The organism is Pseudomonas sp. QE6 (assembly GCF_041379005.1).
Classification (GTDB): domain Bacteria; phylum Pseudomonadota; class Gammaproteobacteria; order Pseudomonadales; family Pseudomonadaceae; genus Pseudomonas.
The window spans coordinates 2605331-2826911 of the sequence record NZ_CP166873.1 but is presented as its reverse complement, the minus strand read 5'-3'; the positions used below and the strand labels follow the sequence as shown (position 1 = coordinate 2826911).

224 protein-coding genes, 4 tRNA genes, 2 pseudogenes and 1 riboswitch (2 of these 231 cut by a window edge) are annotated in these 221581 nt (G+C 65.6%); of the genes and pseudogenes, 102 read left to right on the top strand and 128 right to left on the bottom strand.

Going from position 1 to position 221581, the window contains the following annotated elements; translation table 11 throughout:
* The 5 genes from ACAW63_RS13165 to ACAW63_RS13145 all read left to right on the top strand — a co-directional run.
* Nucleotides 1-1061, top strand: partial view of a TRZ/ATZ family hydrolase gene (locus ACAW63_RS13165; protein ID WP_371234195.1) — the 3' portion only. It extends 265 nt beyond the left edge of the window; 1061 of the gene's 1326 nt are visible here — the last part of the coding sequence; the start codon falls outside the window, past its left edge; the stop codon is at nt 1059-1061.
* Nucleotides 1062-1208: 147 nt separating this feature from the next.
* Nucleotides 1209-1907 (top strand): bifunctional 2-polyprenyl-6-hydroxyphenol methylase/3-demethylubiquinol 3-O-methyltransferase UbiG, encoded by a 699-nt coding sequence (ubiG, locus tag ACAW63_RS13160; RefSeq protein WP_275608045.1) that lies wholly within the window; start codon nt 1209-1211, stop codon nt 1905-1907.
* Nucleotides 1904-2581, top strand: coding sequence for an N-acetylmuramic acid 6-phosphate phosphatase MupP (gene mupP, locus ACAW63_RS13155; RefSeq protein WP_371234193.1), 678 nt, complete (start codon nt 1904-1906; stop codon nt 2579-2581). Before ubiG ends, mupP begins: the two co-directional genes overlap by 4 nt.
* Nucleotides 2582-2672: 91 nt before the next feature.
* Nucleotides 2673-3416, top strand: a complete 744-nt coding sequence (locus tag ACAW63_RS13150) for a YciK family oxidoreductase (protein ID WP_371234191.1) — start codon at nt 2673-2675, stop codon at nt 3414-3416.
* A 253-nt stretch (nt 3417-3669) separates the two neighbouring features.
* A complete protein-coding gene (locus ACAW63_RS13145) occupies nt 3670-4596 on the top strand; it encodes a GGDEF domain-containing protein (protein WP_371234189.1) in 927 nt (308 codons plus the stop codon).
* A 191-nt stretch (nt 4597-4787) separates the two neighbouring features.
* Here ACAW63_RS13145 and rluB read toward each other — a convergent pair whose 3' ends face one another.
* Nucleotides 4788-6179, bottom strand: a complete 1392-nt coding sequence (gene rluB, locus ACAW63_RS13140) for a 23S rRNA pseudouridine(2605) synthase RluB (RefSeq protein ID WP_371234187.1) — start codon at nt 6177-6179, stop codon at nt 4788-4790.
* A 120-nt stretch (nt 6180-6299) separates the two neighbouring features.
* Here rluB and ACAW63_RS13135 point away from each other — a divergent pair, with 120 nt between their 5' ends.
* From ACAW63_RS13135 to ACAW63_RS13120, 4 genes are all read left to right on the top strand, one after another.
* Nucleotides 6300-6734 (top strand): NUDIX hydrolase, encoded by a 435-nt coding sequence (locus ACAW63_RS13135; RefSeq protein ID WP_371234185.1) that lies wholly within the window; start codon nt 6300-6302, stop codon nt 6732-6734.
* 149 nt (nt 6735-6883) lie between these two features.
* Entirely contained in the window at nt 6884-8311 is a 1428-nt protein-coding gene (gene ccoN / locus ACAW63_RS13130) for a cytochrome-c oxidase, cbb3-type subunit I (RefSeq protein WP_371234184.1), read from the top strand.
* A 1-nt stretch (nt 8312) separates the two neighbouring features.
* Complete coding sequence (locus ACAW63_RS13125; protein ID WP_371234181.1) at nt 8313-8543, top strand: cbb3-type cytochrome c oxidase subunit 3; 231 nt, start codon at nt 8313-8315, stop codon at nt 8541-8543.
* 261 nt (nt 8544-8804) lie between these two features.
* Complete coding sequence (locus ACAW63_RS13120) at nt 8805-9071, top strand: DUF2790 domain-containing protein (RefSeq protein WP_371234179.1); 267 nt, start codon at nt 8805-8807, stop codon at nt 9069-9071.
* A 334-nt stretch (nt 9072-9405) separates the two neighbouring features.
* On the opposite strand, the gene ACAW63_RS13115 is transcribed toward ACAW63_RS13120, so the two are convergent.
* A complete protein-coding gene (locus ACAW63_RS13115) occupies nt 9406-10536 on the bottom strand; it encodes a GNAT family N-acetyltransferase (RefSeq protein WP_371234178.1) in 1131 nt (376 codons plus the stop codon).
* Between the two features lie 212 nt (nt 10537-10748).
* Here ACAW63_RS13115 and ACAW63_RS13110 point away from each other — a divergent pair, with 212 nt between their 5' ends.
* Complete coding sequence (locus tag ACAW63_RS13110; RefSeq protein ID WP_275608054.1) at nt 10749-10997, top strand: hypothetical protein; 249 nt, start codon at nt 10749-10751, stop codon at nt 10995-10997.
* Here the strand turns inward: ACAW63_RS13110 and ACAW63_RS13105 are convergent, their stop codons facing one another.
* Together ACAW63_RS13105 and ACAW63_RS13100 are read right to left on the bottom strand one after the other, a co-directional pair.
* Complete coding sequence (locus ACAW63_RS13105) at nt 10998-12020, bottom strand: glycosyltransferase family 4 protein (protein WP_371234176.1); 1023 nt, start codon at nt 12018-12020, stop codon at nt 10998-11000.
* The gene (locus ACAW63_RS13100; protein ID WP_371234174.1) at nt 12017-12826 is read right to left on the bottom strand and encodes a UDP-2,3-diacylglucosamine diphosphatase; all 810 of its coding nucleotides are present in this window, start codon (nt 12824-12826) and stop codon (nt 12017-12019) included. The genes ACAW63_RS13105 and ACAW63_RS13100 overlap by 4 nt, the downstream gene beginning before the upstream one ends.
* A gap of 141 nt (nt 12827-12967) precedes the next feature.
* On the opposite strand from ACAW63_RS13100, the gene ACAW63_RS13095 reads away from it, so the two are divergent.
* The 3 genes from ACAW63_RS13095 (at nt 12968) to ACAW63_RS13085 (ending at nt 15103) form a co-directional block, all read left to right on the top strand.
* Entirely contained in the window at nt 12968-13732 is a 765-nt protein-coding gene (locus ACAW63_RS13095; protein WP_371234173.1) for an AraC family transcriptional regulator, read from the top strand.
* A gap of 75 nt (nt 13733-13807) precedes the next feature.
* Complete coding sequence (locus ACAW63_RS13090; RefSeq protein WP_371234172.1) at nt 13808-14149, top strand: tRNA-binding protein; 342 nt, start codon at nt 13808-13810, stop codon at nt 14147-14149.
* Nucleotides 14150-14236: 87 nt separating this feature from the next.
* Nucleotides 14237-15103 (top strand): DMT family transporter, encoded by an 867-nt coding sequence (locus ACAW63_RS13085; RefSeq protein WP_371234169.1) that lies wholly within the window; start codon nt 14237-14239, stop codon nt 15101-15103.
* A gap of 280 nt (nt 15104-15383) precedes the next feature.
* Here the strand turns inward: ACAW63_RS13085 and rfaD are convergent, their stop codons facing one another.
* Both rfaD and ACAW63_RS13075 read right to left on the bottom strand, forming a co-directional pair.
* Entirely contained in the window at nt 15384-16376 is a 993-nt protein-coding gene (rfaD, locus tag ACAW63_RS13080) for an ADP-glyceromanno-heptose 6-epimerase (protein ID WP_371234168.1), read from the bottom strand.
* Between the two features lie 110 nt (nt 16377-16486).
* Nucleotides 16487-16771: a SelT/SelW/SelH family protein gene (locus ACAW63_RS13075; protein ID WP_371234167.1), complete on the bottom strand. Its 285-nt coding sequence runs from the start codon at nt 16769-16771 to the stop codon at nt 16487-16489.
* Between the two features lie 68 nt (nt 16772-16839).
* Here ACAW63_RS13075 and ACAW63_RS13070 point away from each other — a divergent pair, with 68 nt between their 5' ends.
* Nucleotides 16840-19044: a patatin-like phospholipase family protein gene (locus ACAW63_RS13070; protein WP_371234166.1), complete on the top strand. Its 2205-nt coding sequence runs from the start codon at nt 16840-16842 to the stop codon at nt 19042-19044.
* A 424-nt stretch (nt 19045-19468) separates the two neighbouring features.
* On the opposite strand, the gene ACAW63_RS13065 is transcribed toward ACAW63_RS13070, so the two are convergent.
* The 5 genes from ACAW63_RS13065 to recQ all read right to left on the bottom strand — a co-directional run bounded on the left by ACAW63_RS13065 (nt 19469) and on the right by recQ (nt 27063).
* Nucleotides 19469-21613 carry a FimV/HubP family polar landmark protein gene (locus ACAW63_RS13065; RefSeq protein ID WP_371234165.1) on the bottom strand — a complete coding sequence of 715 codons (2145 nt, stop codon included), beginning with the start codon at nt 21611-21613 and terminating at the stop codon, nt 19469-19471.
* A gap of 294 nt (nt 21614-21907) precedes the next feature.
* The gene (gene slyA, locus ACAW63_RS13060; protein ID WP_275608063.1) at nt 21908-22342 is read right to left on the bottom strand and encodes a transcriptional regulator SlyA; all 435 of its coding nucleotides are present in this window, start codon (nt 22340-22342) and stop codon (nt 21908-21910) included.
* Between the two features lie 96 nt (nt 22343-22438).
* Nucleotides 22439-23455: a DUF2804 domain-containing protein gene (locus ACAW63_RS13055; protein ID WP_371234164.1), complete on the bottom strand. Its 1017-nt coding sequence runs from the start codon at nt 23453-23455 to the stop codon at nt 22439-22441.
* Between the two features lie 97 nt (nt 23456-23552).
* Complete coding sequence (locus ACAW63_RS13050) at nt 23553-24716, bottom strand: diguanylate cyclase domain-containing protein (RefSeq protein WP_371234163.1); 1164 nt, start codon at nt 24714-24716, stop codon at nt 23553-23555.
* 202 nt (nt 24717-24918) lie between these two features.
* On the bottom strand, nt 24919-27063 hold the full coding sequence (gene recQ, locus ACAW63_RS13045; protein ID WP_371234161.1) for a DNA helicase RecQ: 2145 nt from the start codon (nt 27061-27063) through the stop codon (nt 24919-24921).
* A gap of 196 nt (nt 27064-27259) precedes the next feature.
* On the opposite strand from recQ, the gene ACAW63_RS13040 reads away from it, so the two are divergent.
* The 4 genes from ACAW63_RS13040 (at nt 27260) to lapD (ending at nt 31054) form a co-directional block, all read left to right on the top strand.
* The gene (locus ACAW63_RS13040; RefSeq protein WP_275608067.1) at nt 27260-27847 is read left to right on the top strand and encodes a YecA family protein; all 588 of its coding nucleotides are present in this window, start codon (nt 27260-27262) and stop codon (nt 27845-27847) included.
* Between the two features lie 50 nt (nt 27848-27897).
* Nucleotides 27898-28296 (top strand): YbaN family protein, encoded by a 399-nt coding sequence (locus ACAW63_RS13035; RefSeq protein ID WP_371234159.1) that lies wholly within the window; start codon nt 27898-27900, stop codon nt 28294-28296.
* An 89-nt stretch (nt 28297-28385) separates the two neighbouring features.
* Nucleotides 28386-29087 carry a cysteine protease LapG gene (gene lapG, locus ACAW63_RS13030; protein WP_275608069.1) on the top strand — a complete coding sequence of 234 codons (702 nt, stop codon included), beginning with the start codon at nt 28386-28388 and terminating at the stop codon, nt 29085-29087.
* Nucleotides 29088-29098: 11 nt separating this feature from the next.
* Entirely contained in the window at nt 29099-31054 is a 1956-nt protein-coding gene (gene lapD / locus ACAW63_RS13025; protein ID WP_371234156.1) for a cyclic di-GMP receptor LapD, read from the top strand.
* A 587-nt stretch (nt 31055-31641) separates the two neighbouring features.
* Here the strand turns inward: lapD and pap are convergent.
* Nucleotides 31642-33135, bottom strand: a complete 1494-nt coding sequence (pap, locus tag ACAW63_RS13020) for a polyphosphate:AMP phosphotransferase (protein ID WP_371234154.1) — start codon at nt 33133-33135, stop codon at nt 31642-31644.
* Nucleotides 33136-33314: 179 nt separating this feature from the next.
* On the opposite strand from pap, the gene mnmC reads away from it, so the two are divergent.
* Nucleotides 33315-35309 carry a bifunctional tRNA (5-methylaminomethyl-2-thiouridine)(34)-methyltransferase MnmD/FAD-dependent 5-carboxymethylaminomethyl-2-thiouridine(34) oxidoreductase MnmC gene (gene mnmC, locus ACAW63_RS13015; protein ID WP_371234152.1) on the top strand — a complete coding sequence of 665 codons (1995 nt, stop codon included), beginning with the start codon at nt 33315-33317 and terminating at the stop codon, nt 35307-35309.
* 48 nt (nt 35310-35357) lie between these two features.
* Entirely contained in the window at nt 35358-36110 is a 753-nt protein-coding gene (locus ACAW63_RS13010) for a sulfite exporter TauE/SafE family protein (RefSeq protein WP_371234150.1), read from the top strand.
* On the opposite strand, the gene ACAW63_RS13005 is transcribed toward ACAW63_RS13010, so the two are convergent.
* Nucleotides 36107-36589, bottom strand: coding sequence for a MarR family winged helix-turn-helix transcriptional regulator (locus ACAW63_RS13005; RefSeq protein ID WP_371234148.1), 483 nt, complete (start codon nt 36587-36589; stop codon nt 36107-36109). The two genes, ACAW63_RS13010 and ACAW63_RS13005, sit on opposite strands and share 4 nt — an antisense overlap.
* 129 nt (nt 36590-36718) lie before the next feature.
* Between ACAW63_RS13005 and ACAW63_RS13000 the strand changes: the two genes are divergently transcribed.
* Genes ACAW63_RS13000 through ACAW63_RS12985 form a run of 4 tightly spaced genes read left to right on the top strand, consistent with a single transcriptional unit; the run spans nt 36719 to nt 41801 of the window.
* Nucleotides 36719-38488: an N-acetylglutaminylglutamine amidotransferase gene (locus tag ACAW63_RS13000; RefSeq protein ID WP_371234146.1), complete on the top strand. Its 1770-nt coding sequence runs from the start codon at nt 36719-36721 to the stop codon at nt 38486-38488.
* Nucleotides 38489-38521: 33 nt separating this feature from the next.
* Entirely contained in the window at nt 38522-40312 is a 1791-nt protein-coding gene (ngg, locus tag ACAW63_RS12995; protein WP_371234144.1) for an N-acetylglutaminylglutamine synthetase, read from the top strand.
* Nucleotides 40309-41511 carry an osmoprotectant NAGGN system M42 family peptidase gene (locus tag ACAW63_RS12990; protein WP_371234142.1) on the top strand — a complete coding sequence of 401 codons (1203 nt, stop codon included), beginning with the start codon at nt 40309-40311 and terminating at the stop codon, nt 41509-41511. The genes ngg and ACAW63_RS12990 overlap by 4 nt, the downstream gene beginning before the upstream one ends.
* A gap of 59 nt (nt 41512-41570) precedes the next feature.
* The gene (locus tag ACAW63_RS12985; protein WP_205336877.1) at nt 41571-41801 is read left to right on the top strand and encodes a YheU family protein; all 231 of its coding nucleotides are present in this window, start codon (nt 41571-41573) and stop codon (nt 41799-41801) included.
* Nucleotides 41802-42299: 498 nt separating this feature from the next.
* On the opposite strand, the gene ACAW63_RS12980 is transcribed toward ACAW63_RS12985, so the two are convergent.
* The 10 genes from ACAW63_RS12980 to ACAW63_RS12935 all read right to left on the bottom strand — a co-directional run bounded on the left by ACAW63_RS12980 (nt 42300) and on the right by ACAW63_RS12935 (nt 50630).
* Nucleotides 42300-42629, bottom strand: coding sequence for a YnfA family protein (locus tag ACAW63_RS12980; protein ID WP_371234140.1), 330 nt, complete (start codon nt 42627-42629; stop codon nt 42300-42302).
* A gap of 33 nt (nt 42630-42662) precedes the next feature.
* The gene (locus ACAW63_RS12975; protein ID WP_015478190.1) at nt 42663-43088 is read right to left on the bottom strand and encodes a hypothetical protein; all 426 of its coding nucleotides are present in this window, start codon (nt 43086-43088) and stop codon (nt 42663-42665) included.
* 354 nt (nt 43089-43442) lie between these two features.
* Nucleotides 43443-44255, bottom strand: a complete 813-nt coding sequence (locus tag ACAW63_RS12970; protein WP_371234138.1) for an SDR family oxidoreductase — start codon at nt 44253-44255, stop codon at nt 43443-43445.
* Nucleotides 44256-44395: 140 nt separating this feature from the next.
* The gene (locus ACAW63_RS12965; RefSeq protein ID WP_371234137.1) at nt 44396-44695 is read right to left on the bottom strand and encodes a hypothetical protein; all 300 of its coding nucleotides are present in this window, start codon (nt 44693-44695) and stop codon (nt 44396-44398) included.
* Between the two features lie 129 nt (nt 44696-44824).
* The gene (locus ACAW63_RS12960) at nt 44825-44983 is read right to left on the bottom strand and encodes a DUF3309 family protein (RefSeq protein WP_275608082.1); all 159 of its coding nucleotides are present in this window, start codon (nt 44981-44983) and stop codon (nt 44825-44827) included.
* Nucleotides 44984-45100: 117 nt separating this feature from the next.
* Nucleotides 45101-45727, bottom strand: a complete 627-nt coding sequence (locus tag ACAW63_RS12955) for a 3'-5' exonuclease (protein WP_371234136.1) — start codon at nt 45725-45727, stop codon at nt 45101-45103.
* Nucleotides 45724-47514 (bottom strand): DUF294 nucleotidyltransferase-like domain-containing protein, encoded by a 1791-nt coding sequence (locus ACAW63_RS12950; RefSeq protein WP_371234134.1) that lies wholly within the window; start codon nt 47512-47514, stop codon nt 45724-45726. Before ACAW63_RS12950 ends, ACAW63_RS12955 begins: the two co-directional genes overlap by 4 nt.
* A gap of 74 nt (nt 47515-47588) precedes the next feature.
* The gene (locus ACAW63_RS12945; protein ID WP_371234133.1) at nt 47589-49244 is read right to left on the bottom strand and encodes a cation acetate symporter; all 1656 of its coding nucleotides are present in this window, start codon (nt 49242-49244) and stop codon (nt 47589-47591) included.
* A complete protein-coding gene (locus tag ACAW63_RS12940; RefSeq protein WP_371234131.1) occupies nt 49241-49552 on the bottom strand; it encodes a DUF485 domain-containing protein in 312 nt (103 codons plus the stop codon). Before ACAW63_RS12940 ends, ACAW63_RS12945 begins: the two co-directional genes overlap by 4 nt.
* Before the next feature lie 223 nt (nt 49553-49775).
* The gene (locus ACAW63_RS12935) at nt 49776-50630 is read right to left on the bottom strand and encodes a glycine betaine ABC transporter substrate-binding protein (protein WP_275608087.1); all 855 of its coding nucleotides are present in this window, start codon (nt 50628-50630) and stop codon (nt 49776-49778) included.
* A 283-nt stretch (nt 50631-50913) separates the two neighbouring features.
* Here ACAW63_RS12935 and ACAW63_RS12930 point away from each other — a divergent pair, with 283 nt between their 5' ends.
* Together ACAW63_RS12930 and ACAW63_RS12925 are read left to right on the top strand one after the other, a co-directional pair.
* Nucleotides 50914-51135, top strand: a complete 222-nt coding sequence (locus tag ACAW63_RS12930) for a DUF2061 domain-containing protein (protein ID WP_371234129.1) — start codon at nt 50914-50916, stop codon at nt 51133-51135.
* A gap of 80 nt (nt 51136-51215) precedes the next feature.
* Nucleotides 51216-52799, top strand: a complete 1584-nt coding sequence (locus tag ACAW63_RS12925; RefSeq protein ID WP_371234128.1) for a glycosyl hydrolase family 17 protein — start codon at nt 51216-51218, stop codon at nt 52797-52799.
* A 1-nt stretch (nt 52800) separates the two neighbouring features.
* Here ACAW63_RS12925 and ACAW63_RS12920 read toward each other — a convergent pair whose 3' ends face one another.
* Nucleotides 52801-53166, bottom strand: a complete 366-nt coding sequence (locus ACAW63_RS12920) for a hypothetical protein (protein ID WP_371234127.1) — start codon at nt 53164-53166, stop codon at nt 52801-52803.
* 102 nt (nt 53167-53268) lie between these two features.
* Here ACAW63_RS12920 and ACAW63_RS12915 point away from each other — a divergent pair, with 102 nt between their 5' ends.
* The 5 genes from ACAW63_RS12915 to ACAW63_RS12895 all read left to right on the top strand — a co-directional run bounded on the left by ACAW63_RS12915 (nt 53269) and on the right by ACAW63_RS12895 (nt 57650).
* Complete coding sequence (locus tag ACAW63_RS12915; RefSeq protein ID WP_371234126.1) at nt 53269-53835, top strand: hypothetical protein; 567 nt, start codon at nt 53269-53271, stop codon at nt 53833-53835.
* 76 nt (nt 53836-53911) lie between these two features.
* Complete coding sequence (locus ACAW63_RS12910) at nt 53912-54397, top strand: N-acetyltransferase family protein (RefSeq protein WP_371234124.1); 486 nt, start codon at nt 53912-53914, stop codon at nt 54395-54397.
* Nucleotides 54398-54483: 86 nt separating this feature from the next.
* A complete protein-coding gene (locus ACAW63_RS12905) occupies nt 54484-55833 on the top strand; it encodes a serine/threonine protein kinase (protein ID WP_371234123.1) in 1350 nt (449 codons plus the stop codon).
* Nucleotides 55834-55836: 3 nt separating this feature from the next.
* On the top strand, nt 55837-56649 hold the full coding sequence (locus ACAW63_RS12900; protein WP_371234121.1) for a VacJ family lipoprotein: 813 nt from the start codon (nt 55837-55839) through the stop codon (nt 56647-56649).
* Between the two features lie 140 nt (nt 56650-56789).
* Nucleotides 56790-57650, top strand: a complete 861-nt coding sequence (locus tag ACAW63_RS12895) for a pirin family protein (protein ID WP_371234120.1) — start codon at nt 56790-56792, stop codon at nt 57648-57650.
* 125 nt (nt 57651-57775) lie between these two features.
* Here ACAW63_RS12895 and ACAW63_RS12890 read toward each other — a convergent pair whose 3' ends face one another.
* Both ACAW63_RS12890 and ACAW63_RS12885 read right to left on the bottom strand, forming a co-directional pair.
* Nucleotides 57776-58960 (bottom strand): patatin-like phospholipase family protein, encoded by a 1185-nt coding sequence (locus ACAW63_RS12890; RefSeq protein ID WP_371234117.1) that lies wholly within the window; start codon nt 58958-58960, stop codon nt 57776-57778.
* A 46-nt stretch (nt 58961-59006) separates the two neighbouring features.
* The gene (locus tag ACAW63_RS12885; protein ID WP_371234115.1) at nt 59007-59939 is read right to left on the bottom strand and encodes a lipid A biosynthesis lauroyl acyltransferase; all 933 of its coding nucleotides are present in this window, start codon (nt 59937-59939) and stop codon (nt 59007-59009) included.
* Between the two features lie 144 nt (nt 59940-60083).
* On the opposite strand from ACAW63_RS12885, the gene minC reads away from it, so the two are divergent.
* The 6 genes from minC (at nt 60084) to ACAW63_RS12855 (ending at nt 64742) form a co-directional block, all read left to right on the top strand.
* The gene (gene minC / locus ACAW63_RS12880; RefSeq protein WP_371234113.1) at nt 60084-61001 is read left to right on the top strand and encodes a septum site-determining protein MinC; all 918 of its coding nucleotides are present in this window, start codon (nt 60084-60086) and stop codon (nt 60999-61001) included.
* 61 nt (nt 61002-61062) lie between these two features.
* On the top strand, nt 61063-61878 hold the full coding sequence (minD, locus tag ACAW63_RS12875) for a septum site-determining protein MinD (RefSeq protein WP_275608099.1): 816 nt from the start codon (nt 61063-61065) through the stop codon (nt 61876-61878).
* On the top strand, nt 61875-62129 hold the full coding sequence (gene minE / locus ACAW63_RS12870) for a cell division topological specificity factor MinE (RefSeq protein ID WP_207887941.1): 255 nt from the start codon (nt 61875-61877) through the stop codon (nt 62127-62129). The genes minD and minE overlap by 4 nt, the downstream gene beginning before the upstream one ends.
* Nucleotides 62130-62205: 76 nt before the next feature.
* Nucleotides 62206-62841 carry an RluA family pseudouridine synthase gene (locus ACAW63_RS12865; RefSeq protein ID WP_371234111.1) on the top strand — a complete coding sequence of 212 codons (636 nt, stop codon included), beginning with the start codon at nt 62206-62208 and terminating at the stop codon, nt 62839-62841.
* A 161-nt stretch (nt 62842-63002) separates the two neighbouring features.
* Nucleotides 63003-64292 (top strand): M18 family aminopeptidase, encoded by a 1290-nt coding sequence (locus ACAW63_RS12860; RefSeq protein WP_371234109.1) that lies wholly within the window; start codon nt 63003-63005, stop codon nt 64290-64292.
* 48 nt (nt 64293-64340) lie between these two features.
* Nucleotides 64341-64742, top strand: a complete 402-nt coding sequence (locus tag ACAW63_RS12855) for a GFA family protein (RefSeq protein ID WP_371234107.1) — start codon at nt 64341-64343, stop codon at nt 64740-64742.
* A 97-nt stretch (nt 64743-64839) separates the two neighbouring features.
* Here ACAW63_RS12855 and ACAW63_RS12850 read toward each other — a convergent pair whose 3' ends face one another.
* Complete coding sequence (locus ACAW63_RS12850) at nt 64840-65568, bottom strand: UTRA domain-containing protein (RefSeq protein ID WP_371234105.1); 729 nt, start codon at nt 65566-65568, stop codon at nt 64840-64842.
* A gap of 356 nt (nt 65569-65924) precedes the next feature.
* On the opposite strand from ACAW63_RS12850, the gene ACAW63_RS12845 reads away from it, so the two are divergent.
* From ACAW63_RS12845 to ACAW63_RS12820, 6 genes are read left to right on the top strand one after another with little or no spacing between them, the layout of a single operon-like run.
* On the top strand, nt 65925-66983 hold the full coding sequence (locus ACAW63_RS12845; protein WP_275610824.1) for an ABC transporter substrate-binding protein: 1059 nt from the start codon (nt 65925-65927) through the stop codon (nt 66981-66983).
* Between the two features lie 57 nt (nt 66984-67040).
* Nucleotides 67041-67850 carry an alkaline phosphatase family protein gene (locus ACAW63_RS12840; protein ID WP_371234102.1) on the top strand — a complete coding sequence of 270 codons (810 nt, stop codon included), beginning with the start codon at nt 67041-67043 and terminating at the stop codon, nt 67848-67850.
* A complete protein-coding gene (locus ACAW63_RS12835; RefSeq protein ID WP_371234101.1) occupies nt 67847-68689 on the top strand; it encodes an ABC transporter permease in 843 nt (280 codons plus the stop codon). The genes ACAW63_RS12840 and ACAW63_RS12835 overlap by 4 nt, the downstream gene beginning before the upstream one ends.
* The gene (locus tag ACAW63_RS12830; protein ID WP_371234099.1) at nt 68673-69461 is read left to right on the top strand and encodes an ABC transporter permease; all 789 of its coding nucleotides are present in this window, start codon (nt 68673-68675) and stop codon (nt 69459-69461) included. Before ACAW63_RS12835 ends, ACAW63_RS12830 begins: the two co-directional genes overlap by 17 nt.
* A complete protein-coding gene (locus tag ACAW63_RS12825; RefSeq protein ID WP_371234097.1) occupies nt 69458-70453 on the top strand; it encodes an ABC transporter ATP-binding protein in 996 nt (331 codons plus the stop codon). The genes ACAW63_RS12830 and ACAW63_RS12825 overlap by 4 nt, the downstream gene beginning before the upstream one ends.
* On the top strand, nt 70453-71106 hold the full coding sequence (locus ACAW63_RS12820; protein WP_371234096.1) for an HAD family hydrolase: 654 nt from the start codon (nt 70453-70455) through the stop codon (nt 71104-71106). Before ACAW63_RS12825 ends, ACAW63_RS12820 begins: the two co-directional genes overlap by 1 nt.
* A 6-nt stretch (nt 71107-71112) precedes the next feature.
* Here ACAW63_RS12820 and ACAW63_RS12815 read toward each other — a convergent pair whose 3' ends face one another.
* A complete protein-coding gene (locus ACAW63_RS12815; RefSeq protein WP_371234095.1) occupies nt 71113-72276 on the bottom strand; it encodes a site-2 protease family protein in 1164 nt (387 codons plus the stop codon).
* 28 nt (nt 72277-72304) lie between these two features.
* Nucleotides 72305-73267, bottom strand: a complete 963-nt coding sequence (locus ACAW63_RS12810) for an NAD(P)H-quinone oxidoreductase (RefSeq protein ID WP_371234093.1) — start codon at nt 73265-73267, stop codon at nt 72305-72307.
* 138 nt (nt 73268-73405) lie between these two features.
* Between ACAW63_RS12810 and ACAW63_RS12805 the strand changes: the two genes are divergently transcribed.
* Entirely contained in the window at nt 73406-75484 is a 2079-nt protein-coding gene (locus tag ACAW63_RS12805) for a carboxy terminal-processing peptidase (protein ID WP_371234091.1), read from the top strand.
* A gap of 89 nt (nt 75485-75573) precedes the next feature.
* Nucleotides 75574-77322, top strand: a complete 1749-nt coding sequence (locus ACAW63_RS12800; protein ID WP_371234089.1) for a GGDEF domain-containing protein — start codon at nt 75574-75576, stop codon at nt 77320-77322.
* A 2-nt stretch (nt 77323-77324) separates the two neighbouring features.
* On the opposite strand, the gene ACAW63_RS12795 is transcribed toward ACAW63_RS12800, so the two are convergent.
* The 3 genes from ACAW63_RS12795 to ACAW63_RS12785 all read right to left on the bottom strand — a co-directional run bounded on the left by ACAW63_RS12795 (nt 77325) and on the right by ACAW63_RS12785 (nt 78491).
* Complete coding sequence (locus ACAW63_RS12795) at nt 77325-77741, bottom strand: sel1 repeat family protein (protein ID WP_371234664.1); 417 nt, start codon at nt 77739-77741, stop codon at nt 77325-77327.
* A gap of 70 nt (nt 77742-77811) precedes the next feature.
* The gene (locus tag ACAW63_RS12790; RefSeq protein WP_371234087.1) at nt 77812-78177 is read right to left on the bottom strand and encodes a hypothetical protein; all 366 of its coding nucleotides are present in this window, start codon (nt 78175-78177) and stop codon (nt 77812-77814) included.
* A complete protein-coding gene (locus ACAW63_RS12785; RefSeq protein ID WP_275610813.1) occupies nt 78174-78491 on the bottom strand; it encodes a helix-turn-helix domain-containing protein in 318 nt (105 codons plus the stop codon). The genes ACAW63_RS12790 and ACAW63_RS12785 overlap by 4 nt, the downstream gene beginning before the upstream one ends.
* Nucleotides 78492-78578: 87 nt before the next feature.
* On the opposite strand from ACAW63_RS12785, the gene ACAW63_RS12780 reads away from it, so the two are divergent.
* On the top strand, nt 78579-79337 hold the full coding sequence (locus ACAW63_RS12780) for a substrate-binding periplasmic protein (protein WP_371234085.1): 759 nt from the start codon (nt 78579-78581) through the stop codon (nt 79335-79337).
* On the opposite strand, the gene ACAW63_RS12775 is transcribed toward ACAW63_RS12780, so the two are convergent.
* The 4 genes from ACAW63_RS12775 to ACAW63_RS12760 all read right to left on the bottom strand — a co-directional run bounded on the left by ACAW63_RS12775 (nt 79325) and on the right by ACAW63_RS12760 (nt 81272).
* Nucleotides 79325-79744, bottom strand: coding sequence for a YkvA family protein (locus ACAW63_RS12775; protein ID WP_371234084.1), 420 nt, complete (start codon nt 79742-79744; stop codon nt 79325-79327). The genes ACAW63_RS12780 and ACAW63_RS12775 overlap by 13 nt on opposite strands.
* A gap of 370 nt (nt 79745-80114) precedes the next feature.
* Nucleotides 80115-80861, bottom strand: a complete 747-nt coding sequence (locus tag ACAW63_RS12770; protein WP_343573940.1) for an FKBP-type peptidyl-prolyl cis-trans isomerase — start codon at nt 80859-80861, stop codon at nt 80115-80117.
* Between the two features lie 243 nt (nt 80862-81104).
* Nucleotides 81105-81181: transfer RNA gene (locus ACAW63_RS12765), tRNA-Asp, on the bottom strand.
* 15 nt (nt 81182-81196) lie between these two features.
* Nucleotides 81197-81272 (bottom strand) — tRNA-Val (locus tag ACAW63_RS12760).
* A 178-nt stretch (nt 81273-81450) separates the two neighbouring features.
* Between ACAW63_RS12760 and rdgC the strand changes: the two genes are divergently transcribed.
* The 4 genes from rdgC (at nt 81451) to ACAW63_RS12740 (ending at nt 84243) form a co-directional block, all read left to right on the top strand.
* On the top strand, nt 81451-82371 hold the full coding sequence (rdgC, locus tag ACAW63_RS12755; protein ID WP_275610809.1) for a recombination-associated protein RdgC: 921 nt from the start codon (nt 81451-81453) through the stop codon (nt 82369-82371).
* A 52-nt stretch (nt 82372-82423) separates the two neighbouring features.
* Nucleotides 82424-83377, top strand: a complete 954-nt coding sequence (locus tag ACAW63_RS12750; RefSeq protein ID WP_371234082.1) for a bile acid:sodium symporter family protein — start codon at nt 82424-82426, stop codon at nt 83375-83377.
* Nucleotides 83378-83514: 137 nt separating this feature from the next.
* On the top strand, nt 83515-83829 hold the full coding sequence (gene sugE, locus ACAW63_RS12745) for a quaternary ammonium compound efflux SMR transporter SugE (RefSeq protein ID WP_275610807.1): 315 nt from the start codon (nt 83515-83517) through the stop codon (nt 83827-83829).
* Nucleotides 83830-84033: 204 nt separating this feature from the next.
* Nucleotides 84034-84243: a cold-shock protein gene (locus tag ACAW63_RS12740; protein WP_024763416.1), complete on the top strand. Its 210-nt coding sequence runs from the start codon at nt 84034-84036 to the stop codon at nt 84241-84243.
* A 63-nt stretch (nt 84244-84306) separates the two neighbouring features.
* Here ACAW63_RS12740 and ACAW63_RS12735 read toward each other — a convergent pair whose 3' ends face one another.
* The 4 genes from ACAW63_RS12735 to ACAW63_RS12720 all read right to left on the bottom strand — a co-directional run bounded on the left by ACAW63_RS12735 (nt 84307) and on the right by ACAW63_RS12720 (nt 90158).
* Nucleotides 84307-86181 carry an MFS transporter gene (locus ACAW63_RS12735; RefSeq protein WP_371234079.1) on the bottom strand — a complete coding sequence of 625 codons (1875 nt, stop codon included), beginning with the start codon at nt 86179-86181 and terminating at the stop codon, nt 84307-84309.
* A 181-nt stretch (nt 86182-86362) separates the two neighbouring features.
* Entirely contained in the window at nt 86363-88528 is a 2166-nt protein-coding gene (locus ACAW63_RS12730; RefSeq protein ID WP_371234077.1) for a TonB-dependent receptor family protein, read from the bottom strand.
* A 141-nt stretch (nt 88529-88669) separates the two neighbouring features.
* A complete protein-coding gene (locus ACAW63_RS12725) occupies nt 88670-89521 on the bottom strand; it encodes an AraC family ligand binding domain-containing protein (RefSeq protein ID WP_371234075.1) in 852 nt (283 codons plus the stop codon).
* A gap of 67 nt (nt 89522-89588) precedes the next feature.
* Entirely contained in the window at nt 89589-90158 is a 570-nt protein-coding gene (locus tag ACAW63_RS12720; protein ID WP_371234073.1) for a GNAT family N-acetyltransferase, read from the bottom strand.
* 269 nt (nt 90159-90427) lie between these two features.
* Here ACAW63_RS12720 and ACAW63_RS12715 point away from each other — a divergent pair, with 269 nt between their 5' ends.
* Complete coding sequence (locus tag ACAW63_RS12715; protein ID WP_371234071.1) at nt 90428-93904, top strand: NahK/ErcS family hybrid sensor histidine kinase/response regulator; 3477 nt, start codon at nt 90428-90430, stop codon at nt 93902-93904.
* A gap of 120 nt (nt 93905-94024) precedes the next feature.
* Here the strand turns inward: ACAW63_RS12715 and ACAW63_RS12710 are convergent, their stop codons facing one another.
* Nucleotides 94025-94483 (bottom strand): DMT family transporter, encoded by a 459-nt coding sequence (locus tag ACAW63_RS12710; RefSeq protein WP_371234069.1) that lies wholly within the window; start codon nt 94481-94483, stop codon nt 94025-94027.
* 83 nt (nt 94484-94566) lie between these two features.
* Here ACAW63_RS12710 and ACAW63_RS12705 point away from each other — a divergent pair, with 83 nt between their 5' ends.
* Nucleotides 94567-95481: a LysR family transcriptional regulator gene (locus tag ACAW63_RS12705; RefSeq protein ID WP_371234067.1), complete on the top strand. Its 915-nt coding sequence runs from the start codon at nt 94567-94569 to the stop codon at nt 95479-95481.
* Between the two features lie 7 nt (nt 95482-95488).
* Here the strand turns inward: ACAW63_RS12705 and ACAW63_RS12700 are convergent, their stop codons facing one another.
* Entirely contained in the window at nt 95489-96187 is a 699-nt protein-coding gene (locus tag ACAW63_RS12700) for a MerR family transcriptional regulator (RefSeq protein ID WP_275611910.1), read from the bottom strand.
* Between the two features lie 392 nt (nt 96188-96579).
* Here ACAW63_RS12700 and ACAW63_RS12695 point away from each other — a divergent pair, with 392 nt between their 5' ends.
* The 4 genes and pseudogenes from ACAW63_RS12695 to ACAW63_RS12680 all read left to right on the top strand — a co-directional run bounded on the left by ACAW63_RS12695 (nt 96580) and on the right by ACAW63_RS12680 (nt 101708).
* Nucleotides 96580-97464 carry a M24 family metallopeptidase gene (locus ACAW63_RS12695; RefSeq protein ID WP_371234065.1) on the top strand — a complete coding sequence of 295 codons (885 nt, stop codon included), beginning with the start codon at nt 96580-96582 and terminating at the stop codon, nt 97462-97464.
* A pseudogene (locus ACAW63_RS12690) lies at nt 97461-99230 on the top strand (SDR family oxidoreductase); the annotation flags it as partial. The gene ACAW63_RS12695 and the pseudogene ACAW63_RS12690, both read left to right, overlap by 4 nt.
* Nucleotides 99231-99385: 155 nt before the next feature.
* Nucleotides 99386-100276: a metal-dependent hydrolase gene (locus ACAW63_RS12685; protein ID WP_371234064.1), complete on the top strand. Its 891-nt coding sequence runs from the start codon at nt 99386-99388 to the stop codon at nt 100274-100276.
* 85 nt (nt 100277-100361) lie between these two features.
* Nucleotides 100362-101708, top strand: a complete 1347-nt coding sequence (locus tag ACAW63_RS12680; RefSeq protein WP_371234063.1) for an NAD(P)/FAD-dependent oxidoreductase — start codon at nt 100362-100364, stop codon at nt 101706-101708.
* A gap of 127 nt (nt 101709-101835) precedes the next feature.
* On the opposite strand, the gene rmuC is transcribed toward ACAW63_RS12680, so the two are convergent.
* The 3 genes from rmuC to ACAW63_RS12665 form a co-directional block, all read right to left on the bottom strand.
* On the bottom strand, nt 101836-103200 hold the full coding sequence (rmuC, locus tag ACAW63_RS12675; protein WP_371234663.1) for a DNA recombination protein RmuC: 1365 nt from the start codon (nt 103198-103200) through the stop codon (nt 101836-101838).
* 875 nt (nt 103201-104075) lie between these two features.
* Entirely contained in the window at nt 104076-104846 is a 771-nt protein-coding gene (locus ACAW63_RS12670; RefSeq protein ID WP_371234062.1) for an RES family NAD+ phosphorylase, read from the bottom strand.
* A complete protein-coding gene (locus tag ACAW63_RS12665) occupies nt 104847-105215 on the bottom strand; it encodes an antitoxin Xre/MbcA/ParS toxin-binding domain-containing protein (RefSeq protein WP_371234060.1) in 369 nt (122 codons plus the stop codon). It lies immediately after the preceding gene.
* A 141-nt stretch (nt 105216-105356) separates the two neighbouring features.
* Here ACAW63_RS12665 and ACAW63_RS12660 point away from each other — a divergent pair, with 141 nt between their 5' ends.
* The 3 genes from ACAW63_RS12660 to ACAW63_RS12650 all read left to right on the top strand — a co-directional run bounded on the left by ACAW63_RS12660 (nt 105357) and on the right by ACAW63_RS12650 (nt 106776).
* Complete coding sequence (locus tag ACAW63_RS12660) at nt 105357-105839, top strand: transcription elongation factor GreAB (protein WP_331316147.1); 483 nt, start codon at nt 105357-105359, stop codon at nt 105837-105839.
* A 117-nt stretch (nt 105840-105956) separates the two neighbouring features.
* Nucleotides 105957-106301: a carboxymuconolactone decarboxylase family protein gene (locus ACAW63_RS12655; protein WP_207885013.1), complete on the top strand. Its 345-nt coding sequence runs from the start codon at nt 105957-105959 to the stop codon at nt 106299-106301.
* 100 nt (nt 106302-106401) lie between these two features.
* Nucleotides 106402-106776, top strand: coding sequence for a hypothetical protein (locus ACAW63_RS12650; protein ID WP_371234058.1), 375 nt, complete (start codon nt 106402-106404; stop codon nt 106774-106776).
* 86 nt (nt 106777-106862) lie between these two features.
* On the opposite strand, the gene ACAW63_RS12645 is transcribed toward ACAW63_RS12650, so the two are convergent.
* From ACAW63_RS12645 to dapA, 5 genes are all read right to left on the bottom strand, one after another.
* A tRNA-Ser gene (locus ACAW63_RS12645) sits at nt 106863-106952 on the bottom strand.
* A 94-nt stretch (nt 106953-107046) separates the two neighbouring features.
* Nucleotides 107047-107757 (bottom strand): phosphoribosylaminoimidazolesuccinocarboxamide synthase, encoded by a 711-nt coding sequence (gene purC / locus ACAW63_RS12640; protein WP_038803299.1) that lies wholly within the window; start codon nt 107755-107757, stop codon nt 107047-107049.
* Nucleotides 107758-107787: 30 nt separating this feature from the next.
* Complete coding sequence (locus tag ACAW63_RS12635; protein WP_275610791.1) at nt 107788-108546, bottom strand: MBL fold metallo-hydrolase; 759 nt, start codon at nt 108544-108546, stop codon at nt 107788-107790.
* Nucleotides 108485-109678, bottom strand: a complete 1194-nt coding sequence (gene bamC / locus ACAW63_RS12630) for an outer membrane protein assembly factor BamC (protein WP_371234055.1) — start codon at nt 109676-109678, stop codon at nt 108485-108487. Before bamC ends, ACAW63_RS12635 begins: the two co-directional genes overlap by 62 nt.
* 13 nt (nt 109679-109691) lie before the next feature.
* Nucleotides 109692-110570: a 4-hydroxy-tetrahydrodipicolinate synthase gene (gene dapA, locus ACAW63_RS12625; protein WP_371234053.1), complete on the bottom strand. Its 879-nt coding sequence runs from the start codon at nt 110568-110570 to the stop codon at nt 109692-109694.
* A gap of 171 nt (nt 110571-110741) precedes the next feature.
* Between dapA and ACAW63_RS12620 the strand changes: the two genes are divergently transcribed.
* Both ACAW63_RS12620 and ACAW63_RS12615 read left to right on the top strand, forming a co-directional pair.
* Nucleotides 110742-111299 carry a glycine cleavage system protein R gene (locus ACAW63_RS12620; RefSeq protein WP_275610789.1) on the top strand — a complete coding sequence of 186 codons (558 nt, stop codon included), beginning with the start codon at nt 110742-110744 and terminating at the stop codon, nt 111297-111299.
* 12 nt (nt 111300-111311) lie between these two features.
* Nucleotides 111312-111785 (top strand): peroxiredoxin, encoded by a 474-nt coding sequence (locus ACAW63_RS12615; protein ID WP_371234052.1) that lies wholly within the window; start codon nt 111312-111314, stop codon nt 111783-111785.
* 50 nt (nt 111786-111835) lie between these two features.
* Here ACAW63_RS12615 and ACAW63_RS12610 read toward each other — a convergent pair whose 3' ends face one another.
* A complete protein-coding gene (locus ACAW63_RS12610; protein WP_371234050.1) occupies nt 111836-112915 on the bottom strand; it encodes an AI-2E family transporter in 1080 nt (359 codons plus the stop codon).
* A 55-nt stretch (nt 112916-112970) separates the two neighbouring features.
* Nucleotides 112971-113222 (bottom strand): sulfurtransferase TusA family protein, encoded by a 252-nt coding sequence (locus ACAW63_RS12605; protein WP_152221589.1) that lies wholly within the window; start codon nt 113220-113222, stop codon nt 112971-112973.
* A gap of 227 nt (nt 113223-113449) precedes the next feature.
* Between ACAW63_RS12605 and ACAW63_RS12600 the strand changes: the two genes are divergently transcribed.
* Nucleotides 113450-114886 carry a M48 family metalloprotease gene (locus tag ACAW63_RS12600; protein WP_371234048.1) on the top strand — a complete coding sequence of 479 codons (1437 nt, stop codon included), beginning with the start codon at nt 113450-113452 and terminating at the stop codon, nt 114884-114886.
* 60 nt (nt 114887-114946) lie between these two features.
* Here ACAW63_RS12600 and nadA read toward each other — a convergent pair whose 3' ends face one another.
* From nadA to ACAW63_RS12515, 17 genes are all read right to left on the bottom strand, one after another.
* A complete protein-coding gene (nadA, locus tag ACAW63_RS12595) occupies nt 114947-116005 on the bottom strand; it encodes a quinolinate synthase NadA (RefSeq protein ID WP_152221584.1) in 1059 nt (352 codons plus the stop codon).
* Nucleotides 116006-116163: 158 nt separating this feature from the next.
* A tRNA-Lys gene (locus tag ACAW63_RS12590) sits at nt 116164-116239 on the bottom strand.
* A gap of 59 nt (nt 116240-116298) precedes the next feature.
* Complete coding sequence (gene queC, locus ACAW63_RS12585) at nt 116299-116973, bottom strand: 7-cyano-7-deazaguanine synthase QueC (RefSeq protein WP_371234661.1); 675 nt, start codon at nt 116971-116973, stop codon at nt 116299-116301.
* Nucleotides 116974-117010: 37 nt separating this feature from the next.
* Entirely contained in the window at nt 117011-117658 is a 648-nt protein-coding gene (queE, locus tag ACAW63_RS12580) for a 7-carboxy-7-deazaguanine synthase QueE (RefSeq protein ID WP_371234046.1), read from the bottom strand.
* 199 nt (nt 117659-117857) lie between these two features.
* Entirely contained in the window at nt 117858-118706 is an 849-nt protein-coding gene (gene ybgF / locus ACAW63_RS12575; RefSeq protein ID WP_371234044.1) for a tol-pal system protein YbgF, read from the bottom strand.
* Nucleotides 118707-118712: 6 nt separating this feature from the next.
* On the bottom strand, nt 118713-119219 hold the full coding sequence (pal, locus tag ACAW63_RS12570) for a peptidoglycan-associated lipoprotein Pal (RefSeq protein ID WP_017522099.1): 507 nt from the start codon (nt 119217-119219) through the stop codon (nt 118713-118715).
* Nucleotides 119220-119271: 52 nt separating this feature from the next.
* Nucleotides 119272-120570: a Tol-Pal system beta propeller repeat protein TolB gene (gene tolB / locus ACAW63_RS12565; RefSeq protein WP_275610780.1), complete on the bottom strand. Its 1299-nt coding sequence runs from the start codon at nt 120568-120570 to the stop codon at nt 119272-119274.
* Nucleotides 120567-121607: a cell envelope integrity protein TolA gene (tolA, locus tag ACAW63_RS12560; protein WP_371234042.1), complete on the bottom strand. Its 1041-nt coding sequence runs from the start codon at nt 121605-121607 to the stop codon at nt 120567-120569. The genes tolB and tolA overlap by 4 nt, the downstream gene beginning before the upstream one ends.
* On the bottom strand, nt 121604-122068 hold the full coding sequence (gene tolR / locus ACAW63_RS12555) for a protein TolR (RefSeq protein ID WP_275610778.1): 465 nt from the start codon (nt 122066-122068) through the stop codon (nt 121604-121606). Before tolR ends, tolA begins: the two co-directional genes overlap by 4 nt.
* Before the next feature lie 23 nt (nt 122069-122091).
* Nucleotides 122092-122787: a protein TolQ gene (tolQ, locus tag ACAW63_RS12550; protein WP_275610777.1), complete on the bottom strand. Its 696-nt coding sequence runs from the start codon at nt 122785-122787 to the stop codon at nt 122092-122094.
* A gap of 1 nt (nt 122788) precedes the next feature.
* Entirely contained in the window at nt 122789-123235 is a 447-nt protein-coding gene (ybgC, locus tag ACAW63_RS12545; protein WP_275610776.1) for a tol-pal system-associated acyl-CoA thioesterase, read from the bottom strand.
* 52 nt (nt 123236-123287) lie between these two features.
* Complete coding sequence (gene ruvB, locus ACAW63_RS12540) at nt 123288-124346, bottom strand: Holliday junction branch migration DNA helicase RuvB (RefSeq protein ID WP_371234040.1); 1059 nt, start codon at nt 124344-124346, stop codon at nt 123288-123290.
* Between the two features lie 10 nt (nt 124347-124356).
* Nucleotides 124357-124962, bottom strand: a complete 606-nt coding sequence (gene ruvA / locus ACAW63_RS12535) for a Holliday junction branch migration protein RuvA (RefSeq protein WP_371234038.1) — start codon at nt 124960-124962, stop codon at nt 124357-124359.
* Nucleotides 124963-124993: 31 nt separating this feature from the next.
* Nucleotides 124994-125518 carry a crossover junction endodeoxyribonuclease RuvC gene (ruvC, locus tag ACAW63_RS12530; protein WP_371234036.1) on the bottom strand — a complete coding sequence of 175 codons (525 nt, stop codon included), beginning with the start codon at nt 125516-125518 and terminating at the stop codon, nt 124994-124996.
* Between the two features lie 116 nt (nt 125519-125634).
* Nucleotides 125635-126381 (bottom strand): YebC/PmpR family DNA-binding transcriptional regulator, encoded by a 747-nt coding sequence (locus ACAW63_RS12525; RefSeq protein WP_275610772.1) that lies wholly within the window; start codon nt 126379-126381, stop codon nt 125635-125637.
* A 70-nt stretch (nt 126382-126451) separates the two neighbouring features.
* Nucleotides 126452-128230, bottom strand: coding sequence for an aspartate--tRNA ligase (gene aspS, locus ACAW63_RS12520; RefSeq protein WP_371234034.1), 1779 nt, complete (start codon nt 128228-128230; stop codon nt 126452-126454).
* A 43-nt stretch (nt 128231-128273) separates the two neighbouring features.
* Nucleotides 128274-128543 (bottom strand): FmdB family zinc ribbon protein, encoded by a 270-nt coding sequence (locus ACAW63_RS12515; protein WP_371234032.1) that lies wholly within the window; start codon nt 128541-128543, stop codon nt 128274-128276.
* Nucleotides 128544-128786: 243 nt separating this feature from the next.
* Between ACAW63_RS12515 and ACAW63_RS12510 the strand changes: the two genes are divergently transcribed.
* The 3 genes and pseudogenes from ACAW63_RS12510 (at nt 128787) to ACAW63_RS12500 (ending at nt 130068) form a co-directional block, all read left to right on the top strand.
* Nucleotides 128787-129257, top strand: a complete 471-nt coding sequence (locus ACAW63_RS12510; protein WP_371234031.1) for a Dps family protein — start codon at nt 128787-128789, stop codon at nt 129255-129257.
* Between the two features lie 217 nt (nt 129258-129474).
* Nucleotides 129475-129738, top strand: a pseudogene (locus ACAW63_RS12505) (cold shock domain-containing protein membrane protein); the annotation flags it as partial.
* A 99-nt stretch (nt 129739-129837) separates the two neighbouring features.
* Nucleotides 129838-130068, top strand: a complete 231-nt coding sequence (locus ACAW63_RS12500; RefSeq protein ID WP_243806129.1) for a cold-shock protein — start codon at nt 129838-129840, stop codon at nt 130066-130068.
* A 59-nt stretch (nt 130069-130127) separates the two neighbouring features.
* Here ACAW63_RS12500 and ACAW63_RS12495 read toward each other — a convergent pair whose 3' ends face one another.
* On the bottom strand, nt 130128-130334 hold the full coding sequence (locus ACAW63_RS12495) for a SlyX family protein (protein ID WP_275610768.1): 207 nt from the start codon (nt 130332-130334) through the stop codon (nt 130128-130130).
* Nucleotides 130335-130337: 3 nt separating this feature from the next.
* Nucleotides 130338-130763, bottom strand: a complete 426-nt coding sequence (locus ACAW63_RS12490) for an HIT family protein (RefSeq protein ID WP_371234029.1) — start codon at nt 130761-130763, stop codon at nt 130338-130340.
* 724 nt (nt 130764-131487) lie between these two features.
* On the opposite strand from ACAW63_RS12490, the gene ACAW63_RS12485 reads away from it, so the two are divergent.
* A complete protein-coding gene (locus ACAW63_RS12485) occupies nt 131488-132813 on the top strand; it encodes an OprD family porin (RefSeq protein ID WP_371234028.1) in 1326 nt (441 codons plus the stop codon).
* 83 nt (nt 132814-132896) lie between these two features.
* Here the strand turns inward: ACAW63_RS12485 and ACAW63_RS12480 are convergent, their stop codons facing one another.
* A complete protein-coding gene (locus ACAW63_RS12480; RefSeq protein WP_371234659.1) occupies nt 132897-133304 on the bottom strand; it encodes a PaaI family thioesterase in 408 nt (135 codons plus the stop codon).
* 111 nt (nt 133305-133415) lie between these two features.
* Between ACAW63_RS12480 and ACAW63_RS12475 the strand changes: the two genes are divergently transcribed.
* The gene (locus ACAW63_RS12475) at nt 133416-135131 is read left to right on the top strand and encodes a proline--tRNA ligase (protein ID WP_371234026.1); all 1716 of its coding nucleotides are present in this window, start codon (nt 133416-133418) and stop codon (nt 135129-135131) included.
* Nucleotides 135132-135139: 8 nt separating this feature from the next.
* A complete protein-coding gene (locus ACAW63_RS12470; protein WP_275610764.1) occupies nt 135140-136102 on the top strand; it encodes a hypothetical protein in 963 nt (320 codons plus the stop codon).
* Between the two features lie 145 nt (nt 136103-136247).
* Here ACAW63_RS12470 and ACAW63_RS12465 read toward each other — a convergent pair whose 3' ends face one another.
* Complete coding sequence (locus tag ACAW63_RS12465) at nt 136248-136523, bottom strand: acylphosphatase (RefSeq protein WP_371234024.1); 276 nt, start codon at nt 136521-136523, stop codon at nt 136248-136250.
* Complete coding sequence (locus ACAW63_RS12460) at nt 136523-136993, bottom strand: TlpA disulfide reductase family protein (protein ID WP_371234022.1); 471 nt, start codon at nt 136991-136993, stop codon at nt 136523-136525. The genes ACAW63_RS12465 and ACAW63_RS12460 overlap by 1 nt, the downstream gene beginning before the upstream one ends.
* A 30-nt stretch (nt 136994-137023) precedes the next feature.
* On the opposite strand from ACAW63_RS12460, the gene ACAW63_RS12455 reads away from it, so the two are divergent.
* Together ACAW63_RS12455 and ACAW63_RS12450 are read left to right on the top strand one after the other, a co-directional pair.
* Nucleotides 137024-138433 (top strand): PilZ domain-containing protein, encoded by a 1410-nt coding sequence (locus ACAW63_RS12455; protein ID WP_371234020.1) that lies wholly within the window; start codon nt 137024-137026, stop codon nt 138431-138433.
* Nucleotides 138434-138616: 183 nt separating this feature from the next.
* Nucleotides 138617-139012 carry a hypothetical protein gene (locus ACAW63_RS12450; RefSeq protein WP_371234019.1) on the top strand — a complete coding sequence of 132 codons (396 nt, stop codon included), beginning with the start codon at nt 138617-138619 and terminating at the stop codon, nt 139010-139012.
* Here ACAW63_RS12450 and ACAW63_RS12445 read toward each other — a convergent pair whose 3' ends face one another.
* Together ACAW63_RS12445 and ACAW63_RS12440 are read right to left on the bottom strand one after the other, a co-directional pair.
* Entirely contained in the window at nt 139013-139210 is a 198-nt protein-coding gene (locus ACAW63_RS12445; protein ID WP_371234017.1) for a hypothetical protein, read from the bottom strand. It abuts the gene before it with no gap.
* A 157-nt stretch (nt 139211-139367) separates the two neighbouring features.
* On the bottom strand, nt 139368-140597 hold the full coding sequence (locus ACAW63_RS12440) for a YihY family inner membrane protein (protein WP_371234014.1): 1230 nt from the start codon (nt 140595-140597) through the stop codon (nt 139368-139370).
* Nucleotides 140598-140722: 125 nt separating this feature from the next.
* Between ACAW63_RS12440 and arsC the strand changes: the two genes are divergently transcribed.
* From arsC to ACAW63_RS12425, 3 genes are read left to right on the top strand one after another with little or no spacing between them, the layout of a single operon-like run.
* Nucleotides 140723-141076: an arsenate reductase (glutaredoxin) gene (arsC, locus tag ACAW63_RS12435; RefSeq protein WP_371234013.1), complete on the top strand. Its 354-nt coding sequence runs from the start codon at nt 140723-140725 to the stop codon at nt 141074-141076.
* Complete coding sequence (wrbA, locus tag ACAW63_RS12430) at nt 141073-141669, top strand: NAD(P)H:quinone oxidoreductase (RefSeq protein ID WP_275610757.1); 597 nt, start codon at nt 141073-141075, stop codon at nt 141667-141669. The genes arsC and wrbA overlap by 4 nt, the downstream gene beginning before the upstream one ends.
* The gene (locus ACAW63_RS12425) at nt 141670-142119 is read left to right on the top strand and encodes a DUF2069 domain-containing protein (RefSeq protein WP_371234011.1); all 450 of its coding nucleotides are present in this window, start codon (nt 141670-141672) and stop codon (nt 142117-142119) included.
* Between the two features lie 24 nt (nt 142120-142143).
* Here ACAW63_RS12425 and hda read toward each other — a convergent pair whose 3' ends face one another.
* Both hda and ACAW63_RS12415 read right to left on the bottom strand, forming a co-directional pair.
* Nucleotides 142144-142848: a DnaA regulatory inactivator Hda gene (gene hda, locus ACAW63_RS12420; RefSeq protein ID WP_152221526.1), complete on the bottom strand. Its 705-nt coding sequence runs from the start codon at nt 142846-142848 to the stop codon at nt 142144-142146.
* 157 nt (nt 142849-143005) lie between these two features.
* A complete protein-coding gene (locus tag ACAW63_RS12415) occupies nt 143006-144046 on the bottom strand; it encodes a DUF2066 domain-containing protein (protein ID WP_371234009.1) in 1041 nt (346 codons plus the stop codon).
* Between the two features lie 209 nt (nt 144047-144255).
* On the opposite strand from ACAW63_RS12415, the gene purM reads away from it, so the two are divergent.
* The 3 genes from purM to ACAW63_RS12400 are packed head-to-tail and all read left to right on the top strand — an operon-like array spanning nt 144256 to nt 146694.
* A complete protein-coding gene (gene purM / locus ACAW63_RS12410; RefSeq protein WP_371234007.1) occupies nt 144256-145317 on the top strand; it encodes a phosphoribosylformylglycinamidine cyclo-ligase in 1062 nt (353 codons plus the stop codon).
* On the top strand, nt 145317-145967 hold the full coding sequence (purN, locus tag ACAW63_RS12405) for a phosphoribosylglycinamide formyltransferase (protein ID WP_275610753.1): 651 nt from the start codon (nt 145317-145319) through the stop codon (nt 145965-145967). Before purM ends, purN begins: the two co-directional genes overlap by 1 nt.
* Nucleotides 145968-145977: 10 nt before the next feature.
* Complete coding sequence (locus tag ACAW63_RS12400) at nt 145978-146694, top strand: DUF3108 domain-containing protein (protein WP_371234005.1); 717 nt, start codon at nt 145978-145980, stop codon at nt 146692-146694.
* A 249-nt stretch (nt 146695-146943) separates the two neighbouring features.
* On the opposite strand, the gene ACAW63_RS12395 is transcribed toward ACAW63_RS12400, so the two are convergent.
* The 5 genes from ACAW63_RS12395 to ACAW63_RS12375 form a co-directional block, all read right to left on the bottom strand.
* A complete protein-coding gene (locus ACAW63_RS12395) occupies nt 146944-147876 on the bottom strand; it encodes a DUF2167 domain-containing protein (protein WP_371234004.1) in 933 nt (310 codons plus the stop codon).
* 258 nt (nt 147877-148134) lie between these two features.
* The gene (locus ACAW63_RS12390) at nt 148135-148686 is read right to left on the bottom strand and encodes a glutathione peroxidase (protein ID WP_371234002.1); all 552 of its coding nucleotides are present in this window, start codon (nt 148684-148686) and stop codon (nt 148135-148137) included.
* A 48-nt stretch (nt 148687-148734) separates the two neighbouring features.
* On the bottom strand, nt 148735-148857 hold the full coding sequence (locus ACAW63_RS12385) for a hypothetical protein (protein ID WP_371234835.1): 123 nt from the start codon (nt 148855-148857) through the stop codon (nt 148735-148737).
* Complete coding sequence (locus ACAW63_RS12380; protein WP_371234657.1) at nt 148854-150047, bottom strand: MFS transporter; 1194 nt, start codon at nt 150045-150047, stop codon at nt 148854-148856. Before ACAW63_RS12380 ends, ACAW63_RS12385 begins: the two co-directional genes overlap by 4 nt.
* Nucleotides 150048-150122: 75 nt before the next feature.
* Nucleotides 150123-150539, bottom strand: a complete 417-nt coding sequence (locus ACAW63_RS12375) for a MarR family winged helix-turn-helix transcriptional regulator (RefSeq protein ID WP_275610749.1) — start codon at nt 150537-150539, stop codon at nt 150123-150125.
* Nucleotides 150540-150713: 174 nt separating this feature from the next.
* Between ACAW63_RS12375 and ACAW63_RS12370 the strand changes: the two genes are divergently transcribed.
* Entirely contained in the window at nt 150714-152534 is a 1821-nt protein-coding gene (locus ACAW63_RS12370) for an acyl-CoA dehydrogenase C-terminal domain-containing protein (RefSeq protein WP_371234000.1), read from the top strand.
* Between the two features lie 55 nt (nt 152535-152589).
* On the opposite strand, the gene ACAW63_RS12365 is transcribed toward ACAW63_RS12370, so the two are convergent.
* The 11 genes from ACAW63_RS12365 to btuB form a co-directional block, all read right to left on the bottom strand.
* On the bottom strand, nt 152590-153255 hold the full coding sequence (locus tag ACAW63_RS12365; RefSeq protein ID WP_371234656.1) for an adenosylcobinamide-GDP ribazoletransferase: 666 nt from the start codon (nt 153253-153255) through the stop codon (nt 152590-152592).
* A gap of 143 nt (nt 153256-153398) precedes the next feature.
* Entirely contained in the window at nt 153399-153986 is a 588-nt protein-coding gene (gene cobC / locus ACAW63_RS12360) for an alpha-ribazole phosphatase family protein (protein WP_371233999.1), read from the bottom strand.
* On the bottom strand, nt 153983-155038 hold the full coding sequence (cobT, locus tag ACAW63_RS12355) for a nicotinate-nucleotide--dimethylbenzimidazole phosphoribosyltransferase (RefSeq protein WP_371233997.1): 1056 nt from the start codon (nt 155036-155038) through the stop codon (nt 153983-153985). The genes cobC and cobT overlap by 4 nt, the downstream gene beginning before the upstream one ends.
* Complete coding sequence (gene cobU, locus ACAW63_RS12350) at nt 155035-155556, bottom strand: bifunctional adenosylcobinamide kinase/adenosylcobinamide-phosphate guanylyltransferase (RefSeq protein WP_371233995.1); 522 nt, start codon at nt 155554-155556, stop codon at nt 155035-155037. The genes cobT and cobU overlap by 4 nt, the downstream gene beginning before the upstream one ends.
* A 192-nt stretch (nt 155557-155748) precedes the next feature.
* Nucleotides 155749-157215 (bottom strand): cobyric acid synthase, encoded by a 1467-nt coding sequence (locus ACAW63_RS12345; RefSeq protein WP_371234655.1) that lies wholly within the window; start codon nt 157213-157215, stop codon nt 155749-155751.
* 2 nt (nt 157216-157217) lie between these two features.
* Nucleotides 157218-158219 (bottom strand): threonine-phosphate decarboxylase CobD, encoded by a 1002-nt coding sequence (gene cobD, locus ACAW63_RS12340; protein WP_371233993.1) that lies wholly within the window; start codon nt 158217-158219, stop codon nt 157218-157220.
* Nucleotides 158220-159149, bottom strand: a complete 930-nt coding sequence (gene cbiB / locus ACAW63_RS12335) for an adenosylcobinamide-phosphate synthase CbiB (RefSeq protein ID WP_371233991.1) — start codon at nt 159147-159149, stop codon at nt 158220-158222.
* The gene (bluB, locus tag ACAW63_RS12330; protein WP_371233989.1) at nt 159146-159796 is read right to left on the bottom strand and encodes a 5,6-dimethylbenzimidazole synthase; all 651 of its coding nucleotides are present in this window, start codon (nt 159794-159796) and stop codon (nt 159146-159148) included. Before bluB ends, cbiB begins: the two co-directional genes overlap by 4 nt.
* 2 nt (nt 159797-159798) lie before the next feature.
* Nucleotides 159799-161094, bottom strand: coding sequence for a cobyrinate a,c-diamide synthase (locus tag ACAW63_RS12325; protein WP_371233987.1), 1296 nt, complete (start codon nt 161092-161094; stop codon nt 159799-159801).
* A gap of 28 nt (nt 161095-161122) precedes the next feature.
* Nucleotides 161123-161734: a cob(I)yrinic acid a,c-diamide adenosyltransferase gene (gene cobO, locus ACAW63_RS12320; protein WP_371233985.1), complete on the bottom strand. Its 612-nt coding sequence runs from the start codon at nt 161732-161734 to the stop codon at nt 161123-161125.
* Between the two features lie 14 nt (nt 161735-161748).
* A complete protein-coding gene (gene btuB / locus ACAW63_RS12315) occupies nt 161749-163593 on the bottom strand; it encodes a TonB-dependent vitamin B12 receptor (RefSeq protein WP_371233983.1) in 1845 nt (614 codons plus the stop codon).
* Nucleotides 163594-163700: 107 nt separating this feature from the next.
* A riboswitch (cobalamin riboswitch) is annotated at nt 163701-163927 on the bottom strand.
* 130 nt (nt 163928-164057) lie between these two features.
* Between btuB and ACAW63_RS12310 the strand changes: the two genes are divergently transcribed.
* From ACAW63_RS12310 to ACAW63_RS12295, 4 genes are read left to right on the top strand one after another with little or no spacing between them, the layout of a single operon-like run.
* Nucleotides 164058-165203 carry an ABC transporter permease gene (locus ACAW63_RS12310; protein WP_371233981.1) on the top strand — a complete coding sequence of 382 codons (1146 nt, stop codon included), beginning with the start codon at nt 164058-164060 and terminating at the stop codon, nt 165201-165203.
* A 14-nt stretch (nt 165204-165217) separates the two neighbouring features.
* Complete coding sequence (locus ACAW63_RS12305) at nt 165218-165985, top strand: ABC transporter ATP-binding protein (RefSeq protein WP_371234652.1); 768 nt, start codon at nt 165218-165220, stop codon at nt 165983-165985.
* Nucleotides 165986-166924, top strand: coding sequence for an MlaD family protein (locus ACAW63_RS12300; RefSeq protein WP_371233979.1), 939 nt, complete (start codon nt 165986-165988; stop codon nt 166922-166924).
* Nucleotides 166921-167559 (top strand): ABC-type transport auxiliary lipoprotein family protein, encoded by a 639-nt coding sequence (locus ACAW63_RS12295; RefSeq protein ID WP_371233977.1) that lies wholly within the window; start codon nt 166921-166923, stop codon nt 167557-167559. The genes ACAW63_RS12300 and ACAW63_RS12295 overlap by 4 nt, the downstream gene beginning before the upstream one ends.
* A 143-nt stretch (nt 167560-167702) precedes the next feature.
* On the opposite strand, the gene ACAW63_RS12290 is transcribed toward ACAW63_RS12295, so the two are convergent.
* The 7 genes from ACAW63_RS12290 to hflK (ACAW63_RS12260) form a co-directional block, all read right to left on the bottom strand.
* Nucleotides 167703-167957 carry a hypothetical protein gene (locus ACAW63_RS12290; RefSeq protein WP_371233975.1) on the bottom strand — a complete coding sequence of 85 codons (255 nt, stop codon included), beginning with the start codon at nt 167955-167957 and terminating at the stop codon, nt 167703-167705.
* Nucleotides 167958-168154: 197 nt separating this feature from the next.
* A complete protein-coding gene (locus tag ACAW63_RS12285) occupies nt 168155-168361 on the bottom strand; it encodes a hypothetical protein (RefSeq protein ID WP_275610733.1) in 207 nt (68 codons plus the stop codon).
* A gap of 64 nt (nt 168362-168425) precedes the next feature.
* Nucleotides 168426-170390, bottom strand: a complete 1965-nt coding sequence (locus ACAW63_RS12280) for a cation-translocating P-type ATPase (RefSeq protein WP_371233973.1) — start codon at nt 170388-170390, stop codon at nt 168426-168428.
* Between the two features lie 18 nt (nt 170391-170408).
* Nucleotides 170409-170861 carry a hypothetical protein gene (locus ACAW63_RS12275; RefSeq protein ID WP_371233971.1) on the bottom strand — a complete coding sequence of 151 codons (453 nt, stop codon included), beginning with the start codon at nt 170859-170861 and terminating at the stop codon, nt 170409-170411.
* A gap of 133 nt (nt 170862-170994) precedes the next feature.
* Nucleotides 170995-172035 (bottom strand): protease modulator HflK, encoded by a 1041-nt coding sequence (gene hflK / locus ACAW63_RS12270; RefSeq protein WP_371233969.1) that lies wholly within the window; start codon nt 172033-172035, stop codon nt 170995-170997.
* Nucleotides 172028-173056: a protease modulator HflC gene (hflC, locus tag ACAW63_RS12265; protein WP_371233968.1), complete on the bottom strand. Its 1029-nt coding sequence runs from the start codon at nt 173054-173056 to the stop codon at nt 172028-172030. Before hflC ends, hflK (ACAW63_RS12270) begins: the two co-directional genes overlap by 8 nt.
* A complete protein-coding gene (gene hflK, locus ACAW63_RS12260) occupies nt 173053-175014 on the bottom strand; it encodes a protease modulator HflK (protein WP_371233966.1) in 1962 nt (653 codons plus the stop codon). The genes hflC and hflK (ACAW63_RS12260) overlap by 4 nt, the downstream gene beginning before the upstream one ends.
* Nucleotides 175015-175255: 241 nt before the next feature.
* Between hflK (ACAW63_RS12260) and ACAW63_RS12255 the strand changes: the two genes are divergently transcribed.
* The 5 genes from ACAW63_RS12255 (at nt 175256) to ACAW63_RS12235 (ending at nt 179434) form a co-directional block, all read left to right on the top strand.
* Nucleotides 175256-176257, top strand: a complete 1002-nt coding sequence (locus ACAW63_RS12255; RefSeq protein WP_371233965.1) for a D-cysteine desulfhydrase — start codon at nt 175256-175258, stop codon at nt 176255-176257.
* A gap of 116 nt (nt 176258-176373) precedes the next feature.
* Nucleotides 176374-177174: a cystine ABC transporter substrate-binding protein gene (tcyJ, locus tag ACAW63_RS12250; protein ID WP_371233964.1), complete on the top strand. Its 801-nt coding sequence runs from the start codon at nt 176374-176376 to the stop codon at nt 177172-177174.
* Complete coding sequence (tcyL, locus tag ACAW63_RS12245) at nt 177171-177845, top strand: cystine ABC transporter permease (RefSeq protein WP_370600969.1); 675 nt, start codon at nt 177171-177173, stop codon at nt 177843-177845. Before tcyJ ends, tcyL begins: the two co-directional genes overlap by 4 nt.
* The gene (tcyN, locus tag ACAW63_RS12240) at nt 177842-178597 is read left to right on the top strand and encodes an L-cystine ABC transporter ATP-binding protein TcyN (protein WP_371233962.1); all 756 of its coding nucleotides are present in this window, start codon (nt 177842-177844) and stop codon (nt 178595-178597) included. The genes tcyL and tcyN overlap by 4 nt, the downstream gene beginning before the upstream one ends.
* A 138-nt stretch (nt 178598-178735) precedes the next feature.
* Nucleotides 178736-179434 carry a pirin family protein gene (locus ACAW63_RS12235; RefSeq protein WP_371233961.1) on the top strand — a complete coding sequence of 233 codons (699 nt, stop codon included), beginning with the start codon at nt 178736-178738 and terminating at the stop codon, nt 179432-179434.
* Nucleotides 179435-179497: 63 nt separating this feature from the next.
* Here ACAW63_RS12235 and ACAW63_RS12230 read toward each other — a convergent pair whose 3' ends face one another.
* Both ACAW63_RS12230 and ACAW63_RS12225 read right to left on the bottom strand, forming a co-directional pair.
* Nucleotides 179498-179917, bottom strand: coding sequence for a divergent PAP2 family protein (locus tag ACAW63_RS12230; protein ID WP_371233959.1), 420 nt, complete (start codon nt 179915-179917; stop codon nt 179498-179500).
* Nucleotides 179914-180801, bottom strand: a complete 888-nt coding sequence (locus ACAW63_RS12225; RefSeq protein WP_371233958.1) for a decaprenyl-phosphate phosphoribosyltransferase — start codon at nt 180799-180801, stop codon at nt 179914-179916. Before ACAW63_RS12225 ends, ACAW63_RS12230 begins: the two co-directional genes overlap by 4 nt.
* 36 nt (nt 180802-180837) lie before the next feature.
* Between ACAW63_RS12225 and ACAW63_RS12220 the strand changes: the two genes are divergently transcribed.
* From ACAW63_RS12220 to ACAW63_RS12210, 3 genes are read left to right on the top strand one after another with little or no spacing between them, the layout of a single operon-like run.
* Nucleotides 180838-181239, top strand: coding sequence for a GtrA family protein (locus tag ACAW63_RS12220; protein ID WP_371233957.1), 402 nt, complete (start codon nt 180838-180840; stop codon nt 181237-181239).
* Nucleotides 181236-182537 (top strand): FAD-dependent oxidoreductase, encoded by a 1302-nt coding sequence (locus tag ACAW63_RS12215; RefSeq protein WP_371233955.1) that lies wholly within the window; start codon nt 181236-181238, stop codon nt 182535-182537. The genes ACAW63_RS12220 and ACAW63_RS12215 overlap by 4 nt, the downstream gene beginning before the upstream one ends.
* A 1-nt stretch (nt 182538) precedes the next feature.
* A complete protein-coding gene (locus tag ACAW63_RS12210) occupies nt 182539-183288 on the top strand; it encodes an SDR family NAD(P)-dependent oxidoreductase (RefSeq protein WP_371233953.1) in 750 nt (249 codons plus the stop codon).
* Between the two features lie 45 nt (nt 183289-183333).
* Here ACAW63_RS12210 and ACAW63_RS12205 read toward each other — a convergent pair whose 3' ends face one another.
* The 6 genes from ACAW63_RS12205 to ttcA form a co-directional block, all read right to left on the bottom strand.
* Nucleotides 183334-183996 (bottom strand): O-methyltransferase, encoded by a 663-nt coding sequence (locus ACAW63_RS12205; RefSeq protein WP_371233951.1) that lies wholly within the window; start codon nt 183994-183996, stop codon nt 183334-183336.
* 17 nt (nt 183997-184013) lie between these two features.
* The gene (locus tag ACAW63_RS12200; protein WP_371233949.1) at nt 184014-184544 is read right to left on the bottom strand and encodes a C40 family peptidase; all 531 of its coding nucleotides are present in this window, start codon (nt 184542-184544) and stop codon (nt 184014-184016) included.
* An 81-nt stretch (nt 184545-184625) separates the two neighbouring features.
* Nucleotides 184626-185255, bottom strand: coding sequence for a C40 family peptidase (locus tag ACAW63_RS12195; protein WP_275610717.1), 630 nt, complete (start codon nt 185253-185255; stop codon nt 184626-184628).
* 69 nt (nt 185256-185324) lie between these two features.
* Nucleotides 185325-186089 carry an NAD-dependent deacylase gene (locus ACAW63_RS12190; RefSeq protein ID WP_371233947.1) on the bottom strand — a complete coding sequence of 255 codons (765 nt, stop codon included), beginning with the start codon at nt 186087-186089 and terminating at the stop codon, nt 185325-185327.
* 28 nt (nt 186090-186117) lie between these two features.
* Nucleotides 186118-186789: a DNA-3-methyladenine glycosylase I gene (locus tag ACAW63_RS12185; protein WP_371233946.1), complete on the bottom strand. Its 672-nt coding sequence runs from the start codon at nt 186787-186789 to the stop codon at nt 186118-186120.
* A gap of 20 nt (nt 186790-186809) precedes the next feature.
* Nucleotides 186810-187637, bottom strand: a complete 828-nt coding sequence (gene ttcA / locus ACAW63_RS12180) for a tRNA 2-thiocytidine(32) synthetase TtcA (protein ID WP_371233944.1) — start codon at nt 187635-187637, stop codon at nt 186810-186812.
* 101 nt (nt 187638-187738) lie between these two features.
* On the opposite strand from ttcA, the gene ACAW63_RS12175 reads away from it, so the two are divergent.
* From ACAW63_RS12175 to ACAW63_RS12165, 3 genes are all read left to right on the top strand, one after another.
* Entirely contained in the window at nt 187739-188335 is a 597-nt protein-coding gene (locus tag ACAW63_RS12175) for a DNA-J related domain-containing protein (protein WP_371233943.1), read from the top strand.
* A 160-nt stretch (nt 188336-188495) separates the two neighbouring features.
* Nucleotides 188496-189092 carry a Yip1 family protein gene (locus ACAW63_RS12170; protein ID WP_207885098.1) on the top strand — a complete coding sequence of 199 codons (597 nt, stop codon included), beginning with the start codon at nt 188496-188498 and terminating at the stop codon, nt 189090-189092.
* Between the two features lie 170 nt (nt 189093-189262).
* The gene (locus ACAW63_RS12165) at nt 189263-189760 is read left to right on the top strand and encodes a SprT family zinc-dependent metalloprotease (RefSeq protein WP_275610713.1); all 498 of its coding nucleotides are present in this window, start codon (nt 189263-189265) and stop codon (nt 189758-189760) included.
* A 6-nt stretch (nt 189761-189766) separates the two neighbouring features.
* Here ACAW63_RS12165 and ACAW63_RS12160 read toward each other — a convergent pair whose 3' ends face one another.
* A complete protein-coding gene (locus tag ACAW63_RS12160) occupies nt 189767-190948 on the bottom strand; it encodes a CaiB/BaiF CoA transferase family protein (protein WP_371233941.1) in 1182 nt (393 codons plus the stop codon).
* A gap of 42 nt (nt 190949-190990) precedes the next feature.
* Nucleotides 190991-192130, bottom strand: a complete 1140-nt coding sequence (locus ACAW63_RS12155; RefSeq protein ID WP_371233939.1) for an acyl-CoA dehydrogenase family protein — start codon at nt 192128-192130, stop codon at nt 190991-190993.
* Between the two features lie 145 nt (nt 192131-192275).
* Between ACAW63_RS12155 and ACAW63_RS12150 the strand changes: the two genes are divergently transcribed.
* A complete protein-coding gene (locus ACAW63_RS12150) occupies nt 192276-192740 on the top strand; it encodes an N-acetyltransferase family protein (RefSeq protein ID WP_371233936.1) in 465 nt (154 codons plus the stop codon).
* 184 nt (nt 192741-192924) lie between these two features.
* Here ACAW63_RS12150 and ACAW63_RS12145 read toward each other — a convergent pair whose 3' ends face one another.
* A complete protein-coding gene (locus tag ACAW63_RS12145) occupies nt 192925-194241 on the bottom strand; it encodes an OprO/OprP family phosphate-selective porin (RefSeq protein WP_371233934.1) in 1317 nt (438 codons plus the stop codon).
* Between the two features lie 298 nt (nt 194242-194539).
* On the opposite strand from ACAW63_RS12145, the gene ACAW63_RS12140 reads away from it, so the two are divergent.
* A complete protein-coding gene (locus ACAW63_RS12140; RefSeq protein ID WP_371233933.1) occupies nt 194540-195454 on the top strand; it encodes a DedA family protein/thiosulfate sulfurtransferase GlpE in 915 nt (304 codons plus the stop codon).
* Nucleotides 195455-195644: 190 nt separating this feature from the next.
* Here ACAW63_RS12140 and ACAW63_RS12135 read toward each other — a convergent pair whose 3' ends face one another.
* From ACAW63_RS12135 to ACAW63_RS12125, 3 genes are read right to left on the bottom strand one after another with little or no spacing between them, the layout of a single operon-like run.
* Complete coding sequence (locus ACAW63_RS12135; protein WP_371233932.1) at nt 195645-195884, bottom strand: zf-HC2 domain-containing protein; 240 nt, start codon at nt 195882-195884, stop codon at nt 195645-195647.
* Nucleotides 195878-196486 (bottom strand): RNA polymerase sigma factor, encoded by a 609-nt coding sequence (locus ACAW63_RS12130; protein WP_371233931.1) that lies wholly within the window; start codon nt 196484-196486, stop codon nt 195878-195880. Before ACAW63_RS12130 ends, ACAW63_RS12135 begins: the two co-directional genes overlap by 7 nt.
* Before the next feature lie 2 nt (nt 196487-196488).
* A complete protein-coding gene (locus ACAW63_RS12125) occupies nt 196489-197610 on the bottom strand; it encodes a beta-ketoacyl-ACP synthase III (RefSeq protein WP_371233929.1) in 1122 nt (373 codons plus the stop codon).
* Between the two features lie 407 nt (nt 197611-198017).
* Between ACAW63_RS12125 and ACAW63_RS12120 the strand changes: the two genes are divergently transcribed.
* Nucleotides 198018-198530: an ankyrin repeat domain-containing protein gene (locus ACAW63_RS12120; RefSeq protein WP_371233927.1), complete on the top strand. Its 513-nt coding sequence runs from the start codon at nt 198018-198020 to the stop codon at nt 198528-198530.
* 5 nt (nt 198531-198535) lie between these two features.
* On the opposite strand, the gene ACAW63_RS12115 is transcribed toward ACAW63_RS12120, so the two are convergent.
* Nucleotides 198536-199600, bottom strand: coding sequence for a GGDEF domain-containing protein (locus ACAW63_RS12115; protein WP_371233925.1), 1065 nt, complete (start codon nt 199598-199600; stop codon nt 198536-198538).
* A gap of 195 nt (nt 199601-199795) precedes the next feature.
* Here ACAW63_RS12115 and ACAW63_RS12110 point away from each other — a divergent pair, with 195 nt between their 5' ends.
* Nucleotides 199796-200215 (top strand): 3-isopropylmalate dehydratase, encoded by a 420-nt coding sequence (locus ACAW63_RS12110; RefSeq protein WP_371233923.1) that lies wholly within the window; start codon nt 199796-199798, stop codon nt 200213-200215.
* Between the two features lie 19 nt (nt 200216-200234).
* Here ACAW63_RS12110 and ACAW63_RS12105 read toward each other — a convergent pair whose 3' ends face one another.
* Nucleotides 200235-200672 carry an HIT family protein gene (locus ACAW63_RS12105; protein ID WP_371233922.1) on the bottom strand — a complete coding sequence of 146 codons (438 nt, stop codon included), beginning with the start codon at nt 200670-200672 and terminating at the stop codon, nt 200235-200237.
* A gap of 139 nt (nt 200673-200811) precedes the next feature.
* Between ACAW63_RS12105 and ACAW63_RS12100 the strand changes: the two genes are divergently transcribed.
* Nucleotides 200812-201516: a glutathione binding-like protein gene (locus ACAW63_RS12100; protein ID WP_371233921.1), complete on the top strand. Its 705-nt coding sequence runs from the start codon at nt 200812-200814 to the stop codon at nt 201514-201516.
* 105 nt (nt 201517-201621) lie between these two features.
* Here the strand turns inward: ACAW63_RS12100 and hrpA are convergent, their stop codons facing one another.
* The 3 genes from hrpA to fadD1 all read right to left on the bottom strand — a co-directional run bounded on the left by hrpA (nt 201622) and on the right by fadD1 (nt 209262).
* Nucleotides 201622-205641, bottom strand: coding sequence for an ATP-dependent RNA helicase HrpA (gene hrpA, locus ACAW63_RS12095; RefSeq protein ID WP_371233920.1), 4020 nt, complete (start codon nt 205639-205641; stop codon nt 201622-201624).
* Between the two features lie 164 nt (nt 205642-205805).
* The gene (locus tag ACAW63_RS12090; RefSeq protein WP_371233919.1) at nt 205806-207491 is read right to left on the bottom strand and encodes a methyl-accepting chemotaxis protein; all 1686 of its coding nucleotides are present in this window, start codon (nt 207489-207491) and stop codon (nt 205806-205808) included.
* An 85-nt stretch (nt 207492-207576) separates the two neighbouring features.
* Entirely contained in the window at nt 207577-209262 is a 1686-nt protein-coding gene (gene fadD1 / locus ACAW63_RS12085; RefSeq protein ID WP_371233917.1) for a long-chain-fatty-acid--CoA ligase FadD1, read from the bottom strand.
* A 522-nt stretch (nt 209263-209784) separates the two neighbouring features.
* Between fadD1 and ACAW63_RS12080 the strand changes: the two genes are divergently transcribed.
* Nucleotides 209785-210033 (top strand): YdcH family protein, encoded by a 249-nt coding sequence (locus tag ACAW63_RS12080; protein ID WP_275610697.1) that lies wholly within the window; start codon nt 209785-209787, stop codon nt 210031-210033.
* Nucleotides 210034-210107: 74 nt separating this feature from the next.
* On the opposite strand, the gene fadD2 is transcribed toward ACAW63_RS12080, so the two are convergent.
* Complete coding sequence (gene fadD2 / locus ACAW63_RS12075) at nt 210108-211796, bottom strand: long-chain-fatty-acid--CoA ligase FadD2 (RefSeq protein ID WP_371233915.1); 1689 nt, start codon at nt 211794-211796, stop codon at nt 210108-210110.
* A gap of 336 nt (nt 211797-212132) precedes the next feature.
* Between fadD2 and ACAW63_RS12070 the strand changes: the two genes are divergently transcribed.
* The 3 genes from ACAW63_RS12070 (at nt 212133) to ACAW63_RS12060 (ending at nt 214873) form a co-directional block, all read left to right on the top strand.
* On the top strand, nt 212133-213086 hold the full coding sequence (locus ACAW63_RS12070) for a lysophospholipase (protein WP_371233914.1): 954 nt from the start codon (nt 212133-212135) through the stop codon (nt 213084-213086).
* The gene (locus ACAW63_RS12065; protein ID WP_371233913.1) at nt 213083-213553 is read left to right on the top strand and encodes a MaoC family dehydratase; all 471 of its coding nucleotides are present in this window, start codon (nt 213083-213085) and stop codon (nt 213551-213553) included. Before ACAW63_RS12070 ends, ACAW63_RS12065 begins: the two co-directional genes overlap by 4 nt.
* 141 nt (nt 213554-213694) lie before the next feature.
* Nucleotides 213695-214873, top strand: coding sequence for an MFS transporter (locus ACAW63_RS12060; RefSeq protein ID WP_371233911.1), 1179 nt, complete (start codon nt 213695-213697; stop codon nt 214871-214873).
* On the opposite strand, the gene ACAW63_RS12055 is transcribed toward ACAW63_RS12060, so the two are convergent.
* The 7 genes from ACAW63_RS12055 to ACAW63_RS12025 form a co-directional block, all read right to left on the bottom strand.
* Complete coding sequence (locus ACAW63_RS12055; protein ID WP_371233909.1) at nt 214854-215711, bottom strand: efflux RND transporter periplasmic adaptor subunit; 858 nt, start codon at nt 215709-215711, stop codon at nt 214854-214856. The two genes, ACAW63_RS12060 and ACAW63_RS12055, sit on opposite strands and share 20 nt — an antisense overlap.
* Nucleotides 215712-215724: 13 nt before the next feature.
* Nucleotides 215725-215934 (bottom strand): DUF1656 domain-containing protein, encoded by a 210-nt coding sequence (locus ACAW63_RS12050; protein ID WP_371233907.1) that lies wholly within the window; start codon nt 215932-215934, stop codon nt 215725-215727.
* On the bottom strand, nt 215921-217909 hold the full coding sequence (locus tag ACAW63_RS12045) for an FUSC family protein (protein WP_371233905.1): 1989 nt from the start codon (nt 217907-217909) through the stop codon (nt 215921-215923). Before ACAW63_RS12045 ends, ACAW63_RS12050 begins: the two co-directional genes overlap by 14 nt.
* 181 nt (nt 217910-218090) lie before the next feature.
* Entirely contained in the window at nt 218091-218201 is a 111-nt protein-coding gene (ccoM, locus tag ACAW63_RS12040) for a cytochrome c oxidase subunit CcoM (protein WP_279381559.1), read from the bottom strand.
* Between the two features lie 216 nt (nt 218202-218417).
* Nucleotides 218418-218579 carry a hypothetical protein gene (locus tag ACAW63_RS12035; RefSeq protein WP_371233903.1) on the bottom strand — a complete coding sequence of 54 codons (162 nt, stop codon included), beginning with the start codon at nt 218577-218579 and terminating at the stop codon, nt 218418-218420.
* Complete coding sequence (locus ACAW63_RS12030) at nt 218576-219175, bottom strand: alpha-ketoglutarate-dependent dioxygenase AlkB (RefSeq protein WP_371233901.1); 600 nt, start codon at nt 219173-219175, stop codon at nt 218576-218578. The genes ACAW63_RS12035 and ACAW63_RS12030 overlap by 4 nt, the downstream gene beginning before the upstream one ends.
* A gap of 50 nt (nt 219176-219225) precedes the next feature.
* Nucleotides 219226-219528, bottom strand: coding sequence for an aspartate-semialdehyde dehydrogenase (locus ACAW63_RS12025; RefSeq protein WP_371233899.1), 303 nt, complete (start codon nt 219526-219528; stop codon nt 219226-219228).
* A 223-nt stretch (nt 219529-219751) separates the two neighbouring features.
* On the opposite strand from ACAW63_RS12025, the gene rapA reads away from it, so the two are divergent.
* Nucleotides 219752-221581: the 5' portion of an RNA polymerase-associated protein RapA gene (gene rapA, locus ACAW63_RS12020; RefSeq protein WP_371233898.1), read on the top strand. It continues 1023 nt past the right edge of the window; only the first 1830 of its 2853 coding nucleotides appear in the window; its start codon is at nt 219752-219754; the stop codon falls past the right edge of the window.

Genomic DNA, 221581 nt, shown 5'->3' with positions numbered 1-221581 from the left:
TGATGACCTGGCTGCAGGAGCATATCTGGCCGGCCGAGGCCAAATGGGTGAATGAGGCGTTCGTCCGCGACGGCAGCGAACTGGCGATTGCCGAGCAGATCAAGGGTGGCATCACCTGCTTCGCCGACAAGTATTTTTATCCGCAGATCACTTGCGAAGCCGTGCACAAGGCCGGGGTACGCGCACAGATCGCCGTGCCGGTGCTGGACTTCCCGGTGCCCGGAGCCCGCGATGCCGACGACGCGATCCGCCAGGGTCTGGCGCTGCGCGACGACCTCAAGCACCACCCGCGCATCAAAGTGGCCTTCGGCCCGCACGCGCCCTACACGGTCAGCGACGACAAGCTGGAAAAAATCCTGATGCTCGCCGAGGAACTGGATGCAGGCATCCACATGCACGTCCACGAGACCGCCTTCGAAGTGCAGCAGGCTCTGGAAAAGGATGGCGAGCGGCCACTGGCCCGCCTGCATCGTCTCGGCCTGCTCGGCCCGCGCTTCCAGGCCGTGCACATGACCCAGGTGAATGAAGAGGACCTGGCCATGCTGGTGGAAACCAACAGCTCGGTGGTGCACTGCCCCGAGTCCAACCTCAAGCTGGCCAGCGGTTTCTGTCCGGTGGAACGGCTGTGGCAGGCTGGCGTCAACGTCGCCATCGGCACCGACGGCGCGGCCAGCAACAACGACCTGGACCTGCTCGGCGAAACCCGCACTGCCGCCCTGCTGGCCAAGGCGGTGGCCGGCCAGGCCACCGCGCTGGACGCCCACCGCGCCCTGCGCATGGCCACCCTGAACGGCGCCCGCGCCCTGGGCATGGAGCAGGAAACCGGCAGCCTGGAGCTGGGCAAATCCGCCGACCTGGCCGCCTTCGACCTCTCCGGCCTGGCCCAGCAGCCGGTCTACGAGCCGGTTTCCCAGCTGATCTATGCCAGCGGCCGCGACTGCGTGCGGCATGTCTGGGTCGGCGGCAAGCAGCTGCTGGAAGACGGCAAGCTCACCCGCCTGGACGAAGAACGCCTGATCGCCGTCGCCGGCGAATGGGGTCGCAAGATCGCCGGCGCCTGAGCCCCCTCAAGCCCGGACATCCTCGCGCAGCGCGGCCAGCCATGCGGGCCGCCGCTGCGACAATCTGTCATGCCGCGCCCCATCTGCCGCACGAAGCTGGCATCATAGGCGCCATTCGTTTTTCAGCTTTATGAGCATAGGGACACCATGAGCAACGTCGACCACGCCGAGATCGCCAAATTCGAGGCCCTCGCCCACCGCTGGTGGGACCGCGAAAGCGAGTTCAAGCCCCTGCACGACATCAACCCACTGCGGGTCAACTGGATCGACGAGCGCGTCAGCCTCGCCGGCAAGAAGGTGCTCGACGTCGGCTGCGGCGGCGGCATTCTCAGCGAAGCCATGGCGCAGCGTGGCGCCACCGTCACCGGCATCGACATGGGCGAAGCCCCCCTGGCCGTCGCCCAACTGCATCAGCTGGAATCCGGCGTACCGGTGGAATACCGCCGCATCACCGCCGAAGAGCTGGCCGAGGAAATGCCAGAGCAGTTCGACGTGGTGACCTGCCTGGAGATGCTCGAACACGTGCCGGACCCGGCCTCGGTCATCCGCGCCTGCTACAAGATGGTCAAGCCCGGCGGCCAGGTGTTCTTCTCCACCATCAACCGCAACCCGAAGGCCTATCTGTTCGCCATCGTCGGCGCGGAATACGTGATGCGCCTGCTGCCGCGCGGCACCCACGACTTCAAGAAGTTCATCCGCCCCTCCGAGCTGGGTGCCTGGTCGCGCGACGCGGGCCTTGCGGTCAAGGACATCATCGGCCTGACCTACAACCCGCTGACCAAGCACTACAAGCTGGCGGACGACGTCGACGTCAACTACATGATCCAGACCCTGCGCGAGGAGTGAATCGCATGCTCAAGGCGGTTCTCTTCGATATGGACGGCACGCTGCTGGACACCGCGCCGGACTTCATCGCCGTCTGCCAGGCGATGCTCAAGGCCCATGGCCGTGCGCCGATCGACGACAAGCGCATCCAGGACGTGGTCTCCGGTGGCGCCCGCGCCATGGTCGCCGCGACCTTCGACATGGACCCGGAAGCGCCTGGCTTCGAGACCCTGCGCCAGGAGTTCCTCGACCGCTACCAGGAGCATTGCGCCGTATTCACCCGCCCGTACGACGGCATGCCCGAGCTGCTGGCAAGCATCGAGCAGTCGCGGCTGATCTGGGGCGTAGTGACCAACAAGCCGGTACGCTTCGCCGCGCCGATCATGCAGCAGCTGGGGCTGGCCGAGCGCTCGGCCGTGCTGGTCTGCCCGGACCACGTGAAGCACAGCAAACCGGACCCGGAAATGCTCCTGCTGGCCTGCAGCCAGCTGAAGGTCGATCCGTCGGAAGTGCTGTTCATCGGTGACGACCTGCGCGACATCGAGTCGGGCCGCGCCGCCGGGACCAAGACTGCAGCCGTGCGCTATGGCTACATCCACCCGGACGACAACCCCGCGCACTGGGGCGCCGACGTCATCGTCAACCACCCGAGCGAGCTGCTGGCCGTCCTCGACCGTGCCCTCTGCAGCTGCTGAAGCAGCCTCAAGCAACACGCCGCAAGCTTCGCGTTCACGCCGCTCTTTGCCGCTGACCGCCTGAAGCTTGCCGCTCTCCGAAGGAGCCCCCATGTTCGACTATTCCGCCCGTCCCGACCTCCTCAAGGGCCGCGTGATCCTGGTGACCGGCGCCGGCCGCGGCATTGGCCGGGCCGCATCGCTCACCTTCGCCGCCCATGGCGCCACCGTGCTGCTGCTGGGCAAGACCGAGGAATACCTCAACGAGGTGTATGACGAGATCGTCGCCGCCGGCCATCCGGAACCGGTGGTGATCCCGCTGAACCTGGAAACCACCCTGCCGCACCAGTACGACGAGTTGGCGGCCACCATCGAGAAGGAGTTCGGCAAGCTCGACGGCCTGTTGCACAACGCCTCGATCCTCGGCCTGCGTTCGCCCATCGAGCAGATTTCCACCGACAACTTCACCCGCGTCATGCAGGTGAACGTCAACGCCATGTTCAGCCTGACCCACACCCTGCTGCCGCTGCTCAAGCTCTCCGAGGATGCCTCGGTGATCTTCACCTCCAGCAGCGTCGGTCGTAAGGGGCGCGCCTACTGGGGTGCCTACGCGGTGTCGAAGTTCGCCACCGAAGGCCTGATGCAGGTGCTGGCGGACGAATGCGAGGACATCACCCGCGTCCGCGCCAACAGCGTCAACCCCGGTGCCACCCGCACCGCCATGCGCGCCCACGCCTATCCGGGCGAAAATGCCTTCAACAACCCGCTGCCCGAAGAGATCATGCCGGTCTACCTGTACCTGATGGGCCCGGACAGCAAGGGCGTCAACGGCCAGGCCTTCAACGCTCAGGACTGACACCCGATACACGGCGCCCTCGCCCCGCATCGAGGGCGCCGCTTTCCGCCGGTTTTCTGGCAACTGCGCTTTTCCCCCTGGCGCAAAGTGCCATCATTTCGCCATTCTTCTGACAAATCCGCCCTCCTTTCGGAACCCAAGCCCCCTCCTGTCGGTCCATAAGCCCTCTTTTGCAGACTTTTCGAGGGCTGGCACGGAAATCGCTCTGTCCCTCCTGTCGCCGTATGAAACGCGCCAGAGGTTGCCTCGCGCCATGGTTCCCCCCAACAAGTCCAACACCATCGATTTCGATGCCGCCAAGCTCCAGCGCCTGGCCGCCCAGGAGCCGCGCCAGCGCTCCGGGCGCCCGCTCGACCTGCTGGAGCTGCGCCAGCATCTGAACCTGCAATTGCAGGCGAGCCTGGAAGCCGACCGCATCCTGGCGGTGTTCTTCAGCGAGATTCAGCGCCTGCTGCCAGTGGACTACCTGGCTTATCAGCACAGCGGGGCGGACCTGCGCCTGGAGTTCGGCGAGGCGGCACAGCACAGCGCCGACTACCGCCTCATTCACGACGGCGAGTACCTGGGCGAGCTCTGCTTCCGCCGCCGCCTGCGCTTCTCCGAGGCCGAGCTGGGCCAACTGGAATCGCTGATGGCCTGCCTGCTCTACCCCCTGCGCAACGCTCTGCTCTACCGCGCCGCGGTACAGTCGGCCCTGCGCGACGCGCTCACCGGCACCGGCAACCGCATCGCCATGGACCAGGCCCTGACCCGCGAGGTCGAGGTCGCCCGGCGTCACCTGCAGCCACTGTCGGTGCTGATGCTCGACCTGGACCACTTCAAGCAGATCAACGACGTGCACGGCCACAGTATCGGCGACGACGCCCTGCGTGCGGTGGCAGAGGCCATCAAGGCCAGCCTGCGCAACGTCGACATGGTGTTCCGTTTTGGCGGCGAGGAATTCCTCGTGCTGCTCTCCAACACCTCCGGCAGCAGCGCCGCCCAGGTAGGCGAGCGGCTGCGGCGCGCCGTGGAGGAGCTGGACCTGGCCATCGACGGCAAACGTTTGCCGCTGTCGATCAGCCTGGGCTGTGCCTCGCTCAATGCCGGCGAGTCGGTGGACGATCTGTTGCGCCGTGCCGACAACGCCTTGTACGAAGCCAAGCGCGATGGGCGTAATCGACTGGCCTGCGCCAGCTGAGGTCTCCGGGAGACCCTCGTAGGATGGGTGGAGCCTGGGCGATATCCATGCTGTCGGTGCCTGGATTGATGGGTATCGCTTCGCTCCACACCATCCTACCGACTCGACAAAGGCGATCCCGCAAGCACCCATCGAATCCCAGGCAAGAAAAAAGGACTCCGAGGAGTCCTTTTTTTCATTTCAGCTGACGCTTAGCGCTTGAAGCCCGGACGCATGCCATCACCGGCGGCTTGCGGACGACGCTTGGCGATCGGCTTGCGCGCCGGTTTGCCCGGACGCTCGGCCAGCGGGGCACCCTTGTCGCGCTCGGGCGCGCGCGCCGGACGATCACTCGGTGCCTTGCGCGGAGCACGGCCTTCGCCGGCATCGCTACGCGGCCCACGGGCCGGACGCTCCGCACCATCGCGCGGAGCGCGAGCAGGACGGTCGGCATCACGCGGCTTGCGCGGAGCGCGGCCTTCGCCGGCATCGCTGCGCGGACCACGGGCCGGACGATCACCGGCATCGCGCGGAGCGCGTGCAGGACGATCGCTGCCGGCGTCACGCGGTTTGCGCGGGGCACGGCTGTCTTCACCGCGCGGGGCGCGGGCCGGACGCTCATCGCCGTCACGCGAACCACGGGCTGGGCGCTCACCGGCAGCCGGACGCGGCGCACGGTGCGAGCGCTCCTCGTCATGCTCCTTGCGCGAACGCGAGCCACGGCCCGGACGCTCGCTGGGCGCCAGCTTCTTGCCGAGCTTGCGCGACTGACGCTCGATCTTCTCCATGGCCTTGCCGGACAGGTTCGGCAGGGCGACGGGCTTGAGGCCGACTTCCTCGCTGAGGATGTCGACTTCGCGCTGATCCATTTCGCGGTAGCGGCCCATGGTCAGCTCGGAGGTCAGGAAGACCGGTCCGAAGCGCACGCGTTTCAGGCGGCTGACGATCACGCCCTGGGATTCCCACAGGCGGCGGACCTCGCGGTTACGGCCTTCCATCACCACCACGTGGTACCAGTGGTTGAAACCTTCGCCACCAGGCGCTTCCTGGATGTCGCTGAACTTGGCCGGGCCGTCTTCGAGCATCACGCCGGCTTTCAGGCGCTCGATCATCTCTTCGTCGACTTCGCCACGCACGCGTACGGCGTACTCGCGATCCATCTCGTAAGACGGGTGCATCAGGCGGTTGGCCAGCTCACCGTCGGTGGTGAACATCAGCAGGCCGGTGGTGTTGATGTCCAGGCGGCCGATGTTGATCCAGCGGCCGCTGCGCAGGCGCGGCAGGCGGTCGAATACGGTCGGACGACCTTCCGGATCGTCGCGGGTGCAGACTTCGCCTTCGGGCTTGTTGTAGATCAGCACGCGGCGGACGTGCTCTTCGATCTTCTCACGCTTGAGCAGGCGGTCATCGACGGCGATGGCGTCATGGTCGCCCACGCGCTGGCCGAGGGTGGCCACGGCGCCGTTGACCTTGACTCGACCGTCTTCGATCCAGGCCTCGACGTCACGGCGCGAGCCGACGCCCATGCGCGCGAGGACTTTCTGCAGTTTCTCGCCGGCCGGGGCTGGGGTAAGTTCTTCAAGGTTTTCGTGCGTGTCGGTCATCTGGGCACCTCCCGGTGTGGCATGCAACGAATAAAAAGGTCGCGCATCATACGCGCTTGCGGGCGGCAAAGCACCGCCCGCGATCGGGAAAGACTAGTCGAGTTACGGGGGAACGCGCCCATGCGGCACGAAGATGACTTCACCGGCGCCAAGCTTGCGCTGTTCCATGCCGGCCAACTGGTGGTCTACAAGCGCGACGAAAAACCCGGCATCCCCTACCCCGGCTGCTGGGACTTTCCCGGCGGCGGCCGCGAGGGCAACGAAACACCGGCGCAATGCGCCCTGCGCGAGCTGGAGGAAGAATTCGCCCTGCGCCTGGACGAACGGCGCATCGAATGGCAGCGCCGCTACCGCGCCACCCACGGCCCAGCGCCCTGGGCCTGGTTCCTGGTGGCGCGCCTGGAGCAGGCCGAATTCGATGCCATCCGTTTCGGCGATGAAGGCCAGTACTGGCGCCTGATGCGCGTCAGCGAATACCTCGCCCACGAGCAGGCGGTGGATTACCTGCAGGAACGCCTGCGGCATTTCCTCGCAGGGTGCGCCCGGACCGACTGAATCCGTGCGGCGGACTGCTGATATGCATTTGCACGGCCCATCTGAATCTGTTTCCCACTGACGCATCTCCTTAGATTGCCCGCACACCGGAGCTCGCCGCCGATCCACCTGCGCGCGCCCGGACGTTCTGACACAAGCGGGAATCCAGCATGAACACGATAAGCACGGAGCAGGCGTACAACTACAAGGTGGTCCGCCAGTTCGCCATCATGACGGTGGTCTGGGGCGTGGTCGGCATGGCCATGGGGGTACTGATCGCCTCCCAACTGGTCTGGCCGCAACTGAACCTTGACCTGCCATGGACCAGTTTCGGGCGCCTGCGCCCGCTGCACACCAGCCTGGTGATCTTTGCCTTCGGCGGCTGCGCGTTGTTCGCCACCAGCTACTACACGGTACAGCGCACCTGCCAGGCGCGGCTGTTCTCGGACAGCCTGGCAGCCTTCACCTTCTGGGGCTGGCAGGCGCTGATCGTGGTGATGCTGATCACCCTGCCGCTGGGCTACACCACCACCAAGGAATACGCCGAGATCGAATTCACCGGCGCGGTGTGGATGGCCATCGTCTGGGTCGCCTACGCGGTGGTGTTCTTCGGCACCCTGATGAAGCGCAAGACCCCGCACATCTATGTGGGCAACTGGTTCTTCGCCGCCTTCATCGTGGTCACCGCGATGCTGCACATCGTCAATCACCTGTCGATTCCGGTGAGCTGGTTCAAGTCCTACCCGGTGTACTCCGGCGCCACCGACGCCATGGTGCAGTGGTGGTACGGCCACAACGCGGTGGGCTTCTTCCTCACCACCGGCTTCCTCGGGATGATGTATTACTTCGTGCCCAAGCAGGCCGGGCGCCCGGTGTATTCGTACCGGCTGTCCATCGTGCACTTCTGGGCACTGATCACCCTGTACATCTGGGCCGGCCCGCACCACCTGCACTACACCGCCCTGCCCGACTGGGCGCAGTCGCTGGGCATGGTGATGTCGCTGATCCTCCTGGCGCCGAGCTGGGGCGGGATGATCAACGGCATGATGACGCTCTCGGGCGCCTGGCATAAGTTGCGCACCGACCCGATCCTGCGCTTCCTCGTCGTGTCCCTGGCCTTCTACGGCATGTCGACTTTCGAAGGCCCGATGATGGCCATCAAGACCGTCAACGCCCTGTCGCACTACACCGACTGGACCATCGGCCACGTCCATGCCGGCGCCCTGGGCTGGGTGGCGATGATCTCCATCGGCTCGCTCTACCATCTGATTCCCAAGGTCTTCGGCCGCGAGCAGATGCACAGCATCGGCCTGATCAACGCGCACTTCTGGCTGGCCACCATCGGCACGGTCCTCTACATCGCCTCGATGTGGGTCAACGGCATCACCCAGGGGCTGATGTGGCGCGCGGTCAATGCCGACGGCACCCTCACCTACTCCTTCGTGGAAGCCCTGCAGGCCAGCCATCCGGGCTTCGTGGTGCGCATGACCGGTGGCCTGATGTTCCTCAGCGGCATGCTGCTGATGGCCTGGAACACCTGGATGACCGTGCGCCGCGCGCAACCGCAGGCCATGCTGGCCGCCCAACGGATGGCCTGAGATGACGCTGTGGCTGGGGCTGGCCGGCCTGCTGGCGCTGTACTTCGGTGTCGGCTGGACCCTAGGGGCGCACCGCGAACGTGGCATCGAGGAGGCCAGCATGCTGCCCTTCGCCGATGACGACGAAGTGGCCCGACGCATGGAAAAAGCCACCGGGCGCAGCCGTACCGGCTGCGCCTGCCCTGGCCAATGCCGGGGCGACTGCGAACACTGGCGCGACTGGGCGCCCTAGCTCTACAGCTGAAAAGCGCAGCTGCGACAGAGCGCCGCATCACCTGCATCAATCTTCATTAGCAAGCACATCAATTTCTCGGCGGGCGACCGGGATGGAAATATCTGTCCCGTGCCCCGCCACCTGATGGACGCCTGCAGCATCGTCCCCTGTCCTGTCTGGCCCCCAGGACAGACATCATCGATGCCAGCGCTCCCCGGTGGGGCTTTCAAACCCATTGATCGAGCTCGCACACCGAGTTCGCCACCGAGGAATATCAGAATGAAGCTTGCCTCTGTCGTGTCGGCTGTCATCTCCAGCCTCGCCCCCCTGGCTTTTGCCCAGGACGCAATCAAGACCCCCGGCGCCGATCTGCCGGCCACCGAATACCACTACGGCATGGCCCTGGACGTGGACAAGGTGCTGCACCGCACCGACAACTCCGGCAAGGTCGGCATCGTTCCGGCATACATGGTCTACCAGGATCACCAGGGCGAAACCCACAAGGTTCGCTTCCTCGAATGGGGCGGCAGCACCAGCCAGGGCTGAGCCTTACCGAACATCGCCCTCCGGCCGTCTTGGCCAAACCCCGCGAGCCTGTGGTGGCGGTCGGGGGGCGATCCTGATGACAGTGGCGCCGTCAGCCCCTGGGAGCGGACCTTGTCCGCGAAATCCAGAGCGGAGAAATCCGCCCCTACAGGAAAACCTCCGAGCACGGCGCCGCCTGTAGGAGCGAGCTTGCTCGCGAAGCGCCTGGCACCGGCATATCAGGAACGTAGGGCGGATCGCCGTTTGACCTTGATCTCAGGGCACTCCGAACTCAGCCCCGGAGCCGATGGCAAACAATGGTGTAACCGCGCACAACCGCGAACGGTTGTATGCCCTACGGGCCATCCTGCCGATACGGCAACGCCGCCCGCGCTTCTTCCGCGTACGCCAGGATCCCCACCCGCTCCTGCTCCAGGAACTCCGCCACCGCCTCCCGCAACCCCGGATGACCAAGGCGATGCCAGGAGCGTGTGATCACCGGCTCGAAGCCGCGAATCAACTTGTGCTCGCCCTGCGCCCCGGCATCGAAGCGTTGCAGGCCGTGGCCGATGGCGTAGTCGAGGCCCTGGTAGAAGCAGGTCTCGAAATGCAGCCGGTCGAACTCCGCCAGGCAGCCCCAATAACGGCCGTACAGGGTATCGCCACCGACCAGGCTGAAGGCCATGGCTACCGGGCGGCCACCACGATGGGCGAACACCACGCGAATGGCCTCCGGCATGCGCTCGCCAAGCAGGCTGAAGAAGGCCCGCGTCAGGTAGGGCGCCTGCCCGCGCACCTCGTAGGTGCTGCTGTAGCAGGCATAGACGAAGTCCCAGTGCGCCTCGGACAGCTCATGGCCGGCCATCCACACGAAATCGATGCCCAGCCCCGCGACCTGCTCGCGCTCCTTGCGCACCTGCTTGCGCTTGCGCGAACTCAAGGCGTCGAGGAAGTCCTGGAAGTCGCGGTAGCCCCGGTTGCGCCAGTGGTACTGGCAACCCAGGCGCTCCAGCCAGCCATCGGCGCCAGCGAGCAGCGCATCGGCGGCGCCATCGGTGAAGTTCACGTGCACGCCGGAACAGTGCGCCTCATCCACCTCCCCCGCCAGTACGCCAACCAGGCTCAGGGCCGCCTCGGGCGCGCCCAGCAGACGTGCGCCTCCCACCGGCGTAAAGGGAATGCCCACCAGCAGCTTGGGGTAATAGCGAATGCCCGCACGCTGGCAGGCATCGGCCCAGCTCCAGTCGAATACGTATTCGCCGTAGGAATGGCTCTTCAGGTAGGCCGGTGCGGCAGCGAGCAGGCGGTCATCGTCGCCGAACAGGACGCGATGCGCGGGCGTCCAGCCGGTACGACCGCCGACGCTGCCGCTTTCCTCCAGGGCGCTGAGAAAGGCGTGACGCAGGAACGGCTGGTCGTCCGGCAGCAGGGCATCCCACTGACGGGCATCCACATCGGCGAGGCGGGCAAGGGTCTGGATTGGCATGCCCGACAGTCTGGCGCGCGGCGCCCGGGAAGGGAAGATTCGCGCAGGAAAAGCCAGCGGCGATGACATTCACGTTCGTCGGTATCCGGCAAACGGGCTTTACGGCTGGTCTATGGTGGGGATTGACAAGGTTTGCCGGCAACCCTGTCGGCTCGTTCCGCCCCGCCAGGTGCCCGGCCCGGGCCACTGGCGACTCGACCGGAGGACGTCCCATGAGCCTGATGCAGTGCGAATACCGCAAGTACACCATCACCGCCGATGTCGTCGAACATCCCGGCATGCCCACGCCCTGGGCCGGCGGTTGCCACATCACCAGCCCCGACGGCAAGACCACCAAGCGCAAGACCCTGCCGCTGGAGTTCGCCTACATGGCGGACCTGGAGAAAGCCCAGCACGCGTCCATCGCCCACGGTAAATGGCTGGTGGACCAGAGCCTGGACCACGACCGTCCGCTGTTCTGATCAGCAGGCCGGCGCTTCGCTGACCGGCAACTCCGTCAGACGTACCTGCAGGGAAAGGAATTCCTGCGCCGACGACCGCCAGGATTGACCACGCGCCCACTGCGCACAGACCTGGCGGTCCAGTTCCAGCGCCCGCAGACAGGCGCTGCGCAGGTCGTCGTCCAGCGCACCGGTCACGCCCTCCTCCAGCACATCCAGCGGTCCCGCCACCGGGAAGGCCGCTACCGGCGTGCCGCAGGCCAGCGCCTCGTACATCACCAGCCCCAGGGTGTCGGTCCGCGAGGGGAAGACCAGCACACTGGCGCCGCGATAGGCCGCTGCCAGCTCCTCGCCGTGGCGATAGCCGAGGAATTCGGCCTGTGGATAACGCGCCTGCAGCTCCGCCCGCTGCGGGCCGTCCCCCACGACGCGCTTGCGGCCGGGCAGGTCGAGCTCCAGGAAGGCTTCGAGATTCTTCTCCCGTGCCAGGCGCCCCACAGACAGGAACACCGGCTCCGCCGCCGGCGCTCCTTCGCCCGGCTGGAAACGCCGCAGGTCGACCCCCTTGCGCCACAACGCCAGGCGCTCCAGGCCCCGCTCGGCAAAGGCCTCGCGCATCCGCCCGCTGCTCACCAGCACGGCCTGGCTCGGCGCATGGAAGCGGCGCAGGAAGGCATAGCCCCAGGAAAGCGGCAACCAGGGCCAGCGAGTGTTCACGTATTCGGGAAAGCGCGTATGGATGGCGCTGCTGAACCTCAGGCCCCGGCGCATCAGCCAGCGCCGGGCGGCCCAGCCCAGCGGCCCTTCCGTGGCGAGATGGACGCAGTCGGGGGCGAATTCGGCGATCTTCTCGCCGACCTTCCACAGGTCCCAGGCCAGCGGAATCTCCGGATAGCTCGGGCAGGGTCGGTGCCGGAAATCCAGCGGGGTGATCAGCCCGACAGCGTGACCGGCCCCTTCCAGCTCCGCCACCAGCGCCTTGAGGCTGGTGACCACGCCGTTGACCTGCGGTAGCCAGGCATCGGTGACGATCAGCAGCCTCATGCCGCCGTCTCGACCGCCGCCAGCTCAGTGACCTGCGCCTGTTCCTCGGCCAGCCGGTAGAGCTGGATGCTGCCGTCCCAGTGTTCGATCAGCGCGCTACAGGATTCCACCCAATCGCCGCAGTTGAGGTATTCCACCTCACCGATCTGGCGGATCTCCGCGTGGTGGATGTGCCCGCAGACCACGCCATTGAGGCCGCGCTTGTGTACCTCGTGGGCGATGGCTTCCTCGAAGTCGCTGATGAAGTTCACCGCCGTCTTCACCTTGTGCTTGAGGTACGCCGACAGCGACCAGTAGCCATAGCCGTAGCGGCTGCGCCAATGGTTCAGCCAGCGGTTCAGCGTCAGGGTGAACTCGTAGGCCCAGTCGCCGAGGAACGCCAGCCACCTGTGGTAGCGTGTGATCACGTCGAACTGGTCGCCGTGGATCACCAACAGCTGGCGGCCGTCGGCGGTGGTGTGGACTATCTCGTCCACCAGGCGGATGTTGCCCAGCAGCAGCGAGGAATAGCGCCGCAGGAATTCGTCGTGGTTGCCGGTGACGTAGATCACCTCGGTGCCACGCTTGCTCATGGTCAGCAGGCGACGGATCACGTTGGTGTGCGCCTGCGGCCAGTACATGCCGCCGCGCAGTTTCCAGCCATCGATGATGTCGCCGACCAGGTAGATGCGGTCGGCGTGGTAGCGCTTGAGGAAGGCGGCCAGATGCTCGGCCTGGCAATCGCGGGTGCCGAGGTGGACATCGGATATCCACAGGGTCCGTACCCGTTGTTTCTTCGTCGGCGTCATGCGTTGCGCGCTGCTCATCGTCGGCAACCTCCAGTGGGGTTTGTCCAATTTTCGGCGCGGGCGGTGAAGTGCACATGACCGACTGGCGACAGTCCCGTTACAGCCCGCGCCGCGCTAGACTGACGGCCTGCCCGACAGCGTCCCGGATGAGCAGCCCCGATGAGCCAGATCCTCTCCCTGCGCCACTACAGCCACGACCACCTCGCCCACAGCCACAGCCATGCGCAGCTGGTGCTGGGACTGTCCGGCAGCCTGGACTTCGAGGTGGGCGGGCGCGGCAGCCTGGTGACCCGGCAGTGCTTCGCGGTGGTCCCGCGCGAAACCCACCACGCCTGCGCCAGCCCCGACGGCAGCCGCTGCCTGGTGGTCGACCTGGACGACGAAGACGACCTGCTCGCGGGCCTCGGCCAGCACGCCGACGCCGGCCGCCGCCTGCTGGAAACCCCCGGCCAGCGGCTGCTCAACAACGACCAGGCGCAACTGGTGCACTGGCTGGCCAGCAGCTCGCTGCACGACCCGGTTCTGGCGCGTCAGGGCGCGATCCTGCTGCTGGCCAGCCTCGCCGCCGGCCAGCAGCGCATCGAGGAACCGGCGCAACTGCCGCTGGCGAGCCTCGACAGTTACATCGACCGCCACGCCGCGCACCCGCTGCAGGTCGCCGACCTGGCGCGCCTCGCCGGCCTTTCCGCCGCGCGCTTCCACGCCCGCTTCCTCACCGAGACCGGGCTGACGCCCATGGACTACGTGCGCCAGCGCCGCCTGCAACAGGCCCGCGACCTGCTGCGCAGCACGCACCTGCCGGTAGGCGAGATTGCCGCGCAGGTCGGCTACGCCTCGCAGAGCGCCTTTACCGCCGCACTGGTGCGCCAGTTCGGCACCACAGCGCGCCAGCTGCGTCAGGAGGCGCGCGACAATTCCCGCTAGCCGTGCGACAGACAGCCGCGCGCCCACAGCCTAGACTGCCGGCCATTGAACAGGCGACTACACAAGGAAACAGCGATGTCGGCAGACACCATCGAGTGGCAGGACTTCGAACGCGTCGAACTGCGCGTGGGCACCATCGTCCAGGCCGAACCCAACGCGAAGGCGCGCAAGCCCGCCTACATCCTCCAGGTGGACCTCGGCCCGCTGGGGCTAAAGACCTCCAGCGCGCAGATCACCGCGCACTACGCCAGCGAAGACCTTATCGGCCGCCAGGTGCTCTGCGTCTGCAACTTCGCGCCCAAGTCCATCGCCGGGGTGCGCTCGGAAGTGCTGGTCACCGGCGTCTACGACAGCGACGACAGGGTGGTGCTGGCCGGTTTCGACAAGCCGCTGCCCAATGGCGCACGGCTGGCCTGACTTGAGTTTCACCGCAAGCCGGCTGCGCCGGCGCGCATTCTTCCTTTCCATCAAGGTCCCGCCACGGCAGTCGGCGGGTTCGCAGGCATGATTTCCGTTTCCCGACTCACTCCCCGCGGCGCCCTGCTCGGCCTGCATATCGGCGCCCTGATGTTCGGCCTGTCCGGCATCTTCGGCAAACTCATCCTCGCCGGTCCCCTGGTCATCGTCTTCGGTCGCGCGCTGTTCGGCTCGCTGTCGCTGGCGGCGGTGTTCGCCCGGCACCTGCGCGAGCAGAAGAGACCCACGCTGAAACAGGTGGCCATGCTGGTGGGCGGTGGCGTGCTGCTGTGCACCCACTGGCTGACCTTCTTCCTCGCGGTGAAGGTCGGCAACGTCGCCGTCGCCACCCTCGGCTTCGCCAGTTTCCCCGCCTTCACCGTGCTGCTGGAAGGACTGCTGTTCCGCGAGCGCATCCGCAAGGGTGAATACGGGGTCGTGGCGCTGGTGTGCATCGGCCTGGTGATGGTCACCCCGACCCTGGACCTGCGTGACGGCGCCACCGCCGGCCTGCTCTGGGGCACCCTCTCCGGCCTGCTGTTCGCGTTGCTGTCACTGGCCAACCGGGTGAGCGTGCGCGGCATCGACCCGATCCAGGCGGCGCTGTGCCAGAACCTGACCATCATCGCCTGCCTGCTGCCGCTGGTGTTCGTCGAACTGCCGTCGGTGCGTGGCATGGACTGGTTGTGGCTGGTTGCGCTGGGTGTGCTCTGCACCGGCGTGGCCCACAGCCTGTTCGTCGCCAGCCTGCGACTGATCAAGGCGCGCACTGCGGCGGTGATCTTCGCCCTGGAGCCGGTCTACGGTATCGCCTTCGCCACCGTGCTGTTCGGCGAAGCGCCGAGCCTGCGCATGCTGGTCGGCGGCGCGTTGATCATCTTCGCCACCTTCCTGAGCGCCCGAGGGTCGCACTAGCCGCCACCTGCTCCCCGCGTTCGCGGGAACCCGATAAAAAAGGCCGCTTCGCAGCATGCGGATTGCGAACCCTTGCCCCGGGGAGGGATTGCCAAGGAATCCTCGCATGACAGCCTGCGAAGCGGCCTGTCCGGTGACGGCTCTCATGTTCCAGAGCCTCGCTTGACGCGGTATCGGGCGGACCGATGTCCGCCGCACTGAGTGCAATGATCGCGTGTTCCCCCGTCCTTGAGTGTCAGCACTGGGTAAAGACTGGGTAAAACCGGCAATACCTGCCGTCTCAGGCTTGCTCCAGCAGCCAGCGGCAATACCGCTCCACGCCCTCCTCCACGCCCAGCATCGGCTCGCGATAACCCGCCTCGCGAAGGAAATCGATATCGGCGCAGGTGTAGCACTGGTACTTGCCACGCAGCTCATCCGGAAACGCGATGTATTCCAGCAGCCCGGCGCGAATCGCCGCATCCAGGGTCAGCGGCTGCAGGTCCTCTTGTGCGCGCAGGGTGTTGATCACCGCCAGCGCCACGTCGTTGAACGGCTGCGCACGGCCACTGCCCAGGTTGAAAATGCCGCTGCGCTCGGGGTGTTCGAGGAAGAACAGGTTGACCCTGGCCACGTCCTCCACCGAGACGAAGTCGCGCAGGTGACCGCCCGCCGGATAGTCGCCGTATTCGCCGAACAGCTTCACCTTGCCGGTCTCGCGGAACTGGTTGAAGCAGTGGAAGGCCACCGAGGCCATGCGTCCCTTGTGCTGCTCGCGCGGGCCGTAGACGTTGAAATAGCGGAAGCCCGCCACCTGGCTGCGCGCGGCGGGCAACGCCTTGCGCACGCGCTGGTCGAAGAGGAACTTCGAATAGCCGTAGACGTTCAACGGGCGCTCGCACGAGCGCATCTCGCGGAATTCATGCCCGCCGCCGTACACCGCCGCCGACGAGGCGTAGAGGAACGGCACGCCCAGCGACAGGCTGGCGTCCAGCAGATCGCAACTGTAGCGGTAGTTGTTGTCCATCATGTAGCGCCCGTCGCGCTCCATGGTGCTGGAGCAGGCGCCCTGGTGCAGCAGCGCACGCACCACGCCGAAGTCGCCCCGGGCATAGCGCTCGATGAAGTCGCGCTTGTCCAGGTAATCGCTGATGTCACAGTCGGCGAGGTTGGCGAACTTGTCGCCATCGGTCAGATCGTCGACCGCGATGATGTCGGCCTCGCCGCGCGCGTTCAGCGCCTTGACGAGGTTGCTGCCAATGAAACCGGCGGCACCCGTGACGATGATGCTCATGTCAGGCATCCCCTGCGGAGAATGGATGCCCTCAGACTACGAGTGGTACGAGCGTACCCCGTTGACATGCAGCAAGGAAGTTAGCCTGCTATCGAAATGATCTTCTCGATTCAAGGCCGGTCGTTGTGCCCCAGGTCGCGTTGCGGATCGACGCGGTCACGCACGCGCTGCTTGAGCACCTTGGCCTCGGGGAAACCGCCGTCGGCCTTGCGCTCCCAGATCTGCTCGCCATCGCAACTGATATGGAATACACCGCCGGTGCCGGGCACCAGGCTGACCTTGCCCAGGTCGTCGCCGAAGGTGCTCAGCAGTTCCTGCGCGAGCCACGCGGCGCGCAGCAGCCACTGGCACTGGGTGCAATAGGTGATGACGATTTCGGCTTTGGCTTCGGACATGAATCAGACCCTGCTGTAGGACGCGCACCTATAATACCGGCCCATACGCCTATCCGGATGTTTCTGTCATGCGCCGCCTGCTGTTCGCCCTGCTCCTGCTCCTGCCCCTCGGCGCCCTGGCAGCCAACCCGCCGCCGAAGATCGGGCTGGTGCTCTCCGGCGGCGCGGCCCGGGGCCTGGCGCACATCGGTGTGCTCAAGGCGCTGGACGAACAGGGCATCCACGTCGACGCCATCGCCGGCACCAGCATGGGCGCGGTGATCGGTGGGCTCTATGCGGCGGGCTACACGCCCAAGGAACTGGAGACGCTGGCCCTGGGCCTGGACTGGCAACAGGCCCTGTCCGACTCCCCGCCACGGGTCGACATGCCCTTCCGGCGCAAGCAGGACGACCGCGACTTCCTGGTGAAGCAGAAACTCAGCTTCCGCGACGACGGCACCCTCGGCCTGCCGCTGGGTGCGATCCAGGGCCAGAACCTGTCGATGCTGCTGGAAAGCCTGCTGGTGCACACCAGCGACACCCGCGACTTCGACAAGCTGGCCATCCCCTTCCGCGCGGTGGCCACCGACATCGCCACCGGCGAGAAGGTCGTGTTCGACAAGGGCCACCTGCCCCAGGCAATCCGCGCCAGCATGTCGATTCCGGCGGTGTTCGCGCCGGTGGACGTCAACGGCAGGCTGCTGGTGGATGGCGGCATGGTCGACAACATCCCGGTGGACGTGGCGCGGAAGATGGGCGTCGACGTGGTCATCGTGGTCGATATCGGCAATCCGCTGCTGGACCGCAAGCAACTGACCACGGTGGTGGACATGCTCAACCAGTCCGTCACCCTGATGACCCGCAAGAACTCCGAGGCGCAGCTGGCCACCCTGACCGCCAGCGACGTGCTGATCCAGCCGCCGCTCAGCGGCTACAGCTCCGCCGATTTCGGCAAGGTGCCGCAACTGATCGACGCCGGCTACCGCGCCACCACCATCCTCGCGCCGCGCCTGGCCAGCCTGCGCCAGAACGAGGACGAACACGCCCTGGCGCTGAACCAGGCACGCACGCCGGGCGAGCGCCAGCCGGTGATCAACCGCATCGAGGTGGAGAACAACTCCAAGGTGAGCGACGACGTCATCCGCCACTACATCCGCCAGCCGCTGGGCGAACGCCTGGACCTCGAACGCCTGCAGCGCGACATGAGCACCCTCTACGGCCTGGACTACTTCGACCAGGTGCAATACCGCGTGGTGCACCACAAGGCGGGCAAAGATGGCAAGGACGGCAACGCCCTGGTGATCCACGCCTACGGCAAGCGCGGCGGCACCGACTACCTGCGCCTGGGACTGAACCTCTCCGACGACCTGCGCGGCGACAGCACCTTCAACGTTGGCGCCAGCTATCGCATGAATGGCATCAACCGCCTCGGCGCGGAATGGCTGACCCGCCTGCAGATCGGCGACCACCAGGAACTCTACAGCGAGTTCTACCAGCCGCTGGACGTCGGCTCGCGCTACTTCGTCGCGCCATTCCTGTTCAACGAGGCGCAGAACGTCGAGGCGACCGACGACAACGACCCCATCGCCGAGTACCGGCTGGAGCGCTACGGCTACGGCCTCAACCTCGGCCGGCAGATCGCCAACAATGGCGAGATCCGTTTCGGCGTGGCCCAGGCCTATGGCAAGGCCGACGTGCGCGTGGGCGAGCAGGACCTGCCCAACTACCACTTCAACGAAGGCTACGCCGAACTCAAGTACTCCTTCGACACCATGGACAACGTCGACTTTCCCCGCGAGGGCGAAAACATCCAGACCGCCTTCCGCGAGCACACCCCCTCGCTGGGCGACGACGACCGCTACCGGCAGTGGGATATCCGCCTGGACAAGGCCCTGAGCAGCGGTCCGGACACCTTCGTGCTGGGCGGCGGCTATGGTCGCACCATCGATGACGCCAACGTGGTGGTGTCGAGCTTCCTGCTCGGCGGCGCTCGCCAGCTCTCCGGCTACCGCCAGGATGCCCTGGCCGGGCAGAACTACAGCCTGGGCCGGGTCATCTACTACCGGCGCATGACCGAGCGCTCCTTCCTGCCGCTGGACTTCCCCTTCTACCTCGGCGGCAGCCTGGAACGTGGCCGGGTGTGGAACAACGACAACAGCTACGACACCGGCTACATCAACGCCGGCAGCATCCTGATGGGCTTCGAAACGCCGCTGGGGCCGCTGTCCTTCAGCTACGGCCTGAACAACGCCAGCGAGCACGCGGTGTACGTCAACCTGGGGCGGAATTTCTAAGGTCACGCCCCTGGGTCGCCCGCCCCGACAAGGACGGGCCCACTGCGCGGCACGCCGGCAACTCCCATCAGGGACAGGCGGCGGGCGACATCGCATACGTCAACACTGCTCTCGTAGGAGCGGACCTTGTCCGCGAATGGTTAGCCTCGCAGAAGAGCATCGCGGAGAAGCTCCGCTCCTACGAGATCAAGAGCCCCTCACCCTAACCCTCTCCCGCCAGCGGGAGAGGGGACCGTTCGGTGCAGGATGAAACGTTAGCGTCAGCCGGCACGATCTGCCCCCCTATCCCTGAGGGAGAGGGCTGGGGTGAGGGGAAGTACCGGCACCGATTGTCCAGCAGAAAACAGTTGCTCCTACGAAAAAACAAATCAACGCCCATGAAAAAGCCCGGCACCAGGCCGGGCTTTTTCATTCACCGTGCGAATCAGGCGATCAGCGCCAGCAGTTCGCGAGCCTCGGCCTTGGCCTTGGAGTCGCCGTTCTCGATCACCTGCTTGAGGATGCGATAGGCCTCTTCCAGGTTGCCCCGGTCGATGCAGGCACGGGCTTCGTCGAGGCTGGCCAGCAGTTCGTCATGCTCGTGCACCTCGGTCTCCGGCAACTCGAACACCAGGTCGGTCTCCGTGACCTGGCCGAACATGCTGGCGTGCTCACCATCCAGGTCCAGCTCGGTGATCTCCGGCAACTCGCGAAGATTGCTGCGGAAATCGGCGGGAACGGGCTGCTCGGCGGTCGGCGCATTCTTGCTGCGCTGCGGCGCCTCGAAGGGATCGAGGGAGTCCCAGTCCAGATCCAGCGACATGTCGCTCAGATTCAGTGCGAAGTCCGGGTCCGCCTCGCCAGCGCTGGCATGTGCGGTGGGTGCGGGCGTCTCGTCCAGCGACAGGTCATCCCAGTCGGTCAGGGTTTCGCCAGACGGAACGACAGGCACCTCCTCCGCACGCTCAAGCATCGCGGGGTAGCGCGACTTGATCTGGTCGATCTGCTTCTGGTCCCCGCCGCGTGCCAACAACTCGCGCTCCTGCTCGTGGAAGCCGGCCACATCGCCCAGTTCGGCGAGCACCAGCAGCAGCTTCATGCGCAGTTCGCGGCGTTCGGGCTCCTGGGTCACAGCCTTGCGCAGCATGTCACGCGCCTGGTTGAAACGGCCGTAGGCGATGTAAATGTCCGCCCCTTCCAGGCTATCCGCACTGGCCGCCGGCAGGCGTGCCACACCGGCATCGGGAGCGACAACCGGCTGCGGGCGCTGGGCCGGAGCGGGCGCAGCCGGCACGACCGCGGCAGCCAGGGGCTTGGCCGGCGGGATAGGTTTGGGTTGCACCGATTGGACACGGGCGTCCTTGACCGGCTGCTCCTCGCGCTTGCGGCGCATCAGCAGCAGCCCCGCCAGCAACGCACCAAGCGCACCCACGCCCAGCCACGGCCAGAGGTTGAACGAGGTACCCAAGGCATCGCTTGCGGGCGTCGCCGGAGCTGCAACGACCGGTGCCGACTGCTCGGCCTTGGGTGCTGCCGGAGTCGCCTGCATGGCGGGTCCATCGCGGCGGGCCAGCTCGGCCTGCAGGTTCTGTACCTGCTGGTCGCGGCTTTCCAGGGCCTTCTGCAGCGCTTCGAGCTGCTTCTGCATGGCATCCATGCGCTGGTTCAACTGGTCGCGCTGGGCATTGCTCAGGGCGAGATCGGCTTCCACCTTGGCCAGGTTGCCTTCTACCGCCGGTGCGGCGGGCGCAACGGCGGCGGGCGCGTCAGCGGCCGGCGTGGCTTCCGGCTCGACCTGTACGGGCTGCACGGTGGCATTGGCCGCGGGCGCCGCGGCAGCGGGCTGCGACGCGGGAGCGTTGGTGTGCCCGGCGTACTGCTGACCCTGCGGCAGGATCAGCGTCTGTCCGACCTTCAGGCGATGCGGGTCGCCATTGACGAAGGCCTGGGGATTGAGCGCCAGCAGGCTGTCCATCAGTTGACTGTGCGAGGCGCCGGTGCCGCTCAGGCGCGAGGCGATCCGCCACAGCGTGTCGTTGCGCACTGTGGTGTAGCGCCCTTCACCCGCGGGGATGGGGGGTGCCGCAGGGGCACTGCGAACCGGTGCGGCGCGCTGGCTATAGGGTTCAGGGGCCGTGCGTTCGGGCCGGGGAATACTGGCGGCGACGGAGGTCCGCGCGCTGCTGTTGTAGCTCGGCGGGTCGAGCAGCACGGTGTACTCGCGCAGCATGCGCCCGTTGGGCCGCTCCACTTCCACCAGGAAATTGAGGTACGGCTCGTGCACCGGCTGGGTGGACACCACCTTGATGTAACTGCGCCCGCCACGGATCACCGGCGTGAAGCGCAGGTTCTGCAGGAACATGAAGCGATCGACGCCAGCCTGCTCGAAAGCGGCCGGGCTCGCCAGGCGAGCGATCAGTTCATCGGAGGTCATGTCGCCCGTCTGCAGCAGGGCGATCTCGGCATCCAGAGGCTGGTTCAGCGACGAGTGCAGGGTGATCTCACCCAGGCCAAGGGCATTGGCATGAGCGGAAACAAACACCGAAAGCGCAGCGAGCGTCAGCGGAATTCTATTTGTTATACGAGCCATAACCCCATCCCATTGTTCGGGTCTGCTAGCCGTTCCCTGACCACCCGAAAGCGGCAGGCTTTACCTGTCCACACACTCGAACCACCTGGCCGGACAACAGACCCACGCGCCCTACCACTGCACCTGAAAGGTACAGGCCGATTGATATCAGGGATTAGGTGCTGCAACGGGTTTGGTCAAGACAAATCGTCGAAAAACCGGCGAATGGTCTAGGCAAACGAGTGATGGACTGGCGGCCTCGCGAAAAACCGCCAGAAAAATGGCTATCTTACCGAATTTACCGTGATGAGTTGCTCAGTTTTTCTCCAGATTGCCAAGAATCCGGCTGAGGACTCGTTGGCAGAGGGCGATCTCGTCCTCGGTGATGCCGTTGAGCACCTCATTGCGCACTGCAGCGGCAATGCTCTCAATATCGGCGATCAGGACGTCAGCCTTGGGGGTCAGGGCAATGCGCTTGGCGCGGCGGTCCTCGGCCACGGCCTGGCGACGAACCAATCCCTGGGCTTCGAGGCCGTCGAGCAGACGGGCCAGGGTTGGGCCTTCGACGCCGACCGATTGCGCGAGCTCGCGCTGGGTGGGTGCGGCGGAGTGGCGTGCCAGGTGCAGCAGCACCAGCCAGCGTGCCTGGGACAGCCCCAGGTGGCTGAGGCGGCGATCGAGTTCAGCCCGCCATGCACGCGAGGCCTGGGCCAGTTGGGTACCGAAGTAGTGCTTATCGTTGTCTGCCATTGTGTCGCAAAGTTCGCGCTAATTGATTTGACTAATTATTAGCCAGCTAATCAAGCCCGTACAATGACAGATTGTCGCAGGGCGTGACGAAACGCCTCACCACTTGGCGTACTGGTCCTCGACGAAACCCCACAGGTTGTCGATGCGCACCTCGGCCTGCCCCGCCGGTCGCAGCACGCCACTGAAGCGGCCGAAGATCTGCTTGAAGTTGCTGGCCAGCACGCCGAGGTTGAGTCGCTCCTGGTGCAGCCCATGGGCTTCGAAGCGCAGCTCGACCTGGCCGTCGTAGGAACGAATGGCCCAGGGTTGCAGCGGATGGTCGCGGTCGAACTCGAAGCGGACGCTGTCCACCTTCACCAGCTTGCCGTCCAGCCAGTAGCAGTTCTCGGTGAAGCTGGTTTCGTTGACCCCGCACGACAGGTTGAGCCCGACCCGCCGGCCCTGTGCCTCGCCGGACAGGCAGGCCCAGTTCCAGAAGGTCTCGCGGCGCATGTAGCCGGCGGACCAGTCGTGATGCGCGTAGGCGTCCAGCGCGCGCAGGTCGTAGTTGCCCAGGGCGCTGCGCACCTCGCCGTGGCAGTGCACGCCGGCCACCTTGCGCGTGTAGACCCAGCCGTTCACCGCCGTCGGGGTGCAGATGCTCATGGGCTCGAAAGCGGGCTGCTCCTCGCTGAAGCGCGCGTCGATGCGGGTGCCGTCGTCCAGCTCGACCAGCAGGCGCTTCTCGAAGGGCGCGGAGCTGTTCTCCAGACGCAACAGGTTGCGCCCCTGGCGCAGTTCGCAGACGCCGTCGTTGGGGTTCTGCGTGAAGTTCGAGCCCATGCCCAGCGGGCACTTGAACTGGCGCTCGATCATCCGCCCGCTTTCCGGATGGAAGAGGTAGACGAAGCCGACAGTGAGCAGGCTGACGTCGGCCAGCGCGCAGCCGCCGATCAGGGTCGGGCTGATCAGGCCGAAATACTGGAACTGGTGGAAGCTGCGCCACTTGCTGAGCGCGCCGAGCCGGCGGCCCATGGGTGAGCGGAAGTCGAAGTCGCGGTAGTTGATCGTCGCCGGGGTGGTGGGAAAGATGCCGTAGTGCGGTTGGCCGTTGGACTGGATCAGCTGCTGCATGGGCGCGGGCTCGGTGGCGGGGTCCGGCGAATGCTAGCACCGGGCCTGCGAGCGCCGCAGTCACGCACGGCGCCAGTGCGGGGGACGGAATAGGCCATTACGCCACGACCTGGTTACGCCCGAACGCCTTCGCCTCGTACAGCGCCCGATCGGCATGCTCATAGATGCTGCGCAGCGGATGCCCGGTCTCCGGCCACAGGCAGGATACGCCAATGGACAACGTCACCTCGTCCGCCGTCAGCGAGCCTTCGTGGGCGATGCCCAGCCCCTGCACTGATTCGCGCAACACCTCGGCGCGCTCCCTGGCCTCGCGCTCGCTGGCGCCGTAGAGCAGCACGGCGAACTCCTCGCCGCCCAGGCGCACCGCCATGTCCAGCGGGCGCCGGGCGCAGGCCGCAAGCACCTCGCCGATGCGCTGTAGCACGGTATCGCCGGCCTGGTGGCCATAGCGGTCGTTGTAGGCCTTGAAATGGTCGACGTCGCAGAGCAGCAGCGCCAGCCCCACGCTCTCGCGCTGCGCCTGCCGCCACAGGCGTTCCAGCTGGCGATTGAAGCTGCGCCGGTTGTGCAGCCCGGTGAGACTGTCGTGCTCGGCCATCACCCGCAGCAGGCGGCTGATCAGGAAGTGCTGGCGGGACTTGTATTCAAGGAGGTAGCAACCCACGGCACCGACCAGGTTGCCGAACAGCAGGAACACCACGTTGCTGACCAGCTTGGGCAACGGGAGCCCGACATACAGCTCGCCCCCCACGTACGCCAGCAGGATGACGAAGGCGCAGGCCACCGCCTCGGCAAAGCGCAGGCCGATCAGGAAATAGGCGGCCATGCTGACCAGCAACAGCCCCTCGTAGGGATAGGTCGGGTCGACCGAGTGGGCGATGGCGACCACCGCGGCGGCACCGACGCCGATGCTGAGGATGCAGGCCAGGCTCAGCGGCACCAGCAATTGCCTATGGCGACGCTGCAGGATCAGTGCGCCACAGACCACCAGCAGGATCAGCACGCCGACACGCACGGCGAGCATCTGCCAGTGCACTGGATCGCTGATGAGCAGAAAGTCGATGACCGCCAGCGCCAGCCAGATCAGCAGACCGATGGTCAGTGCGGTGCGTTTGAGATCGAAGCTGTCTTCCCGCAGATAGTGGCGGTATTGGGCTTCGAGGTCGGGCTCGAAGCGCAAGCGGCGAAAACCCTGGGAGAGCTGCTCGGCGTAGGCATTGGAATGGACGTCGTCCAGCCAGCTTTGTTGTGGCACGTTCACCTCTTCTCGTGGAGGTCTAAGTGCCACCATAGCCGTTCGAGATGAGCGTCACAAGTTTGTCGTTTCAACCCGCCATGAAACTGGCGGAGCAGCTACGCACCGGCCTGGCGCCAGGCCAAGGCTTTTACCTGAAGGAGCGCTTTCCGTCGCGACGGATTTCGCGGAGAAGCTCCGCTCCCAAGAGATGAAGTGCCTCTCGCCGTCAGACCTCCAGTTCGGCCTGCAGGGCGGCGCGCACGCAGTGCAGCACGCCCAGCGGCACGCGGCCTTCGAACAGCTCGACGATGGCGCTCACCGGCGGCAGTTCGCCGTCTTCGTCGAGGAAGGCATCCTGCACTTCACCGAGCAATTCTTCGGGCAGGTCCAGCGCCTGCTCCAGGGTCAGCTGCTGGCGGCCGATGGCTTCGGCCAGCAGGCTGTAGACGTTCTTCTCGCTGCAATCGAGCTGGCGGGCGATCTGCGCGGGGGTCATGCCGGCGCGCGCCAGGGTCACCAGTTCGTGGCGCAGGTCGGTGACCGGCGCCGGCGTGTCCGGTGCCTTGTCGGACTCGGTGAGCACATCGAGGAAGGCCTGGCCGTAGCGCTCCAGCTTGCGCGCGCCGACGCCGCTGACCTGGGCCATCGCGGTGAGCGTGGTGGGCTGGCTGCGCAGCATTTCCAGCAGGGTGGCGTCGGGGAAGATGACGTAGGGCGGCACCGAGTGTTCTTCGGCCAGCTTGCGCCGCAGGGTGCGCAGGGCTTCCCACATCTCGCGTTCTTCCTGGCGCACCAGTTGGCTGGCCGGGCTGGCGCCGCCGGAGGACGACGACTTGCTGCGCTGCGGCTTGGGATCGCGGCGCAGCGCCAGCGTCTCTTCGCCGCGCAGCAGCGGACGGCAGGCTTCGGTCAGGCGCAGGCCGTTGAAGCCGTCGACATCCACGTCGGCAAAACCACGGGCGACCAGCTGGCGGAACAGCGTGCGCCACTCCTCCTCGCCACGGGACTTGCCGATACCGAACACCGCCAGGTGCTGATGACCGACGCTGCGCACCTTCTCGGTGTCCTTGCCCAGCAGCACGTCCACCAGGTGGCCGACGCCGTAGCGCTGGCCGCTGCGGTAGATGGCCGACAGCGCCTGGCGCGCGGGCTCGGTGGCGTCCCAGGTTTCCACGCCGTCGACGCAGATGTCGCAGTGACCGCAGGGGTTGGGCATCACTTCGTCGAAGTAGGCCAGCAGCGCCTGGCGGCGGCAGCGGGTTTCCTCGCACAGCGCCAGCATCGCTTCGAGCTTGTGCCGCTCGACGCGCTTGTGGCGCTCGTCGCCCTCGGAGTTCTGCATCATCTGCCGCAGCAGCAACACATCCTGCAGGCCGTAGGCCATCCAGGCGTCGGCGGGCAGGCCGTCACGGCCGGCGCGGCCGGTTTCCTGATAGTACGCCTCCAGGCTCTTGGGCAGGTCCAGGTGCGCGACGAAGCGCACGTTGGGCTTGTCGATGCCCATGCCGAAGGCGATGGTAGCGACCATGATCAGCCCTTCCTCGTTGAGGAAGCGCTTCTGGTGATACGCCCGCAGGTCGTTGGACAGGCCGGCGTGGTACGGCAGCGCCGGGAAGCCCTGGTTGGAGAGAAACTCGGCGACCTCCTCGACCTTCTTGCGCGACATGCAGTAGACGATACCGGCATCGCCCCGCCGCTCGGCGAGGAAGCCCAGGAGCTGCTTGCGCGGCTGCTCCTTGGGCACGATGCGGTAGAAGATGTTCGGCCGGTCGAAGCTGGAGAGGAACTGCTCGGCGTTCTGCAGGTGCAGGCGCTGGATCATCTCCTCGCGGGTGCGCATGTCCGCCGTGGCGGTCAGGGCGATGCGCGGCACGTCCGGGAACAGCTCGGCGAGCTGGCCCAGCTGCAGGTATTCGGGACGGAAGTCGTGGCCCCACTGCGACACGCAGTGCGCCTCGTCGATGGCGAACAGGCCGATCTGCAGGCGCTGCAGGAACGCCAGCATGCGCGGCTGCACCAGGCGCTCCGGCGCCAGGTAGAGCAGCTTGATCTCGCCGCGCAGCAGGCGGTCGGCGATCTCGCGCTGGGCGTCGGGGCTGAGCGAGGAGTTCAGCGCCGCCACCGGCACGCCGAGTTCGTCCAGCGTGGCGACCTGGTCTTCCATCAGCGCGATCAGCGGCGAGACCACCACCGTCAGGCCGTCGCGCAGCAGCGCCGGAACCTGGAAGCACAGCGATTTGCCGCCGCCGGTGGGCATCAGCACCAGGGCATCGCCGCCGCTGGCCACGCGCTCGATGATCCGCGCCTGATTGCCACGGAAGGCGTCGTAACCGAAAACGTCTTTGAGGATGCGCTGGGCCTGGTCGAGCATGGGGGACTCCGAATGAAGCCGGGCATTATACGCAAGCCATCCGTCCACGACCGGCACCTTGTCCGGGAAACTGCGGAAAAATCCGTCACATGCGTCCGAAGCCCGCGTCAGTGCGGGCCGCGCGGGCATTTCGCTTTTGCCGCGAGGCCCCGGAACGACTACAATCTGGGGCCGATCACCTCCGAGGTAGTACCCGATGTCCTTCGCCGACCAATTGTCCCGCCTGCAAGCCTTTCTCGATGCCGATGACCTGCACGAGGAAGCCTTGGACTACGTGGCGGCACACGGCTACCTGACCGCCCTGGCGATCTGCCCGGAGGAAGTGCCGGACCGCGAGTGGATCGACGCCCTGTTCGCCGAGCCGCCGCACTACCGCAGCGACGAGGAGCGCGCCGAGATCGAGGGCACCCTGGTCCAGCTCAAGGCGCACATCACCCGCCTGCTCGCCAGCGACGAGGAACTGGAACTGCCGTGCGAGCCCTACCTGGGCGACGAGCCGGACGATTCTGACATCCGCGGCTGGTGCATCGGCTTCATGGAAGGCGTATTCCTGCGTGAAGCGGTGTGGTTCGAGCAGGCCGAGGAAGAGGTCAGCGAGCTGCTGCTGCCGATCATGGTCGGTTCCGGCCTGTTCGACGAACAACCCGAGTTCGACGAAATCGCCCGCGACCGCCAACTGGTCGACGACATGGTCGCGCAGATCCCGGAACTTCTGACCAACCTGTTCCTGCTGTGCCAGGCCCCGGAAGAGAAGCCGGCCCTGCTGAAACCCCGCACCCATTGACCCGACGCCGGAGCCGCGCCCTGCGGCTCCGGATGCGATCGCGCACACCGATGTCACGGCAAATCCGCCAGAGCCGCCACGCCTGGGTTCGCTACTGCCTGCTGGGCGTGGGCTGGCTCAGCGTGGCGCTGGGCGTGATCGGCATCTTCCTGCCGGTGCTGCCCACCACGCCCTTCCTCCTGCTCGCCGCCGCCTGCTTCATGCGCAGCTCCCAGCGCTTCTACGACTGGCTGGTGAACCACCCGAAGCTCGGCCCCTGGATCCGCGACTACCTCGATGGAGAAGGCATCCCGCTCAAGGGCAAGGTCTACGCCATCGGCCTGATGTGGAGCAGCATCGCCCTCTCCTGCTATCTGGTACAGCGCCCCTGGGCCTGGGGCTTCATGCTGACCAGCGCAACGCTGGTGACGATCTATCTGCTCCGGGTCAAGACGCGGCGGCTGGACTAGGCCGCCGCAGCCCACGCTCACTGGCAATGCGCCAGCGCAACTTTCCACGGACCGCCTAGACTCCATTCATCCCACATGGAGCGCTGGCGATGCAGCCAACCGGAGGAGCCCTTAGGCTGTTCGCCAGCCCGTTGCGTCTGCGGGCTGGCGGGCTGCTGTTCGCCCTCCTCGCGCTCACCGCCGGCGCAGCCTGGAATTTCGACACCATCCTGCAGAACGCCCAGCAGCGCTACGGCGACCTGGGCACCGCCAAGACACGCCTGCAGTCCTGGGGCCGGCTGATCGATGACAGCCAGAACCTCGACGAAGCCGCCAAGCTCAAGGCGGTGAATGCCTTCTTCAACGGCGCCCTGGTGTTCACCGACGACCGTACCGTCTGGCACCAGGAGGACTACTGGGCCACGCCCGTGGAATCCCTCTACAAGGGTGCCGGCGACTGCGAGGACTACTCCATCGCCAAGTACGTCACCCTGCGCCGCCTCGGGGTCGACAGCGACAAGCTGCGCATCACCTACGTCAAGGCACTGGTGCAGAACCAGGCGCACATGGTGCTCACCTATTACCCCACCCCCACTGCCGACCCGCTGGTGCTGGACAACCTGATCCCGCAGATCAGGCCCGCCTCCCAGCGCAAGGACCTCCTGCCCGTCTACGCCTTCAACGCCGAGGGGCTGTGGTTGCCCGGCCCCGGCGGCGGCAAGCGCACCGGCGACAGCAAGAAGCTGTCGCGCTGGCAGGACCTGTTGACCAAGATGCGCGCCGAGGGCCTGGACCTCGACGAGACGCGATAGGAGAACCCGGCATGTCATTGCTCAAGCAACTGTTCCTGGCGATCTGCCTGTTCCTGGTGGTGGCCTTCGCCGGCAGCTTCGTCACCAGCCTGGAGAGCTCCCGCGAGCAATTGATCAGCCAGTTGCGCTCCCATGCCCAGGATGCCGCCACCGCGCTGGGCCTGTCGCTGACACCGCACGTGGACGACCCGGCGATGATCGAGCTGATGGTCAGTTCGATCTTCGACTCCGGTTACTTCGCCACCATCCGCGTGGTCAGCATTCCCGACGGCAAGGTCATCGTCGAACGGGACGCCGACACCCAGTCCGAACAGGTACCGCACTGGTTCGCCAGCCTGGTGAATCTCAAGGCACAAGGGGGCGATGCGCTGATCATGCGCGGCTGGGAACAAGCCGCGCGGGTCGAAGTGGTCAGCCATCCACAGTTCGCCCTGGCCAAGCTGTGGGACAGCGCGCTGGGCAGCCTGGCCTGGCTGCTGCTGTGCGGATTGATCAGCGCCATCCTCGGCGGCTGGCTGCTGCGCACCCAGTTGAAGCCGCTGGACCAGATGGTGCAGCAGGCCCAGGCCATCACCCGCCGCGAATTCCTCACCCTGCCCAAGGAGCCGCGCACCCCGGAACTCAAGCGCGTGGTGCAGGCGATGAACCAGATGGTCGACAAGCTCAAGGCGCTGTTCGCCGAGGAAGCCTCGCGCAGCGAGAAGCTGCGCGAAGAGGCCTACCAGGACAGTCTCTCGGGCCTGGCCAACCGCCGCCTGTTCGATGCGCGCCTGGATGCGCAGCTCTCGCCCAGCGAGCAGAACACCGCCGGCTACCTGCTGCTGCTGCGCCTGAACGACCTGGCCGGGCTCAACCAGCGCCTGGGCGGACAGCGCACCGACGCGCTGATCCGCGACGTCGCCGAATTGCTGGAACGCACCCGCCAGCACCACGGCACCCCGGACTGGCTGGCCGCGCGCAGCCGCGGTGGCGAATTCACCCTGCTCGCCCCAGGCCTGGACAGCGCCAGCGCCGAGCAACTGGCGGACGAGCTAAGCGCCGCCCTGGAAAACCTGCGCGGTACCGGCGCCAGCGACTGTATGCCGGTGGCGCACCTGGGCCTGTCGGCCTTCCGCCCCGGCGAATCCTCGGCCAGCGTCCTGTCCCGCGCCGACCAGGCACTGGCCCAGTCGCAGTCCTCGCCGGACCGTCCCTGGCAGCGCCTGGACAGCTCCGGCAGCCAGCCGGCGCAGGACTCCCACGCCTGGCGCGACTGGCTCGACGACGCCCTGCAGAAAGGCAAGCTGCAACTCTGGTTCCAGCCCGTGCGCGCCTGCGCCGAAAGCGGCGATCTGTTGCACCAGAAGGTCCTTGCGCGCCTGCTCGATCCGCAGGGCGAGGCCGTGGCCGCTGGCCAGTTCCTGCCCTGGATCGAACGCTTCGGCTGGTCCGCGCGCTTCGACCTGGCGATGCTCGAACACGCCCTCGCCCACCTCGCCCAGCAGCCGGCGCCGCTGGCGCTGTCGCTCTCGGCGGAAACCGTGCGCGGCGCCGCGCCGTTGCGCCAGCTGTTCGACGTCCTTCGCGCCCATCCGGAGGAAGCCCGGCTGATGACCCTGGAAGTGGACGAACGCTACCTGCCGCCGCCGGCGGAGCTGGAGAAGCTCAGCCAGTCCGTGCAGGAAGTCGGCTGCAAGCTCGGCCTGCAACACTTCGGCGGTCGTTTCAGCCTGATCGGCAACCTCACCCGCCTGGGCCTGGCCTACCTGAAGATCGACGGCAGCTACATCCGCGCCATCGACCAGGACAACGACAAGCGCCTGTTCATCGAGGCGGTGTTCCGCGCGGCCAACAGCATCGACCTGCCGCTGATCGCGGAGATGGTGGAGAGCGACGGGGAATTGAAGGTGTTGCGGGAGATGGGGATTGCCGGGGCCATGGGCCGGCTCATCGGGGCGCCGCGGCCGTCGCAGAAGAATGGGGCGTAAGAGCGGACTTTGTCCGCGATGCTTGGGGTTGGACATTTCTGCGCCGCTTCGGCGTGTGCTGAGAGATTTTGTTTCGCCCCCTCGGGCGACCTACTTTGCCAAACGACGGATGGCCGCCCCACGCAAAGTAGGCAAAAGTCTCTGCGCCATCATCCGGGTCCCGCTTCGCGGGACTGATTCGCTACGCTCACCCTTCGGGCCAGCCTTCGGCTGTTACTTCGCTGCGCTTCGTTTCCCTCGCTCCATCGAAGTGTCAGGGGCACGCGTCGACGGGCCATCCATGGCCCAACGACGCTCTCGCGGCATCCATGCCGCTCAACCCCTGAAACTCCGATTCCACTCGGCCTCCTGAAGGGGCGCTTGGAGTGCGTGGGTGTTTCTCTGGAAACCCTCAAAGCGCAAGCCAGAGCAATGAGTAAAACTCCCGTAGGAGCGGACCTTGTCCACAAAATCCATCGCGACGAAATCCGCTCTAACAGGGATACGCCTGGGTATGTCGCCGACCTGTAGGAGCGAGCTTGCTCGCGAACCGCCCAACACCGATGCGGCCGGGAAATCTGTTTGCGAGCAAGAACCAGGCGTCCCCCTCACCCCTTCTTCTTCGCGTACGCCGCCTCCAGCGCATCGTTGATGGTCTTGAGTACCTTCACCCGGGCGAAGCGCTTGTCGTTGGCCTCCACCAGCGTCCAGGGCGCGATTTCGGTGCTGGTGCGATCGACCATGTCGCCCACCGCGTCCACGTAGAGATCCCACTTGTCGCGGTTGCGCCAGTCTTCCTCGGTGATCTTGAAGCGCTTGAACGGAATCGACTCGCGCTCCTTGAAGCGCTCCAGCTGGGTCTCCTGGTCGATGGACAGCCAGAACTTCACCAGCACGATGCCGTAGTTGGCCAACTGCTCCTCGAAGTCGTTGATCTCCGCGTAGGCGCGCAACCAGTCGGCATCCGAGGCGAAGCCCTCGACCCGCTCCACCAGTACGCGGCCATACCAGGAGCGGTCGAAGATGGTGAACTGCCGGCGCGCCGGCATGTGCCGCCAGAAGCGCCACAGGTACGGCTGCGCGCGTTCCTCCTCGGTGGGCGCGGCGATCGGCACGATGTGATACTGCCGCGGGTCCAGCGCATCGGTCACGCGACGGATGGCACCGCCCTTGCCGGCGGCGTCGTTGCCTTCGAACACGGCGATCAGCGAATGGCTGCGGAAACGCTTGTCGCGCATCAGCGTGGCCAGTCGTGCCTGTTCCTTCGCCATCTGCTCCTTGTACTGGTCCTTGTCCAGCGCCAGGGTCAGGTCGAGCGCGCCGAGCAGCCCCTTGTTGTCCAGGCTGGAAACCAGAGGGGCGGCATGGGGGTGCGGCGTCGGGCGGCCCTCGCGCTTGAGCGCGGCCTGCAGGCCCTCGAGCAGAGTGCGGCCAACCGTCAGGCTGCGGTAACGCTCATCGGCGCCCTCGACCACATACCAGGGCGCGTAGTCACGGCTGGTGCGGCGCAGCACGCGCTCGCCATAACGCACGAACTTGTCGTAGACCTCGCTCTGCTTCCAGTCCAGGTCGCTGAGCTGCCAGCTGCGCTGCGGATCGTTCTCCAGCGTCTTGAGGCGCTCCTTGAGCTGCTTCTTGGACAGGTGGAACCAGAACTTGAAGATCAGCGCGCCTTCGTCGGAGTACATGCGCTCGAAGCGTTCGGCATCGCCGATCAGGCCATCGAGCTGGCTGTCCTTGATTTCCCCGGTCACCCGTGCATAGAGCATCTGGCTGTACCAGTTGCCGAAGAAGATGCCGATGCGCCCCTTGGGCGGCAGCTTGCGCCAGAAGCGCCACTGCGGCGGACGGGAGAGTTCCTCGTCGGTGGGCAGGACGAAACTCTCGACCTGGATCAGGCGCGGGTCCATCCACTCGTTGAGCAGCTTCACCGTCTCGCCCTTGCCGGCCCCCTCGATGCCATTGATCAGGATGAGCACCGGGAAGCGCGCCTGCTGCTTGAGCTCATACTGTGCCTCGAGCAGAGCCTCGCGCAGGACGGCGACTTCCTTCTCGTAGGTTTCCTTGTCGATGGAATGGCCGATCTCGGCGGATTCGAACATGCACCTCTCCTTGTTTCCGAATGCCGTAAAAGGTAGCGGATGTGGCGGCAGCACTGCTGAGATTTTGTCGTGACGGTGATCTCCCGCGGCAACTCGGCGCACATCGAAAGATCGCCAATCCCTGAGGTCCGCGCGACGGATCGGCTAAACTGCGCCTTTGCTTTCACCACGACCGACGCATGCTCCCTCCTCTCCCCAATGCCCACAACGCCCAGATCGACTGGGACGAGAATGGCCAGCCCACCTCTCGTGTCTATGGCGACGTGTACTTCTCCCGCGCCTCCGGTATCGAGGAGACACACCACGTGTTCATCGCCGGCAACCGCCTGCCCGAGCGCTTCGCCGCGCTGCCTGCCGGCGGGCGGCTGTGCATCGGCGAGACGGGCTTCGGCACCGGACTGAACTTCCTCTGCGCCTGGCAGCAGTTCGAAGCGCTGGCCCCGGCAGATGCGCGACTGCACTTCGTCAGCGTAGAGAAGTTCCCGGTGGCGCTGGACGACCTGCGCCGCGCCTTCGCCCTCTGGCCGCAGCTGGAACATCTGTCGGCGCAACTGCTGGCGCAGTATGTCGCGATCAACCCTGGCTTCCAGCGCTTCGTCTTCGCCGGTGGCCGCGTGGTGCTGACCCTGCTGGTGGGCGACGTGCTGGACATGCTGCCGGAGCTGGATGCGCGGATCGACGCCTGGTTCCTCGACGGCTTCTCGCCGTCGAAGAACCCGGAGATGTGGAACGACGCACTGTACGCCCAGCTCGCCAGACTCTCGGCGCCGGGCGCGACCCTGGCCACCTTCACCAGCGCCGGGTTCGTCCGCCGTGGGCTGGGCGCCGCCGGCTTCAAGATCCGCCGCACCCTGGGCTTCGGCAAGAAATGGGAGATGTCCCAGGGCGAATACATCGGCGAGGAACCACCGGCCGCCAAGCCCTGGTACGCCCGCCCCGCGCGCCGCTCCCCCCGGGGCGGCGTGGGCCCGCGCGAGGCGCTGGTGATCGGCGGTGGCATGGCCGGTTGCGCCAGCGCCGCGAGCCTGGCAGCGCGCGGCTGGCAGGTGACGCTGATCGAACGCCACGGCGCCCTGGCCGAAGAGGCCTCGGGCAACCCGCAGGGCGTGCTCTACCTCAAGCTGTCGGCCCACGGCACCGCGCTGTCGCGCCTGATCGTCAGTGGTTTCGGCCACACCCGGCGGCTGATCGAAGGCTTGCAGAACGGCGAGGACTGGTCGGACTGCGGCGTGCTGCAGCTCGGCTTCGACGACGCCGAGGCACAGCGCCAGGCGCAGTTGGCCGGGGCCTTCCCGGACTCGCTGCTGCGCCTGCTGGACAAGGCCGAAGCCGAGAGCCTGGCCGGCATCGAGCTGCCCGCCGGCGGCCTGTTCTTCCCCGAGGGCGGCTGGGTGCACCCGCCGGCGCTGTGCCGGCATCTGGCGCAGCATCCGAATATCCGCGTCGTGACCGGCGAGGAGGTCCGCCTGCAGCGCGATGCCGACGGCTGGAGCGCCTGGAGCGATGACGACAAGCTCGCCAGCGCGCCGGTCGCCATCCTGGCCACCGCCGCTGAAGTGCGCCGTTTCGAGGGCGCGCAGGGCCTGCCGATGAAGCGCATCCGCGGGCAGATCACCCGCCTGCCGGTCACCACCGACAGCGCGGCGCTGAGCACCGTGGTCTGCGCCGAAGGCTACGTCGCGCCACCACGCCGTGGCGAACACACCCTCGGCGCCAGTTTCGAATTCAAGCGTGACGATACCGAGCCTTCGCTGGAAGAACACCTGAGCAACCTCGACCTGCTGGCGGAGATATCCACAGACCTGAGCGAACGCATGCGCGTAGCCCAGCTCGACCCGGCGACCCTGCAGGGCCGCGCGGCCTTCCGTTGCACCACTCCGGACTACCTGCCGCTGGTGGGCCCGCTGGCCGACCGCGACGCCTTCGCGGCGGCCTATGCGGTGCTCGGCAAGGACGCACGCCAGGTGCCGGAAACGCCCTGTCCCTGGCTCGACGGCCTGTACCTGAACAGCGCCCACGGCTCGCGCGGGCTGGTCACCGCGCCGCTGTCCGGCGAACTGCTGGCAGCCTGGCTGGAGGACGAACCGCTGCCGCTGCCCCGCGCCGTGGCCGAGGCCTGCCACCCCAATCGTTTCTTCCTGCGCGAAGTCGTGCGCGGGCAGAAGACTTCCTGATCGCCGGCGCGGACGGATCGCGCCCCACTTCCAGAGCGGACCACCGACATGGATGCATTACTGCTGGAATCCTCGGCCATCGGCCTGATCCTCGGCCTGCTGCTCGGCCTGACCGGCGCCGGCGGCTCACTGGTGGCGCTGCCGCTGCTGCTCAGCCTGCACCTGCCGCTGCACGACGCCATCGGCGTCAGCCTCGGCGCGGTGGCGCTGTCGGCGGCAATCGGCGCGGTGCCCCGGGCGCACCAGGGCCAGGTGGCCTGGCGGCCGCTGTTCTGGTTGGTGATCACCGGCTGGCCGGGCAACGCCATCGGCCAGTGGCTGGGAAAGTTCGTGCCGGACGCCTGGCTGATCGTCGGCTTCTGCCTGCTGGTGCTGTGGTCCGCCTGGCGCATGTGGCAAGGCTCGCGCCAGGAAAGGGTGTGCAGCCAGGCAACCCGCAACGGGCCGCTGCTCGGCGTGGGGCTGGCGGTGGGTTTGCTCTCGGGCCTGATGGGTGTGGGCGGCGGCTTCCTGATCGTACCGGGACTGCTGTGGTTCACCCCGCTGTCGATGCTGGCGGCAACTGCGACGTCGATGGCGGTGATCGCGCTGGTCTCCGGCGGCGGCTTCCTGCTCTACCTGAGCCATGCCCAGCCGCCCCTGCCGCTGCTGGCCTGCCTCGCGGCGGGCGGTGCGCTCGGCGTGCTGGCCGGCAATCGCCTGGCAGCGCGCCTGGGCGGCGCGACCCTGCAGCGCCTGTTCGCCCTGATGCTGGTGGCGGTCAGCCTGTCGCTGGCCGCGCAGAAACTGCTGGGGTCCTAGCTCTCTTCCTCTTCCACGCCCGCCGCTGCGGGCGTCTCGAACAGCTCGGCGGCCCGCAGCAGCCCGGCGAGAATGGTGTGCTGCTCCCACTCCGGCAGCCCGGCGAAACGCTCCAGGGCGTGCTCGGGCAGCAGTTCCGGCCCGTCGCGCAGCGCCTCATGCCCGGCGTCGTTGAGGCTCAGCCATTGCTTGCGGCGGTCGTCGGGATCGCGCCGGCGCGTCAGCAGCCGCTGGCTTTCCAGGCGCGCCAGGGCGCCCGACAGCGATGACTGGGACAGCGCGACCTGCCCGGCCAACTGACCAGCGGTAATTTCCCCCTCCAGCGCCACCACCTGCAGGATCAGCAGTTGCAGCGGCGTCAACTCGCCTTCACGCCCCAGGCTCTTGGAGTGCACGTCAGCCGCCTGCTGGAGGCGACGCAGCGCCTGCAGCATCGACAGGGCGTGGGCGTTGCGCGTCGAAGATTTGCCATCAGCCATCATCGTTCACCTGCGCCTTCGAACTTTCCTCAATGAAATCAAATAGAACTCTCATCCAATCGGACGGTCCTCCCCTATGGCCCCCTTGAGGGGCCACCCACTCATCCCCAACGGAGAACCGGTAAGGACATGTGCGGAATAGCAGGAGAACTTCGCTTCGATAAACAGGCCGCCGATCTCGCCGCGGTCGAACGCATCACCCACCACCTCGCCCCGCGGGGCCCCGATGCCTGGGGCTTCCACAGCGAAGGGCCACTGGCCCTGGGGCACCGGCGCCTGAAAATCATGGACCTGGCCGAAGCTTCCGGCCAACCGATGATCGACCCGACGCTGGGCCTGTCGCTGGTGTTCAACGGCGCAATCTACAACTACCCCGAGTTACGCGGGGAGCTGGAAGCCCTCGGCTACCACTTTTTTTCCGGTGGCGACACCGAAGTACTTCTAAAGGGATACCACGCCTGGGGTGAGGAACTATTGCCACGCCTCAATGGCATGTTTGCCTTTGCCATCTGGGAACGCGACAAACGGCGCCTGTTCATCGCCCGCGACCGCCTCGGCATCAAGCCGCTGTACCTGTCGCGAACCGGCAAGCGCCTGCGTTTCGCCTCCAGCCTGCCAGCGCTGCTCAAGGGTGGCGACATCGATCCGGCACTGGACCCGGTGGCGCTCAACCACTACCTGAACTTCCACGCCGTGGTGCCCGCACCGCGCACCCTGCTGGCCGAGGTGAGCAAGTTGCCGCCGGCCACCTGGATGAGCATCGATGCCGAAGGCCACGCCGAGCGCCAGCGCTGGTGGAACCTGGACTACGGCCCCCTGCCCGATGAGCGGGAACTGACCCTGGAGGACTGGGAAGACCGCCTGCTGAACAGCCTGCGCGACGCGGTCAGCGTGCGCCAGCGCGCCGCCCGCGAAGTGGGCGTGCTGCTCTCCGGCGGGGTCGATTCGAGCCTGCTGGTCGGGCTGCTGCATGAAGCCGGGGTGGACGACCTGCTGACCTTCTCCATCGGCTTCGAGGATGCCGGCGGCGAGCGCGGCGACGAGTTCCAGTACTCGGACCTGATCGCCAGGCACTACGGCACCCGCCATCACCAGTTGCGCATCGCCGAGCAGGAGGTGATCGAGCAACTGCCGGCGGCCTTCCAGGCCATGAGCGAGCCGATGGTCAGCCACGACTGCATCGCCTTCTACCTGCTCTCCCGCGAGGTATCCAGGCACTGCAAGGTGGTGCAGAGCGGCCAGGGCGCCGACGAGCTGTTCGCCGGCTACCACTGGTACCCGAAGGTGGCCGGCGCTGCCGACCCGCTGCAGGCCTACCGCACCGCGTTCTTCGACCGCAGCCACGGCGAGTACCTGGAGACCGTGCGCGAAGCCTTGCGGGTGGAGGACGTGGCCGGCGAGTTCGTCCGCGAACACTTCGCCCGGGCCGGCGCCGACGACCCGGTGGACAAGGCCCTGCGCCTGGACAGCACCATCATGCTGGTCGACGACCCGGTCAAGCGGGTCGACAACATGACCATGGCCTGGGGCCTGGAAGCCCGCGTGCCGTTCCTCGACTACCGGGTGGCGGAGCTGTCGGCGCGCATCCCGTCGCGCTTCAAGCTCGGCGATGGCGGCAAGCAGGTGCTCAAGGCCGCTGCGCGCCGTGTCATCCCCGGCGAAGTCATCGATCGCCCCAAAGGGTACTTCCCGGTGCCCGGCCTCAAGCACCTGCAAGGCAACACCCGCGCCTGGGTCAGCGAACTGCTGCTGGACCCGAGCCAGGATCGCGGCCTGTTCGAGACGGCGATGTTCGACCGCCTGCTCAGCAATCCGTCGACCGACCTCACGCCGCTGCGGGGCTCCAAGCTCTGGCAACTGGCCGCGCTCAATCTCTGGCTGACCGAACAAGGTTTGTGAAGCCCAGGACGAATGCTTTTCACGGAGTTGACCATGAAGACCCATTTGAACCTGCCCCATCCGCACAACCAGCGCCTGCTGAGAGGCCAGACGCCCACCTACGAACGCCTCCAGGCACGCTTCGCCGGTGATCACGCGCAGCGCCACGAAGGCCCGCTGATCCTGCAATGCGGCTGGGGTCGCCTGCTGATCGGTCACACCTTCGCCACCACCGAACAACTGGCCACCGAGCTGCTCAACGAACGGCCCGGCGAGCGCGATATCGCCCTCTACGTCGCCGCCCCCCAGCAAGTGCTGGCGCAGGCGCCGCAGCAACTGTTCCTCGACCCCTCCGACGCCCTGCGCCTGTGGTTCACCGACTACCGGCCGGCGCGCCGGCCGTTCCGCGGCTTCCGTATCCGCCGCGTGCACAGCGACGACGACTGGACGGCGATCAACCGCCTGTACCTGGCGCGCGGCATGCTCCCGGTGGACCCTGCCCAGGTCACCCCGCGCCATCAGGGCGGGCCGGCCTACTGGCTGGCCGAGGACGACGAAACCGGCACGGTGATCGGCACCGTCATGGGCATCAACCACACCAAGGCCTTCCGCGACCCCGAAGGCGGCTCCAGCCTCTGGTGCCTGGCGGTGGACCCGCAGTCCAGCCGTCCGGGCGTGGGCGAAGCCCTGGTCCGCCACCTGATCGAGCATTTCATGAGCCGGGGCCTGGCCTATCTGGACCTGTCGGTGCTGCACAGCAACCAGCAGGCCAAATCGCTCTACCGCAAGCTGCGCTTCCGTGAGCTGCCGACCTTCGCCATCAAGTGCAAGAACGGCATCAACCAGTCGCTGTTCCTCGGCCCCGGCCCGGAAGAGGGCCTGAACCCCTACGCCCGGATCATCGTCGACGAGGCCCATCGGCGCGGCATCGACGTACAGGTACAGGATGCCGAGGCCGGGCTGTTCATCCTCACCCAGGGAGGCCGGCGCATTCGCTGCCGCGAGTCGCTGTGCGACCTGACCAGCGCGGTGAGCATGAGCCTGTGCCAGGACAAGACCCTCACCCACCGCGCCCTCGACCGCGTCGGCCTGCGTCAGCCGCAGCAGCGCCTGGCGGGCAGCGCGAAGGACAACGCCCGCTTCCTCGCCGAGCACGGCTCGCTGGTGGTCAAGCCGGTGGACGGCGAACAGGGCCAGGGCGTCGCCGTGGACCTGCGCAGCACCGGCGAGGTGGAGAGTGCCATCGCCCAGGCCAGGCAGTTCGACACCCGCGTGATCCTGGAGAGCTACCACGCCGGCCAGGACCTGCGCATCGTGGTGATCGGCTATGAAGTGGTGGCCGCCGCGATCCGCCGCCCCGCCGAAATCATCGGCGATGGTCGGCACAGCATCCGCCGCCTGATCGAAGCCCAGAGCCGGCGCCGGCAGGCCGCTACCGGCGGCGAAAGCCGCATCCCGCTGGACAGCGAGACCGAGCGCACCCTGGCCGCCGCCGGCTTCGGCTATGACGACGTGCTACCCAGCGGCCAGCGCCTGGCCGTGCGCCGCACCGCCAACCTGCATACCGGCGGCACCCTGGAGGACGTCACCGAGCGCCTGCATCCGAAACTGGCAGAGGCCGCGATCCGCGCCGCGCGCGCGCTGGAAATCCCGGTCACCGGCCTCGACCTGCTGGTGCGCGACGCCGACCAGCCGGACTACGTGATCATCGAAGCCAACGAACGGCCCGGGCTGGCCAACCATGAACCGCAACCCACCGCCGAGCGCTTCGTCGACCTGCTGTTCCCGCTGAGTCGCGAGCTGCTCAACCGCGAATCCCCCCCTGGCATGGAGGCTTCCGCATGACGTCACTGCCACAACCCGACCTGAACTACCTGCAGCGCGTGCTGCTGGAAATGCTCGCCATCCCCAGCCCTACCGGCTTCACCGACACCATAGTGCGCTATGTCGCCGAACGGCTGGAGGAGATCGGGGTGCCCTTCGAGATGACCCGCCGAGGGACCATTCGCGCCACCCTCTCCGGGCGGCGCAACAGCCCGGACCGCGCGGTTTCGGCGCACCTGGACACCATCGGCGCCATCGTCCGCGAGATCAAGCCCAACGGCCGCCTGGCGCTGGCGCCGGTGGGCTGCTGGTCGAGCCGCTTCGCCGAGGGCAGCCGGGTCACGGTGTTCTGCGAAAACGGCGTGCTGCGCGGCAGCGTGCTGCCGCTGCTGGCTTCCGGCCATGCCTTCAACACGGCGGTGGACAGCCTGCCGATCAGTTGGGATCACGTCGAACTGCGGCTGGACACCTACACGGTCAGCCGCGCCGACAGCGAGACCCTGGGCGTGGCCATCGGCGATTTCGTCGCCTTCGATCCCTTGCCGGAGTTCACCGAGAGCGGCCACATCAGCGCCCGCCACCTCGACGACAAGGCCGGGGTCGCCGCGCTCCTGGCGGCCCTGAAGGCCATCCGCGAAAGCGGTCAGCAACCGCCGATCGACTGCCACCCGCTGTTCACCATCACCGAGGAGATCGGCTCCGGCGCGGCAGGTGCATTGCCGTGGGACGTCAGCGAGTTCGTCGGCATCGACATCGCCCCGGTGGCCGAGGGGCAGAACTCCAGCGAACACGCGGTGAGCGTGGCCCTGCAGGACTCCGGCGGGCCTTACGACTACCACCTGTCACGGCACCTGTTGCGGCTGAGCGAGCGCCACGAGATCGCCGTGCGCCGCGACCTGTTCCGCTACTACCACAGCGATGCGCAGTCGGCGATCACCGCCGGCCACGATATCCGCACCGCGCTGCTGGCCTTCGGCTGCGACGCCACCCACGGCTACGAGCGCACCCATATCGACAGCCTCGCCGCGCTATCGCGCCTGCTCACCGCCTACCTGCTCAGCCCGCCGGTGTTCGACAGCGACGCCGAGCCGAGCGAAGGCGCCCTGGAGCGCTTCAGCAAGCAACTGGAGCATCCGGTACACATGGAAAGCACCACCCATGTGCAGCCGGTGGATGAGCTCATCGACAGCGGCGACAACGCCGATAAAGACAAGAACTGAAGCTGCACTCGCCGCAGCGCGGGACTACAATCCCGCGCTGCGATTGCGAGTGCCCTGCCATGCTGATTCCCTTTGACCTGATCGAAGCCGACACCCTGAACAACCTGCTGGAAGACTTCGTCACCCGCGAAGGCACCGACAATGGCGACGACACGCCGCTGGACGTACGCGTGGAGCGCGCGCGGCATGCCCTCAAGCGCGGCGAGGCGGTGATCGTCTTCGATCCGGAAAGCCAGCAGTGCCAGCTGATGCTGAAAAGCGAAGTGCCGAGGGAGTGGCTGGAGGACTGAGACAGGTGGTGAACCTGTAGGGCGAATAACGCGAAGCGTTATCCGCCGTCTGGTTCGGAGCTTCTGCGCCGCTTCGGCGTGTGCTGGAGCATTTGGTTTCGCCCCCTCGGGCGAGTTACTTTCTCAAACTACGGATGGCCGCCCCACAGAAAGTAACCAAAGGTCTTGCCCCATCATCCGGGTCCCGCTTCGCGGGACTCCCCTCGCTCCATCGGAGTTTCAGGGGCACGAACTAGGCGTCCCCCTTGACGGGCCATCCCTGGCCCAACGACGCTCTCGCGGCATCCATGCCGCTCAACCCCTGAAACTCCGCTTCCGCTCGGCCTCCTGAAGGGGCGCTCCGGTGCGTGCGGATGCTTCTCTGGAAACCCTCAAGAGCTAAAGCCAGAGCGAAGGGGCTTTCGTAGGAGCGGACCTTGTCCGCGAAATCCTTCGCGGCGGAACTTACGTGGACAGGAAAACACAGGCATTTGTCGCCAACCTGCAGGAGCACGGAACTCAGGGCGCGAATCTAGGCCCGAACAGCACCACGCTGGCACCAATCACGCAGAGCGCCACGCCCACCCAGTCGCTCCACAGCGGGCGGCTCTTCTCCACGAAAGCCAGCCAGAACAGCGACGCGGCAACGTAGATGCCGCCGTACGCGGCATAAGCGCGCCCGGCGTAGCTGGCCTCGACGCGGGTGAGCAGCAGGGCGAACACCGTCAGGCTGAGCAGACCGGGAATTATCCACAGGGCGCTCTTGTCCAGGCGCAGCCAGAGGTAGAAGGCATAGCAGCCGCCAATCTCGCAGAAGGCCGCGAGGACGAACCAGAGGTGATTGATCATGGGAGGCTCTTCTTGTGACGGGAAACCTGCCGCTCAGCCGCGCAGGCCGCCCTCGCGTTCCCAGGCGCAGCGCACTTTCAGTTCGCCTTCGCGCGGGCTGTGGAAGCCGTTCTCGGACTCCCAGCGGAAGGTGTGGCTGCCATTGACTTCGGTTTCCAGGTGAACCACCGCGCTGGCCCAGTAGAGACGGCGCAACAGGGCCTCGAACTGCTCGACCCAGAGCTTCCACTCGTACTCGATGGTCTGGTAGCTGGCGCCGAAATGGATCACCTGGGACTGGTAGAGACCGGCGCCCTCGGTTTCGCAGCGGCTGAACATCTCGCGGCCAAGGAAGGGCCAGGCCTCCCCCATCGGCAGGCTGTCGAGCACCTTGCGGTTGGCGGCACGGCGCAGGCGGCGCTCCATCGAGTCGCCGGGCCAGTCGCGGATGCAACCATAGACGATGGATTCGGACTGCAAGCGGGTTCTTCCTTCAATGACACCGGTGCCTTCTAACACAGGCCCGCCGACACGCAAAGCGCGAATCCGCGTCGATGCGCAGTGGCCCGGAAAAGCAAAAGCCCCGCGAAATGTGCGGGGCTTTCACCGGGGTCCAACGTTCTTCAGCCAGGCAGGCCGGTGACTAAAGCTAACCCTTTGCACCGGCCTGGGCAAGCCCTGTCTTTCACTGCACCGAAAGAGGGCAAATGACTGGCTCGGAACCTGCTTTACGAGAACAAGGCGAGGACAACTGAGAAAGCGGAGGGTCAATAAGCATTTCTCTCCGCTTATCTATGCAGTCATACCGACGCGCAGCAGATCGTAATCAGGTTCTCAAGCGGGCGTACGGCGCTTGGCCTGCATCTTCTCCGCCATCTTCGCCATCTCGTCGTAGATCACCTGCGGGTTCTGCTGCTTGATCTGCCAGGCCATGCGGCCCTGTTCGTGGGGCAGGATCATGAAGACATCGCGGGCCACTTCCTGGTGGATGTAGTCGGCGATGTCGGTGGCGCTGATCGGCGAGCTTTCCAGCAGCTTGCCGACCTGGTTCTTCATGTCCGGGCTGGGGCCACGGAAGGAATCCAGCAGGTTGGTCTGGAAGAACGACGGACAGACCACGTGGACCTTCACGTCCACCAGGCTCAGTTCGGCCAGCAGGCTTTCCGAGAGCGCCACCACGCCGGCTTTCGCCACGTTGTAGTTGCTCATCGCCGGGCCCTGCATCAGCGCGGCCATGGAGGCGATGTTGATGATCCGCCCCTTGCTCTGCTCCAGCAGCGGCAGGAAGGCCTTGCAGCCCTTGACCACGCCCATCAGGTTGATCGAGATCTGCCAGTCCCAGTCCTCCAGCGACAGCTCGCTGAAGAAGCCGCCCGAGGCGACGCCGGCGTTATTGACGATGATGTCGATGCCGCCGAGCTTTTCTTCGCACGCCTGCGCCAATTGGGTCAGTTGGCTGTAGTCGCGTACGTCGCAGCGTTGGGTGAAGCCGTCGCCGCCGACCGCGCGCACCCGCTTGAGGGTTTCCGCCAGGCCCGCTTCGTTGACGTCGGCCAGGGCCAGTTTCCAGCCCTCGCGGGCCCAGCGCAGGGCGATTTCGCGACCGAGGCCGGAACCGGCGCCGGTGATCATGATGCGGTTTTGCATAGGGAGGTTTGCCTGCTCTTGTTCGGGGAGTTGTTCGGGACAGTGAGCCAAAGTGTAACCAAGGCCCGCCGGCCCGGCGGCGACATCAGGGCGCTGAATGCCCCCGGCAAACCGCCGCCACAGGCCCCCGGATCAAGCGCTCAACCGATCAGCAAGGCGCAGAGTTTGCCCAGCACCAGGGCAACCCCGGCGCAAATCAGCAGGTAGGCGGCGCAGTTGACGCTCTCGTGCTTGAGCTGCGCGAAACGCTGCACGCGATAGCGCAGCAGGAACACACCGAGGGCAAGGGGAATGGAGGGTCCGAGAAAGGCGAACTGCCAGAAACGCTCGGGTTCACTGACCGGGTCCAGCACAACGGCATCCGCCAGCGGCAGCAGCCCCACGCCACACTGGACGACCAACCAGAGCGCTCCCAGTGCGATCAGCACAATACCCGGCATCCTTTCGACTCCACGACGGCAAAGGACCGGTATGTTAGTACGCCATCATTGTCAGGGCTGTGCGATGAATCACCCTGCTACATCATGGACACGGCGGACCGCCTGGAACACCGGGCGATCCGACGCAACTCATATATGTCCGAGCAGAACAAGCACCAGCAGGACGACGAGCACCACGCCAATGGCGCCCGAGGGGCCGTAGCCCCAGCTACGTGAGTGGGGGAAGACCGGCAGGCCACCGATCAGCAGCAGTATCAGAATGATCAACAGAATGGTCCCGAGTCCCATATCGTCTCTCCTCTTGGCTTGACGAGGGGCGATGGCTCGCAGTGAGGCATTCGGCCAGCGCTTGTAATCTGGGACTTGGGCGTCCGCCGGAAAATTCAAAGATTCGGTGCAGCCGGCTCAACCGAGGCTGCGCGGCAACGAGCCCTTGCGCAGGCGCAGGAACATCAGCGCGGCGGTACGCGCATCGCCGATGGCAGTGTGGCGGCCCTCCACCGGGATATCCAGGGTGCGCGCAAGGGTGTCGAAGCGCAGGTCCAGGTGCAGGTCGTGGAAGCGCCGGCTCATCTTGCGGTGGTACAGCTCGGAAACCTCCACCCGCGGATTGTCCAGGCGCGCGCCCAGTTGCTCGCGCAGGTGCCGGCGCAGCACGGCGACATCGAAGGACAGGTAATAGCCGAGCAACGGACGATCACCGACGAACGCCTGCACCCGGCGCAGCGCCTCGGCCAACGGCAGTTGCCCTTCGAGGTCGGTACGGCGCAGCTTGTGGATGCGAATGGATTCGCCGGTCAGGCTCGGCGGCGGCTCCACCAGCAGCTCCAGGCGTTCGCCGAGGATCAGCTTGCCGCGGCGGATCCGCACCGCACCGATGCTGAGGATATCCGCCTTGCGCGGATCTAGGCTGGTGGTCTCCAGGTCCAGCGACACCAGCTCCTCGGCATCCGCCGGATCGTGGCGCCACCAGTACAGGCGCCGGCGCCAGGTGGACCAGCGCCGATCGGGAAGGCTTACGCAGGCGTTCATCGGGTCTCCAGGTGGAACTGCCGGATCAGGCTCTGCTTGAATTTCTTCACCACATGCAAACCGTAGCGCAGCAGGTCGCGCTCGTGGCGGCTCAAGCGCGAAACGTCGAGTCCCTGCACCCGGCCGTCACGCTCGCCATCCAGTTGCTGGCGCAGACGAAGTTGCAGGAACAGTTCGAAGGACTCCACGAGGTTGTCCGCCAGGGACTCGTCCAGCACGCCGAGCGCCTTGAGCGCGGCGAGCCGGCCCAGGGTTCCGCGCTCCTCCAGCCCTTCGCGCAGGGCCAGTGCGCGGATGCCATGGACGATGGGGAAGATGCCGCCGCGCTTGATATCCAGGTGCGCGTCATGGGTCTTGAGCTGACCGAGGAAGGTCAGCGGCGTGTCGAACTGCAGGGCCGGCAGCGCCAGGTCGCTGAGCCAGCGGCTGTCGTCGCCGGCCAGGGCGTTGAGGCTTTCGCGCAGGCTTTCGAACAGTTGCCGGTTGCCGGCCACCGGCCAGGCATCGGCAAGAATCGACAGGCGCATCAGCTGCTCCGGACGCCCCTGCAGCGGCAGCTCGCGCAATTCCCGCTGCCAGGCGGCGAGCGGCTTGCACCACTCCGGCCGGCAGGCCATCACGCCACCGGGGCACGGCGGATAACCGAAGTCCAGCAAGGCTGCGGAGAAGCGCTGCATCAGCAACAGGCCCTGTTCCAGCGGCAGGTCGTCGGCGAGGATCAGGGCGTTGTCCTGGTCGGTCTTGAGCAACTGTTCGGCACGGCCCTCGCTGCCCATCACCATCAGGCAGCACTTTCCCCGCAGCGCCGGAGGGATCTGCAGTTCGAACAGGCGCTCCAACAGCTGCTCGTTGAGCGCGCTGACCAGCTGCATGATGAAGCGCAGGCGGATGCCATTGCCGGCCAGGGTGGCGATCAGGGTGTGCAGGGTTTCCGCCGCCGCTTGCAGTTCCGCCTCGCTTTCGGCGCGGGCGATACGCAGCGCCAGCACATGGGAGTGGGTGGAGAACAGGCTGAGCACCTGGGTCAGGTGCAGCAATCCGACCACCCTGCCCTCCTCGCACACTGCCACCCGCTCGATGCGCTGGCGGGTCATCAGTATCATCGCGTCGAACAGGAAGTCGCCAAGCTCGACACTGGCCAGCGGCCGGTGCGCCAGTGGGCCGATGGGCTCTGCTTCGCTGCGGCCATCACGGAAGTGCGCGACCATCAGGTCGGTGCGGGTAACGATGCCCAGCGCGCCGTTCTCGCGCACCAGCAGCGCGTCGGCGCCGCGACTGAGCTGCAGGCGCGCGGCGTCGCCCAGGGGCAGCGCCGGCTCCACCTCGATGGCCGGCAGCAAGTGCTCGCGGGCGATGCGGGTGAGGATGAATTCGGCGAGGTTCTGTCCGTCGCGACGCTCCAGCTGGCGCTTGCTCGCGAGGTCGGCGCGGAAGAAGCGGGCGAACTCGGGATTGCCGGCACACAGCTGATGGAACACCTCCGCCGGCAGCTCATAGACGATGCTCTCCTCCACCGCCTGGTAGCGGTGCTTGCTGCTGCCGGAGAGCAGCCCGCGCACGTCGAACAGGTCCTCGGCGGCGTACTGGGCGAACAGCTTGCCGTCCTCGCCGCGCTCCTCGATCACCCCCTTGAGCAGGATGAACAGGCAGGGCACCGGCGCCCCCGCTTCCAGCAGCACTTCGTCAATCGTGTAGTACCCCACGCTCAGCGCATCGAGCAGTTGCTCGCGCTCCTGCGGGCGCAACTGGTCGAAGGGCGGCGAGGCGAAATTGAAATCGTCGGACATCCGTAATCCATCCCTTTCAAAAAGCAGGGCCGGAGGTGTTTCCACCCCCGGCCCCGGCAGGTCAGCTCAGGCGATCAGTGGGCGACTGCGCCACTGGCACCCAGGCCGGTCTGGGAGCGGATGAACTGCGGGAAGAAGCGCGCGCGCTCTTCGTCGGCCGCAGTGGACTTGTCGGTGATGGAGAAGAACCAGATACCGACGAACGCCACGGCCATGGAGAACAGCGCCGGGTATTCGAACGGATAGATGGGCTTCTCGTGGCCGAGGATCTGCACCCAGATGGTCGGGCCGAGGATCATCAGCACCACCGCGGTAATCAAGCCCATCCAGCCGCCGATCTTGGCGCCGCGGGTGGTCAGCTTCTTCCAGTACATGGAGAGCAGCAGCACCGGGAAGTTGCAGCTGGCGGCGATGGAGAAGGCCAGGCCGACCATGAAGGCGATGTTCTGCTTCTCGAACAGGATGCCGAGGATGATCGCGACCACGCCGAGGCAGACGGTGGTGATCTTCGATACGCGCAGTTCATCCTTCTCGTTGGCCTTGCCGCCCTTGAGCACGCTGGCGTACAGGTCGTGGGACACGGCCGAGGCACCGGCCAGGGTCAGGCCGGCTACCACCGCGAGGATGGTGGCGAAGGCCACGGCGGAGATGAAGCCCAGGAACAGGCTGCCGCCCACGGCGTTGGCCAGGTGCACGGCGGCCATGTTGTTACCGCCCAGCAGGGCACCGGTGGCGTCCTTGAAGTCCGGGTTGGTGCTGACCAGCAGGATCGCGCCGAAGCCGATGATGAAGGTCAGGATATAGAAGTAGCCGATGAAGCCGGTGGCGAAGAACACGCTCTTGCGGGCTTCCTTGGCGTCACTGACGGTGAAGAAGCGCATCAGGATGTGCGGCAGGCCGGCGGTGCCGAACATCAGCGCGAAGCCCAGGGAGAACGCCGAGATCGGGTCCTTCACCAGGCCGCCCGGGCTCATGATGGACTCGCCCTTCGGATGGACCTTGATGGCTTCGGAGAACAGGGTGCTGATGTCGAAGTTGACGTGCTTGAGCACCATGATCGCCATGAAGGAGGCGCCCGAGAGCAGCAGCACGGCCTTGATGATCTGCACCCAGGTGGTGGCGAGCATGCCGCCGAACAGCACGTACATGACCATCAGGATGCCGACCAGGACCACCGCGACGTGGTAGTTCAGGCCGAACAGCAGCTCGATCAGCTTGCCGGCGCCGACCATCTGCGCGATCAGGTAGAAGGCCACGACCACCAGCGAACCGCAGGCGGACAGGGTGCGGATGTCCTTCTGCTTGAGGCGGTAGGACGCCACGTCGGCGAAGGTGTACTTGCCCAGGTTGCGCAGGCGCTCGGCGATCAGGAAGAGGATGATCGGCCAGCCGACCAGGAAGCCGATGGAGTAGATCAGGCCGTCATAGCCCGAGGTGAACACCAGCGCGGAAATGCCGAGGAAGGACGCGGCGGACATGTAGTCGCCGGCGATGGCCAGACCGTTCTGCAGACCGGTGATGCTGCCGCCGGCGGTATAGAAGTCGGCGGCGGACTTGCTGCGCTTGGAGGCCCAGTAGGTGATGCACAGGGTCAGGCCTACGAAGGCGACGAACATGACGATGGCGGAGACGTTCAGCGGCTGGCGCTGCACCTCGCCGGTGAGGGCGTCAGCCCAGAGTGCGGGAGCGAAGGCGGCCAGAGCGAGGGCCGCGGCGATTCGGCCTTTCATTGCTGGGCCTCCTTGAGGATTTCCTGGTTCAAACGGTCGAATTCACCGTTGGCGCGGCGCACATAGATGCCGGTGAGCACGAAGGCCGAGAGGATCAGCCCGACGCCCATGGGGATGCCCCAGGTGACGGACGAATCGGCGCTGATCTTCGTGCCGAGCAGCTGCGGCTGGAAGGCGATCAGCAGGATGAAGACCACGTACAGGCCCAACATGACCAGGGAGAGCAGCCAGGCGAATCGCTCGCGCTTGGCCACCAATTCTTTGAAGCGCGGATTGGTATCAATCCGCTGGTAGATGCTGTCGTTCATTTTGTTCTTGTCCTCACAGCGGGGATGACGCGGATGTCGTCGATCTCCACTTTAGGACTCCGGTGCAAGCGCTCCAGACGACTTTAGTCGTAGCGGGGGTCGCAGCCTTCCCGAGATTTTTGCGAACAAGCCCGGAATAGACGCGGCGCAATGAAAAAATCCCCCGCGAAGACTTGGCTTCGCGAGGGATTTCCCTGTATCCGGCGGGTCGCGATCTAAGCGCTTACAGCCACTCTTTCACGCGGTCCGGATGCGCTTCCACCCACTTCTTGGCGGCCACGTCCGGCTTCTCGCCGTTCTGCACGGCGAGCATGACTTCGCCGATTTCCTGGCCGTCCTTCCACTGGAATTTCTTCAGGAAGGCCCAGACTTCCGGCGCCTTCTTCTCCAGCGCCGGGTTGGCGACGCTGTCGACGTGCTCTTCTTCGCCATAGACCTTCTTCGGGTCTTCGAGGAACTTCAGCTTCCACTTGGCGAACATCCAGTGCGGAATCCAGCCGGTCACCGCCACGGCCTTCTTGTCGTTCTCCGCGCGGGTCAGCTCGGCGATCATGCCGCTGCCGGAGCTGGCCACCAGTTTGTAGTCCAGGCCGTAGTCCTTGATCGCCTGGTCGGTCTTGAGCATGACCCCGGCGCCGGCGTCGATGCCGACGATACGGCCGTCGAAATCGGCCTTCTGCGCCTTGAGGTCCTCGATGCTGTTGGCTTTCACGTACTCGGGCACGATCAGGCCGATCTTCGCTCCCGGGTAGTTCACACCCAGGTTGACCACCTTGTCCTTCATCTTGTCGTAGTAGGCGCCGTGGGTGACCGGCAGCCAGGCCGAGAGCATGGCATCGAGCTTGCCGCGCGCCACACCCTGCCACATGATCCCGGCCGCGACCGGCATCAGCTTGACCTGGTAGCCGAGCTTCTCGCGCATGATCTCGGCGGCCACGTGCGTGGTGGCCACGCTGTCCGACCAGCCATCCACGTAACCCAGAGTGACTTCCGGCTTGGCCGCCGCGCCGGCCAGGCCCGCAGCCGCCGACAGCACCAGCCCTGCGCCCAGGCCCATCAGGCGTCGCATCATTCGCATGGTTTTCTCCCCGTAATTTTTTTCCGAGCGTCCGGGCGAACCCGGCGCAATTCGCGGTCTTGGCCGCCCCTACATCATCTGCCGGGCCGCCGCGGGGGCTGCTCTGAGAACGACACGCAACGATCCGATCCACGACAGAAACCGTCCGTCCACGACCCGGCCATTCCATCCGCGACGAAGGTGGCGGCCTATCGCCTCCATACAGAGGCTCGATTACCCGCCGAGGTTCCTCCGGGATAGTCTTTTCTCAACGGAGAATAATTCTCAACTTTGAGAAGCCGCCATGCTCAAGACCGTCACCTTCACCCTGATGCACTTCACCATCGCCTTCAGCGTGGCCTATGCCTTGACCGGCAGTCTCACGGTAGGCGGCCTGCTGGCGATCATCGAGCCGCTGTGCAATGCCGTGGGCTTCCACTTCCATGAGAAGCTCTGGAAGCGCCTGGAGCACGGCCAGCCGGGCGATGCCGTGCCGGCGCACAATGGGTTGCACCGCCACGCCTGAGTGCTCGCCGGGGACGCTGACGCCAGTCGGCGGCGTTGCTAAGATGCGCGCCTCGCCACGGCTTGCGTGCCTCCGCCTCCATGCCCCAGTCTCCGCGCTTCCCGCTCCTGACCTATTGCCTCGCCCTGCTGATCGCCGTCGTCGCCCTGTGCGGGCTCTGGTACGGCCTGGGCAAACCGGTGAACCTGCCCGACGCGGCGACGCCTACGCACAAGCTGCAGTGCGCGTCCTACAGCCCGTTCGCCAAGGACCAGTCGCCCTTCGACCAGCCCTTCGTCCTCCGCCCGGAGCAGATGGACACCGACCTGGCGCTGCTGGCGACACGCTTCCAGTGCGTGCGCACCTACTCGATGACCGGCCTGGAAGGCATTCCGGCGCTGGCGCGCCAGCACGGCCTGAAGCTGATGCTCGGCGCCTGGGTGAATGCCAACCCGGTGGACACCGAGCGTGAAGTCGAGGCGCTGATCAAGGCCGCCAACGAGTACCCGGACGTGGTCCAGGCGGTGATCGTCGGCAACGAGACCCTGCTGCGCAAGGAAGTCACCGCCACCTACCTCGCCGGACTGATCCGCCAAGTGAAGTCACAGGTGCGCCAGCCGGTGACCTACGCCGATGTCTGGGAGTTCTGGCACCGCCACCCGGAAATCGCCCCGGCGGTGGACTTCGTCACCATCCACCTGCTGCCCTACTGGGAAGACAATCCCAGCGGCATCGACGACGCCCTCGCCCATGTGGCGAAGATCCGCGAAGACTTCGGCCGCGAGTTCGCGCCCAAGGACATCCTGATCGGCGAGACCGGCTGGCCCAGCGAAGGCCGCCAGCGCGAAACCGCCCTGCCCAGCCGGGTCAATGAGGCGCGCTTCATCCGCGGCTTCGTGCACATGGCCGAGGAGCGCGGCTGGCACTACAACCTGATCGAGGCATTCGACCAACCCTGGAAGCGCCAGAGCGAAGGCGCGGTGGGCGGCTACTGGGGCCTGTTCAGCGCCGACCGCGAGGAGAAAGGCGTGCTCGCCGGGCCCGTCAGCAATCTGCCGGGCTGGTCGGCGTGGCTGGGCCTGTCCGGCTTGATCCTCGCCGGCGGCCTGCTGCTGGGTGGGCGTCCGGCCTCGTCCCGCGCGGCGCTGCTCCTGCCTCTGGGCGCCGCACTGGGTGGCGCCTGCGTCGGGTTGTGGACGGAGCTGGCGGTGGTGACCAGCCGCTCCTGGGACGAATGGCTGTGGGCGGCATTCCTGATCGGGCTGAACCTGCTGGTGCTGGCGCACCTCAGCCTGACCCTGTCAGCACGCCAGGGCTGGCGCGCTAGGGCCTTCGACTGGCTGGAGAAACGCGCAGGACTCTGGCTGGCGGCGGCCGGCTTCGCCGGTGCGGTGCTGATGCTGGGCCTGGTGTTCGACGCCCGCTATCGCAGCTTCCCCAGCGTCGCCTTGCTGTTCCCGGCGCTGGTCTACCTGTGCCGGCCGGTAAATGCACCGCGCCGCGAAAGCCTGCTGCTGATCCTGTTCATCGCCTTCGGCCTGCCGGCGCAACTGCTGCTGGAAGGCCTGAGCAACCAGCAGGCGCTGGGTTGGGCGGCGGTCAGCCTGGTGCTGCTCGGAGCGCTCTGGCGCGGTCTGCAGCAGCCCCTGCCGCTGGCGAGCGGCGTGCCGGCAAGCGCCAGTTGAATCAGGACCGCCGCGCGCGCACCAGGCGCAGCCCGGCGAGCACCACGGCGAACACCGCCAGGCCGGCGTTGTACAGCACCAGCGCCGGCAGCGCGGCGAACAGCCCCAGCGCCGCCAGCCACCATCCGCTACGGCCGGGGACCAGGAAAGCCAGCGCCGACAGGCCCAGCGCCAATGTGCCGAATACGCCGAAATGAATCAGCAGGCCCAGCTGTGAGCGCGCAACGCACTCCCAGCGGCCGGCCGACTCGGCACACAGCCCGACCCAGCGGCTATCCTCCATCAGCCCGAAACGCACGCCATAGCTGGCGGCCAGCCACAGCGACAGGACAAGCAACAGCAGGATGACGGGCAATCGACGGGGCATGGCGCCTCTCCGGGGTGAAAACGGCGCCCAGCATAACCAGCACAATGGCCGATGCAAGAGGCGCTGCGTCTACTCACATTGCCTGCGGCAGCGGAGCCTGCGATGAAGCGATCGAACCTGTTCCTGCTGGCCTGCGTCATCATCAGCTTCTGGTGGCTGTGGCCCGGCGAGCGGCCCCACGCACCGCCACAGCAGGGCAACATCCTGGCCGACGGCGGATTCCGGGTGGAGCGCTATTCGATCTATCCGCTGCAGGACTTCAATCTCGAAGCCGTGGTGCTGGGCCGCGAGGACTACCGCCTGGGCCGCGAGGCCGAGCTTTCCCCCACCGACCTAGCCCTGGGCTGGGGGCCGATGGCCGATCCGAACGTCCTCGCCGGCATCCGCATCACCCAGGGCAACCGCTGGTACCACTGGCACGCCGACAGCATGCCGATCCCGCGCCGGGACATCGAGACCCACAGCGCCAACATGCACATGATCCCCGCCAACGACAGCGTGGCCCGCGCCCTGGCGCAGGTCGACAAGGGCGAGCGCATCCGCCTCTCCGGCAAATTGGTGCGCGTGGAAGGCGACGACGGCTGGCGCTGGGTCAGTTCCCTGACGCGCGAAGACACTGGCGCCGGGGCCTGCGAGCTGATCTGGGTGGAGAGCCTGGAGCGCCTGTAGCGCCGTCGCACCGGGCAGTTGCCAGGGACGCCGGCCACGGGGCATTCTCGGGCGTCCCCTCATCAAGGTAGCTCCCATGCCGCGCGTCACGCTCCGCCCTGCCGTCCCCGCCGATATCCCGCTGATCATCGAGCTGATCACCGAACTCGCCGACTACGAACGCCTGGTCCATGAGGTCAAGGCCGACGCCCAGCGCATGCACGACCACCTGTTCGGCCCACGCCCCTACGCCGAAGTGCTGATCGGCGAGGTGGATGGCCTGCCGCAGGGCTTCGCGCTGTTCTTCCACAACTATTCCACCTGGCTCAGCCAGCCGGGCATCTACCTGGAAGACCTGTTCGTACGCCCCGCCGCGCGCGGTGCCGGATTGGGCAAGGCGCTGCTCACGGAACTGGCACGACTGGCCGTGGAGCGTGGCTGCGGACGCCTGGAATGGTCCGTGCTGGACTGGAACGAACCCGCCATAGGCTTCTACCGTAGCCTGGGCGCCCGTCCGCAGGATGAATGGACGGTCTACCGCCTGACCGGCGACGCCCTGCGCGAGCTGGCCCACAAGGCGTGAGGCCGCGGTAGCACTTGTAGGCAATCCGCTGGTCTTACTTGCCGGTCTCCCTAGAGTTGGCTTCTTTCCGAAAGGACTCCCTCACCATGAACTGTCTTTCACGCGCGGCCGTCCTGCTCGGCTGCCTCGCCCTGGGGCTCGCCGGGCCGGCGTTCAGCCGCGATGTCGATGAGGCCGGCTACGGCTATCCGCTGACCAACCCGTTCGAGGCCACCATCGCCACGACACCACCGGACCTTCGTCCGCAGCTGCCCGATATCGAAGACATCAGCCAGTCCGACTACGCCCTGAAGCTGCGGCCGGAGCGCGAGCACCAGTTGCCGGAAAACTTCTGGCCGGTGAAGAAGCTGCACTACCGCCTGGCCCGGCAGGACCATGAGGCGCCGCTGGTGTTCATCATCGCCGGCACCGGCGCGCCCTACTTCAGCAGCACCCCGGAATACCTCAAGCGCCTGTTCTACAGTGCCGGCTACCACGTGGTGCAGATTTCCTCGCCGACCAGCTGGGACTTCATGGCCGGGGCCTCGCAGTCCGCCACGCCCGGCTACACCCCCACCGATGCCGACGACCTCTACCGGGTGATGCAGGCGGTGCGCGCCCAGCATCCGGAGCTACCGATCAGCGAGTACTACCTCACCGGCTACAGCCTCGGCGCCCTGCACGCCGCCTTCGTCAGCCAGCTCGACGAAACCCGCCGCAGCTTCAACTTCAAGCGCGTACTGCTGCTCAACCCGCCGGTGAACCTCTACACCTCGGTAAGCAACCTGGACAAGATGGTGCAGACCCGGGTCAAGGGCATCAACGACTCCAAGACCTTCTACCAGGTGGTGCTGAGCAAGCTGTCGCGCTACTTCAAGCAGAAGGGCTACATCGACCTCAACGATGCCTTCGTCTACGAACTGCAGCAGTCCAGGCAGCACCTCTCCAACGAGGAAATGGCCATGCTGATCGGGACGGTGTTCCGCTTCTCGGCCGCCGACATGGCTTTTACCTCCGACCTGATCAACCGCCGTGGCCTGATCACCCCGCCGAACTACCCGATCAAGGAAGGCACAAGCCTCGAGCCCTTCTTCAAGCGCGCCATGCAATGTGACTTCGAATGCTACCTGACCGACCAGCTGATCCCGGTCTGGCGCGCCCACGGCAAGGGCAACAGCCTGCCGCAGATGATCCAGCAGGTGAGCCTCTACGCCTTGCAGGACTACCTGCACGACAGCCCGAAGGTCGCCGTGATGCACAACGCCGACGACGTCATCCTTGGCCCGGGCGATATCGGCTTCCTGCGCCGCACCTTTGGCGACCGCCTGACGCTCTACCCGCTCGGCGGCCACTGCGGCAACCTCAATTACCGCGTGAACGCGCAGGACATGCTGGCGTTCTTCAAAGGACAGGATGCGCAGGCCCCCGGCCTGGCAACCGCACAGACAGGGAACTGATCCATGCGACTCCGCTCTTCCTGGATTTTCGGCCTGGCGCTGTGCTGCGGCCTGGCACAGGCCGACACCACTTCGACATCCAATCCCAGCAGCAACGACAGCTTCTCCGAGCAGCCCGAGGCCGACGGCTTCAAGCACCCGATGGACGCGCTGAAGTTCAACCCCGGCCTGGACCAGCGCGAATTCGAACGCGCCACCCTGGACGCCCTCAACGTCTATGACCCGTGGGAGTCGTGGAACCGCCGTGTGTACCACTTCAACTACCGCTTCGACCAATGGGTGTTCCTGCCCGTCGTCCACGGCTACGAATACGTCACCCCGCGCTTCGTCCGCACCGGGGTGAGCAACTTCTTCAGCAACCTGGGCGAAGTGACGACGCTGCTCAACAACATCGGCCAACTCAGACCCGAACGGGCGGCGAACAGCACCGCGCGGCTGCTGTTCAACACCATCTTCGGCGTCGCCGGCCTGTGGGACCCGGCCACCGCCATGGGCCTGCCGAAGGTCAGCGAGGACTTCGGCCAGACCCTGGGCTACTGGGGCGTGCCAGCGGGCCCTTACCTGGTACTGCCGATACTCGGCCCCTCCAATGTCCGCGACACCGGCGGCCTGGTGACCGACTTCGTGGCGGCCCGCGAGGTGAACTACCTCAATGTCTCCAGCCTCGGCCGCGAGTACTGGGAACTGCCGGTGCTGGAAGTCATCGACAAGCGCTACAGCAACAGCTTCCGCTACGGCCAGACCAACTCCCCGTTCGAGTACGAAAAGCTGCGCTACGTCTACAGCGAAGCGCGCAAGCTGCAGATCCAGGAGTGACCCGAAGCCGCCGCCCTTTCGCGGCGGCTTCTTTTTCGACCAATGAATCTATTTATTCGATTGTTTTGGCGAAAAACTCGCAACCATTGATTCATCGTTTGGGTCTAGGATGACCCCATTCACTGATCAAGGAGGTTCCCATGACCCGCTTGCGTACCCTGATCGACCAACACATCGGCCACCCCGCCTCCGACGGCGCCGGCGTGCGCCTGACCCGCGTGATCGGCGGCCCCGGCATCGAGCGCTTCGACCCGTTCCTGATGCTCGACCAGTTCGACACGCAGAATCCCGACGACTACATCGCCGGCTTCCCGGCCCACCCGCACCGTGGCTTCGAGACCGTCACCTACATGCTCGAAGGGCGCATGCGCCATGAAGACCACCTGGGCAACCGCGGCCTGCTCAAGCCCGGCGGCGTACAGTGGATGACCGCCGCCCACGGCATCATCCACAGCGAGATGCCTGAACAGGAAGAAGGCGCCATGCGCGGCTTCCAGCTGTGGCTGAACCTGCCGGCCAAGGACAAGCTGTCCCCGGCCGGCTACCGCGACATCGAGCCGGAAGACGTGCCGCGCACCACCACCGCGCAAGGCGTCGGCGTCACCGTGATCGCCGGCCGCTTCGACGATGGCGAGACCGCGCTGGATGGCGCCGTGCAGCGCCCCGGCACCGAGCCGCACTACTACGACCTGCGGCTGCCGGCGGGTGCCTCGGTCAGCCCGCGCATTCCGGCGGGACACCGGGTGATGCTGTACGTCTACGAAGGTTCACTGACGGTACCGGGCGAACGCGGCGACGAAACCGTGGCCACCAACCGCCTGGTGCGGCTCGGCCAGGGCGATGAGATCCAGCTCTCCAGCGACGACGGCGCACGCGTCCTGCTGCTGGCCGGCAAGCCGCTCAACGAGCCGATCGTGCAGTACGGTCCCTTCGTGATGAACAGCCGCGAAGAGATCGAGCAGGCCCTGCGCGATTACCGCGACGGCGTGCTGGCGGTCTGATGTTTCCCCTGTGGGACCAGAGCAAGGGCGTACAACCCTTCGCGGTTGTACGCCGATAAGCCAGGATCGCCAGTTCAAACGACGTATAACGTCGAACGTTATACGCCCTACCCACTGTCTTGCCCCTACAGCGACCACTCCTCCATCCCCAGGAAGCGCGCGATCTCCGCGCGCTTTTCCATGGCATCGCGGTACCCCAGTTCGATCAGCGCATTGCAGTAACCCGGCTCGAACAGCAGGTAGCTCAACACCCCCGCCCCGCTCGCTTTCGTCGCCCCCGGCCCGCGCAGGAACAGGCGCAGCGCACGCGGCAACTCGTGGCGGTACTCGGCGGCGATTTCATCCAGCGGCCGGCTCGGCGAGATCAGCAGCACGTCGACCGGTTGCAGCCCCAATGCCGCTCGGCGCTTGCCCTCCGGCACCATCGAGCTGAGGAAATTGATCCGGTTCAGCAGCTCGATATCGCCTTCCAGGCTGTCGATGAAGGTGCTGTTGAGCAGATGGATGCCGACCTGCGCCAGGCTCGGCGGCTGACCGGTACGATAATTGGCCACCGTCTCGTTGGCGCTGCCCATGGTCGGGTTGCCGCTCACCCCGATCACCAGCACGCGATTGGCCCCCAGGTGCAGTGCCGGACTGATCGGCGCCTGCTGGCGCACCGCCCCATCGCCGAAATACTCGCGGTGGACTTTCACCGGCGCGAACAGCAGCGGAATCGCCGAGCTGGCCAGCAGGTGTTCCAGGCAAAGGCGCGTCGGCACCCCCACGCGTCGATGGCGCAGCCAGGGATCGATGGTGGCGCGCCCCTGGTAGAAGGTCACCGCCTGGCCGGATTCGTAGCCGAACGCGGTGACCGCCACCGCGCGCAGGTTGCGCCGACGCACCGCGGCAGCGATGCCGGAGAAGTCCAGCTCGCGCTCCAGCAGGTAGCGCAACGGCGTGCTGTCGAGCAGCGCCACCGGCTGGCGCTTGCCCAGCCCGAGCAGGCTGTGGCCGAGGAACCTGAAGGCCTGGCCGATCACGCCAGACCAGTCGGCGCGGTACACCTGGCCGGTGCGAAAGCCCCTCCAGACCTGGGTGAGCCGCTGCACCGCGGTCGGGAAGGACAGCGCCCCGCAGGCCAGCCCAACGGCATTGATCGCCCCCGCCGAGGTACCGACGATCACGGGAAAGGGATTCTCCGCGCCCTCGGGCAGCAACTCGGCGATCGCCGCCAGCACGCCAACCTGATACGCCGCCCGCGCCCCGCCCCCGGAGAGGATCAGGCCGGTCACGGCAGGGGGAGTCGATGGGCTGGCGGCGTCAGTCACGGCTGAAATCCTTGTCGCGTCGTATCCAGATTAGCCGGGGCGGGATTTACTTCTTCCTGGCGTAAAGCTTGGGCTCGCCTTCGGGGCGGCTCTTGAAGCGGCGATGCGCCCAGAGGTACTGCTCGGGCTGGCGGCGGATCTCCTGCTCGACCCACTGGTTGACGCGCAGGCAATCGGCCTCCTCGGTCTCGCCGGGGAAATCCTCCAGCGGCGGATGGATGGTCAGGCGATAGCCGGAACCGTCGGCCAGACGCGACTGGGTGAAGGGACACACCTGCGCGCGGCCCAGGCGGGCGAACTTGGTGGTGGCGGTGACGGTGGCGGCCTGGATGCCGAACAGCGGCACGAAGATGCTCTGCTTGATGCCGTAGTCCTGGTCCGGCGCGTACCAGATGGCGCGGCCGGCGCGCAGCACCTTGAGCATGGCGCGCACGTCCTCGCGCTCGATGGCGGTGGCGTCGGCATTGTGCCGCTCGCGACCGGCGCGCTGGACGAAGTCGAATACCGGGTTGTCGTGCTCGCGGTACATGCCGTCGATGGTCTGTACCTGGCCGAGCAGCGCCGCGCCGATCTCCAGGGTGGTGAAGTGCATGGCCATGAGGATCACGCCCTTGCCTTCGGCCTCGGCCTTGCGCAAGTGTTCCAGCCCCTCGATGTGCGCCAGCTTCGCCAGGCGCGCCCTGGGCCACCACCAGCTCATGGCCATCTCGAAGAAGGCGATGCCGGTGGAGGCGAAGTTTTCCTTCAGGAGGCGCTTGCGCTCGGCGGCGGAGAGCTCCGGGAAGCACAGCTCCAGGTTGCGCGCGGCAATCGCCCGGCGGCTGCCGACCACGCGGTACATCACCGCGCCGAGTGCGCGCCCCAGCCAGAGCAACACCGGATACGGCAGCTGCACCACCAGCCAGAGCACGCCGAGGCCGAGCCAGAGCGGCCAGTGGCTGGGATGGAGGAACTCACGGCGAAAGGTGGGGCGGTCCATGGAACTTTCCGGTCACGATCAAAGCCGGACATTCTACCTTGCCGAGGCGCGCCGTGCCTGCCTCGCGCCCTGGCTATGCGCCACGCTTGCGGCTGCCGGGGCGGTCCGCTATAAGTCCAACCCATTTAATGATGCAGTCCGACCATGAGCCAAGCTGACCTTCTCGACCACGATCCCGTATTCCAGCTCAAGGGCAGCATGCTGGCCGTCACCGTCCTGGAACTGGCCCACAATGACCTGCCGCGGCTGGATCGCCAGCTTGCCGACAAGGTCGCCCAGGCGCCCAACTTCTTCCGTGACACCCCGCTGGTGCTGGCGCTGGACAAGCTGCCCGACGGCGAAGGCCAGCTCGACCTGCAGGGCGTGCTGGACATCTGCCGCCGCCATGGCCTGCGCACCCTGGCCATCCGCGCCAGCCGCGAGGAAGACATCCGCCTGGCGACCATGTTCGACATCCCCGTGCTGCCGCCATCCGGCTCGTCCCGCGAGCGCATCGTCGAGCCGAAGGACTCGGTCACCCCGCTGACCGGCGCCACCCCGGTGCGCCGCCCGCGCGGCGAGCGCCTGTCCGAGAAGGTCGTGGAACAGGCCGCCGGCAGCGCCACTGCCCAGACGGAAAAGCCTGCCGAGGCCGTCCCGGCCGAAACCCAGGCGGAAAAACCGACCGCGGCCCAGGAACCGGAAAAGGACGCCGCGACGGAAAAACCGGCCGAACCGCCGGCACCGGTCGTCAGGCCGACCAAGCTGGTCACCACTCCGGTGCGTGGCGGCGTACAGATCTATGCCGCCGGCGGCGACCTGATCGTGCTGGCCCCCGTCAGCCCCGGCGCGGAACTTCTCGCCGACGGCAATATCCATGTTTACGGTCCGATGCGCGGTCGTGCCCTGGCCGGTGTCAAGGGCGACACCAGCGCACGGATCTTCTGCCAGCAACTGGCCGCGGAACTCGTGTCCATCGCTGGTAATTACAAGGTCGCCGAAGACCTTCGACGCAGTCCGCAATGGGGGCAGGCGGTGCACGTCAGCCTGTCGGGTGACGTGTTGAACATCACCCGCCTTTAACGGATACTGCCGCGACTTTCAGGGACCAGAATTCTTCGTTTTTTCTTTGGGGTGAATCACCTTGGCCAAGATCCTCGTAGTCACTTCCGGTAAGGGTGGCGTCGGTAAAACCACTTCCAGCGCAGCCATCGGCACCGGCCTGGCCCTGCGCGGCCACAAGACCGTCATCGTCGACTTCGACGTGGGCCTGCGTAACCTCGACCTGATCATGGGCTGCGAACGCCGCGTGGTGTACGACTTCGTCAACGTCATCAACGGCGAAGCCACCCTCACCCAGGCCCTGATCAAGGACAAGCGCCTCGAGAACCTGTACGTGCTGGCCGCCAGCCAGACCCGCGACAAGGACGCCCTCACCCAGGAAGGCGTCGGCAAGGTGATGGAAGAACTCAAGCAGTCCTTCGACTACATCATCTGCGACTCCCCGGCGGGCATCGAGAAAGGCGCCCACCTGGCCATGTACTACGCCGACGAGGCGATCGTCGTGACCAACCCGGAAGTCTCCTCGGTCCGCGACTCCGACCGCATGCTGGGCCTCTTGGCCAGCAAGTCCGCCCGCGCCGAGAAGGGCGAGGAGCCGATCAAGGAACACCTGCTGCTGACCCGCTACAACCCCGAGCGCGTCACCAAGGGTGAAATGCTCGGCGTCGAGGACGTCGAGGAAATCCTGGCCATCCGTCTGCTCGGCGTGATCCCGGAATCCCAGGCGGTGCTCAAGGCATCCAACCAGGGCGTACCGGTCATCCTCGACGAAGAAAGCGATGCCGGCCAGGCGTACAGCGACGCCGTCGAGCGACTGCTGGGCAAAGAAATGCCCCATCGGTTCCTCGACGTGCAGAAGAAAGGATTCCTGCAACGACTGTTCGGAGGACGTGAATGAGCCTTTTAGATTTCTTCCGCAGCCGGAAGCAGCCCTCCAGCGCTTCCATCGCGAAAGAAAGACTCCAGATCATCGTCGCCCATGAGCGCGGCAACCGTTCGCAACCGGACTACCTCCCGCAGCTGCAGAAAGACCTGCTGGAAGTGATCCGCAAATACGTGCCCATCGACCAGGAACAAGTCCAGGTCGAGCTGGCCAACCAGGGCAGCTGTTCGATCCTGGAACTCAACATCACCCTGCCGGAGCGTTGATCCGGCAATGGTGAACCTGCGGCGGCTTCGGCCGCCGCAGTCGTTTCTATTCCCCTTAATTCACGCAAGAGCTTCCATGCCGCTGTCCCAGATCGAATTCGTCCATGAGGACGCCGCCCTGCTGGTGGTGAACAAGCCCACCCTGCTGCTCTCCGTGCCCGGCCGCGCGGACGACAACAAGGACTGCCTGATCACCCGCCTGCAGGAGAACGGCTACCCGGAAGCGCGCATCGTCCATCGCCTGGACTGGGAAACCTCCGGCCTGATCGTCCTGGCCCGCGACGCCGACAGCCACCGCGAGCTGTCCCGGCAGTTCCACGACCGCGAGACCGAGAAGGCCTACACCGCGCTGTGCTGGGGCGAGCCGGAACTGGACAGCGGCCGCATCGAGGCACCGCTGCGCTACGACCCTCCTACCAAGCCGCGCCACGTGGTGGACTTCGAGCAGGGCCGCCACGCGCTGACCTTCTGGCGCGTCATGCAGCGCCACGGCAACTGGAGTCGCGTCGAGCTGACGCCGATCACCGGCCGTTCGCACCAGTTGCGCGTGCACATGCTCAGCATCGGCCACCCGCTGCTGGGCGACCGCCTGTATGCCGAGGGTGAAGCCCTGACCCTGCGCGACCGCCTGTGCCTGCACGCGAGCATGCTCTGCCTGACCCATCCGCAGACCGGCGAGCGCCTGCGCTTCGAGTCGCCTGCGCCGTTCTGACGCCCCACGCGACCACTCCTACCTCCCTTGATACACCGGTGAACCGGCGTACAACCGCGAACGGTTGTACGCCCTACGGCATTACGAAGAGCCCTCTCATCCAGGCCGCAGACTCCCGCATTTGCGATAAACTTCCGGCCATTCGCTGTTCGGAGTTACCCATGCGCGCAGAACTCAACCAGGGCCTGATCGACTTCCTCGCGGCCTCCCCCACACCTTTCCACGCCACCCAGACCCTCGCCCGTCGCCTCGACGAAGCCGGCTACCAGCGTCTGGACGAGCGCGATGCCTGGCGCACCGAGGCCGGTGGCCGCTATTACGTCACCCGCAACGACTCCTCGCTGATCGCCTTCAAGCTCGGCACCGCGCCGCTGCTGGAGCACGGCCTGCGCCTGGTCGGCGCGCATACCGACAGCCCCTGCCTGCGGGTCAAGCCGAACCCCGAGCTGGTGCGCCAGGGCTACTGGCAACTGGGCGTCGAGGTCTACGGCGGCGCGCTGTTCGCCCCCTGGTTCGACCGCGACCTGTCGCTGGCCGGCCGTGTCACCTTCCGCCTGGCCGGCAAGGTGGAAAGCAAGCTGATCGACTTCAAGGCACCGATCGCCGTGATCCCCAACCTGGCCATCCACCTCAACCGCGAGGCCAACATGGGCTGGGCGATCAACGCGCAGACCGAACTGCCGCCGATCCTCGCCCAGGTTTCCGCCGGCGAAGGCCGCGACTTCCGCGACCTGCTCGGCGAGCAGCTGCAACTGGAGCACGGCATCACCGCCGACGCCATCCTCGACTACGAGCTGAGCTTCTACGACACCCAGCGCGCCGCCGTGATCGGTCTCGACCAGGCCTTCATCGCCGGCGCCCGCCTGGACAACCTGCTGTCCTGCTATGCCGGCCTGCAGGCCTTGCTGACCAGCAGCGACGAGCAGAGCGGCGTGCTGGTCTGCACCGACCACGAAGAAGTCGGCTCCTGCTCCGCCTGCGGCGCCGACGGCCCGTTCCTCGAGCAGGTGCTGCGCCGCGTTCTGCCCGAGAGCGACGTCTTCACCCGCACCGTGCAACGCTCCCTGCTGGTTTCCGCCGACAACGCCCACGGCGTGCATCCCAACTATGCCGACAAGCACGACGCCAACCACGGCCCGAAGCTCAACGGCGGCCCGGTGATCAAGATCAACAGCAACCAGCGCTACGCCACCAACAGCGAGACCGCCGGTTTCTTCCGCCACCTGTGCCTGGAAAACGAAGTGCCGGTGCAGAGCTTCGTGACCCGCAGCGACATGGGCTGCGGCTCCACCATCGGCCCGATCACCGCCAGCCAGATTGGCGTGCGCACCGTGGACATCGGCCTGCCGACCTTCGCCATGCACTCCATCCGCGAGCTGGCCGGCAGCCAGGACCTGCACTACCTGACCAAGGTACTCAGCGCCTTCTACGACAGCGCCGACCTGCCATGACCCCAACGCCCGGCATCCGCCGGGCGTTTTTCTTTCAGGAGTTCGAACATGCCCCTCAATGGAAGCTGCCTGTGCGGCGACATCGCCTATGAGGTCGACGGCCTGGACATGCCGATCGGCCATTGCCATTGCCAGACCTGCCAGAAAGCACATTCGGCGGCCTTCGCCACCACCGCCGGAGTGATGCGCGAGCACTTCCGCTGGACCCGTGGCGCGGACAAGGTCGCCGCCTACGAGTCGTCGCCCGGCAAGCTGCGCAAATTCTGTCCGCGCTGCGGGACGCAACTGATTGCCGAGCGCGACGGACAACCCCACGTCATCGTCCGCGTGGCGAGCCTGGACGACGATCCGGGCGCGCGGCCGGCGCGGCATATCTGGGTGTCCCATGACCGGCCATGGCTGGCGCAGGACGGGATCCCGGCCTATCCGGAGTGGAATCCGGATCGCTGAACCTCTTTTGCAGCGGCGAGCTTGCCCGCGAACAGATTCAGCTGGCGACTCCGGTGTTGGATGGTTCGCGAGCAAGCTCGCTCCTACAGGTTCCACCTCATGCCGGCGGTCGGTCCGGCACTTCCACGCTTACATGAATGGCATCGTGCCGCCAGAACTCCAGGTCGCAATCGATGATCCGCCCGTGCTGGTCGCGGTTGATGCGGTTGATGCGCAGCGCCGGGCTGCCTTCGGCAACGCGTAGCACGCTGGCCGCCTCGCCGTGCAGGGCGGTGGGCACCATGTCGAAGCGTACGCGGCCGTAACGGATGTCATAGCGGCTGCCATACAGCTCGGTCAGCGAGCAGGTGAGATCGCTGTCGAGAATGCCCGGGAAGTATGCGGGGTTGAGGTAATGCTCGACGTAGAGCACCAGCCGGCCGTCCACCCGGCGCAGGCGACGGATCTGGAACACGCTGGACAACGCCGGCAGCTCCAGCAGTTCGCAGATCGCCGCGCTGGCGGGAATCTGCCGGGCCGACAGGACTTCGGTGGCCGGCACCCGCCCCTGCCCTTCCACCATGGCGTGGTAGTGGCTGCGCACCAACGGGTTGTAGAGCAGGCGCGGCGGCGAGACGAACCAGCCGCGGCGTTCCTCGCGGTAGATCAGCCCCTGTGCCTCCAACTGCCCCAGGGCCTCGCGCAAGGTGATCCGCGTGGTATCGAACAGCTCACTCAACTTGCGCTCGGCCGGCAGCTTGCCGCCGGCGCTGAGCAGCCCGCTGTCGATCTGTTCGATCAGTGCCCGGCAGATCGCCGTCACCGTGGGTAGCGCCGTGTCGCGCATGCCAACTCCTCTTTTGGCCTAGTCCAGCCCCAAAACGGGGCATTTCGCCGTCCGCCAGGGGTGCCTTCATCCTAGGAAAATCCCGTGACGGTCCCGTGACAGACAGCTTTCAAGCAGCGCCCGTGCCAGCATCACAAAGCAGCGTAGCCCAATGAAACCGGGGCGTTGGCGATGGTCTACGCTTTCCCCGGATGCCCCGCCGGATTGCCTCGCCGCCCGAACCCGCACCAGGCCGGACATCAAACTGTCATCCGGGCCGCATAGATTGGCCTGGGTCTTGCTGATCTAGACCACTCGTTTCCCCGCGTCGGCGGATGCCGGACACGGACCTACCCTCACGATCGAAGGAGCACCGAATGAAACGCTTGCTTGCTTCACTGCTGGGATCGGCCATTGCCATCGGCAGTGGCCTCGCCATGGCGGCCGACGCCAACCTGCAATCGCTGGAAGCCGCCGCCCGCAAGGAAGGCCAGGTCAACAGCGTGGGCATGCCCGACAGCTGGGCGAACTGGAAAGACACCTGGAAGGACCTGGAAAGCAAGTACGGCTTGAAGCACATGGACACCGACATGAGCTCGGCCCAGGAGCTGGCCAAGTTCAAGGCCGAGAAGGAGAACGCCAGCGCCGACATCGGCGACGTCGGCGCCGCCTTCGGCCCCATCGCCATGCAGATGGACGTCAGCCAGCCCTACAAGCCGAGCACCTGGGACCAGGTGCCGGACTGGGCCAAGGACAAGGACGGCCACTGGGCGCTGGCCTACACCGGCACCATCGCCTTCATCGTCAACAAGCAACTGGTCAAGGACGTGCCGCACAGCTGGGCCGACCTGCTCAAGGGCAAGTACAAGGTCACCATCGGTGACGTCAGCGCCGCGGCCCAGGCGGTCAACGGCGTGCTGGCGGCGAGCATCGCCAACGGCGGCGACGAGAAGAACATCAAGCCGGGCCTGGAATTCTTCGCCCAGATCGCCAAGCAGGGCCGCCTGTCGCTGACCAACCCGGTGATCAACACCCTGGAGAAGGGTGAAGTGGAAGTCGGCATCGTCTGGGACTTCAACGGCCTGAGCTACCGCGACCAGATCGACCCGTCGCGCTTCGAAGTGCTGATCCCTTCCGACGGCTCGGTGATCTCCGGCTACACCACCATCATCAACAAGTACGCGAAGAACCCGAACGCCGCCAAGCTGGCCCGCGAGTACATCTTCAGCGATGCCGGGCAGATCAACCTGGCCAAGGGCAACGCACGGCCCATCCGCGCCGAGCACCTGACCCTGCCGGCCGAGGTGAAGGCCAAGCTGCTGCCCAACGAGCAGTACGCCAAGGCCCAGCCGATCAAGGACGCCAAGGCCTGGGAAGAGACCTCCAAGCGTCTGCCGCGCATGTGGCAGGAAAACGTCATCATCAACATGCAGTGACGCCCGGCCGCCCCGGCTCGCCGGGGCGGTTTCGCGTTCCGACAAAGGCCCCGCCCCATGCGCCACGACGTCATCCTGGTCGTTCTCGACGGCCTCAACTACAGCGTCGCCCACGACTGCATGGGCCACCTGCAGGCCCTATGCAACGCCGGCCGCGGCCAGCTCTACCGGCTGGAATGCGAGCTGCCCTCGCTGTCCCGACCGCTCTACGAATGCATCCTCACCGGAGTGCCGCCCATCGACAGCGGCATCCTGCACAACGACGTATCGCGCCTGTCGAACCAGCGCAGCCTGTTCCACTATGCCCGCGCCGCCGGCCTGTCCACTGCCGCAGCGGCTTACCACTGGGTGAGCGAGCTGTACAACCGCACCCCCTTCGACCCGGCCCGCGACCGCCACACCGACGACGAATCCCTGCCGATCCAGTACGGCCACTTCTACTGGACCGACCACTACCCCGACTCGCACCTGTTCACCGACGCCGAGTCGCTGCGCCGCCGCCACACGCCGAACTGCCTGCTGGTGCACCCGATGAACATCGACGACACCGGGCACAAGCACGGCCTGGGCACCCCGCAGTACCGCAACAGCGCGCGGCACGTCGACATCATTCTTTCCGAGTACCTGCACCAGTGGCTGGCCGCCGGCTACCAGGTGATGGTCACCGCCGACCACGGCATGAACGACGACCGCAGCCACGGCGGCATCCTGCCGGAGGAGCGCGAAGTGCCGCTGTTCGTCTTCGGCGAAGCCTTCAGCCTCGATGACCAGGCGCGCCCACGCCAGGTCGAGCTGTGCGGCACACTGTGCGAAATCCTGGGTGCAGCCCACGACAAACCCGTCTGCCGGGAGCTGCTCAAGGCATGAGATCGAATCGCGGAAAACTCATCGCCCTGCTCTGCCTGCTGCCCTTTGCGGTGTTCTTCATCGCCTTCCAGGTAGCCCCGCTGCTCTGGGTTGCGCTGAACAGCCTGCGCACCAGCGATGCCTGGGGCCTGGGCAACTTCACCGAAATCCTCGGCTCGCCCTTCTACCGCCAGGCAATCCGCTACAGCCTGGAAATATCGATCTGGTCGAGCCTGATCGGCCTGCTCATCGCCGTGCTCGGCAGCTATTCGCTGCGCCAGGTGGACAACAGGCTGCGCGACTTCGTGATGGCCTTCGCCAACATGACCAGCAACTTCGCCGGGGTGCCCCTGGCCTTCGCCTTCATCATCATCCTCGGCTTCAACGGCGCCATCACCCTGCTGCTCAAGCAGTCGGGGATCATCGAGGACTTCAACCTCTACTCGAAGACCGGCCTGATCATCCTCTACACCTACTTCCAGATTCCCCTGGGGGTGATGCTGCTCTACCCGGCCTTCGACGCCCTGCGCGAGGACTGGCGCGAATCCGCCGCACTGCTGGGCGCCAGCCACTGGGCGTTCTGGCGGCACATCGGCATACCGGTGCTAACCCCGGCGCTGCTGGGCACCTTCGTCATCCTCCTGGCCAACGCCCTGGGCGCCTACGCCACGGTGTATTCGCTGACCACCGGCAACTTCAACGTGGTGCCGATCCGCATCGCCGGCCTGGTCTCGGGCGACGTGTTCCTCGATCCGAACATGGCCAGCGCACTGGCGATGTTCCTGGTCGGCCTGATGACCCTGATCACCCTCGCCCACCAGTGGCTGCTGCGCCGGAGCTACCATGTCCAGAAACGCTAACCGCATTTACCACCGCGTGGTGGTGTATGCGCTGTTCCTGATCCTGCTGCTGCCGCTGGCCGCCACCCTGCTCTACTCGCTGGCCACCTCCTGGAGCGCCAGCGTGCTGCCCGACGGCCTGACCCTGAAGTGGTACTTCACGCTGTGGAGCGACCCGCGCTTCCTCACCGCCTTCGGCCAGTCGCTGCTGGTGTGCTTCGGCTCGCTGGTGCTCAGCGTGGTGCTGGTGCTGCCGCTGATGTTCGTCGTGCACTACTACTTCCCGCGCCTGGACGCACTGATGAACGTGCTGATCCTGCTGCCCTTCGCGGTGCCGCCGGTGGTCTCCTCGGTCGGCCTGCTGCAACTCTATGCCGCCGGCCCTCTGCCGCTGATCGGCACGCCCTGGGTGCTGATCGGCTGCTACTTCACCATCGCCCTGCCCTTCATGTACCGGGCGATCAGCAACAACCTGCAGGCGATCAACCTGCACGACCTGATGGACGCCGCCCACCTGCTCGGCGCCAGCACCTGGCAGGCCGCCCTGCTGGTGGTGGTGCCGAACCTGCGCAAGGGCCTGATGGTGGCGCTGTTCCTGTCCTTCAGCTTCCTCATCGGCGAGTTCGTCTTCGCCAACCTGCTGGTGGGCACCCGCTACGAAACGCTGCAGGTGTTCCTCAACAACATGCGCAACAGCAGCGGCCACTACACCAGCGCGGTGGTGGTCTCGTATTTCCTCTTCGTCCTGCTGCTCACCTGGGCGGCGAACCGTCTTAACAAGGACAAGGCATGAGCTTCCTCAGCGTCGAGACACTGAACAAGAGCTACAGCAGCACCACGGTGTTCCAGGACATCGACTTCGCCGCCGAGCGCGGCGAGTTCGTCACCCTGCTCGGCCCCAGCGGCTGCGGCAAATCCACCCTGCTGCGCTGCATCGCCGGTCTCACCCCGGTGGACAGCGGGCGCATCCTGCTGGACGGCGAGGACATCGTGCCCAAGAGCCCGCAGAAGCGCGGTATCGCCATGGTGTTCCAGAGCTACGCGCTGTTCCCCAACATGACCGTGGAACAGAACGTCGCCTTCGGCCTGCGCATGCAGAAAGTGCCGGCGGCGGAATCCGCCCAGCGGGTGCGCGAGGTACTGGAGATGGTCGAACTCGGCCCGCTGGCCGCGCGCTACCCGCATCAGCTCTCCGGCGGCCAGTGCCAGCGCGTCGCCCTGGCCCGCTCGCTGGTCACCCGCCCGCGCCTGCTGCTGCTCGACGAGCCGCTGTCGGCACTGGACGCCCGTATCCGCAAGCACCTGCGCGAGCAGATCCGACGCATCCAGCAGGAGCTGAAACTGACCACGGTGTTCGTCACCCACGACCAGGAAGAAGCGCTGACGCTGTCCGACCGCATCGTGCTGATGAATGCCGGACGCATCGTCCAGAGCGGTGACGCCGAGACCCTCTACACCGCGCCGGAAAACGCCTTCGCCGCTGGCTTCATCGGCAACTACAACCTGCTCGACGCCGCCCAGGCGACGAAGCTGCTGGACCGGCCCTTCCGCCAGCAGGTGGCGATCCGCCCCGAGTCCCTGCGCCTGAGCCCCGACGCGGGCGACGGCATCCCGGTTCGGGTACTCTCCCACAGCCTGCTGGGCAACGTGATCCGTTACCGGGTGGACGCCGCCGGCGTCGAACTGACCGTGGACGTCCTCAACCGCAGCGCCGAGCGCCTGTACCCGGCCGGCACCCCGCTCGGCCTGCAAATAGACCTTGAAAGCATTCGGGAGGTGGCCTGATGGCCCTGGTGATTTTCGACCTCGACGACACCCTGATCGACGGCGACTGCGCGAGCCTGTGGAGCCAGCGCATGGCCGATCTCGGCTGGGTCGACGCGGAGTCGTTCCTCAAGCGCGACGCCGAACTCATGGCGCTGTACGCGCAGGGCAAGCTGCCCATGGAGGACTACATGGCCTTCGCCCTGGAGCCGATGGCCGGGCGCAGCGTCGAGGAAATCGAGCGTGAAGTGGAAACCTTCGTCGAGGACGTGATCGAGCCGCTGATCCACAGCGACGCCTGCGCCACCCTCGCCCGCCACCGCGAGGCCGGCGACCGCCCGCTGGTGATCTCGGCCTCCGGCATGCACCTGGTGCAGCCGATCGCCGAGCGCATCGGCATCGACGAGGTGCTGGCGATCGATCTGGAAGTGCTGAACGGCCACTACACCGGCCGCACCGTCGGCGTGCTCACCTACCGCGAGGGCAAGGTCCTGCGCCTGCTCGACCTGCTGGAGGGTGACGACAGCCAGTTGGCCGACGCGCACTTCTACTCCGACTCGCGCAACGACCTGCCGCTGCTCAAGCTGGTCGGCCACCCGCATGTGGTGAACGCCGATCCGGTGCTGCTGGAGCATGCGCAGAAGATGGGCTGGGACAGTCTCGCCTGGAGCTGAGCCGGCTCAGCCGCCCAGGAACCGGAGCATGCCCTGCTGAATGCGCGCCTCTTCCTTCTCCATGGAAAGATCGGGTGACCGCGCGGCATGCTCGAGCCCCCGCGCCAGCTGACGGCGAAGCTCCCCGTCGTCACCGGCCAGCACCGCACGCAGAGCCAGGCAGCGCGCCCAGGTGCTGGTGTATTCCCGTTGCAGCCGGCTCGGCAGCAGTTCGTCGAACAGGCCAATGGCACTCCTGCTGGTCATCGCCCGGGCGAAGGCCAGTTCGGTTTCCATCAACCGCAAGAGATCGTACAACGGACGCAGCATCGCCTCCGGCAGCGCCGAACGCTGCGCCTGGAACATCGCGTCCAGCGCGGCCGCTTCCTCCCAGCGCCCCTGCACCAGCAAGCCCCTGAGACGGATGTACAGGGCCAGCAGCGACATGGGTTGCCCCTGAGCCTCCAGCAATTGCAGATCCGCCGGGTCCGCCTGATCGGCGCACAGCCCCGCACAGGCGGCCCCCATCAGCCGGGCGAAGGCCAGCTTGGGATGAGCGACATCCAGACCACGCCACCAGCGCAACAACCAGAGCCCATCACTGACCTGCGGCTTGCGCTCCACCGGCAGCAGATTGGCGACGCCGATGCAGGCGTTGCAAGCGGCGAATGCCAGCAGCACTCCGTGGGCGGCACCGGGAGCCAGCCACGCGCCAAGGGCGCCAGCCAGCGCGGCAAGAATCAGATTCGCCAGCGGCCCGCCGGCAACGAAGCCCATATGTGGCCGTCGCCAGGGAGTGTGTGGGTCGGCGAAAGCCATGACGAAGCCCTGCAGGCGCTTTTGCGTGCGCGGCGCAAGGCCCAGTTTCCAGCCTTTGCGCAACAGCCGGACATCCAGGCGTCCGACCCGCATGCGCAGGACCGTCATGCCAGCCCAGCGTGCCGCCAGCAAATGGCCCAGTTCATGAACGACGACGGACAGATAAACGATGCAGAGGCCGGCGACTATGCCCGACAGACTCCAGATCGCCCCCCCGGGCAGCCACAGCATGGACAGCAGCACCGCCAACGCGCCCGCTGCGGCGCTCAGGCTGAACTGGAGCAGCCAGAGCAGCCCATTGAGCCAGCCCGGCAAGCTCCAGAAGTCACCCGCCGCTTCGCCGTGACCGGCGACCTCCCTGGTCTCCGCCATGTTCGCACTCCCTGCGTCCGGCGCCTGATTACTTCAGGCTCTCGTCGATCAACACCACCACCTTGCCCTGCACCTGGTTGCTGGCCAGCGCATCGAACGCCTTCTGTGCCTGGCCGACCGGGTAGGTTCGCTCCAGTTGCGGGCTCAGCTCGGCGGTTTCGAACAATGGCCAGACCTTCTGCCCCAGCTCCGCCATCAGATGCGCCTTGAAGTCCGCATCGCGCGAACGCAGGGTCGAGCCGATCAACTGGATACGCTTGCCCAGCAGCAGGGCCAGATCCAACTCGGCCTTGCGACCACCCATCAGGCCAATGACCACCCATCGGCCATCGCGACCGAGGATTTCCAGGTCCAGGGCGGCGTAGTTGGCGCCCACCGGATCGAGGATCACGTCGAACGGCGCGAAATCCCGAAGCGTTTCGAGACTCTCGCCGCGCAGCACGCCGCCCTCGGCGCCCAGGCCCTCGCAGTAGGCCAGGCGCTCGGCGCTGCCGACGCTGACCCAGCACGGGTTGCCAAAGGCCTTGCACAGCTGGATACCGGCCGAGCCGACGCCGCTGGCGCCGGCATGCAGCAGGACCTTCTCGCCGGGCTGCAGCGCACCGAGCATGAACAGGTTCAGCCAGGCGGTGGCGTACACCTCGGGCAGGGCTGCGGCCTCGGCCAGGGAAAGGCCTGCCGGCACCGGCAGGGCGTGGCGCTCGTCCACCACCACTTCCTCGGCCATGCCGCCGCCAGCCAGCAGCGCGCAGACCCGGTCGCCCACCTGCCAGGTACTGCCGGCGCCCACCTCGGTGACCACCCCGGAACACTCCAGGCCAATGATATCGCTGGCCCCCGGCGGCGGCGGGTAGAGCCCGGCCACCTGCAGCAGGTCGGCACGGTTGAGACCGGCGGCAGCGACCTGGATGCGGATCTGCCCCTGTGTGCAGGTCGGAGAGGGACGCTCCCCCCACGCCACCCGCCCTTCGATACCTTGCAATGCGTTCACGCTGCCTCCATAGTGACCTTGCAGGGCCCGATCCGTAAGGTCGGGCCCTTTCTTCGCGCCGAATTCACCAACGATTGAACCCGGCGCCGCCAATTACGGCCTAATATGCGTCATAACTCCGCGATCAGTCGAATCAGCATGAAGCGATTTTTGCCCCGTACCGCCCTGTTGTTCATCCTCGGCGCGACCGCCCTGTCCTCGTTCGCCGCCACCAGCAGTCCGAACGTCTGGGATGGCCTGCAGCCGGACCGGGACCAGGTGATCGCCAGCCTCAACATCGTTGAGCTGCTCAAGCGCCACCACTACAACAAGCCGCCGCTGAACGACGATCGCTCGGCGAAGATCTACGACAGCTACCTGAAGATCCTCGACCCGGCGCGCATGTACTTCACCGCCGCCGACATCGACCAGTTCGCCCCCTGGCGCACCCAGTTCGACGACTTCCTGAAAAGCGGCGAGCTGGAGCCCGGCTTCACCATCTACAAGCGTCATCTCGACCGCCTGAAGGAGCGCCTGGACTTCGCCCTGGCGATGCTCGGCAAGGGCGTCGACAAGATCGACTTCACCACCAACGAATCCCTCGAGATCGACCGCGAGAAGTCTCCCTGGGCGAAGAATAGCGCCGAGCTGGACGACCTGTGGCGCAAGAAGGTGAAGGATGAAGTCCTGCGCCTGAAGATCGCCGGCAAGGACAACAAGGCCATCCAGGAACAGCTCACCAAGCGCTACAAGAACCAGCTGATGCGCCTGGAGCAGACCCGCAGCGAGGACATCTTCCAGGCTTATATCAACGCCTTCGCCCAGACCTACGATCCGCACACCCAGTACCTGTCGCCGGACAGCGCGGAAAACTTCGACATCAACATGAGCCTGTCGCTGGAAGGCATCGGCGCCGTGCTGCAGAGCGACAACGACTACGTGAAGGTCGTGCGCCTGGTGCCGGCTGGCCCGGCGGAGAAGAGCAAGCAGATCGCCACCTCCGACAAGATCGTCGGCGTCGCCCAGGGCAAGGGTGAAATGGTCGACGTGGTCGGCTGGCGCCTGGACGAAGTGGTCAAGCTGATCCGCGGCCCGAAAGGCTCGCAGGTACGCCTGGAGGTGATTCCGGCGAGCAACGCGCCGAACGACCAGACCAGCAAGATCGTCACCATCACCCGCGAAGCGGTGAAACTGGAAGACCAGGCGGCGAAGAAGTCGGAAATCACCCTCGACCACGAAGGCAAGGCCTACAAGCTGGGCATCATCGACGTGCCGGCCTTCTACCTCGACTTCAAGGCCTACCGTGCGGGCGATCCGGACTACAAGTCCACCACCCGCGACGTGAAGAAGCTGATCGGCGAGCTGCAGAAGGACAACGTCGACGGCATCGTCATCGACCTGCGCAACAACGGCGGCGGCTCCCTGCAGGAAGCCACCGAGCTGACCGGCCTGTTCATCGACCAAGGCCCGACCGTGCTGGTGCGCAACAGCGATGGCCGCGTCGACGTGCTCAACGATGACGAAGGCAAGGCCTTCTACACCGGCCCGATGACCGTGCTGGTCAACCGCCTGTCCGCCTCGGCTTCGGAGATCTTCGCCGGCGCCATGCAGGACTACCACCGCGCGCTGATCGTTGGCGGCCAGACCTTTGGCAAGGGCACCGTGCAGACCATCCAGCCGCTGAACCACGGCGAACTGAAGCTGACCCTGGCCAAGTTCTACCGCGTCTCCGGCCAGAGCACCCAGCACCAGGGCGTGATCCCGGACATCAGCTACCCCTCCATCGTCGACGACAAGGAAATCGGCGAGAGCGCCCTGCCCGACTCCATGCCCTGGGACACCATCAAGCCGGTGCTCAAGGCCCAGGCCGACCCGTTCAAGCCGTTCCTCGACCAGCTGCGCAGCCGGCATGACGCGCGCACTGCGAACAACGCCGACTTCGTCTATGCCCGCGAGCGTCTGGCGCTGGCCCAGGAACTGATGAAGGAGAAGACCGTCAGCCTCAATGAAGCCAAGCGTCGGGCCCAGCAGACCAGCATCGAGAACCGTCAGCTGGCCATGGAGAACACCCTGCGCAAATCCAAGGGCCAGGAACCGCTCAAGGAACTGAAGAAGGAAGACGAGAACGCCCTGCCGGAGGAAGACAAGACCAAACCGCAGGACGACGCCTACCTGACCGAGTCCGGGCACATCCTGATCGACTACCTGAATCTGGATTCTCAGGTCGCCAAGCACTGATCGGATGTAATCAAACAGTCATGACGCTGTCGTGAAATGCACAGGGCCGGGAAACCGGCCCTTTGCATTTTCATCCACCGAGAACCGTCATGACCGTCACCGAGCAGTTGAGCGCGCTGGACCAGATCCTCGCTCACGGCGACCTGCACTGCCTGTTCCAGCCCATCCTGTCGCTCTCCGAACGACGCCTGGTGGGCTACGAAGCCCTCACCCGCGGGCCCTCCAACGGCCCCCTGCACTCGCCCCTGCCCCTGTTCAGCATCGCCCGCAGCAGCGGCCGCCTGAGCCAGCTCGAACTGCTCTGTCGGCGCCAGGCCTGCGCCCGCTTCCGTGAGCTGAACCTGGACGGCAAGCTGTTTCTCAACGTTTCCCCCGAATCGCTGCTGGAACCCACCCACCAGCCCGGCCGCACCCTGCAGTTGCTGCAGACCTTCGGCATCTCGCCCAACGACGTGGTGATCGAGCTTACCGAGCAGACTCCCATCGAGGACTTCAGCCTGCTCGACACCGCGCTGCACCACTACCGGGCGATGGGCTTCTCCATCGCCCTGGACGATCTCGGCGCGGGGTATTCCAGCCTGCGCCTGTGGTCGGAGCTGCGCCCCGACTACGTGAAGATCGACCGCCACTTCATCGAAGGCATCCACCTGGACGCGGTGAAGCGCGAATTCGTCGGCTCCATCCTGAAGATGGCCCACGCCTCGCGCGCCCAGGTCATCGCCGAAGGCATCGAGCAGGCGGAAGAGCTCGCGGTGCTATCGGAAATGGGGGTCGACCTGGTGCAGGGTTACCTGTTCGGCCGCCCCAGCGAACAGCCGCCGCGCGATGCACGCAACCTGCTGCCGGAGGTGGATTCCAGCGGCAGCCTGCTCGCCGACGAACCCGCCGACCTGCAGCCGCTGCTGCTGGAACAACCGGCGGTACGCGACGACACCCCGACCCATGACGTGCTGGAGGCCTTCCGCGCCCAGGCCAACCTCAACTCTCTGGCGGTACTCGACCCGCACGGCCGGCCGGTGGGCATCGTGCACCGTCACGCACTGTCCGACGCGCTGCTCAAGCCCTTCGCTCCGGAGCTTTACGCGCGCAAGCCGATCAGCCGGCTGATGAGCAGCGACTTCCTCGCCGTCGAGCGCAGCCAATCGTTGCAACAGGTCAGCCGCCTGCTGACCAGCCGTGCCCGGCAGCGTATCGAGGAAGACTTCATCATTACCCTGAACGGCCGCTACCTGGGGCTGGGCCGGGTGATCGACCTGCTCAAGCTGATCACCGAACAGAAGATCCGCCAGGCGCGCCATGCCAACCCGCTGACCCTGCTGCCCGGCAACGTGCCGATCCAGCAGTGCCTGGGCCGGCTGCTGCAGCAGGGCCGCGAAGCGGTGGTGTGCTACGTGGACATCGACAGCTTCAAGCCCTTCAACGACCTCTACGGCTACGCGCGCGGCGACGAAGTGCTACTGTGCCTGGCGCAATGCCTGGGCGAACGGGTGGACCCGGCGCAGGACTTCGTCGGCCACATCGGTGGCGATGACTTCATGCTGGTGCTGGGCACCCGGGACTGGCGCGAACGCCTCAATCACCTACTGGAAGATTTCCAGGGACAATGCCGGCGCTTCTATAGCCGCGAGCACCTCGAAGCGGGCTGCTTCGTCTCGCACAACCGCCAGGGACAGCGCGAGGAGTTTCCGCTGCTGTCACTGTCGATCGGCGTCGTGCATCTGACGCCCGGCGCCTGTACGCGCCTGGATGCTGACCAACTGGCGGGACTGGCCTCGGAGGCCAAGCGGCATGCCAAGGCGGTGCCCGGCTACAGCCTGCACATCCTCAACACCGACTGAATTCAGAGCCCCAACTGATGGGCGCGCGCCTCGAAGCGCGCGGCCTGCGCCTCATCGGGCGGCAGACCCGGACCGCCACTGCGGTACAGCTCCATCAGCTGGCGCGCCGCCAGTGGATGGCCAGCTTCAGCCGCCTGCGCCCAGTAGCGAGCGGCTTCCTGCGCATCGGCGGCGTGTCGCGTATCGCCCCTGAGCGACTGCACGCCGACCTGGTACGCAGCCTTGGCATCGCCTCCGCTGGCGGCCAGGCGCAGCAAGCGCAGCCCTTCCTCGCGAGCGCCCAGCCCCTGCCCGCGGAACAGCAGCAGGTGGCCATAGAAACTCTGCGCGGCGGTATCGCCCAGGCTGGCCATGCGCGAGAACTGCCCCTGCATCCACTGCCACGCGCGCGGCTGGCGCACCAGCCAGGGCCAGCCCATCAGGCGCCGCGCCACGGCGTAGGTCAGCCGCGCGCGCGAGCGCCAGTACAGCTCACGGGGCGTCGCCACCTCAGGGCTCCTCGGGGTACTCGAACTCGAACACCCGCGCCACTTCCGCCGCATGCCAACCCGCCGCGGCCGGACCATCCGGCGCGCCGGAGAAGCGCCCCAGGCGCTCCACGCACTCGAAGAAGCCGGTACGCGGCAGGCGGCTCGCCCCCTGGCTGATCACCAGAGAACTGCGCAGCGGACGCCCGGCGCGGGCATCCAGGGCGGCGAGATGTTCGAGGGCAGCGGTCAGGGTGGTCATTGCCGGCGTCGGCAATTGCAGGCGCTCGATCAGCGCCCGGTAGGTCAACAGATGGCGCTGGCGGCGCGCGTCTTCCAGCTCGCCGAGCAGGCCATCCCAGTGTTTGCGACTGATCTGTACGCTCAAGACCCGGACTCCCCACTGCCCAGGGCACGGCGCAGGCCGTGCTGGATGGCGTCGCTTGCCTCGCGCTCGCCGTTCTCGATTAGAGCGAGGTAGGACGGACTGATGCCCACCGCACGCGCCAGCGTCTCGATGGAAAGCCCGCGCGCCTCGCGCAGGGACTTCCAGTTCGGCGCCTCATCGGATACGGGTGCTGTGGCAGGCTGAACCACCTGAGCGGCGCCGCGGCCGGCGGCGGCCAACAGTGCCTGGTACTCGGCCCAGGGAACAACGGCGTATTCCGCCTCGCCGTCACGCATGATGACTTGCACGTTCATGACAACACTCCTTGCAGGCCGCCATCTTAACAGCCTGACCGGCACCTGTGCCGGCTATACTGCTGCTGCCGTCACCTCCCGCCGAACATGGGGACCGACTTGCAGCGTCTTCTCCTGATCTGCCTCTGCCTGACGAGCGCCCTCTGCGGCGCCGAAGAACTGCGCTGGGGCTATTCGCCAAGCAACGGGATGCCCTACGTGGAAAGTATTGACCACGAATTGGCGCATGGTTTCGTCCGCGACCTGGGCGAAAGAGTCGGACAGCTGCTGAACCTCGAGGTTCGCTTCATCGAAACGCCCGACAAGCGCGTAGAAAGCTCCCTGCAACAGGGCAGCATCCAGCTGGTGTGCATCAACAACCCGCAGTGGATGAGCGCGCCGGAGAAACTGCACTGGTCGCCCAGCCTGTTCGAGGAAGAAGACGTTCTGGCGCAACGCAGCGATGCGCCGCCCCTGAACGACCTCGACGCCCTTCGCGGCCGCACGGTCGGCACCAGCCTCGGTTACGTCTACCTGCCGGCCCTGATGAAGGCCTTCGCCAGCAACACCGTCCGCCGCAGCGACGTGCGCGACCTCGAAACCCGCCTGCACATGCTCGAACACAAGCGCCTGGACGCCATCGTCGACATGCGCCGGCCGCTGGAATTCCTGTTGCAGGAACATCCCAACCTGAGCATCCAGGTCAATCCCGGCGTCCTGCAGCGCTATTCGATCCGCTGCTCGTACGGCCCGACGCTCCCCATCCCCGCCGAGCGTCTCGACGCGGCCTTGCAGACGCTGGTGGACGACGGCTCCATCCAGCGCATGCTCACCCAGCAGAACCAGCTGTTGCGTCAGCGGCGCTGAACCGGTGCCGGCAGCTGCTTGAGCGCCTCGCGGTTTTCCATACCCTGACCGTCCCGCCACACCTTGAAGGCATCCAGCTCGGACTGCCAACGGCGCACGACCCAGGCCAGCACGGCCAGGTCATCGAGGAACCCCACACCCAGCAGCCAGTCGGGCACCAGATCCACCGGCGCGAGGAAATACAGCAGCGCCGCCACGACGGACACCAGCGCCTGGGAACTGACACCGCGATAGTCACCGCGCACCCAGGCCACCAGCAGCTCCTGCAGCAGCTTCAGGTCATTGCGGACCAGCTTCAGCCGGCCGCTCTTGCGTGCCACCGCGAACAGCAACGCCGGCACCCGGCCACGGGCCAGGAAGCGTCCGGCGAGGTCCAGGTAGCGATCGAATCCCGGAGGTTTTCTCATCACTTCACCTCGATAGGAATACTCAGACGGGAATGCTTCAGGTTATCCACCTTTACTGTGGATAACTCTGTTGAAAGAAAGCTTCAACATCGCCCAAAGGCCCGAACCATGAGGCTTCCAGACAGATAGGCGATTTTTTATCCAGCCTGACAAATGCGTTAAAAATCATGCAGTTGCGGCTATTCGATGGCCATCTGGATGTCAAGCCCCTGACATCAGGGCAACTGCGGCAAATATGTGCATAAGCGTAACAACAGGAGGCAGCCTACTCCCAAACAGACCTTCGGGTCAGCCTCCCGTTCCAGAGCCGGTCCCGCGAAAACGAAAACGCCCCGTGGGTAACGGGGCGCCTTCATTGGTACGAAGGTACTCAGTTTTTCTTCGGAGCTTCCTGGGTCGCTTCCGGAGCCCCTTCAGGCTGATTCTGGTCCTTGATCGCCAGCAGTTCCAGGTCGAAAACCAGCACGGAGTTCGCCGGGATGGTCGGGCTCGGGCTCTGTGCGCCGTAGGCCAGTTCGCTCGGGATGTAGAGCTTGATCTTCTCGCCGACGTGCATCAGTTGCAGGGCTTCGACCCAACCCGGAATCACGCCGCCAACCGGCAGGTCGATCGGGCTGCCACGCTGGATGGAGCTGTCGAATACGGTGCCATCGACCAGCTTGCCTTCGTAGTGGACGGTGACCACGTCGGTAGCCTTGGGCTGCGGGCCGTCGGCCTTCTTCACGACTTCGTACTGCAGGCCGGACTTGGTGGTGACCACGCCTTCGCGCTTGCCGTTGGTCTCGAGGAACTTCTTGCCGGCTTCCAGGGCTTCGGAGTTCTTCTTGGCCAGCTGCTCTTCAGCGCGCTTCTGCAGGAAGGAGAAGGCCTCGGTCAGCTCTTCGTCGGTCAGCTTCTGCTTCTGCTTGCCAACAGCGTCCTCGATGCCCAGGGCCACGGCCTTGGAGTCGAGATCGTTCATGCCTTCCTGGGCCAGGCTCTTGCCCATGTTCAGGCCGATGCCGTAGGAGGCTTTCTGCGCGGGGGTCTTCAGTTCCACTTCAGCGGCTTGCTTGTCGCAGCCCGCGAGAACCAGGCCGACCAGCGCGATCGCTGCCGCCAACCGATGTTGTTTCATGCTGAATCCTTGTCTTTGCGCCGTCATGGCAGGGTCTTTGAAGCCGCGAGCTTATCAGGCGCTCGTGGCCAGTGGCTATGGGCAATAGGAACCCCTGCCACGGGAGAAGTTCCCACGGCAAACTTATAGGAAAATTAACAGGATATGTTCGGAAGAAAGGTCGAAGGAATGCGAAGCAGCGCGGCTTTTTCGAGCGCAAAGAAAAAGCCCCCAGGCATCGCTACCTGAGGGCTTTTCGAAATATGGCGCAGCGGACGGGACTCGAACCCGCGACCCCCGGCGTGACAGGCCGGTATTCTAACCGACTGAACTACCGCTGCGTCGGACCTCGAGTTTGGTGGGTGATGACGGGATCGAACCGCCGACCCTCTGCTTGTAAGGCAGATGCTCTCCCAGCTGAGCTAATCACCCTTCACTCTCGAAGTGGGGCGCATTCTACGGAGGAGATTTGCACCTGGCAAGCCCTCCGATGAAAAAAAATTTCAGATGTTCCAAAGGCTTAGATGAAGTGCGTGAAAGACAAAACGGGGTTGGCCTGGAAAGCGCCTGACGGAATAATGGGTCCTTTGTGTCCAGGAGTTCGCCCCTCATGTGGTTCCGCAACCTGCTCGTATACCGCCTCACCCAGGATCTGCAGATCGACGCCGATGCCCTGGAGAAGGCTCTGGCCAGCAAACCGGCACGCCCCTGCGCCAGCCAGGAGCTCACCACCTACGGATTCTCCGCGCCCTTCGGCAAGGGTCCGGACGCGCCGCTGGTCCACGCCAGCGAGGGCTTCTTCCTGATCAGCGCGCGCAAGGAAGAGCGCATCCTGCCCGGCAGCGTCGTGCGTGACGCCCTGAAGGACAAGGTCGACGAAATCGAGACCGCGCAGATGCGCAAGGTCTACAAGAAGGAACGCGACCAGCTCAAGGACGAGATCGTCCAGACCCTGCTGCCGCGTGCCTTCATCCGTCGCTCGGCGACCTTCGCCGCCATCGCCCCGAGCCTCGGCCTGATCCTGGTCGACTCCTCCAGCGCGAAGAAGGCCGAAGACCTGCTCTCCACCCTGCGCGAAGCCCTGGGTTCGCTGCCGGTACGCCCGCTGACCGTGAAGGTCGCGCCGACCGCCACCCTCACCGAGTGGGTCAAGACCCAGGAAGCCGCCGGCGACTTCTTCGTCCTCGACGAGTGCGAGCTGCGCGACACCCACGAAGACGGCGGCGTGGTGCGCTGCAAGCGCCAGGACCTGACCAGCGAGGAAATCCAGCTGCACCTGACCTCCGGCAAGCTGGTCACCCAGCTGTCCCTGGCCTGGTCGGACAAGCTGTCCTTCGTTCTCGACGACAAGGTGGTGATCAAGCGCCTGCGCTTCGAAGACCTGCTGCAGGAGAAGGCGGAACAGGACGGCGGCGAAGACGCCCTCGGCCAGCTCGATGCCAGCTTCACCCTGATGATGCTGACCTTTGCCGAATTCCTCCCGGCGCTGATCGAAGCTCTGGGCGGCGAGGCGATTCCGGAAGGCATCTGACCCCGGCGGGCGCCGCGCTTGCGGCGCCTGACACAATAAGAAGGAAGCTCCCATGCGTGCCCTCGCCTCCCTCAGCCGCTTCTGCGGCAACACCTTTCCTCTCTGGGTTCTGCTGTTCGCCGTTCTGGCCTTTTTCCAGCCCGCCTGGTTCAAGGGGCTGACGGTGGCCATCGTGCCCCTGCTGGGGCTGGTGATGTTCGGCATGGGACTGACGCTCAAGGCGGAGGACTTCCGCGAAGTCGGACGCCATCCCGGGCGAGTGATCATCGGTGTGCTGGCGCAGTTCATCATCATGCCGGGTACGGCCTGGCTGCTCTGCAAGCTGCTGGCGCTGCCCGACGAAATCGCGGTGGGCGTCATTCTGGTTGGCTGCTGTCCCGGCGGTACCGCCTCCAACGTCATGACCTGGCTGTCCCGCGGCGACGTCGCGCTGTCGGTCGCGATCACCTCTGTCACCACGCTGCTTGCGCCACTGGTCACTCCCGCGCTGGTTTGGCTGCTCGCCTCCGCCTGGCTGCCGGTCTCGTTCAGCGCCATGTTCCTGTCGATCGTGCAGGTCGTCCTGTTGCCCATCGCACTGGGCTTCGTCGCCCAGCACATGCTCGGAGAGCGCACCCGTGTGGCGGTGGATGTGCTGCCACTGGTTTCAGTGATCAGCATCGTGGTGATCATTGCCGCCGTGGTGGCTGCCAGCCAGGCGAAGATCGCCGAGTCCGGACTGCTGATACTCGCAGTGGTGATGCTGCATAACGCGCTCGGACTGATGTTGGGCTACCTGACCGGGCGCCTGACCGGCATGCCGCTGGCCCAGCGCAAGGCGCTGGCCATCGAAGTCGGCATGCAGAACTCGGGCCTGGGAGCGGCGCTGGCCAACGCTCACTTCTCCCCTCTGGCCGCTGTGCCCAGCGCGCTGTTCAGCGTCTGGCACAACCTCTCCGGTTCCATCCTGGCGGCGTTGTTCCGCCGCATGGCCGACGAGCCATCCGTCCAGGAACAAGCCTCGTAACAGGGCCATGCTTCGACGCCGGGTTGCCCGGCGTCGCGCATTTGTGCAAAATAATGCACATTGTGAGGACGACCTCACCACCTTCCGGTGTTCCAGCGGGGACGGCCCTTCAATCCATCCACCGTCTGGAGTTCCGCATGTCCTGGATCATTCTGTTCGTCGCCGGCCTGTTCGAAGTCGCCTGGGCCGTCGGCCTGAAGTACACCGAAGGTTTCACCCGCCTGGTTCCCTCAGTGCTCACCGCCCTGGCAATGGCCGCCAGCGTAGGCCTGCTGGGCCTGGCCATGAAGAACCTGCCGCTGGGCACCGCCTACGCCATCTGGACCGGCATTGGCGCGCTGGGCACCGTTGCCGTTGGCATCTGGCTGTTTGGCGAATCCATGGCGCCGGTCCGTATGCTCAGCGTTGCGCTGATCCTGTTCGGGCTGGTTGGCCTGAAACTGAGCCACTGACGCTGCATCGATTTCGATGCCGGCGGGCTGTCGCTTTCCCGAAAATTTGTCGGTATGCTGCGGCCCACTGTGTTTGCTTGCGTCACTGTGGCTCGTGACCTGATGGGGCCATTCCCCATCACCCGGCTTCGACTGCACCTTGCAACTCAGGACGAGCGCGGGCTTTTCCGCACAACAATATTCAATTGTTCAAGGTGTATTTCCATGTCGAATCGTCAGACCGGCACCGTCAAGTGGTTCAACGACGCCAAGGGCTTCGGCTTCATCACTCCGGAAAGCGGCAACGATGTCTTCGTGCACTTCCGCTCCATCCAGGGCACCGGCTTCAAATCGCTGCAGGAAGGCCAGAAGGTCTCCTTCATCGTTGTTGAAGGCCAGAAGGGCCTGCAGGCTGACGAAGTTCAGGTCATCTGAACCGCGACACGCCCATGAAAAAGCCCCGGCACTGCCGGGGCTTTTTCTTTGCGCGAAGGAACCTCAACGGGCCGCGCCGCGCAAGGCCGCGACCTGCTCCTGCAACGCCAGGCGCTTGGCTTCCTCCGGCGGCACCGGCTGGCCGGCCACCAGGCACACGCGCGACCAGATGCGGCGGAAGAGGCCCTTGCTCGGGTCACGGCTGAAGAAGCTGCCCCAAAGGCCCTGCAGGGCCATCGGGATCACCGGCACCGGGGTCTCCTCGATGATCCGCTCCACGCCGCTGCGAAACTCGTTCATCTCGCCGTCCAGGGTCAGCATGCCCTCGGGGAAGATGCACACCACCTCCCCTTCGCGCAGGTACTCGGCGACCTTGGCGAAGGCCTTCTCGTAGGTCTCGGCGTCCTCGTTGCGCCCGGCGATCGGCACTGCGCCGGCGGTGCGGAAGATGAAGTTGAGCACCGGGATGCGGAAGATCTTGTAGTACATGACGAAGCGCACCGGACGGCGCACGGAACCTGCGATCAGCAGTGCATCGACGAAGGACACGTGGTTGCACACCAGCACTACCGGGCCCTCATCGGGGATGGCTTCGAGGTTGCGATGGTCGACCCGGTACATCGAATGGGTCAGCAGCCACACCAGGAAGCGCATGGTGAACTCGGGAACGATCTTGAAGATGTACACGTTCACCGCGACGTTCATCAGCGAGAGCACGAGGAACAGCTCGGGGATCGACAGCTTCGCCACCGACAGCAGCAGGATCGAGACGATCGCCGCGACCACCATGAACAGGGCGTTGAGGATGTTGTTCGCAGCGATCACCCGCGCGCGCTTGTCTTCCTCGGTCCGCGCCTGGATCAGCGCGTACAGCGGCACGATGTAGAAGCCGCCGAAGATGCCAATGCCAAGGATGTCGGCCAGCACCGCCCAGGATTGCGAATGCTCCAGCACCGCCAGCCAGTGGTAGGGTTGCTCCCCCTTGGGGAAATCGCCGGAATGCCACCACAGCAGGATGCCGAACAGGCTCAGGCCGATGGAGCCGAAGGGCACCAGGCCGATTTCCACCTTCTTGCCCGAGAGCTTTTCGCAAAGCATCGAACCCAGCGCGATGCCCACCGAGAACACGGTGAGGATCAGCGTCACCACGCTCTCGTCGCCGTGCAGCAGCTCCTTGGCGTAAGTCGGGATCTGGGTGAGGTAGACCGCGCCGAGGAACCAGAACCAGGAGTTGCCCACCAGCGAGCGCGACACCGCCGGACGCTGACGCAGGCCGAGCATGAGAATGCTCCAGGACTGGCGGAAGATGTTCCAGTCGATCACCAGCTCCGGCAGCGCCGCCGCCGCGCGGGGAATGTTGCGGCTGGCAAGGTAGCCGCAGGCGGCCACCAGCACCACGGCGATGCCGACGCCGGCGGCGTAGTCCTGGCGCGACATCAGCATGCCGGCGCCGATGGTGCCGGCGAGGATGGCGAGGAAGGTGCCCATCTCCACCAGGGCGTTGCCGCCCACCAGCTCGTTCTCCTGCAGGTGCTGCGGCAGGATCGAATACTTCACCGGACCGAACAGCGCCGAGTGGGTACCCATGGCGAACAGCGCGAGGAACAGCAGCGGCAGGCTGCCCAGCACGAAGCCGGCGGCGCCCACCAGCATGATCCCCACCTCGGCCAGCTTCAGCGCGCGCATCAGCGCGTCCTTGTTGAACTTCTCGCCGAACTGTCCGCCCAGGGCGGAGAACAGGAAGAACGGCAGGATGAACAGCAGCGCGCAGAGGTTGACCAGCAGGTTGCGGTCGCCCGCGACGCTGAGGTGGTAGAGGATCGCCAGGATCAGCGACTGCTTGAAGATGTTGTCGTTGAACGCACCCAGCAACTGGGTGACGAAGAATGGCAGGAAACGCTTCTTGCCCAGCAGGGCGAATTGCGATTGTTCAGTCATCGTCCTTGTTTACCTGCGTGATGGCCGCGTGGCCGGAATGACAGCACGGATATGACGGCAATGACCTGAAGAAAAGCCACATTTTCCGCACAATTCCACTGGCGCAGATTACCCGTGAAATTCCTGCGGGCAAGAAAAAGCCCGTCGCTGGGACGGGCTTTTCGGTCAGGCGACAAGAACGTCAGAAACCAACGCTGCCCTGCACGAAGAAGGTGCGCGGTTCGCCCAGGTAGATGCCGGCGTTGTTGTCGCTGGAGCGGGTGTAGTTCATCTGGTCGAAGATGTTCTTCACCCCGGCGGCGACCTTCAGGTTCGACGCCTGCGGGCCGAAGTCGTAGCCCACGCGGGCATTCCACAGCACGTAGCCGGGGATGTCGCCGTACTGGCCGTCGGCGGTCGGCTCGGTGATGTAGTCGCCGGTGAAGTTACCCTTGGAGTCGGTGGTCGGGCCGGGCGAACGCTGCTTGGACTGGGCGAAGCCGTCCAGGTTGTAGGTCCAGCGGTCATGCTCATAGCGCAGGCCGACGGTGGCCACCTGGCGCGAGTACAACGGCAGGTCGCGCCCCTCGAAGCCGGGGATATCGCCTTCGTAGGTCGCGCGGGTGTAGGTGAAGGTGCCGTAGGCGGTCAGGCCCGACAGCACCGGGTCGAGCGCGGCCATGTCATAGTGCATCGAGGTCTCGATGCCCTGGTGCTTGGTGGCGCCCAGGTTGGTCCAGCCCACATCGTTGCTGATGAATTGCAGTTCGTCGTCGAAGTCGATGTAGAACAGCGTCACCTCGCCACCCCACACGCCGTTGTCGTAGCGGGTGCCCACTTCGTAGGTCTTGGCCTTCTCCGGCTGCAGGCCGTTGGCGGTGTCGTTGCCGCTGCCGCCCTGGCCGAGCTGGAAGTACTGCAGGCTGCCGAAGGAGGTTTCGTAGTTGGCGAACAGCTTCCACTCGTCCGACAGGTGATACATCACCGCCAGCGCCGGCAGCGGCTCGTTGTAGTCCTTGCTGCGCTTCTTCTCCTGGACCGGCTTGCCCTTGTTGTCGATGACCGGACGATCGTGCCAGTCGGTGGAGATACTTTCGAAGCGGATGCCCGGGGTCACCGTCCAGTTGCCCACGTCGATCTTGTCGTCGAGGTAGATGGCGTTGGCCTCGGTGCCGCCGGTACGGTCCTGGTAGGTGTGGCCATCAGCCCCCGGCTTCACGGTAGGCACGTTGTTCACCAGGGCGACCTGGCTGGCGCGCTCGTGCATGGCCTCCTTGAGGTAGCGATAGCCGATGCTGGCTTCCTGGGTGGTCGGGCCGACCATGAAGATCTTCGACACCCGCGGCTCGATGCCGAAGGTGTGGTAGTCGCGCGGGTAGGACACCAGGGTCTTGAGGTCGCGACTGGCGATGTTGCTGCCACGGAAGCTGTCGCTGTAGTAGGTCAGCACTTCGACCTGAGTCAGGTCGTCGATCTGCCGCTTGTACTTGAGCGAGAAGTCCTTGCGCCGGCCTGTGAAGTTGTCCCAGTCGCGCACGGACTGGTACGGATCATCGTCGAACTGCGCCTGGCTCAGGCCGCCGGGCATGTCGGCGGTGCCGTCGTAGTAGTGGAAGTTGGCGGAGAACTCGTCGACCTCGGTGGGCGCCCAGTGGGTCTTGAGCATCACGTCGTCGATATCGGTGGAGTCGTTGCTGTCGCGGTAGCCCGCGCCCTTCACACCGGAATACAGCAGCGCGGCACCGATACCGTTGTCGGCGGTGCCGCCCAGGAAGGCGTTGTAGAGGTTCTTCCAGCCACCGTGGGAGGCGGTCTCGCTGGTGGTGCCGACATCACCGGAGAACTCCTTGGGAATCGCCCGGGTGACGAAGTTGATCACCCCGCCGACGTTCTGCGGGCCATAGCGCACGGAACCGGCGCCACGCACCACGTCGACGCTGTCGAGGTTGCCCACCGACAGCGGGAACATCGACAGCTGCGGCTGGCCGTAGGGCGCCACGGCGGCCGGCACGCCGTCGATGAGCACGGTAGAGCGCGGCGAGAGGCGCGAGGTCAGGCCTCGCACGCCGACGTTGAGAGAGACATCGCTGCCGCCGGTGCCGTTGTTGTCCTGCACCTGCACGCCGGGAATACCACGCAGCACGTCGCGCACGTTCTGCGCGCCCTCTTCGATCATCTTTTCGCGACGCACCACGGTGCGCGCGCCGGGGTGGTTCTGCACCACCTGCTGATCCGCGTCGCCGAGCCAGTCGCCGACCACGGTGACGGCCTCCAGCTCCTTGGTCTCATCCTCGGCCTGGGCCGGCAGCAGCGGCGTGGCCAAGGTTACGGCGATCGCCAGGCGCGACCATGAACGAACGGACGACATGCTTCACCCTCCCCCGGGTACTTCGTGAAGGAGGCGCAAAGTACGTCAAATCGTAAATTTCGTAAATGAAAATCTATATCAAATGATAGATTTTTCCGGATGGATCAGATTCGTCTTCGCACTCCGCACGAACGCCAAGTCTCATGCCGTCCTGAACGAGCGGGCGCAAGCCCGCCGGTATTCGCCGGGACCCACGCCGTAGGCCTGCTTGAACTGGCGACTGAGATGGCTCTGGTCGGCGAAGCCCAGTTGCATCGCCACGCTCACCGGCGCGCAGCCTTGCTTGAGCAGGGCGCGGGCCTGCTCCAGGCGACGCTGCTTGAGCCAGGCGTGGGGCGGCAGGCCCGTGGCGCTGCGGAACACCCGGGCGAAATGGAACGGTGACAGGCCGACCGCCGCCGCCAGTTCCTCCAGGGACGGCGGATCGATCAGACGCGCGCCCAGCAGCTCGCGGGCGCGCGCCACCGCCCGGGGTTCGTTGCCGGTCGCCGGCGCCTCGGGAATCCGCGCATGGCGCTGGAACAGCAGCAACAGGGCCTCACGCCAGCAGGTCTGGCGCTGCAGCACCGTGGCCTCGGACTCCAGCAGACGATGGGCGCCGAGCAGAGTCTGGACCAGCTCCGGGTCCTGCACCACGCTGGCGGCGAAGGACGGCGTGCCGGAACGACCCAGTTCGAGTTCTTCGAGAATCCCGGAAACCTGCCCCAGTTCCGGGTAGAACCCGCGGTACAGCCAACCCGCTTCATCGGCCTTGGAGCCGGTGTGCACCTCGTCGGGATTGATCAGCACCACGCTGCCGGTGGGGGCGACATGCTCGCTGCCGCGATGGTGAAAGCGCTGCGCGCCCTGCTCGATCATCACGAAGGCGAAGCCCTCGTGGACATGGGGCGCGAACACCTGCTCGATGTAGCGCGCATGCAGCAGCTCGACGCCGCCCAGCTCCTGGGCGCGCCAGAAGCGGGTTCTTTCGCCGCTCGCGTGGTGTTCCGTCATGATCCTGCCCCCGATGTCGCACCGCTGCGCCTGAGAGCGAGCGGATCGATCACCTTACACCGCGCACTCAGCCGTTGAAACCGGCTTCCAGCGCGGCTTTCACCTGCGGCCACTCATGGTCGGTGATGCTGTAGAGAATGGTGTCGTCGAGGCGGCCGCCGGCCAGGCGGCGGTGGTTGCGTAGCACGCCCTCGCGCACCGCGCCGAGCTTCTCGATGGCGCGCTGCGAGCGCAGGTTGCTGGCGGCGGTCTTGAGCTGCACGCGGACCATCTTCCAGCTGTCGAAGGCATGGCGCAGCATCAGGTACTTCATGGTGGCGTTCAGCCCGCTGCCGTGCTGCGCCGCATCCAGCCAGGTAGCGCCGATCTCGCAGGCCGGCAGCGCCGGGAGGAAGTCCATGAAGCGCGTGGTGCCGACGATCTCGTTGCCCAGGCGCACCACCAGCGGCAGCGCACGGCCCTCGCGCTGGTCGGCAAGGCCCTGGCGGTACCAGTCCGGTCGGCCCGGCGCACTCATGAACTGCAGGACGTCGCGGTTCGCTTCCGCCAGGGTCACCAGCTCGGGCACGTCGGCCTCCACCATCGGCTCCAGGCGCAAGGCCCCGCGCTGCAAGGTGATCGGTAGCGGTCTGAACATGGCGCCCCTCCTTCCCGGGTACGTCGACGCGAAATCCTGCTCATTTCAGAGCGTAGCGGCAGCCCGAAGTGCCGTCCCCGCGCAGGGGGCTCGACAGACGGGCGACACGCAAAGGCCGGCAAACTATCAGCCTGGCCGGCGCGGCTCAAGTGAGAAGCGCGACACAGCGCCACTGAGACATTGGTAGCAGTCGTCTGACACATCGGGACTTTGGTGCGAAACTGCTGCAAGCGCTCCTGCGGGGGAGCCAGTTCATTTCCGGAGTCAGCATGTCGTTGTCCAGTGGGTTGATCGCAACGGTCGCCCTGCTCTACATGGCGGTCCTGTTCGCCATTGCGTTCTATGGCGACCGCCGTCGCGCCCCTCTTTCGCCGCGTCTTCGCGCCTGGGTCTACAGCCTGTCCCTGGCGGTGTACTGCACCAGCTGGACCTTCTTCGGCGCCGTCGGCCAGGCTGCCGACCAGCTCTGGTCGTTCCTGCCAATCTACGTCGGCCCCGTGCTGCTGATGCTCTTCGCGCCCTGGGTGCTGCAGAAGATGATCATGATCAGCAAGCAGGAGAACATCACCTCCATCGCCGACTTCATCGCCGCGCGCTACGGCAAGTCCCAGGCGCTGGCGGTGGTGGTGGCACTGATCTGCGTGGTCTGCGTGCTGCCCTACATCGCCCTGCAGCTCAAGGGCATCGTCCTCGGGGTGAACCTGCTGATCGGCGCCGGGCCCGATTCGGGCGGCATCCGCGCCCAGGACACGGCGCTGATCGTGTCGCTGATCCTCGCCCTCTTCACCATTGTCTTCGGCACCCGCAACCTGGACGTCACCGAGCACCACCGCGGCATGGTGCTGGCGATCGCCTTCGAATCCCTGGTCAAGCTCACCGCCTTCCTCGCCGTGGGCATCTTCGTCACCTACGGCCTCTACGACGGCTTCGGCGACCTGGTGGACAAGGCCCGCGTCGCCCCGCAGCTCAACGAATACTGGAAAGAAACCGTGCACTGGCCGGCGATGCTGCTGCAGACCGGCGTGGCGATGACCGCGATCATGTGCCTGCCGCGTCAGTTCCACGTGCTGGTGGTGGAAAACATCGAGCCGCGCGACCTCAACCTGGCACGCTGGGTATTCCCGATCTACCTGGTGCTGGCTGCGCTGTTCGTGGTGCCCATCGCCCTGGCCGGGCAGATGCACCTGCCCGCCGGCGTGATGCCGGACTCCTTCGTGATCAGCCTGCCGCTGGCCGAGGCGCATCCGGCGCTGGCCCTGCTGGCCTTCATCGGCGGCGCCTCGGCGGCCACCGGCATGGTCATCGTCGCCAGCGTGGCGCTGTCCACCATGGTCTCCAACGACATGCTGCTGCCCTGGCTGCTGCGCCGCAAAGGCGAGGCCGAGCAGCCCTTCGAGGTGTTCCGCCACTGGCTGCTGACCGTGCGCCGGGTGAGCATCGCGCTGATCCTCCTGCTGGCCTACGTCAGCTACCGCCTGCTGGGTTCCACCGCGAGCCTGGCCACCATCGGCCAGATCGCCTTCGCCGCCATCGCCCAGCTCGGCCCGGCCATGATCGGCGCTCTGTACTGGAAGCAGGCCAACCGCCGCGGCGTGTTCGCCGGCCTGGCCGCCGGCTCCTTCCTGTGGGCCTACACCCTGGTACTGCCGGTGGTCGCCAAGGGCCTGGGCTGGTCGCTGGAAACCTTCCCGGGGCTCTCCTGGCTCGCTGGCCGCCCGTTCGGTCTGATGATCGAGCCGCTGACCCTCGGCGTGCTGCTCTCGCTGATCGGCAACTTCGCCCTGTTCGGGCTGGTCTCGGTGTTCTCCCGCACCCGCGTTTCCGAGCACTGGCAGGCCAGCCGCTTCATCGGCCAGGAAATCTCCCAAAAGCTCAGCTCGCGCTCGATGCTCGCGGTGCAGCTGGAAGACCTGCTGATGCTCGCCGCCCGTTTCGTCGGCGAGGAGCGCGCGCGACAGAGCTTCATCCGCTTCGCCTACCGCCAGGGCAAGGGCTTCAGCCCCAGCCAGAACGCCAACGACGAATGGATCGCCCACACCGAACGCCTGCTCGCCGGCGTGCTCGGCGCCTCCTCCGCGCGTGCCGTGGTGAAGGCCGCCATCGAAGGCCGCGAGATGCAGGTGGAGGACGTGGTGAAGATCGCCGACGAAGCCTCCGAGGTGCTGCAGTTCAACCGCGCGCTGCTGCAGGGCGCCATCGAGAACATCACCCAGGGCATCAGCGTGGTCGACCAGTCGCTGCGCCTGGTGGCCTGGAACCACCGCTACCTGGAACTGTTCGAGTACCCGGACGGGCTGATCTACGTCGGCCGCCCCATCGCCGACATCATCCGCTACAACGCCGAGCGCGGCCTGTGCGGGCCGGGCGACCCGGACCTGCACGTCGCCAAGCGTCTGTACTGGATGCGCCAGGGCACCCCGCACACCTCCGAACGGCTGTTCCCCAATGGCCGGGTGATCGAGCTGATCGGCAACCCGATGCCTGGCGGCGGCTTCGTCATGAGCTTCACCGACATCACCGCCTACAGGCATGCCGAGCAGGGCCTGAAGGACGCCAACGAGGGCCTGGAACAACGCGTACAGGAGCGCACTTTCGAACTCTCGCAACTGAACCAGGCGCTCACCGAGGCCAAGGGCAACGCCGAAGCGGCCAACCAGTCCAAGTCGCGTTTCCTCGCTGCGGTCAGCCACGACCTGATGCAGCCGCTGAACGCCGCGCGACTGTTCTCCGCCGCCCTCGCCCACCAGGAACAGCTGCCCGAGGAAGCTACCGAACTGGTGCGCCACCTGGACTCATCCCTGCGCTCGGCGGAAGACCTGATCACCGACCTGCTGGACATCTCGCGCCTGGAAGGCGGACGGGTCAGCGCCGATGTCACGGCCTTCCCGTTGAGCAACCTGTACGACACCCTGGGCGTGGAATTCCGCGTGCTGGCCCAGGAGCATGGCATCGACTTCCACGTGCGCGGCAGCAAGCTGCGCATCGAGAGCGACATCAAGCTGCTGCGCCGGGTGCTGCAGAACTTCCTCACCAACGCCTTCCGCTACGCCAAGGGCCATGTGCTGCTGGGCGTGCGCCGCGAGGCCGGGCACCTGCGCCTGGAAGTCTGGGACCACGGTCCGGGCATTCCGCCGGACAAGCTGCAGGTGATCTTCGAGGAGTTCAAGCGCCTGGACAGCCACCAGACCCGCGCCGAGAAAGGCCTGGGCCTGGGCCTGGCGATCGCCGACCGGCTGTGCAAGGTGCTCGGCCATCGCCTGGAAGTGCGCTCCTGGCCGGGCAAGGGCAGTGTATTCAGTGTCAGCGTGCCGCTGGCCCGCCAGCCGGCACCGGCCCAGATCAACGGACACAAGCTGGAAACCCCGGAACAGCTCAACGGCGCCCAGGTACTGTGCGTGGACAACGAGGACAGCATCCTCACCGGCATGAACAGCCTGCTCAGCCGCTGGGGTTGCAACGTGCTCACCGCGCGCAGCCGCGAGGAATGCCAGGCGCTGCTGGACGGCGACGCCCGGCCGCAACTGGCGCTGATCGACTATCACCTGGACGACGGAGAACTGGGCACCGACCTCATGGCCTGGCTGCGCACCCGCCTGGGCGAGCCGGTGCCGGGCGTGGTGATCAGCGCCGATGCGCGGCCCGAGTTGGTGGCGCAGATTCATGCGGCGGGGCTGGACTTCCTGCCCAAGCCGGTGAAACCGGCGGCGTTGCGGGCATTGCTGAGCCGGCATCTGAGCCTGAGATAGATCGCTCAGCCGTGCTGTGTCAGCGGCGTCGGTTCGCGAGCAAGCTCGCTCCTACACTCCCACCAGGCTTTTGTAGGAGCGAGCTTGCTCGCGAACCCGCCCAGCTCCTTCGGCAAGCACTCACGACACCCGCCCCCGCCACTGCAACAACACCACCCCGGCGATGATCAGGCCGATTGCCACGAAACCTTCCGGCGACAGGCGCCGCACCGAGAAACCGGCCCAGCCGAATTGATCGCACAGCGCCGACATCAGCATCTGCCCCGCCACCACGCAGGCCAGGAAGGTCGCCGCGCCCAGCTGCGGCGCCAGCATCACCGCGACCGTCAGGTAGGCCGCGCCGAAGATGCCGCCCAGCCAGCCCCACCAGGGCGTGGCGGCAATACCGGTGGCCGCCGGCAACGGCACGCGGAAGGCCAGCAGCGCGATGATCACCGCCGCGAGGCTCACACCCAGCGAGGTCATGCTGGCACTCAGCGGATGGCCCAACTGGCGGCCGAGCAACGAGTTGCTACCCGCCTGCAAGGCGACCAGGGCGCCCACACCGATGGCGGGCAGCAGCAGAAGCAGTTTCGACATCGATAATCCACCATTGCTTGTCGATGGCACTCAGCTTCTGCTATCCATCTGGCGCATGGAAATGAATGATTGGTAAACAGGAAATGCATTCAATTCATGACTTGCGCCGCATCGACCTCAACCTGCTGGTGATCCTCGACGCCCTGCTGGACGAGCGCCATGTCTCCCGTGCCGCCGAGCGCCTGGCCATGACCCAGCCCGCCGTCAGCCATGCGCTGAACCGCCTGCGCGACCTGCTGGGCGACCCGCTGCTGGTACGCACCGGCAACCAGATGCAACTGACCCGCCGTGCCTTCGAACTGGCCGGGCCGCTGCGGAAGATTCTTGGCGACGTACGCCGACTGGTGCTGGACGACGACTTCGACCCAGCCAGTGCCGAACTGGAGCTGCGTCTGGGCATGTCCGACTACGGCGCCTGGGTGGTGCTGCCGGCACTGCTGCCGATCCTGCGCCGCGAAGCACCGGGCATTCACCTCGACGTACGCCAGGCCTCGCGCCTGGGCATGGCCGAACAGGTCGCCAGCGGCGAGCTGGATGGCGCCCTCGGCGTCTTCCCGCTGCTACCCGAGGGGCTGCGCGTGCAGCGCTTGTTCGAGGAGCGCTTCGTCTGCCTGTGTGCCGTCGACACCCTCGCCGGACGCCAGCGCATGGACCTCGACGACTACCTCGCCGCACCGCACCTGCGGGTCGCACTGCAGCAGAGCCCAGCGGAAGAAATCGACAGTCATCTGGAAAAACTCGGCCGGCGCCGCCAGGTGGCCGCCACAGTGCCGCACTTCAGCGTTGCGCCGGGGCTGCTGGCGGGCACCGATCTGGTCCTGACGATTGCCGAGAGGATGCTGCCGGACGACCTCGAAACCCACGGTCTGGCAAGCTTCGAGGCGCCGCTGCAACTGGCGCGCTTCGACTTCGTGCAGATCTGGTCCGAGACCAGCGAGGACGACCCGGCGCGGCGTTGGCTACGTGGCAGGCTGACCCAGGCCGCCGGCAGGACCTGAGCGCTCGCTACTCCGGCGTCTCCAGGCGGCGCAGGATTTCCCCGACACGCTCGCCGAGCATCTCGTTGGCCGAGCGCTTCAATCCGCGCGCCAGTTCCACCAGCACCACCTGCTCGGCCACCGGACGCAGGCGCTGGAACACCTCGGCAAGGCGCTCCAGATCGGCCGCGCCGGGCAGCAGGTCGGCACCGGGCTTGTCCACCAGATGGGTTACCACCAGGCGCACGATGCCGGCGGCCAGGTGTTCGGTATCGGTGCGCAGCACGGCCAGGTGATCGAGCAGCGCGGCCAGCGGAATGCCGGCGCGGTACAGCTCGATGCCGGCATTGAACAGGCGCGGGCTGGGGATGCTGATGCGCTCGCCGTCGAAGGCCAGCAGGCCCTGCTCCAGCGCCTGGTCGATCACCGCATCGTTCAACTCGTCGCCGAACAGCGCCTGCAGGTCGCCGAACTCGATGGTGCCGGGCGATTCCAGGTTCCACGGGCCGACGATGGCCTCGTCGAGGCCGAGCACGTGGTCCAGGTCATGGCCGCGCTCCCAGCTTTCCAGCAGTTCCTTGATGTTGGCGATGTTGTAGCCGCGTTCCAGCAGGCGGTTGATCAGCCGCAGTCGGCGCAGATGACTGGCGAAGTACACCCCGGCGCGGCCCCGGCGCTCGGGCGGCGGCAGCAGGCCGCGATCCTGGTAGGCGCGCAGGTTGCGCACGGTGCTGCCGGCCTCGCGGGCCAGTTCGTCCACCGTGTACTCGCGCTCGTCCTCCTGCGCCGACGGGGCATCGTCCGGGCGCTGGAGCAGGCGCTGCAGCAGGTTCAGGGGTGTGCTCATGGGCCGGATGATAGCCAGCGAATCAGCCTCCGAACAATCCGAAGGATTAATCCATTCGTGACCGCCCGCTCAGTCACGAAGCCCAACCAAAGACGGGAACTGCGCCGGCCCGAATTCCCCCTCCCGCCCGCAAGCCGCGCCGCCAGCGGCTTGTCGCTGCGGTAACACTCCAGGCCCGCCGCCCACGGCATGGCGCAACGGCCACCGATGGGTCAGCATCGATCGTGACATCGACCGATGTAACGATAACAACAACCAGCCTGGAGAAAGTCATGTCCCAAGGCGCCTGGGTGCCCACCCCCGAAGACCTGCGGCACTTCCGCCAGATTCAGCAACTGGCCTACCGCTGCTGCGAAACCATTGCCGGCGAACTGCGCCCGGGCATCAGCGAGCGCGAGACCGCCGCCCTGATGAAAACCTGGCTGCTCGATCACGGCGTGCGCGACTGGTTCCACCAGCCCTTCGCCTGGTTCGGCCCGCGCACCTCGTTCAAGGGCTTCGACGGCCTGCGCCACCTGGGCGGCTTCAACCTGGCCTTCTACCCCGGCAAGCAGCGTCTGGAAGAAGGCATGCCCTTCATCCTCGACTGCGCGCCTACCCTGGGCGCTTACACCGCCGATGTCGGCTACTCCGGCGCGCTGGGCCGCAACCTGCTGGTGGAGCGCCTGATGGACGACCTGCTGGCGCACCGCAACCTGATCGTCGAACAGGTCCGCCAGCGCCTGCCGCTGGCCGAAGTCAGCCAGTCGGTAGACAGCCTCTGCCAGCGCCAGGGCACCCTGCCCCGGCACAAGGCCTACCCCTTCGAAGTGCTCGCCCACCGCGTGGAGAAACTCGGCGCACGCAACAGCGGCCCCTCGGTGGCGCGCTTCGGCGTGCGCAACATCGCCACCCTGATGAAGAACGCCTTGGTCACCGGCCGCCGCGAAGGCTGGTCGCCGCTGTGGTCGAGCAACGACCGCTCGCAACACGCTCCCACGCCCGGCCTCTGGGCGGTGGAGCCGCACCTGGGCCTCCGCGGCGTGGGCGCCAAGTTCGAGGAGCTGCTGGTGGTCACCGAGGACGATGCCTACTGGCTGGACGACGACCTGCCCCACGTGCGCCGCTGGGTCACCCGTGGCCTGATCAGCGCCCCGGCGCGGCGGGAGGTGGCATGAACGCGATGCTGGAAAACCCGCTGCCAACGCCCGAACGCCTGGAAGTGCAGTCCGGCGACGTGCGCCTGGCGGTCTGGCGCTGGGGCGAGGCGCACCTGCCGATGGTGCTGTTCGTCCACGGTTACCCGGACAACCACGAAGTCTGGCTGCCGCTGATCCAGCGCCTGGCCGGACGCTTCCAGCTGGTGGCCTACGACGTGCGCGGCGCCGGCGAATCGGACAAGCCGCGCAAGACCCGCGACTACCGCCTGGAACTGCTCAGCCAGGACCTGAAGGCCGTGCTCGACGCGGTCAGCCCGCAACGCGCGGTGCACCTGGTGGCCCACGACTGGGGCTCGATCCAGACCTGGGAAAGCGTCACCGATCCCGAGCTGCGCGCGCGCATCGCCTCCTACACCAGCGTCTCCGGGCCGTGCCTGGACCACGTCGGCTTCTGGATGCGCGACCGCTTGCGGCGCAAGACCCCGCGTGCGCTGCTGCAGATGCTCAGCCAGCTGCTGCACTCCTGGTACATCTACTACTTCCACCTGCCGCTGCTGCCGGCGATCTCCTGGCGCCTGGGCGCGGCGAAGCTGTGGCCGCAGTACCTGCGCAAGGTCGAAGGCGTCCGCAACCCGACGCGCAACCCGCACCAGGCCAGCGACGGCGAGCACGGGGTGAAGCTCTACCGGGCCAACTTCATCACCTCGATATTCAAGCCGCGCAAACGGCATACCGAGGTGCCGGTGCAACTGATCGTGCCAACCCGCGACCGCTATGTCGGCCAGCAACTGTTCCAGCAGCTCTCGCTGTGGGCGCCGCGCCTGTGGCGTCGTGACGTCACCGCCGGGCACTGGCAACTGCTCGCCGAGCCGACGCAACTGGCGCGCTGGATCGGTGAGTTCGTCCAGCACATCGAGGGCGGCGAGGCCGGCCCCGAGTTGCAGCGCGCCGCGCTGAAACCTGGTGCGGGGTCTTTCGCCGGCAAGCTGGTAGTAGTGACTGGCGCGGGCGGCGGTATCGGTCGTTCAACCCTGCTGAGCTTCGCCGAGCGCGGCGCCAGCGTGCTGGCCGCGGACATCGACCCGGCCGCCGCCGAGCGTAGTGCGGAATTGGCCCGAGCCCTGGGCGCCAACGCCTACAGCTACTGCGTCGACGTGGGCGACAGCGCCGCCATGGAACGCTTCGCCCTCTGGGTGAGGAACAGCCTCGGCGTGCCCGACGTGGTGGTGAGCAACGCCGGCATCGGCATGGCCGGGCCGATGCTCAAGACCACGCCGCAGGAATGGGATCGCCTGCTGCGCATCAACCTGTGGAGCGTGATCGACGGCTGCCGGCTGTTCGGCAAGCAGATGGTGGAAAGCGGCAAGCCGGGGCACCTGGTCAACGTCGCCTCCGGCGTGGCCTTCGCGCCGTCGCGCAACTACCCGGCCTACGCCACCAGCAAGGCGGCGGTGCTGATGCTCAGCGAGTGCTTGCGCGCCGAACTGGCCGGCCACGGCATCGGCGTCAGCGCGGCGTGCCCGGGCTTCGTCGATACCGGCATCGTCCAGGCCACGCGCTTCGCCGGCCTGGATGACGAACAACAAGCCAGGCACCGCGCGAAAGTGCAGCGCTTCTACCGTCGACGCCGGCTCAGCCCGGACACCATCGGCGAGCGCATCACCCGTGCCGTGGAGCGCAACCAGCCGGTGGTGAAGGTCGGCAGCGAAGTGCACCTGGGCGCCCTGCAATGGCGCTTCATGCCCTGGCTGTCGCGCCTGTTCGCCCGCCTCAACCTGACTGCCGTAGAACCTGTTCAAGGTCTCGCCGAGCGCAGCTCAGGCAAGGCGAAAGTAGGCGAAAAAGCGCAGTTTACGAGTGGTAAATGAGCATTTTGAGCCTGCTTTCAACGCAGCATGAGCAAGCGCAGGCAGACATTGAATAGGTTCTGAGGATCCCCATGAACGACCATCACCACAAGCTGGTGCAACGCAAGGTGCAGTTCGACTACAGCGACTCGCCCCTGCACTGGATTCCCGGCGAGCCCGAGGCGTCCCACGCGATCAATGTCATCCACATGATGTTGCCGGCCGGCGAGCTGTGGTTCTGCCGGCTGTACAACAAGGCCCTGCCCTTCGTGAAGGAGGGCCGCCTGCGCGAGGACGTGCAGGGGTTCATCCGCCAGGAAGCGATGCACGCCCGCGCCCACTCCGGCGCGCTGGAACGCTACCTGAACCACCACGGCATCGACTCCACGCGCTACCTGAAGGTCATGGACTACCTGTTCGAACAGCTGCTCAGCGACACGCCGCTGGGCTTCAACCTGTTCAACCGCAGCGCATGGCTCAAGCGCTGGTGGATCGGCCAGCGCTGCGCCATCGTCGCGGCGGTGGAACACTTCACCTGCATCCTCGGCAAGTGGATTCTCGAAGCCGATGCCCTGGACCGTGCCAAGGCCGACCCGGTGCTGCTGGACCTGTTCCGCTGGCACGGCGCCGAGGAAGTGGAGCACCGCAACGTCGCCCATGACCTGCACGTGCACCTGGGCGGCACCTTCATCAGCCGCCAGCTGTGGATGTTCGTGGTGTGGCCGCTGATCATCTACCTGTTCGCCTTCGGCACCCGCACCCTGTCGCGGCAGGACCCGACCATCGCCCAGCCGCGCTCCTTCGCCGCCATCTGGCGCGATGGTTCGAAGTCCGGCGTGCTGCCGAAGATCAGCTCACTGGCCACCAGCTTCCTGCGCTACTTCAAACCCTGGTACCACCCGGACCATGAAGCCAATACCCAGGAGGCGCTGGACTACCTGGCCCGCTCGCCGGCCGCCAGCCGGGCCGCGCGCGCTTCCTAGCACCTGCCGGCGTGCCCGCGCAGTGGTCGCGCGGCGCACGCCAATCGCATACTGCGGCATCCGCCACCTACAGGGATGCCGCCGTATGCCGATGGGAACCTACCCGCTTCACCCCGCCCTTTCCTCCCGCGTGGAGCGCCTGCCGGAGCAGGTCGACGTGGTCATCGCCGGCAGCGGCATCATGGGCTGCGCCAGCGCCTGGTACCTCGCCGGCCAGGGCATGAGCGTGCTGGTGCTGGACAAGGCCGGCATCGCCAGCCAGCAATCCACCCGCGCCTGGGGCTTCGTCCGCCAGCAGGCGCGCGACCCGGCGGAAGTGCCGCTGATGATGGCCTGTATTCCGCTGTGGGAACGTCTGGAAGAAGAGCTGCAACTGCCGCTGGAATGGCGCCAGGGCGGCTGCCTGTACCTCGCCGAAACCCCGGAGCAACGGCAAAAATATGAGGACTGGCTGAAGGTGGCGAACAACTTCGGCCTCGACACCCGCCTGCTCAGCCATGGCGAAGTCGCGAAATTGATGCCTTCGCTGGCCGATCCGGCGCTCGGCGCCCTGTACACCGCCAACGACGGCCAGGCCGAACCGCGCCGGGTCGCTCCCGGCTACGCGCTGCGCGCCATCGAGCGCAGCGCCATGTTCGTCGAGGGCTGCGGCGTCACCGGCATCGATCGTGCCGCTGGCGCCGTCTGCGGCGTACAGACCGAGCGTGGCTATGTGAAGACCAAACATTTGCTGATCTCCGCCGGCGCCAGCAGCTGGCGACTGGTGGAAAGCCTCGGCCTGGAGCTGCCGCAACAGGCCGTGCGCTGCACCGTCTCGCGTACCAGCCCCGGCCCGGATGTCGGCGCGCAGAGCTTCATCGGCCACGGCATCGGCTTCCGCCAGCGCGCCGACGGCAGCCTCAACCTCGCCGACGAAACCCAGGCCGACATCGACCTCAATCTCGACTACCTGCGCGGCGCCAAACACTACCTGCCGCACCTGCCGGCCAACCGTGCGAGCTTCTCGTTCAAGCTCAACGGCAATCTGTTCCATGACCTTTGCCAGCGTCTGCCGGGCTCGGAGCGCAGCAGCAATGGCACGGTGCTGGGCGAGCGTGATCCGCAGGTGAAGGCGAATACCTCCCGCGTGTTTGCTGCACAGAAGAATCTGGCCAAGGCCTTCCCGGCCCTGCGCGACGTGAAGGTGGTGGAGAGCTGGGCCGGCCTGATCGACGTGCTGCCCGATGGCATCCCGGTGCTCGATGCGCCGGCGGAAGTGCCTGGCCTGCTGATCGCCACGGGCTTCTGCGGACACGGCTTCGCAATGGGGCCCGTCGTCGGCAAGCTGATGAGCCGATGGATTCTCGACGGGCAACCGGGGATGGACCTGCACGCCTTCAGGCTGCGGCGCTTCGCCGATGGCACGGCGGGCAAGCCTTACTCGCTGTTCTGATGGAGCGCCCAGTGTTTTTTGTAGGAGAGAGCTTGCTCGCGAACAGAGCACGCCGGCTGCATGGATGCATCCGGGGAATACGATTCGCGAGCAAGCTCGCTCCTACAGGACCATCCCCGGGTTCGAGCTACTCGCCCTCCTCCACTACCGGCGAATCATCACTCAACGCCCGCTCCAGCCAATCTGCCGGCAGGCTCTTGCTCGCCCGCGCACCCAGCAGCTTCACCTGCTCCGCCCGGCTGATCAGGTTGCCGCGCCCTTCGCTGAGCTTGTTGCGTGCCGCCGCGTAGGCCTTGTCCAGCTGCTGCAGACGGGTGCCCATCTCCTCCAGGTCCTGCACGAAGAGCACGAACTTGTCGTACAGCGCCCCGGCGCGCTCGGCGATCTCGCGGGCATTCTGGTTCTGCCGCTCCTGGCGCCACAGGCTGTCGATCACCCGTAGCGTGGCCAGCAAGGTGGTCGGGCTGACGATCACGATGTTGCGCTCAAAGGCTTCCTGGAACAGGTTCGGCTCGGCCTGCAGCGCCGCCGAGAAGGCTGCTTCCACCGGCATGAAGAGCAGCACGAAGTCGAGGCTGTGCAGACCTTCCAGGCGCCGGTAGTCCTTGCCGGAAAGCCCCTTCACATGGTTGCGCAGGGACAGCACGTGGGCCTTCAGCGCCTGCTGACGGATCACCTCGTCCTCGGCGGCGATGAACTGCTGGTAGGCGGTCAGGCTGACCTTGGCGTCCACCACCACCTGCTTGTCACCGGGCAGACGGATCAGCACATCGGGCTGGAAGCGTTCGCCATCCGGCGCCCGCAGGCTGACCTGGGTCTCGTACTCGCGCCCCTTCTCTAGGCCGGCGTGCTCCAATACCCGCTCCAGCACCAGTTCGCCCCAGTTGCCCTGGGTCTTCTGGCCCTTCAGCGCGCGGGTCAGGTTGGTCGCTTCCTCGCCCAGGCGCAGGTTCAGCTGCTGCAGGCGCTCCAGCTCCTTGGTCAGGGAGAAACGCTCGCGGGCCTCGGCCTGGTAGCTCTCTTCCACTCGCTTCTCGAAGGACTGGATGCGCTCCTTCAACGGATCGAGCAACTGCCCCAGGCGCTGCTGGCTGGACTCGGCGAAGCGCTGCTCGCGCTCGTCGAAAATCTTCCCGGCCAGTTCGGCGAACTGGGCACGCAACTCATCCCGAGCCGATTGCAGATCACCCAGGCGCTGCTGGTGGTTGTCCTGCTGCTCGCGCAGTTCGGCGGACAAGGCCGCGTGCTCGGCGGACAGGCGCCGCAGCTCTGCCTCCTTGTCCGCACGCTCGGCCTGCCAGTCCTGCTCCGCCGCGCCCAGGCGCTCGCGCTCCTGCTTACCCAACTCGACCTCGCGGCGCAGCGCGGCGGACTCAGCGGACAACTCACCATGCCGGCTGCTCAGGCGCTGGAAAGCTTCGCGATCCGCCTCGGCCTGGGCCGACAAGCCGTCCTGGGCAAGTTGCGCATTGGCCAGGCGCTCGCGCAGCAGGGTCGCCTCCTGCTCCGCGGCGACACGCTGCGACTGCAGGCGCCAGGCCAGCGCCGCCATGGGCAACAGGCCGGCGAGCGCACCGAGCAACAGGGCGGACAGGTCGAGGGGCATGCGGCACTCCGGGGTGTGACAAACAATCGCGCAATACTAACAGCGGCCGCCTGGAGGCGCCTTGTCACCTGTAAAGGCCCTGGAACAGGGCTCCTGAGCAAGCGCTCGGGACAATCCACAGAAGCTGTGGATAAGTTGGTGGAAAACGTGATGAAAAAGCGCCCCACCCCCAGTCAGACGGGGGCGCATGACAGATTGGTGATTTTTTCACCAACGAAAATTTTCTTTATTTTTCAATAAGTTAAAAAACGCAAGAGAAACAGGCAAGTGGCTAAATGCAATATTGCAGGGGCTTGACAGCGCGCATCAGCACTGTGCACAAGTGCGCGCCAAGGAGCAGCCGACCGCCCCGTTTCAGGGCAGCGGAAAGAGAAGTACGGAGTGGAAAGCGAAAGACGATCGAATCAGCCAGGCGAGGCCCGCGCCGACATCCGGATCATCCGGTATGAATTCGATGGAGGGAGGATCAGCCGTCTCATGCCCACTCCAGTCGCCGGGAGCGCCGCCGCTCAGAGCGGATGACCTTGGGCGGACTGGGCAGCAGAGCCGTTTGCTGCTCAGCGGCGCAGGCCCGCGCAAAGGCGCGTTCAGCCGCGCTGCGGCTATCGCAATCGAAGAAGAACTGATTCAGGTAGACCCGCCAGCGGCGACTGTCGCTGGGGTGGACAGCTATCCGTATATCCAAGGTTTGGCACTCCCTGCGTGACCATCCCGCACCTTACACCGATGCCGGCAACGGCATGCCGTGGCACGACAAACGGTCAGGCCGGATACGGCAGGTGCCCATCCACCAGGAACTGAGGCCGCGGGAACAGGCGCGGCGTATCCGGCACCTGGGCGTGCTTGAAGGCGACGTACTCCGCCGTGGTCTCGCACAGCCAGGGCATCAGGTTGCGCGGGCGCTTCTCGGTGAAGGCCGACGGCGCGAACAACGCCACGTTCACCCCGGCGTGCGGGCAGCGCGCCGAGCGGTACTCGAACGCCTCGACCCCGGCCTCGCGCATGGCGCTGCCCAGCCCCTGGGCCACGCGGTAATCCGACGGATCGCGCAGCGCCGGCTCGTACTCGCGGAACGGCGGCAATTGCAGACGCACGCCGCGCTGCACCTGGAAGCGCGCCTCGAAGGACGCATGTTCGGAGAGAATCCGCCCGCTCGGCGGCGGCGAACTCATCCCCTCCCAGAGCACGAAGCGATAGAAAGCCGATTCCGCCATCGCCGTGTCCAGCTTCAGCGCCGCATAGAACAGGCTCGGCTCATGCCGCCGACCAAAGCGCGACCCCCAGCGCAACGGCGGATAACGGAATGGTGTCTTCAATAGATAGTGCAGGTGCTCGGCGGGCGGCGGCACGCGGGGCTTGCTGGTCTCCAGCAGTTCCTCCAGCAGCGCCTGCTCGGCCAGGGTGTCCACCAGCTGCAGCGTGGCTACCTGTCCCTGGCTCTCCACCAGGCGCACCAGACGCCCACGGATGGGGCTGACGACTGACTCCGGCGCATGCCGTGCCCAGATCTGGGCGCCTGTCTCGAAGGACATTCAGACCTTGCCCCGGATGGCGTCCAGGTACTCGACCACCGTCACCAGTCCCTGCACCTGCTCCATCAACTGCAGCGGCACACCGTTCAGGTGACGGTTATCGGTACGCAGGAAGTGGCGCATGTCCTCCAGGTTGCCACCGAACAGAGCGAACAGCGCGCGATAGACCCGCACCAGCAGCAGGGCCAATTCACCGGTCTTGCTGTCCACCCGCAGTCCACCTTGCTTCCAGCGGCTGACGGCGCTACGTTCCACTCCCACGATCGCCGCCAGCTCCTGCTGGGTCATCGCCAGGTGCTCGCGCGCCGTGAGTACCGCCTTGGCCAGTACGGCATCGGCTGCGGGGCTTTCGCGTAACAGGGCGCTCATGGCGATCTCCTAATCGTGAACTTTCAGCAAATATACCACTGAATGCTGATAAAACACGAACCAGGCAAGCCCCCCCCCCCCCCGAAAATACCTTTCGCCTCACGGCACCGAATAAACAGCCCGACCAACGACTCCCTCGTGATGAACAAGCAGCAAGTCTACCAACACATTCTCGCCAGGCTCGCGCAGGACCTGGAGATCGCCGTGCGCGCCGCCCGGACCGCTCACGAAACGGCCACCCACGAAGAAAACGTCGCCGAGAACAAGTACGACACCCTCGGCCTCGAAGCGGCCTACCTCGCCGCAGGCCAATCGCGCCGTGTCGAGGAGATCCGCCAGGCGCTGTCGCTGTTCGAGAACCTGCAACTGCGCGACTTCGACGAGCAGTCAGGTATCCAGACCAGCGCCCTGGTGGAACTGGTCAACGAAAGTGGCCAGCACCGCTGGGTCTTCCTCGGCCCCGATGCCGCCGGCCTGAAAGTGCAGCACGAGGGCGCTGAAATCCTCGTCATCACCAGCCGCGCCCCACTGGGCAGCGCCCTGCTCCATCGCCTGCCCGGTGACGAACTGGAAATCGGCCAGGGCAACGCCCGCCAGCGCTACGAAATCCTCGACGCCTACTGATAGCTCCGGGCGGCATGAAAAAAACGAGCGGAACAGACAATACCCAGCCGACCGGCTGACGCAGACTAAGCTTCAAGACCACACTCATTTCCTTCCGTGGTCTCAAGGAGAAGCAGCATGCTGTTCAACTGGTCCGAATACGTCCCCGCCGTGAAGAAAGCCTTCGGCGCCCTGGGCAAGAAGCACCCGAAGATGATCGCCGCCTACCAGGCCCTCGACGCCGCTGCCGCCGACGGCGACGCCCTGGATGCGAAGACTCGCGAACTGATCTCCATGGCCGTCGCCATCACCACCCGCTGCGACGGCTGCATCGGCGTCCACGCCGAAGCCGCACGCCGCGCCGGCGCCACCGAAGCCGAAGTCGCCCAGGCCCTGGCCACCGCCATCGCCATGAACGCCGGTGCCGCCTACGTCTACTCCCTGCGCGCCATGGAGGCCTTCGAGTCCTCCGCACAGAAATAAAGCCCCGCCCGCGACGCCTGCACGGCGTCGCGGGCCCGCCTCTTTCCTGATCGGCAACGATGGGGTATCAGTGGGATTCACCCGGCCATCCCCATCCCCCATGCCCCAGACACCCACCCACCTCAGCGCCTGGAAACTCATCCTCAGCATCGCCGCCGGCATCTGGCTCGGCAGCATGGCCGTGGCGGCCACCGGCTGGCTGATCTATCGCGCGTTTCCGCCCATCCTGGCCAGCCATCCCACCACACCGCCAGCGACACCGCCCGCCACTCCCCCTGCTCCACGCAGCAGTGAAGAGATGTTCCAGCAGTACCAGCAACGCCAGCAGGCCGTGCAAGAGCAGCAGAACCGCGAGATCGAGCAAGCGGAGCAGGACAAGCGCTTCAACAGCGCGCCGTGCCAATTCTGGCGGCAGCAATATCAGGCGGAACCTACGGAGAGAAATCGGGAGAAGATGGATGGGTATTGCGGATGATTGAAGCGGCGGGCGGGAAATATCGACGCCAGAAAAGACAAAGCCCCTGAAACGCTAAGCATTTCAGGGGCTTCGGCCATATGTAATGGCGGAGAGATAGGGATTTGAACCCTAGGAGCCATTGCTGACTCAACGGATTTCGAATCCGTCCCGTTCGACCACTCCGGCATCTCTCCGTGCGGCGCGCATGATACCAGCTTGAAGTCCGAAGGCGAAGCCCTGTTTCGGATTTTTTTGCGTGGTATCAGGCGCTTGCGTGATTTCGCCGTTTTACAGCGGCACGCCCAGACGGTGAGCCACTTCTTCGTAGGCCTCGATCACGTCACCCAGGCCCTGGCGGAAGCGGTCCTTGTCCATCTTCTTGCGGGTTTCCTTGTCCCACAGGCGGCAGCCGTCCGGGCTGAACTCGTCGCCCAGGACGATCTTGCCGTGGAACAGGCCGAACTCGAGCTTGAAGTCCACCAGCAGCAGACCGGCGTCGTCGAACAGCTTGCTCAGCACTTCGTTGACCTTGAAGGAGTAGGCCTTCATTTCGGCCAGTTGCTCCAGGGTCGCCCAGCCGAAGGCCTGGACGTGGGATTCGTTGATGAAGGGGTCGCCCAGGGCGTCGTTCTTCAGGAAGAGTTCGAAGGTCGGCGGAGTGAGCTGCAGGCCCTCTTCCACGCCCAGGCGGCGCACCAGGCTGCCGGCGGCGTAGTTACGCACGACGCACTCGACCGGGATCATGGCGAGCTTCTTGACCAGCACTTCGTTGTCCGACAGCAGGGCGTCGAACTGGGTCGGGATGCCGGCGGCTTCGAGCTTCTGCATGATGAAGGCGTTGAACTTGTTGTTCACCATGCCTTTGCGATCCAGTTGCTCGATGCGCTTGCCGTCGAACGCCGAGGTGTCGTTGCGGAACAGCAGGACGAGGCGGTCGGCGTCATCGGTGGTGTAAACCGACTTGGCTTTGCCGCGATAGAGTTCTTCGCGTTTTTCCATGATGGGCTCCGCTTGCTTGAATGGATGGGCTCAGGCGATGGTGCGCCAGTCGAGTCCCGAATGCTGATCGGCCACCTGCAGCCAGTCCGGGTCGCACCCCAGGGTGTCGACGAAGCTTTGCCGGGCCAACTGCGGCGAGTTGTTCTTTTCGCTGAGATGCGCCAGCACCAAGTGCTGCAGGCTTTCCCAGCCCAGCTGGGCCACCAGTTCGGCGGCCTGCCGGTTGTTCAAATGTCCCCACTGGCCGCCGACGCGGGCTTTGAGTGGGTAGGGATACGGACCGCGGGCCAGCATGTCGGTATCGTGGTTTGCCTCGATGATCAACGCATCGAGGCCACGATAGCACTCCAGCACCTGCGCCGTGGCGGCTCCCAGATCGGTGAGCTGGCCAAAGCGCTTCCGGCCATCGGAAAACACGTACTGCAGGGGCTCCCGCGCATCGTGGGAAACGCTCACCGCAGTGACTTCCAGGTCTTTCAGCTGGAGGCGGTCGCCGCCCTTGAGCAGCCCCGCCGGTTCCACCGGCTTGCGCATTCCCTGCAGGGTGCCGGCGCTGAGGTACACGGGTATTCGATGGTGCCGGGCCAGCAGTTCGACGCCGTTGATGTGATCGGAGTGCTCATGCGTGACCAGTACCGCGTCCAGCTGCCCTGGCTCTACGCCCAGGCGCGCCAGACGGCGGATGGTTTCACGCAGCGGGAAGCCGCAATCGATCAGTATCCGGGTGTCAGAACTGCTCACCAAGGCCGAATTGCCCCGGCTTCCGCTCCCCAGGACCGCGAAGTGCACTGCGCATACTCTCCTGGAGTTTTTCCAGCACGCCCTGCGCGACATCGGCCGGCGCGGAGGTGTTGATGTCTTTGTCGACGGTGATCTGCACCGTGTTGTTCACGCTGGTCAGACGAAGCTGGTAGCGCTGCGCCTTGGCGTCTTCCTCTTCCTTGGTCTTCTCGCCACCGCCGAACAGGCGGCTGAAGAAGCCAGGCTTGTCTTCGTCCTTCTTCTTCGCGCCTTCGGCGATGTTGACGTAGTACACGCCCAGGCTGCGGTTGAGGTCGTCGACACGGATGTCGGCGCGATCCAGCGCGCGGCCAACGCTGACCCAGGCACGGTCGAAGTCGGAATCCACGGTGAGTACCGGGTTGCCGCTGCCGTCCTTGCTCAGCTCGGCGGTGCCGGGCGTGTCGTAGGCGGAGTGCGCGGCGAGCAGGGAGACCGAACCGCCCTTCTCGGCGCTGGTGGCCATGCTGGCAAGCATTTCGTCGAGCAGTGCGGCGTCCAGGCTCGGCACCATCGGCTTGGCCGGCCAGTCGGCGCTGGCGGTGCTGCCGGCCGGGCGGGTTTCGCTCAGCACATAGACTTCACTGGTGTTGGTTTCCACGCCCGGCTCGATGCGCACGCGCACACGCGCTTCGCTGTCGGGCTCGACGCCGGAGACACGGCTGCTCAGGCGGCGCGCCAGGGGCGCGGAGAGCTGCGAGAGCGGCTGCCAGTTGGTACTGAACTCGCCGGTCTGCGGGCGCTCGTTGGCGATGGAGAAGCCGTTGTCCTGGAAGAACTGGTGGGCCACCGGCCAGACTTCCGCCGGCGGACGCTGGGCGATCAGCCAACGCGAGTCGCCACTCTTCTGCAGGCTGAAGTCGCTGACCTCACCGGCACCGCCAGCCAGTGGCTGCGGACGCGGCACTTCGAACTCGCCTTCCTTCTCGGTGCTGGTGGCGACGTTCATCGGCACCGGCAGCAGCGGGTCGAGCGGCTTGCTCTGCAGGCCTTCGGGCACTTTCATCGGCGCCGTTTCGCGGGCGTTGAGGTAGTCGTCGCCACGGTCACGGAAATAGCCATCCGGGCCCCACAGCCAGCCGCAGCCGGAGGTGTTGCCGATGACCAGGGCGAGCGCAGTCAGTCCTGCCAGTCGCTTCATGCGAGGGGGCTCCTTAAGCCAGCACGCCGGTCTGGCGCATGGCCTGACGCAGCGGTTCGTGGCAACGCGGGCTCAGCCAGGTCAGGGGCAGGCGAATACCTTCGGGGATCAGCCCCATTTCGTGCAGGGCGAACTTCACCGGAATCGGGTTGGATTCGATGAACAGGGCCTTGTGCAGCGGCATCAGGCGGTCGTTGATGGCGCGGGCTTCGCCGGCATCGCCACGCATGGCGGCGGCGCACAGGTTGCTCATGGCGCGCGGGGCGACGTTGGCGGTCACCGAGATGTTGCCCTTGCCGCCCATCAGCATCAGTTCGACGGCGGTGGCGTCGTCGCCGGAATAGACCAGGAAGTCCTTGCCGACGCGGTCGAGTACTTCCTTGCCGCGCTGCAGGTCACCGGTGGCTTCCTTGATGCCGACGATGTTCGCCACCTTGGACAGGCGCTCGACGGTCTCCGGCAGCATGTCGCAGGCGGTGCGGCCCGGCACGTTGTAGAGGATCTGCGGGATGGCCACGGCTTCGGCGATGTGGCGGAAGTGCTGGTACAGGCCTTCCTGGGTCGGCTTGTTGTAGTACGGGGTCACCAGCAGGCAGGCGTCGGCGCCGCCGCTCATGGCGGCCTCGGTCAGCTCGACCGCTTCGCGGGTGGAGTTGGCGCCGGTACCGGCGATCACCGGAATGCGGCCATTGACCTGGTCGACCACGCGACGGATCACTTCCAGGTGCTCGCTCACGTCCAGCGTGGCCGACTCACCCGTGGTGCCGACCGCAACGATGGCGTTGGTGCCTTCCTGCAGGTGGAAGTCCACCAGCTTCGCGAGGCTGTCCCAATCCAGTCGACCCTGAGCATCGAAGGGGGTGACCAGCGCCACCATACTGCCCGCAATCATGCAACCGCTCCTGCCGGAAAAAGAAAGCCGTAATGGTACTGTCGCCACCGGCCACGCACAAGGTGACGCAGCGACCCGCGAGCGCCCGGTCATTCCCCTCATCGGCGCTTTTCGCTACCCTTCCCCCTTTGTCGATGCGGCCCGCTTGGCCGCCATTCCCAGGAAAGCTGCATGTCCACCTCCCACCCTCGTGAACAATTTCTCCTGATCAGTGCGCTGGGCCCGAACCCGATGGAGCTGACCAGCGTGCTGTGCCGCACCTGCGTCGATAACCGTTGCTCGGTGATCAGCAGCCGCCTGACCCGCCACGGCGAGTTCAGCGCGCTGGTCCTGCAGGTCGCCGGCAGCTGGGACGCCCTGGCCCGCCTGGAAGGCGGCCTGCCGCCGCTGGCCAAGCGCCATGGCTTCACCCTCAGCGTCACCCGTAGCAATGTCCACGTCACCCGCGCCCAGGCCCTGCCCTACGTGGCCTATGTCAGCGCCGTGTACCGTCCGGACATCCTCAATGAGCTGTGCCAGTTCTTCATCGACCACAACATCGAACTGGAGAACCTCACCTGCGACACCTACCAGGCACCGCACACCAACACCAGCATGCTCAACGCCACCATCACCGTGACCCTGCCGGCCGGCACCCAGATCAGCTGGCTGCGCGACCAGTTCCTGGATTTCGCCGACGCCCTGAACCTGGACGCGCTGATCGAGCCCTGGCGCCCGCAGCATCCCTAAGGAGAGAGCCCCATGGCCGTTGAACTGAACAAAGCCGTCGCCGACTTCCAGGCCCCTGCCACCAGCGGTGTGGAATTCCGTCTGTCGGAACTCAAAGGCAAGCAGATCGTGCTGTATTTCTATCCCAAGGACAGCACCCCCGGCTGCACCACCGAGGGCCAGGGCTTCCGCGACAGGATCGATGACTTCGCCAAGGCCAATACCGTCGTCTTCGGCGTGTCCCGCGATGGCATCAAGTCCCACGAGAACTTCAAGGCCAAGCAGTGCTTCCCCTTCGAGCTGATCAGCGACAAGGACGAAGCCGTCTGCCAGCTGTTCGACGTGATCAAGCTGAAGAAGCTCTACGGCAAGGAATACATGGGCGTGGACCGCAGCACCTTCCTGATCGACGCCAAGGGCGTGCTGCGCCAGGAGTGGCGCGGCGTGAAAGTGCCCGGCCACGTCGATGCCGTGCTCGCCGCAGCCCAGGCGCTGAACAAGGCCTGAGTCACCGAGCCCCATGAAAGAGGCCGCTGTTTCAGCGGCCTCTTTCTTTGTCACATCATCGGACTGACCTGCCGCTCAGGCTCCGGCTGCCTCGGCCAGGCATCCAGCACGGCCTTCACCAGCGTCGCCAGCGGAATGGCGAAGAACACGCCCCAGAAGCCCCACAGCCCGCCGAACAGCAGCACCGCGCAGATGATCGCCACCGGGTGCAGGTTCACCGCCTCGGAAAACAGCAGCGGCACCAGCACGTTGCCGTCCAACGCCTGGATGATCGCGTGAGCGGCCATCAGGTAGATGAACTGGTCGCTCCAGCCCCACTGGAACAGCGCGATCAGCGCCACCGGCACCGTCACCACCACCGCGCCGATGTAGGGCACCACCACCGACAGACCGACCAGCAAGGCCAGCAGCGCCGCATAGTTGAGCCCCAGCACCGCGAACGCGATATAGGTCGCCACGCCGGTGATGAATATCTCGATGACCTTGCCACGGATGTAGTTGGCGATCTGCTGGTTCATCTCGTTCCACACCTGCTTCATCAGCCCCCGCTCGCGTGGCAGGTAGCGACGGAACCAGTGGTAGAAGCGGCGGCGGTCCTTGAGGAAGAAGAACACCAGGATCGGCACCAGCACCAGGTAGATCATGATGTTGACCACCACCGGCAACCCGGACAGCGAGAAGGTCAGCGCCCACTGGCCAAGCTGGCCCAGCTCGCTGCGCGCCGCCTCGACGGTGCGCAGCACCTGTTCCTCGGTGATCATGTCCGGGTAGCGCTCGGGCAGCATCAACAGCGTGGCCTGCCACTCACCGAGCATGCGCGGCAGTTCGTTGAGCAGGGTGAACAGCTGCTTCCAGACCAGCGGCACCAGCACCAGCAGGAACACGGCGAGCAGTCCGAGGAACAGTGAATAGACCAGCCAGACGGCGAACAGGTGCGGCAGGCGGAAGCGCTCCAGCACGCCCACCAGCCCCTGGATCAGGAAAGCGATCACCATCGCTGCCAGCACCGGCGCGAGCATCCCGCCAAAGGCCAGGATGACACTGAAGCCCAGCACCAGAATGACCGCCAGCACTATCGCCTCCTCGTCGGAGAAATAGCGCTGCATCCAGTCCTGCAAAACCTTGAGCATGAACAGACCTGCGAAACGAAAAGGGGTAACGTCCCCGGTTATCCGGAAAGGAGGGCTACTTCTTGCGCAGCCAGTAGCGATAGACGCCTGCTTCGACCTCTTCATGCAGCAGCGAGTGCCCGGCGAGGTCGGCGAATGCGCGGAAATCGCGCTGGGACCCTGCATCGGTGGCGATCACCTTGAGCACCGCTCCGCTAGGCAGGCGGTTCAGCTCGAGCTTGGCCTTGAGCAGAGGAAGCGGACAATTGAGACCGCTGGCATCCAGCTCCGCGTCACAGGCGGGAATGGGCGGTGTGGAATCGGACATCGAAACAAACTCCAGCAATGGCGTTCAAGAATACCGAAAGCCTTGGAAAAGTAACCAGGGCCCGCAACATCCGGAGCCCCGTACGAAGCCGTCAGCGTCGCGACCTGGCGCGCAGGTCGCGCCAAAACGGCCGACTTCGATTTGCGCGGCAGTCGCACCTTGCGATCTAGGCATCGGCAATAGCCTACGGCTAAAGTAGAGCCTTTCTCGGAACGAGCCTCTTGTACATGAAAGTACTGCGCCCTGCCCTGCTCACCATCGCCTGCGCCATCGGCGGGCCCGCGATGTCGGACGATCTGCCATCCCTGGGCGACGCCAGCTCGTCCATCGTATCCCCGGAGCAGGAGTTCCAGCTCGGCCGCGCCTGGCTGAGCATGCTGCGCAGCCAGGTCGATACGCTCAACGACCCGCAACTCAAGGACTACGTCGAGTCCACCGTCTACCGCCTGGCAGAGTCCAGCGAACTGCAGGATCACCGCCTGGCGTTCATCCTGATCCGCGACAAGCAGATCAACGCCTTCGCCGCTCCCGGCGGGGTCGTGGGCGTCAACGGTGGCTTGTTCCTCTACGCCCAGAGCGAAGGCGAATACATCGCCGTACTGGCCCACGAACTGGGTCACCTGAGCCAACGCCACTTCGCCCGCGGCATCGAAGCCCAGCAACGCATGCAGGTGCCCGTGATGGCGGCCATGCTGGCCGGTATCGTCGCCGCCGCGGCCGGCGCCGGTGACGCCGGCATCGCCGCGATTGCCTCGACCCAGGCGGCGGCAATCCAGAACCAGCTGCGTTTCTCCCGGCAGAACGAACAGGAAGCCGACCGGGTCGGCGTCACCACCATGGTGCGCGCCGGCTACGACCCGCGTTCCATGCCCAACATGTTCGAGCGCCTCGCCCGCCAGTATCGCTACGAGGGCAAGCCGCCGGAATTCCTGCTGACCCACCCGGTTACCGACTCGCGTATCGCCGATACCCGCAACCGTGCCGAGCAGTACCCCAAGGGCGGCAAGGAAGACACCCTGCGCTACGAACTGATGCGCGCCCGCGTCCAGCAGATGTTCGAAGACACCCCGGGCATGGCCAGCAAGCAGTTCCGCGCACAGCTCGACGAAGACCCGAAGAACGACGCCGCACGCTATGGCCTGGCTCTCTCGCAGACCCGGATCGGCCAGCTCAACGACGCACGTAGTGGACTCCAGCAGTTGCTGGCGAAGGCGCCCAACGACATCAGCTACAACCTGGCGATGGTCGATGTGGACATCACTGCCAACAAGCTCCCCGATGCTCAGGCGCGGGTACAGCGGCTACTCGGCCAGTACCCCGACAGCTACCCGCTGATCCAGGCCCAGGCCGACCTGATGATGAAGACCAACCGCGCCGCCGACGCCGAGAAGACGCTGTTCAAGCTGTCGCAGAAGCGCCCGCTCGACCCCGATGTCTGGAGCCGCCTGGCCGACGCCTGCACCCTCAGCGGCAACGCCATCGGCGTATACCAGGCTCGCGCGGAGTTCTACGCACTGACCGGCGACTACAAGCACGCCATCGAGCAACTGGACTTCGCCAAGCGTCGTGCGGGCGGCAACTTCACCCTGGCTGCGCGCCTGGACGCACGCCAGCAGGAGTTCCGCGAGCAGGAGCAGTTGCTGAAGCAGATGATGGGCCGCTGACCTGGCACTCAGGCACAAAAAAGCCCGGCACTCGCCGGGCTTTTTCTTTGCCGTACTCGATCAGGCGTTGCCCGCCACTTTCAGCCTGGCGGCCTGGGTGAAGTCGAGCATGCGCTTGAGCGGCTTGATGGCCTTGGGGATCAGGGCCGGGTCGACGAAGATCTCGCCACTCCCCTCCTTCAGGCACGCCAGGGTACGCTCCAGGGTGTTCATGGCCATCCACGGGCAGTGCGCGCAGCTGCGGCACGCCGCGCCGTTGCCGGCGGTGGGGGCTTCGATGAACTCCTTGTCCGGACATAGCTGCTGCATCTTGTAGAAGATGCCGCGATCGGTGGCGACGATGAAGCGCTTGTTCGGCATCGTCTGCGCCGCCTTGATCAGTTGGCTGGTGGAGCCCACTGCATCGGCCAGCTCGACCACCGCCTCGGGCGACTCCGGGTGCACCAGGATCGCAGCGTCCGGATAGACCGCCTTGAGGTCTTCCAGCTGCTTGGCCTTGAACTCTTCATGGACGATGCAGGCACCGTCCCAGAGCAGCATGTCCGCGCCGGTCTCACGCTGGATGTAGCGCCCCAGGTGCTGGTCCGGCGCCCAGAGGATCGGCTCGCCGTTGTCCATCAGGTGCTCGACGATTTCCACGGCGCAACTGGAGGTCACCACCCAGTCCGCACGCGCCTTCACCGCCGCCGAGGTGTTCGCGTAGACCACCACGGTGCGCTCCGGATGCTGATCACAGAACGCCGAGAACTCGTCCACCGGGCAGCCCAGATCCAGCGAGCAGGTCGCTTCCAGGGTCGGCATCAGCACGCGCTTTTCCGGGTTGAGGATCTTGGCGGTCTCACCCATGAAGCGAACCCCGGCCACCACCACGGTCTGCGCCGGATGCTGGTTGCCGAAGCGGGCCATTTCCAGCGAGTCGGACACGCAGCCACCGGTTTCCTCGGCCAGCGCCTGGATCACCGGGTCGCAGTAGTAATGCGCAACCAGCACGGCGTTCTGCGCCTTCAGCTCGGCTGCGATGGCCGCACGGTAATCGGCCTCTTCCTGCGCGCTCAGCACCCGCGGCTGCTTGGCAGCCAGGTGAGCCTGAACCAGCAGGCGTTCGGAAATCTGGGACATCGTGTGGAAACCTCTACAGGCGCGGCTCTGATTATGCCGCCGATTTTATCACCACCGTCCGATGGACGATGCGCCGTCGGCAGCCGCACGGCGGACTTTTTCCGGCGCATAGCAAAAGCCCCGTGATCTTTCGATCACGGGGCTTTTGCAGGATTTTATGGTGGGTCGTGTAGGATTCGAACCTACGACCAATTGGTTAAAAGCCAACTGCTCTACCGACTGAGCTAACGACCCGACGTGGTGCGTATAATACTGATTTCTAACGTAAAAACAACACCCCGCGAAAACTTTTTTCAGAAATATCGCGTGGGGTCCGCAATCCCGGCCGCGCGGAAGCCGTCAGCCCGCAGCCGACAGCTGTCGCACTTGCCGCATGCGCGCCCGTCATCGTCTGCCTGATAGCAGGAAACCGTAAGGCTGTAGTCCACACCCCGGGCGATGCCGGCCTGCACGATCTGCGCCTTGGAGAGGAACTGCAGCGGCGCCTGGATGCGGAACCCATCCCCCTCTACGCCGGCCTTGGTGGCCAGGTTGGCCATGCGCTCGAAAGCCTCGACGAACTCCGGACGGCAATCCGGGTAGCCGGAATAGTCCACCGCGTTGACGCCAATGAAGATATCCCGCGCGCCCAGCACCTCCGCCCAGCCCAGGGCCAGCGAAAGGAACACGGTATTGCGTGCCGGCACGTAGGTCACCGGAATGCCTTCGCTCGGCGCCTCCGGCACGTCGATGCTGCTGTCGGTCAGAGCCGAGCCACCGATGCCGTTCAGGTTCAGGCCAATCACCTTGTGCTCGATGACAGCCAGCTGGCGTGCCACGCGCTCAGCGGCGTGCAATTCGGCGCGGTGGCGCTGGCCGTAGTCGAAGCTCATGGTGTAGCAATCGTAGCCCTCGGCCTTGGCCAGGGCGACCACGGTCGCGGAGTCCAGGCCACCGGAGAGCAGGATCACGGCTTTCTTGTCATTCATGGCGTTCTGATTGGACATAAACAGGTCTCCCCCGCGCTCAGTGGCCCGGCTCGTCGTTCCAGAGAATCTTGTGCAGTTGCAACTGCAGGCGTACCGGCAGGTTGTCGCTGACGATCCAGTCGGCCAGCGCACGGGCATCCACCTGTCGATGGCTGGGCGAGAACAGCACCTCGCCGGCACGCTGCTCCAGGCGGTACTCGATCAGCTTGGAGACCGCCCAGTCGTAATCCTCGCGCGAGCAGATGACGAACTTCACCTGGTCGTTGGGCGTGAGCTCCCCGATATTCTCGTAGCGGTTGCGCGAGACTTCGCCGGAGCCCGGGGTCTTCAGGTCCAGCACACGGCTGACGCGGCGGTCGGTGGGGGAGATATCCAGAGCGCCGCTGGTTTCCAGCGACACATCGTAGCCGGCGTCGCAGAGGCGCTGCAGCAGCGGGATGCAATTGGGCTGGGCCAACGGCTCGCCACCGGTGACGCAGACGTAGCGCGGCTTGTAGGCGGCGACGCGCTCGAGGATGGCGTCGAGGGACTGGATCTCGCCGCCACTGAAGGCATAGGCGGTATCGCAGTACTGGCAGCGCAGGGGACAGCCGGTCAGGCGCACGAACACTGTCGGCAAGCCGGCGGTGCGCGTTTCCCCCTGCAACGAGTAGAAAATCTCGGTGATTCGCAGAGTCTGTTGCATATCAGCCACGGGCGTGACGGCGATACAGGCCACCCGCCTCCGTTGCGTTGGAATCGTAGGCGCGCTCACGGGGCGCCCGGCAAGCCGGGAACGCAGTAGACATCAGCCGAGCTGAAACCACTGTCGCTTTCCGGGGGCGGGAATTCTAACGAAAAAACCCGCGACTAGCGCGGGTTTTCAAAAGCATCGGTGCCGAGCCTTACTTGAGGTTCTTCAGGTCGCGCTGGGACAACTGTGCGGCGGAGCTGCCCGGGTATTGGGCGATCACCTGCTGCAGGATACCGCGTGCCTTGTCGGTGTTGCCCAGGCGGCGCTCGACGTCGGCCAGCTTGTAAAGCGAGTCCGGCACCTTGGCGCTGCTCGGGTAGGCCTGGCTGACGCGGGCGAAGGCCTGGCCAGCGCCCTGCAGGTCGCCCTTGGCGAGGTTCACTTCGCCCAACCAGTATTGCGCGTTACCGGCGTACTGGCTGTTGGGGTACTTGCGCAGGAAGGCGCCGAAGGCCTGGCTGGCCTTGTCGAAATCCTTGGCCTTGATCAGGTCGAAGGCTGCGTCGTAGTAGAGCTTTTCCTTTTCCGGATCACCCGGCTCGTTGCTGGCGGCGGCAGCGGGCTGCTGTGCAGCGGCGGCTGCGCCGGCACCCGCGGCAGCTCCGGCACCTACGCCGGCAGCGGGAGAATTCTGTTGAGCAGCACCGGCCGCGCCGGCACCCGCACCGCTGGAAATGCGGCTGTCGAGGTCCTGGTAGCGCTCCAGGTTTTCCTGCTTCATCTGTTGGATCTGGTTCTGCTGCTCTTCAAGCATGCCGCGCAGACGGGACATTTCGTCCTGCATCTGCTGCAGCTGCATGAACAGCTGTGCCTGTCCGGAGACGGGCTGAGAAGTCATCCCGCCTCCGGCGTAGGCGCCCTCAGCGCCTGCGGTGCCATAACCCGAGGGCGGCTGGCTGGCGTAACCGCCATCATTGCCGTCCTGTACCGGAACCGCGGCCGCCGCCATGAGGGGCAGGCCGCATGCGATCAAGGTCAGAAAACGCAGGCGCATCGGCATCACGTCTTACTTCTTCAGCTCAACGCGACGGTTCTGGGCCCAGGACTGCTCGTCGTGGCCAGTGGCAACCGGACGCTCTTTACCGTAGGAAACCAGTTCCAGCTGAGCCGGGGAAACGCCCTGCAGTACCAGGTAGCGCTGAACGGCCTTGGCACGACGCTCGCCCAGAGCCATGTTGTACTCGCGGGTGCCGCGCTCGTCAGTGTGGCCTTCCAGGACAACGCGCTGGCCGGAACCTTTCAGGTCCTTGGCGTGTACGTCCAGAGCGCGCATGGCTTCCGGCTTCAGGTCGGAGCTGTCGTACTCGAAGTAGAAGGTGGTGATAGCGCGCAGAGCGGCTTCGTCGCTCAGGGAGCCGTCAACGGCACCGCTGTTGGCGCCGTAGCCAGCGTTCGGATCAACGCCGCCATTGGCGCCTTCACCAGTAGCATCGCCTTTCTTGGACGAGCAACCTACGGCTACGGCCATGGCGAGGGCGATAACGGCAAATTTGCCGAATTTCAGCATTTCCATCATGTAACTCCTAATGAACCCCAGTGTATAAGTTTGAAACAGTTGGCAACCGTCAGTTCAGGTAAGGGGACCAGGAAGGCTCGCGAACATCGCCCTGAGCGGTGGGAATTGGCAACCGAACGCGTCCATTGATGCTGACGAGCATCAGCACGCCCCGGTCCTGCTGGCGGGTGGCGTATATTAGCATCGTGCCATTGGGCGCAACAGTGGGCGAGTCGTCCAGCGTGGTGTTGGAAAGCACGCGCAGATTGCCGCGCTGAAGGTCCTGGGCCGCGATCTGGAAGTTGGTGAAACCATCCTGGCGGTGAACCATTACCAGCGTCTTCTCATCCGCGGAAAGTTTCGGGTTGGCGTTGTAGTTGCCAATGAAGGTCACGCGATCGGTAGCGCCCGAGTTGACGTTCATCTTGTAGATCTGCGGCTTGCCGCCACGGTCCGAGGTGAAGTACAGCGTCGAGCCGTCCGCGCCCCAGAAGGGTTCGGTGTCGATCGCCTGGTTGTTGGTCAGGCGACGCAGCTGGCGGCTGCCCAGGTCCATCACGTAGATCTCCGGGTTGCCATCGCGCGACAGCACGAAGGCCAGGCGGTTGCCATCCGGCGAGAACGCCGGGGCGCCATTGAGGCCCTCGAAGTTGGAGATCTGCTCGCGGCGGCCGGTGTCGACGTATTGCATGAAGATGCGCGGACGCTTCTGCTCGAAGGAGACATAGGCGATGCGGCGACCATCGGGCGAGAAGCGCGGCGAGAGGATCGGCTCGCGGGACTGCAACAGGGTCACCGGGCGTGCACCGTCATAGTCGGAGCGCTGCAGGGTGTAACGGGTGTTGTCCACGGAGAAGCGCTCGGCGGTCACGTAGAGCAGCTTGGTGGAAAACGCGCCCTTGATGCCGGTGAGCTTCTCGAAGGACTGGTCGGCGATGTAGTGCGACATGTCGCGCAGCTGGTCGGTGGTGCCGCCCACGCTGCCGGTCAGGACCTGCTGCTGGGTCGCCACGTTGAACAGGCCGTACTGGATCTGCAGGCGGCCGCCAGCCGGCACGATATTGCCGATCAGCACGTACTGGGCACCCAGTGCCTGCCAGTCGCGGTAGATCACTTCGCTGGGCTGGGCCGGCTGGCTGATCATGTTCTGCCGCGGAATCGGCTCGAAGTATCCGGAATTGCGCAGGTCGTTGCCGATGATGTTGGACATGTCCTCGGGCAGGACGTTGCCGCCCTGCCAGCCGAACGGGACCACGGCAATCGGAACGGCCGAATCGCGACCGCTGGAAATCACCAGCGGGTCGGCGGCCTGCGCGACGCCGGCCACCAGGGCCAGGGCGAACAGCGCGAAGCGAATCAGGGTACTCACAGACTTAAATCCTCCGGTTTGAAGACGATGCGGCGCTGACGGTAGAGCTGATCAAAGGTCGCACGATCCAGTTGTTGCATCTCGGGAATCCGGCCGACGTTCCGCACCGCCGCCACCGCGGAAGCATCGAAGGGCTTGTCGCCACTCGAGCGGGTCACGCTGGCGTTGGTGATGGTGCCATCCGGCAGCATCTGGATCAGCACCTCTACGCTCATTCCGTTACGTGCCGATGGCGGGCGGTTCCACTGCTCGCTCACCAGTTTCACGATCAAGTCGTCAAGGCTACCAGCGACCTCGTTGCCCTGCTCGTCAGCCAAAGCCTGTTGTCGCTGCGTATCGTCCGACAGCAGCTCGGCCAGCGCCTGAGCCTTCTTGTCTTCCTGCGCCTTGCGAGCAGCAGCCGCAGCTGCCTTCTTCTTGGCAGCCTCGACCGCCGCGGCCTTCTTCTTGGCCTCGTCAGCAGCAGCTTTCTTCTTCGCGTCCTCGGCAGCCTTCTTCTTGGCCTCTTCGGCAGCCTTCTTCTTGGCGTCCTCGGCGGCTTGCTTCTTGGCTTCTTCCTCGGCCTTCTTCTTGGCGATATCGGCCTGCTGCTTCTCGGCAGCAGCCTTGGCCTCGGCCTCTTTCTTCGCCGCGGCGGCATCGGCAGCCTTCTTTTGTTCCTCGGCCTTCTTGGCTTCAGCCTCTTTCTTGGCTTCGGCAGCCTTTTGAGCGGCGTCGGCCTTCTTTTGTTCCTCGGCCTTGGCCGCCGCGATGGCCTGCTGTTCGGCTTTCTTCTGCTCGAGCTGCTCCTGCTCGTACTGCCGCGACGAGGTCTTCTTGGCTTCGCCGGCAATCTTCTGGTTGGTCTGCTGGGTCGCCTGGCTCTTGGACTTCAGCTGGTACAGGGTGGCCTGAACGATCGGCCGCGAAGGCGGCAGTTCAGGCGTCATGGCCCAGCTGACGAAGAGCATGGCAAAGATCAGGACGTGCAGGGCTACGGCCAGAACGATCGGCCAGAAGTAGCTTTCCGAAGGAGAGCGCTCGAGCTGGTGCATCAAGTCCCCGGCGCCTCGGTAATCAGACCGACGTTGCCGACCCCGGCTTTCTGCAGGCCGCCCATGACGGCCATGACCGAGCCATAGTCGACGGCCTTGTCACCCCGGACGAAGACCTGGACCTTCTTACCCTGACGGCTGTTCTCGGCCATGATGCCGGAAGCAGCACTGACCAGTTGATCGAGGGAGACTGCCGTCTGGCTGCCCTTGCCCTGATCCGGGTCCACTTCCGAGCCCATGTTCCAGTAGTAGGTCTTGTCGGCCTTGATGGAGATGGTGAGCACGCGGGAATCGTTATCCTGCGGCAGCGCTTCGCTGGAAACCTTGGGCAGGTCGACCTTGACCCCCTGGTTGAGCATCGGCGCGGTCACCATGAAAATGACCAGCAGCACCAACATCACGTCGATGTAAGGCACCACGTTCATTTCGGCGACCGGCTTGCGCTTGTGACGAACTCTTGCCATGACGGCTTACCTCTTGGTCGTCTTCAATCGTCGCTGGTGTGCACTTTACGGTGCAGGATGGCCTGGAACTCGTCGGCAAAGGTGTAGTAACGGCCGATCAGGGTTTCCGAACGAGCGGAGAAACGGTTGTAGGCGATGACCGCGGGGATGGCCGCGAACAGACCGATGGCGGTGGCGATCAGCGCCTCGGCGATACCCGGCGCCACGGTGGCGAGGGTTGCCTGCTGCACCTGGGCCAGGCCGCGGAACGAGTTCATGATGCCCCACACGGTGCCGAACAGGCCGATGTACGGGCTGGTGGAACCGACGGTGGCGAGGAACGGCAGGCTGGTTTCCAGCTTCTCTTCCTCGCGGGAAATGGCGACGCGCATGGCGCGGGAAACGCCCTCCATCACCGCATCAGGATCGACGCCGGCCTGCTGGCGCAGACGGGAGAATTCCTTGAAGCCGGCGCGGAAGATCTGCTCGACGCCCGAATCCGGGTCAGGGTTGCTGCCAGCCTGGCGGTAGAGCTTGGACAGGTCGATACCCGACCAGAAGCGCTCTTCGAAGGTTTCCAGGGCCTTCTTGGCCGAGCGCATCATGTTGCTGCGCTGGAAAATCATGATCCACGAAGTGACCGAGGCGGCCACCAGGGTCAGCATGACCAGCTGTACCACGATGCTGGCGTTACTGATCAAGCTCCACATGGAAGTATGGTCGACGACGTTCGGTTCCACGTTAATCTCCTGCTGAAAGGGTGTCCGGACTGCCGGCAAATGCCGCGCGCAACACATCTGGGATAGCGCGGGGTTTCAGGTTGTCCGCCCGCACGCACGCCACCAGGAATCGCCCCTCGCAGAGCAAGGTCGAATCCGACGCCCGCCGAACCTGTTGACGAAACTTCAGGCTCGCGCGGTTCAACTCCTCCACTTCGGCGCTGACAAGCAGCTCGTCATCCAGGCGAGCCGGCGCGTGGTAGCGCGCCTCTGCCGAATGAACGACGAAAAGCAGGTTCTCTCCCGCCAGCTGCGACTGGGCAAAGCCCAGGTCACGCAGCCGCTCGGTACGAGCCCGCTCCATGAACTTGAGGTAGTTGACGTAGTAGACGATGCCGCCGGCATCGGTGTCTTCGTAATAGACCCGAAACCGCTGCTGGAACGGCTGACCCCCGTGTTGTGCGCGCATACTCTAGAACCAAGTAAAGGCTTTGCCAATCGGCAATCGCCCGCAAATGCAATTAATTACTATCTTCAGGGGCAAACAGATCCGGTGTCGCCCCCTCCCCCATCCGCTTCGGCACGTTCAGGCCGAAATGCAGGTATGCATGCCGGGTTACTACACGCCCCCGGGGAGTGCGCATGATATAGCCTTGCTGGATCAGATAGGGCTCCAGCACGTCTTCAATCGTGTGTCTTTCTTCGCTGATGGCCGCCGCCAGGTTATCGATACCCACCGGCCCACCGTCGAACTTGTCGATCATGGTCAGCAGCAGGCGGCGATCCTGATGATCGAAACCGCGCTCGTCAACGTCCAGCAGGTTCAGCGCCTTATCGGCGATGTCGCTGCTGATATGTCCGGTGCCCCGCACCTCGGCGAAATCGCGCACTCGGCGCAGCAGGCGGTTGGCGATCCGCGGCGTGCCGCGTGCGCGCCGGGCGATCTCGTAGGCACCCGCCGGCTCGATCTCAAGGCCGAGAATGCCCGCCGAGCGGGCGACGATGCTGGACAGATCGTCCACACCATAGAACTCGAGACGCTGGACGATACCGAAGCGGTCACGCAGCGGGTTGGTCAGCATGCCGGCACGCGTCGTTGCACCCACCAGGGTGAAGGGCGGCAGGTCTAGCTTGATGGAGCGCGCCGCCGGGCCTTCGCCGATCATGATGTCCAGCTGGAAGTCTTCCATCGCCGGGTACAGCACTTCCTCGACGATGGGCGAGAGGCGATGGATCTCGTCGACGAACAGCACGTCGTTGGGTTCAAGGTTGGTGAGAATCGCCGCCAGGTCACCGGGGCGCTCCAGCACCGGGCCGGACGTGCTCTTGATCGAAACGCCCATTTCCTGGGCGATGATGTTCGCCAGGGTGGTCTTGCCCAGGCCGGGCGGGCCGAAGATCAACGTGTGATCGAGGGCTTCCTGACGCCCACGGGCCGCCTGGATGAACAGCTCCATCTGCTCGCGCACCACCGGCTGACCGACGTAGTCCGCCAGCTTGAGCGGGCGGATGGCGCGGTCGAACTGCTCTTCGCGGTCGCGACTGGAAGCTGAGGAAATCAGGCGATCGGCTTCGATCATCAGTGTCTACCTAGACCATGCCCTTGAGGGAACGGCGGATGAGTTCTTCGCTGGACAAGCCTTCTTCCTGCACGGCGGCTACAGCGCGGCTCGCCTCCTGGGGTTTGAAGCCCAGGGCGATCAGGGCACTGACTGCATCGGATTCGGCGCTTGAGACTGCGGCGACCAATTTGGGTTCCACCACCAGTGGCGCGATTGACGGAATATTTTCCCACGCCTTGAAACGATCCTTGAGCTCGACCAGCAGGCGCTCGGCGGTCTTCTTGCCCACCCCAGGGATCTTCACCAGGGTGGAAGTATCCTGCGCCTGGACGCAGCGTACCAGTTCGTCGACTTCCAGACCCGACATCAGTGCAAGAGCAAGTTTCGGCCCCACGCCGTTAAGGCGGATCAGTTCGCGGAACAGCTCTCGCTCACGCTTCTCGGCGAAGCCATAGAGCAGGTGAGCGTCTTCACGCACCACCAGGTGCGTATGCAGCATCACCGGCTCGCCGATGCCGGGCAGGCGATAGAGCGTGGTCATCGGCACTTCGAGCTCGTAGCCCACCCCATTCACATCAACGATCAGGTGTGGCGGCTGTTTTTCCGCCAGGGTGCCACGCAGGCGTCCAATCACAGGTAAGCGTCCTTAATTGCTAGATTCGGGATCACAGGCGCAGGCGGCCGCCACGTCGACGAGCGCCCACCAGCCCGTGCGGCACCAGGCTCTGCCGGGTGTGCGCATGACACAGGGCGATGGCCAGGGCGTCGGAGGCATCGATCTGCGGCTTCTGCGTCAGCTTGAGCAGATGCATGACCATCATCTGCACCTGTTGCTTGTCCGCGCCGCCGGTGCCGGCGATGGCCTGCTTGACCTGACTGGCGGTGTACTCGGCGATCTGCAGCCCCTCTTCCGCCGCCGCGACTATGGCCGCGCCACGCGCCTGACCGAGCTTCAGCGCCGAATCGGCATTGCGCGCCATGAACACCTGCTCGATGCCCATCATGGTCGGCCTGTACGTCTGGATGACCTCGCGCACGCCACGGAAGACGATCTGCAGGCGCTCGAACAGCTCGCCATTGCCGGTGCGGATGCAACCCGAGGCCACGTATTCGCAGCCGCGGCCGGTGTCGCGCACCACGCCGAAGCCGGTAATCCGCGAACCTGGGTCGATACCGAGAATCAGGGTCATGTCCGTCCGATCAAACCTTGTCCGTCACGCGCACTTCAAATAACAAAAACCGGAAGCGGGAGGCGCCACTCATGACCACTCCCGCTTCCGGCTTCAGAGCATCGCCGGCGGAGGGATCAGCCCAGCTGGGCCATCACCTCGTCCGGGATGTCCGCGTTGGAGTAGACGTTCTGCACGTCGTCCAGGTCTTCCAGCATGTCGATCAGCTTGAGGACCTTCTGCGCGGTTTCCAGATCCAGGGTCGCAGTGGTCGACGGGATCATGGTGATCTCCGCTTCCTCGCCCTTGAAGCCGGCTTCAGTCAGCGCTTCGTTGACCGAGATGAAGTCGGCGAAGCTGGTGAACACGTCGATGGAACCGTCGTCGTTGACCACCACGTCGTCGGCGCCGGCTTCCAGCGCGGCATCCATCAGGGCTTCCTCGTTCACGCCCGGCGCGTAACTGATCTGGCCCTTGCGCTCGAACATGTAGGCAACGGAACCGTCGGTGCCCAGGTTGCCGCCGCACTTGCTGAAGGCATGGCGCACTTCGGCCGCGGTGCGGTTGCGGTTGTCGGTCATGGCTTCGACGATGATCGCCACGCCGCTGGGCGCGTAACCTTCGTAGGTCAGCTCGGCCATGTTGTCCGCTTCGCTGGAACCCACGCCGCGCTGGATGGCGCGATCAATGGTGTCGCGGGTCATGTTGGCGGTCAGCGCCTTGTCCACGGCCAGGCGCAGACGCGGGTTGTCCGCCGGCACCCCGCCGCCCTGCTTGGCGGCGACGGTCAGCTCACGAATGAGCTTGGTGAAGATCTTGCCCTTCTTGGCGTCCTGACGTTCCTTGCGGTGCTTGATGTTGGCCCATTTAGAATGACCCGCCATAACTCACTCCGTATCACTTGTTTCGGCAAGCGGCGCCCGGTGCGTGGGCGCCGCCGCAATTTGAATCGACTTACTCGGCGGCCTTCTGCTGCTCGCGCAGACGGATGTGCAGCTCGCGCAGTGCCTTGCCGTCCACGGTACCCGGCGCCTGGGTCATGACGTCGCCCGCGCTCTGGGTTTTCGGGAAGGCGATGACTTCGCGGATCGAGGCAGCGCCGGTCATCAGCATCACCAGACGGTCCAGGCCGAAGGCCAGGCCACCGTGCGGCGGTGCGCCGTACTTGAGGGCGTCGAGGAGGAAGCCGAACTTCTCTTCCTGCTCCGCATCGTCGATGCCCAGCACGCGGAACACCGCCTGCTGCATGGCCTTGTCATGGATGCGGATGGAACCGCCGCCCAGTTCGGTGCCGTTGAGCACCATGTCGTAGGCACGGGACAGCTTGTCGGCCGGATTGGCCTCGAGCTCTTCCGGAGTGCACTTGGGCGCGGTGAACGGGTGGTGCAGGGAAGTCAGGCTGCCGTCGTCGTTCTCTTCGAACATCGGGAAGTCCACGACCCACATCGGCGCCCACTCCTTGGTGAGCAGCTTGAGGTCATGGCCGACCTTGATGCGCAGCGCGCCCAGGGCGTCGCAGACGATCTTGGCCTTGTCGGCGCCGAAGAACACGATGTCGCCGTCAACCGCGCCGACGCGATCGAGGATCACGTTCAGGTTGGCTTCCGGGATGAACTTGACGATCGGCGACTGCAGGCCTTCCACGCCCTTGGCGCGCTCGTTGACCTTGATGTAGGCCAGGCCCTTGGCACCGTAGATGCCGACGAACTTGGTGTAGTCGTCGATCTGGCTGCGCGGCATGGAGGCAGCGCCCGGTACGCGCAGGGCGGCAACACGGCCCTTCGGATCGTTCGCCGGACCGGAGAAGACCTTGAACTCCACTTCCTTCAGCTGGTCGGCAACGTCGACCAGTTCCAGCGGGATGCGCAGGTCCGGCTTGTCCGAACCGTAGCGACGCATGGCCTCTTCGAAGGGCATGTGCGGGAATTCGTCGAACTCGACGTTCAGCACTTCCTTGAACAGCTGGCGCACCATCTTCTCGGTGATCTCTATGATGTCGCTTTCGTCCAGGAAGCTGGTCTCGATGTCGATCTGGGTGAATTCCGGCTGGCGGTCGGCACGCAGGTCTTCATCGCGGAAGCACTTGGCGATCTGGTAGTAACGGTCGAAGCCGGCCACCATCAGCAGCTGCTTGAACAGCTGCGGCGACTGCGGCAGGGCGAAGAAGTGACCCGGGTAGGTGCGGCTCGGCACCAGGTAGTCACGCGCGCCTTCCGGGGTCGGACGACCGAGGATCGGGGTTTCCACGTCGAGGAAGCCGTTCTCGTCCAGGTAACGGCGGATGCTGCTGGTAATGCGCGCGCGCAGCTTCAGCTTGGCGGCCATTTCCGGGCGACGCAGGTCGATGAAGCGGTAGCGCAGGCGGGTTTCCTCGCCCACGTCGGAGTATTCGTCCAGCGGGAACGGCGGGGTCTCGGCCTGGTTCAGCACTTCCAGCTCATGGCCCAGCACTTCGATGGCGCCGGAAGCCATGTTGGCGTTGCGCGCACCTTCGGGGCGCAGGCGCACCTTGCCGGTGATCTTCACCACGTATTCGCTGCGCACGCGGTCGGCCTTGGCGAAGGTCTCGACGCGATCCGGGTCGAACACCACCTGGGCCAGACCTTCACGATCACGCAAGTCGAGGAAGATCACCCCGCCGTGGTCGCGGCGACGGTGTACCCAACCGCAAAGAGTGACTACCTGACCGTCCAGGCTCTCGTTCAATTGGCCGCAATAGTGGCTGCGCATCATGGTGTGTTTCGCTTCTCGAAAGTCTTGAATTCTAGGGAACCGCTCATTCGCTGGCGGAGCAGCCGCTACCACCGCAACCGGTGGCCGGACAGGCCGCAGGAGTATCGCCGGAGGCCAGGTTTTTCTTCGCCCCGGTCTTGAAGTCGGTCTCGTACCAACCGCCGCCGCCCAGGCGGAAACCTGGCGCCGACAACATCTTCTTCAATTCGGGAGCCTTGCAGGCCGGACAATCGACCAACGGCGCATCGCTGAACTTCTGAATGGCTTCCAGCTGATGTGCACAGGATTGGCACTGGTATTCGTAAATCGGCATCGGACACCTTGGCTGAGACAGCGCCACGGGCCCGCATCCCGCGGCAAAGGCGGGATTATAGCCTGAAAAAACCAAGGCTTGCAGCCGCCTCCCCTGCTTGCTGACGCACGCTTTGCCAGCCAGAAAACAATAGAAGGACTCTATCGATTACCTTGACACAAGCCAAGAGCCTCACAAACCCGCCGATGCTAGCCTGACCTCCAAGTACCGACTCGACAGACACCCAGCCCCACGGAGGTCGCCATGGAAATCAACATCGGAATCGCCGAACAGGACCGCGCCGCCATTGCCGACGGCCTTTCCCGACTGTTGGCCGACACCTACACCCTGTACCTGAAGACCCACAACTTCCACTGGAACGTCACCGGGCCGATGTTCAACACCCTGCACCTGATGTTCGAAGGGCAGTACACCGAGCTGGCGCTGGCCGTGGACAGCATCGCCGAGCGCATTCGCGCACTGGGCTTCCCCGCACCTGGCACTTACGCCGCCTACGCACGCCTGTCGTCGATCAAGGAAGAGGAAGGCGTACCGGAGGCCCACGAAATGATCCGTCTGCTGGTGCAGGGACAGGAAGCGGTGGTCCGCACCGCCCGAAATCTTTTCCCCTTGCTGGACAGGGTCAACGACGAGCCCACCGCCGACCTGCTCACCCAGCGCATGCAGGTGCATGAGAAGACCGCCTGGATGCTCCGCAGCCTCCTCGCCGACTGAACCCTCCCTAATAGATAGAAGGAAGCCCGCCACAGGCGGTCTTTTCCTCCCCCTACGAATGGCCTAAGCGGTTGATTTGTGAAGGCTAGTGGTTTGCTGTTAAATAACCGCCGTGCGTTTCGCGCATAGGCCGTCCGGCACGCTTTCATCTCCTTATTCGGCGTCGCATCACGGAACGGCTGCTTCTTCGTTACCCGCTCAAGGTGAATCCGTAGCCATGTTGAAAGTCGTCCATCTCCTGACGGGCGTCGCAGCACTCCTGCTGTCGTTCGTTCCCAGTTTGCGCAGCGATGCCCTGCCCTACCTGCAGCAAAGCGATGCCATCTATCTCGCCCTGCTCGGCCTGACCAGCCTGCTGCTCGCCCCTGGCAGCAGCCTCAAGCAACCGGCCGCCCTGCAAAGCCTGTCGACCGCCCTGGTGGTCCTGGCCGTCGTGCTGCAAGTGTTGATCCTGCTTGCACCGCTACCCTTCATCGGCGAGCAGCCGGCCATCCTGCTGCCACTGCTGAGCCTGGCCGCCGCCGTCGTCCTGCAATGGGCCGCCAGCCTGAACAAGTCCACCAACCTTGCCGCCGCGCCGATCAGCGACGAAAACCGCGAAACCGGCACCGTGAAGTGGTTCAACACCTCCAAGGGCTTCGGCTTCATCTCCCGCGATACCGGGGAAGACATCTTCGTGCACTTCCGCGCCATCCGCGGCGAGGGCCATCGCATCCTGATCGAAGGCCAGCGGGTGGAGTTCTCCGTCGTCCAGCGCGACAAGGGACTGCAGGCCGAGGACGTGATCGCGGCCCTGCCCAACCGCCGCTGAGCTACCCAATAAAAAGCCCGCCGATTGACGGGCCTTTTATTGGCTTCGTTTTCAAGGGCTCAGTAATGCGGTGGCGGCGCCTCGTCATCCGCGACACCGACCTGCCCCTGCAGATCCTCGAGACGCTTGATCAACGCCTGCATTTGCAGACGCAGGCGCTCGATCACCCGTTCTTGCTCGTAGACCACATCGCTCAGGGTCTGCAAAGCGTCATCCTGGAATGCCAGTCGGCTCTCCAGGTCGGCAACCCGATCTTCCAGCTCCATCACTCACTCCTGTGCGAATCGGAACTCGTCACCCAGCACCATGCGCAACTTCTCGCGCAGGCGGGCGAGCTCCTCGGCACTGTAAGGCACCGCCGGGTGCCGCCCCCACACCGGACCTGGCCAGGCCACGTCGCTGCGGCGACGAACGATGACGTGCACGTGCAATTGGCTGACGACGTTGCCGAGATTGGCGACGTTCATCTTGTCGGCGCAGAAGGTGTCCTTGAGAGTCTCGGCCAGTTGCGTGGCTTCCCTCCAGAGCTGCTGCTGATCCTCGGGATCGAGCTGGAACAGCTCGCTGACGTCTTCGCGCCGGGGCACCAGGATGAACCACGGATACTGCGAGTCATTCATCAGCAGCAGACTGCTCAATGGAAAATCCCCCACCGGGACGGTGTCCTGCTTCAGGCGGGAATCCAGGGCGAACATAACCACATCTCCTGTTCGACAAACCTATTGATAAGACTAGCCCCGCCAGGGGCCGAAGGACGCGAAGGATACTAGAGCGCCCCATCAGCGAATACGCCAGCAACGCACCTCAGCGGGGCGCCCCGCAAGCCAACAGGCTCCAGAACTGCGCAGCGCGCAAACGCGACACATTCCGACAACAGGCCGCCGGAAGCGAACCCACAGCCAAGTGCACTGAAAAGTATCGAAAAATCGTTAAACCAACGAACGCGACACAATTCTGAAAACGACGCTGCCGCATGCTCTTTATTGCAAATCCGCCAAGGAAGCCGTGAAATGCGTCATCGCGCCGCAAGCCCGGCGACGCGCGGCAACAACCAGAGCATTTGTGCACGCTTGTTGCTAGCAGAGGGACAAGGGGCAAGGACATCGCCGCCGTGCTCTGCCCAAAGGCAGCACGACGAAGGGAACCCGAAAGTGGTCAATGGAGAACGAACCACCTTGGCTGACGCAATCGACAACATGCTGCAAACCAGGGGAGCAATCTCTTTTTGCAACATCGAATCTACCTGAATGCGACATCTCTCATGCAGGTTTGCGACAGCCCCGTAAAGTTTTCGCGTGATTATTTAGGCAACTATCGCCAAGACAACACGCGTGCTATAAGTTAGCGCCGACAAAAAGAATGAGCCGTCACCGCGGCACTGTGATGGCAGATAATTTCAAAACCAAAGGAGCAATCACAATGAAAGTGATGAAGTGGAGCGCCATCGCCCTGGCGGTATCTGCAGGCACCACGCAACTGGCAATGGCCGAGCCCTTCGTAGGCAATCAGGCTGATGCAAAAGGCTTTGTCGAAGACAGCAGCCTGAACTTCCTGGTTCGCAACTACTACTTCAATCGCAACAAGAAAGATGGCGCCAAAGACGCCCGTGACTGGACCCAAGGTTTCTGGGCCAACTACAACTCCGGCTTCACTCAGGGCGTTGTCGGCTTCGGCGTTGACGCCTTCGGCTACCTGGGCCTGAAGCTCGACGGCGGCAGCGGCTATGGCGGCACTGGCAACCTGCCGGTCCATGACAACGGCGAGAAGGCCGATGACTTCGGCAAGGCCGGCGGCGCCGTCAAGGTCCGTATCTCCAAGACCGAACTGAAAGTCGGTGACATGCAGCCCACCGCCCCGGTATTCGCCGTCGGCGGCACCCGCCTGCTGCCGCAGACCGCCAGCGGTATCGCGCTGATGAGCAGCGAAATCGACGGCCTGGATCTGGAAGGCGGTCACTACTACTCCGGTACCGGCCAGGACACTACCAACCGTGACGGCGAAATCTGGTCGCAATACGGTGGTGTTACCGCCAACTCCGCCGACTTCATCGGCGGCAAATATGCATTCAACGATCAGTTCAGCGCACAGCTGTACGGCGCCCAGGTCGAAGACCTGTGGGACCAGTACTACGTCAACCTGAACTACACCCTGCCGCTCGCCGATGACCAGTCCCTGGGCTTCGACGTGAACTACTACAACACCCGCGATTCGGGCAGCTCCAAGCTGGGTGATATCAGCAACAACACCTACTCGCTGGCCGCCGCCTACTCCTTCCTGCAGGCGCACACCCTCACCCTGGCCTTCCAGAAAGTGAACGGCAACACTCCGTTCGACTACATCGGCATCGGTGACAACAACGCAGGTGGTGACTCGATCTTCCTCGCCAACTCCATCCAGTACTCCGACTTCAACGGTCCGGGTGAAAAATCCTGGCAGGCTCGCTACGACCTGAACATGAAAGAGTACGGCGTACCCGGTCTGACCTTCATGACCCGTTACGTACACGGTGACGACATCGACGGCACCAAGATCGATCCGAACAGCCCCTACGCAGCCTATGGCTATGGCGAAGACGGCAAGCACCACGAAACCAACGTCGAGGCCAAGTACGTAGTACAGGCTGGCCCGGCGAAGGATCTGTCGTTCCGCATTCGTCAGTCCTGGCACCGCGCCAACACCGACCAGGCCGAAGGCGATATCGACGAATTCCGTCTGATCGTCGACTACCCGCTGTCCGTTCTGTAATACGGAACAAACCGCAGGTAATGAAAAGCCCGGCTTCGGCCGGGCTTTTTCTTGCAACTTGCAAACAACTTCGAACGAACTTGTTACACGGGCAGTACGTAAGTGCCAGTTACATGAGCAACCAACTCATCCTGATTGCTCACGGAATAGACAGACACCTCACACACCACTTGACGGCGCCCCAACTTTAATATCTTCGCCTCCGCCAGGAGATCTTCCGGCTTCGGTTTGCTGAGAAAGTTGATATTGAGATTGGAAGTAACGGCCATCTCGACATTCTCCAGCTGAGCCAGGATCACCGCATACATTGCCGCATCCGCCAGCGCCATGATGGTCGGTCCGGATACCGTTCCGCCGGGGCGAACCAGCTTGCCGTGGAAGGGAATGCGCGCGAACGCACTACGCCCCTCCAGCGCATCGACACGAAAATCCATCTCATCCGCCATGGGCAATCCCGCGCGGATGAACGCCTGCACCTGCGCTGCACTCAGTCGACTCACCTTGCTACTCCCTCTCCGCCCGCCACGCCCTGTACGCAGCCAGACCTGCACCGTACAATGCCCAGCCTATATCCCTCTTCGCAACCGACATAACGGCCAAAGATGCGTACCAGTCAGTACCTGCTTTCCACCCTGAAAGAAACCCCTTCCGATGCGGTCGTCATCAGCCACCAGCTGCTGCTGCGCGCCGGCATGATCCGCAAGCTGGCATCCGGTCTGTACACCTGGCTGCCAATGGGTCTGCGGGTACTGCGCAAGGCCGAAGCCATCGTTCGCGAGGAAATGAACGCCGCCGGCGCCCTGGAAGTGCTGATGCCCGCCGTCCAGCCGGCCGAGCTGTGGCAGGAATCGGGGCGCTGGCAGCAGTACGGCCCCGAACTGCTGCGCCTGAAGGACCGCCATGACCGCGAGTTCTGCGTCGGCCCGACCCACGAGGAAGTCATCACCGATCTGGCCCGCAACGAGCTGAACAGCTACAAGCAGCTGCCGATCAACATGTACCAGATCCAGACCAAGTTCCGTGACGAAATCCGTCCGCGCTTCGGCCTGATGCGCGGCCGCGAGTTCATCATGAAGGACGCCTACTCCTTCCACACCAGCCAGGACTCGCTGCAGCAGACCTACGACGTCATGTACGGTGCCTACTGCAAGATCTTCACCCGCCTGGGCCTGGAGTTCCGTCCGGTGCAGGCGGACAACGGCTCCATCGGCGGCAGCGGCTCCCACGAATTCCACGTGCTGGCCAACTCCGGTGAAGACGACATCGTCTTCAGCGACAGCTCCGACTACGCGGCCAACATCGAGAAAGCCGAAGCGCTGCCGCGCGAAACCGCTCGCGGTGCCGCCACCGAGGAATTGCGCCTGGTCGACACCCCCGAGACCAAGACCATCGCCGACCTGGTGGAAAAGTTCGGCGCACCGATCGAGAAGACCATCAAGACCCTGGTGGTGCACGCCGCCGAGGAAGGCAAGCTGATCGCCCTGGTCGTCCGTGGTGACCACGAACTCAATGAAATCAAGGCCGGCAACCACCCGCTGGTGGCCAGCCCCCTGCAGATGGCCAGCGAAGCGGACATCAAGGCCGCCATCGGTGCCGCGCCCGGCTCCCTCGGCCCGCTGAACCTGCCGCTGCCCTGCATCGTCGACCGTTCCGTGGCCCTGATGAGCGACTTCGTCGCCGGCGCCAACCTCGACGACAAGCACTACTTCGGCGTGAACTGGGAACGCGACCTGCCGGTACCGGAAGTCGCCGACCTGCGTAACGTCGTCGCCGGCGACCCGAGCCCGGACGGCCAGGGCTCCCTGGTGATCCGCCGCGGCATCGAAGTCGGCCACATCTTCCAGCTCGGCACCAAGTACAGCGAAGCCATGAAGCTTTCCGTACTGGGCGAGAGCGGCAAGCCGGTCACCCTGATCATGGGCTGCTACGGCATCGGCGTATCCCGCGTGGTCGCCGCCGCCATCGAGCAGAACTACGACGACCGCGGCATCCTCTGGCCGGCCGCCCTGGCGCCCTTCCAGATCGCCATCGTGCCGATGAAGTACGAGAACGAAGCCGTACGCGCCGCCGCCGACAAGCTCTATGCGGAGCTCACCGCCGCCGGCTTCGAAGTGCTGCTGGACGACCGCGACAAGAAGACCAGCCCCGGCGTGAAGTTCGCCGACATGGAACTGATCGGCATCCCGCACCGCATCGTGGTCAGCGAGCGCGGCCTGGAAGAAGGCGCCCTGGAATACAAGGGCCGTCGTGACGCCGAGTCGCAGCCTGTCGCCCTGTCCGACCTGCAAGCCTTCATCACGGCCAAGATCCGCAACTGAGCAGAGCGATGTTCCCCCGAAGTACCTCCAGCCTCGCGGCTGCCGCCCTGGTGGGCGGCAGCCTCCTGCTGAGCGGCTGCGCCAACCAGCTGTCGCAACGCAGCGAGCATGAAGAACGCGTCGAGCGCAAACTGCTCGAGCACAGCCTGCAGATCGACGTGGGCACGCCGGCCACCCTGGAGCTGCCGCAGCGCCGCATTCGCGTGCAGGAACAGAAGACCTTCGAAGTCACCGAGTTCGAGGTCACCCGCCGCTACGACCGCTACACGCCCTACCAGGGCTGGCGCAAGGTGTACGAAATGCCGCTGGGCGTCGTCGCCTTCGTTGGCGGCATCGGCGCCAACGTGGTCAACGTGTTCGCCCTCGGCAACCTGCCCGAAAGCGTCACCCGCGGCTGGATCCGCTATGGCATCGACGGCATGAATCCGTTCATGAACGTGCAGTCCAACGGCCGCGCCGAGCAGAACCTGGCAAGCATCGAAGAGCACCAGCGCGACAAGCGCACGGAGTATTCGAGCCTGCCCTGGTCGGAGCGTCCGGTGACCATCACCGCCGGCAAGAACTCCCAGGAGCTGCTGACCGACCGCCATGGCGTGCTGCGCCTGAACCTGCTGGAAGGCCCCTTCAGCGACGAAGAGGTCAGCCGCATCGGTCGTCTGCAGTTCAGCGTGCAGGACCCATCGGACGACACCCGCGGCGATGCCAGCCTGCTGGTCAGCCGCTCGCTGCGCGGCAAGCTGCAGGAAGCTCACCGGCTGATCTACGACGACCTGGAGGCGGATGATGTGCACCACTGGGTGCACCGCGTGAAACGGCTGTCCGAACTCGGCCTGGAAGAAGAAGCCAGCGAGCTGGAACAGAGCCTGATCGAACTGACCCGCAACGATCCGGAGCTGCAGAAAGAGTTTCTCCACAGCCTGATGACCGATGCCGGCCGCCTGGCTGCCGACCCCGGCGCAGCCAGCAACTGATTCAGAGCGTGTTTATGATCACGCGAGCTAGAGCAGAACAAGGCAAAAAGCAGGAGAGGAAGCGGAGTTTACGAGCTGTAAATGAGCATTCCGAGCCTGTTTCTAACGCAGTTATGCCGACGCGCAGCAGATCGTAAGCAGGCTCTCAGCGGCGCACGATGAAGCCGGTGATGCCCTGGGGTGTCATCGGCTCCAGCTCCACTGCAATCACCTTCGCCTTCGCCGGCCCGCGAGCCAGCCACTTCTCCAGTTCGCGTACGGCGCCCTCCTCGCCCTCGAGCAGCACCTCCACCCGACCGTCATCCAGATTGCGCGCCCAGCCGTCGATGTCCAGGCGCTCGGCCTGCTCCTGCGTGCTCTGGCGGAAATACACGCCCTGCACCTTGCCACTCACGTAGCCATGCAGACAGATTCTGCCCATCAGTGCTTCTCCTCCCGCAGTGTGGTCAGACGCGCCTGCAGGCCGGCGGCGGTCTGCTCGCCGAGCAACTGCTCGCGCAACTTGCCCTCAGGGTCGACGATATAGGTTACAGGCAGCGCTTCGCTGCGTGGCAGGCTGTAATGCGGCGCAGGGTCGTCGGCCAGCACGGTGTATTGCACCTCCAGCGCCTGCGCGGCCTTTGCCAGCTCGGCATCGCGCAGCCCGTCGAAGTTCACGCCCAACACCCGGAAGCCCTGCGTCTTGCCCTCTTCTGCGAGCCGGTTCAGCTCGGGAATTTCCTTGCGGCACGGTGCGCACCATTCGGCCCAATAATTAATAACTAGCCACTGGCCATCCATGCTCGCAGCGGTTACTTTCTGCCCATGCTGATCGACGCCATAGTCTGCCGAACAACCGGCCAGGAACAGGCCGGCGACCAGTCCCATTACGATACGGAGCCGCACTCCCATGCCTTCAGTCCTCGTGTATGCGGGGTGTTCATGACGCTCGATGCCTCGCGTCTGGAGGTGCCGGATATCCTCGAAGAGAATTCCGATGCAGTGAGCAATCTGGCGGCAGGGCTTCAGGAATTCCGACGCCACTCCCTGCAGGAAGGACTACAGAAAACCCTCGGCACGCTGCTTCGCCTCAACCGATGTGCGCTGACCTTACTGGAAAGGCAACGCGCCCTGCAAAGCCTGACCGAAGAATATCGCCACTATTCACAGCGGGTTCGCCACGAGAAGACACCACCGGAGCTCTTCGTGCATTTCTGCACCGAGCTGGCGGCAGGCTTCAAGCGCCTGTTGCTGCAGATCCTGAATGGCCGCAAACCGTCTCGGCCGCACATGGCCTGGTGCCTGTACATGGCCCAGCACTTCCTGGCCCAGGCGCTGCTGCGTCATTACCAGCAGTACCAGCAGCCACCCGGAGTGCTCTGGCGCGACAGCCACCTGCTGTACTGGATCGGCGAACACCAGGAGTGCCTCGACGAACCGGTGGCTGCCGCCTTCGATCCCATTCCCGCGGGAACCCTGCGCGGCCTCTACCAGCAGATTCTGCTGCTAGCCCTGAGCAACCCTTTCCACCTGACCGAAGGCGAAGCCCCGCAACTGTTCAGCGCCCTTGCCCCCCTTGCCGCCCTCGGGCGACTGCAGCCCTGGGATGACGAGGAACAGGAGGGTTACCTGGTCGACCTGGGCGCCGACCTGCCCTGCATCGGCCCCGAGCAGACCATCGATACGCCACCCCAACAACTGCGCCGCCTGGAGCTGGGCGCCCTGCTGATCGCCCTGCACGACCCCGCCCCCTTGCGCAGAGCCGACCAGAGTGCCCTGCTGGAGCGCGTCCGTCATCACTGGCTGGGACAGCCTCCACGTCGCCACGAGCGTACGGAGCAGACCGGCACCTGCCAGTTGATCGTGGGGCTTGGCTCCATCCAGCAACACCTGCTCGCCCCCAGCGCCCAGAGCGGCTGCGAAGCCGGGATACTGGATGTCAGCGCCGGAGGCACGCGCATCCGCTGCGACGGCAACCGCGCCAGCCAGTTCCCCGTCGGCCAGTTGCTGCTGATCCTGAACAGCAACGCCACGCCGACCCTGGCCATCGTGCGCTGGCGGCACCTCAACAATGACGGCCTGCACCTGGGCCTGCGCTATCTGAAAGGACTTCCCCGACCCGTCTGGCTGCGTCGCACACCTGACGCGCAACGTCACCCCGGTGTACTGCAGAGCACACCGGAACCCGGCAATGGCTGGTATCACGGCTTATGGCTGCCCCAGGGACACTTCGTGGAAGGCGAATATCTCTGGCTGCAGCTGGCCAGCTTCGACAACCAGACCATCCTGCCGCTACCGACCTCCAACCTGGGCACGCCCCTCGTCTCCCGCCATCCGCTGCGCCTGGCCTGAAAGCTGAATTGCGAGACAGGTCACAGCCAAGATCGGCAGTACGCCCGGTTTGCCGGATATCTCCTACCTATAATTCGGAACGATCGTCCGAGCCGACTAGAGCACTTCATCCAGCCGCCTCTCGACAGCCCCCAGTATGCGGCAGGCGCCACGCACGCCTCCCACTCTCGACAGGATCGCCAGATGCAGCCCAACGAGCAGCTCGTCAGCAAGGTTCCCAGCCAGATCGTCAGTAGCGCACGTATCGGCAACTCCGCCAGCGGCGGGCGCCTGGCCGACTACAACGTCGCCGCCTGGCTGCACCTGCCCGGCGTGACGGCGCTGCCAGTGACGCTGGTGGTCACCTATCGGGACGGCGAACAGGTTCGGGAAGTCGCCGTCGATCACGGCACGGTGAATGCGCAGAGCCGCATCCTGCTGTCGGGCATCGCCCGTCTGCCGTTCCGCCAACGAATCGAGGATATGCAGGTCAGGCTGCGAACGGCCATCGGCCTGTCGCGCCTGGTAGTCGAAGAGCTGTTCGTACAGGCGGTCGAGCCGCAGAACAGCGCGGCTCGACCGATTGCAACCACCCTGTAATCAGCCCAACTGGCGCACTTGGGCAACAGGTTCGAGTTCAGCGTGCGACGCCAGATCCTTCATTTCGCCCTGTACTGCAGGCAACAGGGACTCCGGCCAACTGCTGAATTGCAGACCAGTAATTCTATTCAGCCTCTCCAGCGCGCTTTGCGGATCGCGCTGATGCAGGTGTACTACGTTCTTCTGGTCGTTATTCATGGATTCACGGGCCTTGAAGGAACTTCTGCAGGACATCATTGTCCTGCCAGTCCTGTAGCCAGAAGCGTGCCAATCCGCGAATAGCCATGATTGGTGAGCCTCGCACCCGCCGTGAAAGTTTCGAAGCATCAGAATCGCCCGAAACTGACGTTTTACGTCACTCAGAATGTGACGGCTTCAACCATTCTGCGAGGCTGGCGCCAAAAAGCGCCTGTCGCTCCGCCTGATAGCGCTCCAGGGCTTGCCGCAAGGCAGGGTACCAGGGCTCGTCCAGCTCAGCCGGCAAGGCGTCAAGGCAAGGCAGCGGCCAGGGGCTGCGGTTGAGCAGGTGATGCAGGCGATAGCTGCCCAAATCGCGACACAGCACCCAGGACGCGCTCGTTGCGCCTACGCGGCAAACCAGTTGTTCGCCCTCCAGGAAGTCGAGGATCTCCTCCCACTCGTCCTCCGGCAGCAACCAACCCGCACGATGCAGATGTTCCAGACGGGTCGGCACGCCGTGCCGCTGACGATCGAAGAACACCCGCAGCACCCCGAGGATCACCAGCAGGCGCGGCAGCGCACGGCGGCGCCACAGGCGCGTCGACGACAGGTTGCAGACCAGCTCCGCGCCGAACAGCACGATCAGCCACGACAGGTAGATCCACAACAGGAACAGCGGCACCGTGGCGAAGGCGCCGTAGATCAGCTTGTAACCGGGGAAAAAGCTGACATAGAGGCCGAACAGCGATTTCGCCGCCTCGAACAGGATCGCGGTGAACACGCCACCGGCCAGGGCATGCAGGAAAGGCACCCGCGCATTGGGCACCGCCGCGTAAATCAGGGTGAAGGCCGCCACGCTGAACAGCAGTGGCATGAACTTCAGCAAGGTCGCCGCCCCCGGCAGGGCATGAGGGCCGGACAGCAGCGACAGCGAGGTGATGTAGGTCGACACCGCGAAGCCCGTTCCCAGCAGCAGCGGCCCCAGGCTGAGGATCGCCCAGTACAGCAGGAATCGCGCGACGCCCCGGCGCGGCTGGCGAACGCGCCAGATGGCGTTGAAGGCCTTCTCGATGGTCACCAGCATGGTGAACGCGGTGACCGCCAGGAATGCCACGCCCAGCCAGGTCAGATGGCGCGCCTGCACGGTAAAGTTACGCAGATAGGCCTCAACCGCTTCACCGGTGGAGGGTACGAAGTTGCGGAACACGAACAGCTGGATGCGCTCCCCCATCCCCTCGAAGGCCGGCACGGCCGACAGCATGGCGAAGGTCACGGTCATCATCGGCACGACGGCGAACAGCGTGGTGTAGGTCAGGGCCGCCGCGCTGTTGGGCGCCTTGTCGGCGTGGAAGCGCTGGACCAGATAACGGCCGAACTCGACCAGGCCCTGCAAGCGTTCGCGCATGAATTGTCCTTTGGCTGCACAGAAATATCCGCCCTCGTAGATCGCGCCGCACGACAGCGGTTCAGTCCGATCCGAGGAGGCGGTTAGAATAGCCGCCACTTCATCGGCCTTGCGAGTCCCGGCACATGAGCCAGATTTCCCTGTTCCACAATCCCCGCTGCTCGAAATCCCGCGGCGCCCTCGAACTGCTGGAGGAACGCGGCATCCAGGCGGAGATCATCCGTTACCTGGAAACCCCTCCCAGCGCGACTGAACTCAAGGCGCTGCTCGGTAAGCTGGGCATCGGCGCCCGCCAACTGCTGCGCACCGGTGAGGACGAGTACAAGACCCTCGACCTGGCCAACCCGGCGCTCAGCGACGAACAACTGATCGAGGCGATGGCCAGCCATCCCAAGCTGATCGAGCGACCGATCCTGATCGTCGGCGATAGGGCGGTGATCGGCCGCCCGCCGGAGAAGGTGCTGGAGATCCTGCCTTGAGCACAGCCTACATCCTGGTCCTCTACTACAGCCGCCACGGCGCCACCGCCGAGATGGCGCGGCAGATCGCCCGTGGCGTGGAACAGGGCGGCCTGGAGGCGCGCGTGCGCACGGTGCCGGCGGTCTCCACCGAGTGCGAAGCCGTGGCCCCGGACATCCCCGCCGAAGGCGCGCTCTACGCCACCCTGGACGACCTGAAGGACTGCGCCGGCCTGGCCCTGGGCAGCCCGACGCGCTTCGGCAACATGGCCGCACCGCTCAAGTACTTCCTCGACGGCACCAGCAGCCTCTGGCTGACCGGCGGCCTGGTCGGCAAGCCGGCAGCGGTCTTCACTTCCACCGCCAGCCTGCATGGCGGCCAGGAAACCACGCAGTTGTCGATGCTCCTCCCGCTGCTGCACCACGGCATGATCGTCACCGGCATTCCCTACAGCGAGCCGGCGCTGCTGGAGACCCGCGGCGGCGGCACGCCCTACGGCGCCAGCCATTTCGCCGGCGCGGACGGCAAGCGCAGCCTCGATGACCACGAAATCACCCTGTGCCGCGCGCTGGGCAAGCGCCTGGCCGAAGTCGCCCGCAAACTGGAGAGCTGAATGGCCCGCAAGAACAAACCGCTGCCGCCAATGGAGTGGCTCAAACCCCGGCTGGCCGCCAGCCGCGCGGTCGCCCTCGGCAGCTTCATCGGGCTGATCCTGCTCATCGTCATCTGGGACCTGCTATTCGCCGACGCCCACGGCGCCGCGCACTGGGTGCCCTGGGCGGTGCTGGCGTTCAAGCTGCTGCCGCTGCTGGTGGTGGCGCCGGGCATGCTGATCGGCAGCGCCCGCGGCCATGCCTGGGCGTGCTACGTGATCAACCTGTACTTCATCCTCGGCGTGCTCAACGCCTTCGATCCGAACCACGCCATCTTCGGCTGGGCCGAGATCATCCTCAGCGTGTCGCTGTTCTGTTCGGCGCTGCTCTACACGCGCTGGCGCTTCCAGTACGACCGCAAGCGGGCTGGCGAAGGCGAAGAGCCGAAGCAGCAGGCGACCAGCGCCTGAGGTGCCGCGCAGGAAACCTGGGCCTTACCAGCCCATGGTTTCCTTCAGGAAGGGAATCGTCAGCTTGCGCTGGGCCTGCAGCGAGGCCTTGTCCAGCTCGTCCAGCAGGTCGAAGAGGAACTGCATGCTGCGTGCACCGCGGGTGAGGATGAAGCGTCCCACTTCGTCGGTCAGGTGCAGGCCGCGGCGCGAGGCACGCAGCTGCAGCGCGCGAAGCTTTTCGTCGTCGGTCAGCGGATGCAGCTGGAAGATCAGCGAGAGGGTCAGGCGGGATTTCAGGTCCGGCAACTTCACCGGCAGCTCGCGCGGCGACACCGAGGCCGAGAGCAGCAGCTTGCGGCCGGAATCGCGCAGGCGGTTGAACAGATGGAACAACCCCTCTTCCCACTCGCGCTTGCCGGCCAGCGCGTCGAGATCATCGAGGCACACCAGCTCACGCTGTTCGAGGTTGTCGAAGATTTCCGGGCCGTAAGGCACCAGGTCCGCCATCGGCAGGTAGACGGACGGCTCGCCCAACTGTTCGGAGCGGATGCAGGCGGCCTGCAGCAAGTGGCTGCGGCCCACGCCTTCGGCGCCCCAGAGGTAGATCAGGCTCTCCGTCCAGCCCGCCTCTGGTTCGCACAGACGCTCGACATAGCCCAGCGCCGCGGCATTGGCACCGGGGTAGTAGTTGGCGAACGTTGCGTCATCACGCAGGCGTACGCTTAAGGGGAGCTGCATAGGAGTCATGCGGGCCGGGCGTTTCTTCAATCGCTTGTGGTGGGCCGTGGTGACTGAAAGTTTATCCAAATCAGAAGGATAACGCAGCTACTCAGTGCGGATCAGAGCGCCCGAGGCCTGGGAACGGGACCTTGTCCGCCCCCAGGACCAGGATTATCCGTGGGAACTACCAGTGGAAGCGCAGGGCGCTCGTACGCGGCACGGCCGGGTTCGGCACCGGCTGGCCGTTGGCATCCACCGCCGGCTGGACCGGTTCGGCAGGGGACTCCTGCAGACGGGCCAGGGCCAATTGCGCGCGCAGTTGCTCGGGGCTGGCGGTCACGTTGTAGACCAGCTTGCCACCCTGCACCAGCACCAGCTTGGCCCCCATGGGTTCGAGCAGACGCGACACCTCGGCATAGCGGACCAGGTCGGCCCCCTCGATCTCCAGCACCTGAGCGGTGGCGGCGCCGGCGGAACCGACGAAGCGCTGCGACAGGCGCTGCGAAACGCCCAGCATCACCGCATCGGCCAGCGCATCGGGGGTGTCGCCCTGGGCCTGGCCCTGCTCGCGACTGTCGCCCATCCACACACGCCAGGTGGCGCTCCACTTGCCGTCGGCTTCCTTGGCGTCCACCGCCAGCAGGGCATCGGCGCCGTAGCGCTCGGAGGCAGACTGCAGCGCGCCGGGCTGCGCGGCGTTGATGTTCTCGGCGGTACCGACCTGCTGTTCGTTGAGGTCGGCCATCGGCAGGCGCAGCGGCAGGCCGCGACGCTGGGCAGCGCGGTTCAGGGGCGCTGCGGCTTCCTGGCTGTCACCCACCAGGCTGCTGCCGTTGGCGCCTTCGTTCAGCCACCAGGCCAGAACGGACGGACGGCTGGCTCCCCACACCGGCAGACCGGCCTGGCGCAGCGCCTTGTCGGTCGCGGTCGGATCGAAGTCGACCACCAGCGCCAGGGGCGGGCCGTTCTCGTAGCCGTACTGGCTGATCAGCTGCTGCGGGTCCTTGAAGTATCCGGCCAGCGCGGGGCTCTGCAGGCCACGGCTGTCGCCGGTCAGGCGCTGCACCAGGGTCTGCAGGGCGCGGGTCAGGCCGGCGTTGCGCTCATCTGGCTGCTGGGAGGCGACCGGCTCGTGCACCTGGTAGAGGTTACCCAGGGTTTCAGCGAAGCCGGGCAGGCTGAGCAGCGACAGGCAAAGGATCAACAGGCGGGCGGTCAGGCGCATGGCGGGCTCTCGCGGAAGAATCGGGACGCCGCATCGTGCGAGGCGGCAAAGAAGGCCTATACCTTAAACAGCCGTCCAGCCAGCGGCAACAGCGCGAGATGGCCGCTGCCGGGCAAGCCTGATAAAATCCCGCGCCTCCCGCGCAGGCTGAGCGCGCCGATGGCGTGCTCTGGCCGCAAGACGAATCATCCCTCTATAGGCCTGGATTTATGAGCAACAAGCAACCCTCGTTGAGCTACAAGGACGCCGGTGTGGACATCGACGCCGGCGAAGCCCTGGTCGAACGCATCAAAGGCGTCGCCAAGCGCACCGCGCGTCCGGAAGTGATGGGCGGTCTGGGTGGCTTCGGCGCTCTGTGCGAAATCCCGGCCGGCTACAAGCAGCCCGTGCTGGTCTCCGGCACCGACGGCGTGGGCACCAAGCTGCGCCTGGCACTGAACCTGAACAAGCACGACAGTATCGGCCAGGACCTGGTCGCCATGTGCGTGAACGACCTGGTCGTATGCGGCGCCGAACCGCTGTTCTTCCTCGACTACTACGCCACCGGCAAGCTCAACGTCGACGTGGCCGCCACCGTGGTCACCGGCATCGGCGCCGGTTGCGAGCTGGCCGGCTGCTCCCTGGTCGGTGGTGAAACCGCCGAAATGCCGGGCATGTACGAAGGCGAAGACTACGACCTGGCCGGCTTCTGCGTCGGCGTGGTGGAAAAATCGGAAATCATCGACGGCTCGAAAGTGGTCGCCGGCGACGCCCTGATCGCCCTGCCCTCCTCCGGCCCGCACTCCAACGGCTACTCGCTGATCCGCAAGATCATCGAAGTCTCCGGCGCCGACATCGAAGCCACCCAGCTCGACGGCAAGCCCCTGGCCGACCTGCTGATGGCCCCGACCCGCATCTACGTCAAGCCTCTGCTGCAGCTGATCAAGCAGACCGGCGCGGTCAAGGCCATGGCCCACATCACTGGCGGCGGCCTGCTGGACAACATCCCGCGCGTGCTGCCGGACAATGCCCAGGCCGTCATCGACGTGGCCAGCTGGCAGCGCCCGGCGGTATTCGACTGGCTGCAGGAAAAAGGCAACGTCGACGAGACCGAAATGCACCGCGTGCTGAACTGCGGCGTGGGCATGGTCATCTGCGTGGCCCAGGACCAGGTCGAGGCTTCCCTGAAAGCCCTGCGTGACGCCGGCGAACAGCCGTGGCTCATCGGCAGCATCGACGCCTGCGCCGCCGACGCCGAGCGCGTGGTCCTGAACAACCTGAAAGGCCACTGATGTCCACACCTTGCAATGTCGTGGTGCTGATTTCCGGCTCCGGCAGCAACCTGCAAGCCCTGATCGACAGCCTCGCCGACGCCCCGTCGTCGGCGGTGATCCGCGCGGTGCTGTCCAACCGCGCGGACGCCTATGGCCTGGAGCGTGCGCGCAAGGCCGGCATCGAGACCTGCTTCCTCGACCACAAGGCTTACGCCGACCGCGAGAGCTTCGATGCCGCGCTGATCCAGGCCATCGACGGCTTCAGCCCCGACCTGGTGCTGCTCGCTGGCTTCATGCGTATCCTCAGTCCGGGCTTCGTGCGCCATTACCATGGCCGCCTGCTGAACATCCATCCGTCCCTGCTGCCCAAGTACAAGGGCCTGCACACCCACCAGCGCGCGCTGGAAGCCGGCGATGCCGAGCATGGCTGCAGTGTGCACTTCGTTACCGAGGAACTTGATGGTGGTCCTCTGGTCGTACAGGCGGCAATCCCGGTACAGTCTGACGACACGCCGGAAACGCTGGCGCAGCGCGTTCACCTGCAGGAGCACGTGATCTATCCGCTGGCCATGCGCTGGTTCGCCGAAGGCCGTTTGCGCCTGGGCGAGCAAGGCGCCATGCTGGATGGGGAGACGCTCCCCGCCTCCGGCCATTCGTACCGAACCTAGGAGATTCGTGATGCGCAGAGCCCTGCTGTTCCTGATGGCCGTACTGACCTTGCCGGCGCAGGCTTTCCAGCTGCAGCCGTTCGAGGCCAGCTACACCGCCGACTGGAAACAGATGCCGATCAGCGGAACCGCCTCCCGCAGCCTCAAGCAAGGCGACGGCGGCCGTTGGGAACTGGACTTCAAGGCGTCCATGCTGCTCGCCAGCCTCAGCGAAAGCAGCACGTTCAAGGTCGAAAACGACGTCTACCTGCCGCTGACCTACCGCTGGGCCCGCGAAGGCCTGGGCAAGAACAAGCAGACCGAGCTCGATTTCGACTGGGCCGAGAAGCAGGTGCTGGGCAGCGACCGTGGCGACCAAGTGCGCCAGCCGCTGAACAAGGGCCAGCTGGACAAGTCCACCTACCAGCTCGCGCTGCAGCATGACGTCGCCGTCGGCAAGAAGGCCATGAGCTACCAGGTGATCGAGGGTACCGACACCGATACCTATGACTTCCGCGTGCTCGGCGAGGAGAAGGTCCGCACCCAGGCCGGCCTGATCACCGCCATCAAGGTGGAGCGCGTGCGCGACCCCACCAAGAGCAACCGCAAGACCATCCTCTGGTTCGCCAAGGATTGGGACTTCCTCCTCGTGCGCCTGTATCAGCAGGAGTCCGATGGCAAGGAGTACCAGATCATGCTCAAGGAAGGCACCGTGAACGGCAAGGCCGTCCAGGGCGAGAAAGGCTGATCCTTCAGCGAAAAGAAAAGCCGGGCAATTGCCCGGCTTTTTCATTTCCGCGCCACGCAGAGCGCAGAGCCTGTAGGAGCGAGGGGGACGCCATCGTTATTGCTCGCGAACCGCTTGGCGTCGATACCGTCGGACACAATATTCGCGAGCAAGCTCGCTCCTACGAAGAGCCGAGTGTCGTAGTGAGCGCGGCCAATAAAAAGCCGGGCAACGCCCGGCTTTTTATTGGCTGGAGAGTCAGGCTGCGTATCAGCCTTCGTTCGACGGCTTGCGCTTGAAGCGGCGGGCGATCCAGCCGATGGCCAGGGCCGGGACGACCCACAGTTTTTTCAGCAGGACCAGCAGGGTGGCGAACAGACCAGCCTTGGCGGCGACCTTGCCGGCGATCAATGCACCCAGGCCATAGGCGGCGACCTTGTCGACGCTCGGGTTGAAGTCGACGTAGCGGCTGCCCGGATTGAACTCGGTCATCGCCAGCACCTTGCCGACGTTCTTCTCGATCTCCGGCAACTGCTCCATGCCGGCGACGAAGTTCAACACCAGCACGCCTTTGCGGCCCAGCACGCGGATGTTGTAGTTCAGCGTGTGCTCCTTGCTGTCGCCGAACTTCAGCTCCTTGGCCCAGTACAGCTTCTTCTCGGCCGCGTCATAGTGCGGCGGCGCCGCCCAGCCGATCAGCTGGATCGCCTCGAAGCCCTGCTGCTCGCGCTCCGGATTGGCTTCGCGCAGGTCGTCCTGCATCTCCTTGAGCATCTCGGCGTAGTCGATCTTCCCGGCGTCCTCGTCGGAGACGTAGCCGCTCTCCTCGTACTGCACGGTCACCGCCCAGGCAGCGGGCTCGAAGGGCGAGATGCCGGCCGGCATCAGCATGCCCAACGGCGGCTCCGCGTTCGGCGGGTTGCCCCAGGCTTCGAGCACCCGTTCAGCGTCCGCGCCGTCGAGGAAGACGAAGTTTTCTGGCAGATCGAAGGTCGCGAGGTTGTCGCCCACCACCACCTTGCCCTTCTTGAAGTGCAGGCTGGCGACGAAGGTCTCGGGGGACATCTCCTCGTCCGATTCGGCAGCCGGCGCGGTGGTAGGCGCGGGAGCCTCGCTCTGGCTGGACGTGGCGGGGGCGGCGAACGCCGGTGCGGCGACAGCCTGGGCGAGCAATGCAACGAGGAAGAGGGCTTTGCCATCCATAGGGTGAATCTCCTGAATCATATCCATGACATCGACGGCCACTTACGCTGCCGCCGGGCCCGAATTGTCGCACTCCGGCGCCGGACCTGTAACAGGAAATTTCTACGCCTTCGGCACGGACGCACAAAAAACCCGGCATTCACCGGGCTTCACGGCGACCTGTAGGAGCGAGCTTGCTCGCGAACAGATTCCCTTAAACATCTGCATCAAGCGGTTCGCGAGCAAGCTCGCTCCTACCAAAGAAAGAAAACCGGCGCGTCAGGGCTGGCTGGCGATGGCCTTCTCGATGGCGGCCTGCAATTCCGGATCATCCGGTTTGGTCAGGCTGGAAAATTCCGCCACCACCTTGCCCTGACGATCCACCACGTACTTGAAGAAGTTCCAGCGCGGCGCCTGGTCGGCCTGCTGGGCAAGATCCTTGAACAGCGGGATGGCCTCGTCGCCGCGTACGTGCTGCACCGAGGTCATGTTGAAGGTCACACCGTAGTTGCCGTAGCAGATCTTGGCGGTCTCGGCGGCATCGGCATCTTCCTGCTTGAAGTCGCCGGAGGGCACGCCGAGCACTTCCAGGCCCTGCCCCTTGTACTTCTGGTACAGCGCTTCCAGCCCCTTGAACTGCGGAGTGAAGCCGCAGTGGCTGGCGGTGTTCACCACCACCAGCGGCTTGCCGGCATACAGCTCGCACAGGTCGAGCACATCCTTGGAGCGCAGCTTGGGCAGCTCGCCCTGGGTCTTGAGCAGCGCCGGGCAGTCGGCGGCTTGCGCAGCCAGAGGCAATAACAGGGACAGGGCGAGCAGGGAAAGACGCATGGCAGTGATCCTCGAATTATCCCGCCACGCTACGCTGCGCGGCGCCCCTCAGCAACTGCCCATACCCAGTTGCATCAGCGCCAGCCCGCCGAGCTGCCAGCCCCACCAGGCGAGGCCGGCCAGCACCAGGCCGAGGCCCAGCGCCAGCACGATGGCCAGTGAACGCTTCACGCCGCCCCCAGCGCCGCCCGCTCGACCGGGCGTTCGCGCACTGGCCAGTTGAGCAGGCCGGCGAGCAGGCTGAGGAGGATGGAAATCTGCCAGACCAGGTCGTAGTTGCCGGTGTGGTCATACACGTAGCCGCCCAGCCAGCCGCCGAGGAAGGCGCCGATCTGGTGGAACAGGAAGGTGATGCCGCCGAGCATCGACAGGTTGCGCACGCCGAACAGCGTGGCCACGGTGCCATTGGTGAGCGGCACCGTCGACAGCCACAGCAGGCCCATAGCGATGCCGAAGGCGTAGGCCGTCCATACCGTCAGCGGCGCCCAGAGGAAGGCAAGGATCACCACGCCACGCAGCAGGTACAGTCCGGTGAGCAACTTGGGCTTGCTCATCCGTCCGCCGAGCCAGCCTGCGATGTAAGTGCCGAAGACGTTGAACAGCCCCACCAGCGCCAGCACCGTGGTGCCAACGGTGGCCGGCAGATGGCGATCCACCAGATACGCCGGCAGGTGCACACCAATGAACACCACCTGGAAGCCGCAGACGAAGAAGCCCAACGACAGCAGCCAGAAGCCGGAATGCCCGGCGGCCTCGCGCAGCGCCTCGCCGAGGGTCTGCTCGTGGCCCTGGATCGGCAGCGGTTTGTCACGCATCAGCCCGGACAGCGGGACGATCAACGCCACCAGCAGCCCCAGCGCCAGCAGCGCGGCGGACCAGCCCAGCCAACTGATCAGGCCGAGGGTACCCGGCAGCATGGCGAACTGGCCGAAGGAGCCGGCGGCCGCCGAAATGCCCATGGCCATGCTGCGCCGCTCCAGCGGCACCGCGCGGCCCACCGCGCCGAGGATCACCGAGAAGGAGGTGCCGGAGAGGCCGATGCCGATCAGCAGGCCGGCACTCAGCGACAGGCTGAAGGCCGAATCGGAATAGCCCATCAGCACCAGGCCGATGGCGTAGAGAATGCCGCCCACCAGCACGGTGCGCATGGCGCCGAAGCGGTCGGCGATGGCCCCGGTGAACGGCTGGGCGATGCCCCAGATGAGATTCTGCAGCGCAATGGCGAAGGCGAAGGTCTCGCGCCCCCAGCCGAACTCGGTGCTCATCGGCGCCAGGAACAGGCCGAAGCCGTGGCGGATGCCCAGGGACAGGGCCAGGATGAGGGCGCCGGACAAGAGTATCCAGAACCCCGTACGCGACAGCTTCGACATCGTTATCTCCTACACGGGTATATACCCGCTTTCAATCAGGGTCTTTCCATTGCACGCCGGCCGCCGCTAGCTCTCCAGCTCGGCCAATTCATCCAGCAAGGCTTCCAGCTGACGGCGCTTTTCCTCGCCCAGGTGGGCCGCGACATCCCGCTGCGCCGCATCCCAGGCTTCACGGCCCTGCTCGATGCGCGCCAGCCCTTCCGGGGTCAGCACCACGATGCGGTTGCGCAGGTCCTCGCCCTCCGCCAGCCGCACCAAGCCTTCGCCTTCCAGCGGCTTGAGGTTGCGCCCCAGGGTACTGCGGTCCAGGCCCATGGCTTCGGCCAGGTCGGAAATGCTCGGCTGCTCCAGCCGCGACAGGTGCCGCAACAGGGAAAATTGCGGCGTGGTCAGCCCCACCCCCTTAAGGGCGTCGTCATAGACACGGGTGACCGCGCGGGCGGAACGCCGCAGTTTGGTACAGAGGCATTGGGTCGTCAGCATGAATGCGTGTATATACCCGCAATTGGCGAGCCGTCAATCCCGGCCACGACCGATTGTCCCATCTGCCAGAGCGCCACGTTGGCGCAGCCAAGGGCATCACGCGGAGCCAGCCGTATAACTGCGGACATCCAGCCCCGCACCGTCGACGGGGCGCGCCATGGCCCGAGGTTCCCGATGCCCGTCTACAAAGCTCCGCTGCGCGACACCCGCTTCCTGCTCAACGAAGTCTTCGATTTCCCCACGCACTACCGGAACCTGGTGAATGGCGGCGAAGCCACGCCGGACATGGTCGACGCCATCCTCGGCGAATGCGCGAAGTTCTGCGAGGAAGTGATCGCCCCGCTCTACCACAGCGGCGACGAGGAAGGCTGCCACCTGGAGAACGGCGAAGTGCGCACGCCCAAGGGCTTCAAGGAGGCCTATGACGCCTATGTGGCCGGCGGCTGGCAAGGCCTGTCGCACCCGGTGGAATACGGCGGCCAGGGCCTGCCGATGAGTCTGGGCGCGCTCAAGCAGGAAATGATGGGTACCGCCAACTGGCCGTTCTCGATGTACCCCGGCCTGTCGCTGGGCGCGATGAATACCGTGATGCAGCACGGTACCGCGGAGCAGAAGCAGACCTACCTCACTCCGCTCACCGAAGGCCGCTGGGGTGGCACCATGTGCCTGACCGAGCCGCAGTGCGGCACCGACCTGGGCCAGGTGAAGACCCGCGCCGAAGCCAACGCCGACGGCAGCTACGCCATCACTGGCACCAAGATCTTCATCTCCTCCGGCGAACACGATCTCACCGAGAACATCGTGCACATCGTCCTCGCCCGCCTGCCGGATGCACCGAAAGGTACGCGCGGCATTTCGCTGTTCATCGTGCCGAAGTTCCTGCCGGGTGAAGGCGGCGCGCTCGGCCCGCGCAACGGCGTGACCTGCGGCGCCCTGGAAAGGAAGATGGGCATCAAGGCCTCGGCCACCTGCGTGATGAACTTCGACGGCGCCACCGGCTACCTGATCGGCGAACCGAACAAGGGCCTGGAGTGCATGTTCACCTTCATGAACAGCGCGCGCATCGGCACCGCCATCCAGGGCGTGGCCACCGCCGAACTGGCCTATCAGGGCGCGCTGGCCTACGCCCGCGAGCGCCGCTCCATGCGTGCGCTGTCCGGCACCAAGGAGCCCGGCGAGATCGCCGACAGCCTGATGCACCACGGCGACGTGCGCCGCATGCTGCTGACCCAGAAGGCCGTGGCCGAGGGCGGCCGCGCGCTGATCTATCTGGCCACCCAATACGCCGACAAGATGATCCAGGGCCTGCTGAGCAACGATAACGCCGAGTACGACCGCTGGGACGACAAGCTCGGCTTCCTCACCCCGATCCTCAAAGGCTGCCTGACCGAGCTGGGTCTGGAGAGCGCCAACCTGGGCATGCAGGTGTTCGGCGGCCACGGCTACATCAAGGAACACGGCATGGAGCAGATCGTCCGCGACGCACGGATCGCCACGCTCTACGAGGGCACCACCGGCATCCAGGCGCTGGATCTGCTCGGCCGCAAGGTCCTGCTGATGACTCAGGGCAAGGCCGTGCGCGACTTCACCCGGCAAGTGGCGAAGTTCGCCGTGGAGCAGCTCAAGCAGGAGCCGGCCATGCGTGGCCGCGCACTCACGCTGCTCAAGCTCTGCGCCCAGTGGAACCTGCTGACGCTGCGCATCGCCTTCACCGCCCGCAAGCAGCGCGACCTGGTGAGCACCGCCAGCCATGACTACCTGATGTTCTCCGGCTACGCCGCACTGGCGTATTCCTGGGCGCTGCAGGAAGCCGCCGCGCGCAAGCGCCTGCGCCAGGGCGGCAGCGAGTCGAGCGACTTCTACAAGGCGAAGATCGCCACCAGTGACTTCTACTTCGCTCGCTTGCTGCCCCGCGCCAAGGGGCACGCGGCGGCGATGGCCAAGCCGGTGCGGTCGATCATGGGGTTGAAGACGGAGCACTTTGCGTTCGACTAATGGCGGCAATGCCCCTGTAGGAGCGGCCAGTCCGCCCGCGAGGGAAAAGAAGCTGTTACACCGCCAGCGCCACCAGCACCGCGCACTCGATCAACTCCACCATCGCCCCGGCAGTGTCTCCGGTGGTGCCCCCCAGGCGGGCGATGAGGCGTCTGCGCAGCCAGACGAAGAGCACCAGGGTAACCGCCACCGCGAGCATGCCGGGCAGCCCCACCAGCACCATCAGCGCGGCGTTGCCCGCCAGCATCCAGGGCATCGCCCGGCGCGGCAAATGGTCGGCCAGCGCCTGTCCCAGGCCGCCAGGGCGGGCGTATCCGGTGGTGAGGAACAGCAGCGGCAAGGCGCAACGCCCCAGCCAGGGCGCCAGCAGCAGCGCCCAGTACTGGTGATTGCCGAGCAGCGCGGTGAGCGCGGCGAACTTCAGCAGCAGCACCACGACCAGGGTCACCACCGCCACCGGTCCGCAGCGCGGGTCCTTCATGATCGCCAGGGTGCGCTCGCGATCACCCAGACCACCGACCCAGGCATCCGCCGTATCGGCCAGGCCATCCAGATGCAACGCGCCGCTGATCATCACCCACAGCGCCAGCAGCAAGGCTGCCTGAAGCAGCAGGTGCACGTTGACCAGCAGCTCGCCCACAACCATCAGCAGCGCACCGACCAGCACCCCCACCAGCGGATAGAACAGCGTCGACCGGCCGAACTGCTCCGGGGTCGGCATGTTGGTGAAGTGCACCGGCAGGCGGGTGAGGAACTGCAGCGCCACCAGCGGCAGGCACCAGTCGCTGAGTTGCGCGGTGGGCAAGGAGGTGGATGCGTCGCCCGACGGCGGCACGGGCTCCTCTCGTTCGGGTTGTTCGCTCATCACTGTTCCGCCTGCTGGATTCGCCAGCTGCCGCCTTCACGCGTCACCGCCAGCGACAGGCACTGGCCGTGATCGACCACCACCTCCAGCAAACGCCGGGCCGGCAAGCCACCAGCCAATGCCCCCAGCAGGCGCATCACGCCACCGTGGGTCACCACCAGTACACAGGCGCCGGCGTGGTCGCGGTGCAACCGCTCCAGTGCGCGGAATACGCGGAGTTCGAAGTCACCCAACGGCTCGCCGTCGGGCGGAGGAAACGCGTAGGGATCGGACCAGAAACGCCCCAGCGCCTGGGCATCGCTTTCCATCAGCTTAGCTGGCGAAAGGCCTTCCCATTGGCCGAAGTCCAGCTCGCGCAGGTCGGCGTCCAGGCTCAGCGGCAGCCCGTGGCGGCCCGCCAGTTCCTCGGCGAAGGCCGCGCAACGACGCAGGGGCGAGCTGACCACCGCCGACCAGCGGCACGCCGCGCCGACGGTCGTCCGCATCTGCGCCCAACCGGTTTCGGTCAGCGCATCGTCCAGGCGCCCGCGAAAGCCGCCGCCCTGCTCCGTCTCGCCGTGGCGCAGCAGGTCCAGGCGCAGCGTCATGCCGGGCGATCCGAAACCGCCGCCTCGGCGAAAGTGGCCATGCCGTCATGCAGCCGGCAGGCCTGGCGCAACAGCGGCACCGCCAGTGCCGCACCGCTGCCTTCGCCCAGACGCAGGCCGAGGTCCAGCAGCGGCTGTGCGTTCAGCGCGGCGAGCACACGGTTGTGCCCCGGCTCCGCGCCGGCATGGGCGAACAGCAGCCAGTCGCGGCAGCCGGGATTGAAGTGCGTGGCACAGAGCGCGGCGGTGCTGCAGATGAAGCCGTCCACCAGCGCCGGAATGCCCTTCTGCGCGCAGGCCAGATAGGCGCCGACCAGCGCGGCGATCTCGAAGCCGCCGAGGCGGCACAGCGCCTCGAAGGGATCGCCGCAATGAGGCCGGTGCAGGGCCAGCGCACGGTCGATCACCTCGACCTTGCGCGCCACGCCCTGGGCGTCCAGCCCGGTACCGGGACCGACCAGCGCCTGCGCCGGCTCGTCCAGCAGCGCACAGGCCAGCGCGGCGGCGGCGCTGGTGTTGCCGATACCCATCTCGCCACCGATGAACAACTCCGTACCGGCCTGCTGCGCGCGGCGCACCGCCTCGCGCCCGGTTTCCAGGGCGATGAGGCACTGCGCGGCGGTCATCGCCGGCTCTTTCGTGAAGTTTGCGGTGCCGGCGCCGACCATCACATGCAGCACGCCCGGCAGCGGTTCCAACGGCGTCGCCGTGCCCAGGTCGATGACCTCCAGGCGCGCATCGAGATCGCGGGCCAGCACGCTGATCGCCGCGCCGCCACGCACGAAGTTGCGCAGCATCTCCACGGTCACCGCCTGCGGATAGGCCGATACGCCCTCGGCCACCACCCCGTGGTCGCCCGCGAACAGGGCGATCCAGATGTGTTCCAGCGCCGGCCGCTCGCGGCCCTGCAGACCGGCCAGGCGGATGGTTTCCTCTTCCAGCCGGCCCAGCGCGCCGCGCGGCTTGGTCAACTGGTCCTGACGCGCGGCGGCCTTGTCCTGCGCCACGCGATCGATCGGTTGGGTACCCTGCAGCCACCATTGCAAACTCATAACGCATCCCCCTTCAGCACCATGGGCAGGCCGGCGACGGTGAACACCACGCGCTCGCTGACCTCGGCCAGCGACTGGTGCAGCCAGCCGGCCTCATCGACATAACGGCGGCTGAGCTCGCCCAGCGGCACCACCCCCAGACCGGTTTCGTTGCTGACCAGGATGATCCGCCCCGGCAGGCGCGGCAGCACCTCCAGCAGCGCATCGATCTCGCCGCGCAGGCGCCAGCCGTCCTCATGGATCAGCAGATTGGTGACCCACAGGGTCAGGCAATCCACCAGCACGCAGCGCTCTGGCGAGGCCAGGCGCTCCAGGGCATCGGCCAGGGCCAGCGGCTCCTCCACCAGGCCCCACTGCGCGGGACGGCGCTCGCGATGCTGGAGGATGCGTTCGGACATCTCGCCATCGCCGGCCTGGGCAGTGGCGACGTAGGTGACCGGCAGGCCGCTTTCCAGCGCCAGGCGTTCGGCCAGGCGGCTCTTGCCCGAACGGGCGCCGCCAAGGATCAGTTCAAGCATGGTGTCCCCCTAAGATCGAGACCTGTAGGAGCGAGCTTGCTCGCGAACAATCTCACCGGATACGCCAGTGTCATGCGGTTCGCGAGCTCGCTGCTACGAAAAGCACTCTGGTAGGGCGCATGACGCCCCCGGCGTTATCCGCCGAAGTCACGGCGCCGCAACATGGCGGATAACCGCGAACGGTTATGCGCCCTACAGTCCGCACAGCGCCCTCAGCTTTTCGATATTCAGATGCGCTTCGACCTGGTCGGCCAGGCGCTCGATGTCGCGCTCACGCAGGGCGTGGTAATCGATGCTCTGCACCTCGCGCAGCCCGGCCCAGCGCAGCAGCGCCGAGCACGCGGCCGGCGACTCGAACAGGCCGTGCAGGTAGGTGCCCATCACCTGGCCGTCCGCACTCATGGCGCCATCGACGCGACCATCGCTCAGGCGTACCGCCGGACTCGCCAGCGCCGATCCCTGGGTGACGCCGGCATGAATCTCGTATCCGGCGACCTCGGCGTCTTCCAGCGCCAGCCGGCCGCTGACGTTGCGCAGTTGCTTCTCCGGCTCCAGCACCGTGCGAAAATCCAGCAGGCCGAGCCCCTCGCTCTCCCCCGCCGCGCCTTCCAGCCCATGCGGGTCCGCCAGGATACGGCCGAGCATCTGCAGTCCGCCGCAAATGCCCAGCAGCTTGCCGCCATAGCGCAGGTGGCGCTGGATCGCCGACTCCCAGCCCTGCTCGCGAAGGAATGCGAGATCGGCACGCACGCTCTTGGAGCCGGGCAGGATGATCAGGTCGGTCGGCGGCAGCGGCTGCCCCGGCCCGACGAAGGTCAGTTCCACCTGCGGGTGCAGGCGCAGCGGGTCGAAATCGGTGTGGTTGCTGATGCGCGGCAGCACCGGCACCGCCACCCGCAGGCGCTCGCCGGCCTTGGCCGACTGGCGGACGTCGATGGCGTCCTCGGCTTCCAGGTGGAAGTCCATCAGGTACGGCAGCACGCCCAGCACCGGTACGCCGGTGCGCTCCTCCAACCAGTCGAGGCCGCCCTGCAGCAGGGCGATGTCACCGCGGAAGCGATTGATTACGAAGCCCCTAACCCGCGCCCGTTCCGATTCGGAGAGCAGTTCCAGGGTGCCGACCAGGTGGGCGAAGACGCCGCCCCGGTCGATGTCGGCGATCAGGATCACCGGGCAGTCCACCGCCTCGGCGAAGCCCATGTTGGCGATGTCGTTGGCGCGCAGATTGATCTCCGCCGGCGAGCCCGCGCCTTCCACCATGACGACCGGGTATTGCGCACGGAGACGCTCGTGGGACTCCAGCACCGCCTGCATCGCCACCCGCTTGTAGTCGTGGTAGGCGGCGGCGTTCATGCTGGTCACCGCGCGGCCGTGGATGATCACCTGGGCGCCGACGTCGCTGTTGGGCTTGAGCAGCACCGGGTTCATATCGGTGTGCGGCGGCAATCCGCAGGCCTGGGCCTGCACCGCCTGGGCGCGGCCGATCTCGCCGCCGTCGGCGGTCACCGCGCTGTTGAGCGCCATGTTCTGCGGCTTGAACGGCGCCACCGCCACGCCCTGGCGGCGCAACCAGCGGCACAGCGCGGTCACCAGGGTGCTCTTGCCGGCGTCGGAGGTGGTGCCCTGCACCATCAACGTCGCGCCCTGCGCCTTCGGCATGCTCATCGCAGACTCTCCATCTGGTTGAAGGTGCGCAGGCCGTGCTCCAGGCGCTGCCAGCCGTCCTCGTCCGGCGGCAGGCCGAAGCGCAGGCTGGCCGGCGAGTCGAACAGGCGCACGAGAATCCCCTGGCGCGCCAGATGCTCGCGCAACGCGTGGCTCTGCATCGACACCGCCCACTGGAACAGCGAGGTGCCGCCGTGGGGCGCGAAGCCGTGCTCGCCGAGCAGCCCCGCTAGACGCCGGCTGGCATCAGCCAGGTCGCGGCGACGCTCGACGTGCTCATGGAAGTCGCCCAGCACCGCCTGCGCCACCCAGCGCGTCGGGCCGTTCACCGCCCAGGGGCCGATCAGTTGGGCAAGACTCGCCAGCAGGCGCGGCTCGGCGAAGGCGAACCCCAGGCGCGCACCGGCCAGGCCGAAGAACTTGCCGAACGAGCGCAGCACCACCAGGCCCGGCCGGCTGGCGCAGCTGGCGACCAGGCTCTGCTCCGGGGTGCAGTCCATGAACGCCTCGTCCACCACCAGCCAGCCGCTACGCGCCTGCAATTGCGCGTGCCACTCCAGCAACACGCCGGGCTCGATGCGCCGCCCGGTGGGATTGTTCGGGTTGACCACCACCAGCACATCGAAGCGTTCCAGGTGATGGGACACTTCCTGGTCGCTGACTTCCCGCAGGCTATGCCCGGCGCCGCGCCAGGCCTGGGCGTGTTCGGCGTAACAGGGCGAAACCACGCCGACCCTGCCCGGCCGGCGCAGCTTCGGCAGCAGCTGAATGGCAGCCTGGCTGCCGGGCAGCGGCAGCAGCTGCTCCGCGCCGTAGTAGCGGCACGCGGCCGCTTCCAGGCCGTCGCTGTCCTCGGGCAGGCGCATCCAGGCGTTGGTCGGGATGTTCGGCAGGCTCCAGGGCCAGGGCGAGACGCCGGTGGACAGGTCCAGCCACTCCGCCAGCGGTATACCGTACTGCTGCGCCGCCCGGCGCAACCGGCCACCATGTTCGAGCATTCAGAGCACTCCCAGAATCAGGATCACCACCAGCCACAGCAGCACGCCCTGGCGCACCAGCGCCAGGGCCCGCCAGATGTCGACCGCGGTCGGCGCAGGGCCTTCGCCCAGTTGCGGGCGTTCATGCAGTTCACCGTGGTAACGCGCCGCGCCACCCAGCGCGACGCCCAGCGCCCCGGCGCCGGCGGCCATCACCGGGCCGGCGTTGGGGCTGTCCCATTGCGGCGCCTGCCTGCGCCAGCAGCGCAGGGCCAGGCGGGTCTGCCCGAGCAGCGCATAGGTCAGCGCGACCAGCCGCGCGGGAATGTAGTTGAGCACATCGTCGATCTTCGCCGCCGCCCAGCCGAAGCGCTCGAAGCGCGCGTTACGATAGCCCCACATCGCGTCGAGGGTATTGCTCAGGCGATACAGCACCACGCCCGGCGCGCCGGCCACGGCGAACCAGAACAGCGCGGCGAACACCGCGTCGCTGCCGTTCTCCAGCACCGACTCGGTGGCGGCGCGGGCCACGGCGGTCTCGTCCAGCGCGGAGGTTTCGCGGCTGACCATATAGCCCACGCGCAGGCGCGCCTCGCTCAGGTCGCCGGCACGCAACGCCAGCGCCACCGGCTCGGCGTGTTCGCCCAGGCTGCGCAGGCCCAGCGCGGCATACAGGGCGAGCGCCTGGACCAGCCAGCCGACGTAGGGCAGCAGGCTCAGCAGCAGCGCGATCAGGGTCAGCGGGATCACCGCGAGCACCCACGCGGTGACACCATGGCTGCGCCAGCCGAGGCCGGGGGTGTCGCTCGCCGCATCGCTGCGCGAGCGGTTGAAGCGGCGCTCCAGGCGGTCCGCGAAGCGCCCGAAGGCCACCAGTGGATGCCAGCGTTTCGGCTCGCCCAGCAGCGCGTCCAGCGCTACCCCGAGCACAGTCAGCAGCGCCAGGTTCATGGCTGCTCTCCCCAATGGTTCTCGAATACCAGCTCGCTCAGCGGACGCGGCTGACGCCAACCCTCCAGGGCTAGCATGGGCGCCGGGTAGAACTGTTCCACCGGGCCAAGGCAGATCACCGCCACCGCCTCGGCACCGGCGGGCAGCCCCAGCAATTCGCCCAATGCGGCCGGGTCGAACAGCGAAACCCAGCCCATCCCCAGACCTTCCGCGCGGGACGCCAGCCAGAGGTTCTGAATGGCGCAGGACAGCGACGCCAGGTCCATCTGCGGCAGGGTGCGGCGGCCGAAGACATGGGCCTCGCGGCCTTCCATCAGGGCGGCCACCAGCAGCTCGGCGCAGTCGAGCACGCCCTCCACTTTCAGCCGCATGAATTCACTGGAGCGCTCGCCCAACGCCTCGGCGGTGCGCAGGCGCTCCTCATCCACCAGGCGGTGGATCGCCTGGCGCAACTCCGGCCGGGTGATGCGCAGGAAGCGCCAGGGCTGCATCAGGCCGACGCTGGGCGCCTGGTGCGCAGCCTCCAGCAGGCGGGCGAGCAGCTCGGGCGCCACCTCGCCGCCGCTGAAGTGGCGCATGTCGCGGCGCTCGGCGATGGCGCGGTAGAGCGCGGCGCGCTCCTCGGGACTGTAGGCGTGGTCGGTCATCGTCATGGTCTGAGCAACGCCACTGCGGCGTCCGGGTCGGACGGCAGGTAGAAGTGGATGTAGGAAGCGGTCAGGCGGCCACGACGGAAAACGGCCTCGGCCACCGGTTTGTCGTTCGGACAGACGCCCCGGGCCAGCGGCGCTTCCGCGCTGTCCAGCAGCGAATGGTGGAAGGTGTGGCCGCGCAGGGTGCCTTCGGGCAGCGTCACGGCTTGCAGCGCCAGGGCCGCCAGGCGCTTCTGCATGCGCGCCTCGCCGGGCAGCAGGCCGAGCAGTTCGGCACGCTCGCCCGCCACCTCGGTCAGTGCGTCGAAGAGATAGAGCATGCCCCCGCACTCGGCCAGGATCGGCTTGCCGGCAGCGTGGTGCGCGCGGATCGCATGGGCCACAGCCCGGTTTTCCGCCAGCGCCCGCAGGTGCAGTTCCGGGTAACCGCCGGGCAGGTAGAGGCTGTCCACCTCGGGTAGCGCGTCATCGTGCAGCGGCGAGAAGAACACCAGTTCCGCACCCAGTTCACGCAGCAGGTCGAGGTTGGCCTGGTAGAGGAAGGCGAAGGCATTGTCCCGCGCCACGCCGATACGCACGCCGTCGAGGCGGCCTTGGGCAACGCGCGGTTCGGCCGCCGCGAAGCTCACCGGCGCCGGCAGCTCGGTACTGGCGCTGGCAGCCAGGGCATCGGCGGCGGCGTCCAGGCGGGCATCGAGGTCGGCCAGTTCATCGGCCTGCACCAGCCCCAGATGGCGGCTGGGCAGCTCCACCTCGGTGTCGCGCGGCAGCGCGCCGTACCAGCGAATCCACTCCGGCAGGCTGTCGCGCACCAGGTCGCGGTGACGCAGGCTGCCGATGCGATTGGCGAGCACGCCGGAGAATGGCAGGTCCGGTTGGTAGGTGGCCATGCCGACCGCCAGCGCGCCGAAGGTCTGGGCCATGGACTGGCCGTTGATCACCGCCATCACCGGCACGCCGAAGCGACGGGCGAGATCGGCAGCCGAGGGCGAACCGTCGAACAGCCCCATCACGCCCTCGATAAGGATCAGGTCAGCCTCTTCGGCGGCCTCCCAGAGCAGGCGCCGGCTCTCGGACTCGCCGACCATCCACAGGTCCAGCTGGTAGACCGGTGCGCCGCTGGCTCGGGACAGGATCATCGGGTCGAGGAAGTCCGGGCCGCACTTGAACACCCGCACCTTGCGCCCGAGGCGCGTATGCAGGCGCGCCAGGGCGGCGGTCACGGTGGTCTTGCCCTGGCCGGAAGCGGGAGCGGCGATCAGGAGTGCGGGGCACTGACGGGAGTCGGACATCAGGTGCGCTCCGGCACGACGGCAGCCATCAGAACTCCACCCCTTTCTGCGCCTTGATCCCGGCCTTGAAGGCATGCTTCACCAGGCCCATCTCGGTCACGGTATCGGCTGCCTCCACCATCGCCGGCAGCACGCCGCGCCCAGTGGCGACCACATGCTGCATCGGCGGACGGGCGGCGATGTCGGCGAGCACGGTATCCAGCTCCAGGTAACCGTGCTTGAGGGCGATGTTCACCTCGTCCAGCACCACCAGGCCGACCTGCGGATCGCCCAGCAACTGACGGGCAACCTCCCAGGCCTCGCGAGCCTTGTCGATATCGCGCTGGCGATCCTGGGTCTCCCAGGTGAAGCCCTCGCCCATCACGTGGTAGCTGACTTCCTCGGGGAAGCGCCGGAAGAAGGCCTCCTCGCCGGTGGTGGCCGCGCCCTTGATGAACTGCACCACGCCCACCTTCATGCCGTGGCCCAGCGCGCGGGCGACCATGCCGAAGGCCGAGCTGCTCTTGCCCTTGCCGTTGCCGCTGTGGACCAGGAACACACCGCGCTCGTCCTGGGCCTGGGAGATTTTCTCGTCGATCACGGTTTTCTTGCGCTGCATGCGCGAACGGTGGCGTTCGTCCTTTTCCGGGGATTCGCTCATTGGTCTCTCTCCTCTCAAAGGGCCTGGTAGCGCACGCCGAAGAGTACGGCGCGGCCGGGCTGCTCATAGCCCAGGGTGGTCTGGTAGTCGGCGTCGAACAGATTGCTCAGGCGCGCCTGCAGGCGCCACTCCGGGCTCAACGCATATTCGCCGCGCAGGTCCAGGGTGGCGAAGCCGCCCAGGCGATTGCGGTTGCCCAGGTCGTCATAGCGGCGACCCTCGGCGTGCAGGCTGGCGCCCAGGCTCAGCGCGTCGAAGCGCCGGTCGAGGTCCAGGTTGAACAGTTGCCGGGCGCGGCGTGGCAGGTCGTTGCCACGGCTGCCGCTGGCGCGGCTTTCCGGGTCGAGCAGGCTGGCGTTGGCGTTCCACACCCAGTCCCGCCACTGGCTGCCCAGTTGCAGTTCGATGCCGCGGATACGCGCCTGATCGATATTGTCCGGAGCCCGCAATGCCGAGTCGTAGGCGATCAGGTCGTCGACCACCGTGCGATACAGGTTCGCCGCCCAGTGCCCCCAGTCGTGGTGGCCGTCCACACCGAGCTCCACGCTGCGCGAGGTCTCCGCATCCAGGTCGGGATTGCCGTAGCCGGGGTAATAGAGTTCGTTGAAGGTTGGCGCCTTGAAGGCCTTGCCGTAGCTGGCGAAGGCACGCACGGCGTCGGTCAGCGCGTAGCCCCAGGCGAGGTTGCCGGTGTTGCGGCTACCGAACTGCTGGTTGTCGTCATGGCGCAGGCTCAGCTGCCAGTCATGGCGCCCCAAGCGGCCCAGGTACTGGGCGAAGGTGCCGCGATTATCGCGGGAGGTCACCGCATAGTCGGTGGAGCTGCTCAGCTCGTCCTGCTGCCAGTCGTAGCCCAGGGTCAGGGTATGGCCGGGAGCGAGTTCCAGGTCGTTCTGCCAGGACGCGGTGTCGCGGCGACTGTCGAAGCGCGAGTAGAAGGCGCCGTCCTGATAGGCATCGGACTTGTCCTCGCTGCGCCCGGCGGACAGGCTCACCTGCCAGGGCTCCAGCGGAGCGAAGCGCGCGCGGCCGCCGATGACCCGCTGCACACCATCGTTGTAGGCATCGAAGCCCTGGGTGCGACGGCTGTTCACCGTGTCGAAGTCGTTGTGCGAATCGCTCTGCAGCAGGCTGCCGTCCAGTTCCAGGCCGTTGTCGAAGCGGTAGCCCGCACGCAGGGAACCCGAGAGGTTGCGGTAGCCATCGCTGTCCGGCTCATGGCCGCTGGCGCCATTGGCCTTGGCGTCGATGCCGGCGGTATCCAGACTGGACACGCCCAGCGCGAACCAGCCGCGCCCGTTGCCGGCCGAGACCCCGGCACTGCCTTCATAGGTGCTCTGGCTGCCCGCGCCGGCGTAGGCCCAGGGCTTGAAACCCTGCTCCACAGCCTGGCGGGTGAATATCTGGATCACCCCGCCGATGGCTTCGGAGCCATACAGGCTGGAGCGCGGCCCGCGCACCACTTCGAGGCGTTCGACCAGTTCCACCGGCAGGTCCTGGAGCGATGCACCGCCGGAGGACACCGAACCGGCCTTGATGCCATCGATCAGCACCAGCACATGGTCGGATTCGCTGCCGCGCAGATAGAGGTTGGTGGCCTTGCCGGGCCCGCCGTTGCTGCTCAGGGAAATCCCCGGCAGGCGCCGCAGCAGATCCGGCACCGACTGCGCCTGGGCGCGTTCGATGTCCACGCGGTCCAGCACGCTGACCGAGGCGAGGCTCTGCCCGGCGCGTTGCTCGGTGCGCGTGGCGGTCACCAGTTGATCGTCGAGCGCCAGCGGCGCTTCGTCGGCCGCCTGGCCCAAACAGGAGAGGCCGCTCAGCGCCAGGGCTGTCGGCCAACAGAGAAAATGCTTCACGTGAACTCACTCCGCCGCTCTCACCCGCGCGGCTCTGACCCGAAAAGGCAGGCGGAGGACGGGAACGCCCCGGCAGCAGGCCGGAGCGATCGGCAGCGCCTCCCGCGATGCCATGGCGTGCAGCAGGCCGGTCTCCGGGCTTGCGAGGGGGGCCGTGACTGGCTCCTGAAACCGCGCCTTCCCATGCCAAGGGCACAGTGGCGAAATGCGGCTCGATGCTCGCTTACCGTTGCGGGGGCAGCGCCGGACTGGTCGGACCCTGGGGTTCGAATTCACCGGCTTCCCTGTTTCACCCCCGACTTGCGCCGGGGGCACCTGAAGCAGGCGCGCAGCTTAGAGGCTCGCGGCCTTGGGCGTCAATTGAACAGGCTGTCGCGGCCAGCGCCGACGCCCGCGCCAGAGCGGTTCAATCGATAAACACAAGTCAAGTGGAGGCACGGCAGAACTTCGCTAGAATGCGATGCATGACGACGACCGCACGGCCCGGCCAACTCCAGCTCGATCCTCACGCCAGCCCCCCGCTGATGCACGTCAGCGGCGACTGGACACTGGCGCATTTCAGCACCCTGGAATCCCAGGTCGCCGGCGTGCGCCACGGCGGCCAGCCCGCCGCGCTGGATTTCAGCGAGCTGGGCGCGCTCGATACCGCCGGCGCGGCGCTGCTGGCCGAGGTCATCGGCGGCACGCGCATGGACCAGCTCGAACAGATCACCCGCAACCTGCCCGCCGAGCGCCAGGCCCTCCTGCGCACCGTGGGCAGCGCCATCACCCAGTGCCGCCTGGACGAACGCAAGCCGCCCCCCGGCAACGCCGTCGTCGACGTACTCGAACGCATCGGCATCGCCACCCTGGCCTTCCGCGGCCATGTGATCGGCGGGCTGGGGTTCATCGGCCTGACCCTGCAGACCCTGGCGCGCACCCTGCTGCGCCCCCGCCGCTGGCGCCCCACCTCGCTCACCGCGCACATGGAGCAGACGGGCCTGGACGCCGTGCCCATCGTAGCCCTGCTCACCTTCATGGTCGGTGCGGTGGTGGCCTTCCTCGGCGCCACGGTGCTGAAGAAGTTCGGCGCGGCGATCTACACCGTCGACCTGGTCGGTTTCGCCTTCCTCCGCGAATTCGGCGTGCTGCTCACCGCCATCCTCCTGGCCGGCCGCACGGCCAGCGCCTTCACCGCACAGATCGGCTCGATGAAGGCCAACCAGGAGATCGATGCCATCCAGGCCCTGGGCATGGACCCGGTGGAGCTGCTGGTGCTGCCCCGGGTGCTCGCCCTGCTGCTGGTCCTGCCGATGCTGACCTTCCTGGCGATGATGTCCGGCATCTTCGGCGGCGGCGTGGTCTGCGCCCTGAGCCTGGATATCTCGCCACGCATGTTCCTCTACATGCTGCAGAACGACATCGCCGTGCAGCACTTCCTGGTGGGCATCGTCAAAGCCCCGGTATTCGCCTTCATCATCGCCGTGATCGGTTGCCTGGAAGGCTTCCGCGTCAGCGGCAGCGCGCAATCGGTGGGCGAGCACACCACCTCCGCCGTGGTCCAGTCGATCTTCGTGGTGATCCTGCTGGATGCGGTGTTCGCCCTGTTCTTCATGGAGATGGGCTGGTGAGCGAACCGATCATCATGGTCCGCGACCTGGCCAACCGCTTCGGCACCCACGCCGTGCACGAGCACCTGGACCTCGACGTGATGAAAGGCGAAATCCTCGGCGTGGTCGGTGGCTCCGGCACCGGCAAGTCCGTGCTGCTGCGCAGCATCATCGGCCTGCGCCAGCCCAGCGAAGGCAGCGTCCACGTGTTCGGCCAGAACCTGCCGGAGCTGCCGCCGTCACAGCGATCGAAGCTGGAACGGCGCTTCGGCGTGCTGTTCCAGAATGGCGCGCTGTTCTCCTCGCTGACCGTCAGCGAGAACATCTGCCTGCCGCTGATCGAGCACGCCGGGCTGTCCCGCAGCGATGCCGAGTTCATGGCCAAGGTGAAGATTTCCCTCGCCGGCCTGCCGCCGGATGCCGGCGCCAAGTACCCCGCCGAACTCTCCGGCGGCATGGTCAAGCGCGCCGCCCTGGCCCGCGCCCTGGCGCTGGACCCGGACATCCTGTTCCTCGACGAGCCCACCGCCGGCCTCGACCCCATCGGCGCCGCGGCCTTCGACCAACTCATCCTGACCCTGCGCGACGCCTTCGGCCTCACCGTGTTCCTGGTCACCCACGACCTGGACACCCTCTACACCATCTGCGACCGCGTCGCCGTGCTCTCGCAAAAGCGCGTACTGGTGGTAGGGCCACTGGATCAGGTCGCCGAAACCAACGACGCCTGGGTGCAGGACTACTTCCACGGCCCCCGCGGCCGTGCCGCGCTGCAGGCCACCGAACACCTGCGGGAGGAAAGCTGAATGGAAACCCGTGCCCATCACGTGCTGATCGGCCTGTTCACCCTGATCGTCTCGATCGGCGCGCTGCTGTTCGCGCTGTGGCTGGCGCAGTCGAGCAACGACCAGAAGTTCAAGTTCTACGATGTGATCTTCAACGAAGCGGTGACCGGCCTCTCCGAAGGCGGCACCGTGCAGTACAGCGGCATCCGCGTGGGAGACGTGGTGTCCCTGCGCCTGGATCCGAACGATCCGCGCAAGGTCCGCGCGCGCATCCGCGTCTACGACAGCACGCCGATCCGCGAAGACACCCGCGCCAAGCTGGCGCTCACCGGCGTCACCGGCCAGGCCATCATCCAGCTTTCCAGCGCCGCCCAGGACAGCCCGCCGCTGGTCAGCCAGGACGGCAGCATCCCGGTGATCAAGACCATCCCCTCGCCACTGGCCAAGCTCCTGGCCAATGGCGAAGACATCGCCACCAACGTCAACACCCTGCTCGCCAACGCCAGCCGGCTGTTCTCCCAGGAGAACGTCGACCACATCAGCCGCACCCTCGACCACATGGACCAGGCCACCAGCGTGATCGCCGAGCAGCGCGCCGATATCCGCCAGACCATCAAGGAAATGGCCGCCGCCAGCGAGCAGGCGCGCCTCACCCTGGCCAACGCCAGCGCACTGCTCGAACGCGCCAACCAGACCCTCGGCAGTCGCGGCCCGGCCATCCTCGACGATACCCAGAAGACCCTGGCCGCCCTGCGCGCCAGCAGCGAGCGGGTCGAGCAACTGCTCAACAACAACTACGACGCGGTGAACGGCGGCATGAGCGGACTGGGCGAAATCGGCCCGGCGGTGCGCGAACTGCGCTCCACCCTGGAGGACCTGCGCGGCGTCACCCGTCGCCTGCAGGAGAACCCCGCCGGCTACCTGCTCGGCCGCGAACGCAACAAGGAGTTCCAGCCATGACCGCCCTTCCCCGACTGCTTGGCGTCGCCGCCCTGCTCGGAATGCTCAGCGCCTGCTCGATCCTCCCGGAAGCGGAAACCCCGGACTTCTACCTGCTGCCGGCGGCCCAGCAACCGGCGCGCAGTAGCGCGGCGGTGAACTGGTCGCTGCGGGTCAGCGCCCCCAGCGCAAGCCTCGCGCTGGATAACAACCGCATCGCCGTGATCCCGCAAGGCAACCAGATCAGCAGTTACCAGGGCGCGCGCTGGAGCAACCGCGCCCCCGGCCTGCTGCGCGACCGCCTGCTCGACGCCTTCACCGCCAACGGCAGCATCCACGCCCTGAGCAGCGACGAAGCCAGCCTGCAGGCCGACCTCGACCTCACCGGCGAACTGCGCGCCTTCCAGAGCGAATACCAGGGCGGCAAGCCGGTCGTGCACATCCGCTACGAAGCGCGCCTGGTGCGCACCCTCGGCCAGCGCATCGTCGCCTCGCGCAGCTTCGAGGTCCGCCAGGCGGTGGACGGCAAACAGGTCGCGGAAGTGGTCAGCGCCTTCGGCAAGGCCAGCGACCAGCTCGCCGCACAGGTGGTGGAGTGGACGTTGCAGCAGGGGCAGGCGCAGAAGATCGGGCAGCCAGCCCAAGCCGACAACTGACCCGTGGCCTGAGCTGATTGACACCAGCGGGGCCGCCCGCGAGCCGTCCATTGCACAAGGGCACGGATTATCCGTAGGAACGAGCTTGCTCGCGAACGAGCGCTCCAGCGGGGACGCCAAAGCGCCCCCTGGCCAGCCTGCCGCTACTTGTGGCAGCGATACGGGCTCTCGCCCTCCAGTTCCTGGTCCGTTTCCACGTCGCGGATGGTCACGATGGCCTTGGGGTATACCGAGCAGAGGGAATTGCGCACGGTATAGATGCCGCTGCCATGGGCAAGGAACTTGCCGTTGCTCAGGGCCTTGCCCGACTCGTCGTGGGCACTGACTTCGTAGTTGCCGGTCATGGTGATGCAGCCACCCAGAGCCAGCAGGGACAGTACGGGGATCAGGTATTTCATGGCATCTCCTTGCTACGCGATGCGCCGACAGTGGCGCGCCCGTCGTTCCCTGACGGTTTCGCGAAAGCGGGCTGGTGATTCGAACGACCGCCTGCAGATGGCGGTGGGTGTTCGACCCGAACTCAGCGACGCAGTTCAGCCAGCGGCCCCACCAAACCCGTGAGATTGTCTGGGGGGCTCGCCGGAGGAAGATCGTCTCAGCGCTTGCCCATCGAGCGGCGGGAGCCGCGCGGATGCGGCGGACGGTATTCCGCCTTGTCGTGCGGCTTGCGGTGCTGATAGGCCGAATTCGCCTGCTTCTGCGCCGCCAGGGCGGCCTTGGCGAGTTCGGTCAGGGACAGAGTGGTGGATTCTTGAGCGTTTTCCGCGCTGTCGTCGCGGGGCGGCTGCTGAGAGGAAGTCATGGGTCGAGGGTTCTATGAGAGTCTGGAACGGCACACATGATAGCCGATCTCGCCCACCTGCGGCTCACGCCGGCACGTCGACAAGACGAGCGCCCGGCTGTCCGAGGGCCTCGTCGAAGCGCAGCAGGCGGCCGGCATTGCCCAACACCAGCAGGGTGCTGAGGTTGTGCAGGATCGCCGCGATCATCGCCCCGGCGGCGCCCAGCAGCCCGAAGGCGGCGGCCGCGACGATGGCCAGGGTCCAGCCCAGGCCGATCAGCACGTTGACCTGCAAGGTGCTGCGGCACTGGCGGCTCAGGCGTACGCAGGTGCCCAGACGGCGAAGATCGCTGCCGATCAGCACGACATCTGCCGAGGCCAGGGCGATATCCGCCCCACCGGCGCCCATCGCCACCCCGACCACGCCGGCCTTGAGCGCCAGCGAGTCGTTGATGCCGTCCCCCACCACCAGCGGCCGGAAGCCCTTGCGGATTTCCTCGTTGACCCGTGCCAGCTTGTCCTCCGGCAGCGCCTGGGCGACCACGCTGTCGATGCCAACCTCACGGGCCAGCGCATCGGCCACGCTCTGGCGGTCGCCGGTGAGCAGCAATTGGCGCCCGATTCCGAGTTCGCGCAAGTCCGTCACCGCGTGCGCCGCCTCGGGGCGCACGCTGTCGGCGAGCAGCAACCACGCAAGGAAACGTCCGTCCAGCGACAGCCCGGCGATGGGGCCATCGTGCTCCGGCACCGCCGGCGTCGAAATCCCCAGGCGGGCGAAGAGTTCCGGCCGGCCGAGGGCGGCTTCGCCCCGCTCGGTCCGGGCGACCACGCCGAGGCCTTGTCGTTCGTGGATGTCGGCGAGCGGATGATGCGCATCGTGGGGCGCCAACGAGGCCAGGGCGCGGCTGACCGGGTGGCTACTGGCGGCGCCCAGGCTGGCGGCCAGTCGCTCGATGTCGTCCCGGGCTTCGCCGGGCTCCGCGCGCACGGCCTGCAGGCGCAGCGCACCGTAGGTCAGGGTGCCGGTCTTGTCGATCACCAGGGAGGTCAGGTCGGCCAGCTCTTCGAGGAAGGCCGAGCTGCGAATCAGGATGCCGTGGCGCGCCGCGACGGCGATGCCGGCGATGGCGGTGGCCGGCGCCGACAGCACCAGCGCACAGGGACAGGCGGCGACCAGCACGGCCAGCATGGCCTGCGGGTCGTTGGTGATGAACCAGGTGACGGCGGCGATCAGCAGCACCAGCACCATGTAGCGCCCGGCATAGCGCTCCAGCAGGCGCGTGATGGGCGGCTTGGACTGTTCGGCGCGCTGCATCAGGGCGATGACCTTGCCGAGGGTGGAGGCATCGCCGGTGCGGGTCACTTCGATGCGCAGCAGGCCGTCGAGGTTGATGGCGCCGCCATAGACGTCCATGCCGACGCCTGCCTCCAGCGGCACCGACTCGCCGGTGATCGGTGCGGTATCCAGGCTGGCCTGGCCTTCCAGCACCCGGCCATCGGCAGGCACCCGATCCCCCGCGCGGACTTCCACCTGGTCGCCCGCCCGCAACTCGCCGTTGTCGACTTCACGCACGCTGCCATCGGCGGCAATCAGCCGGGCCTGGCTACGGGTCAGACGGCCCAGCGCCTCGATGGCCTCCTGCGAGCCGATCACGCTGCGCTCTTCCAGCACGTGCCCGAAGATCATGATGATCGGCAGCAGCGCGGCGGTCATCAGGTCGCCTGTGGCCCAGGCACCCAGCATGGCCAGGGCGATGAGCTGATCGGTGATGCCATGCAGGCTGGGATGCCGCAGGCTGTGCCAGCCCGAACGCAGCACCGGCACCGCCACCAGCAGCGATGCGACGCCCAGGAGCATCTGCGCCACACCTTCCTGCTGCGGGGCGAACCAGCGCCAGAGCAGGCCCAGCACCAGCAGGCCGAGGGCGATCATCGCCAGGCTGAGCTGGCGCGCGGCGCTACGCTGCTCGTCGCGGGTGAGCATTCCACCGGTGAGGTGGCCATGGGAGTGGCCGTGGTGCGCATGGCCGTGATGGTGGTGAACGCTCATACCGCGAAGGTGCCTGCTTTAGTTGATGGGTGGGAAGAGGGTTCCCGGCCGGGTGGCGTATTCGTTGGCTTCCGCTTCGGTCAGGACCCAGATCTGGTTGATCTGCTTGTCGATGCCGGGCTTGACGGCAACCACCTTGCCCTTGAGCAACGGCATCATTCCGTGCACGAGGAAGTGGTTGTCCTCGTCGCGAATGCGCACGGACGGCGCTACCGGGTAAGTGATGTTCTTGCGGTACAGTCCCAGGGTGAGGATCTGCTTGAGCAGGCTGGGCCTGGGGCGCTTCAGAGTGATCGACGGGAACTGCGCATAGTCGACGAAAGCCAGCATCATGCCCGGCGGCAGGACCCGGTCGGCCTGCGCCGGGAGGCTGCAGCCCAGTAGCAGCGCCAGCGCGCCCAGGCATTGCAGGGCCAGGCGTCGCAGCGAGCGTGGGGATTCATGGATGGAGTGAAGTCCGGCTGATGTCATTGGATGTCCCGCCCCTGGTGTTCCTGATTGTCGTTATCCGCCCGGACGAAGGTGCCGGGCTTGCACTGCGAGCGTAGCGGTTCGCCGCAAGACTGTCCGCACATTGATTCACAGCCTACGGCGATCAGCGCGCTCACGGCTGCGGCCCCTCCAGGATCAGGTGTCCGGAATCACGTGGGTCGACCGTGGTCACCGCCCCCGCGCGGGACAGGATGCCCGGCACGCGCTCGCGGTACAGGCGCAGCAGCAGCCCGGGGTCGGCATGTTTCTGCTGGGCCTGCGCAAGACTGGTGATGGTGGCGGTGTCCGCCTGGGAACGGGCCAGGCGCTCGCTGGCCTGGGCATGGGCGACCTGCAGCGTACGATCGGCGGCCTGGTTGGCCGCCTGGAGCTGGCGAGCGGCATCATTCTGCGCCGCGGCCACGCCCTGCTCCGCCTGCTGGCTGGCGGTCAGCACCGCGTTGAAGGCGCTCACCGCCTCGCGCGGCAACGAGGACTGCACGTCCACGCGCTCGACTTCGATACCCAGGCCATTGCCGGCCGACACCAGCGCGGCCAGGCTGCGATTGATGCCCTGCTGCAGGTCCCCGCGCAGCCGTTCGCGACGCTCGGCGACGCTGCTGTCGGCACCGATCAGCTCGGGGCGGGCGACCAGGATGGTGTCCAGATCACGGGATGCGCACACCGCCACCGCATTGCGCGCCACCAGCCGGTCCAGCGCCGGCAGCACGTGGTCGCCCTGGAGCACGAAGTCGTAGGGAGCGGTGACCTTGTAGAACACCCGCACATCCAGCTGCACCACACCGGCATCGCCGGTGAGCAGATAGCCGGAGCCCGCGGTGGCGTCGTTGGCCAGGCTGCCATCCAGATCGGATTTCTGCGCCAGCCCAGAGCGCAGCAGGGTTTCCACCCGGCGCTCGATCACCCGGTCGGCGGACGGCAGGATAACCACCTGCTCGAACGGACGCGGCCAGGCCAGCAGCAACCCGGCGTTCTGGATGCGCTCCAGTGCCCCCATGCGCAGGACCACGGCACGGCTTTCCGGGCCGATCTGGCGCACATTGGACAGCGCCCAGCCGAGCGCCGCCAGCAGGGTCACACCATAAAGAGCCAGGAATGCCAGGCGCCCGGCCTGCAGCCAGGGGCTCGTGCCCTCCTCCCGCCGGTCACTCATGGGCATTGCCCGGTTTGCCGGCGGGTTGTTGCGGCGGGCCATCCACCAGCACCCGGAACGGCGCCGCGTCGGTCCGCAGCACCAGGCGCGTGCCGGGGTTGACCAGGGTGCCGAGGGTGTCCAGCGAGCGCAGCATGTTGTACAGCTCGGGCGAGCCGCTATAGGCCTTGCCGTAGATGTCCGCGGCCTGCACCCGCGACTGGGCCTCGATATCGGCGGCCTTCACCGTGGCGTCGGCCTGCAGGATGCGCGCGTCACGCTCGGCGGCGGAGCGGATTTCCGCGGCCTTGCGCTTGCCTTCGGCGGTGCGCTGGGTGGCGATGGTCTCGCGCTCGGCGCGCATGCGGTCGACCGTGGCGCCGAGGGTGACCTTGGGCAGCGTCAGCCGCTCGATGCCCACCTGGACCACGCGCACGCCGTAGGTATCGAGCAACTGGCGCTCGATCTGTTCGCGCAGGCGCTGCTCGAAGTCGGCGATGCGCACCTTGCCGGCATCGGTGTTCACCAGATCGGACAGATCGAATCCGCTGGCGGTGGTTTCCAGCGCTGAGCCAACAAAGGTGCGAATCTGCCGGGCCGCCTCGTCAGGCTGGTTCTGCACCGCGCGCATGAAGCGCTGGATGCTGTCCGGATCGGGCTTCACCTGCCAGGCGACATAGGCCTGCACGATGATCCGCAGGCCATCGCGGGTGCCGACGTCCTGCAGGCCGCTGGAGGTGGTACGCAGCCGCAGGTCCACCGGCACGGCGGCCTCGAACGGAATCGGCAGGCGCCAGGCGAGTCCGGGTTCCAGCAATACCCGGTCGGGATTGCCGAAGCGGGTGATCACAGTCGCCTCGCCGGAACGCACCTGGACCAGGCAGGCGGTCGCGGCGGCGAACAGCACCAGCAAGCCTGCCAGGGCGGTACGACGCCAGGGGAAACGTGCCGGCCCCTCGTCATGGTGATGGCCATGATCATGGTCGTGTGCGTGGTCATGGTCGTGATGCGGGTGATCGCCGTGAACGTGGGTCGGACTCAAGGTGCGATCTCCTGGGGACGGTTGGCGGTCTTGCCGCGCTGCGGATCGACCGGCGCGCCGAAGCTGCGCAGATCGAGGGTCGGCGCCTGGTCCGCGCTCAGGCGGTGGTCGATGACCAGGCTGCGGGCGCCGGCCAGGCCCTGGCCCAGCTGGCTGAAATACTGTTCGAGGAGGAATGCCTGCCCGGCGCGCTGCCAGGCGGAACGCTCGGCGCCGAAGCGCAGATCGGCGGACTGGGCCTGGGCGAGGGTTTCCCGGGCATTGGCCGACGCCTTGTCGGTGGCGGCGCTGGCGGCCTGCCGTGCGGCATTGGTCTGCTCGGCGGCCTTGCCCTGTTCGCGGGCGATCAGTGCCTGGGCAGTAATCTGCGCCGCCTGTACGCCATGGTAGGCATTGGCCGCGCCGGCCGGCGGATGGATCGCCTCCACCACGGTGGCGAGGATTTCCACGCCGCTGTCCAGCCGGTCGAGATCGTCCTGCACGGCCTTGCCGATATCCCGCGCCAGCGCTTCGCGCTCCGCCCCCAGCACGCCGTCCAGGGTGCGGGCGGCGAAATCGTGGACCAGCACGCGATTGGCGGTGCTGCGAATCAGCTCCGATACGTCGGCGCTGTTATAGGTCGCCGCCAGCGCCGCCTTGTCGCTCAAGCCGATGCGGTAGACGAAGCGCACGTCCATGTTGACGATCTGGAAGCTCTGCTGGCCGCCCGCCTCGCTGGCGATCACCTGCGAGTTCTCGCTCACATGGGACGCATCCCACAAACGGTTGGCAGCCTCCGGGGCGGGTCCTTCGGCATCGACCAACAGGTCAGCCCGGGCAGAGTCGCCGGAGGTCGCCAGTTCGTGAATCACCCCGTTCTCCACCGACAGCACGCGGCCGAACGGCCACGGCAGCCCGAGGTGCAGCCCCGGCGGGTAGACTGCCACCGGCTTGCCGAAGCGCTCGTAGACGCCCCGCCCGTTCATGGCGACCTCGCTGACGCCGGTCAGCAACCAGCCCACCAGCAGCATCAACCCCAACACCGGCAGGAAGGCGCGGCGCATGAAGCCGAAGGCCCAGACCTGACGCAGGTCGATGCCGAAACGCTGTTGCAGTTCGCCCTGCAGGAACTGCAGCGGCCGTGGCGGCCAGCGCAGTTGCGCGGCAACCAGGCTTTCGCCGATCAACCGGGGCTCCTCGCGCGGGCGCTGCGGGCTGAAGATCGAGAGCAACGCGCGCAGGATCAGCTCCGCCGCCAGCAGCGCCGGCAGCAACCCCACCAGCACTACCCACCGGCTCGGCCAGACGCTCTCGCCATTGGAGAACAACAGGCCCGGCAAGGACAGCAGTTGCACGGCGATCACCGCGCGCGTCATCAGTGACAAGGCGTGCGCTTCGGGCCACTCCTCCTGACCGGCCGCGCCCAGGTGCCGCTCCACCACCAGCAGGCCGAACGCCGACAAGGTCAGCAACCCGGTGACCAGCCAACCCGCCTGGCCCAGCGAAACGGCCGGTGTCGCCAGGTTCCAGCCGGCCTTGACGATCAACAGGGCCACCAGGGCCAATCCCGCCAACCACAGGGCGCCAACGCCGATGCGTTGTGCCAGGCGCTGGCCTGCGCGGCTGATACGTTCGAGCAGACGGTCGTAGGCACTGAGCTGAGCGAGATCGACCGGCACTTCAGGCGCCGCCAACGACTCCGCGGTACCGATCGCCGAGGCGCGCCAGCGGGCCACGCGCAAGGCCGATTGGCTCACCGCCGCCAGCAACAGCAGCGCCGCAGCGTTGTTGCACAGCAGCGGCAGCCAGAGCGAGTCGGCGGTGAACAGGCCGATGAAGATCGCCATCAGGAAAAGCAGCGCGGCGAGGCCAGCCGAAAGCCAGGTGAGCAGCTTCAGGCGACGCGACTGGTACGCCGAGCGCTGGAAACGCGGCAACCCTTCCAGGCTGCGGTCCTCGATGTCCAGGTCGACTCTCATGGATGCTCCAACGGTTGAACGGATCGCCCACCTCTTTCGAGCGAGAGCGGCGCGCCGGCGAGCCTGAGCTTGGAAGATTAAGACTCTATGAAGCCGGCGATTATATTTCTGTAACCTTATAACAGAACATGTGAAGAGCTCGTGATGATGACACCTGCAGCAGCGCCGTATTAAGTCCATTGCCGCGCGGCCTCGGGAGCTCTATCGTGGCCTCCTCACCGTGCCAAACCGAGATCCCCCCATGAGTTCCCTGCGCGAATCGCTCACCCGCTTCCCTCGACTCGAACTGGCCGGCGGCCCGACGCCGCTGGAAAAACTGGAGCGGCTCTCCGCCCGCCTGGGGCGCGACATCCATGTGAAGCGCGACGACACCACGCCGTTCGCGCTGGGCGGCAACAAGGTACGCAAGCTTGAATTCCTCGCCGCGGATGCGCTGCGCGCCGGCGCCGACACCCTGGTGACGGCCGGGGCGATCCAGTCCAACCACGTGCGCCAGACGGCAGCGGTCGCTGCCAAGCTGGGCCTGCGCTGCGTGGCGCTGCTGGAGAATCCCATCGGCACTGGCGATCACAATTACCTGAGCAACGGCAATCGCCTGCTGCTCGACCTGTTCGGCACCGAGGTCGAACTCGTGCCCAACCTGGACAACGCCGACGAACTGCTGAAGCAGACCGGCGAGCGCCTGCTGCGTGAGGGCCGCAAACCCTACCTGGTGCCCATCGGCGGCTCCAACGCTCTCGGCGCACTGGGCTATGTTCGCGCTGGGCTGGAACTGGCCGAACAGATTCGCCACAGCGGCCAGCGTTTCGCCGCCGTGGTGCTGGCCTCCGGCAGCGCCGGCACCCACGCCGGATTGGCCGTGGCGCTGGCCGATGCCCTGCCGGAACTGCCGGTCATTGGGGTGACCGTCTCGCGCACCGACGCCGCGCAACGGCCGAAAGTGGAAGGACTGATCCAGCGCACGCTGGAGCTGCTCGGCCAGGACGCTGCCAAGGCGCCGCAGGTGGAACTCTGGGACGAGTACTTCGCCCCGCGCTATGGCGAACCCAACGCCGGCACGCTGGAGGCGGTACGCCTGCTGGCCAGCCACGAAGGGCTGCTGCTCGACCCGGTCTACACCGGCAAGGCCATGGCCGGCCTGCTCGATGGCGTCGCCCGTCAACGCTTCGCCAGCCAGGGCCCGCTACTCTTCCTGCACACCGGAGGCTCGCCGGCGCTGTTCGCCTACCATCCAGCGAGCTGAAGCAGACAAATCAGCCTAAGCATGTAATTTTTTATTATTTTATAGAATAACAGCAACAACCCTATAGTCGCCACGCGTTGACTAACCTGCTTAAAACACCAAAAACGGGGCTCACCATGACCTTCTCTGCACTGCGCCGTCACTTCCTGTTTGCCAGCCTGACCCTCACCCTTGGCGCCAGCCTGTTCGGCCAGGCCCAGGCCGCCGACGACCTGCTCGCCCAGCTCAAGTCCAAGGGCGAAGTCCGCGTCGGCCTCGAAGGCACCTACCCGCCCTTCAGCTTCCAGGACGAGAGCGGCAAGCTCGCCGGTTTCGAAGTGGACTTCTCCGACCTGATCGCCAAGGAACTGGGCGTCAAGGCCAAGCTCCAGCCGACCAAGTGGGACGGCATCCTCGCCGCCCTGGAATCCAAGCGCCTGGACCTGGTGATCAACCAGGTGACCATCTCCGAAGAGCGCAAGAAGAAGTACGACTTCTCCCAGCCCTACACCGTCTCCGGCATCCAGGCCCTGGTGCGCAAGGGTGACGAAAGCAAGTACGACACTCCCGAGAAACTCGCCGGGGTGAAAGTCGGTGTCGGCCTGGGCACCAACTACGAACAGTGGCTCAAGGAGCATGTCCCGCAGGCCGACGTTCGCACCTACGAGGACGACCCGACCAAGTTCCAGGACCTGCGCAGCGGTCGTATCGACGTGATCCTGGTGGACCGCCTGGCCGCCTTCGACATGGTCAACAAGACCAATGGCGCCATGGCCCTGACCGGCGCGCCCTTCGCCCGCCAGGAAGCCGGCATAGCCCTGCGCAAGGGCAACCCGGAGCTGCTGGCAGCGCTGAACAAGGCCATCGACAAGCTGCGTGCCGACGGCACCCTCAAGCAGCTGTCGGAGAAGTGGTTCAAGGCTGACGTGACCCAATGATCGACGCAAGCCTGCAGCTTGCGCTGGATTCCGCGCCCTTCCTGCTCAAGGGCGCGGTCTTCACAGTAGTCCTCAGCGTAGGCGGCATGTTCTTCGGACTGCTGCTGGGTTTCGGACTGGCGCTGATGCGCCTGTACGGATTCACCGCCCTGAGCTGGCTCGCCCGCATCTACGTGTCGTTCTTCCGCGGCACGCCATTGCTGGTCCAGCTCTTCATGATCTACTACGGCCTGCCGCAACTGGGCATCGAGCTCGACCCGCTGCCCGCGGCGCTGATCGGCTTCTCGCTGAACATGGCCGCGTATGTCTGCGAGATCCTGCGTGCCGCCATCGGCTCCATCGACCGGGGCCAATGGGAAGCCGCATCGAGCATCGGCATGACCCGCGCCCAGACCCTGCGCCGCGTCGTCCTCCCGCAGGCCGCGCGCACTGCGCTGCCGCCGCTGGGCAACAGCTTCATCTCGCTGGTCAAGGACACCGCGCTGGCCGCCACCATCCAGGTGCCCGAGCTGTTCCGCCAGGCCCAACTCATCACCGCGCGCACCTTCGAGGTCTTCACCATGTACCTCGCCGCCGCGCTGCTGTACTGGGTGCTCGCCAGCATCCTGTCGCACCTGCAGAACCGCCTGGAAGAGCGGGTCAACCGTCATGACCAGGAGCACGAGGCATGATCGAAGTACGCAAGCTGACCAAGCAGTTCCGCGGCCAGGAGGTGCTCAAGGGCATCGACCTGACCGTCGAGGCCGGCGAAGTGGTTGCGATCATCGGCCCCAGCGGCTCCGGCAAGACCACCCTGCTGCGCTGCCTGAACCTGCTGGAAGTCCCCAGCGGCGGCACCATCCAGGTGGGCGAGATCCGCATCGACGCCTCGCGCCCGCTGAGCGGCCAGCAGGGATTGATCCGCAAGCTGCGCCAGCACGTGGGCTTCGTGTTCCAGAACTTCAACCTGTTCCCCCATCGCACCGCGCTGGAGAACGTGATCGAAGGTCCGGTGATCGTGAAGAAGGAGCCCCGCGCCCAGGCCGAGCAACGCGCCCGTGCGCTGCTCGCCAAGGTTGGCCTGGCCGGCAAGGAAGACGCCTATCCCAAGCGCCTTTCCGGCGGCCAGCAGCAGCGCGTGGCCATCGCCCGGGCGCTGGCAATGCAGCCGGACGTGATCCTGTTCGACGAACCGACTTCGGCGCTCGACCCGGAACTAGTCGGCGAGGTGCTCTCGACCATCCGCGGCCTGGCGCAGGAAAAACGCACCATGGTCATCGTCACCCACGAGATGAGCTTCGCCCGCGACGTGGCCAACCGGGCGATCTTCATCGACAAGGGCGTGATCGTCGAACAGGGCGACGCCAAGGCCCTCTTCGCCAATCCGCGGGAAGAGCGCACACGGCAATTCCTCAGCAAGTTCCTCACCCAGGGCGCATCCTGAACCGCCGCCAACAAATCGACAAAATCGATTATTTTGCTCGGATATTTGCGCTTTTATATCGATCACTTGCGAGAGAACATAGCCCCATGAACCGCACGAGCCGGTGATTCCGCCGGCCGTGCCCATGAGGACTTCGCCATGATCGAACGCAGACCCTTCCAGCAACTCGGCGGTGCCAACCACGGCTGGCTCAATGCCAAGCACCACTTCTCCTTCGCCGAGTATTACGACCCCGAGCGTATGGACTGGGGCAACCTCCGCGTCTGGAACGATGACGAAATCGCCGCCGGCACCGGCTTCCCGCCGCACCCGCACCGCGAGATGGAAATCATCACCTACGTCCGCCAGGGCGCGATCACCCACCAGGACAGCCTGGGCAACAAGGGCCGCACCGAGGCCGGCGACGTCCAGGTCATGAGCGCCGGGACCGGCATCGTGCACTCCGAGTACAACCTCGAGAAGGACGTGACCAGGATCTTCCAGATCTGGATCATCCCCTCGGTACGCGGCGGCACGCCGTCCTGGGGCGCCAAACCCTTCCCGAAGGGCGACCGCGCCGGGCGCTTCGTCACCCTGGCCAGCGGCTATGAGAACGACGCCGACGCCCTGCGCATCCGCGCCGAAGGCCGCCTGGTCGCCGCCACCCTCAAGGCCGGCCAGAGCGCCGAGTACGGGTTGGGCGCAGACCGCCGCGCCTACCTGGTGCCGGCAACCGGCAAGGTGGAAGTGAATGGCGTGCTGCTGGAAGCCCGCGACGGTGCCGCAATCGCCGATGAGGCGGTGGTGAAGGTGACAGCCCTGGAAGACAGTGAGGTCATCCTGGTGGACATCGCCTGACAGCATGCAATGGAAACGAAAAAGGCACGCCGATTGGCGTGCCTTTTTCGTCATGCAAATGAATCAGATGCCCAAAGCACTCACTGCAGCGGCAACCAGAATCCCAACGATAACGCCCGCGACAATCTCGATGCGAGTGTGCCCCATGCGCTCCCGTAGCGGCTGATGATCCGCCCCAGCTACAGCCAGCCGATTGATTGCCGCAGCATGTTTTCCAACCTGCCGACGTAGGCTATTGGCATCAAGCATTACGATAAAAGCCAAGGTCAAGGCGATGCCGAATGCCGGCTGATCCATGCCGTGCTTGAAAGCAATCAGGGCAGCCATGCTACTGACAATCGCACTGTGATTGCTCGGCAGGCCGCCATAGCCAATCAAGCCGAACGCGGGCTTTCCAGCCTTGATGCTATTGATGGCGAACTTGCTGCAACCAGCGACCAGCCATGCCAGGAACGGCGTCAGCAAATACGAATAAGTACTCATACCGGCATTCCCGGCCAGAGTGCCCACATGCACAGCCCCCCCCATACGACCACCGTCAGCAGCAGTTGCCAATCTGCCAGTAGTGCATCGGTAGGCGACTCACCACCGTCCAGCGTCTCAACCACGTACCAGTAACGGAACAGACCGAACAGCACCAGGGGAACGGTGATAACAAGGTCCGGCTTCGCTGACATTACGAACATGCTGTAGAAAAGCAGCGCGCCCGTAGCGGAGATTCCCGCATAGCGATCGACCAGAGCAAGCGAATACTTGCCTAACACTTCGCGAGCGCCAGCACCGCTTTTACTCAACTCCTGCCGGCGCTTCACCGCCGCCAGATAGAGCGCCAGGCAGAGCGTCGTCACGAACATCCAGGAGGAAACTGGAACACTCAGGGCCACGGCACCGGCATAGACCCGCAGGACGAAGCCGATGGCGATGGTGAAGATATCGACTACGGGCTGATGTTTCAGGACGAAAGTGTAGGCAAGGTTCAACAGCATATAGGCCAGGATCACACTGATGACCTTGGGCAACAGGAATCCCCCCACGGCGAGGACACAATACAGACCAACCAGCAACGTCAATGCTGCGGGGACAGAAACTGCTCCGCTGGCAAGAGGTCGCGACTTCGATTTGAGCGGATGCAACCGATCACGCTCGATATCACGCCAGTCGTTGATGATGTATGTCGCAGATGATGCAACACAGAACAGCAGCGTCGCCTGAAACGCATGACTAATGGCGTAGAAGTTGAGAAACTCCCCGGAAAAGACCAAGGGTGCAAGGACGAATCCGTTCTTCACCCACTGCCTGGGGCGCAACAATTTGATCAGGCCTCGCGCCTGCCCCACACCACTCTTCCCCACCAGTGATTCCTGCATGTACTTTTCCTGATTATTCTCTTTAGAAGAATCTTGATGAAACTGGCACTTATCTACGCAATTCTTGCATTAATCGCTACCGCAGCAAACATAGGGTCACAGGACCTGGTCGTCAGAAATTACTCCGGCCCCTACTCGATCACTCTTTCGATCTTTGTCGGGACGGGCGTCGGCCTGCTGCTCAAATACGTTCTTGACAAGCGCTATATCTTTCGCTTCAAGGCTCGAGATGTGGCCCATGACGGACAGACCTTCTTCCTTTACACCGTCATGGGCCTAGCCACGACAGTCATCTTCTGGGGCTTCGAGTTCGCCTTCCAGCACATATTCCAGTCCGACGGCATGCGCTATCTCGGCGGAGTGATCGGTCTGGCGATCGGCTATGTGACCAAGTATCACCTGGACAAGCGCTACGTATTTCGCATGGAGGCCGCATGAGGCGCGTCAACGCCTGGGGCCGGCTCGAAGCGCCGCTCCATGAGGTCATCCCACTTTCCAACCCCGAACGTGTCGCGCAGACTCTTGTAGGCAGCAGGCTGCCCGGCCTGGCCCATGGCATGGGACGCAGCTACGGGGACAGCTGTCTCAACGCCGATGGCACCCTGTGGCTGACTCAGGCAATGGATCACCTGATCCAGTTCGATGAGCGCTCCGGGAGACTGACGTGCGAGGCAGGAGTCCTACTCAGGGACATTCAGCGCCTGGCGGTGCGGCGCGGCTGGATACTGCCTGTCACACCGGGCACCCAACTGGTCACCGTGGGCGGAGCTATCGCCAATGACGTGCACGGCAAGAACCATCACATCCTCGGTTCTTTTGGCGACCACGTGCAGCGCGTCCGCCTCGTACGCACCGACGGCACAACTCTCGACTGCGGGCCACAATCGGAACGGGGTTGGTTCCGAGCTACCGTAGGCGGCCTTGGGCTGACGGGAGTGATAGTCGAAGCCGAGCTGCAATTGCGCCGGGTAGCCAGTCCCTGGCTGGATACCGAAACTATTCCCTATGGAAACCTGAACGAGTTTTTCGCCCTTGCCGACAGCTCGGAGGCAGGTTGGGAACAGACTGTGTCGTGGATCGATTGCCTATCGAAAGGCGGTAGCCGCGGCATCTTCATGCGTGCCAATCCGGCCGCCAGCGGACCGCGAGACGAGCCACGCGGGCGCAAGCTAGGCATGCCTTTCGTCCCGCCGGTATCGCTGGTCAACGGCCTGTCGCTGCGCCCCTTCAACACTGCCTACTACCGTCTCAACCAGCGCAAGGCCGGCAAGGGAGTTGCGCACTACGAACCGTTCTCCTACCCACTCGACAACATTCGCGACTGGAACCGCATGTACGGTCCGCGCGGCTTCTATCAATACCAGAGCGTTGTTCCACGGGCAGTTGGCCAGGAAGCGGTGCAGGCCATGCTGGATGCCATCGCGGAATCAGGAGAAGGATCATTCCTTGCGGTGATCAAGACATTCGGCGAGCGACAATCGCTGGGAATGCTGAGTTTCCCGCAGCCCGGAGTCACTCTTGCGCTCGACTTCCCCAATCGAGGCGCCCGCACCCTGCGCTTGCTGGACAGGCTCGATGCGATAGTCCGCGAGGCGCATGGGCGCCTTTACCCAGCCAAGGATGCACGCATGCCGCGCGATCTATTCGAGTCCGGCTATCCGCTGCTGAATGAGTTTTTGTCCTACCGCGACCCCGGCATCAGCTCGGGGCTGTCCCGCCGCCTGCTAGGAAGCTGAAGTGAACAGGAAACGTATCATCATCGTCGGAGCAACCTCCTCCATCGCCGAACACTGTGCGCGCCTCTGGGCCCAGGGCCAGGAGGTCGACATGACCCTGGTGGGCCGCGACCTGCAGCGCCTGCAGCGCATCGCTACGGACCTGAACGTCCGCAGCCCGAACAGCGAAATACACTGCTCGACTGCCGACTTCGTCGATCCTCAATCCATTCAGCGGCAAGTCGATGAATGGCTGGCCGCCGGCCCCGCTGACATCGCCCTGATTGCCCATGGCTCCCTTCCGGAGCAGATCGCCTGCCAAGGCAATCTGAAAGAGGCTCATCAGGCGCTGGAAATCAATGGTCTTTCCCCCGTGCTGTTCGCCGAAGCCTTCGCCGCCCACATGGAGCGCAACAACTACGGCACCCTGATCATCCTCGGCTCGGTAGCCGGTGATCGCGGGCGCAAGTCCAACTATGTGTATGGCGCGGCCAAGGGCCTGGTTACCCGGTACACGGAAGGGTTGCAACATCGCCTTGCTGGCAGCGACGTCAAGGTGATGCTGGTAAAGCCGGGCCCTACCGATACGCCAATGACTGCACACCTGAAGAGTGAAGGTGCTCGCCTTGCGTCGGTGGAAGACGTTGCCAACGATATTGTCCAGGCCGCGGGCAAGGGGGTTGCAACGCTCTACACCCCTCGCAAATGGCAATTGATCATGTGGATTATCCGACACATGCCTGCGGTGATCTTCAACAAACTCAACATCTGACCCTGATCGCGCCCGCCCTGCACTTGCAGGGCGTATTGCTCGCACTTATCGCTTGCGGCAAAGACTCATGCCGTCGCCGATCGGCACCAGCGAGTAGTCGACCCGAATGTCCTCCTTCAACGCCCGGTTGAGCTGCTGGATGGCCCGCGTGTCGTCGCTTTCGGGCTCCACTTCCAGCACCCTGCCACTCCACAACACATTGTCGAAGACCACCAGCCCGCCGCTGCGCAGCAGGGTGACGGCGTATTCGAAGTAGGTGGGATAACGCGCCTTGTCGGCATCGATGAAGACCAGGTCGAAACGACCGCCCTCCCCGCCGGCCATCAGGCTCTCCAGCGTCGACAGCGCCGGCCCCAGGCGTAGCTCGATGCGGCTGTCGACGCCCGCCTCCCGCCAGTGGCTGCGCGCGATCTCGTTGTAGTCACCAGGCAGATCGCAGCACAAAAGATGCCCGTCGGCGGGAAGCGCTTCGGCCATGCACAGCGCGCTATAGCCGGTGAAGGTACCCACTTCGAGAATGCGTCGGGCGCCGATCAGCTTCACCAGCAAGGCGAGGAATTGCCCCTGCTCCGGGGCGACCTGCCAGCGCGACATCGGCAGCGCGGCAGTCACCTCGCGCAGGCGAGCCTTGATGGGCGAGTCTCGCAGGGAGACATCGAGCAGGTACTGGTAGAGGGCGTCGTCCAGGTTCAGCGTGCGTGTAGTCATGACCCTTCCCGCATGGATCAGGGATGGAGAGCGAGACTCTGCACGGCGAGGACGCGCTTGGCTTCCAGGAAGGCTTTCTGCCAATAGGCGCTGTCGAGGCTGTCCAGGCGCACGGTCCCGCCCGTTCTGGGCGCATGAACGAAGCGCCCCTCTCCGACATAGATACCCGCATGACTGACGCCACGTCCACCGCTGGTGGCGAAGAACACCAGGTCACCGCTCTGCAGCGACTCGCGGCCGACGCTGGGCGCGCGCATGGTGATCATCTCGCGCGTGGAGCGCGGCAGTTGCAGGCCAGTGGCGTCGCGGTAGACGTAGCCGATCAGGCCGCTGCAATCAAAACCGCCATCGGGCGTGTTACCACCCCAGCGATAGGGCGTGCCGACCAGCCCAATGGCACGGATCAGGACGTCATCGGCGGCCTGTGAATTGTAGGCAGGGAGCGAAGGCGCATTCGCCACGGGCGGTGGCGACGGCGGAGTGCGGCTGGCGCAGGCGGCCAGGGAGGCGAGAACAGCGATGAGGATGATGCGCTGTGGAGCGAGCATGTGATGGCATCCCTGCGAAGGAATGCCATCACTTTGCACTGACAGTAACTTGAACGCAATACTTAAAGTAAAACTTTAAGTTTAGCGCGTTACCGTCTTGGGCTGGTAACCCGGCTCGAGTACGCGCTTGGCTTCCATGTAGCTCAGGCGCCAGTAGCTCTCGTCCAGGCTGTCCACCCGCACACCACCGCCACGGCGGCTGGCGGAGTGGATGAACTGACCGTCACCGATATAGATGCCGGCATGGCTCACCCGACCGCGACCACGATTGTTGAAGAAGATCAGGTCGCCCGGTTGCAGGTCTTCTTTCGAGACCAGCGGGACATCCATGGTGATCAACTCGCGCGTGGAGCGCGGCAGGTTGATGCCTGCTTCTTCGCGGAACAGATAGCCCACGAAGCCGCTGCAATCGAAACCAGTTCGTTCCGATTTCCCACCGAAGCGGTACGGAGTACCGATCAGCGAGAACGCGCGATCCAGGATGTCGGATACGTGCGAGGTCGAACTGCCGTTATAGTTTTTGGCCCCCTCGTCCTGCGACTCATCCGCCATCGTGACCTTATTCTGGTCAATCTGAAGAAAAGCGGCGCGGCTGGTCGGCGTTACGGCTACCTGGCTTTGCTGCGATTCCGGCGAATGGCTGGCACAAGCTGCCAGCAACAGAACGAAACTCATGGGCACGAGGGGTGCGAAGCGTTTAAGCATGGGCACGACCGTGTCTCATTAGTTCCATTTAATAGCGGGGTAATTTGCCCGCTCAATGAGGGTAATGCAAGTTTTTTATCGCGGAATGTGACTTAGCAGGCGCGGCATAATGTCTAAGGCTCGACCCACCATTCTTTCTTCGACCACCGAACTCAGGTCGGTCAGTCCCGGATTGACCTCGGCCGTGAAGCCTCCGGCAGCCCGCGTCCGCATCACCGGCTCGATGATGTAGGGGAAGCTCGCGGTCGTGCCCACCAGCAATACGGCATCGAATCCCTTGCGCAGTTCTGCATAGAGTGTGTTGATCGCCGCCTCCGGCAACATCTCCTCGAACAGTACCACCGGCGGGCGCAGCACGCCGCCACAGCGCACGCATTTCGGCGGCCGCGGGCCATCCAGGCGTTCGGCCAGCCCGGCATCTTCCTGGCCGCAGGACTGGCAGTAGAGCGGCGCCAGCTCGCCATGTATCTCGATCAGACGCTCCACCGGCGAGCCCGCACGGCGATGGAAGCCATCGATGTTCTGTGTCAGCACCCAGCACTCCGGCTTGAGCCGTTGCAGTTCAGCGATGGCCTCGTGGCCGGCGTTGGGCTGCGCATTGAGGCATGCCTTGCCCAGCTCCGCCAGGTACTTCCAACACAGCGCCGGGTTGTCGCGCAACATCGGCCCGGAAAGCGCCGCCTCGATGGGCAGCCCTTCTTCCGTGCGACCGTTGTAGAGGCCCCCCAGGCCGCGATAGGTGGGCATGCCGGAGTCGGCGGAGACGCCGGCGCCGGTAATCACAAGGATGCGTTCGGCGCGGGCCAGTGCCGCGCCGGTGCGTTCGATGGCCGAATCCATGCGCCCTCCTCCGCGGCCGGGCCGCGCGTCAGTGGTTGACCGTGTACGACAGCATCATCGAGATATGGCACAGTGGACGACCGCTTTGTTCCTGCCACTGGTTGAAAGCGGCCTGCACCAGCGCCAGGTCTTTCTGGCTGGTGGGCGTCTTGTCGACGATCTCCTGGGCCTTGAGTGCGGCGACCACATCGTCGCTGAGGACAAAGGTGTCCTTGCCTGCCATGCGCAGCAGGCGTGGTGCGGACATACCGCCCAACTGGTTGCCGCGCCTGGCCAGCAGTTTCCACAAGCCAACGATGTCGCTGGACGGCCAGCCCGCCAGCAGCTTGCCGAAGCTGCCGTATTCACGCGCGATGTCGAGGACCATCTGAGCGTTGCGCGGCACGCTCTTGAGCTTGCCCAGGTGGCGGATCAGCCGGGTGTCCTGCATCAGGCTCTCCAGGCGCTCGCCGCCCATCAGCACGACCTTCTCCGGGTCGAAGCCGAAGAAGACTTCCTCGAAGGCCGGCCACTTGGCGTCCACCAGGCTGTGCTTGAGGCCCGCGCGGAAGATGCGCAGGCTGATCAGCGACAGGTAACGGTCATCGCTCACCGCCGCCAGCTCCGCCGGCGTCCTGGGCTGCGGCATCCGGGCTTCCAGCGCCTCGACCGAGCCGAAGCGGTTCAGACAATACTCGTACAGCCACTGGTAATCGCGCATCGGGCGTCCTTGCGGAGGTCTTACAGGTTCATCACATCGAGGAAGCGCGGGGTGGCGGTCTCGTCGATGCGCAGGCTGTTGAAGTCGAACAGGCTGCGGTCGGCCAGTTGCGACGGCACCACGTTCTGCAGCGCGCGGAACATGATCTCGGTACGGCCCGGCGACTTGCGCTCCCAGTCCAGCAGCATTTCCTTGACCACCTGGCGCTGCAGGTTTTCCTGCGAACCACAGAGGTTGCACGGGATGATCGGGAATTCCTTGAGCACCGAGTAGGCCTCGATGTCTTTCTCGTTGCAGTAGGCGAGCGGGCGGATCACCACGTTGCGGCCGTCGTCGGAGAGCAGCTTGGGTGGCATGGCCTTGAGAGTGCCGCCGTAGAACATATTGAGGAAGAAGGTTTCCAGGATGTCGTCGCGGTGATGACCCAGGGCCATCTTGGTCGCGCCGATCTCGTCGGCGTAGGTGTAGAGGGTGCCACGGCGCAGGCGCGAGCACAGCGAGCAGGTGGTCTTGCCCTCCGGGATTTTCTCCTTCACCACCGAGTAGGTGTCCTTCTCGATGATGTGGTACTGCACGCCGATGGACTCCAGATAGGCCGGCAGCACGTGTTCGGGGAAGCCGGGCTGCTTCTGGTCCATGTTCACCGCGACGATCTCGAACTGGATCGGCGCCACCTTCTGCAGGTACAGCAGGATGTCCAGCAGGGTGTAGCTGTCCTTGCCGCCGGACAGGCAAACCATGACCTTGTCACCGTCCTCGATCATGTTGAAGTCGGTGACCGCTTCGCCAACCTGGCGGCGCAGGCGTTTCTGCAGTTTGTTCTGGTTGACCGAAAGGGTGCTGGCCATGGTGCTCTGGAATCCGAAGGGCAAGACGAAAAGCCGGTCATTTTACGCGCAAAGCGCCCCATACCCCAGCCCCCTGATCGGCTCGCTGCTAATCTGACAACATGACTCCCGATCTCGATCCCAGCCTCGACCTCGCCGACCAGCTCCTCGAACTGCTGCGCGAAGCGCCTGAAGGACTCTCCGAATTCCAGCTGATTCAGCATTTGAAGGCTCGGCACTCCACCCACGTGCCCAACCTGCCGCTGATCGACAAGCTGGTGCTGTTCCGCACCCACTTCCTGGTGTTCAACGCGCTTTACCGGCTGCGCGACCGGCTCTGGGCGGAGAACGCCGCGCACCTGGAAATCGGCCCGCTGCAGATCCGCCTCTCTCCTTATATGAGCGGCGCGCAGGCGATCGGCGAGCAGGATGCCCTGCGCGCCTACTATCTAGATGAGAAACATCTGAAAGAAACCACCGAGCGCGACGTGGAGAAGTTGCTGGAAAGCTTCTGGACGCGCATGCAGGGCAACGAGGAAAAGGCCGCCGCCCTGGCCCTTTTCGAGCTGGAAGACGGCCCGGTGGACTATGCGCTGATCAAGCTGCGCTACCGTCAGCTGGTCAGCCAGCACCATCCGGATCGCGGCGGCAGCACCACTCGGCTGCAGTCGATCAACAAGGCGATGGAAATTCTGGAGCGCTATTACAGCCGCCCGTGAAACTTCCATTTGCTCTAAACCCATGGACGACGAGGCCTTTAGCCCTCCCTATACTGCGACTTAAGGTCGCATAGGTCGGCCGAGCACCGGATGACGCTGGCTACGCGTCTCCGGCGCTTCGCTGGGGGGCGACCTTCTATAAGAAGAGGAGAATGCTGACATGATCCATCATGTGTGGGGGCTCTTCACCCATCCCGATCAGGAATGGCAGGAAATCCGTGGCGAAGAAGAATCCATCAGCCACATGTACCTGACCCACGTCCTGATCCTCGCTGCCATCCCGGTCATTTCCGCCTACATCGGCACCACGCAGGTCGGCTGGGTATTGGGCAATGCAGGACCGGTCAAGCTGACGGCCGCCAGTGCGATGCAGCTGACCATCATGACCTATATCGCCATGCTCGCCGGCGTCGCCGTGATGGGTGCCTTCATCCACTGGATGGCACGCACCTATGACGCAGCGCCATCGATGACCCAATGCGTGGTGTTTGCCGCGTACACCGCTACCCCGCTGTTCATCGGCGGCCTGGCGGCGCTCTACCCGCACCTGTGGCTGGGCATGATCATCGGCACAGCCGCGATCTGCTACACCGTCTACCTGCTCTACGTCGGCATCCCGACCTTCATGAACATTCCCAAGGATGAAGGTTTCCTGTTCTCCAGCTCCGTGCTGGCAGTGGGACTGGTGGTGCTGGTGGCGATGATCGCCTTGTCGGTGATCCTCTGGGGCAGCGGCGTCGGGCCGGAATACACCTGATCCTGATCACGAAATGAACGACCGGGCCCCAGTGGCCCGGTTTGCTTTTGCGCGCTTGCCTGAAACTCCCCGCGGCTTGCCTGAACCTGCACCCCGGACGAGCGGCCGCGAGAAATCCTCCACCCGCGCTTCGACTGCGGCATAATCTGCCCCCGTCGGAGAACCACTGTATGCCTGAACAGCTCAACGCGCGCGTCGAAGCCTGCTACCAGCAGGCCGAAGCCTTCTTCCAGCGGCGCTTTCCCCGCCCGGAAGTGAGCTTCCGGCTGCGCGGCCAGAAGGCCGGCGTCGCCCACCTCGATGAGAACCTGCTGCGCTTCAACCCGCAGCTGTATCGGGAAAACCGCGATCATTTCCTGCAGCAGACCGTGGCCCACGAAGTGGCCCACCTGATCGCCCACCAGATGTTCGGCCCGCGCATTCGCCCGCATGGCGAGGAGTGGCAGCTGATCATGCGCGGCATCTACGGCCTGCCGCCGGACCGCTGCCACACCTACGAGATCAAGCGCCGCCGCGCCACGCGCTACCTGTACCGCTGCCACTGCGGCGAAGGCAATGAATTCCCCTTCTCCGCCCAGCGCCACAACCTGGTCGCCCAGGGCCGCCGCTACTACTGCAGGCGCTGCCGCGCGACGCTGGTGTTCACCGGCGAAACCCGCCGCGAGTGATGCGACTCAGGCGATGATCTTCGCCGTCTTCAGCGCCTCGACCTGCTCTGCCGAATAGCCCAGTTCCGCCAGCACCTCGCCGGTATGTGCGCCCAGTGCCGCGCCAATATGGCGCGGCTCAGGCAGGCCGGCGGAGAAACGTATCGGGCAGGCGATCTGCTCCTGCACACCGCCCTTGCCATTGGGCACTTGCGTCACCACGCCACGCTCGCGCAGCTGCGGGTGTTCCACCGCCTCGGACAGGGACAGCATCGGCTCGACGCAGGCGTCCAGCGCGGCGAAGCGTTCCTGCCACTCGTGGAAATCGTGCTTCTCGAACTCGATGGCGATCTCGCACTTGAGCGCCTGCTGGTCTTCCGGTTTGGACGAGAGCCCGCGCGCGGCCAGTTCCGGGCGGCCGATAGCAACACAGAACTGCTGCATGAACTGCGGCTCCAGGCTGCCCACCGAGAACCAGCGGCCATCGCGGGTTCGGTAGTAGTCGTAGAAGCTGCCGCCGTTTAGCGCGAGGCCTTCCATCTCCGGCTCGACGCCGGCGGCGAGGTACCCAGCGCCCGCCATGCCGTGCAGGCTGAAGGCGCAGTCGGTCATGCTCACGTCGACCTGCTGCCCCTCCCCCGTCTGCTGCCGGTGGATGACCGCCGCCAGCAGCCCCATCACGCCATGCAGCGACCCGCCGCCGATGTCGGCCAACTGCACGCCCAGCGGCAGCGGGCCGGTGTCGCGGCGGCCGGTGTAGCTGGCGATGCCGGCCAGGGCCAGGTAGTTGATGTCGTGGCCGGCGCGGTCGCGGAACGGGCCGGTCTGGCCATAGCCGGTGATCGACACGTAGATCAGCTTCGGATTGATCGCCTTGAGCGCCTCGTAGCCGACGCCGAGCTTGTCCATCACGCCCGGACGGAACTGCTCCAGCACGATGTCGTATTCCCGCACCAGCTGTTTCACCACCTCCACCGCCTGCGGCTGCTTGAGGTCCAGCGCGATGGAACGTTTGTTGCGATTGAGGTAGGCGTGGCTGGCGGAGGTGCCGTCCACGTGCGGCGGCAGTACGCGCACCAGGTCCATGCGCGTGGGCGATTCCACGCGCAGCACCTGGGCGCCCATGTCCGCCAGCAACAGCGTGGCGAACGGCCCCGGCAGCAGGGTGGAAAAGTCCAGGATCTTCAGGGAGGTGAGCGGGCCTTTCATGGGCACTCCTAGGTCACCGAATGGAAGCGGTTGCGCCGCGCCTCAGAGCTTCATGCCGCGGCTGATGATCTCCTTCATGATCTCCGAGGTGCCGGCGAAGATGCGCTGGATGCGCGCGTTCGCGTACATCCTGCAGATCGGGTACTCCCACATGTAACCCCAGCCGCCGTGCAGTTGCACGCCCTCGTCGACCACCTTGCACAGCAACTCGGTGGTGAACAGCTTGGCTTCGGCGGCCACTTCCGGGGTGAGCTTCTTCTGGTTGTGGTCCATCACGCAGCGGTCGGTGAAGACCTGCGCCACGTCGATCTGCGTGCGCATCTCGGCGAGCTTGAAGCGGGTATTCTGGAAGTGCGCCACGGGGCGGTCGAAGGCCTTGCGCTCCTTCACGTAGTCGATGGTCGCGTTCAGCGCCGCCTCGGCGCCGGCCACCGCGCCGCAGGCGTTGGTCAGGCGCTCCTGGGCAAGCATGTTCATCAGGTAGAAGAAGCCACCCTTGGCGTCGCCCAGCAGATTTTCCTTCGGCACCTTCACGTTGTTGAAGAACAGCTCGGCGGTGTCCTGGCTCTTCATGCCCAGTTTCTTCAGGTTGCGCCCGCGCTCGAAGCCGTCCATGCCGCGCTCCACCACGAACAAGCCCATGGCGTGCTTGTTCGAAGGGTCGGTCTTCGCTGCGACTATCACCAGGTCCGACAGCAGGCCGTTGGAAATGAACACCTTGGAGCCGTTCAGAACATAGTGGTCGCCCTTGTCCACCGCCGTGGTGCGCATGCCGGCCAGGTCTGAGCCGGCGGACGGTTCGGTCATCGCCACCGCCAGGATGCTCTCTCCACGGATGATCCCCGGCAGCCAGCGGGCCTTCTGCTCGGCATTGCCGTACTCGGCGATATAGGGGCCGCAGAGCGCCGAATGCAGCGGGATCATGAAGCCCGGCTCGTTGATGGCGGCCAGTTCCTCGCACATGATCTGTTCGTAGCGAAAATCCTTCAGACCGGCTCCGCCGTACTCCTCTTCCGCCCAGGGCAGCAGGAAGCCCATCTCCCCCGCCTTGCGCCAGACGCTGCGGTCCACCACGCCGGCTTCCTCCCATTCCTCCTGGTGAGGCACCACTTCCTTGTCGAGGAAGGCTCGGAACGCATCGCGGAACAGGTTGTGCTCGGTCTCGAAGTGATTGCGCAGCATGATCGACTCCCGGTGGGTTGAGTGCCCGCAGGGTATTTGCTGGCCGCGCGCGCCCTCAATGACGCGAACGCTCAGGGTCGATTGACGCAATCGGCCAGGGAATGCGAGTGTGAAACTTCCCAGAGCCGCAGCGGAGAGCGCCCGCATGCAGATTCGCCCTTTCCAGGCAGAGGACATCCCGCCGTACGAAAGCTGGTTCGACGATCCGGTGCTCTATGCGCAACTGGGCCCGATGGATCGCTACTGGCTGGAACAGGTGCTGAACGATGCGGAAAAGGCTCAGTACAGCATTCTGCGTGGAGACGTGCTGGTCGCGGTGGTGGGGGTTTGCCTGCCCACCCCGACGCATCCCTATTACTTCGTTACCGACCTCGCAGTACGCCCGGAGTTACGCGGCTCGGGGGTCGGTCGCACAGTGATGACGTTGGTGATGAGCCAACCGGAACTGCAGAGCAACCCCTTGTGGCGGGCCAGCGTGAGACCGGACAACCCCGCGGCGCTGGCGTTCCTTATCAGGCTGGGCTGGACACGGCTGGAAATGGGCAATCCGTTCGATGAGCTGCTCGAGTTCGAATTCCGCCGACGGCCAGCGGGGCCCAGTTTTCGCTGAGGCAAATCCTGTAGGAGCGAGCTTGCTCGCGAACGATGTTTCAGGCTGCTCCGGCATGCAGCAGGTTCGCGATCAATAACGATGGCATCCCCCTCGCTCCTACAGAAGAGCTTTCCGGTGGCCATAAAAAAACCCCCGCCGAGGCGGGGGTTCACACAAAGGAGTCAACGGTACTGCGTAGTGCTTAGAACACGTACTGCAGACGGGTCACGACGCCGCTGCCGTCATCGTCGCCATTGGCGTTGCGGATACCGTCGGTGGTCAGGTGAACGTAGTCGAGGGAGACCTTCACCGCTTCGTTGGCGTACCAGTTCACACCGATGGTGTTGGTGGTGGCCTTGGTGTCGCCCACGTCGCGGGTAGCGGTGGCTACGGTCACGTTCGGGTCATCGACCTTGATGTGGTCGTAGCGGTAGAAGACTTCCCAGGCACCGAGCTGCTTGTCAGCCGGCTTGATGGTGTCGAACTTGGCGCCATCGAGCTTGTACACGCGAGACTCGCCGGTGATGGTGTAAGCCAGCTGACCGTAGTAGCCGTCGGCCTTGATGTCCTGGTAGGCGTCGGCGTCGGCCTTCAGCTTGCGCTTGAGGTATTCGGCCTGAGCAGAGAACGGACCGAAGGCGTAAGCGAATTCAGCCCCCCAGGTGGAGTCGTCCTTGTAGGAGCCGGCCGGGCTCAGGGTGGCGCCGCCGAAGGTGGCACGGTTGCCGTTTTCGCCAGCATCGTTACCACCGTTGGTGGCCACGCCACGCATGCCCAGACGCGGACGGATGCGGGAGTCGAAGGCGGTGTCGTCCAGGTCACGGTAGGCGTAGTCCACGCCAACGTGCAGTACGTTGCCGTCGGTGTTCATCGGTGCGAACACGCCACGGAAGTTGAACTGCTTGACGCTGTCGCCGTCGGTGTCATCGGCGTCCTTGGCGAATACGCCAGCGTCGAGGTAAGCCATGTTGGCGACTACACCGCCAACCTGGGCACCCATGCCGTCCTGGTGGGTGTTGATCCAGTCAGCCAGTTCGTAGGCCGAAGTACGCTCGGTAGCGGTAACCCACTTGGAGCTGGTGGCTTTTTCCAGACCGAAGTCCGGGTCGAAGCGACCGAACTTCAGGGTGACCGGGGCGAAGCCGATATAGCTGAAGGAAGCTTCGTCGAAGTAACCGTTGTCCGAGTTACCCGAGTTGTGGGACATGTCGTAGTTGATCTGGTATTTCCAGTCACGGTACATGGTGCCGCCCAGCTCCAGGTAGGCACGACGGAAGTACGCGGCGTCAGCATCGTTGCCATTCTTGGTGTAGAAACCATCGAAACGGCTGTAATCCGCTTGCAGACGGCCACCCAGCTTGAAGCTGAACTCCTTGTCGGTGGTGCCGACCTCAAGGCCGCCCTTGGTCTTGATAACGATATCGGCGCCATCGGTGGTGACTGTACCTGCGAAAGCCTGGGCGGAAACGGCCAGTGCCAGGGCAGTGGCGGCGTAACCGGCGAAGTGCTTACGGATCATCGAAGATTCCCCTTAATGGTATTTAGCGTTGAACACGCCGAGTGCCTGGCTGCTGCGCGGCCCCCAAGGTCACGCACAGGCCGTCTGGCGGCCCCCGTTTGTGTTGCTGGGAATCTTGGCGAGGGGTTATTTCAGATCAGTTGCTCGTAGATAAAACTTTTATTACAAAGGAACTTTTGATTTCTTTGAGTCATAAAGCACCTAGACCACGTCCGACTAAGGCCCGGGCGCTTTCCGATCGCCGCTTTGGCGGTATGCTTTCACCTTCCGCTGAAAGACCTTGTCCTCAGGCCTCTCCATGCACGAACTGCAACCCCTGATCCAACAGCACGGCCTTTCCCTGCTGTTCCTCAACGTCCTGCTGGAGCAGCTCGGCCTGCCGATTCCCGCCTACCCGGCCCTGGTCGTCGCCGGCGCCCTCGCCCTGCAAGGCAGCGGCGTGCCGCTGGGAGAAGCCCTGGCGGTGGCGGTCGTCGCCTGCCTGATCGCTGATTGCATCTGGTACTTTGCCGGCCGGCGCTATGGCGGTTTCATGCTGCGCAGCGTGTGCAAGGTCTCACTGTCGCCGGACAGCTGCATCCGCCAGAGCCAGAGCCTGTACCTGCGCATCGGCCCGCGCGCGCTGCTGATCTCGCGCTTTCTGCCGGGCGCCAGCGCGCTGACCACCACCATGGCCGGCATGACCGGCACCCGCCTGCACCGCTTCCTCGGTTACGACTGCGCCGGCGCCGCGCTCTGGGCCGGTTCCGCCCTGATGATCGGCAGCATCTTCAGCGACGCGGTGGATTACGTGCTCGGCTGGCTCAGCCAGTACGCCAGCCTCGGCGCCGCGCTGCTGCTGGGCGCCTTCGCCCTGTTCATCGCCTGGAAGTTCTGGCAGCGCTACAGCCTGCTGCGTCGCACCTCGAAAATTCCGCGCATCAGCGTCGACGAACTGCGCGCCCGGATCGACGCCGAGCAGCCGCCGCTGATCCTCGACGTGCGTGCGCAGTTCGATGGCGAGGCGATCCCCGGTTCCATCCCCTTCGGACTCGACGCACCGCTGGACGAGCTGCGCGACAGCCTGGGCGATCGCGACGTGGTGATCTATTGCGCCTGCCCCCACGAGCTCTCCGCCGCCATGCTCGCCGAGCGCCTGCAGGCGTCCGGCCATCCGCGCGCGTGGGCGCTGTCGGGCGGGCTGGATGCGTGGCATGCGCAGGGGTCGGGCTAGGCGCGGATATGCCTGTCGGGGCCAATTTAGCTACGTACTGCGTGCCAGCCGGGCTGATCGCGGACGGCCCCACTCCTACGAGAGCTGCAGTGGCATGCACGAGCCTGTAGGAGCGAGCTTGCTCGCGAAGCGAGGTTTCCGGCGGCTCCGGTGTCAGGCGGATTCGCGTTACGAAGAGCCGTTGGTGGATTCAGCGCCGCGAATGATCCCGCCGCAGCTCGGCAAGATGAGCGGCAAGCAGGTCGGTGTCGGCGCTGTTTTTCTCCGGCAGCGCACGCAGGGTCGCCTGGGTCAGCCGCATCTGCCGCAGATAACGCCGGCAGTTGCGGCACAGCAGCAGGTGCCGGCGCAGCGCCAGCTTCTCGCGAAAGCCCAGTTGTTCGTCCAGCAGGTCGCTGGAGCGCGCCACCAGTTCCTTGCAGGTCAGCATTCCCCGGTCTCCTCGAAGTGCTCCAGCGTGGCGAACACCTTCAGCCGTGCGCGATGCAGCAGCACCCTGACATTGGAGAGCGAAACGTCCAGAAGATTACAGATCTCGTCCAGTTCCAGCCCCTGCCGCTCGCGCAGCAGCAGGACGCTGCGCTGCAGCTCGGACAGGCTGGCGAGGGTGTTTTCCAGGCATTCGCGCAATTCGTCCTCGGCCAGCAGGGCCTCCGGGGAGTCCTCGTGCCAGGCCAGCGGCGCCGGGCTCCAGTGACCATCGGCGGCGAAACGGGCGTCGTCGATGCTGCCGTGGGGTGCGGGCAGGTCGTCCAGGGAGACCTCCCGGCGAACCTTGCGCAGGCGGGATTTGGCGGTATTGGCGGTGATGGTCAGCAGCCAGGTCTTGAGGCTGGAGCGCCCCTGGAAGCCGTCCAGATTGCGCACGGCGGCGAGCCAGGCGTCCTGCACCACTTCATCGGCCTGGGCACCGCCGACGATGGCGATGGCCACGGCGCGCATCGCACCCTGGTAGGTGGCTACCAGGGTGCGGAATGCCTGCTGGTCACCGGCCAGCAGGCGCGACAACAGTCCGCTGTCGTCGAGGGGCACGATCAGCGCTTGCGCAGGATCACGCTGCCGATGGAGTAACCGGCACCGAAGGAACTCAGCACGCCGATGGAGCCGGCGGGCAGGTCGTCCTGGTGCTTGTGCAGGGCAATCACCGAGCCTGCCGAGCTGGTGTTGGCGTAGGTGTCGAGGATCACCGGCGCCTCGTGGGCCTCGGCGTCGCGGCCGAGCAGCTTGCGGGTGATCAGCAGGTTCATGTTCAGGTTGGCCTGGTGCAGCCAGAAACGCTTCACGTCGCTGACCGGGATATCGTTCTGCGCCAGGTGCTCGCCGATCAGCTCAGCCACCATCGGACACACGTCCTTGAACACCTTGCGGCCTTCCTGCACGAACAGCTTGTCGCGCGCACCGATGCCCTCTTCCGCAGCGCGGTTGAGGAAGCCGAAGTTGTTGCGGATGTTGTTGGAGAACTGGGTCAGCAGCTTGGTGCTCACCACGTCGAACTGGTGCTTGGAAGTGGCCTGGTCGGCACGCTCGACGATCACCGCGGTGGCGGCATCGCCGAAGATGAAGTGACTGTCGCGGTCGCGGAAGTTCAGGTGACCGGTGCAGATTTCCGGGTTGACCATCAGGATGGCGCGGGCCTGGCCGAGCTGCACGCTGTTCACCGCGGCCTGCAGGCCGAAGGTGGCCGAGGAGCAGGCGACGTTCATGTCGAAGCCGAAGCCCTGGATGCCGAGGGCGGCCTGCACTTCGATGGCCACCGCCGGGTAGGCGCGCTGCAGGTTGGAGCAGGCCACGATCACCCCGTCGATGTCCGCGGCGGTACGGCCGGCGCGCTGCAGGGCTTCCTTCGCCGCATGCACGGCCATTTCGCAGAGGATGCCCCAGTCTTCGTTGGAGCGCTCCGGAATGCGCGGAGTCATGCGCTGCGGATCGAGGATGCCTTCCTTGTTCACCACGAAGCGGCTCTTGATTCCGGAGGCTTTCTCGATGAAGGCGGAGCTGGATTCGGCCAGCGGCTCCATCTCGCCCTTGGCGATGGCCTCGGCGTGCTGCTCGTTGTGACTGCGGACGTAGCTATTGAAGGATTCCACCAGTTCATCGTTGGAAATGCTGAACGGCGGGGTGTACAGGCCGGTTCCGCTGATCACGACTTTATGCACGGTCAATCCTCTTCAAATATCGGGCCGCCGGACCAGGCGGCAGGTTAGGCATCAAGGTGCCCGCACGGCGGCCGGCACTGGATAGTCTGGAGCTCCGCGACACGGCGCGGATACCCGGGGGAGATGGCAAGGCAGTCTGCCATCCCCGTCTGCAGGCGGCATCTTTCGCCGCCCGGCGGTCCGCGGTGGCACCTTAGTACAACCACGGGACGCTGATTATGCTGCAATTTTCGGCAAAAAGTCGCCGACAAAGCGTGGTGATTGCGCCACTTTCCGTAAGAAAGCTTCGTACTGCCTGGCATGGCCCGATCGATTGAATTTCTGCAAGGGCATCATAGCCACCACTGGCGCGCCGGAATCGGCAGCGGCCCGTATGCTTCACGTCATTGCCCAGGGAGACAGACAGGATGAGTGACATGCCCCGCCCGGAAATGGACGAACAGACACTGGAATTTGCCAACCAGGTGATCGATCTGGCCCGCCAGGGCGATACCGAGCGCCTCGCCGCGCTGCTGCGCCAGGGCCTGCCGGCCAATCTGCGCAACCACAAGGGCGACAGCCTGCTGATGCTGGCCAGCTACTACGGCCACCTCGACACGGTGCGCGTGTTGCTGGAGCACGGCGCCGACCCGGACCTGCGCAACAACGCCGGGCAGACTCCTCTGGCCGGTGCGGCCTTCAAGGGTAACCTGCCGATGGTCCGTCTGCTGCTGGCGCAAGGTGCCGACGTCGAGGGCGCCTCAGCCGACGGTAAGACTGCGCTGATGATGGCGGCGATGTTCAATCGTCCGGAGATCGTCCGCTGCCTGCTGGAACACGGCGCCAACCTTGCCGCCCAGGATGCCAGCGGCCTGACGCCCCTGGCCGCCGCGCGGATGATGAACGCCGCTGATACCCTCGCCCTGCTCGAAGCGGCCTGAGCCACTCAGGCCGGGTCGCTGTGGACCAGCCGGTTGCGGCCTTCCGCCTTGCCGCGATACAGGCGACGGTCGGTGCAGCGGTAGAGTTCGTCGGCATCCAGGCCATCGGTGGGCCACTCGGCCAGGCCAAAGGTGGCGGACAGCGGAATGTGCTGCCCGCCGTACTCCAATGGCCGCCGGGCCACTTCCTGGCATAGCGCCTCCACCAGCGGCTGGGCATCGAAGCGGTCGGTGAACGGCAGCAGGATGCCAAACTCCTCCCCGCCCAGACGGCCGATCAGGTCGGTGGCGCGCAGCCGGTGGCGCAGGCACTTGCACAGGTGCTGCAGGGCCTTGTCACCGGCCTCATGCCCCCACTGGTCGTTGATCAGCTTGAAGTGGTCGACATCCAGCACCACCAGCACCAGTCGCGTGTCGTAGCGGGCCGATTCCTGGATGCAGCGCTGCAAGGCGCGCTGGAAGCTCTCGCGACTGGCTACCCCGGTCAGCGTGTCGGTGAGTGCAAGGCGGCGCAGCTGCTTGTAGGCATCGGCGCGGCGCCCTTCGTAGAGGTGCATGAAGGCCAGTACCAGCACACCGCAGAATATGCCATTGCCGATATCGATCAACCCTGGCGCATCCAGCCGCAGATGGTTCATGTAGAGGTACATCAGGGTCGCCAGCAGCATGAACGGCACGCTCAGCAGGAAACCGCGCCACTGCCCCAGCAACAGATAGGCCATGACCGGCATCAGGTAGACCCAGACAAACGCCGAGGCCGAGGCCTTGGGCATGACGATGATATAGAGGATGAAACAGAAGGTCGGAATCAGGTAGGCGAAGATCCATGGCACCAGGTGGCGCACCCGCTTGAGCCGGTGCGAGGCCCACAACAGCAGGCCACAAGCCGCCGCCTCGGCGATGGCCAGCCAATAGTTGCCGGCCAGGCTCTGGAGGATGCAGAACACCCCCAGGGTCACTCCGGTGCAGACGAAGATCAGCCGCATCAGCAGGCGATGATCAGCCTCTTCCAGCCCCGATGGCCCGGTGCTGGGCTCGTAGAGTTGCTCGGGATCGCTGTTGTGGTACATCAGCCTGGCTCCTTGGCTCGGCCGTCAGCGGGTCGACCGTCCCCATCATCCGGCCTGTCTCCCGTCTCAGAAGACTACTCCAATTTCCCACAGTCCGTAGGGCTATCTGACTGATTCATTCGCTGCGCTGGCCGATTCACGGCAGGATCGGCCGCTCTGGGCTAGCCTTCGCTGCATCATCCGTGGAGGAAATCTATGCGTTCGATCCTTGCTGTCCTGTCGTTGCTGGTGCTGTCCGGCTGCGCCTCATACCAGAGCGATGAAGTCCATCCCGTTCCCAGCGATCGACTGCTGGCCTATCAGCAACCGGGCAAGGACAGCGTCCAGGTCGACGTGACCCGCGACGTGGGCTATATCGGTGGCGGCTGCTACGTCGCTGTCACCATCGACCACGAAGTGGCGGCGCGCATTGGCAAGGGCGAATCGGCCAGCTTCCACGTGCCGGTCGGCAAGCACGTGGTCGGCATCATCGGCGACAAGGACGGCGACGGCCTGTGCAGCAAGGCGATGCTGCGCCGCGAACTGCTGGTGTCGCTGGAGCCCGGCGGCAACAACGCCTTCCGCATCAACAGCGACAACCGCACCGGTTTCGACATCAAGCCGGCGGTCCAGTAACCGCCGGCTCGGGTGCGCCTCAGCCGTTCAGACGAGCGACGAGGCGTGCCTGCAACTTCTCCAGTTCCGCCGCCTCGGCCTTGTTCGCCGCGTGAATCCCCAGGCCTTCGCCAGCATAGCGCGGGACGATGTGCATGTGGATATGGAACACCGTCTGCCCTGCCGGCGCACCGTTGAACTGGGCGACCTGCACGCCATCGGGGTTGAGCTCCGCCACCAGCACGCCGGTCAGGCGCTGCACCACGCGCATCACCTTGCCCAGCGCCTCGGGATCGACCTCGAGGATGTTGCGTGCCGGGGAGTTCTTCGGAATCACCAGGGTATGGCCGTAGGACTGCGGGAACAGGTCGAGGAAGGCGAGCACGTCGTCGTCCTCGTACAGCTTGTAGCAGGGGGCGTCGCCGCGAATGATCTGGGCGAAGATGTTCTGCGGGTCGTAGGTGCCGTGCAGGCTCATGATGGGTTCCTTTTCCCTTGACTGGGTGTGGGGCCGATGACTATGGGACCGCACCATACCGGTTTGTCGCCCGCTGGTCATGACCGGCGACGCGCAGCGGTCTATCCTGAGGCCTTTCGCTCAACAGATCGGAGTTTGCATGTCGGATCTTTCCGCGTTCCCCATCACCCGCAAATGGCCCGCCGAACACCCTGACCGCCTGCAGCTGTACTCGCTGCCCACGCCCAACGGCGTGAAGGTCTCGATCATGCTCGAAGAGCTCGGCCTGCCCTACGAACCGCACCTGGTCAGCTTCGAGCGCAACGACCAGATGTCCCCGGAATTCCTCTCGCTCAACCCGAACAACAAGATCCCCGCGATCATCGATCCCAACGGTCCGGACGGCAAGCCGCTGGCATTGTTCGAGTCCGGCGCGATCCTGGTCTACCTCGCCGACAAGACCGATTCGCTGATCGCCCCCGGCGCCAGCGGCCGCTACGAGACCCTGCAATGGGTGATGTTCCAGATGGGCGGGATCGGCCCGATGTTCGGCCAGATCGGCTTCTTCAACAAATTCGCCGGCAAGGACTACGAGGACAAGCGCCCGCTGCAGCGCTACGTCGATGAAGCCAGGCGTCTGCTGGCCGTGCTCGACCAGCGCCTGGAAGGCCGCGACTGGATCATGGGCGAGCGCTACACCATCGCCGACATCGCCACCTTCCCGTGGATCCGCAACCTGATCGGTTTCTATGAGGCCGGCGAGTTGGTGGAATTCGAGAAGTTCACCAACGTGAAGCGCGTGCTGGAACGCTTCCTCGCGCGGCCAGCGGTGCAGCGCGGGCTGAATATCCCGAAGCGGGATTGAGGATTCACACCCTGTAGGAGCGAGCTTGCTCGCGAACGGATTCCCCGGCAGCTCAGGAGCTGGACGGGTTCGCGAGCAAGCTCGCTCCTACGAAGAGCTCGAGCATCAGGCTTCGACCTGGCTCCACTGCTTCGACAGGCGCTTGTCCGACACCGGCAGCTTGGTCCCCAGTTGCTGGGCGAACAGCGAGACGCGGTACTCCTCCAGCATCCAGCGGTACAGCACCAGCTCCGGGTCGCGCTTGCCTTCCTGGGCGTGCTTGGCCAGGCGCGCCGAATACTGTTCCCAGTAGCCGGCCATCTCGCTGCTCCATACGCGGTCGCGCTGGACCTGGCCGGCAACCTTGTCCAGACGCTGCTCGACCGCCTTGAGGTAGCGCGGGATTTCCTTCAGCCACTCCAGCGGCGTGTCGCGCACGAAGCCGGGGTAGACCAGCTTGGCCAACTGGCCCTTCACGTCGTTCAGCGGCACGGTCATGGCGAGGTCGACCTTGCCCTTGAAGCGCTTTTGCAGGCCGTGCCAGAGCTTGAGGATTTCCAGGGTCAGGCGGGCAATTCGCTCGGCGTGCTCGGTCCAGGCACCACGCTTCTTCTCGGCCAGTGACGCGAGCCCGGCGCCGTCGCGCGGCAGGTTGTTCTCACCGTCGAGAATGGCGCTGTCCAGGCTGGCCAGCAGGATGTCTTCCACCAGCGCCTCGACCCGGCCCAGCTCGCGGTAGAGCAGGCCCATATCGGTCTGCCCCGGCAACTTGCTGCGCAGGAACTTGGCCGGCTCGGCAAGCTGTTGCAGCAGCAGGCGTTGCAGGGCCCGGCGGTGCTGGTAGTCGGCCTCGGCCTGGGTCGGGAAGCGGTTTTCCTTCACCACGCCGGCCTCTTCCACCAGCGCCGGGTAGACCGTCATCGACAGCCCGGCGACCTTCTGCTGGACCTTCTCCGCCACTTCCGTGAAGCCCTTGGCTTCCACCGGTTTCTGCGGCTTGTCCGCCTGCGGGATCGCCAGCGCGGCCTGGCTGGCCTCGGCGAAACGCGCGGTAAGTTCGACCAGGTCGCGGCCTTCGCCGAGGAACTTGCCGCGGGCGTCGACCACTTCGATGTTCATGCGTAGGTGGCTTTCCACCTGGGTCTCGGCTTCCGCCCAGGCTTCTTCCGTGACGCGGCTGCCGGTCATGCGCTGCAGCTCGCGACCGAGGGATTCGGACAGTTTGCCTTCGGCGAAGACCATCTTGCCCAGCGCAGCCTTGACGAAGTCCGGCACCGGCACGAAGTTCTTGCGGATCGCCTTGGGCAGGCTGCGCACCAGCTCCACGCACTTGGCCTCCAGCAGGCCCGGCACCAGCCATTCCAGGCGTTCGGCGGGCAGTTGCGGCAACAGGGGCGCGGGCACTCGCACGGTTACGCCGTCACGCACGTGGCCCGGCTCGAAGTGATAGGTCAGAGGCAATTGCAGTTCCCCCAGACGCAGGCGGTCCGGGTAGAGGCCGGCGGTGACCTCGCTGGCGTCACGGGCGAGGACATCTTCCTCGCGCATGATCAGCAGGTTCGGCTGCTGCTTGTGCTCGCGTTCGTACCACTTCTCGAAGCTGGCGGACTGGTAGATGTCCGCCGGCAGGCGCGCGTCGTAGTAGGCGAACAGGGTTTCCTCGTCGGCGAGGATGTCGCGCCGGCGGGCCTTAGCTTCCAGCTCGTCGAGCTTTTCCAGCAGCTGGCGGTTGGCCGACAGGCACTTGGCGCGGCTGTTGATCTCGCCACGCACCAGCGCCTCGCGGATGAACATCTCGCGGGATACCGGGGAATCGATCGGGCCATAGTGCACGGCGCGGCGGCCGATGATGATCAGGCCGTAGAGGGTGACCTGCTCGTAGGCCACCACCTGGCCACGGCGCTTTTCCCAGTGCGGCTCCAGGTAGTTCTTCTTAACCAGGTGCCCGGCCAGCGGCTCCAGCCAGTCCGGCTCGATCTTCGCGACCATGCGGGCGAACAGCTTGGTGGTCTCCACCAGTTCGGCGGCCATGATCCACTGCGGCTTCTTGCGGCCGATCACGCTGGAAGGGTGAATCCAGAAGCGTCGCTGACGCGCGCCGAGGTAGTCGCCCTCCTCCGCCTTCTGGCCGATCTGGCTGAGCAGGCCGGAGAGGATTGCCTTGTGCACGGCGGCGTAGTCGATGTCGCGGGCCTTTGGCTCGTCCGCCTTGGCGACCGGCTGGCGGCCACGGTTGTCGTGCTGCCGGGGCTGTTCGCGCGCGGGGTCGTTCTTGCGCTGGGCGCCGTCAGACTTGGAGCCGAAGGGCAGCTGCAGTTCGCGGCAGATCAGCGTCAGCTGGCGGTGCGCATCGCGCCATTCACGCAGGCGCAGGTAATTGAGGAAGTTTTTCCGGCACCAGTTGCGCAGGGCGTTGGAGCCCAGCGCCTGGCGCTGTTCCTCGAAACCGCGCCAGAGGTTGATCAGTGCGGCGAAGTCCGAGTCCGGGTCCTTCCACTGGGCGTGGGCCTGGTCGGCGGCCTGCTGGCGGTCCATCGGGCGCTCGCGCGGGTCCTGTACCGACAGTGCACTGGCCACGGTGAGCACTTCCGGCAGGCTGCCCTGCTGCGTCGCTTCCAGCAGCATGCGGCCCAGGCGCGGGTCGATCGGCAGGCGCGCCAGCTGGCGGCCCAGCGGCGTGAGCTGGCCCTCGCGGTTCACCGCCGAGAGTTCCTGCAGCAGGGTGAAGCCGTCGTTGATCGCCTTGCCATCCGGCGGCTCGATGAAGGGGAAGGCCTCGATGTCGCCCAGGCGCAGATGCAGCATCTGCAGGATCACCGCCGCCAGGTTGGTGCGCAGGATTTCCGGATCGGTGAAGGCCGGGCGGCCGTTGAAGTCTTCTTCGCTGTACAGCCGCACGCAGATGCCCGGCTCGACCCGCCCGCAACGGCCCTTGCGCTGGTTGGCGCTGGCCTGCGAGATGGCTTCGATGGGCAGGCGCTGGACCTTGGCGCGGTAGCTGTAGCGGCTGATGCGCGCGGTGCCGCTGTCGATCACGTAGCGGATGCCGGGCACGGTCAGCGAGGTCTCGGCGACGTTGGTGGCCAGCACGATCTTGCGCCCCGGCATGGGCGCGAAGATCTTCTGTTGCTCGGCCGGCGTCAGGCGCGCATACAGTGGCAGCACCTCGGTGTGGCGAAGGTTGGCCTTGCGCAGCATCTCGGCGGCGTCGCGAATCTCGCGCTCGCCGGGGAGGAATACCAGCACGTCGCCGGGGCGCTTGCCGACTTCGCGCTCGTGGGCAGCGATCTCGTCCAGTGCGCGGAGGATGCCCTGGTCCACGGAAAGGTCGTCGAACAGCGCTTCGCCGTCCTCGTCCACTTCCGCCGCCAGCGGGCGATACCAGGTTTCCACCGGATAGGTGCGGCCGGAGACCTCGACGATGGGCGCATCGCCAAAATGCTTGGAGAAGCGCTCCAGGTCGATGGTCGCCGAGGTGATGATCAGTTTGAGGTCCGGGCGGCGCGGCAGCAGCGTCTTGAGGAAGCCGAGCAGGAAGTCGATGTTCAGGCTGCGTTCGTGGGCTTCGTCGACGATGATCGTGTCGTAGCGTTCCAGGTAGCGGTCGTGCTGGGTTTCGGCCAGCAGGATGCCGTCGGTCATCAGCTTGATCAGCGTGCTGTCGTCGCTCTGGTCCTCGAAGCGCACCTGATAGCCGACCAGCGCCCCCAGCGGCGTGCCGATTTCCTCGGCGACGCGGGTCGCCACGCTGCGCGCGGCCAGGCGGCGCGGCTGGGTGTGGCCGATCAGGCCGTGGCTGCCGCGGCCCAGCTCCAGGCAGATCTTCGGCAACTGGGTGGTCTTGCCCGAGCCGGTCTCGCCGGCGATCACCACCACCTGGCTCTTCTCCAGCGCGGCCTTGATCTCGTCGCGCTTGGCGGCGATCGGCAGGCTGTCGTCGTAGCGAATCTTCGGGATGCTCGCGCGACGCGCCTCGACCTTGGCGCAGGACGCCTGGAAGCGTTCGGCCCACTGCGCCAGCTTGGCGGCGTCCGGGTGCTTGCGCAGTTCATGGAGCTGCCGGCGCAGGCGATGGCGGTCGCGGATCAGCGCGTGATCCATGCGTTGCAGGAGCTGTTCGGGAGTCGGCGTGCTATCAGTGGTCATCGGCTTCGCGGGAATCTGGGCGGGAGCGGCGCGAACAGGTGCGGGGCCGGTCCCTGGAATGGGCTGTCATGGCGACAATCCGCGAATTGTCGCAAAAGACCGGCACGGGCCGCCATGCCGAATGCGCCGCGGCCCGGATTGGCGGGGCGTTGCGCCCCGCCGGATCAGATGCGGAACTGGCCGACGAGCGCGCGCAGGCGCTCGCCCAGGCCATTGAGCTCGGTCGCGGTGCGCGCGCCCTTCGCCGCATCGTCGGCCACGCCATCCACGGCGCCGGCGATCTGGTGCACGCTGCGGTTGATCTCCTCGGCCACGGCGGTCTGCTCCTCGGCGGCGCTGGCGATCTGCGCGTTCATCGAGTTGATGGTGCCGATCAGTTGGGCAATGGCGTCCAGCGACTGCCCCGCCTGGTTGGCCTGGCCACGGGTGCGCTCGGCCATCTCGCTGGCGCGCTGCATGGCGTTCACCGAACCGGCGGTGGTGCCCTGCAGGCGGTCGATCATCTGCTGGATTTCGCCGGTGCTCTGCTGGGTGCGGCTGGCGAGCGCACGAACCTCGTCGGCGACCACGGCGAAACCGCGCCCGGCCTCGCCGGCGCGGGCCGCTTCGATGGCGGCGTTGAGCGCCAGCAGGTTGGTCTGTTCGGCGATGGAGCGGATCACTTCCAGCACACCGACGATGCCCTGCACGTCCTGGCGCAGGGTGTCGAGGGAGTCGCTGCTGCTGCGCACCTCACCCACCAGGTCGTTGATCTGCGCCACGCACAGGTCCACCTCGCGCTTGGCCGCCTGACCTTCGCGGTCGGTCTGCTGTGCGGCGTCGGCGGCCTGCTGGGCGCTACGTGCCACTTCCTGAGCGGCGGCGGTCATTTCGTTGATGGCGGTGGCCACCTGGTCGGTCTCGTGGCGCTGGCCATCCATCGCCCGCTCCGAGCGTTGTGCCTGCTGGGCCACGTCCCCAACCAGGCCGGATAGCTGTTGGGTGGTGCCGGCCACCTGTTGCACCAGCACATGGATCTTCTCGACGAAGCGGTTGAAGGAGCCGGCCAGTTCGCCCAGTTCGTCATGCCGCGCCAGCTTCAGGCGATGGGTCAGATCGCCGTCGCCGGCGGCCATGTCATCGAGGTTGTCGCGCACGTCGACGATCGGCTGGACGATGGCTCGGCTGAACAGTCCGGCCAGCAGGCCGATCACTACCAGCAGCGCCAGCGCGGACCCACCCATGAGCAGCAGCAGGTCGTCGATCTTCGAAGTAAAGGCGGCGCCGGCTTCCTGCGCCTCATGCTCGACGTCGTCGAGGTTGAGCGAGGTGCCGAACACCAGGTTCCACTTGGGCAGGTAATGGGCGTAGCCGATCTTCGGCACGATGGCATTGCCGCCGGGCAGCGTGAAGCTGTAGCGCACGTAGTGCCGGCCACTCTGCCCCGCCGCCACCAGCTCGCGGATGGCGTAGACGCCGTTGGGGTCGCGGTAGGCGCTGAAGTCTTCGCCCAGGCGTTCATCGCTGGTGCCCTGGAAGACGCGCACGGAGCGGGTGTCGTAGCCCCAGAAGTAGCCGCCCTTGCCGTATTCCAGGCGTTTGAGGATCGCCACGCCCTGCTCGCGAGCCTGGGCATCGCCTTCGGCGGCGGTCTGGTAGACCGGGCCGACGGCCGCCAGGGCAACGTCGACGAAGTTCTTCAGCTGCGCTTCGCGGTCGTGGGTGAGGTTTTCCCGTATCTGCGCTTCCTGCTGGGCCGCCAGGCGATTCAGGGCGACCGTGGTGATGGCGCACAGCAGCAGGGTGAGAATCAGGATCGGGATGATCGCCAGGAGCAGGACCTTGGCGCGAAGACGCAGTGCAGTGTTCAAGGCGCGATACCTCAGGTTCAGAGGGGCGCCGCATCCGTGCGGGCATCAAAAAACCCGCCTCGCGGCGGGTTTCTTATCTATCGGCTCAAGCCTTGACTTTCTTGAGCTCCTGGTCGCGCAATTCGCGACGCAGGATCTTGCCGACGTTGGTGGTCGGCAGGCTGTCGCGGAACTCCACGGACTTGGGACGCTTGTAGCCGGTGAGGTTGTCGTGCATGTGCTGCATGACCTGCTCCTTGGTCAGGGTGACGCCCGGCTTGGACACCACGAAGACCTTGATCGACTCGCCGGACTTCTCGTCCGGGATGCCGATGGCGGCGCACTGCAGCACACCCGGCAGGGTGGCGAGCACATCTTCCAGCTCGTTGGGGTACACGTTGAAGCCCGACACCAGGATCATGTCCTTCTTGCGGTCGACGATGCGCATGTAGCCGTCGTCCTGGATGATCGCGATGTCGCCGGTACGCAGCCAGCCGTCCTTGTCGAGGATCTCGTCGGTGGCTTCCGGGCGCTGCCAGTAGCCCTTCATCACCTGCGGGCCCTTCACGCACAGCTCGCCACGCTCGCCAAGCGGCAGGTCCTGGCCGTCATCGCTGATGACCTTGCACAGGGTGGACGGAACCGGGATGCCGATGGTGCCGATCTGGATGTTCTGGAAGGGGTTCACCGACACCACCGGGCTGGTCTCGGTCATGCCGTAGCCTTCGCAGATGGCGCAGCCGGTGACGTCCTTCCAGCGCTCGGCGCTGGCCTGTTGCAGGGCCATGCCGCCGGACAGGGTCAGCTTCAGCGCGGAGAAGTCCAGCTTGCGGAAGCCTTCGTTGTTGCACAGGCCGACGAACAGGGTGTTCAGGCCGACGAAGCCGGTGAACTTCCACTGCGACAGTTCCTTGACCATGCTCGACAGGTCGCGCGGGTTGGTCACCAGGATGTTGTGGTTGCCGGTGAGCATCATCGCCATGCAATGGAAGGTGAAGGCGTAGATGTGGTACAGCGGCAGCGGCGCGATGAGGATCTCGCAGCCTTCGTTGAGGTTGGCGCCCATCAGTGCCTTGCACTGCAGCATGTTGGCCACCAGGTTGCGGTGCGTCAGCATCGCGCCCTTGGCCACGCCGGTGGTGCCGCCGGTGTACTGCAGCACGGCCACGTCGTCGCTCTTGGGCGAGACTTCCGCCACCGCCTTGCCACGGCCCTTGGCCAGGACGTCGGTGAGCTTCTGCGCCTGCGGCAGGTTGTAGGCCGGCACCATCTTCTTGATGTGCTTGACCGCGAAGTTGACGATGAAGCGCTTGAGCGGCGGCAGCATGTCACCCACTTCGGTGACGATGACGTTGCGGATGCCGGTCTTGGGCAGAACTTCTTCCGCCAGGTGAGCCATGTTCGCCAGGCACACCAGCGCCTTGGCGCCGGAGTCGTTGAACTGGTGTTCCATCTCCCGCGCGGTGTACAGCGGGTTGGTGTTGACCACGATGAGGCCGGCGCGCATGGCGCCGAAAACCACGACCGGGTACTGGAGCACGTTGGGCAGTTGCACGGCGATGCGATCGCCGGGCTTCAGATCGGTGTGTTGTTGCAGATAGGCCGCGAAGTCCCCGGAGAGCTTGTACATCTCGCCGTAGGTCAGGGTCTTGCCCAGGTTGCTGAAGGCAGGCTTGTTTGCAAAGCGTTGGCAGGACTCTTTGAGTACCGCGAGGATGTTCGGGTACTGGTCAGCGTTGATCTCGGCAGCGATCCCCACTGGGTATTTGTCCTTCCAGAAATTGTCGGTCATGGAAGCCCACTCCTAAGCAACAGCTCATCTTTACCGCAGTGCGGTTCGTTGTTGTGTTTATGTCGCTTTCCCTGGCGGCAGGGAGCGAAAAGCGGGCCGAGATTAGCAGCTTTGAGAAACAGCGACCAGCACCAAACACAGCCTTTCCAGTCAGAAAAATGACCGAAAACAGTCGTTCCGGTCACTCACCTTCCACTCGTCGGAAAAGCCCGTCCCAGAAGGGCTGCAGCCTTGTTGGATTGTCCGACAAGGCTGGTTTCAGGGAGATGAAACCGGAAAAAAGAACGGGTATTGATGCTCAGACCAGTTCCCATTGGCAAGGTGAACCATCGGTGTCGGATCCGACGGGCTGGCGCAGGGCACTGCCCAGCGGGGAAGCGAAAAGACACTCGTCGCCGCTTCCGATCGATGAAAGCTTCATCCGCCAGATATCGGCGAAATCCCCCCCTGGGAATGATCTGCCTCAACACCCGCCAGGTTCGTATCCCGCAGAGTGCTTTTGCACTCTCCTGGAGAACCCTCATGTTTCCCGAATTCCGTGAAAAGATTACCCGCCTCAAGGCCGAGGACCCGCATTTCGCCAAGCTCTTCCATAGCCACAACGATCTCGACCAGCAGATCAAGAACATGGAAGCCGGTATCACCCCTGCCTCGCACGACACCATCGAGACGCTGAAGAAGCAGAAGCTGCAGCTCAAGGACGACCTGTACGAGATCCTGCGCAAGAAGGATGGCTGCTGCCAATGCGGCAGTGGCAGCTGTGGCGGTTGACCCACTCGGCCGGCAACCAGCAACAAAAAAGGGGGCTGATCCCGGATCAGCCCCCTTTTTCGTCCACGCTCACCTCAGGCGGTTTCGCGCAGCTCCCGGCGCAGAATCTTGCCCACCGGCGTCATCGGCAGGGCGTCCTTGATGACGATGTGCTTGGGCACCTTGTAGCCGGTGAAATTCTCCTTGCAGTATGCCTTGAGTTCTTCCACCGTCACCCCGCCCTCGCGCGGCACGACGAACAGTTTCACCGCCTCGCCGGATTTCTCGTCCGGCACGCCGACCGCCGCGCAGTTGGCGACCTTCGGGTGGGCCATGACCACGTCCTCGATCTCGTTGGGGTAGACGTTGAAGCCGGAGACGATGATCAGGTCCTTCTTACGGTCGACGATGCGCACGAAGCCGTCCGGGTCGATCACCGCGATGTCGCCGGTGCGCAGCCAGCCTTCGGCGTCCAGCACCTCGGCGGTGGCTTCCGGGCGCTGCCAGTAGCCCTTCATCACCTGCGGGCCCTTCACGCACAGCTCGCCGCGCTCGCCCAGGCCGAGGTCGCGGCCCTCGTCATCGATTACCTTCAGCGCGGTTCCCGCCACCGGGATGCCCACGGTGCCCAGGCGCGCCTTGTCGCCGTACGGGTTGGTGGTCACCACCGGCGAGGTTTCGGTGAGGCCATAGCCCTCGACCACCGAACAACCGGTCATGGCCTTCCAGCGCTCGGCGGTGGCGGTGACCAGCGCGGTGCCGCCGGAGTTGGTGACCTTGAGGTTGGAGAAGTCCAGCTCCTTGAATTCCGGGCGATCCATCAGGGCGACGAACAGAGTGTTCAGGCCCAGCAGCGCGGAGAAGCGCCACTGCTTCAGTTCCTTGATGAAGCCGGGGATGTCGCGCGGGTTGGTGATCAGCACGTTGTGGTTGCCGTTGACCATCATGCACATGCAATTCGCGGTGAAGGCATAGATGTGGTACAGCGGCAGCGGCGCGATCATCACCTCGTTGCCCACCTGCATCAGCGGCTTGCCGTCCGGGCCGTGCTGCTGCAGGCAGGCATGAACCTGCTGCATGTTGGCCACCAGGTTGCCGTGGGTGAGCATGGCGCCCTTGGCCACGCCGGTGGTGCCGCCGGTGTACTGCAACACCGCGATGTCTTCCAGGCCGACCTTGACCGGCTGCAAGCCATGGCCGCGGCCCTGGCGCAGGGCGTCCTTGAAGGAGACGGCCTGGGGCAGGTTGTACTCCGGCACCATCTTCTTCACGTGCTTGACCACGGTGTTGACCACGAAGCCCTTGAGCGCAGGCAGCATATCCCCCATGCGCGCCTCGATCAGGTATTCGATGCCGGTGTCGGGCAGCACTTCCTGCACCAGCTTGCCGAACAGGTTCACGTAGACCAGCGCGCGGGCGCCGGAGTCCTTGAACTGGTGGCGCATCTCGCGGGCGGTGTAGAGCGGGTTGGTGTTGACCACGATGAGGCCGGCGCGCAGGGCGCCGAACACGGCGATCGGGTATTGCAGGATATTGGGCATCTGCACGGCGATACGGTCGCCGGGCTTGAGGTCGGTATTCTTCTGCAGGTACGCACCGAAGGCGGCGGACAGGCGGTCCAGCTCGGCGTAGGTCAGGGTCACACCCAGATTGCTGAACGCCGGACGGTCGGCGAACTTCTTGCAGGAGCGCTCGAACACTTCCACCACGGACTTGTAGGCCGCCAGATCGATGTCACTGGGCACGCCGGCCGGGCGTTTGTCGTTCCAGAAATCAGGTTGCATGTTTTTCTTGTCCTCGTACCTGAGCGAAACCAAACCGCCATTGCGGTCATTTGACGGAAGCTAGCAGTTCCCCCGGTCAGCGCAAAGACTCCCGCACGCGTCATTGACTGCGTGAATCTTGCCCCACCGCCGCCTTGCCAGGCGCAATGCCCCCAACGCCTGGCGTCGCGGGAAGCCTAGGCCAGCCGACGCAATCCATACAGGAAATGTCCGCGCGCGGGCCTGAGCAAAAATCGCCTGGGCAGACACGCGCAGCGCTGTACACTGCGCAGCGTCGGCGATGATCGCCATGTCTCCTCTGCGCTCGATAATTCGTACAACAATCGGGAAGGACCCATGCCCTACGCTGCCTACTGGCTGACCGCCAGCGACGAGACGCCGTTGTACACCCGCCACTGGGCGCCGGAAGGCCCGTCCCGCGGGGCCCTGATGCTGTCCCACGGCATGGCCGAGCACGCCGGCCGCTATGAGCGCCTGGGACATGTGCTGAACACCGCCGGCTACCACCTCTACGCCATCGACCAGCGCGGCCACGGCCGCACCGCCGAGCATGGCGAGCTGGGCCACTACGCCGACCACGGCGGCTGGGGCAAGGTGATCGGCGATCTGCATACGCTGAACCAGCACATCCGCGAAGAACACCCGGACCTGCCCATCGTCCTGCTCGGCCACAGCATGGGCAGCTACATCGCCAGCGCCTACCTGATGCAGCACAGCGCCAGCCTGAAGGCGGCGGTGTTGTCCGGCTCCAACTACCAGCCGGTGGCGCTGTACAGGAGTGCCCGCGCCATCGCCCGCTTCGAGCGTTGGCGGCAAGGCCCGCTGGGGCGCAGCGCACTGATCGATTTTCTGTCCTTTGGCTCCTTCAACAAGGCCTTTAAGCCGAACCGCACCGCCTTCGACTGGCTCAGCCGTGATCCCGTCGAAGTCGACAAGTACGTCAACGATCCGCTCTGCGGCTTCCGCTGCAGCAACCAGCTGTGGCTGGACCTGCTCGGTGGCCTGGCCGACATCACCCCGCTGGAGCATCTCTCGCGCATTCGCAGCGACCTGCCCGTGCTGGTGATCGGCGGCGAGCGCGACCCGGTCAGCCAGGGCAAGCGCCTGCGCGATCTCGCCCAGGCGATGACCCGGGCCGGGGTTCGTGACGTCCAACTGAAGATTTATCCCGACGCGCGTCACGAGTTGTTCAACGAGAGCAACCGTGACGAGGTCACCCACAACCTGATCGACTGGCTGGGCGCGCACTGCCCCGTCCGCCAGGCCGAGACTCTCGAGGAGCCCATATGACCCAGGTCCAGAACGTCCCCTACGAAGAACTCGAAGTCGGCCAGAAGGCCAACTTCAAGCGCAGCGTCGGCGAGCGCGACATCCAGCTGTTCGCCGAGGTCTCCGGCGACCGCAACCCGGTGCACCTGGACGCCGAATACGCCGCCACCACCCAGTTCAAGGAGCGCATCGCCCACGGCATGCTCACCGGCGCGCTGATCAGCGCGGCAATCGCCACCACCCTGCCGGGCCCTGGCACCATCTACCTCGGCCAGAACCTGACGTTCACCCGCCCGGTGAAGCTCGGTGACGAACTGACGGTGGAACTGGAAGTGCTGGAAAAGCTGCCGAAGAACCGCGTGCGCATCGGCACCGTGGTGCTCAACCAGGACGGCAAGGCCGTAGTGAAAGGCGAGGCCGAAGTCATGGCACCGACCGAGAAGCTCAATATCGAGCTGCCTGCCCTGCCGCCGATCACCATCGGCTGACGCGCATTCCGGGGTCGGCCATCCGGCCCCGGAAACTTGTATACAGTTTCCGTCTCAACTACCCTGCCCCTCGTCAGTTCAATCACTGGGATAACCGAAGGCCCTCCGCCCGAAACCCCATCACCGGGAATCGGAGCCGCCATGGACCTTCGACTGCTGTTGCTATCCCTCTGCACCTTCGCCGCCGGCGTTGCCGAGGCCATCCTCACCGGCATCCTGCCCTCGCTGGCCGCCGACCTTCATGTCTCGCTCAGCCTCGCCGGCCAGCTCACCAGCCTGTTCTCCCTGAGCTTCGCCGTTGCCGCGCCGCTGCTCGGTTGGTTGACCCGTGGTATCGAGTGCCGCCGCTTGCTGGTGATTACCCTGCTGGTGTTCGCCGCGTTCAATGCGGGAGCCGCCCTGAGCCCCGGCTACATCCCGCTGCTGCTGATGCGCATCGGCATGGCCGCGTGCTGTGGATTGCTGATCATGCAGGCCAGCCTGCTGGCGGTGGAACTGGCGCCGCCGGCCCAGCGCGGACGCGCCATCGGCCTGATCTTCATGGGCATCAGCGGTTCGCTGGTGTTCGGCGTGCCGGCCGGCGTCCTGGTGAACGAGTGGTTCGGCTGGCGCTGGATCTTCGCCGCCATCGCGCTCTATTCACTGCCGCTGGCCGCCCTGCTGCGCCTCGCCCTGCCCCGCCGCACGCTGGGCAGCCCGGCCAATGGCGCGGCCTACAAGCGCCAGCTGCGCAGCCCTTCGCTGAATCTGGCGCAGCTGGTGTCGATCCTGCTGCTGGGCGGGCACTTCACCCTGTTCGCCTACATCACGCCCTGGTTCCAGCAGGTCGCCGGGATCACCGACAGCCAGCGCATCGCCCTGACCCTGCTGCTGATCGGCCTGGCGGCCATCGGGGGCGGCTACCTCGGTGGCTGGTTGAGCGACCGCCTCGGCCATCGCCGCGCGCTGATCGTGGTGCCGGTGCTGTTCACCCTGGCGATGCTGGCGATTCCGCTGAGCCTCGGGCATCCCTGGCTGTTGCTGATGGCGCTGATGGTCTGGAGCACCATCAGCTGGATGATCTCGCCGGCGGTGCAGAGCTACCTGCTGGCCAGCGACCCGGTCAGCGGCAGCGCCGGGGTGGCGCTGAACACCTCGGCCATGCACCTGGGCGTAGCCCTCGGCGCGGCGCTGGGTGGCGCGGTGATCAGCCTGGCCGGCATTACCTGGACGCCCTGGGTCGGCATCTCACTGGTGGCGGTGTCGGTGCTCTGCGCGGCGCTGTCCTGCTGGCTGCAGCGCGAGCGGGACGACACTCCGCTCAGCGTTCCCTCACCGTGACGCTGGCGGTCATCCCCGCACTCAGGTGGACGCCTTCGGGCACCTTGTCCAGACGGATGCGCACCGGGATGCGCTGGGCCAGGCGCACCCAGTTGAAGGTCGGTTCGACGTTGGCCAGCAACTGGCTGTCGGGAATCGCGTTGCGGTCGGTGATACCGCTGCTGATGCTTTCCACGGTGCCATCGATGGCCGTTTCGCCACTCATCAGCACGATCTTCGCCGGCTGGCCGACATGAATGCCGGGCAGCTTGGTCTCCTCGAAGTAGGCGGTGACGTAGAAGGACTTCTGGTCCACCAGCGCCATCATCGCCTGGCCGGCCTGGGCATAATTGCCCTGGGCCAGGCGCAGGTTGGTCACCTGGCCGTCGCGCGGGGCGCGCATCTCGCTGCGGGTCAGGTTCAGTTCGGCCAGGCGCACCTGGGCCAGCGCCTGGTCGTATTCGCTCTTGGCGATGGCGGCGTTGATCTGCGCGGTCTCCTTGTCTTCGGCGCTGATCGCCGCGATGCCCAGACGGTTGCGCCGCGACGCTTCGCTCTGGCGCAGCAGATACTGCTGGTGGCGGGTCTCGGCCAGCGCCCTGGCCTGCTCCAGGTTGGCGGCGTAGCGCTCGCGGTCGATGCGCATGATCAGGTCACCAGCCTTGACCTGCTGGTTGTCCTGCACCGCAAGGTCGGTGACCCAGCCGGACACGTCCGGGGCAATCACCACCACGTCGGCACGCACCCGCGCATCGCGGGTCCAGGGCGACAGCATGTAGTAGCGCCACAGCCAGGTGCCGGCGAGTACGGCGCAGAAGACCAGAATCAGGGTGACGGCTACGCGAAGGAATCCGCGCATTCAGCTTCTCCTCTCAAGGGGCCGCGCTCAGCGCCCAGGTGACGCCGCAGAGAATCAGCACGAACAGCGAGCAATCGAACAGCGCTTCGTGCCAGATCCAGCGGCCGAAGGGCGTGGCCTGCAGCAGCAGGCGCAGCACCACGGTCAGGCCCAGGGCCAGCAGCGCGTAGATGAACAACGGGCTGAGGTAGACGCCGCCCCAACCGACCTCATGCAGTCCCATGCTGATCCTCCAATCGACACCACTGCCGCCAAGTGTGGCGCAATTGCGCCAAGGCGGCGCGGGCCAGACGATTGGGTTCGCTCTCGCCTTGGAGATCACGCGCCAGGGCTTCCTCCAGCGGTTCGCAGAGCGATTCCAGGCGCTGCTCACGGCCACTGCCCGGCCCTTGCTCCAGCACGCCGGCGAGCGAACCGAGGAACTGGTCGCGCGCCTTGCGTAACAGGCCGTGAGCGTTATTCAGGCAAGCGCGCATGTGGATCAGCTCATTGCCCAGATCCAGCGCCAGCAGGCCGTCCTGCCAACGCCGCTGCTCCTCCTTCGGCAGCAGGGTATAGTGCCGCGCCAGGCGAATCAGGCGGTCGGCCATGCGTCCGCCGAACCAGTTCTCCGCCTCCTCGATCGGCCGTCGGGTCAGGCGGCCGAGGTCGACGCAGGTGGCCTGGATCAGGCGCCGGTTGAGCCAGTCCGCCGGCAGTGTCAGCAAACGGAACACCACCACCGCGAAACCCACGCCAATGACCACGCCCTGGGCGGAATTGAGCAGCGACGCCAGGTCATAGCGCATCACATTGCTCGGCGCTACCAGGGTGATGAAGTGGATCGAGAACGAGGTGGCGGTGCCAGCCAGCGCAGGCGTAGCCATGCCCAGCAGGGCGAAGAACAGCGGCACGCCGAGCGCCAGGCAGAGCAGCGGGAAACCGTTCCACTGCGGCAGCAGCCACTGGGTGACCACCGCAGCGGCAGGTATCGCGTAAAGAATGCCGCGCAGGAACCCCAGGCCGATGGCGACGGCATTGTCGCGGTTGGCGAACAGGCTGCAGATCACCGCCGCCAGCAGCATCCCGCCGGTGGCGGCGGGCCAGGCGGTGGCCATCCAGAAGGCCGACATGCCGAGCAGCGCTACGGCGCTACGCAGCCCATAGAACAGCGCCATCAACCCGTCGCGGTGCCAGGACAAGGTGCCGGTCGCCCGCTCGTCCACCGCCCCCGAGGCCACCGAACGCATGGTGCGCTCGGCCTCCACGGCCTTGCGCAGCAACAGCGCACAACGGGTCAGGCAGTAGCGCAGGTCGTTGGACCGGGTGTCGTCGGCACCCGCCTGCTCCAAGCGTTCGCCCAACGTCTTCATCGACTCGACCTGCGGGTCCTGCAGCACCGCCTGCAACTCGTCGATCCAGGGTTGCAGCTGCGCCTTGTCGCCCTCGTCCAGCACGCTGCGCTGGCGGGCCACGCCACGGGCGGTGCGCAACAGGCTGAGCAGGTCGCGGGAGAGGATGCGCAGTGCCCGCGACCGCATGCGCCCGCGATAGCCCTCGAACCAGGCGTGGTCGCGCTGCACGTCCACCTCGACGATCTTGCCCAGCGCCAGCAGCAGGCCCTTGATCTCCCGCGCGTCGGCATCGATCTCGCTGCGCGCGGCCTGCATCCCGGTCAACCAGGTGGCTCGCGCCTGCTTGTCCAGGTTGGCCTCGACCCGCCGCGGCCAGAGGATCGCACTGACCACCGAGGCACAGAGGATGCCCAGGCAGATTTCCGTGGAGCGCGCCACGGCCTGGTCGAACACCCCCAGAGGATGGCTGATCGCCGGTAGACCGATGATCGCCACCGTATAGCCCGAGAGCACGAAGGCGTACGACACGTGGTTACGCAGCGTGGTCGAAGCGGCGGTGCAGAGGCCGAGCCATACCGACACGGCGAGCAGGAACAGCCAGGGGGTCTGGGCGAACAGCGCCATGATCACCACGGACATGGCGGTACCGGCCAGGGTGCCGATCAGGCGAAAGAGCCCCTTGGCCACCACCATGCCGGACAACGGCTGGGACACGATGAACACCGTCATCAGTGCCCATTGCGGCTGTTCGAGGTCGAAACGGAAGGCGCACCAGAGCGCCAGACCGCCGGCCAGGAGCGTCTTGATCGCGAATTTAAGCGCCAGCGTATCCGGCGCGAGGAATGCCTGTAGCGTAGGTCGCACGCGGTCTCTCGAAAGGCTCGGGTCTATCGGCTAAAGATAGTCGGCCACGGGAACTGCAACATCGTTGCCAGCCACATTGTTAGCCAGCTAACAAAATAGCATCCCGACTTTCGCGCAGGCAAAAAAAACGGGCGACCTAAGTCGCCCGAAGTGCCTTGCGTGCTCTGTGTATCTGTAAGGATCAGCTCTTCTTGTGGCTGTCCTTCCAGATGAAAATTCCGATCCCACCGAAGAACACAACCATCAGTCCTACGGTAACGATGCCTGCGAGAACCACTTCGTCGATGAACATGATGCTGGCCTCCTGTTTGCCTACATCGTCTGGGGATGTGTGCAGATTACCGGCGACCGGGCGGGACAAATTGACCTGGATCAATGGCCGACAAGGCGCTTTTCGGCGAGGACCGGAGCACTGACGCAGGTCAACTTACGGAAGGGGACGGGTGCGGCGGGAAGCCGCGCAGGGCGGCGCTTTTGCGGGAAGAGGAGCAGTCAGCGGCGGGGAAAATCAGCGTTTCTTCGGCTTGCTCTTGCCCTTCTTGCGCGTCTTGCCCAGCGGCAGCGCGTTCTCGAAGGCCTGACGCACGTCCTGCAGGCGTTTTTCATGCACGTCGTGGATGCGCTTGTCGCGCTCGGAGGCGAAGTCGATCAGTTTGTCGTCGTTGCTCATGGCAGGGCATGCACCAGGCGGAAAGTCAGATTCAGGCGCGGTGCGACCGGACGGCGCGTCTTGGCGACCTGATGTTGCCAATAATGCTGCGTTGCGCCGGACATGACCAGCAACGAACCACCGGACAGCTCGATGGAGTGTTCGATTGTGTTACGCCCCTTGCGACGCAAGTCGAAACGCCGCGCGCCACCGAGGCTCAACGAGGCGACTACCGGGTTGCGCCCCAGCTCCGGTTCGTCGTCGCTATGCCAGCCCATGGAGTCCTGGCCGTCCCGGTAGTAATTGAGCAGCACGCCATTGAAGCGCTGCCCGGCCGCCGACTCGACCCTCGCGCGGATTTCCGCCAGCAGAGGCGTCCACGCCAAGGGCGTGTGGGTCAAGCCGGAATAGGTATAGAAAGCCTCGGGGTCTCCGTACCAGGCAACCCTTCGCGGCACCGGGTAATCGCGCCCATGCAGGTGCACGCTGGGCTGCTCCCAGGGCGTCTGGGCGACCAGTTGCTCGAACCAGTGCTCTGCCAGCGACGACGGACACCAGTCGCTCAGCAGGCGCAATTCGGCATCGGGCAATTGAATAGGGGCATCGTCGAACAACATGCGGGACTCGGCGCAATCAGGTGTTCGCCCAGCTTACTCCGAGCCGGCCGTCAGATCTCGATGTCGATCCACCGGCCCTTGCGCTGGGTCTCCTGCACCTCGCCCAGCTCCTCGACCTGCTCCAGCTCCTCCAGGGCCTCGCCCTCCGGGGTGCCGTCGCCGGCCTGGCGGCGTTTGCGGCGGCGCTGGTACTCCTCTTCCAGCATCTCTTCGTCCGGGCGACGCTCCAGCCCCACGCCGGCGTTGCCCGCGCTGGGCGCAGGCGGGCTCACCGGGGCGACATCCGGTCGCGGCCTGGGCACGTCCTGCTGGGCGGTGACCGGTGTCAGACTGTGGGGAATGGGCAGCAGCATAGGGAAAGGTCCCGTCGGAACTCCTCTGGTCAGGCTATCGGCCGGTCCACTACAGACTTGAGTCCGGCTCGCTACACTTTCGTCATTTGCGGCAACTCCAGCGGGAGTCTTCGACGCCTAGCGCCCTCCTCCCGGCAGGCCCGACCGGTCGGACGACCGGAACCGTCATCGGCCATCGCTGAATGCCGCGCGTTCCGGTACCATAGCCGGCTTTTTTTGGGAGGTGTCCATGGCGCAGTATCAACCCGGCCAACGCTGGATCAGCGACAGTGAAGCGGAACTTGGGCTGGGGACCATCCTGGCGCTCGACGGACGCCTGCTCACGGTGCTCTATCCGGCCACCGGTGATACCCGCCAGTACGCCGAACGCAATGCGCCGCTGACCCGCGTGCGCTTCGCCCCGGGCGACGAGATCACCCATTTCGAAGGCTGGAAGATGACCGTCCGCGAAGTGGACGAGGTCGACGGCCTGCTGATCTACCACGGCATCACCGCGCAGAACGACCAGCGCACCGTGCCGGAAACCCAGCTGTCGAACTTCATCCAGTTCCGCCTGGCCAGTGATCGCCTGTTCGCCGGGCAGATCGACCCGATGTCCTGGTTCGGCCTGCGCTACCACACCCTGGAACACCGTACCCGCCTGCTGCAATCCTCGCTCTGGGGCCTGGGCGGCGCCCGCGCGCAACCCATCGCCCACCAGCTGCATATCGCCCGCGAAGTCGCCGACCGCATGGCGCCGCGCGTCCTGCTGGCCGACGAAGTGGGTCTGGGCAAGACCATCGAAGCGGGCCTGGTGATCCACCGCCAGCTGCTCTCCGGCCGCGCCAGCCGCGTACTGATCCTGGTGCCGGAAAACCTGCAGCACCAGTGGCTGGTGGAAATGCGCCGGCGCTTCAACCTGGAAGTCGCCCTGTTCGACCGCGAGCGCTTCGTCGAGAGCGATGCCAGCAACCCCTTCGAGGACACCCAGCTGGCCCTGGTGGCGCTGGAGTGGCTGCGCGAGGACGAGCGCGCCCAGGACGCCGCCTTCGCCGCCGGCTGGGACCTGCTGGTCGTCGACGAAGCCCACCACCTCGTGTGGCACCCGGAACAGGCCAGCCCGGAATACCAGCTGGTGGAGCAACTGTCGCAGGTCATCCCCGGCGTGCTGCTGCTCACCGCAACCCCGGAACAGCTCGGCCTGGACAGCCACTTCGCCCGCCTGCGCCTGCTCGATCCGGACCGTTTCCACGACCTGGAAGCCTTCCGCGCAGAGAGCAGCCAGTACCGCCCGGTCGCCGAGGCGGTACAGGAGCTGATCGACCACGGCCGTCTTTCCCCCTCCGCTCGCGAGGCCATCCACGGCTTCCTCGGCAGCGAGGGCGACGACCTGCTGGCCAGCGTCGAGGGCGGCAATGAAGAGGCCCGCGCCCGCCTGGTGCGCGAGCTGCTCGATCGCCACGGCACCGGCCGCGTGCTGTTCCGCAATACCCGCGCCGCCGTGCAGGGCTTCCCCGAGCGCCAGCTGCACCCCTATGCACTGGCCAACCCGGTGGAGTACATGGAGCTGCCGATCGGCGAGCACCCGGACCTGTACCCGGAAGTCAGCTTCCAGGCCCAGGTCGAGGACGGCGACGAGAACGCCCGCTGGTGGCGCTTCGACCCGCGCGTCGAGTGGCTGATCGACACCCTGAAGATGCTCAAGCAGTACAAGGTGCTGGTGATCTGCGCCCACGCCGAGACCGCGCTGGACCTGGAAGACGCCCTGCGCCTGAAGTCCGGCATCCCCGCCACGGTGTTCCACGAGGGCATGAGCATCCTCGAGCGCGACCGCGCCGCCGCCTACTTCGCCGACGAAGAGTTCGGCGCCCAGGTGCTGGTCTGCTCGGAAATCGGCAGCGAAGGCCGCAACTTCCAGTTCGCCCATCACCTGGTGCTGTTCGACCTGCCGGCCCACCCGGACCAGCTGGAACAGCGCATCGGCCGCCTGGACCGTATCGGCCAGAGGCACACCATCCAGATCCACGTGCCGCACCTGGAAAACAGCCCCCAGGAACGCCTGTTCCAGTGGTAC

Bases quoted from the DNA above. Each gene is read 5' to 3' on its own strand.
- ACAW63_RS12165 (WP_275610713.1), top strand. From the start codon at position 189,263: ATGCCTGAACAGCTCAACGCGCGCGTCGAAGCCTGCTACCAGCAGGCC.
- hda (WP_152221526.1), bottom strand. From the start codon at position 142,848: ATGACTCCTATGCAGCTCCCCTTAAGCGTACGCCTGCGTGATGACGCA.
- ACAW63_RS13135 (WP_371234185.1), top strand. From the start codon at position 6,300: ATGCGGCACGAAGATGACTTCACCGGCGCCAAGCTTGCGCTGTTCCAT.
- ACAW63_RS12955 (WP_371234136.1), bottom strand. From the start codon at position 45,727: ATGAACGCCTGCGTAAGCCTTCCCGATCGGCGCTGGTCCACCTGGCGC.
- ACAW63_RS12280 (WP_371233973.1), bottom strand. From the start codon at position 170,390: ATGAGCGTTCACCACCATCACGGCCATGCGCACCACGGCCACTCCCAT.
- ngg (WP_371234144.1), top strand. From the start codon at position 38,522: ATGAAGACCCATTTGAACCTGCCCCATCCGCACAACCAGCGCCTGCTG.
- ccoM (WP_279381559.1), bottom strand. From the start codon at position 218,201: ATGTTCATCGACGAAGTGGTTCTCGCAGGCATCGTTACCGTAGGACTG.
- ACAW63_RS12465 (WP_371234024.1), bottom strand. From the start codon at position 136,523: ATGGGCAGAATCTGTCTGCATGGCTACGTGAGTGGCAAGGTGCAGGGC.
- ACAW63_RS12445 (WP_371234017.1), bottom strand. From the start codon at position 139,210: ATGAATAACGACCAGAAGAACGTAGTACACCTGCATCAGCGCGATCCG.
- ACAW63_RS12915 (WP_371234126.1), top strand. From the start codon at position 53,269: ATGAAGCGATCGAACCTGTTCCTGCTGGCCTGCGTCATCATCAGCTTC.
- ACAW63_RS12205 (WP_371233951.1), bottom strand. From the start codon at position 183,996: ATGACTACACGCACGCTGAACCTGGACGACGCCCTCTACCAGTACCTG.
- ccoN (WP_371234184.1), top strand. From the start codon at position 6,884: ATGAACACGATAAGCACGGAGCAGGCGTACAACTACAAGGTGGTCCGC.
- ACAW63_RS12495 (WP_275610768.1), bottom strand. From the start codon at position 130,334: ATGGAGCTGGAAGATCGGGTTGCCGACCTGGAGAGCCGACTGGCATTC.
- ACAW63_RS12370 (WP_371234000.1), top strand. From the start codon at position 150,714: ATGCCCGTCTACAAAGCTCCGCTGCGCGACACCCGCTTCCTGCTCAAC.
- ACAW63_RS12615 (WP_371234052.1), top strand. From the start codon at position 111,312: ATGGCCGTTGAACTGAACAAAGCCGTCGCCGACTTCCAGGCCCCTGCC.
- ACAW63_RS12390 (WP_371234002.1), bottom strand. From the start codon at position 148,686: ATGCGTCTTTCCCTGCTCGCCCTGTCCCTGTTATTGCCTCTGGCTGCG.
- fadD2 (WP_371233915.1), bottom strand. From the start codon at position 211,796: ATGCAACCTGATTTCTGGAACGACAAACGCCCGGCCGGCGTGCCCAGT.
- ACAW63_RS12080 (WP_275610697.1), top strand. From the start codon at position 209,785: ATGTTTCCCGAATTCCGTGAAAAGATTACCCGCCTCAAGGCCGAGGAC.
- ACAW63_RS12835 (WP_371234101.1), top strand. From the start codon at position 67,847: ATGAGATCGAATCGCGGAAAACTCATCGCCCTGCTCTGCCTGCTGCCC.
- ACAW63_RS12515 (WP_371234032.1), bottom strand. From the start codon at position 128,543: ATGCCGATTTACGAATACCAGTGCCAATCCTGTGCACATCAGCTGGAA.
- ACAW63_RS12050 (WP_371233907.1), bottom strand. From the start codon at position 215,934: ATGGGACTGCATGAGGTCGGTTGGGGCGGCGTCTACCTCAGCCCGTTG.
- ACAW63_RS12730 (WP_371234077.1), bottom strand. From the start codon at position 88,528: ATGTCGTCCGTTCGTTCATGGTCGCGCCTGGCGATCGCCGTAACCTTG.
- ACAW63_RS13035 (WP_371234159.1), top strand. From the start codon at position 27,898: ATGTCACGGCAAATCCGCCAGAGCCGCCACGCCTGGGTTCGCTACTGC.
- ACAW63_RS12905 (WP_371234123.1), top strand. From the start codon at position 54,484: ATGAACTGTCTTTCACGCGCGGCCGTCCTGCTCGGCTGCCTCGCCCTG.
- rluB (WP_371234187.1), bottom strand. From the start codon at position 6,179: ATGACCGACACGCACGAAAACCTTGAAGAACTTACCCCAGCCCCGGCC.
- ACAW63_RS12135 (WP_371233932.1), bottom strand. From the start codon at position 195,884: ATGCTGACCTGCAAGGAACTGGTGGCGCGCTCCAGCGACCTGCTGGAC.
- ACAW63_RS12300 (WP_371233979.1), top strand. From the start codon at position 165,986: ATGGAAACCCGTGCCCATCACGTGCTGATCGGCCTGTTCACCCTGATC.
- ACAW63_RS12620 (WP_275610789.1), top strand. From the start codon at position 110,742: ATGTCCACCTCCCACCCTCGTGAACAATTTCTCCTGATCAGTGCGCTG.
- ACAW63_RS12290 (WP_371233975.1), bottom strand. From the start codon at position 167,957: ATGAAATACCTGATCCCCGTACTGTCCCTGCTGGCTCTGGGTGGCTGC.
- ACAW63_RS12525 (WP_275610772.1), bottom strand. From the start codon at position 126,381: ATGGCGGGTCATTCTAAATGGGCCAACATCAAGCACCGCAAGGAACGT.
- fadD1 (WP_371233917.1), bottom strand. From the start codon at position 209,262: ATGACCGACAATTTCTGGAAGGACAAATACCCAGTGGGGATCGCTGCC.
- ACAW63_RS13075 (WP_371234167.1), bottom strand. From the start codon at position 16,771: ATGTCCGAAGCCAAAGCCGAAATCGTCATCACCTATTGCACCCAGTGC.
- ACAW63_RS12740 (WP_024763416.1), top strand. From the start codon at position 84,034: ATGTCGAATCGTCAGACCGGCACCGTCAAGTGGTTCAACGACGCCAAG.
- ACAW63_RS12115 (WP_371233925.1), bottom strand. From the start codon at position 199,600: ATGTACCACAACAGCGATCCCGAGCAACTCTACGAGCCCAGCACCGGG.
- ACAW63_RS12455 (WP_371234020.1), top strand. From the start codon at position 137,024: ATGACGCTCGATGCCTCGCGTCTGGAGGTGCCGGATATCCTCGAAGAG.
- ACAW63_RS12440 (WP_371234014.1), bottom strand. From the start codon at position 140,597: ATGCGCGAACGCTTGCAGGGCCTGGTCGAGTTCGGCCGTTATCTGGTC.
- ACAW63_RS13055 (WP_371234164.1), bottom strand. From the start codon at position 23,455: ATGCAGCAGCTGATCCAGTCCAACGGCCAACCGCACTACGGCATCTTT.
- ACAW63_RS12230 (WP_371233959.1), bottom strand. From the start codon at position 179,917: ATGAGTACTTATTCGTATTTGCTGACGCCGTTCCTGGCATGGCTGGTC.
- ACAW63_RS12860 (WP_371234109.1), top strand. From the start codon at position 63,003: ATGCGCGCAGAACTCAACCAGGGCCTGATCGACTTCCTCGCGGCCTCC.
- ACAW63_RS12900 (WP_371234121.1), top strand. From the start codon at position 55,837: ATGCGACTCCGCTCTTCCTGGATTTTCGGCCTGGCGCTGTGCTGCGGC.
- ACAW63_RS13110 (WP_275608054.1), top strand. From the start codon at position 10,749: ATGAGCCTGATGCAGTGCGAATACCGCAAGTACACCATCACCGCCGAT.
- ACAW63_RS12055 (WP_371233909.1), bottom strand. From the start codon at position 215,711: ATGCGCGGATTCCTTCGCGTAGCCGTCACCCTGATTCTGGTCTTCTGC.
- ACAW63_RS13115 (WP_371234178.1), bottom strand. From the start codon at position 10,536: ATGCCAATCCAGACCCTTGCCCGCCTCGCCGATGTGGATGCCCGTCAG.
- ACAW63_RS12450 (WP_371234019.1), top strand. From the start codon at position 138,617: ATGCAGCCCAACGAGCAGCTCGTCAGCAAGGTTCCCAGCCAGATCGTC.
- ACAW63_RS12060 (WP_371233911.1), top strand. From the start codon at position 213,695: ATGGACCTTCGACTGCTGTTGCTATCCCTCTGCACCTTCGCCGCCGGC.
- ACAW63_RS12145 (WP_371233934.1), bottom strand. From the start codon at position 194,241: ATGATCCGTAAGCACTTCGCCGGTTACGCCGCCACTGCCCTGGCACTG.
- ACAW63_RS12785 (WP_275610813.1), bottom strand. From the start codon at position 78,491: ATGAACGTGCAAGTCATCATGCGTGACGGCGAGGCGGAATACGCCGTT.
- ACAW63_RS12190 (WP_371233947.1), bottom strand. From the start codon at position 186,089: ATGGATTCGGCCATCGAACGCACCGGCGCGGCACTGGCCCGCGCCGAA.
- ACAW63_RS12780 (WP_371234085.1), top strand. From the start codon at position 78,579: ATGGGGACCGACTTGCAGCGTCTTCTCCTGATCTGCCTCTGCCTGACG.
- cobC (WP_371233999.1), bottom strand. From the start codon at position 153,986: ATGACGCTGCGCCTGGACCTGCTGCGCCACGGCGAGACGGAGCAGGGC.
- ACAW63_RS12805 (WP_371234091.1), top strand. From the start codon at position 73,406: ATGAAGCGATTTTTGCCCCGTACCGCCCTGTTGTTCATCCTCGGCGCG.
- ACAW63_RS12985 (WP_205336877.1), top strand. From the start codon at position 41,571: ATGCTGATTCCCTTTGACCTGATCGAAGCCGACACCCTGAACAACCTG.
- ACAW63_RS12980 (WP_371234140.1), bottom strand. From the start codon at position 42,629: ATGATCAATCACCTCTGGTTCGTCCTCGCGGCCTTCTGCGAGATTGGC.
- ACAW63_RS12605 (WP_152221589.1), bottom strand. From the start codon at position 113,222: ATGTCCGATTCCACACCGCCCATTCCCGCCTGTGACGCGGAGCTGGAT.
- ACAW63_RS12025 (WP_371233899.1), bottom strand. From the start codon at position 219,528: ATGCTGCTGCCCATTCCCCACAGTCTGACACCGGTCACCGCCCAGCAG.
- ACAW63_RS12830 (WP_371234099.1), top strand. From the start codon at position 68,673: ATGTCCAGAAACGCTAACCGCATTTACCACCGCGTGGTGGTGTATGCG.
- ACAW63_RS12460 (WP_371234022.1), bottom strand. From the start codon at position 136,993: ATGGGAGTGCGGCTCCGTATCGTAATGGGACTGGTCGCCGGCCTGTTC.
- dapA (WP_371234053.1), bottom strand. From the start codon at position 110,570: ATGATTGCGGGCAGTATGGTGGCGCTGGTCACCCCCTTCGATGCTCAG.
- ACAW63_RS12325 (WP_371233987.1), bottom strand. From the start codon at position 161,094: ATGTCCGACTCCCGTCAGTGCCCCGCACTCCTGATCGCCGCTCCCGCT.
- ACAW63_RS12750 (WP_371234082.1), top strand. From the start codon at position 82,424: ATGCGTGCCCTCGCCTCCCTCAGCCGCTTCTGCGGCAACACCTTTCCT.
- ACAW63_RS13000 (WP_371234146.1), top strand. From the start codon at position 36,719: ATGTGCGGAATAGCAGGAGAACTTCGCTTCGATAAACAGGCCGCCGAT.
- ACAW63_RS12850 (WP_371234105.1), bottom strand. From the start codon at position 65,568: ATGCGCGACACGGCGCTACCCACGGTGACGGCGATCTGCCGGGCACTG.
- pal (WP_017522099.1), bottom strand. From the start codon at position 119,219: ATGGAAATGCTGAAATTCGGCAAATTTGCCGTTATCGCCCTCGCCATG.
- ACAW63_RS12140 (WP_371233933.1), top strand. From the start codon at position 194,540: ATGCACGAACTGCAACCCCTGATCCAACAGCACGGCCTTTCCCTGCTG.
- ybgC (WP_275610776.1), bottom strand. From the start codon at position 123,235: ATGCGCGCACAACACGGGGGTCAGCCGTTCCAGCAGCGGTTTCGGGTC.
- ACAW63_RS12275 (WP_371233971.1), bottom strand. From the start codon at position 170,861: ATGACATCAGCCGGACTTCACTCCATCCATGAATCCCCACGCTCGCTG.
- purM (WP_371234007.1), top strand. From the start codon at position 144,256: ATGAGCAACAAGCAACCCTCGTTGAGCTACAAGGACGCCGGTGTGGAC.
- ACAW63_RS12310 (WP_371233981.1), top strand. From the start codon at position 164,058: ATGACGACGACCGCACGGCCCGGCCAACTCCAGCTCGATCCTCACGCC.
- ACAW63_RS13145 (WP_371234189.1), top strand. From the start codon at position 3,670: ATGGTTCCCCCCAACAAGTCCAACACCATCGATTTCGATGCCGCCAAG.
- ACAW63_RS12840 (WP_371234102.1), top strand. From the start codon at position 67,041: ATGCGCCACGACGTCATCCTGGTCGTTCTCGACGGCCTCAACTACAGC.
- ACAW63_RS12795 (WP_371234664.1), bottom strand. From the start codon at position 77,741: ATGGGCTGGCCCTGGCTGGTGCGCCAGCCGCGCGCGTGGCAGTGGATG.
- hflK (WP_371233966.1), bottom strand. From the start codon at position 175,014: ATGAGAGTCGACCTGGACATCGAGGACCGCAGCCTGGAAGGGTTGCCG.
- ACAW63_RS12100 (WP_371233921.1), top strand. From the start codon at position 200,812: ATGTCGGATCTTTCCGCGTTCCCCATCACCCGCAAATGGCCCGCCGAA.
- ACAW63_RS13095 (WP_371234173.1), top strand. From the start codon at position 12,968: ATGAGCCAGATCCTCTCCCTGCGCCACTACAGCCACGACCACCTCGCC.
- ACAW63_RS12425 (WP_371234011.1), top strand. From the start codon at position 141,670: ATGGCCCGCAAGAACAAACCGCTGCCGCCAATGGAGTGGCTCAAACCC.
- bamC (WP_371234055.1), bottom strand. From the start codon at position 109,678: ATGAAGCGACTGGCAGGACTGACTGCGCTCGCCCTGGTCATCGGCAAC.
- nadA (WP_152221584.1), bottom strand. From the start codon at position 116,005: ATGTCCCAGATTTCCGAACGCCTGCTGGTTCAGGCTCACCTGGCTGCC.
- minC (WP_371234113.1), top strand. From the start codon at position 60,084: ATGAGCCAAGCTGACCTTCTCGACCACGATCCCGTATTCCAGCTCAAG.
- ACAW63_RS12845 (WP_275610824.1), top strand. From the start codon at position 65,925: ATGAAACGCTTGCTTGCTTCACTGCTGGGATCGGCCATTGCCATCGGC.
- ACAW63_RS12800 (WP_371234089.1), top strand. From the start codon at position 75,574: ATGACCGTCACCGAGCAGTTGAGCGCGCTGGACCAGATCCTCGCTCAC.
- tcyL (WP_370600969.1), top strand. From the start codon at position 177,171: ATGATCGACGCAAGCCTGCAGCTTGCGCTGGATTCCGCGCCCTTCCTG.
- sugE (WP_275610807.1), top strand. From the start codon at position 83,515: ATGTCCTGGATCATTCTGTTCGTCGCCGGCCTGTTCGAAGTCGCCTGG.
- ACAW63_RS13040 (WP_275608067.1), top strand. From the start codon at position 27,260: ATGTCCTTCGCCGACCAATTGTCCCGCCTGCAAGCCTTTCTCGATGCC.
- ACAW63_RS12285 (WP_275610733.1), bottom strand. From the start codon at position 168,361: ATGACTTCCTCTCAGCAGCCGCCCCGCGACGACAGCGCGGAAAACGCT.
- mnmC (WP_371234152.1), top strand. From the start codon at position 33,315: ATGCTCCCTCCTCTCCCCAATGCCCACAACGCCCAGATCGACTGGGAC.
- ACAW63_RS12650 (WP_371234058.1), top strand. From the start codon at position 106,402: ATGCCCCAGACACCCACCCACCTCAGCGCCTGGAAACTCATCCTCAGC.
- lapG (WP_275608069.1), top strand. From the start codon at position 28,386: ATGCAGCCAACCGGAGGAGCCCTTAGGCTGTTCGCCAGCCCGTTGCGT.
- ACAW63_RS12470 (WP_275610764.1), top strand. From the start codon at position 135,140: ATGTTCCCCCGAAGTACCTCCAGCCTCGCGGCTGCCGCCCTGGTGGGC.
- hrpA (WP_371233920.1), bottom strand. From the start codon at position 205,641: ATGACCACTGATAGCACGCCGACTCCCGAACAGCTCCTGCAACGCATG.
- ACAW63_RS12155 (WP_371233939.1), bottom strand. From the start codon at position 192,130: ATGCTGCGCAATCACTTCGAGACCGAGCACAACCTGTTCCGCGATGCG.
- ACAW63_RS12695 (WP_371234065.1), top strand. From the start codon at position 96,580: ATGTCCCAAGGCGCCTGGGTGCCCACCCCCGAAGACCTGCGGCACTTC.
- ACAW63_RS12970 (WP_371234138.1), bottom strand. From the start codon at position 44,255: ATGCAAAACCGCATCATGATCACCGGCGCCGGTTCCGGCCTCGGTCGC.
- ACAW63_RS12375 (WP_275610749.1), bottom strand. From the start codon at position 150,539: ATGCTGACGACCCAATGCCTCTGTACCAAACTGCGGCGTTCCGCCCGC.
- ACAW63_RS12225 (WP_371233958.1), bottom strand. From the start codon at position 180,801: ATGCAGGAATCACTGGTGGGGAAGAGTGGTGTGGGGCAGGCGCGAGGC.
- bluB (WP_371233989.1), bottom strand. From the start codon at position 159,796: ATGACCGACCACGCCTACAGTCCCGAGGAGCGCGCCGCGCTCTACCGC.
- tcyJ (WP_371233964.1), top strand. From the start codon at position 176,374: ATGACCTTCTCTGCACTGCGCCGTCACTTCCTGTTTGCCAGCCTGACC.
- ACAW63_RS12670 (WP_371234062.1), bottom strand. From the start codon at position 104,846: ATGTCCTTCGAGACAGGCGCCCAGATCTGGGCACGGCATGCGCCGGAG.
- ACAW63_RS12395 (WP_371234004.1), bottom strand. From the start codon at position 147,876: ATGGATGGCAAAGCCCTCTTCCTCGTTGCATTGCTCGCCCAGGCTGTC.
- ACAW63_RS12475 (WP_371234026.1), top strand. From the start codon at position 133,416: ATGCGTACCAGTCAGTACCTGCTTTCCACCCTGAAAGAAACCCCTTCC.
- ACAW63_RS12490 (WP_371234029.1), bottom strand. From the start codon at position 130,763: ATGTTCGCCCTGGATTCCCGCCTGAAGCAGGACACCGTCCCGGTGGGG.
- ACAW63_RS12215 (WP_371233955.1), top strand. From the start codon at position 181,236: ATGAGGCGCGTCAACGCCTGGGGCCGGCTCGAAGCGCCGCTCCATGAG.
- hflK (WP_371233969.1), bottom strand. From the start codon at position 172,035: ATGAGTGACCGGCGGGAGGAGGGCACGAGCCCCTGGCTGCAGGCCGGG.
- ACAW63_RS12660 (WP_331316147.1), top strand. From the start codon at position 105,357: ATGAACAAGCAGCAAGTCTACCAACACATTCTCGCCAGGCTCGCGCAG.
- arsC (WP_371234013.1), top strand. From the start codon at position 140,723: ATGAGCCAGATTTCCCTGTTCCACAATCCCCGCTGCTCGAAATCCCGC.
- ACAW63_RS12910 (WP_371234124.1), top strand. From the start codon at position 53,912: ATGCCGCGCGTCACGCTCCGCCCTGCCGTCCCCGCCGATATCCCGCTG.
- ACAW63_RS12345 (WP_371234655.1), bottom strand. From the start codon at position 157,215: ATGCCGAAGGCGCAGGGCGCGACGTTGATGGTGCAGGGCACCACCTCC.
- ACAW63_RS12160 (WP_371233941.1), bottom strand. From the start codon at position 190,948: ATGAAAGGCCCGCTCACCTCCCTGAAGATCCTGGACTTTTCCACCCTG.
- ACAW63_RS12200 (WP_371233949.1), bottom strand. From the start codon at position 184,544: ATGCTCGCTCCACAGCGCATCATCCTCATCGCTGTTCTCGCCTCCCTG.
- ACAW63_RS12820 (WP_371234096.1), top strand. From the start codon at position 70,453: ATGGCCCTGGTGATTTTCGACCTCGACGACACCCTGATCGACGGCGAC.
- minE (WP_207887941.1), top strand. From the start codon at position 61,875: ATGAGCCTTTTAGATTTCTTCCGCAGCCGGAAGCAGCCCTCCAGCGCT.
- ACAW63_RS12775 (WP_371234084.1), bottom strand. From the start codon at position 79,744: ATGAGAAAACCTCCGGGATTCGATCGCTACCTGGACCTCGCCGGACGC.
- ACAW63_RS12715 (WP_371234071.1), top strand. From the start codon at position 90,428: ATGTCGTTGTCCAGTGGGTTGATCGCAACGGTCGCCCTGCTCTACATG.
- ruvC (WP_371234036.1), bottom strand. From the start codon at position 125,518: ATGACCCTGATTCTCGGTATCGACCCAGGTTCGCGGATTACCGGCTTC.
- cobO (WP_371233985.1), bottom strand. From the start codon at position 161,734: ATGAGCGAATCCCCGGAAAAGGACGAACGCCACCGTTCGCGCATGCAG.
- ACAW63_RS12485 (WP_371234028.1), top strand. From the start codon at position 131,488: ATGAAAGTGATGAAGTGGAGCGCCATCGCCCTGGCGGTATCTGCAGGC.
- purC (WP_038803299.1), bottom strand. From the start codon at position 107,757: ATGGAAAAACGCGAAGAACTCTATCGCGGCAAAGCCAAGTCGGTTTAC.
- ACAW63_RS12110 (WP_371233923.1), top strand. From the start codon at position 199,796: ATGCGTTCGATCCTTGCTGTCCTGTCGTTGCTGGTGCTGTCCGGCTGC.
- ACAW63_RS12120 (WP_371233927.1), top strand. From the start codon at position 198,018: ATGAGTGACATGCCCCGCCCGGAAATGGACGAACAGACACTGGAATTT.
- ACAW63_RS13085 (WP_371234169.1), top strand. From the start codon at position 14,237: ATGATTTCCGTTTCCCGACTCACTCCCCGCGGCGCCCTGCTCGGCCTG.
- ACAW63_RS12725 (WP_371234075.1), bottom strand. From the start codon at position 89,521: ATGACGGAACACCACGCGAGCGGCGAAAGAACCCGCTTCTGGCGCGCC.
- ACAW63_RS12065 (WP_371233913.1), top strand. From the start codon at position 213,083: ATGACCCAGGTCCAGAACGTCCCCTACGAAGAACTCGAAGTCGGCCAG.
- ACAW63_RS12295 (WP_371233977.1), top strand. From the start codon at position 166,921: ATGACCGCCCTTCCCCGACTGCTTGGCGTCGCCGCCCTGCTCGGAATG.
- ACAW63_RS12735 (WP_371234079.1), bottom strand. From the start codon at position 86,181: ATGACTGAACAATCGCAATTCGCCCTGCTGGGCAAGAAGCGTTTCCTG.
- ACAW63_RS12865 (WP_371234111.1), top strand. From the start codon at position 62,206: ATGCCGCTGTCCCAGATCGAATTCGTCCATGAGGACGCCGCCCTGCTG.
- ACAW63_RS12600 (WP_371234048.1), top strand. From the start codon at position 113,450: ATGAAAGTACTGCGCCCTGCCCTGCTCACCATCGCCTGCGCCATCGGC.
- ACAW63_RS12255 (WP_371233965.1), top strand. From the start codon at position 175,256: ATGAGTTCCCTGCGCGAATCGCTCACCCGCTTCCCTCGACTCGAACTG.
- ACAW63_RS12185 (WP_371233946.1), bottom strand. From the start codon at position 186,789: ATGCGCGATTACCAGTGGCTGTACGAGTATTGTCTGAACCGCTTCGGC.
- queC (WP_371234661.1), bottom strand. From the start codon at position 116,973: ATGAATGACAAGAAAGCCGTGATCCTGCTCTCCGGTGGCCTGGACTCC.
- rfaD (WP_371234168.1), bottom strand. From the start codon at position 16,376: ATGAGCATCATCGTCACGGGTGCCGCCGGTTTCATTGGCAGCAACCTC.
- ACAW63_RS12945 (WP_371234133.1), bottom strand. From the start codon at position 49,244: ATGAAAGGCCGAATCGCCGCGGCCCTCGCTCTGGCCGCCTTCGCTCCC.
- pap (WP_371234154.1), bottom strand. From the start codon at position 33,135: ATGTTCGAATCCGCCGAGATCGGCCATTCCATCGACAAGGAAACCTAC.
- ACAW63_RS12940 (WP_371234131.1), bottom strand. From the start codon at position 49,552: ATGAACGACAGCATCTACCAGCGGATTGATACCAATCCGCGCTTCAAA.
- ACAW63_RS12705 (WP_371234067.1), top strand. From the start codon at position 94,567: ATGCATTCAATTCATGACTTGCGCCGCATCGACCTCAACCTGCTGGTG.
- ACAW63_RS13125 (WP_371234181.1), top strand. From the start codon at position 8,313: ATGACGCTGTGGCTGGGGCTGGCCGGCCTGCTGGCGCTGTACTTCGGT.
- ACAW63_RS13090 (WP_371234172.1), top strand. From the start codon at position 13,808: ATGTCGGCAGACACCATCGAGTGGCAGGACTTCGAACGCGTCGAACTG.
- ACAW63_RS12655 (WP_207885013.1), top strand. From the start codon at position 105,957: ATGCTGTTCAACTGGTCCGAATACGTCCCCGCCGTGAAGAAAGCCTTC.
- ACAW63_RS12855 (WP_371234107.1), top strand. From the start codon at position 64,341: ATGCCCCTCAATGGAAGCTGCCTGTGCGGCGACATCGCCTATGAGGTC.
- ACAW63_RS12665 (WP_371234060.1), bottom strand. From the start codon at position 105,215: ATGAGCGCCCTGTTACGCGAAAGCCCCGCAGCCGATGCCGTACTGGCC.
- ACAW63_RS12035 (WP_371233903.1), bottom strand. From the start codon at position 218,579: ATGAGCAACGACGACAAACTGATCGACTTCGCCTCCGAGCGCGACAAG.
- ACAW63_RS12710 (WP_371234069.1), bottom strand. From the start codon at position 94,483: ATGTCGAAACTGCTTCTGCTGCTGCCCGCCATCGGTGTGGGCGCCCTG.
- ACAW63_RS12770 (WP_343573940.1), bottom strand. From the start codon at position 80,861: ATGAAACAACATCGGTTGGCGGCAGCGATCGCGCTGGTCGGCCTGGTT.
- ACAW63_RS12685 (WP_371234064.1), top strand. From the start codon at position 99,386: ATGAACGACCATCACCACAAGCTGGTGCAACGCAAGGTGCAGTTCGAC.
- ACAW63_RS12815 (WP_371234095.1), bottom strand. From the start codon at position 72,276: ATGGCGGAGACCAGGGAGGTCGCCGGTCACGGCGAAGCGGCGGGTGAC.
- ACAW63_RS12220 (WP_371233957.1), top strand. From the start codon at position 180,838: ATGAAACTGGCACTTATCTACGCAATTCTTGCATTAATCGCTACCGCA.
- ACAW63_RS12610 (WP_371234050.1), bottom strand. From the start codon at position 112,915: ATGCTCAAGGTTTTGCAGGACTGGATGCAGCGCTATTTCTCCGACGAG.
- ACAW63_RS13150 (WP_371234191.1), top strand. From the start codon at position 2,673: ATGTTCGACTATTCCGCCCGTCCCGACCTCCTCAAGGGCCGCGTGATC.
- cbiB (WP_371233991.1), bottom strand. From the start codon at position 159,149: ATGAACCTGGCGCTGCTGACTGTGCTCGGGGTAGCGCTGGACGCGCTG.
- aspS (WP_371234034.1), bottom strand. From the start codon at position 128,230: ATGATGCGCAGCCACTATTGCGGCCAATTGAACGAGAGCCTGGACGGT.
- ACAW63_RS12965 (WP_371234137.1), bottom strand. From the start codon at position 44,695: ATGCCGGGTATTGTGCTGATCGCACTGGGAGCGCTCTGGTTGGTCGTC.
- recQ (WP_371234161.1), bottom strand. From the start codon at position 27,063: ATGCTCGACCAGGCCCAGCGCATCCTCAAAGACGTTTTCGGTTACGAC.
- cobD (WP_371233993.1), bottom strand. From the start codon at position 158,219: ATGCTCGAACATGGTGGCCGGTTGCGCCGGGCGGCGCAGCAGTACGGT.
- ACAW63_RS12935 (WP_275608087.1), bottom strand. From the start codon at position 50,630: ATGCGAATGATGCGACGCCTGATGGGCCTGGGCGCAGGGCTGGTGCTG.
- ACAW63_RS12925 (WP_371234128.1), top strand. From the start codon at position 51,216: ATGCCCCAGTCTCCGCGCTTCCCGCTCCTGACCTATTGCCTCGCCCTG.
- ACAW63_RS12960 (WP_275608082.1), bottom strand. From the start codon at position 44,983: ATGGGACTCGGGACCATTCTGTTGATCATTCTGATACTGCTGCTGATC.
- ACAW63_RS13005 (WP_371234148.1), bottom strand. From the start codon at position 36,589: ATGGCTGATGGCAAATCTTCGACGCGCAACGCCCACGCCCTGTCGATG.
- ACAW63_RS12105 (WP_371233922.1), bottom strand. From the start codon at position 200,672: ATGAGCCTGCACGGCACCTACGACCCGCAGAACATCTTCGCCCAGATC.
- ttcA (WP_371233944.1), bottom strand. From the start codon at position 187,637: ATGGCCAGCACCCTTTCGGTCAACCAGAACAAACTGCAGAAACGCCTG.
- ACAW63_RS13010 (WP_371234150.1), top strand. From the start codon at position 35,358: ATGGATGCATTACTGCTGGAATCCTCGGCCATCGGCCTGATCCTCGGC.
- ACAW63_RS12415 (WP_371234009.1), bottom strand. From the start codon at position 144,046: ATGCGCCTGACCGCCCGCCTGTTGATCCTTTGCCTGTCGCTGCTCAGC.
- ACAW63_RS12235 (WP_371233961.1), top strand. From the start codon at position 178,736: ATGATCGAACGCAGACCCTTCCAGCAACTCGGCGGTGCCAACCACGGC.
- ACAW63_RS12365 (WP_371234656.1), bottom strand. From the start codon at position 153,255: ATGCCGACCCCGGAGCAGTTCGGCCGGTCGACGCTGTTCTATCCGCTG.
- ACAW63_RS12150 (WP_371233936.1), top strand. From the start codon at position 192,276: ATGCAGATTCGCCCTTTCCAGGCAGAGGACATCCCGCCGTACGAAAGC.
- ACAW63_RS13065 (WP_371234165.1), bottom strand. From the start codon at position 21,613: ATGGCTCGTATAACAAATAGAATTCCGCTGACGCTCGCTGCGCTTTCG.
- ACAW63_RS12030 (WP_371233901.1), bottom strand. From the start codon at position 219,175: ATGTTGTTCGACGATGCCCCTATTCAATTGCCCGATGCCGAATTGCGC.
- rdgC (WP_275610809.1), top strand. From the start codon at position 81,451: ATGTGGTTCCGCAACCTGCTCGTATACCGCCTCACCCAGGATCTGCAG.
- ACAW63_RS12895 (WP_371234120.1), top strand. From the start codon at position 56,790: ATGACCCGCTTGCGTACCCTGATCGACCAACACATCGGCCACCCCGCC.
- ACAW63_RS12990 (WP_371234142.1), top strand. From the start codon at position 40,309: ATGACGTCACTGCCACAACCCGACCTGAACTACCTGCAGCGCGTGCTG.
- ACAW63_RS12510 (WP_371234031.1), top strand. From the start codon at position 128,787: ATGGAAATCAACATCGGAATCGCCGAACAGGACCGCGCCGCCATTGCC.
- ACAW63_RS12920 (WP_371234127.1), bottom strand. From the start codon at position 53,166: ATGCCCCGTCGATTGCCCGTCATCCTGCTGTTGCTTGTCCTGTCGCTG.
- lapD (WP_371234156.1), top strand. From the start codon at position 29,099: ATGTCATTGCTCAAGCAACTGTTCCTGGCGATCTGCCTGTTCCTGGTG.
- ACAW63_RS12175 (WP_371233943.1), top strand. From the start codon at position 187,739: ATGACTCCCGATCTCGATCCCAGCCTCGACCTCGCCGACCAGCTCCTC.
- ACAW63_RS13070 (WP_371234166.1), top strand. From the start codon at position 16,840: ATGCGCCGCCTGCTGTTCGCCCTGCTCCTGCTCCTGCCCCTCGGCGCC.
- ACAW63_RS12930 (WP_371234129.1), top strand. From the start codon at position 50,914: ATGCTCAAGACCGTCACCTTCACCCTGATGCACTTCACCATCGCCTTC.
- ACAW63_RS12680 (WP_371234063.1), top strand. From the start codon at position 100,362: ATGCCGATGGGAACCTACCCGCTTCACCCCGCCCTTTCCTCCCGCGTG.
- ACAW63_RS12305 (WP_371234652.1), top strand. From the start codon at position 165,218: ATGGTCCGCGACCTGGCCAACCGCTTCGGCACCCACGCCGTGCACGAG.
- ACAW63_RS13100 (WP_371234174.1), bottom strand. From the start codon at position 12,826: ATGAGCAGCGCGCAACGCATGACGCCGACGAAGAAACAACGGGTACGG.
- ACAW63_RS13120 (WP_371234179.1), top strand. From the start codon at position 8,805: ATGAAGCTTGCCTCTGTCGTGTCGGCTGTCATCTCCAGCCTCGCCCCC.
- queE (WP_371234046.1), bottom strand. From the start codon at position 117,658: ATGCAACAGACTCTGCGAATCACCGAGATTTTCTACTCGTTGCAGGGG.
- ACAW63_RS12825 (WP_371234097.1), top strand. From the start codon at position 69,458: ATGAGCTTCCTCAGCGTCGAGACACTGAACAAGAGCTACAGCAGCACC.
- ubiG (WP_275608045.1), top strand. From the start codon at position 1,209: ATGAGCAACGTCGACCACGCCGAGATCGCCAAATTCGAGGCCCTCGCC.
- ACAW63_RS12400 (WP_371234005.1), top strand. From the start codon at position 145,978: ATGCGCAGAGCCCTGCTGTTCCTGATGGCCGTACTGACCTTGCCGGCG.
- cobU (WP_371233995.1), bottom strand. From the start codon at position 155,556: ATGCTTGAACTGATCCTTGGCGGCGCCCGTTCGGGCAAGAGCCGCCTG.
- ruvB (WP_371234040.1), bottom strand. From the start codon at position 124,346: ATGATCGAAGCCGATCGCCTGATTTCCTCAGCTTCCAGTCGCGACCGC.
- purN (WP_275610753.1), top strand. From the start codon at position 145,317: ATGTCCACACCTTGCAATGTCGTGGTGCTGATTTCCGGCTCCGGCAGC.
- tcyN (WP_371233962.1), top strand. From the start codon at position 177,842: ATGATCGAAGTACGCAAGCTGACCAAGCAGTTCCGCGGCCAGGAGGTG.
- cobT (WP_371233997.1), bottom strand. From the start codon at position 155,038: ATGAGTTTGCAATGGTGGCTGCAGGGTACCCAACCGATCGATCGCGTG.
- ybgF (WP_371234044.1), bottom strand. From the start codon at position 118,706: ATGCCGATGCGCCTGCGTTTTCTGACCTTGATCGCATGCGGCCTGCCC.
- tolR (WP_275610778.1), bottom strand. From the start codon at position 122,068: ATGGCAAGAGTTCGTCACAAGCGCAAGCCGGTCGCCGAAATGAACGTG.
- ACAW63_RS12070 (WP_371233914.1), top strand. From the start codon at position 212,133: ATGCCCTACGCTGCCTACTGGCTGACCGCCAGCGACGAGACGCCGTTG.
- ACAW63_RS13105 (WP_371234176.1), bottom strand. From the start codon at position 12,020: ATGAGGCTGCTGATCGTCACCGATGCCTGGCTACCGCAGGTCAACGGC.
- slyA (WP_275608063.1), bottom strand. From the start codon at position 22,342: ATGGCAGACAACGATAAGCACTACTTCGGTACCCAACTGGCCCAGGCC.
- ACAW63_RS12170 (WP_207885098.1), top strand. From the start codon at position 188,496: ATGATCCATCATGTGTGGGGGCTCTTCACCCATCCCGATCAGGAATGG.
- ACAW63_RS12950 (WP_371234134.1), bottom strand. From the start codon at position 47,514: ATGTCCGACGATTTCAATTTCGCCTCGCCGCCCTTCGACCAGTTGCGC.
- ACAW63_RS12720 (WP_371234073.1), bottom strand. From the start codon at position 90,158: ATGTTCAGACCGCTACCGATCACCTTGCAGCGCGGGGCCTTGCGCCTG.
- ACAW63_RS12885 (WP_371234115.1), bottom strand. From the start codon at position 59,939: ATGGACCGCCCCACCTTTCGCCGTGAGTTCCTCCATCCCAGCCACTGG.